At 41.7% G+C, this 230,686-nt stretch carries 240 protein-coding genes, 2 other RNA genes, 4 pseudogenes and 1 riboswitch (2 of these 247 only partly in view); of the genes and pseudogenes, 62 read left to right on the plus strand and 184 right to left on the minus strand.

Annotated features, from left to right (window positions below):
* From NSQ76_RS09850 to NSQ76_RS09885, 8 genes are all read right to left on the minus strand, one after another.
* A protein-coding gene (locus tag NSQ76_RS09850; protein ID WP_341053547.1) for an enoyl-CoA hydratase crosses the window boundary here: on the minus strand, nt 1–572 show its 5' portion. 211 nt of this gene lie to the left of the window's left edge; the window shows 572 of its 783 coding nt (coding positions 1–572); it begins with the start codon at nt 570–572; the stop codon falls past the left edge of the window.
* Nucleotides 573–584: 12 nt separating this feature from the next.
* Nucleotides 585–1,493, minus strand: coding sequence for a hydroxymethylglutaryl-CoA lyase (locus tag NSQ76_RS09855; RefSeq protein WP_341053550.1), 909 nt, complete (start codon nt 1,491–1,493; stop codon nt 585–587).
* A gap of 11 nt (nt 1,494–1,504) precedes the next feature.
* Nucleotides 1,505–1,720 carry an acetyl-CoA carboxylase biotin carboxyl carrier protein subunit gene (locus tag NSQ76_RS09860; RefSeq protein ID WP_024425681.1) on the minus strand — a complete coding sequence of 72 codons (216 nt, stop codon included), beginning with the start codon at nt 1,718–1,720 and terminating at the stop codon, nt 1,505–1,507.
* Nucleotides 1,717–3,066: an acetyl-CoA carboxylase biotin carboxylase subunit gene (locus NSQ76_RS09865; protein ID WP_268423565.1), complete on the minus strand. Its 1,350-nt coding sequence runs from the start codon at nt 3,064–3,066 to the stop codon at nt 1,717–1,719. The genes NSQ76_RS09860 and NSQ76_RS09865 overlap by 4 nt, the downstream gene beginning before the upstream one ends.
* Nucleotides 3,067–3,074: 8 nt before the next feature.
* Nucleotides 3,075–4,712, minus strand: a complete 1,638-nt coding sequence (locus NSQ76_RS09870; RefSeq protein WP_111927474.1) for an AMP-binding protein — start codon at nt 4,710–4,712, stop codon at nt 3,075–3,077.
* A gap of 42 nt (nt 4,713–4,754) precedes the next feature.
* Nucleotides 4,755–5,897, minus strand: a complete 1,143-nt coding sequence (locus NSQ76_RS09875) for an acyl-CoA dehydrogenase family protein (protein ID WP_034624340.1) — start codon at nt 5,895–5,897, stop codon at nt 4,755–4,757.
* Between the two features lie 136 nt (nt 5,898–6,033).
* Nucleotides 6,034–7,575, minus strand: a complete 1,542-nt coding sequence (locus NSQ76_RS09880; protein ID WP_341053558.1) for a glycoside hydrolase family 10 protein — start codon at nt 7,573–7,575, stop codon at nt 6,034–6,036.
* Between the two features lie 24 nt (nt 7,576–7,599).
* Complete coding sequence (locus NSQ76_RS09885; RefSeq protein ID WP_025093168.1) at nt 7,600–8,406, minus strand: tyrosine-protein phosphatase; 807 nt, start codon at nt 8,404–8,406, stop codon at nt 7,600–7,602.
* A 150-nt stretch (nt 8,407–8,556) separates the two neighbouring features.
* Between NSQ76_RS09885 and NSQ76_RS09890 the strand changes: the two genes are divergently transcribed.
* On the plus strand, nt 8,557–9,321 hold the full coding sequence (locus NSQ76_RS09890) for a DeoR/GlpR family DNA-binding transcription regulator (RefSeq protein WP_070325915.1): 765 nt from the start codon (nt 8,557–8,559) through the stop codon (nt 9,319–9,321).
* Between the two features lie 17 nt (nt 9,322–9,338).
* Here the strand turns inward: NSQ76_RS09890 and NSQ76_RS09895 are convergent, their stop codons facing one another.
* A complete protein-coding gene (locus NSQ76_RS09895; RefSeq protein WP_341053561.1) occupies nt 9,339–9,917 on the minus strand; it encodes a branched-chain amino acid aminotransferase in 579 nt (192 codons plus the stop codon).
* Nucleotides 9,918–10,042: 125 nt separating this feature from the next.
* Here NSQ76_RS09895 and NSQ76_RS09900 point away from each other — a divergent pair, with 125 nt between their 5' ends.
* The 6 genes from NSQ76_RS09900 (at nt 10,043) to NSQ76_RS09925 (ending at nt 17,768) form a co-directional block, all read left to right on the plus strand.
* Nucleotides 10,043–11,176 (plus strand): CdaR family transcriptional regulator, encoded by a 1,134-nt coding sequence (locus tag NSQ76_RS09900; RefSeq protein WP_341053563.1) that lies wholly within the window; start codon nt 10,043–10,045, stop codon nt 11,174–11,176.
* Nucleotides 11,177–11,254: 78 nt separating this feature from the next.
* Nucleotides 11,255–12,664: a glycolate oxidase subunit GlcD gene (glcD, locus tag NSQ76_RS09905; RefSeq protein WP_025093166.1), complete on the plus strand. Its 1,410-nt coding sequence runs from the start codon at nt 11,255–11,257 to the stop codon at nt 12,662–12,664.
* Nucleotides 12,661–14,001: a (Fe-S)-binding protein gene (locus NSQ76_RS09910; protein WP_341053568.1), complete on the plus strand. Its 1,341-nt coding sequence runs from the start codon at nt 12,661–12,663 to the stop codon at nt 13,999–14,001. Before glcD ends, NSQ76_RS09910 begins: the two co-directional genes overlap by 4 nt.
* Before the next feature lie 72 nt (nt 14,002–14,073).
* Nucleotides 14,074–15,558: a spore germination protein gene (locus NSQ76_RS09915; protein ID WP_151039967.1), complete on the plus strand. Its 1,485-nt coding sequence runs from the start codon at nt 14,074–14,076 to the stop codon at nt 15,556–15,558.
* A 12-nt stretch (nt 15,559–15,570) separates the two neighbouring features.
* Nucleotides 15,571–16,671 (plus strand): GerAB/ArcD/ProY family transporter, encoded by a 1,101-nt coding sequence (locus NSQ76_RS09920; RefSeq protein ID WP_341053573.1) that lies wholly within the window; start codon nt 15,571–15,573, stop codon nt 16,669–16,671.
* Nucleotides 16,668–17,768, plus strand: a complete 1,101-nt coding sequence (locus NSQ76_RS09925) for a Ger(x)C family spore germination protein (protein WP_034624321.1) — start codon at nt 16,668–16,670, stop codon at nt 17,766–17,768. Before NSQ76_RS09920 ends, NSQ76_RS09925 begins: the two co-directional genes overlap by 4 nt.
* Before the next feature lie 6 nt (nt 17,769–17,774).
* On the opposite strand, the gene NSQ76_RS09930 is transcribed toward NSQ76_RS09925, so the two are convergent.
* From NSQ76_RS09930 to NSQ76_RS09940, 3 genes are all read right to left on the minus strand, one after another.
* On the minus strand, nt 17,775–18,326 hold the full coding sequence (locus NSQ76_RS09930; protein WP_225315522.1) for a hypothetical protein: 552 nt from the start codon (nt 18,324–18,326) through the stop codon (nt 17,775–17,777).
* On the minus strand, nt 18,307–18,756 hold the full coding sequence (locus NSQ76_RS09935; protein ID WP_341053576.1) for a hypothetical protein: 450 nt from the start codon (nt 18,754–18,756) through the stop codon (nt 18,307–18,309). The genes NSQ76_RS09930 and NSQ76_RS09935 overlap by 20 nt, the downstream gene beginning before the upstream one ends.
* 128 nt (nt 18,757–18,884) lie before the next feature.
* The gene (locus NSQ76_RS09940; RefSeq protein WP_268478743.1) at nt 18,885–19,115 is read right to left on the minus strand and encodes an excisionase family DNA-binding protein; all 231 of its coding nucleotides are present in this window, start codon (nt 19,113–19,115) and stop codon (nt 18,885–18,887) included.
* A gap of 168 nt (nt 19,116–19,283) precedes the next feature.
* On the opposite strand from NSQ76_RS09940, the gene NSQ76_RS09945 reads away from it, so the two are divergent.
* From NSQ76_RS09945 to NSQ76_RS09955, 3 genes are read left to right on the plus strand one after another with little or no spacing between them, the layout of a single operon-like run.
* Nucleotides 19,284–19,691 (plus strand): GtrA family protein, encoded by a 408-nt coding sequence (locus NSQ76_RS09945; protein ID WP_034624315.1) that lies wholly within the window; start codon nt 19,284–19,286, stop codon nt 19,689–19,691.
* A 4-nt stretch (nt 19,692–19,695) separates the two neighbouring features.
* On the plus strand, nt 19,696–20,577 hold the full coding sequence (galU, locus tag NSQ76_RS09950) for a UTP--glucose-1-phosphate uridylyltransferase GalU (protein ID WP_025093162.1): 882 nt from the start codon (nt 19,696–19,698) through the stop codon (nt 20,575–20,577).
* A gap of 53 nt (nt 20,578–20,630) precedes the next feature.
* Nucleotides 20,631–21,233: a DedA family protein gene (locus NSQ76_RS09955; protein ID WP_024425701.1), complete on the plus strand. Its 603-nt coding sequence runs from the start codon at nt 20,631–20,633 to the stop codon at nt 21,231–21,233.
* Between the two features lie 38 nt (nt 21,234–21,271).
* On the opposite strand, the gene NSQ76_RS09960 is transcribed toward NSQ76_RS09955, so the two are convergent.
* Complete coding sequence (locus NSQ76_RS09960) at nt 21,272–22,093, minus strand: uroporphyrinogen-III synthase (protein WP_025093161.1); 822 nt, start codon at nt 22,091–22,093, stop codon at nt 21,272–21,274.
* Between the two features lie 142 nt (nt 22,094–22,235).
* Between NSQ76_RS09960 and NSQ76_RS09965 the strand changes: the two genes are divergently transcribed.
* Nucleotides 22,236–22,856, plus strand: coding sequence for an acetate uptake transporter (locus tag NSQ76_RS09965; protein ID WP_024425703.1), 621 nt, complete (start codon nt 22,236–22,238; stop codon nt 22,854–22,856).
* 38 nt (nt 22,857–22,894) lie between these two features.
* Here NSQ76_RS09965 and NSQ76_RS09970 read toward each other — a convergent pair whose 3' ends face one another.
* The gene (locus NSQ76_RS09970) at nt 22,895–23,914 is read right to left on the minus strand and encodes an LLM class flavin-dependent oxidoreductase (protein ID WP_024427753.1); all 1,020 of its coding nucleotides are present in this window, start codon (nt 23,912–23,914) and stop codon (nt 22,895–22,897) included.
* A 674-nt stretch (nt 23,915–24,588) separates the two neighbouring features.
* On the opposite strand from NSQ76_RS09970, the pseudogene NSQ76_RS20960 reads away from it, so the two are divergent.
* Nucleotides 24,589–25,568, plus strand: a pseudogene (locus NSQ76_RS20960) (hypothetical protein); the annotation flags it as partial.
* 950 nt (nt 25,569–26,518) lie between these two features.
* Complete coding sequence (locus NSQ76_RS20965; protein WP_445661663.1) at nt 26,519–28,285, plus strand: beta strand repeat-containing protein; 1,767 nt, start codon at nt 26,519–26,521, stop codon at nt 28,283–28,285.
* 20 nt (nt 28,286–28,305) lie between these two features.
* Here the strand turns inward: NSQ76_RS20965 and NSQ76_RS09980 are convergent, their stop codons facing one another.
* The 9 genes from NSQ76_RS09980 to NSQ76_RS10020 all read right to left on the minus strand — a co-directional run bounded on the left by NSQ76_RS09980 (nt 28,306) and on the right by NSQ76_RS10020 (nt 40,999).
* Nucleotides 28,306–28,866, minus strand: a complete 561-nt coding sequence (locus NSQ76_RS09980; RefSeq protein WP_122630967.1) for a CatB-related O-acetyltransferase — start codon at nt 28,864–28,866, stop codon at nt 28,306–28,308.
* Nucleotides 28,867–28,930: 64 nt separating this feature from the next.
* Entirely contained in the window at nt 28,931–30,298 is a 1,368-nt protein-coding gene (locus NSQ76_RS09985; RefSeq protein WP_034621398.1) for an MATE family efflux transporter, read from the minus strand.
* Between the two features lie 25 nt (nt 30,299–30,323).
* On the minus strand, nt 30,324–31,808 hold the full coding sequence (dacB, locus tag NSQ76_RS09990) for a D-alanyl-D-alanine carboxypeptidase/D-alanyl-D-alanine endopeptidase (protein WP_224426457.1): 1,485 nt from the start codon (nt 31,806–31,808) through the stop codon (nt 30,324–30,326).
* A gap of 126 nt (nt 31,809–31,934) precedes the next feature.
* Nucleotides 31,935–32,909, minus strand: coding sequence for a pectinesterase family protein (locus NSQ76_RS09995; RefSeq protein ID WP_025093154.1), 975 nt, complete (start codon nt 32,907–32,909; stop codon nt 31,935–31,937).
* An 88-nt stretch (nt 32,910–32,997) separates the two neighbouring features.
* The gene (locus tag NSQ76_RS10000; RefSeq protein ID WP_417894470.1) at nt 32,998–33,738 is read right to left on the minus strand and encodes a DUF421 domain-containing protein; all 741 of its coding nucleotides are present in this window, start codon (nt 33,736–33,738) and stop codon (nt 32,998–33,000) included.
* Nucleotides 33,739–33,765: 27 nt separating this feature from the next.
* Nucleotides 33,766–34,089, minus strand: a complete 324-nt coding sequence (nirD, locus tag NSQ76_RS10005; RefSeq protein ID WP_024422642.1) for a nitrite reductase small subunit NirD — start codon at nt 34,087–34,089, stop codon at nt 33,766–33,768.
* Between the two features lie 23 nt (nt 34,090–34,112).
* Nucleotides 34,113–36,524, minus strand: a complete 2,412-nt coding sequence (nirB, locus tag NSQ76_RS10010; RefSeq protein ID WP_268479300.1) for a nitrite reductase large subunit NirB — start codon at nt 36,522–36,524, stop codon at nt 34,113–34,115.
* A gap of 69 nt (nt 36,525–36,593) precedes the next feature.
* Nucleotides 36,594–38,753: an assimilatory nitrate reductase catalytic subunit NasC gene (gene nasC, locus NSQ76_RS10015; RefSeq protein ID WP_341053599.1), complete on the minus strand. Its 2,160-nt coding sequence runs from the start codon at nt 38,751–38,753 to the stop codon at nt 36,594–36,596.
* The gene (locus NSQ76_RS10020) at nt 38,750–40,999 is read right to left on the minus strand and encodes an FAD-dependent oxidoreductase (protein ID WP_341053602.1); all 2,250 of its coding nucleotides are present in this window, start codon (nt 40,997–40,999) and stop codon (nt 38,750–38,752) included. The genes nasC and NSQ76_RS10020 overlap by 4 nt, the downstream gene beginning before the upstream one ends.
* Before the next feature lie 170 nt (nt 41,000–41,169).
* On the opposite strand from NSQ76_RS10020, the gene NSQ76_RS10025 reads away from it, so the two are divergent.
* On the plus strand, nt 41,170–42,372 hold the full coding sequence (locus NSQ76_RS10025) for a nitrate/nitrite transporter (RefSeq protein ID WP_341053605.1): 1,203 nt from the start codon (nt 41,170–41,172) through the stop codon (nt 42,370–42,372).
* Nucleotides 42,373–42,441: 69 nt separating this feature from the next.
* On the opposite strand, the gene gltD is transcribed toward NSQ76_RS10025, so the two are convergent.
* Together gltD and gltB are read right to left on the minus strand one after the other, a co-directional pair.
* Entirely contained in the window at nt 42,442–43,926 is a 1,485-nt protein-coding gene (gltD, locus tag NSQ76_RS10030; RefSeq protein ID WP_024428371.1) for a glutamate synthase small subunit, read from the minus strand.
* 16 nt (nt 43,927–43,942) lie between these two features.
* Nucleotides 43,943–48,514, minus strand: coding sequence for a glutamate synthase large subunit (gene gltB / locus NSQ76_RS10035; RefSeq protein ID WP_341053608.1), 4,572 nt, complete (start codon nt 48,512–48,514; stop codon nt 43,943–43,945).
* 153 nt (nt 48,515–48,667) lie between these two features.
* On the opposite strand from gltB, the gene NSQ76_RS10040 reads away from it, so the two are divergent.
* The 3 genes from NSQ76_RS10040 to NSQ76_RS10050 all read left to right on the plus strand — a co-directional run bounded on the left by NSQ76_RS10040 (nt 48,668) and on the right by NSQ76_RS10050 (nt 53,223).
* Nucleotides 48,668–49,570, plus strand: a complete 903-nt coding sequence (locus NSQ76_RS10040; RefSeq protein WP_024422648.1) for a LysR family transcriptional regulator — start codon at nt 48,668–48,670, stop codon at nt 49,568–49,570.
* Between the two features lie 94 nt (nt 49,571–49,664).
* A complete protein-coding gene (locus NSQ76_RS10045) occupies nt 49,665–51,401 on the plus strand; it encodes an ABC transporter ATP-binding protein (RefSeq protein WP_034621380.1) in 1,737 nt (578 codons plus the stop codon).
* On the plus strand, nt 51,394–53,223 hold the full coding sequence (locus NSQ76_RS10050; protein ID WP_034621377.1) for an ABC transporter ATP-binding protein: 1,830 nt from the start codon (nt 51,394–51,396) through the stop codon (nt 53,221–53,223). The genes NSQ76_RS10045 and NSQ76_RS10050 overlap by 8 nt, the downstream gene beginning before the upstream one ends.
* 57 nt (nt 53,224–53,280) lie before the next feature.
* Here the strand turns inward: NSQ76_RS10050 and NSQ76_RS10055 are convergent, their stop codons facing one another.
* Nucleotides 53,281–54,102, minus strand: a complete 822-nt coding sequence (locus NSQ76_RS10055; RefSeq protein ID WP_034621374.1) for a MerR family transcriptional regulator — start codon at nt 54,100–54,102, stop codon at nt 53,281–53,283.
* Between the two features lie 87 nt (nt 54,103–54,189).
* Here NSQ76_RS10055 and NSQ76_RS10060 point away from each other — a divergent pair, with 87 nt between their 5' ends.
* A complete protein-coding gene (locus tag NSQ76_RS10060) occupies nt 54,190–54,756 on the plus strand; it encodes a GNAT family N-acetyltransferase (RefSeq protein ID WP_034621415.1) in 567 nt (188 codons plus the stop codon).
* Between the two features lie 61 nt (nt 54,757–54,817).
* Here the strand turns inward: NSQ76_RS10060 and NSQ76_RS10065 are convergent, their stop codons facing one another.
* The 4 genes from NSQ76_RS10065 to proC form a co-directional block, all read right to left on the minus strand.
* Nucleotides 54,818–55,594, minus strand: a complete 777-nt coding sequence (locus NSQ76_RS10065) for an MBL fold metallo-hydrolase (protein WP_034621372.1) — start codon at nt 55,592–55,594, stop codon at nt 54,818–54,820.
* A 208-nt stretch (nt 55,595–55,802) separates the two neighbouring features.
* A complete protein-coding gene (locus NSQ76_RS10070; RefSeq protein ID WP_034621371.1) occupies nt 55,803–57,071 on the minus strand; it encodes a glutamate-5-semialdehyde dehydrogenase in 1,269 nt (422 codons plus the stop codon).
* Nucleotides 57,072–57,089: 18 nt separating this feature from the next.
* Nucleotides 57,090–58,208 carry a glutamate 5-kinase gene (gene proB, locus NSQ76_RS10075; protein WP_024428364.1) on the minus strand — a complete coding sequence of 373 codons (1,119 nt, stop codon included), beginning with the start codon at nt 58,206–58,208 and terminating at the stop codon, nt 57,090–57,092.
* A 27-nt stretch (nt 58,209–58,235) separates the two neighbouring features.
* Nucleotides 58,236–59,033, minus strand: coding sequence for a pyrroline-5-carboxylate reductase (gene proC / locus NSQ76_RS10080; RefSeq protein ID WP_024422653.1), 798 nt, complete (start codon nt 59,031–59,033; stop codon nt 58,236–58,238).
* A 470-nt stretch (nt 59,034–59,503) separates the two neighbouring features.
* Here proC and NSQ76_RS10085 point away from each other — a divergent pair, with 470 nt between their 5' ends.
* Nucleotides 59,504–60,700 carry a cytochrome P450 gene (locus tag NSQ76_RS10085; protein ID WP_034621369.1) on the plus strand — a complete coding sequence of 399 codons (1,197 nt, stop codon included), beginning with the start codon at nt 59,504–59,506 and terminating at the stop codon, nt 60,698–60,700.
* 130 nt (nt 60,701–60,830) lie between these two features.
* Nucleotides 60,831–62,873 carry a molybdopterin oxidoreductase family protein gene (locus tag NSQ76_RS10090; RefSeq protein ID WP_034621412.1) on the plus strand — a complete coding sequence of 681 codons (2,043 nt, stop codon included), beginning with the start codon at nt 60,831–60,833 and terminating at the stop codon, nt 62,871–62,873.
* 44 nt (nt 62,874–62,917) lie between these two features.
* Here NSQ76_RS10090 and NSQ76_RS10095 read toward each other — a convergent pair whose 3' ends face one another.
* The 3 genes from NSQ76_RS10095 to xylA all read right to left on the minus strand — a co-directional run bounded on the left by NSQ76_RS10095 (nt 62,918) and on the right by xylA (nt 66,564).
* Entirely contained in the window at nt 62,918–63,604 is a 687-nt protein-coding gene (locus tag NSQ76_RS10095) for a glycoside hydrolase family 11 protein (protein WP_025093139.1), read from the minus strand.
* A gap of 87 nt (nt 63,605–63,691) precedes the next feature.
* Complete coding sequence (xylB, locus tag NSQ76_RS10100) at nt 63,692–65,191, minus strand: xylulokinase (protein WP_034621368.1); 1,500 nt, start codon at nt 65,189–65,191, stop codon at nt 63,692–63,694.
* A 35-nt stretch (nt 65,192–65,226) separates the two neighbouring features.
* Nucleotides 65,227–66,564, minus strand: coding sequence for a xylose isomerase (gene xylA / locus NSQ76_RS10105; protein WP_034621367.1), 1,338 nt, complete (start codon nt 66,562–66,564; stop codon nt 65,227–65,229).
* Between the two features lie 210 nt (nt 66,565–66,774).
* Here xylA and xylR point away from each other — a divergent pair, with 210 nt between their 5' ends.
* Nucleotides 66,775–67,935: a transcriptional repressor XylR gene (gene xylR / locus NSQ76_RS10110; protein ID WP_025093136.1), complete on the plus strand. Its 1,161-nt coding sequence runs from the start codon at nt 66,775–66,777 to the stop codon at nt 67,933–67,935.
* 47 nt (nt 67,936–67,982) lie between these two features.
* Here the strand turns inward: xylR and NSQ76_RS10115 are convergent, their stop codons facing one another.
* The 3 genes from NSQ76_RS10115 to csaA form a co-directional block, all read right to left on the minus strand.
* Nucleotides 67,983–69,590, minus strand: coding sequence for a glycoside hydrolase family 43 protein (locus NSQ76_RS10115; RefSeq protein WP_034621365.1), 1,608 nt, complete (start codon nt 69,588–69,590; stop codon nt 67,983–67,985).
* Between the two features lie 24 nt (nt 69,591–69,614).
* Entirely contained in the window at nt 69,615–71,006 is a 1,392-nt protein-coding gene (locus NSQ76_RS10120; RefSeq protein WP_034621364.1) for an MFS transporter, read from the minus strand.
* Between the two features lie 513 nt (nt 71,007–71,519).
* A complete protein-coding gene (gene csaA, locus NSQ76_RS10125) occupies nt 71,520–71,852 on the minus strand; it encodes a chaperone CsaA (RefSeq protein WP_034621362.1) in 333 nt (110 codons plus the stop codon).
* Nucleotides 71,853–72,098: 246 nt separating this feature from the next.
* Here csaA and NSQ76_RS10130 point away from each other — a divergent pair, with 246 nt between their 5' ends.
* Nucleotides 72,099–72,578: a hypothetical protein gene (locus NSQ76_RS10130; protein WP_024422662.1), complete on the plus strand. Its 480-nt coding sequence runs from the start codon at nt 72,099–72,101 to the stop codon at nt 72,576–72,578.
* Here NSQ76_RS10130 and NSQ76_RS10135 read toward each other — a convergent pair.
* The 7 genes from NSQ76_RS10135 to NSQ76_RS10165 all read right to left on the minus strand — a co-directional run bounded on the left by NSQ76_RS10135 (nt 72,575) and on the right by NSQ76_RS10165 (nt 78,586).
* Nucleotides 72,575–74,200 (minus strand): YndJ family protein, encoded by a 1,626-nt coding sequence (locus NSQ76_RS10135; RefSeq protein ID WP_341055773.1) that lies wholly within the window; start codon nt 74,198–74,200, stop codon nt 72,575–72,577. The two genes, NSQ76_RS10130 and NSQ76_RS10135, sit on opposite strands and share 4 nt — an antisense overlap.
* On the minus strand, nt 74,193–74,801 hold the full coding sequence (locus NSQ76_RS10140; RefSeq protein ID WP_198456990.1) for a DUF4166 domain-containing protein: 609 nt from the start codon (nt 74,799–74,801) through the stop codon (nt 74,193–74,195). Before NSQ76_RS10140 ends, NSQ76_RS10135 begins: the two co-directional genes overlap by 8 nt.
* Nucleotides 74,764–75,645, minus strand: coding sequence for a hypothetical protein (locus NSQ76_RS10145; RefSeq protein WP_163115446.1), 882 nt, complete (start codon nt 75,643–75,645; stop codon nt 74,764–74,766). Before NSQ76_RS10145 ends, NSQ76_RS10140 begins: the two co-directional genes overlap by 38 nt.
* 148 nt (nt 75,646–75,793) lie before the next feature.
* Nucleotides 75,794–76,366 (minus strand): TetR/AcrR family transcriptional regulator, encoded by a 573-nt coding sequence (locus tag NSQ76_RS10150; protein ID WP_341053644.1) that lies wholly within the window; start codon nt 76,364–76,366, stop codon nt 75,794–75,796.
* Between the two features lie 3 nt (nt 76,367–76,369).
* Nucleotides 76,370–77,089: an MBL fold metallo-hydrolase gene (locus tag NSQ76_RS10155; protein WP_341053647.1), complete on the minus strand. Its 720-nt coding sequence runs from the start codon at nt 77,087–77,089 to the stop codon at nt 76,370–76,372.
* 36 nt (nt 77,090–77,125) lie between these two features.
* A complete protein-coding gene (locus NSQ76_RS10160; protein WP_024428350.1) occupies nt 77,126–77,599 on the minus strand; it encodes a GyrI-like domain-containing protein in 474 nt (157 codons plus the stop codon).
* 54 nt (nt 77,600–77,653) lie between these two features.
* Nucleotides 77,654–78,586 (minus strand): helix-turn-helix transcriptional regulator, encoded by a 933-nt coding sequence (locus tag NSQ76_RS10165; RefSeq protein WP_024428349.1) that lies wholly within the window; start codon nt 78,584–78,586, stop codon nt 77,654–77,656.
* A gap of 117 nt (nt 78,587–78,703) precedes the next feature.
* Here NSQ76_RS10165 and NSQ76_RS10170 point away from each other — a divergent pair, with 117 nt between their 5' ends.
* Nucleotides 78,704–79,228: a hypothetical protein gene (locus tag NSQ76_RS10170; protein WP_024428348.1), complete on the plus strand. Its 525-nt coding sequence runs from the start codon at nt 78,704–78,706 to the stop codon at nt 79,226–79,228.
* A gap of 31 nt (nt 79,229–79,259) precedes the next feature.
* Here NSQ76_RS10170 and czrA read toward each other — a convergent pair whose 3' ends face one another.
* Nucleotides 79,260–79,589, minus strand: coding sequence for a Zn(II)-responsive metalloregulatory transcriptional repressor CzrA (gene czrA, locus NSQ76_RS10175; RefSeq protein WP_024422670.1), 330 nt, complete (start codon nt 79,587–79,589; stop codon nt 79,260–79,262).
* 184 nt (nt 79,590–79,773) lie between these two features.
* Here czrA and NSQ76_RS10180 point away from each other — a divergent pair, with 184 nt between their 5' ends.
* A complete protein-coding gene (locus NSQ76_RS10180; RefSeq protein WP_025093128.1) occupies nt 79,774–81,099 on the plus strand; it encodes an APC family permease in 1,326 nt (441 codons plus the stop codon).
* A gap of 97 nt (nt 81,100–81,196) precedes the next feature.
* Complete coding sequence (locus tag NSQ76_RS10185; protein ID WP_024422672.1) at nt 81,197–81,859, plus strand: lysozyme family protein; 663 nt, start codon at nt 81,197–81,199, stop codon at nt 81,857–81,859.
* A 34-nt stretch (nt 81,860–81,893) separates the two neighbouring features.
* Here NSQ76_RS10185 and prpB read toward each other — a convergent pair whose 3' ends face one another.
* The 4 genes from prpB to NSQ76_RS10205 form a co-directional block, all read right to left on the minus strand.
* Nucleotides 81,894–82,811 carry a methylisocitrate lyase gene (gene prpB, locus NSQ76_RS10190; protein WP_034621354.1) on the minus strand — a complete coding sequence of 306 codons (918 nt, stop codon included), beginning with the start codon at nt 82,809–82,811 and terminating at the stop codon, nt 81,894–81,896.
* A 12-nt stretch (nt 82,812–82,823) separates the two neighbouring features.
* Nucleotides 82,824–84,260, minus strand: a complete 1,437-nt coding sequence (locus tag NSQ76_RS10195; RefSeq protein ID WP_034621351.1) for a bifunctional 2-methylcitrate dehydratase/aconitate hydratase — start codon at nt 84,258–84,260, stop codon at nt 82,824–82,826.
* Nucleotides 84,261–84,262: 2 nt separating this feature from the next.
* Nucleotides 84,263–85,405: a citrate synthase gene (mmgD, locus tag NSQ76_RS10200; protein WP_034621348.1), complete on the minus strand. Its 1,143-nt coding sequence runs from the start codon at nt 85,403–85,405 to the stop codon at nt 84,263–84,265.
* Nucleotides 85,406–85,573: 168 nt separating this feature from the next.
* The gene (locus NSQ76_RS10205) at nt 85,574–86,113 is read right to left on the minus strand and encodes a DUF420 domain-containing protein (protein WP_024422676.1); all 540 of its coding nucleotides are present in this window, start codon (nt 86,111–86,113) and stop codon (nt 85,574–85,576) included.
* A 198-nt stretch (nt 86,114–86,311) separates the two neighbouring features.
* On the opposite strand from NSQ76_RS10205, the gene NSQ76_RS10210 reads away from it, so the two are divergent.
* Nucleotides 86,312–86,824, plus strand: coding sequence for a GNAT family N-acetyltransferase (locus NSQ76_RS10210; protein ID WP_029708157.1), 513 nt, complete (start codon nt 86,312–86,314; stop codon nt 86,822–86,824).
* 154 nt (nt 86,825–86,978) lie between these two features.
* Here the strand turns inward: NSQ76_RS10210 and NSQ76_RS10215 are convergent, their stop codons facing one another.
* From NSQ76_RS10215 to NSQ76_RS10250, 8 genes are all read right to left on the minus strand, one after another.
* Nucleotides 86,979–87,800, minus strand: a complete 822-nt coding sequence (locus tag NSQ76_RS10215; RefSeq protein ID WP_024422678.1) for a LysM peptidoglycan-binding and 3D domain-containing protein — start codon at nt 87,798–87,800, stop codon at nt 86,979–86,981.
* Nucleotides 87,801–88,034: 234 nt separating this feature from the next.
* Nucleotides 88,035–89,837 (minus strand): DNA helicase RecQ, encoded by a 1,803-nt coding sequence (gene recQ / locus NSQ76_RS10220; protein WP_034621342.1) that lies wholly within the window; start codon nt 89,835–89,837, stop codon nt 88,035–88,037.
* Nucleotides 89,838–89,970: 133 nt separating this feature from the next.
* A non-coding RNA gene (gene ssrS, locus NSQ76_RS10225) (6S RNA) lies at nt 89,971–90,156 on the minus strand.
* A 132-nt stretch (nt 90,157–90,288) separates the two neighbouring features.
* Nucleotides 90,289–90,789: a TraR/DksA family transcriptional regulator gene (locus NSQ76_RS10230; protein ID WP_034621339.1), complete on the minus strand. Its 501-nt coding sequence runs from the start codon at nt 90,787–90,789 to the stop codon at nt 90,289–90,291.
* A gap of 91 nt (nt 90,790–90,880) precedes the next feature.
* On the minus strand, nt 90,881–91,528 hold the full coding sequence (locus tag NSQ76_RS10235; protein ID WP_034621336.1) for an SDR family oxidoreductase: 648 nt from the start codon (nt 91,526–91,528) through the stop codon (nt 90,881–90,883).
* A gap of 175 nt (nt 91,529–91,703) precedes the next feature.
* Complete coding sequence (locus NSQ76_RS10240; RefSeq protein ID WP_024422682.1) at nt 91,704–92,042, minus strand: PH domain-containing protein; 339 nt, start codon at nt 92,040–92,042, stop codon at nt 91,704–91,706.
* A 278-nt stretch (nt 92,043–92,320) separates the two neighbouring features.
* Nucleotides 92,321–92,458, minus strand: coding sequence for a DUF4025 domain-containing protein (locus tag NSQ76_RS10245; RefSeq protein ID WP_075611524.1), 138 nt, complete (start codon nt 92,456–92,458; stop codon nt 92,321–92,323).
* A gap of 50 nt (nt 92,459–92,508) precedes the next feature.
* Nucleotides 92,509–92,721, minus strand: a complete 213-nt coding sequence (locus tag NSQ76_RS10250; protein ID WP_024422683.1) for a DUF6501 family protein — start codon at nt 92,719–92,721, stop codon at nt 92,509–92,511.
* A 213-nt stretch (nt 92,722–92,934) separates the two neighbouring features.
* On the opposite strand from NSQ76_RS10250, the gene NSQ76_RS10255 reads away from it, so the two are divergent.
* The 4 genes from NSQ76_RS10255 (at nt 92,935) to NSQ76_RS10270 (ending at nt 98,507) form a co-directional block, all read left to right on the plus strand.
* The gene (locus tag NSQ76_RS10255) at nt 92,935–94,419 is read left to right on the plus strand and encodes an aldehyde dehydrogenase family protein (RefSeq protein WP_024422684.1); all 1,485 of its coding nucleotides are present in this window, start codon (nt 92,935–92,937) and stop codon (nt 94,417–94,419) included.
* 299 nt (nt 94,420–94,718) lie between these two features.
* The gene (locus tag NSQ76_RS10260; protein WP_341053661.1) at nt 94,719–96,593 is read left to right on the plus strand and encodes a terpene cyclase/mutase family protein; all 1,875 of its coding nucleotides are present in this window, start codon (nt 94,719–94,721) and stop codon (nt 96,591–96,593) included.
* On the plus strand, nt 96,586–97,407 hold the full coding sequence (locus tag NSQ76_RS10265) for a superoxide dismutase (protein ID WP_024428337.1): 822 nt from the start codon (nt 96,586–96,588) through the stop codon (nt 97,405–97,407). Before NSQ76_RS10260 ends, NSQ76_RS10265 begins: the two co-directional genes overlap by 8 nt.
* A gap of 149 nt (nt 97,408–97,556) precedes the next feature.
* A complete protein-coding gene (locus NSQ76_RS10270; RefSeq protein ID WP_034621331.1) occupies nt 97,557–98,507 on the plus strand; it encodes a bile acid:sodium symporter family protein in 951 nt (316 codons plus the stop codon).
* 35 nt (nt 98,508–98,542) lie between these two features.
* Here the strand turns inward: NSQ76_RS10270 and odhB are convergent, their stop codons facing one another.
* The 7 genes from odhB to cdaS all read right to left on the minus strand — a co-directional run bounded on the left by odhB (nt 98,543) and on the right by cdaS (nt 108,779).
* A complete protein-coding gene (gene odhB / locus NSQ76_RS10275; protein WP_341053664.1) occupies nt 98,543–99,799 on the minus strand; it encodes a 2-oxoglutarate dehydrogenase complex dihydrolipoyllysine-residue succinyltransferase in 1,257 nt (418 codons plus the stop codon).
* Nucleotides 99,800–99,813: 14 nt separating this feature from the next.
* Nucleotides 99,814–102,648: a 2-oxoglutarate dehydrogenase E1 component gene (gene sucA, locus NSQ76_RS10280; RefSeq protein WP_024428334.1), complete on the minus strand. Its 2,835-nt coding sequence runs from the start codon at nt 102,646–102,648 to the stop codon at nt 99,814–99,816.
* Between the two features lie 224 nt (nt 102,649–102,872).
* Nucleotides 102,873–104,789 (minus strand): vWA domain-containing protein, encoded by a 1,917-nt coding sequence (locus NSQ76_RS10285; protein ID WP_025093121.1) that lies wholly within the window; start codon nt 104,787–104,789, stop codon nt 102,873–102,875.
* Between the two features lie 11 nt (nt 104,790–104,800).
* Nucleotides 104,801–105,640, minus strand: coding sequence for an AAA family ATPase (locus NSQ76_RS10290; RefSeq protein WP_445661673.1), 840 nt, complete (start codon nt 105,638–105,640; stop codon nt 104,801–104,803).
* Nucleotides 105,641–105,768: 128 nt separating this feature from the next.
* Nucleotides 105,769–106,347 (minus strand): superoxide dismutase family protein, encoded by a 579-nt coding sequence (locus NSQ76_RS10295; protein WP_341053669.1) that lies wholly within the window; start codon nt 106,345–106,347, stop codon nt 105,769–105,771.
* Nucleotides 106,348–106,425: 78 nt separating this feature from the next.
* Nucleotides 106,426–107,748, minus strand: coding sequence for a C40 family peptidase (locus NSQ76_RS10300; protein ID WP_024428330.1), 1,323 nt, complete (start codon nt 107,746–107,748; stop codon nt 106,426–106,428).
* A gap of 404 nt (nt 107,749–108,152) precedes the next feature.
* Nucleotides 108,153–108,779 (minus strand): sporulation-specific diadenylate cyclase CdaS, encoded by a 627-nt coding sequence (gene cdaS / locus NSQ76_RS10305; RefSeq protein ID WP_024422691.1) that lies wholly within the window; start codon nt 108,777–108,779, stop codon nt 108,153–108,155.
* A gap of 82 nt (nt 108,780–108,861) precedes the next feature.
* Between cdaS and NSQ76_RS10310 the strand changes: the two genes are divergently transcribed.
* Both NSQ76_RS10310 and NSQ76_RS10315 read left to right on the plus strand, forming a co-directional pair.
* Nucleotides 108,862–108,987, plus strand: a complete 126-nt coding sequence (locus NSQ76_RS10310) for a hypothetical protein (protein WP_008359993.1) — start codon at nt 108,862–108,864, stop codon at nt 108,985–108,987.
* Nucleotides 108,988–109,046: 59 nt separating this feature from the next.
* A complete protein-coding gene (locus tag NSQ76_RS10315) occupies nt 109,047–110,408 on the plus strand; it encodes an MATE family efflux transporter (RefSeq protein ID WP_034621319.1) in 1,362 nt (453 codons plus the stop codon).
* Between the two features lie 45 nt (nt 110,409–110,453).
* Here NSQ76_RS10315 and bshB2 read toward each other — a convergent pair whose 3' ends face one another.
* The 4 genes from bshB2 to rarD form a co-directional block, all read right to left on the minus strand.
* Entirely contained in the window at nt 110,454–111,119 is a 666-nt protein-coding gene (gene bshB2, locus NSQ76_RS10320; RefSeq protein WP_341053673.1) for a bacillithiol biosynthesis deacetylase BshB2, read from the minus strand.
* Between the two features lie 18 nt (nt 111,120–111,137).
* Nucleotides 111,138–111,488, minus strand: a complete 351-nt coding sequence (locus NSQ76_RS10325) for a YojF family protein (RefSeq protein ID WP_008359999.1) — start codon at nt 111,486–111,488, stop codon at nt 111,138–111,140.
* The gene (locus NSQ76_RS10330) at nt 111,485–111,766 is read right to left on the minus strand and encodes a hypothetical protein (RefSeq protein WP_024428326.1); all 282 of its coding nucleotides are present in this window, start codon (nt 111,764–111,766) and stop codon (nt 111,485–111,487) included. The genes NSQ76_RS10325 and NSQ76_RS10330 overlap by 4 nt, the downstream gene beginning before the upstream one ends.
* Before the next feature lie 78 nt (nt 111,767–111,844).
* Complete coding sequence (rarD, locus tag NSQ76_RS10335) at nt 111,845–112,756, minus strand: EamA family transporter RarD (RefSeq protein ID WP_051683443.1); 912 nt, start codon at nt 112,754–112,756, stop codon at nt 111,845–111,847.
* 86 nt (nt 112,757–112,842) lie between these two features.
* Here rarD and NSQ76_RS10340 point away from each other — a divergent pair, with 86 nt between their 5' ends.
* Nucleotides 112,843–113,316: an Hsp20/alpha crystallin family protein gene (locus NSQ76_RS10340; RefSeq protein ID WP_024428325.1), complete on the plus strand. Its 474-nt coding sequence runs from the start codon at nt 112,843–112,845 to the stop codon at nt 113,314–113,316.
* A gap of 41 nt (nt 113,317–113,357) precedes the next feature.
* Here NSQ76_RS10340 and NSQ76_RS10345 read toward each other — a convergent pair whose 3' ends face one another.
* Both NSQ76_RS10345 and NSQ76_RS10350 read right to left on the minus strand, forming a co-directional pair.
* Nucleotides 113,358–113,576, minus strand: a complete 219-nt coding sequence (locus NSQ76_RS10345) for a hypothetical protein (protein ID WP_024422697.1) — start codon at nt 113,574–113,576, stop codon at nt 113,358–113,360.
* A gap of 75 nt (nt 113,577–113,651) precedes the next feature.
* On the minus strand, nt 113,652–113,984 hold the full coding sequence (locus NSQ76_RS10350; protein WP_024428324.1) for a winged helix-turn-helix transcriptional regulator: 333 nt from the start codon (nt 113,982–113,984) through the stop codon (nt 113,652–113,654).
* Between the two features lie 138 nt (nt 113,985–114,122).
* Between NSQ76_RS10350 and NSQ76_RS10355 the strand changes: the two genes are divergently transcribed.
* The 3 genes from NSQ76_RS10355 (at nt 114,123) to NSQ76_RS10365 (ending at nt 116,681) form a co-directional block, all read left to right on the plus strand.
* Entirely contained in the window at nt 114,123–114,740 is a 618-nt protein-coding gene (locus NSQ76_RS10355) for a nitroreductase family protein (protein ID WP_024428323.1), read from the plus strand.
* 238 nt (nt 114,741–114,978) lie between these two features.
* Nucleotides 114,979–115,182: a DUF3311 domain-containing protein gene (locus NSQ76_RS10360; RefSeq protein ID WP_024422700.1), complete on the plus strand. Its 204-nt coding sequence runs from the start codon at nt 114,979–114,981 to the stop codon at nt 115,180–115,182.
* Nucleotides 115,182–116,681 carry a sodium:solute symporter family protein gene (locus tag NSQ76_RS10365; protein WP_034621311.1) on the plus strand — a complete coding sequence of 500 codons (1,500 nt, stop codon included), beginning with the start codon at nt 115,182–115,184 and terminating at the stop codon, nt 116,679–116,681. The genes NSQ76_RS10360 and NSQ76_RS10365 overlap by 1 nt, the downstream gene beginning before the upstream one ends.
* Nucleotides 116,682–116,715: 34 nt before the next feature.
* Here the strand turns inward: NSQ76_RS10365 and NSQ76_RS10370 are convergent, their stop codons facing one another.
* Nucleotides 116,716–118,101 (minus strand): S41 family peptidase, encoded by a 1,386-nt coding sequence (locus NSQ76_RS10370; protein ID WP_034621308.1) that lies wholly within the window; start codon nt 118,099–118,101, stop codon nt 116,716–116,718.
* A gap of 150 nt (nt 118,102–118,251) precedes the next feature.
* Here NSQ76_RS10370 and NSQ76_RS10375 point away from each other — a divergent pair, with 150 nt between their 5' ends.
* Nucleotides 118,252–118,950, plus strand: coding sequence for a class I SAM-dependent methyltransferase (locus tag NSQ76_RS10375; protein ID WP_034621306.1), 699 nt, complete (start codon nt 118,252–118,254; stop codon nt 118,948–118,950).
* Nucleotides 118,951–119,042: 92 nt separating this feature from the next.
* Nucleotides 119,043–119,294, plus strand: coding sequence for a hypothetical protein (locus NSQ76_RS10380; protein WP_024422704.1), 252 nt, complete (start codon nt 119,043–119,045; stop codon nt 119,292–119,294).
* Nucleotides 119,295–119,344: 50 nt separating this feature from the next.
* Here the strand turns inward: NSQ76_RS10380 and NSQ76_RS10385 are convergent, their stop codons facing one another.
* The 13 genes from NSQ76_RS10385 to cgeC form a co-directional block, all read right to left on the minus strand.
* Nucleotides 119,345–120,175 carry a M15 family metallopeptidase gene (locus NSQ76_RS10385; RefSeq protein WP_024422705.1) on the minus strand — a complete coding sequence of 277 codons (831 nt, stop codon included), beginning with the start codon at nt 120,173–120,175 and terminating at the stop codon, nt 119,345–119,347.
* A gap of 68 nt (nt 120,176–120,243) precedes the next feature.
* Nucleotides 120,244–120,939: a purine-nucleoside phosphorylase gene (gene deoD, locus NSQ76_RS10390; RefSeq protein ID WP_024428319.1), complete on the minus strand. Its 696-nt coding sequence runs from the start codon at nt 120,937–120,939 to the stop codon at nt 120,244–120,246.
* A 112-nt stretch (nt 120,940–121,051) separates the two neighbouring features.
* Entirely contained in the window at nt 121,052–121,369 is a 318-nt protein-coding gene (locus NSQ76_RS10395) for a hypothetical protein (RefSeq protein WP_034621301.1), read from the minus strand.
* Between the two features lie 54 nt (nt 121,370–121,423).
* On the minus strand, nt 121,424–122,032 hold the full coding sequence (locus NSQ76_RS10400; protein ID WP_034621299.1) for a phosphatase PAP2 family protein: 609 nt from the start codon (nt 122,030–122,032) through the stop codon (nt 121,424–121,426).
* Nucleotides 122,033–122,082: 50 nt separating this feature from the next.
* Nucleotides 122,083–122,253 carry a YozD family protein gene (locus tag NSQ76_RS10405; RefSeq protein ID WP_065214722.1) on the minus strand — a complete coding sequence of 57 codons (171 nt, stop codon included), beginning with the start codon at nt 122,251–122,253 and terminating at the stop codon, nt 122,083–122,085.
* A gap of 250 nt (nt 122,254–122,503) precedes the next feature.
* Entirely contained in the window at nt 122,504–123,184 is a 681-nt protein-coding gene (locus NSQ76_RS10410; protein ID WP_024422708.1) for a hypothetical protein, read from the minus strand.
* 142 nt (nt 123,185–123,326) lie between these two features.
* Nucleotides 123,327–123,551: a YozE family protein gene (locus NSQ76_RS10415; RefSeq protein WP_024422709.1), complete on the minus strand. Its 225-nt coding sequence runs from the start codon at nt 123,549–123,551 to the stop codon at nt 123,327–123,329.
* A gap of 79 nt (nt 123,552–123,630) precedes the next feature.
* Nucleotides 123,631–123,912 carry a YokU family protein gene (locus NSQ76_RS10420; protein WP_024422710.1) on the minus strand — a complete coding sequence of 94 codons (282 nt, stop codon included), beginning with the start codon at nt 123,910–123,912 and terminating at the stop codon, nt 123,631–123,633.
* A gap of 2 nt (nt 123,913–123,914) precedes the next feature.
* On the minus strand, nt 123,915–125,315 hold the full coding sequence (ablA, locus tag NSQ76_RS10425; protein ID WP_034621297.1) for a lysine 2,3-aminomutase: 1,401 nt from the start codon (nt 125,313–125,315) through the stop codon (nt 123,915–123,917).
* 118 nt (nt 125,316–125,433) lie between these two features.
* Nucleotides 125,434–126,810, minus strand: a complete 1,377-nt coding sequence (locus NSQ76_RS10430; protein ID WP_285708671.1) for a sigma-54 interaction domain-containing protein — start codon at nt 126,808–126,810, stop codon at nt 125,434–125,436.
* Nucleotides 126,771–126,902 (minus strand): hypothetical protein, encoded by a 132-nt coding sequence (locus tag NSQ76_RS10435; protein ID WP_285708673.1) that lies wholly within the window; start codon nt 126,900–126,902, stop codon nt 126,771–126,773. Before NSQ76_RS10435 ends, NSQ76_RS10430 begins: the two co-directional genes overlap by 40 nt.
* 53 nt (nt 126,903–126,955) lie before the next feature.
* Nucleotides 126,956–128,251, minus strand: coding sequence for a glycosyltransferase family 2 protein (locus NSQ76_RS10440; RefSeq protein ID WP_327823045.1), 1,296 nt, complete (start codon nt 128,249–128,251; stop codon nt 126,956–126,958).
* A gap of 17 nt (nt 128,252–128,268) precedes the next feature.
* The gene (cgeC, locus tag NSQ76_RS10445; protein WP_024422713.1) at nt 128,269–128,589 is read right to left on the minus strand and encodes a spore maturation protein CgeC; all 321 of its coding nucleotides are present in this window, start codon (nt 128,587–128,589) and stop codon (nt 128,269–128,271) included.
* Between the two features lie 206 nt (nt 128,590–128,795).
* Between cgeC and NSQ76_RS10450 the strand changes: the two genes are divergently transcribed.
* Nucleotides 128,796–129,197, plus strand: coding sequence for a hypothetical protein (locus tag NSQ76_RS10450; protein WP_024422714.1), 402 nt, complete (start codon nt 128,796–128,798; stop codon nt 129,195–129,197).
* 15 nt (nt 129,198–129,212) lie between these two features.
* Entirely contained in the window at nt 129,213–130,175 is a 963-nt protein-coding gene (locus NSQ76_RS10455) for a CgeB family protein (protein WP_024422715.1), read from the plus strand.
* A 351-nt stretch (nt 130,176–130,526) separates the two neighbouring features.
* Here the strand turns inward: NSQ76_RS10455 and NSQ76_RS10460 are convergent, their stop codons facing one another.
* Entirely contained in the window at nt 130,527–131,129 is a 603-nt protein-coding gene (locus NSQ76_RS10460; RefSeq protein WP_341053692.1) for an acylneuraminate cytidylyltransferase family protein, read from the minus strand.
* A gap of 250 nt (nt 131,130–131,379) precedes the next feature.
* Between NSQ76_RS10460 and NSQ76_RS10465 the strand changes: the two genes are divergently transcribed.
* Nucleotides 131,380–132,408 (plus strand): SDR family NAD(P)-dependent oxidoreductase, encoded by a 1,029-nt coding sequence (locus NSQ76_RS10465; protein WP_025093108.1) that lies wholly within the window; start codon nt 131,380–131,382, stop codon nt 132,406–132,408.
* A 51-nt stretch (nt 132,409–132,459) separates the two neighbouring features.
* Here NSQ76_RS10465 and msrB read toward each other — a convergent pair whose 3' ends face one another.
* Nucleotides 132,460–132,891, minus strand: coding sequence for a peptide-methionine (R)-S-oxide reductase MsrB (gene msrB / locus NSQ76_RS10470; RefSeq protein WP_024422719.1), 432 nt, complete (start codon nt 132,889–132,891; stop codon nt 132,460–132,462).
* On the minus strand, nt 132,891–133,424 hold the full coding sequence (gene msrA / locus NSQ76_RS10475) for a peptide-methionine (S)-S-oxide reductase MsrA (protein WP_341053694.1): 534 nt from the start codon (nt 133,422–133,424) through the stop codon (nt 132,891–132,893). Before msrA ends, msrB begins: the two co-directional genes overlap by 1 nt.
* Nucleotides 133,425–133,561: 137 nt before the next feature.
* Between msrA and NSQ76_RS10480 the strand changes: the two genes are divergently transcribed.
* The 3 genes from NSQ76_RS10480 to NSQ76_RS10490 all read left to right on the plus strand — a co-directional run bounded on the left by NSQ76_RS10480 (nt 133,562) and on the right by NSQ76_RS10490 (nt 135,094).
* On the plus strand, nt 133,562–133,993 hold the full coding sequence (locus NSQ76_RS10480; RefSeq protein ID WP_007500780.1) for a MarR family transcriptional regulator: 432 nt from the start codon (nt 133,562–133,564) through the stop codon (nt 133,991–133,993).
* Between the two features lie 54 nt (nt 133,994–134,047).
* Entirely contained in the window at nt 134,048–134,308 is a 261-nt protein-coding gene (locus NSQ76_RS10485; protein ID WP_024422721.1) for a hypothetical protein, read from the plus strand.
* A 120-nt stretch (nt 134,309–134,428) separates the two neighbouring features.
* Complete coding sequence (locus NSQ76_RS10490) at nt 134,429–135,094, plus strand: DUF4397 domain-containing protein (protein WP_039183163.1); 666 nt, start codon at nt 134,429–134,431, stop codon at nt 135,092–135,094.
* A 32-nt stretch (nt 135,095–135,126) separates the two neighbouring features.
* Here NSQ76_RS10490 and ypmT read toward each other — a convergent pair whose 3' ends face one another.
* The 7 genes from ypmT to ilvA all read right to left on the minus strand — a co-directional run bounded on the left by ypmT (nt 135,127) and on the right by ilvA (nt 139,956).
* Entirely contained in the window at nt 135,127–135,324 is a 198-nt protein-coding gene (gene ypmT, locus NSQ76_RS10495) for a protein YpmT (protein WP_024422723.1), read from the minus strand.
* A 24-nt stretch (nt 135,325–135,348) separates the two neighbouring features.
* Nucleotides 135,349–135,915: a YpmS family protein gene (locus tag NSQ76_RS10500; RefSeq protein WP_024422724.1), complete on the minus strand. Its 567-nt coding sequence runs from the start codon at nt 135,913–135,915 to the stop codon at nt 135,349–135,351.
* A 10-nt stretch (nt 135,916–135,925) separates the two neighbouring features.
* Nucleotides 135,926–136,687: an SGNH/GDSL hydrolase family protein gene (locus NSQ76_RS10505; protein WP_224426673.1), complete on the minus strand. Its 762-nt coding sequence runs from the start codon at nt 136,685–136,687 to the stop codon at nt 135,926–135,928.
* Between the two features lie 69 nt (nt 136,688–136,756).
* Complete coding sequence (locus NSQ76_RS10510; protein WP_024422726.1) at nt 136,757–137,347, minus strand: SCO family protein; 591 nt, start codon at nt 137,345–137,347, stop codon at nt 136,757–136,759.
* Between the two features lie 22 nt (nt 137,348–137,369).
* Entirely contained in the window at nt 137,370–138,212 is an 843-nt protein-coding gene (locus NSQ76_RS10515) for a DegV family protein (protein ID WP_024422727.1), read from the minus strand.
* 187 nt (nt 138,213–138,399) lie between these two features.
* Nucleotides 138,400–138,651: a YpmP family protein gene (locus NSQ76_RS10520; RefSeq protein ID WP_024422728.1), complete on the minus strand. Its 252-nt coding sequence runs from the start codon at nt 138,649–138,651 to the stop codon at nt 138,400–138,402.
* Between the two features lie 36 nt (nt 138,652–138,687).
* Nucleotides 138,688–139,956, minus strand: coding sequence for a threonine ammonia-lyase IlvA (gene ilvA, locus NSQ76_RS10525; RefSeq protein ID WP_025093104.1), 1,269 nt, complete (start codon nt 139,954–139,956; stop codon nt 138,688–138,690).
* A gap of 180 nt (nt 139,957–140,136) precedes the next feature.
* Between ilvA and NSQ76_RS10530 the strand changes: the two genes are divergently transcribed.
* The gene (locus NSQ76_RS10530; protein WP_208946494.1) at nt 140,137–141,105 is read left to right on the plus strand and encodes a sigma 54-interacting transcriptional regulator; all 969 of its coding nucleotides are present in this window, start codon (nt 140,137–140,139) and stop codon (nt 141,103–141,105) included.
* A 14-nt stretch (nt 141,106–141,119) separates the two neighbouring features.
* Complete coding sequence (gene trhA / locus NSQ76_RS10535; protein ID WP_024422731.1) at nt 141,120–141,758, plus strand: PAQR family membrane homeostasis protein TrhA; 639 nt, start codon at nt 141,120–141,122, stop codon at nt 141,756–141,758.
* 39 nt (nt 141,759–141,797) lie between these two features.
* Here the strand turns inward: trhA and NSQ76_RS10540 are convergent, their stop codons facing one another.
* The 12 genes from NSQ76_RS10540 to NSQ76_RS10595 form a co-directional block, all read right to left on the minus strand.
* The gene (locus tag NSQ76_RS10540) at nt 141,798–142,421 is read right to left on the minus strand and encodes a lysophospholipid acyltransferase family protein (protein ID WP_171464335.1); all 624 of its coding nucleotides are present in this window, start codon (nt 142,419–142,421) and stop codon (nt 141,798–141,800) included.
* A 19-nt stretch (nt 142,422–142,440) separates the two neighbouring features.
* Nucleotides 142,441–142,926 carry a dihydrofolate reductase gene (locus NSQ76_RS10545; protein ID WP_024422733.1) on the minus strand — a complete coding sequence of 162 codons (486 nt, stop codon included), beginning with the start codon at nt 142,924–142,926 and terminating at the stop codon, nt 142,441–142,443.
* A complete protein-coding gene (locus NSQ76_RS10550) occupies nt 142,923–143,717 on the minus strand; it encodes a thymidylate synthase (protein ID WP_024422734.1) in 795 nt (264 codons plus the stop codon). Before NSQ76_RS10550 ends, NSQ76_RS10545 begins: the two co-directional genes overlap by 4 nt.
* A gap of 103 nt (nt 143,718–143,820) precedes the next feature.
* Complete coding sequence (locus NSQ76_RS10555) at nt 143,821–144,348, minus strand: phosphatidylglycerophosphatase A family protein (RefSeq protein WP_024428140.1); 528 nt, start codon at nt 144,346–144,348, stop codon at nt 143,821–143,823.
* A gap of 18 nt (nt 144,349–144,366) precedes the next feature.
* The gene (locus NSQ76_RS10560; protein WP_034623509.1) at nt 144,367–144,984 is read right to left on the minus strand and encodes a YpjP family protein; all 618 of its coding nucleotides are present in this window, start codon (nt 144,982–144,984) and stop codon (nt 144,367–144,369) included.
* A 298-nt stretch (nt 144,985–145,282) separates the two neighbouring features.
* Nucleotides 145,283–146,071 (minus strand): class I SAM-dependent methyltransferase, encoded by a 789-nt coding sequence (locus NSQ76_RS10565; RefSeq protein WP_268487249.1) that lies wholly within the window; start codon nt 146,069–146,071, stop codon nt 145,283–145,285.
* A gap of 66 nt (nt 146,072–146,137) precedes the next feature.
* Nucleotides 146,138–146,572 (minus strand): BrxA/BrxB family bacilliredoxin, encoded by a 435-nt coding sequence (locus NSQ76_RS10570; RefSeq protein WP_024422738.1) that lies wholly within the window; start codon nt 146,570–146,572, stop codon nt 146,138–146,140.
* 81 nt (nt 146,573–146,653) lie between these two features.
* Nucleotides 146,654–148,330, minus strand: a complete 1,677-nt coding sequence (gene ilvD / locus NSQ76_RS10575; RefSeq protein WP_024422739.1) for a dihydroxy-acid dehydratase — start codon at nt 148,328–148,330, stop codon at nt 146,654–146,656.
* Nucleotides 148,331–148,637: 307 nt separating this feature from the next.
* A complete protein-coding gene (locus tag NSQ76_RS10580; protein WP_025093098.1) occupies nt 148,638–149,774 on the minus strand; it encodes a conserved virulence factor C family protein in 1,137 nt (378 codons plus the stop codon).
* 30 nt (nt 149,775–149,804) lie between these two features.
* Entirely contained in the window at nt 149,805–150,416 is a 612-nt protein-coding gene (locus tag NSQ76_RS10585) for an HD domain-containing protein (RefSeq protein ID WP_235183632.1), read from the minus strand.
* A gap of 13 nt (nt 150,417–150,429) precedes the next feature.
* Entirely contained in the window at nt 150,430–150,912 is a 483-nt protein-coding gene (locus tag NSQ76_RS10590; protein WP_034623505.1) for a glutathione peroxidase, read from the minus strand.
* Nucleotides 150,913–150,986: 74 nt separating this feature from the next.
* Entirely contained in the window at nt 150,987–152,669 is a 1,683-nt protein-coding gene (locus NSQ76_RS10595; RefSeq protein WP_034623504.1) for a formate--tetrahydrofolate ligase, read from the minus strand.
* A gap of 139 nt (nt 152,670–152,808) precedes the next feature.
* Between NSQ76_RS10595 and metA the strand changes: the two genes are divergently transcribed.
* Nucleotides 152,809–153,717 carry a homoserine O-acetyltransferase MetA gene (metA, locus tag NSQ76_RS10600; RefSeq protein ID WP_024428133.1) on the plus strand — a complete coding sequence of 303 codons (909 nt, stop codon included), beginning with the start codon at nt 152,809–152,811 and terminating at the stop codon, nt 153,715–153,717.
* Between the two features lie 228 nt (nt 153,718–153,945).
* Nucleotides 153,946–155,097: a diglucosyl diacylglycerol synthase gene (locus tag NSQ76_RS10605; RefSeq protein ID WP_024422744.1), complete on the plus strand. Its 1,152-nt coding sequence runs from the start codon at nt 153,946–153,948 to the stop codon at nt 155,095–155,097.
* Between the two features lie 32 nt (nt 155,098–155,129).
* On the opposite strand, the gene NSQ76_RS10610 is transcribed toward NSQ76_RS10605, so the two are convergent.
* Entirely contained in the window at nt 155,130–155,831 is a 702-nt protein-coding gene (locus tag NSQ76_RS10610) for an AIM24 family protein (protein ID WP_034623503.1), read from the minus strand.
* Nucleotides 155,832–156,093: 262 nt separating this feature from the next.
* Between NSQ76_RS10610 and cspD the strand changes: the two genes are divergently transcribed.
* Nucleotides 156,094–156,294 (plus strand): cold-shock protein CspD, encoded by a 201-nt coding sequence (gene cspD / locus NSQ76_RS10615; protein ID WP_024422747.1) that lies wholly within the window; start codon nt 156,094–156,096, stop codon nt 156,292–156,294.
* Nucleotides 156,295–156,345: 51 nt separating this feature from the next.
* Here the strand turns inward: cspD and NSQ76_RS10620 are convergent, their stop codons facing one another.
* From NSQ76_RS10620 to NSQ76_RS10630, 3 genes are all read right to left on the minus strand, one after another.
* A complete protein-coding gene (locus NSQ76_RS10620; RefSeq protein ID WP_008346368.1) occupies nt 156,346–156,528 on the minus strand; it encodes a hypothetical protein in 183 nt (60 codons plus the stop codon).
* Nucleotides 156,529–156,700: 172 nt separating this feature from the next.
* Complete coding sequence (locus tag NSQ76_RS10625; RefSeq protein ID WP_024422748.1) at nt 156,701–156,883, minus strand: zinc-finger domain-containing protein; 183 nt, start codon at nt 156,881–156,883, stop codon at nt 156,701–156,703.
* Nucleotide 156,884: 1 nt separating this feature from the next.
* On the minus strand, nt 156,885–157,556 hold the full coding sequence (locus NSQ76_RS10630; RefSeq protein ID WP_024422749.1) for a ribonuclease H family protein: 672 nt from the start codon (nt 157,554–157,556) through the stop codon (nt 156,885–156,887).
* Nucleotides 157,557–157,650: 94 nt separating this feature from the next.
* Between NSQ76_RS10630 and NSQ76_RS10635 the strand changes: the two genes are divergently transcribed.
* The 3 genes from NSQ76_RS10635 to NSQ76_RS10645 are packed head-to-tail and all read left to right on the plus strand — an operon-like array spanning nt 157,651 to nt 158,905.
* On the plus strand, nt 157,651–158,340 hold the full coding sequence (locus NSQ76_RS10635; RefSeq protein WP_034623501.1) for a queuosine precursor transporter: 690 nt from the start codon (nt 157,651–157,653) through the stop codon (nt 158,338–158,340).
* A 1-nt stretch (nt 158,341) separates the two neighbouring features.
* Nucleotides 158,342–158,737 carry a reverse transcriptase-like protein gene (locus NSQ76_RS10640; protein WP_025093093.1) on the plus strand — a complete coding sequence of 132 codons (396 nt, stop codon included), beginning with the start codon at nt 158,342–158,344 and terminating at the stop codon, nt 158,735–158,737.
* Nucleotides 158,738–158,779: 42 nt separating this feature from the next.
* The gene (locus tag NSQ76_RS10645; RefSeq protein ID WP_003215584.1) at nt 158,780–158,905 is read left to right on the plus strand and encodes a hypothetical protein; all 126 of its coding nucleotides are present in this window, start codon (nt 158,780–158,782) and stop codon (nt 158,903–158,905) included.
* A 15-nt stretch (nt 158,906–158,920) separates the two neighbouring features.
* Here the strand turns inward: NSQ76_RS10645 and NSQ76_RS10650 are convergent, their stop codons facing one another.
* From NSQ76_RS10650 to NSQ76_RS10680, 7 genes and pseudogenes are all read right to left on the minus strand, one after another.
* Nucleotides 158,921–159,808, minus strand: coding sequence for a 5'-3' exonuclease (locus NSQ76_RS10650; protein ID WP_025093092.1), 888 nt, complete (start codon nt 159,806–159,808; stop codon nt 158,921–158,923).
* Nucleotides 159,809–160,086: 278 nt separating this feature from the next.
* Complete coding sequence (locus NSQ76_RS10655) at nt 160,087–160,350, minus strand: YpbS family protein (RefSeq protein WP_034623519.1); 264 nt, start codon at nt 160,348–160,350, stop codon at nt 160,087–160,089.
* 39 nt (nt 160,351–160,389) lie between these two features.
* Nucleotides 160,390–163,986 (minus strand): dynamin family protein, encoded by a 3,597-nt coding sequence (locus NSQ76_RS10660; protein ID WP_034623499.1) that lies wholly within the window; start codon nt 163,984–163,986, stop codon nt 160,390–160,392.
* 133 nt (nt 163,987–164,119) lie between these two features.
* A complete protein-coding gene (fbpC, locus tag NSQ76_RS10665) occupies nt 164,120–164,227 on the minus strand; it encodes a Fur-regulated basic protein FbpC (protein WP_306299200.1) in 108 nt (35 codons plus the stop codon).
* A 64-nt stretch (nt 164,228–164,291) separates the two neighbouring features.
* Complete coding sequence (locus NSQ76_RS10670; protein ID WP_034623498.1) at nt 164,292–164,801, minus strand: isoprenylcysteine carboxyl methyltransferase family protein; 510 nt, start codon at nt 164,799–164,801, stop codon at nt 164,292–164,294.
* Nucleotides 164,798–165,898 carry a type III polyketide synthase gene (locus NSQ76_RS10675; protein ID WP_034623497.1) on the minus strand — a complete coding sequence of 367 codons (1,101 nt, stop codon included), beginning with the start codon at nt 165,896–165,898 and terminating at the stop codon, nt 164,798–164,800. The genes NSQ76_RS10670 and NSQ76_RS10675 overlap by 4 nt, the downstream gene beginning before the upstream one ends.
* A gap of 324 nt (nt 165,899–166,222) precedes the next feature.
* Nucleotides 166,223–166,616: pseudogene (locus NSQ76_RS10680) on the minus strand (hypothetical protein); the annotation flags it as partial.
* A gap of 267 nt (nt 166,617–166,883) precedes the next feature.
* Here NSQ76_RS10680 and NSQ76_RS10685 point away from each other — a divergent pair.
* On the plus strand, nt 166,884–167,741 hold the full coding sequence (locus NSQ76_RS10685; RefSeq protein ID WP_025093086.1) for a polysaccharide deacetylase family protein: 858 nt from the start codon (nt 166,884–166,886) through the stop codon (nt 167,739–167,741).
* 189 nt (nt 167,742–167,930) lie between these two features.
* On the opposite strand, the gene pbuX is transcribed toward NSQ76_RS10685, so the two are convergent.
* From pbuX to NSQ76_RS10760, 15 genes and pseudogenes are all read right to left on the minus strand, one after another.
* A complete protein-coding gene (pbuX, locus tag NSQ76_RS10690; RefSeq protein WP_034623494.1) occupies nt 167,931–169,250 on the minus strand; it encodes a xanthine permease PbuX in 1,320 nt (439 codons plus the stop codon).
* The gene (xpt, locus tag NSQ76_RS10695; protein ID WP_025093084.1) at nt 169,247–169,831 is read right to left on the minus strand and encodes a xanthine phosphoribosyltransferase; all 585 of its coding nucleotides are present in this window, start codon (nt 169,829–169,831) and stop codon (nt 169,247–169,249) included. The genes pbuX and xpt overlap by 4 nt, the downstream gene beginning before the upstream one ends.
* A 117-nt stretch (nt 169,832–169,948) precedes the next feature.
* Nucleotides 169,949–170,048, minus strand: a riboswitch (purine riboswitch).
* A 136-nt stretch (nt 170,049–170,184) separates the two neighbouring features.
* Nucleotides 170,185–171,690 (minus strand): carboxypeptidase M32, encoded by a 1,506-nt coding sequence (locus tag NSQ76_RS10700; RefSeq protein WP_025093083.1) that lies wholly within the window; start codon nt 171,688–171,690, stop codon nt 170,185–170,187.
* 125 nt (nt 171,691–171,815) lie between these two features.
* Complete coding sequence (locus NSQ76_RS10705) at nt 171,816–173,753, minus strand: ATP-dependent DNA helicase (protein ID WP_034623491.1); 1,938 nt, start codon at nt 173,751–173,753, stop codon at nt 171,816–171,818.
* Between the two features lie 75 nt (nt 173,754–173,828).
* Nucleotides 173,829–174,026 carry a hypothetical protein gene (locus tag NSQ76_RS10710; RefSeq protein ID WP_024422762.1) on the minus strand — a complete coding sequence of 66 codons (198 nt, stop codon included), beginning with the start codon at nt 174,024–174,026 and terminating at the stop codon, nt 173,829–173,831.
* A gap of 105 nt (nt 174,027–174,131) precedes the next feature.
* Complete coding sequence (locus tag NSQ76_RS10715) at nt 174,132–175,286, minus strand: THUMP domain-containing class I SAM-dependent RNA methyltransferase (RefSeq protein WP_034623490.1); 1,155 nt, start codon at nt 175,284–175,286, stop codon at nt 174,132–174,134.
* A gap of 108 nt (nt 175,287–175,394) precedes the next feature.
* An RNA gene (gene rnpB, locus NSQ76_RS10720) (RNase P RNA component class B) lies at nt 175,395–175,781 on the minus strand.
* Nucleotides 175,782–175,842: 61 nt separating this feature from the next.
* Nucleotides 175,843–176,148 (minus strand): cell division regulator GpsB, encoded by a 306-nt coding sequence (gpsB, locus tag NSQ76_RS10725; RefSeq protein WP_012010336.1) that lies wholly within the window; start codon nt 176,146–176,148, stop codon nt 175,843–175,845.
* A gap of 75 nt (nt 176,149–176,223) precedes the next feature.
* The gene (locus tag NSQ76_RS10730) at nt 176,224–176,766 is read right to left on the minus strand and encodes a DUF1273 domain-containing protein (protein WP_029706022.1); all 543 of its coding nucleotides are present in this window, start codon (nt 176,764–176,766) and stop codon (nt 176,224–176,226) included.
* 48 nt (nt 176,767–176,814) lie between these two features.
* Entirely contained in the window at nt 176,815–177,054 is a 240-nt protein-coding gene (locus NSQ76_RS10735) for a CotD family spore coat protein (RefSeq protein ID WP_073206049.1), read from the minus strand.
* Nucleotides 177,055–177,370: 316 nt separating this feature from the next.
* Entirely contained in the window at nt 177,371–178,618 is a 1,248-nt protein-coding gene (locus tag NSQ76_RS10740) for a ribonuclease H-like domain-containing protein (RefSeq protein ID WP_034623487.1), read from the minus strand.
* Between the two features lie 24 nt (nt 178,619–178,642).
* Nucleotides 178,643–179,101: pseudogene (locus NSQ76_RS10745) on the minus strand (Zn-binding domain-containing protein); the annotation flags it as partial.
* Nucleotides 179,102–179,149: 48 nt separating this feature from the next.
* Nucleotides 179,150–179,341: a hypothetical protein gene (locus NSQ76_RS10750; protein ID WP_123768291.1), complete on the minus strand. Its 192-nt coding sequence runs from the start codon at nt 179,339–179,341 to the stop codon at nt 179,150–179,152.
* A 132-nt stretch (nt 179,342–179,473) separates the two neighbouring features.
* Nucleotides 179,474–179,680: a hypothetical protein gene (locus NSQ76_RS10755; protein WP_341053718.1), complete on the minus strand. Its 207-nt coding sequence runs from the start codon at nt 179,678–179,680 to the stop codon at nt 179,474–179,476.
* Nucleotides 179,681–179,701: 21 nt separating this feature from the next.
* Nucleotides 179,702–180,781, minus strand: coding sequence for a response regulator aspartate phosphatase (locus NSQ76_RS10760; protein WP_341053721.1), 1,080 nt, complete (start codon nt 180,779–180,781; stop codon nt 179,702–179,704).
* Between the two features lie 251 nt (nt 180,782–181,032).
* On the opposite strand from NSQ76_RS10760, the gene NSQ76_RS10765 reads away from it, so the two are divergent.
* Nucleotides 181,033–181,224, plus strand: a complete 192-nt coding sequence (locus tag NSQ76_RS10765) for a hypothetical protein (RefSeq protein WP_341053724.1) — start codon at nt 181,033–181,035, stop codon at nt 181,222–181,224.
* A 30-nt stretch (nt 181,225–181,254) separates the two neighbouring features.
* Here NSQ76_RS10765 and NSQ76_RS10770 read toward each other — a convergent pair whose 3' ends face one another.
* Entirely contained in the window at nt 181,255–181,434 is a 180-nt protein-coding gene (locus tag NSQ76_RS10770; RefSeq protein ID WP_341053726.1) for a hypothetical protein, read from the minus strand.
* Nucleotides 181,435–181,545: 111 nt separating this feature from the next.
* Between NSQ76_RS10770 and NSQ76_RS10775 the strand changes: the two genes are divergently transcribed.
* Nucleotides 181,546–182,058 (plus strand): hypothetical protein, encoded by a 513-nt coding sequence (locus tag NSQ76_RS10775; RefSeq protein WP_341053729.1) that lies wholly within the window; start codon nt 181,546–181,548, stop codon nt 182,056–182,058.
* A 46-nt stretch (nt 182,059–182,104) separates the two neighbouring features.
* Here the strand turns inward: NSQ76_RS10775 and NSQ76_RS10780 are convergent, their stop codons facing one another.
* The 42 genes from NSQ76_RS10780 to NSQ76_RS10985 form a co-directional block, all read right to left on the minus strand.
* Nucleotides 182,105–182,914 (minus strand): N-acetylmuramoyl-L-alanine amidase, encoded by an 810-nt coding sequence (locus NSQ76_RS10780; RefSeq protein WP_341053731.1) that lies wholly within the window; start codon nt 182,912–182,914, stop codon nt 182,105–182,107.
* A gap of 46 nt (nt 182,915–182,960) precedes the next feature.
* Nucleotides 182,961–183,380, minus strand: coding sequence for a phage holin family protein (locus tag NSQ76_RS10785; RefSeq protein ID WP_087975766.1), 420 nt, complete (start codon nt 183,378–183,380; stop codon nt 182,961–182,963).
* A 42-nt stretch (nt 183,381–183,422) separates the two neighbouring features.
* Nucleotides 183,423–183,602, minus strand: a complete 180-nt coding sequence (locus NSQ76_RS10790; RefSeq protein ID WP_341053736.1) for an XkdX family protein — start codon at nt 183,600–183,602, stop codon at nt 183,423–183,425.
* A complete protein-coding gene (locus NSQ76_RS10795) occupies nt 183,599–183,898 on the minus strand; it encodes a hypothetical protein (protein WP_341053738.1) in 300 nt (99 codons plus the stop codon). The genes NSQ76_RS10790 and NSQ76_RS10795 overlap by 4 nt, the downstream gene beginning before the upstream one ends.
* A gap of 17 nt (nt 183,899–183,915) precedes the next feature.
* On the minus strand, nt 183,916–185,274 hold the full coding sequence (locus NSQ76_RS10800) for a phage baseplate upper protein (RefSeq protein WP_341053740.1): 1,359 nt from the start codon (nt 185,272–185,274) through the stop codon (nt 183,916–183,918).
* 13 nt (nt 185,275–185,287) lie between these two features.
* Nucleotides 185,288–187,186: a right-handed parallel beta-helix repeat-containing protein gene (locus NSQ76_RS10805; protein ID WP_335356412.1), complete on the minus strand. Its 1,899-nt coding sequence runs from the start codon at nt 187,184–187,186 to the stop codon at nt 185,288–185,290.
* Between the two features lie 15 nt (nt 187,187–187,201).
* Nucleotides 187,202–188,935 (minus strand): phage tail protein, encoded by a 1,734-nt coding sequence (locus tag NSQ76_RS10810; protein WP_335356413.1) that lies wholly within the window; start codon nt 188,933–188,935, stop codon nt 187,202–187,204.
* 12 nt (nt 188,936–188,947) lie between these two features.
* Nucleotides 188,948–189,781 (minus strand): phage tail domain-containing protein, encoded by an 834-nt coding sequence (locus tag NSQ76_RS10815; RefSeq protein ID WP_335356414.1) that lies wholly within the window; start codon nt 189,779–189,781, stop codon nt 188,948–188,950.
* Complete coding sequence (locus NSQ76_RS10820; RefSeq protein ID WP_341053745.1) at nt 189,781–193,797, minus strand: phage tail tape measure protein; 4,017 nt, start codon at nt 193,795–193,797, stop codon at nt 189,781–189,783. The genes NSQ76_RS10815 and NSQ76_RS10820 overlap by 1 nt, the downstream gene beginning before the upstream one ends.
* A gap of 15 nt (nt 193,798–193,812) precedes the next feature.
* Nucleotides 193,813–194,007, minus strand: coding sequence for a hypothetical protein (locus tag NSQ76_RS10825; protein ID WP_341053746.1), 195 nt, complete (start codon nt 194,005–194,007; stop codon nt 193,813–193,815).
* Nucleotides 194,008–194,009: 2 nt separating this feature from the next.
* Complete coding sequence (gpG, locus tag NSQ76_RS10830) at nt 194,010–194,345, minus strand: phage tail assembly chaperone G (protein WP_060596927.1); 336 nt, start codon at nt 194,343–194,345, stop codon at nt 194,010–194,012.
* A 39-nt stretch (nt 194,346–194,384) separates the two neighbouring features.
* Nucleotides 194,385–195,011, minus strand: a complete 627-nt coding sequence (locus NSQ76_RS10835; RefSeq protein ID WP_060596928.1) for a major tail protein — start codon at nt 195,009–195,011, stop codon at nt 194,385–194,387.
* 11 nt (nt 195,012–195,022) lie between these two features.
* A complete protein-coding gene (gp17, locus tag NSQ76_RS10840; protein WP_341053750.1) occupies nt 195,023–195,391 on the minus strand; it encodes a tail completion protein gp17 in 369 nt (122 codons plus the stop codon).
* Nucleotides 195,388–195,771 carry an HK97-gp10 family putative phage morphogenesis protein gene (locus tag NSQ76_RS10845; RefSeq protein WP_060596930.1) on the minus strand — a complete coding sequence of 128 codons (384 nt, stop codon included), beginning with the start codon at nt 195,769–195,771 and terminating at the stop codon, nt 195,388–195,390. Before NSQ76_RS10845 ends, gp17 begins: the two co-directional genes overlap by 4 nt.
* Complete coding sequence (locus NSQ76_RS10850) at nt 195,764–196,129, minus strand: phage head closure protein (RefSeq protein ID WP_341053752.1); 366 nt, start codon at nt 196,127–196,129, stop codon at nt 195,764–195,766. Before NSQ76_RS10850 ends, NSQ76_RS10845 begins: the two co-directional genes overlap by 8 nt.
* Nucleotides 196,056–196,406, minus strand: coding sequence for a head-tail connector protein (locus tag NSQ76_RS10855; protein WP_060596932.1), 351 nt, complete (start codon nt 196,404–196,406; stop codon nt 196,056–196,058). The genes NSQ76_RS10850 and NSQ76_RS10855 overlap by 74 nt, the downstream gene beginning before the upstream one ends.
* Nucleotides 196,407–196,420: 14 nt before the next feature.
* Complete coding sequence (locus NSQ76_RS10860; protein WP_060596933.1) at nt 196,421–196,804, minus strand: collagen-like triple helix repeat-containing protein; 384 nt, start codon at nt 196,802–196,804, stop codon at nt 196,421–196,423.
* A gap of 24 nt (nt 196,805–196,828) precedes the next feature.
* Complete coding sequence (locus tag NSQ76_RS10865) at nt 196,829–197,128, minus strand: hypothetical protein (protein WP_060596934.1); 300 nt, start codon at nt 197,126–197,128, stop codon at nt 196,829–196,831.
* Entirely contained in the window at nt 197,125–198,330 is a 1,206-nt protein-coding gene (locus tag NSQ76_RS10870; protein ID WP_060596935.1) for a phage major capsid protein, read from the minus strand. The genes NSQ76_RS10865 and NSQ76_RS10870 overlap by 4 nt, the downstream gene beginning before the upstream one ends.
* A gap of 36 nt (nt 198,331–198,366) precedes the next feature.
* Complete coding sequence (locus NSQ76_RS10875) at nt 198,367–198,999, minus strand: HK97 family phage prohead protease (RefSeq protein WP_341053766.1); 633 nt, start codon at nt 198,997–198,999, stop codon at nt 198,367–198,369.
* The gene (locus tag NSQ76_RS10880) at nt 198,992–200,233 is read right to left on the minus strand and encodes a phage portal protein (protein ID WP_341053770.1); all 1,242 of its coding nucleotides are present in this window, start codon (nt 200,231–200,233) and stop codon (nt 198,992–198,994) included. The genes NSQ76_RS10875 and NSQ76_RS10880 overlap by 8 nt, the downstream gene beginning before the upstream one ends.
* A gap of 5 nt (nt 200,234–200,238) precedes the next feature.
* Nucleotides 200,239–200,421 carry a hypothetical protein gene (locus tag NSQ76_RS10885; RefSeq protein WP_087977459.1) on the minus strand — a complete coding sequence of 61 codons (183 nt, stop codon included), beginning with the start codon at nt 200,419–200,421 and terminating at the stop codon, nt 200,239–200,241.
* An 11-nt stretch (nt 200,422–200,432) separates the two neighbouring features.
* Nucleotides 200,433–202,145: a terminase large subunit gene (locus NSQ76_RS10890; RefSeq protein ID WP_341053776.1), complete on the minus strand. Its 1,713-nt coding sequence runs from the start codon at nt 202,143–202,145 to the stop codon at nt 200,433–200,435.
* A complete protein-coding gene (locus tag NSQ76_RS10895; protein ID WP_341053779.1) occupies nt 202,145–202,648 on the minus strand; it encodes a phage terminase small subunit P27 family in 504 nt (167 codons plus the stop codon). Before NSQ76_RS10895 ends, NSQ76_RS10890 begins: the two co-directional genes overlap by 1 nt.
* A gap of 86 nt (nt 202,649–202,734) precedes the next feature.
* Nucleotides 202,735–203,055 (minus strand): transglycosylase, encoded by a 321-nt coding sequence (locus NSQ76_RS10900; protein ID WP_335356428.1) that lies wholly within the window; start codon nt 203,053–203,055, stop codon nt 202,735–202,737.
* Nucleotides 203,045–203,404, minus strand: coding sequence for an HNH endonuclease (locus NSQ76_RS10905; protein ID WP_341053782.1), 360 nt, complete (start codon nt 203,402–203,404; stop codon nt 203,045–203,047). Before NSQ76_RS10905 ends, NSQ76_RS10900 begins: the two co-directional genes overlap by 11 nt.
* The gene (locus NSQ76_RS10910) at nt 203,376–203,648 is read right to left on the minus strand and encodes a hypothetical protein (RefSeq protein WP_341053785.1); all 273 of its coding nucleotides are present in this window, start codon (nt 203,646–203,648) and stop codon (nt 203,376–203,378) included. Before NSQ76_RS10910 ends, NSQ76_RS10905 begins: the two co-directional genes overlap by 29 nt.
* 132 nt (nt 203,649–203,780) lie before the next feature.
* The gene (locus NSQ76_RS10915) at nt 203,781–204,296 is read right to left on the minus strand and encodes a hypothetical protein (RefSeq protein ID WP_335356432.1); all 516 of its coding nucleotides are present in this window, start codon (nt 204,294–204,296) and stop codon (nt 203,781–203,783) included.
* A complete protein-coding gene (locus NSQ76_RS10920) occupies nt 204,293–205,675 on the minus strand; it encodes a DEAD/DEAH box helicase (RefSeq protein ID WP_335356433.1) in 1,383 nt (460 codons plus the stop codon). The genes NSQ76_RS10915 and NSQ76_RS10920 overlap by 4 nt, the downstream gene beginning before the upstream one ends.
* Nucleotides 205,672–205,968 carry a VRR-NUC domain-containing protein gene (locus tag NSQ76_RS10925; protein ID WP_106052349.1) on the minus strand — a complete coding sequence of 99 codons (297 nt, stop codon included), beginning with the start codon at nt 205,966–205,968 and terminating at the stop codon, nt 205,672–205,674. Before NSQ76_RS10925 ends, NSQ76_RS10920 begins: the two co-directional genes overlap by 4 nt.
* Before the next feature lie 294 nt (nt 205,969–206,262).
* Entirely contained in the window at nt 206,263–208,680 is a 2,418-nt protein-coding gene (locus NSQ76_RS10930) for a virulence-associated E family protein (protein WP_341053790.1), read from the minus strand.
* A 42-nt stretch (nt 208,681–208,722) separates the two neighbouring features.
* On the minus strand, nt 208,723–209,037 hold the full coding sequence (locus tag NSQ76_RS10935) for a hypothetical protein (RefSeq protein WP_341053794.1): 315 nt from the start codon (nt 209,035–209,037) through the stop codon (nt 208,723–208,725).
* A gap of 4 nt (nt 209,038–209,041) precedes the next feature.
* Nucleotides 209,042–209,290 (minus strand): hypothetical protein, encoded by a 249-nt coding sequence (locus NSQ76_RS10940; RefSeq protein ID WP_341053796.1) that lies wholly within the window; start codon nt 209,288–209,290, stop codon nt 209,042–209,044.
* Nucleotides 209,287–209,697 (minus strand): hypothetical protein, encoded by a 411-nt coding sequence (locus NSQ76_RS10945; RefSeq protein ID WP_445661664.1) that lies wholly within the window; start codon nt 209,695–209,697, stop codon nt 209,287–209,289. Before NSQ76_RS10945 ends, NSQ76_RS10940 begins: the two co-directional genes overlap by 4 nt.
* A gap of 13 nt (nt 209,698–209,710) precedes the next feature.
* A complete protein-coding gene (locus NSQ76_RS10950; protein ID WP_341053802.1) occupies nt 209,711–210,100 on the minus strand; it encodes a hypothetical protein in 390 nt (129 codons plus the stop codon).
* A 157-nt stretch (nt 210,101–210,257) separates the two neighbouring features.
* Nucleotides 210,258–212,240, minus strand: a complete 1,983-nt coding sequence (locus tag NSQ76_RS10955; RefSeq protein WP_445661665.1) for a DNA polymerase — start codon at nt 212,238–212,240, stop codon at nt 210,258–210,260.
* Nucleotides 212,237–213,004: a DUF2815 family protein gene (locus tag NSQ76_RS10960; protein ID WP_341053804.1), complete on the minus strand. Its 768-nt coding sequence runs from the start codon at nt 213,002–213,004 to the stop codon at nt 212,237–212,239. The genes NSQ76_RS10955 and NSQ76_RS10960 overlap by 4 nt, the downstream gene beginning before the upstream one ends.
* A 121-nt stretch (nt 213,005–213,125) precedes the next feature.
* Entirely contained in the window at nt 213,126–214,298 is a 1,173-nt protein-coding gene (locus tag NSQ76_RS10965; protein ID WP_341053807.1) for a DUF2800 domain-containing protein, read from the minus strand.
* Nucleotides 214,295–214,708, minus strand: a complete 414-nt coding sequence (locus NSQ76_RS10970) for a hypothetical protein (RefSeq protein WP_341053810.1) — start codon at nt 214,706–214,708, stop codon at nt 214,295–214,297. Before NSQ76_RS10970 ends, NSQ76_RS10965 begins: the two co-directional genes overlap by 4 nt.
* A gap of 62 nt (nt 214,709–214,770) precedes the next feature.
* Nucleotides 214,771–215,049 carry a YqaH family protein gene (locus tag NSQ76_RS10975; protein WP_335356443.1) on the minus strand — a complete coding sequence of 93 codons (279 nt, stop codon included), beginning with the start codon at nt 215,047–215,049 and terminating at the stop codon, nt 214,771–214,773.
* A 255-nt stretch (nt 215,050–215,304) separates the two neighbouring features.
* On the minus strand, nt 215,305–215,508 hold the full coding sequence (locus tag NSQ76_RS10980) for a hypothetical protein (protein ID WP_106052318.1): 204 nt from the start codon (nt 215,506–215,508) through the stop codon (nt 215,305–215,307).
* A 49-nt stretch (nt 215,509–215,557) separates the two neighbouring features.
* Complete coding sequence (locus NSQ76_RS10985) at nt 215,558–215,767, minus strand: helix-turn-helix transcriptional regulator (protein ID WP_341053812.1); 210 nt, start codon at nt 215,765–215,767, stop codon at nt 215,558–215,560.
* A gap of 163 nt (nt 215,768–215,930) precedes the next feature.
* On the opposite strand from NSQ76_RS10985, the gene NSQ76_RS10990 reads away from it, so the two are divergent.
* Together NSQ76_RS10990 and NSQ76_RS10995 are read left to right on the plus strand one after the other, a co-directional pair.
* Nucleotides 215,931–216,332, plus strand: a complete 402-nt coding sequence (locus tag NSQ76_RS10990) for a helix-turn-helix domain-containing protein (RefSeq protein ID WP_057079363.1) — start codon at nt 215,931–215,933, stop codon at nt 216,330–216,332.
* A gap of 43 nt (nt 216,333–216,375) precedes the next feature.
* Nucleotides 216,376–218,175 (plus strand): recombinase family protein, encoded by a 1,800-nt coding sequence (locus tag NSQ76_RS10995; protein ID WP_341053815.1) that lies wholly within the window; start codon nt 216,376–216,378, stop codon nt 218,173–218,175.
* Between the two features lie 29 nt (nt 218,176–218,204).
* On the opposite strand, the pseudogene NSQ76_RS11000 reads toward NSQ76_RS10995, so the two are convergent.
* Nucleotides 218,205–220,013: pseudogene (locus NSQ76_RS11000) on the minus strand (DEAD/DEAH box helicase); the annotation flags it as partial.
* A gap of 159 nt (nt 220,014–220,172) precedes the next feature.
* Here NSQ76_RS11000 and NSQ76_RS11005 point away from each other — a divergent pair.
* Nucleotides 220,173–221,291 carry an NADH-dependent flavin oxidoreductase gene (locus tag NSQ76_RS11005; protein ID WP_024428115.1) on the plus strand — a complete coding sequence of 373 codons (1,119 nt, stop codon included), beginning with the start codon at nt 220,173–220,175 and terminating at the stop codon, nt 221,289–221,291.
* Nucleotides 221,292–221,344: 53 nt separating this feature from the next.
* Here the strand turns inward: NSQ76_RS11005 and NSQ76_RS11010 are convergent, their stop codons facing one another.
* Nucleotides 221,345–221,851 (minus strand): PTS sugar transporter subunit IIA, encoded by a 507-nt coding sequence (locus NSQ76_RS11010; RefSeq protein WP_024422767.1) that lies wholly within the window; start codon nt 221,849–221,851, stop codon nt 221,345–221,347.
* A gap of 169 nt (nt 221,852–222,020) precedes the next feature.
* Between NSQ76_RS11010 and NSQ76_RS11015 the strand changes: the two genes are divergently transcribed.
* Complete coding sequence (locus tag NSQ76_RS11015; RefSeq protein ID WP_024422768.1) at nt 222,021–222,440, plus strand: Hsp20/alpha crystallin family protein; 420 nt, start codon at nt 222,021–222,023, stop codon at nt 222,438–222,440.
* 19 nt (nt 222,441–222,459) lie between these two features.
* Here the strand turns inward: NSQ76_RS11015 and NSQ76_RS11020 are convergent, their stop codons facing one another.
* The 3 genes from NSQ76_RS11020 to NSQ76_RS11030 all read right to left on the minus strand — a co-directional run bounded on the left by NSQ76_RS11020 (nt 222,460) and on the right by NSQ76_RS11030 (nt 223,693).
* Nucleotides 222,460–222,921: a YppG family protein gene (locus NSQ76_RS11020; RefSeq protein ID WP_024422769.1), complete on the minus strand. Its 462-nt coding sequence runs from the start codon at nt 222,919–222,921 to the stop codon at nt 222,460–222,462.
* A 108-nt stretch (nt 222,922–223,029) separates the two neighbouring features.
* On the minus strand, nt 223,030–223,410 hold the full coding sequence (locus tag NSQ76_RS11025; RefSeq protein WP_224426683.1) for a YppE family protein: 381 nt from the start codon (nt 223,408–223,410) through the stop codon (nt 223,030–223,032).
* 49 nt (nt 223,411–223,459) lie between these two features.
* Nucleotides 223,460–223,693, minus strand: a complete 234-nt coding sequence (locus NSQ76_RS11030; protein ID WP_225315530.1) for a DUF5446 family protein — start codon at nt 223,691–223,693, stop codon at nt 223,460–223,462.
* A 198-nt stretch (nt 223,694–223,891) separates the two neighbouring features.
* On the opposite strand from NSQ76_RS11030, the gene sspM reads away from it, so the two are divergent.
* Nucleotides 223,892–223,996, plus strand: coding sequence for an acid-soluble spore protein SspM (sspM, locus tag NSQ76_RS11035; RefSeq protein WP_024422772.1), 105 nt, complete (start codon nt 223,892–223,894; stop codon nt 223,994–223,996).
* 23 nt (nt 223,997–224,019) lie between these two features.
* Here the strand turns inward: sspM and NSQ76_RS11040 are convergent, their stop codons facing one another.
* Nucleotides 224,020–224,976: a DUF2515 domain-containing protein gene (locus NSQ76_RS11040; RefSeq protein ID WP_034623480.1), complete on the minus strand. Its 957-nt coding sequence runs from the start codon at nt 224,974–224,976 to the stop codon at nt 224,020–224,022.
* A gap of 46 nt (nt 224,977–225,022) precedes the next feature.
* On the opposite strand from NSQ76_RS11040, the gene recU reads away from it, so the two are divergent.
* Nucleotides 225,023–225,658, plus strand: a complete 636-nt coding sequence (gene recU / locus NSQ76_RS11045) for a Holliday junction resolvase RecU (RefSeq protein ID WP_024428112.1) — start codon at nt 225,023–225,025, stop codon at nt 225,656–225,658.
* Nucleotides 225,659–225,677: 19 nt separating this feature from the next.
* A complete protein-coding gene (locus NSQ76_RS11050) occupies nt 225,678–228,386 on the plus strand; it encodes a PBP1A family penicillin-binding protein (protein ID WP_034623479.1) in 2,709 nt (902 codons plus the stop codon).
* Between the two features lie 36 nt (nt 228,387–228,422).
* On the opposite strand, the gene NSQ76_RS11055 is transcribed toward NSQ76_RS11050, so the two are convergent.
* From NSQ76_RS11055 to asnS, 4 genes are all read right to left on the minus strand, one after another.
* Nucleotides 228,423–228,932 (minus strand): YpoC family protein, encoded by a 510-nt coding sequence (locus NSQ76_RS11055; protein WP_025093074.1) that lies wholly within the window; start codon nt 228,930–228,932, stop codon nt 228,423–228,425.
* Nucleotides 228,929–229,591 carry an endonuclease III gene (gene nth, locus NSQ76_RS11060; RefSeq protein ID WP_024422776.1) on the minus strand — a complete coding sequence of 221 codons (663 nt, stop codon included), beginning with the start codon at nt 229,589–229,591 and terminating at the stop codon, nt 228,929–228,931. The genes NSQ76_RS11055 and nth overlap by 4 nt, the downstream gene beginning before the upstream one ends.
* A 17-nt stretch (nt 229,592–229,608) precedes the next feature.
* Nucleotides 229,609–230,313 carry a DnaD domain-containing protein gene (locus tag NSQ76_RS11065; protein ID WP_024422777.1) on the minus strand — a complete coding sequence of 235 codons (705 nt, stop codon included), beginning with the start codon at nt 230,311–230,313 and terminating at the stop codon, nt 229,609–229,611.
* Between the two features lie 99 nt (nt 230,314–230,412).
* Nucleotides 230,413–230,686 carry the 3' end of an asparagine--tRNA ligase gene (gene asnS / locus NSQ76_RS11070; protein ID WP_152550501.1) on the minus strand. The gene runs 1,019 nt beyond the window's last position, so the window shows 274 of its 1,293 coding nt (coding positions 1,020–1,293); the start codon falls outside the window, past its right edge; its stop codon occupies nt 230,413–230,415.

Consider the following 230,686-nt stretch of genomic DNA (forward strand, 5'->3'; position numbering starts at 1 on the left):
TCGTTCATGAGGGAATCTGCTACAGAGATATGCTCAATCAGCCCGATTTGAATGGCTTCTTCTGCTTGTATTGATGCGCCTGTGAAAATAAGTTCTTTTGCTTTACCGAGTCCAATGAGGCGCGGAAGGCGCTGCGTCCCTCCGGCTCCTGGTATGATAGCTAGTCCTGTTTCTGGCAGGCCGAGTCTTGCTCCGGCTCGTGCAATGCGGAGATCACAAGCGAGCGCGAGCTCAAGTCCTCCGCCTAGTGCGTGTCCGTTCATCACTGCAATGACAGGTACAGGAATAGATTCAATCTCGATAAAGGTTTGCTGAATCGAAAGAACAGCGCCTTTTGCTTCTGCTTCTGTCATCAATCGTCGTTCTTTTAAATCTGCTCCAGCACAAAAGACTTTTGAACCGGCTCCTGAAATGAGAAGACAGCGAATGCTTTCATCATGTTTGATTTCTTGAATGATTTGATTGATCTCCTCCAGCATTGGAGCAGATAGGGAATTCGCTTGTTCTGGCCTGTTTAAGGTCATGATGCCGATCTGTTCATCTTGTATTGAAAAATGGACCAATGATGTCATGTTATTCATCCTTTATGAAGTAGTCTGAGAGTGAAAAGCGCGTAAACAGTGACTAGGCAGGGTTCGATCTACTTTTGCTTCAATCCATTCTGCCGCTTTAATTAATGCAGGAAGGTGAATATTTGTCTCAATTCCTAGTTTTTGAAGCATATGCACCACATCTTCTGTCGCCACATTTCCGCTGGAACCAGGTGCATAGGGACATCCGCCAAGCCCGCCGCTGGAGGAGTCAAATATGGTGATCCCTGCTTTTAATGCCGTATAAATATTCGCAAGAGCCATCCCCTTCGTATCATGAAAATGAAGAGCGATTTTATCAGCAGGAAAACGTTCGAGTAAAATGTCTAAGCGTCTTTCTACTTGAAGCGGATGGGCTTCACCGATGGTGTCACCGAGAGATATTTCATCAATGCCATAAGAAAGCAAAATATTCGTTAGCCGGAGGACTTGATCCATTGGCACTTGTTTTTCATATGGGCAGCCAAACACGGTGGAAATATACGCGCGTGTGTTTTTTCCTGCTGCTTTTAAATCAGCTGTCATTTGTTTGATAACAGGAAGTGTTTCGTGGATGGATTGATTCATATTTTTCTTGTTATGTGTTTCACTCGAAGAGATGAACATAGCGCCTGTGTCAAGATTGGCTTCAAAAAAATGAGCTAAGCCTTTTTCATTGGGAATGAGTGCTGCATAGGTGATGTCGTCTTTTTTGTTAAAGGATTGGGTGAGTTCTTTGGCATCTTTTAAGGCTGGAACCCATTTAGGATGAACAAATGATGTGACTTCAATATAAGGGAGCTGGGCTGCTGCGAGCAGATCAATCCACGTTCGCTTCTCGCCTGTGTCCAGCCAGACTGATTCATTTTGCAGTCCGTCCCGCGGGCCGACCTCCCTGATAAGCACACTCTTTGGTAATGCCATCTGGCTCCCTCCTATTCTGATAGTTCTAAAAGAACCTCTCCTTCATCGACAAACTCTCCCTCTGCCTTATACACTTTACTGATGATCCCGCCCTCTTCAGCAACGATCGGAATCTCCATTTTCATTGATTCTAAGATGGCAACCTCCTGTCCTTTTTGCACTTCATCGCCTTGTTTCACAAGAAGCTTCCACAAGTTTCCGGCCATTTGAATTGTGACAGTTTTCATGAACGGTTTTCCTCCCTTTTTTTCATGAGAAAATCGGTGGTGATGCTGCCTTGTAAGAAAGCAGAAGATCCGGCCATTTCCCTTAAAAGCGGTAAGTTGGTTTTGATCCCTTCTATTTCATATGCTTGTAATGCCCCTTTTAATCGTTCTATTGCAAGTTTTCGTGTATCACCGTAAACGATCATTTTCGCAATCATTGGATCGTAAAAAGGGGTAATGATGCTTCCATTTGTCACGCTTGACTCATGACGGATATACGGAGCTTCAGGTGTGGAAAGCCGAGTGATCGTTCCTGGTGATGGATAAAAGGTGACGGGATCTTCCGCATAAATTCTAACCTCGATGGCATGGCCGATTTGATGAATATCCTCCTGATTAAAGGAAAGCGGCTCACATGCAGCGATTTTCAGCTGTTCCTCGACAAGGTCAATGCCTGTAATTTCTTCTGTGACAGGGTGTTCTACTTGTAATCTTGTGTTCATTTCTAGGAAATAAAATTGTTGATGCTGATCGACTAAACATTCAATCGTTCCTGCATTTTCATACCCAATCGCTTTGGCTGCTTTGACGGCCATCTCCCCCATCTGATGTCTCACCGATTCATCGAGACAGACGGCTGGTGCTTCTTCAATGATTTTTTGATGTCTTCGCTGGAGTGAACAGTCGCGCTCAAATAAGTGAACCCCATGGCCGAAGGAATCAAAAAGGACCTGAATTTCAATGTGCCGAGCGTTTTCAATGACCTTTTCCATATACAGCGTCCCATCGTTGAAAAAGCTTTGCGCTCTTTTTTGATTCCCTTCAAAAGCCCTGTACAGCTCCTCGTCATTTTGCACGAGCTGCATGCCAATTCCTCCGCCCCCGCTTGATGCCTTGAGCATAATCGGATAACCGAGTGACTGCGCTTGACTGACCCCTTCTTCTGCATCATGCAGCGGAGCTGAAACGCCTGGTACAATGGGGATACCTGCTTGAGCCATCGTTTTTCTTGCTTCAATTTTATTCCCCATTCGCTGAATGACTTGTGCGGATGGGCCAATAAAGGCGATTCCTTCGCTGCGGCAGCGTTCTGCAAAGGCTGCATTTTCTGATAAGAGGCCATATCCTGGGTGGATGGCATCTGTATGTGTCTGTTTGGCTACACGAATGATGGCTTCCATGTTTAAATAGCTTTCAGATACTTTCGCGCCTCCAATCAGATAGGCGCTGTCTGCTTCTTGCACATGAAGTGCATGCTGATCTGCTTCTGAATAAACGGCAACGGTGTGGATCCCGAGCCTTTTACACGTTCGAATAATTCGCCGGGCAATTTCGCCTCGATTTGCAATCAGTACTTTTAGAAACATCACTGCCTTCACTCCTTTATTAGATCAAGCGCCTGCTTTTTCAGACGAAATTTTTGAATCTTCCCTGATGCGGTCATCGGATACTCGTCAGTGATGAAAAAATATTTAGGAATTTTATAGCGTGCCATTTGCGACTGACAATAGCTGGTGAGTGTCTCAATTGTCACCGTCCTACCTTTTTTAAGCCGAATGAATGCGGCGGCTTCTTCTCCATACGTCTCGTCAGGTATACCAACGACCTGTGCATCAAGAATATCCGGATGAGTATAAAGAACATCCTCAATCTCTTTTGGATAAACATTCTCCCCGCCTCTAATGATCATATCTTTCAGCCGTCCTGTGATTTTCACATAGCCGTCCTCATCCATCTCTGCTAAATCACCCGTATGAAGCCAGCCGTCCTGGTCAATCACTTCATTTGTGGCTTCTTCATTTTTATAGTAGCCTTTCATCACATGATAGCCTCTTGTACACAGCTCTCCTTGTTCTCCTCTTGGTACTTCCTCCGGCGTGCCTGGAACGGTGATTTTCACTTCAATGTGAGGAAGCGCCCGGCCGACCGTTTGAACCCGCCTTTCAAATGAATCATCCGTTCTTGTTTGGGTAATGACAGGAGAGCTTTCGGTCTGGCCGTAAGCAATCGTGAGCTCCTTCAGTCCCATTTGTTCAATGACGGCTTTCATCACATGGGATGGGCAAAGAGATCCTGCCATAATGCCCGTTCGTAATGTGGACAGATCGTATTGGTGAAAATTCGGATGGTCGAGCTCTGCAATGAACATTGTCGGGACGCCGTGAAGGACGGTGCACTTCTCTTTTTCTACGGTTTGAAGAACTCGCTCTGGGTGGAAGGATTCAATTGGAATGATCGTTCCTCCTTTTGTGAGACATGCAAGCACGCCAAGGACGGATCCAAAGCAATGAAAGAAAGGAACAGGGATACACATTCGGTCCTTTTGGGTGAGCTTCATACAATCTGCGATTTGGCTGGCATTGCAGACAATGTTTGTATGGCTGAGCATGACTCCTTTTGGATAGCCGGTTGTGCCTGAGGTATATTGCATATTAATGACGTCATCCGGTGCAAGCTCATCCATTCGTTTCTCCCACTCATGATCCTCTGTTCTTTTGGCAGCTGCTTGAATACTGTTCCAGCTGCGCATGCCCTTTGGCGTGTGCTCACCTATATAGACGACACTTTTTAAATAAGGAAAAGATGAGGATGTGATCTCTCCTTGATGAGCGTTTTGAAGCTCCGGTATGAGTTCATCAAGCATTTTGACATAGGATGTCTCTTTGAACCCGTCTACGATAAACAGCATGCTGCTATCAGAGTGCTTGAGTAAATAAGCGAGTTCTTGTGATTGAAAGTTTGTATTCACGGTGACAAGAACGGCTCCAATCGACGCGCAGGCGAATTGCAGCATGAGCCATTCGGGTACATTGGGCGCCATGATGGCGATATGATCCCCTTTTTGAACCCCTAATGCCATAAGACCTTTTCCGGTTTCCTTGACTTCTCGATAAAACGCTTCATATGAATAACGTAAAGAACGTTCTGGATACACAATGGCTTCATGTCCTGGATGCTGCTCCCTTTTCTCTTTTAATAACGAGCCGATTGTCTGTGGATGAATCGACATCATGGCTTTCCTCCTCCATTGATGGTAAGCGTTTTCATTATCGGATTACGCTAACAGTTGTCTTGCGATGACTAGACGCTGAATTTCAGAGGTCCCTTCTCCAATTTCCATTAGCTTGGCATCTCTCACAAGCCGTTCTACACCACATTCTTTCATGTAGCCTGTTCCCCCGTGGATTTGAACAGCATCAAGACTTGCTTTTGTCGCCATTTCAGAAGCGAAGAGTTTGGCATAGGCAGCTTCTTTTGTAAACGGCTTGCCGTGATCTTTCAGCCAAGCGGCTTTCCAAACCATTTGTCTAGCGAGCTCTATTTGCATCGCCATATCTGCCAGCTTAAATTGAATCGCTTGGAAGGAAGAAAGGGTCTGCCCAAATTGCTTTCTTTCTTTTGCATGCGAGAGCGAAGCATCTAGTGCAGCTTGTGCGATGCCAACTGATAACGCAGCAATTGAAATGCGCCCCCCGTCTAATGTATATAAAAATTGCTTAAAGCCTTTCGCTGGGTCTCCTAAAATATTCTGGGCTGGTACACGTACACCGTCTAAAATGATTTCTGCTGTATCTGAACCGCGCACGCCCATTTTGTCATATGGATTTGTAATGGTCAGCCCTTTTTGCCCTTTCTCCACAATGAAGGCGGAGATGATCGGGCGGCCGTTTTCATCTTGATCCGAGACAGCAGTGACGATAATGGTTCTGGCAAAATTGGCGTTTGTGATCCAGCACTTTTCCCCGCTAATGACATACTCTTGTCCGTCTTTGACTGCTTTTGTTTTCGTCCCTTTTGCATCTGACCCTGCATTTGGTTCTGTTAATCCGAAGGAACCAAGTGCTGTTCCAGAAGCCAGCGGGACAAGGTGGTCCATCTTTTGTTCCTCTGTACCAAAGTAATAAAGCGGGCTTGCGCCTAAGGAGACGGCTGCGGCATAGCTAAGACCTGTACTGGCACACTGTTTTCCGATTTCTTCTACAGCGAGTGCATATGATATCGTATCTCCTCCTGAGCCGCCGTATTTCTCTGGAAAGGGGATGCCCATAAAGCCGAGCTCCCCCATTTTTTGAAACGTTTTGGCTGGGAATACGGCCTGTTTATCAATGGTTTGAGCGAGTGGTGCAATTTCTGCTTTGGCGAAATCTTTGACCATCTGGCGGATCATTTGTTGTTCTTTCGTTAATTCAAAATCCATCTTGCTTCCCCCTTTAGCTCTTTTCTATCATATTTATTAATCAAGCAGCTGCTTCATGCCAAGCTTGATTGAATTCAGAAAATTAAAAAATAGAAAAAAAGCATGAACGAAGAAAATCTCACTCATGCTTTTTCTGTTATTTCACTATTTTTGTAGAAGGCTTGCTTTCGTGATGAAGACGATTCAGAGCCGTAATCTTGTAAGTATCCATTTTCTTTTGATTGACTGGGAGGTCTTTAATCGTTGTTATGGCGCCTTTTTCTTTTCTAACCGTTTGCAGCAATTCATATGTTCCTTTATTTGTTAATCGATAGACCGCATAATAGGATACGGTAGAATGCGGATCATTTTTGATTTGTAAAGCCGCACCATCCGATGTCTTTTTCACAGATTGAATGATTGGTTTTTTAGGTGCTTTCTGATGAAGCCAAGGCATTTCTGGAATGAGAGCTGGTTTGCTGTATGACTCTTCTATCAATCGATCCTTTACATTCAAAGGGTTGCGATTGAGATCCTTCAGGCTGAAATGCATGCTTCCCTGCACAAGCTGTGACTGCCTGTTCAGCTCAATCTGCCTAAAATATTCTTCCGGGTCAGACCAAGCAGGGTCACTGTTTTGATTAATTTTATATGCCGCCTGCCCAATGTACAGGTGAACCGGCTCCCCTTTGACCTCATTTGACCACCATTTCGTCAGCACTTCATAAGCGGCAGCTTGAAAGCCGATGCTCCAGTAAATTTGCGGAGTAACATAATCAATATCGTGCTGCTGAATCCACTCTCTTGTATCAGCATACAAATCATCGTAGTTGGTCATTCCTGCAGTGGTGTTTGAACCAGTCGGGTCATCTTTTATGTTGCGCCATACACCGAACGGACTAATACCAAATTTCACATACGGTTTTTCTTTCTTAATGGTGTCATTGATTTGCTTCACCAGCTGATTCACATTATCTCTTCGCCAATCTTCTATATGAGTAAATGCTTTTTTTCCATATGTTTCATACGTTTCTTGATCTGGAAATGGTACACCGGCTATTTTATATGGATAAAAATAATCATCCATATGCACTGCATCAATATCGTAGTTTTTCACAACTTCTTCTATACCGCCGATAATGAAGTCCTGAGTTTCAGGAATACCAGGATTGTAATAAAGCTGATTACCATACGCAATCGTCCAATCAGGATGTTGTCTTGCAGGGTGATCGGCAGACAAACGGCTGAGATCAGTATGATTCATTGTGATTCGGTAAGGGTTAAACCAAGCGTGAAATTCAAGGCCGCGTTTATGAGCTTCTTCGATCATAAACTCAAGCGGATCGTACCCCGGATCTTTCCCTTGTGTTCCAGTCAAATATTCTGACCACGGCCCGTATGCTGAAGGATAAAAGGCATCTGCTGTTGGTTTAATTTGCATAATGACGGCATTCATATTCATCGCTTTGATTTCGTCTAATAAACGAATAAACTCTTGCTTCTGCTCTGCTACGGGCAGCCCCTTCTTTGAGGGCCAATCTAAGTTATAAACAGATGCAATCCATACCGCGCGCATCTCTCTTGTGCTCTCAAGCTTCCCTTTTGGCACTGCACGAGCTGCTAGACTGCTAGAAGGAATCAATAAAAATACAAACATCAACATCAGTGTTAAAACTGTCATACTGATCTTTTTCAGCATGTTTTGCATCACCTCATCTTAAGTTTATTCCGCTTTTTGTGATGGAATGCCAGCAGATGGTGTAAGCAGAATGTTTTTCATTTCATTGAGCTGAGCTTCAGGGACTTTGCAGGCTTCAATTAAATACCGCTCTGCACTCCCGTATGTCTCCAGCATTTCGTGCAGCACATCTTCAAGATAATCTTGCTGCACACCGACAAGCGGCTGAATTTGTTCTTTTGACACCCGGTATAAACTCATCAATCGGACAAATCGTTCCTGCCTTCTGACGAGCATTTGGACGCCTTCATTGGAACGCATGTATTCACTTAAAACGACAGCCTGCGGTACACCTGCCACCAACTGAATCAGGGCAGATAAAAAACCTGTACGGTCCTTGCCACTCGTGCAGTGAAGCATCAGCGGGTAATGGCTTTGATCTGAAAGCAGTGTGAACAGCTGCCGAATCTCTTCTTTACGCTCTGTCAGCATGCTTTGATATAACTCTTTCATGATCGGTGTAAATGAGAGAGACTTCCCTTCTGTTACCAGCATACGAAACATGGTCCATTTACTTGGCATCTTACTGTCAGGCTGCATCGGAATATGGACGATTTTGTCGTGTTCCTTGATCTTTGGCGGATGTGATTTACGTTCTGAGGCTGTACGGAGGTCACAAACGGTTTGAATTCCGAGTGCTGAGAATATCTCGATGTCTTGTTTCGACAAACGGGATAAGTCTGCGGATCGATAAATCATTCCCTGTTTGATCACCATCCCATCTGTTGTTTGAAGCCCCCCTACTTCTCTAAAATTCGCAAGCTTTGAAAATGGGTTGTTTGATTGATTCATAGAAGTGAAAGTTCCTTTCTGGTTTCTTTCTTTTTTCTATCATACGCTTTTATATCAAAGGAGAAAAGAGAATCAATTGACCTAATCCATGTAAGAGAATTTATTGGTATAATGGAAAAAGGACATTCGGATTGATTGGAGATATGAAGTATGATAAAAACAAAACGGATTCAGCAAATCAAAGAGTATGTGTTTGACCGGGAATCTGCCTCACTTGATGAGCTTGTGGCGCATTTTGGTGTCTCAAAAAACACGATACGCCGAGATGTACAGGCATTGGTCGAGTCCGGCGTGCTCAAAAAAGTGTATGGCGGAGTGGCTGTGAACCACTCAACGTTAGTGGTGTATCAGGAGCGAAAGATCCGTCAGCTCAGTAAAAAGCAATTGATCGGTCAGACGGCTGCCGCTTTTGTGGAAAACGGGGATATGATTTTTATTGATTCTGGTACGACAACGCTTGAGATGCTCCCCTATTTGACGGAGAAACAGGTGACCATTGTGACCAATAATGTGGATTTCATTACACAGGCGATGCCTTATGAAAATCTCACCATCTTTTCCACTGGCGGGATGCTTGAAAGAAAAACGAATTCTTTCGTTGGTTATCAAAGTGTTGAGCGCTTGAAAGCTTACAATGTCAATAAAGCCTTTATCGCATCAACTGGTTTATCCATTGATCACGGAGTCACGAATTCGTCTCCGCTTGAAACCGATATTAAAAAGACGCTTGTTCAAAAAAGTGCCAAAACCTTTTTATTAGTGGATGATAGCAAATTCGATCATTACGCCTTGACCACGTTTTGTGATTTGCACGAGATTGATATCGTCGTGACCAATCAGGAGCCAAATGAAGATTATCTTCAATATGGAAAAGAGCATGATGTACGGTTTGTCACACCTTCATCAAATGAATAGATGGACAAAAAAACGGCTCAGGAATTTGAGCCGTTTTTTGATTCATTGATTTCAAGCTGTATGATCATATGGAATAAAAATCGATACACGGCCGAGATGACGTCAATGAAAGCCGTATCTTCGTGGATATCCTCAAGCTCAAGAAGCTGCAAATTCACATCAAATAAGCCATCTTGTCCATTAAATTGAAGCTGAGCACCATTTAATGGCGATAGCATGTCCTTTAGAATATTCGTGTCTTTTTTAGGACGTTTTAAACCGAATAGGACGGTATACGTTTGAAACACTTCATCCCATTCAATGGCCAAGCCACCCACTTTCACGACATCAAACCACTTGGATTCGATATAAATGAATTCTTTTTGATGTTTTTTCACATATGTAAGCGGTGTGTTTAGAAATGAGGCGTTTTCTGTTTGAATCATGTTCTCTGATTCCTTGTCTACACGCTCTATATATACATCGCCAAAACGGGCTTCTTCTTTTATTCTCGCCCCTTCTAATGTCCAATTGCGGCGCGCCGCTTCATCATATTCAAAGTCGGTCAGCGCCTGTCCTTCTTTCAGTAAGTCTTGTAAGCGATTTTGCAGTGACATGGCTATGTCTCCTTTCTTCTCCTTCATGTGTGTTTATTATTTTAGCATAACTCATGAAAAGAAAGATATGTCCCAGCATATGATGGTATGATAGTGTCAAAAGAAACATCTCGGAGGGGTACGTTTTGCTCACAATGACACTGGCAGAAAAAATCGTAGATGAGGTTAAAAAGGTGCTGACTGAGGAAATCATCATCGCACAAACAAACGGCACCATCATTGCAGCAACAGATCCAGCGCGCGTTGGACAATTTCATGAAGGAGCGTATCTGACATCTGTTGAAGGACAGAAACGAATTCTCACAAAGGATGACCAGCAGCACATGAAAGGCGTCAAAGCTGGCATCAATCTGCCTATTTATTTTAAGCAAGAGGTCATCGGGGTCATTGGAATGACAGGATATCCTGTACATGTGTCTCCTTTTGGCGAAATATTAAGAAAAATGACCGAGCTGCTTATTCATGAACATGAATTTTTTCAAGAAACTGAAACGGATGAACGTCAGCTCGAAGCGTTTGTATTCGACTGGCTTCATCTGCCAGAGACAGCGATTGATCTCACTGAAAAAGCGTCGCGGCTTCAGCTTGATATCAACAAGGAGCGCGCAGTTGTTCTGATCGATTGTCAGGATGAATCGTTTATGAAGCAAAATCAATACAAAGAATTGAAGGAAACGCTGCATCTCAACAGCCAGGAGATCATCGTCCGCTGGGGGCATGGCCGCTTTTTACTCATGCTGCAAACAACAGCAGATGATCGTAAAGCCCTGCAGCAGCGCCTGTTTCACATCCATGCCTCCCTTACGGCGCGGAGCTCTCCCGGGGTTTTGATTGGGGCGGGAAAACCAGCAGCTGCTCATTTGATGAAGCAATCGTTTCAACAAGCCTTTCGAGCATTAAAAATGGCACATGCTGATACGCCGATTGTATTTGATGAAGATTTAACGCTCGAACTTTTTATGGAGGAAGTAAGTCAGGAAACAAAAGAAGTGTTTCTTGATCGAACGATCGCCCCTCTTCTTCCCTATCCTGAATTAGTGAAAACATTGCGGGTACTCATGACCTCAGATTGTTCATTGAAATATACCGCAGAAGCGATGCATGTCCATATCAATACACTGCATTACAGGCTAAAACGAATCCAAGATTTAACGACACTTGATCCAAAGCGCATGCAAGATGCCATGCTCTTTTATTTAGCCTTCATGCTATTAGATGATGATCCAAAAAAACGAAGTGAACAGCCCGATATTTTGTAGAATCGTCCATAGGCATGAGGCGATTCTTTTTTTATACTGAAAGAAACGATACGTCTCATCAATAGGAGTTGAATGCGTATGTTACATTCTGAATTTTTAAATCAATTAAAAAAGATTGTTGGCGCGTCTTACGTGCAGGACAGTAAAGCCGATCGGCTTGCCTACTCTTATGATGCAACACCAAATTTTCAGCATATGCCAGATGTCATCGTAAGCCCGCATACGGCTGAGGAAATCCAGCAAATTGTCCGGCTCTGCGCCTCATATAACATACCGATCGTGCCAAGAGGATCAGGAACGAACCTTTGTGCAGGCACATGTCCCACTCAAGGCGGACTTGTGCTGCTGTTTACAAGAATGAACCAATTAATAGAAATAGATGAAGAAAACCTGACAGCAACGGTGCAGCCTGGATTGATCACACAGGAACTCATTCACCAAGTAGAGGCGAAAGGCCTCTTCTATCCACCTGATCCAAGCTCTATGAAAATCTCTACATTAGGCGGAAATATTAATGAAAATTCAGGTGGTCTAAGGGGGTTAAAGTATGGAGTGACGAGAGATTATGTCCTTGGACTTGAAGTCGTTCTGCCAAACGGTGACATCATCAAAACAGGCGGAAAGCTTGCAAAGGACGTGGCCGGGTATGATATGACCCGTTTGTTCGTAGGTTCAGAAGGAACGCTCGGGATTGTCACTGAAGCCACGCTGAAGCTTTTGCCGCTTCCAGAAACAAAACAAACGATGCTTTGCTTATATGAAAGTTTAGAGGAAGCCGCCGCTTCAGTGTCGGCGATTATTGCAGAGCGTATCATCCCCGCCACATTAGAATTTATGGATCAGCCGACTCTGGAAGTCGTTGAAGACTTTGCAAAAATCGGTTTGCCGACTGACGTTCAAGCGGTGCTGTTAATCGAACAAGACGGCCATCCTGAAGCGGTTGCCCGTGATATGCAGCGCATCGCAAAAGTGTGTCAGCAGCATGGTGCAAAAGAAGTGAATATCGCACATTCTGAAGAAGAGGCAAATGCACTTTTAACAGCGAGACGATCCGCTTTATCTGCCCTCGCCCGCTTAAGCCCGACGACCATTTTAGAAGATGCCACAGTTCCCCGGTCTGAAATTGCCAGCATGGTGCGGGCGATCGAAGACATTGCGAAGCAGTACAAAGTGAAAATCTGTACATTTGGTCATGCAGGTGATGGCAATTTGCATCCTACTTGTGCAACAGATGCAAGAAATGAAGAAGAAATGAAACGGGTGGAAGAAGCCTTTCAGGCCATTTTTGAAAAAGCAGTCTCACTTGGCGGCACCATTACGGGTGAACATGGCGTGGGTCTTATGAAAGCTCCTTACTTAGAACTGAAGGTTAAAAAAGAAGGCATTGCGGCAATGAAAGCGATCAAACATGCGCTAGACCCGGAAAATATCATGAACCCTGATAAAGTGTTCGGAAAAGCCGCAAGAAAGCGGGTGGTGGTCTCATGAGTTCTAAACAAACAGAGATTCAGCAAGCATTTCAGCAGCAAATGGACGAAAAAGAGCTGCTCAATTGCATGCGCTGCGGATTCTGCCTTCCTTCCTGCCCTACTTATATTGAATCTGGTCAACAAGAAACACACTCTCCCCGCGGCCGAATTGCTTTAATGAAGGCGGTGAGAGACGGCGTCATTGAGCCAGATGAAGATGTCGAGCATTCACTGAATCTTTGTCTTGGCTGCCGTGCATGTGAACCGGTCTGCCCTTCCGGCGTTAAATATGGACGGTTACTTGAAGATGCAAGAGACATCATTCAGCAGCACAAAAAACAATCCATCCCTGTCAAACTTGTAAGACGTGTCGTGTTTAAAGGTCTTTTTCCTTCACAAAGCCGAATGCGGAAAGCAGCAGGCCTTCTTCGCTTTTATCAAACATCTGGTCTGCAAACGGCTGCCCGTAAAACTGGCATGCTGAAGGTGCTTCCACCGCACTTACGCCTGATGGAACAGGCGCTTCCAAAGGTGCCGCGTCAACGAAAAAGCCGTTTGACGGAATACAAAGCCGCCGGCCCAGCGAGAAAACGGGTCGCCTTTTTTACTGGCTGTTTAATGGACACCGTTTTTTCCAGCACAAACGAAGCGACCATCCAGCTTTTGCAGCTGGCAGGCTGTGACGTCATCGTCCCTCCTATTCAGACGTGCTGCGGAGCGCTCCATGGCCATAGCGGTGAAAAAGAACAAGCGAAACAGTTAGCAAAGCGGAATATTGAAGCGTTTGAAGAGATAGATGCGGATGCCATAGTCATGAATGCAGGCGGTTGTGGCGCTTTTTTAAGTGATTATGATCATTTGCTTTGTGATGATCCGGATTTTCAAAAGCGAAGTGAAGCTTTCTCAAAGAAAATCATGGATATATCAGACATTTTAGTGGAGCTGGAATTTCACCGCCGCATGCCGCTTGCTTTGCCAGAGCAGGTCATCACCTATCAGGATTCTTGTCATTTGCGGAACGGAATGGGTGTACAGCATGCACCAAGGGTGCTGATGAAGGCCATTCAAGGTGTATCATTTAAAGAAATGAAGGATTCGGGCCGGTGCTGCGGCTCAGCTGGCATTTTCAACATCTTGCAGCCAAAGATGTCGATGCAAATCTTAGATCATAAAATGACAGAAGCCACTCAAACAAAGGCCGCTGCCATCGTTACGTCTAATCCAGGCTGTCAGCTGCAAATGGCAGCAGGCATCAAACGCTCAGGGCACTCACCGAGCATGCGTGCCGTCCATCTAGCTGATTTATTATTAGAAGCCGTTCTATATGGAAAAAAAGCGTCCAGCCCATCAAGCTGAACGCTTTTTTCATGCATATCTTTAGACAATCGGTTAGATAATAGAGGCAAATCGCCGAAGGAGCTGGTCCAAATGCTGAAGAAAAACAAACAACAAAAGGACCCGAATTCAGTATTTGAAGCATTGTCACGTTCTGCTGATTTTACAAATGAGCTGTCTCGAAATGGAGACTTTCTGTATAGGATTTCCTTTTTTCGTTCATTGATTAATGGACATCTTCTACACGAACAAATTCTCCCCTCCCTCAAACAACTGCACCTGTCACCCACTCTTGAAGAGCTGAAAGAACGAATTCCCATTGAGAAGGCTGTCATCACGAGCGATCTTCAAAAAGTGCAAGAAGCCCTTCACCGGGGCAGCATTGCGATTAGACTTGAGACAGACTGGGGTAAAACGCTTCTCTTGCCGATTGAAGAAAAGAAAGGCAGACAAATAGGTCCGCCTGAAATTGAATTTGGGATTATCAGTGCACAGGAAGCATTTGTGGAGGTTTTAGATACCAATTTAAATTTGGTCAGACGGCGGCTGCCGACGCCTAACCTGAAAGTTGAGGAAAAGACGGTTGGTACGCTCTCTCAAACAAAAGTTGCCGTGTTATATATTGAAGAAATCGCCAACCCGGAAAACATCGAAACGGTTCTTCAGCGAATTGAGGACGTTGATTATGATCAGATTTTAGATGCGAATTACCTCGCTCAAATGCTTTATGATGTATCCAATACGATCTTTCCGTTGTTTTTGAATACAGAAAGACCCGACCGCGTGTCTTCAGGCTTATCAGAAGGGAAAATTGCCATATTAGTGGATGGTTCGCCTCATGTCTTGCTTGCCCCAACTATTTTACTTGAGTATTTTTCCACGATGGAAGACTACAATATGTCATGGATTGCGGCTTCTTGCTTTAGGCTGTTACGCATATTTGCTGTGATATTTTCCATTTTTGCGACACCTTTATATGTCGCCGTTTTAACCTTTCATTATGAGCTGATCCCAAAGGATTTATTAGAAACCATTGTCTCCTCGCGCTATCTTGTGCCATTTCCTCCGATCATTGAGGCACTATTTTTAGAGATTTCGATTGAATTACTAAGAGAAGCAGGTTCAAGGCTCCCAGCTAAAGTCGGTCAGACGCTCGGGATTGTTGGAGGGATTGTCATTGGACAGGCTGCTGTAGCAGCAGGCTTAACGAGCAATATTTTACTCATTATTGTTGCCCTGTCTGCTCTCGCCTCATTTGTCACGCCTATATACAAAATGGGCAGTACCATTCGGCTGCTGAGATTTCCTTTTTTAGTTGCAGCACAGGTTTGGGGCGCATTAGGTATTGCTGTGATGGGATCTTTTCTGCTCACCCATTTAATGAAATTAACTTCAATTGGCCGGCCGTATTTAGAGCCTATTTTTCCAATGCGCCTTGCTGATTTAAAGGGCAGTTTGATTCGTCCTCAGCTCCGTTTTTTGAACAAAAGGCCGGAAAATTTACGTCCGCAAAATGAAACCATCCATCGCTCTAAGCCGAAGCAAGGCCACAAGGGGAAAAATGATTTTTATGAATAAGGAAGTGAAGGCATGAGCTCTTCTTCTGTCAAAGAGAAATTTCAAGTATCCCCTTATTTTGTGTTTTTTCTCATCAATGCCAATCAAGTCGGTGTCAGCATTTTAAACTTTCAAACAAACCTTGTTCGTTCTATTAATAATGATGGATGGATCGCTATTTTGATTTCTGGCATGAGCGTCAATGTGATGATCTTTCTCATGTACTTAATGTTTAAAAAGGCCCCTTCGGATGAATTTGGTGAAATCACGCAATATGTATTTGGCAAATGGATTGGGCAATTATTCAACATTCTTTATATCTTATATTTTGCTTCTTTGTCGCTGACCGTTCTTATCCATTACATGGATGTGATCCATGTATGGCTGTTTAAAGAAATTCCTGGTCTTTTGTTTGCGTCTGTACTGCTGCTGCTTGTGTATTACATACATACTGGCGGCTTTAGAACCATTGCTGGATGGGCATTTTTTAGTGTTGTATTGACGTATTGGATGACGTTTATCTGTTTTTATGCCATGAAATATAGTCACCTTCGTTTCATGTTCCCAATGTTTGATCATACATTTTCGCAAATGCTTGTGGGAGTCAAAGATGCATCCTTATCCATGTTTGGTTTTGGCACGCTGCTTGTCTATTATCCCTTTATTAAACAAGCTCAGACATCTCAAAAATTTGCTCACATGGGGGTATTATTTACGACATGCTTAAACTTGCTCACTTTTCTCGTCTCTATAGCGTATTACTCAAGTGCTCAGCTCAAATTAACAAAATGGCCGACGCTAACGTTAACGAGCATTGTGAAGCTTCCGTTTATCCAGCGCTTTGAATTTATTGAAGTGTCTCTTTGGCTGCTTCTGATCATTCCTAATATCACGATTCCATTATGGGCAGCGAGCCGAATGGCAAAAAAAATGCTTCATACGAGCCAGCGCGTCACGTTCATCGGGCTCAGCATCCTCATTCTGATCATGTTTTCGTTTTTTGCCAGTGCAACTTCTTTTGAAACCTTTAATCAATGGGTGGAATTTAGCGGATTCATTCTGATCTATGGATTGATTATCTGTATGGTCATTGGACTGATGCTGAAAAAAAGGAGGAGGAAAAAACGAGCATGAAACGTTATATACTTACGGGCCTCATGTTGTGTAGTCTTTTGTTAACCAGCTGTGCAGAGCCCCGCCTTTTAGATGAATTAAATATCTCTCAGGCGGCAGGATTTGATTTATTGGAAGATGGAGAAATGAAGGGCTTCTTTGTCTTCCCTGTCTTTAAAAGTCAAGAGCAAGGAAGTTATCAAATATTAAGCGCAAAGTCAAACACCATTAGTAATATTCAATTTCTCGTGTCAGAAGAATCACCTTTTCCAGTAGTCATGGGCCAGGTGCTCGTTATTTTAGTCAGTGAAAAGTTAGCAAAAGAAGTCGGCATGATCGATTTAATGAATTATATTTATCGTGATCCTATCATTGGTTCACGCCAAGTGTTTGCGATTGTAGGCGGAGAAGTTGAAGAGTTATTATACACAAAAATGAATCAAACGAACTTAAATATAGGTGTATATCTCTCTGACATGTTGGCCCAAAATATGCGAAATGGCAATGAACCTGTCACCAATCAGCATATTTTTATGAATCAGATGCTGGCAAAAGGGGTCGATGCATACCTCCCCTACATTAAGAAAAAAGGCAATGGCATTAAGATCACAGGAGTCGCTCTGTTTGATCATGAAAAAATGATCGGTCATATCCCTGGAAAAGACACGTTCACATTTAAAGCGATGATTGAAAATCATAAAAATGGCATCTACGAATTTCAATTGGCTGATCATGCAAAGACCCATGTCGTCATTGAAAATATCAAATCCCATGTGTCTTACCGAATCAAACCAACGGAAAACCTAACAAAGAAGCCTCAGATCATGATTGATATCAAACTGAAAGGTGAATTAAAAGAATTCATGAAGTCCAAAAAAATTGATAAACCATCTATATTGGACCATGTTGAAAAAGAAGTAGAAAAACGTGTCGCTCAGCAAGGACAAGACCTTGTTCAATCCTTTAAAAAGCAAAACATAGATCCGCTTGGGCTGGGCCTGAGGTATAGATCAAAAGACAAAGCAGTAACACCAGAAAAGTGGAAAAGCATTTATCCTGATGCAGATGTACAAGTTAAATGCCACATGAAGATTGTTCAAACCGGAGTCAGCCAATAAAAAGGCTTATTCAAATATGTCTTGCTTGTTCTCCAAGATGTTGGACACTTTCATTTTCACTCGTGGAACCGGATCTTTTTGATGAACATCATGTGAAATCTTTTCTACTTCATTTTTATCAGTTCTAAGAATTTTAGGTGAAAATTTTTCCACAAGAGGCGGTCTATTCCCTTTTGCACAGTTTGCCATTGTATCTAGTGCAATGAAGCAGAAAGGTCTTCCTTTGTTTAGCCAAGATTTCATTCTCTCCCAGGTTGGGCAGCTGACGGCTGCCAGCCTTTCCCACTGATCGTGAAAATGGGTGCAATTTGACTCCATCCAATCCAAAATTTTGTGAGAACGGAAACGATGCAGGCAAATAAAAGCCTCTAACGGCAATTCTTTTTCACTGATCGATTTCAATTTTTCTAATATATGGTGTAATCCCTCATCTCCTGGCAAACTGCTGGCTGCTGCCCACGAAAGTGGGTAAAGGAATTCTTCGTCCTCGTAATCCAAAAGTTCCCTGACCCATTCAGCGGCAAATGTATCTAGAACATCAGCCGTGATCTCTAACATTCACTTCGGCATGCTCCGTTTCATGAAACCTACTTTGAATAGAATCCAAGATTTTTTGCTGGTCGTGCTGTTTCAAAGCATCGATCACATCATCCTCAAGAAACCATCTAGTGATTGAAAAGTCTAATAAAGACACCAAATTATGCCTAACGGCTTGTAATGTTGGAGCTTTCTCGCTTTTGGTGATGACGACATCCTCCTCTAATTGGAAAGCCTGTCCGTCCTCTCCATAAAAATCATCAAACAGTAAAAATTGTTTAGGAGAATGGAGAACAGCTAGGTTATACCATTCAATAGGCCGTAACGAATAGCTGAACAGTCTTTCGTAGCATTGATGGCATAATTGATAAGGCTGTTTCGGTTCATCAGACGATTCTACAACGTTCATTTCGTTTTTTTGACAGGCTTCACATAAAGTAGTTGTCCCCATTGTTTTCACTTCCTTTTACTGCTATTCTGCTTCTTTCGTTCGAGCAAGCTTAAGGTGAAATAGAAATCATTCTTTCTATAACCGCGGCCATTCGTCCATATTGTTTCAAATGAAGAAATAACGATCTTCTAATCTTCATCCTTTACATCGGGGTCTTCCGGAATCGGTTCATTTAAGATTTCTTGGACGAGCTCTTTATATTGCTCGAGCTGCTTTAAATGCGTTTGAAACTGCCCTTGATAAATGAGATAAGATTCCCCGTCAAATACGTAACGAATCTTTTTTTGCTGGATTAATTTTTCAACATATGCTTCAGATACTTCTAAGTATTCAGCTGTTTCTCCAATTGTTAAATACATGCATGTGCACCACCCGTTCGTTTCATCTAGCAAATTATATCACGAGCTGGTGAAAAAACAGATATCGCTTGTTCATGTTTTTTTCATCTTTTCTTCACTGATTCGTCAACTCACTTTTGTACAGTATTCATACACCCACTCAAACACTAGGAGGTGATGATCCTTCGCATGACAAAGAAAAATATTCGGATCTATGCCGCATTTTTAACTGTAGGCGCTAGCAATACGATGATTGACTTTCTGTTCTTCTTTTTTTTAACTGCTTGCTTTGTTCCCTCTTTTCTTGCACAGTGCTTGTCCTATACCGCAGGAATGCTGAACAGTTATGTTTGGAATCGAAAATGGACGTTCCAAGTGAAAAAGAAAGCTGACAAGTGGGAATGGATCAAGTGGGCCACAGTCAACGGCGCAGCGTGCCTCCTCACCTATGTTGTCTTATATGTCATACAGCAAGCAGGTTTCTCATTATTCATTAGTAAAGCGATTGGTACTCTTCTTGGCATGATGATTACTTTTACTGGAAGCCGCCTATGGGTTTTTCCATCAGAAAATAAACCATCAGAAATGGAGCGATGATTCAATGAACATTAAAAAAGCCGTCATACCAGCAGCCGGATTAGGCACACGTTTTTTACCCGCAACGAAAGCACAGCCAAAGGAAATGCTGCCTATTATCGACAAACCCGCCATTCAATACATAGTTGAGGAGGCTGTTCAATCAGGCATTGAAGATATACTAATTATCACAGGAAGAAATAAAAAATCGATTGAAGATCACTTTGACCGTTCGATTGAGCTAGAACTCACGTTGCTTGAAAAAGGAAAAAATGAACAGCTGGCTGAAATCAAACATATTGCGGATATGGCCAATATTCATTATATTCGTCAAAAGGAGCCCTTAGGTCTTGGACATGCGGTATTATGTGCACGTCATTTTACTGGCAATGATCCTTTTGCGGTCCTTTTAGGTGATGATGTCATGGTGTCAGAAAGACCTGCACTCTCTCAGCTCATGGAAGTCTTTGAAGACAAACAAAGAGAGGTCATTGGCGTCCAGCAAGTGGATCGTCTAGATGTCAGTAAGTATGGTATGATAAGACCAGCTAGAATAGACGGTCAAGTGTTTGAAGTCACAGACTTAGTGGAAAAGCCAGCAATTCATGAAGCTCCTTCCGATTTAGCCGTGATGGGCAGGTACCTGTTAACACCATCGATTTTTCCAATTTTACAAGGAATCGAGAGAGGTACCGGGAACGAAATCCAGCTGACAGATGCGCTGAAAATCATCGCACATGAATCACCCATTTATGCAACACAATTAGATGGGATGAGATTTGATGTTGGTGATAAGCTCGGCTCGTTTAAGGCAGCGGCAGAACTTGGATTAATGCGTCATGATATGCGGCCAGCCATGCTAGCATATATGCAAAGCATACTCATGAGAGAAGAAAAACAAGCATAGGCTCTTATAAGGATGCTTGAAGAAAAATCGTATTTAAAGGCAGAGTGAAATGAATGGGAACCTTGTTTAATGAAATTTTAACCTGGCTGACAAGCCTAGGTTACGCAGGTGTAGCACTAGGGCTGATGATTGAAATCATTCCGAGTGAAATTGTACTTGCCTATGGCGGATATATGGTGTCAACAGGCACAATTGGTTTTGTAGGAGCTGTGATTGCCGGCGTCATCGGTGGTACGCTCGCCCAGTGTTTTATTTACTGGATCGGTCTGTACGGCGGACGACCTTTTTTAACAAAGTATGGAAAGTATTTATTCATCCATGAACATCATATCGCGACTGCAGAGCGCTGGTTTGATCGGTATGGAACCGGTGTAGTCTTTACCGCCCGCTTTATCCCTGTTGTCCGTCATGCCATCTCGATTCCAGCAGGTATTGCCAAGATGCCTTTTTTGAAATTTGTTTTCTTGACAGGATTAGCTGCCATCCCTTGGTCTATCTTATTTATCTATCTTGGCATGCAGCTTGGGACGAAATGGGATCATATTCAAAGTGTTGCTCATGCTTATACAACCCCCATTATGGTCATTGCCATCGTCCTGATTGTTCTCTACTTTGTACTCAAAAAAATTCGGACGAATCGAAAACGGACAATCTAACAAAAACGCCTTTCACCAGATCAGTGAAAGGCGTCTTTTTATATGTGTGCTGATTGTTTTTTCATATATTGGGATAATTCTATAATCATTGCTCCCATTCTCTCAAGTGACGGGGCAAGAATTCGGTCTATTCCCTCTTCTTTTAAAGCTTCAGCCGTGACTTTCCCGACAGCTACTGCCAGTACGTCCTGCTCGAATAATGCTTGCAATTCTTCTTTTCTGCCCCATTCTGCGGCTAGTTTGAAAAAGGCGTGGACCTGGACAGCGGTTGTAAAACAGACGGCATGAACTTGTCCATCTTTCATTTCTTGCAGCAGCGTTTCAGCTGCCTCTGGTTCAGGAGGTGTGTGCTGATATGGTAAAAGCGGCAAAACATCTGCCCCCTTGTCATGTAAAAACTGAATGAGAGCTGGTGCATTTTCACCATGAAGCTGCACCATCACGCGTTTTCCTTGAAACTCCTTGTCTTCAAGCTTTGAAATCAAGTCACGAACCGTTCCGTCTTCATCAGAGACCTCTGGCTGAATTCCGCGTTTTTTCAGCGCAGCAAAGGTTTTGTACCCTCTTGAAGCAATATGTGCGTTTGATAGAATGTTCATAAATTCTTTACCAAGCTGCAGCTCTTCTGCACTCTCAATCAATGTATCTGTACCGATGCCTGTTGTCAAGATCACCCAGTCGGCCCCTTGTCTCACAAAGGTTTCGATGCCTGGCTTTAAATCCTCTTTGGCTAAAAATACGGTTCCTTGAAGAGAGCGAATAACGGCTTGTCCTCCTTGTTTTTCGACAAGTGTACGCATTTCTTCTGTTTTTCTTGTTCCACAAATGGCAATCGTTTTTCCAGATAAGCCTTTACTCATGTTATCCCTCTTTTTCTATCACATTTGATATGTATTAAATATAGATTTATTTGGAAGACGATGCAAGTGTCTACTAAAAAAGAGCTTGACGTTTCTATCGAATTCGAGTATCTTTTGTAAGTGCAAATTGTAGGAGGTCATTATGGAAAAACAGAATGTTCAAGCAATTCGATTATCAATTGCAGACCCAACACCACTTGGTTTGTTTGGTTTAGCAATGGTGACGCTCGTTGCGTCCTCACAAAAACTAGGAATCACAGATGGCACTTCTCTTATTTTACCTTGGGCTATCTTCCTTGGAGGAATCGCGCAGCTGATCGCGTCCATACAAGATTCAAAGCATCATAATATTTTTGGAGCCACTGCTTTTGGCGCATTCGGTCTTTTCTGGATGGGCGTTGGAACAACTTGGCTCATTCAAGCCGGCGTCTTTGGGAAAACGCTTGCGGGAGCAGCAGATCCAAAACAGCTAGGCTTTGCGTTTATTGGCTATTTGATTTTCAGCTTGTTTATGACGATTGGTGCAATGGAAACACATAAAGTGTTATTTTTGATTTTCGTCTTTATTGATTTCTTATTCATTGGTCTTTCCCTTAGCACTTTTGGTGTGATGTACGATGTGACTCATACCATGGCTGGTATTGCAGAATTGATCATTTCCCTGCTCTCATTTTATGGTTCTGCAGCTGTTGTCCTTAATACACATTTTGGCCGTATTGTTCTGCCAATCGGACAACCATTTCGCATTTTTACAAAAGCTTAAATAAAAAAGAACTGCTCTGTGCAGTTCTTTTTTTATGTTTATTTTTCTTGTGCCTCTTGAAAAATCTCTCCGATGATTTCATACGAGCGCATTCTTTCTTGATGGTCAAACATATCCGAATTAATCATCACTTCATCTGCTTGAGTAGCTTCTATAAAGGCTTCTAATTCTGTTTTCACCTTTTCTTTATCCCCAATGATAGTCGAGCTTAATTGTTCATCCACCATTGCCTTTTCATATGGACTCCAAAGACCGTCCATGCTGTCGACAGGCGCCTTCAGTTTTCCTGGTGTGTTGCGAATGAGACTTAAAAACCGCTGATAATGAGAGGTTGCCAAATATTCAGCCCGTTCTGTTTGATCTGCAGCAAAAACCGTCACACCGACCATGGCATAAGGCTCTTTTAATACATCAGAAGGTCTAAATGACTGTCTGTACAACTCTAACGCGGGAATTGTATTTTTAGGTGAGAAGTGTGCTGCAAAGGCAAATGGCAATCCAAGTTCTCCTGCAAGTCTAGCGCTAAAACCGCTTGAACCAAGGAGCCAAATTGGAATGTCCAGGCCTTCTCCTGGAACAGCTCTTACATGTTTTTTAACCTGACCGGTCGGTTTGAAATATTGACGAAGTTCTTCAAGCTGCTCAGGGAAATCTTCTCCGTTATGAAGATTACGTCTAAGCGCCCTTGCTGTTAACTGATCTGTCCCTGGTGCTCTGCCAAGACCTAAATCAATTCTCCCCGGATACAATGTCTCAAGTGTGCCAAATTGTTCGGCAATGACAAGTGAAGAGTGGTTTGGCAGCATAATCCCGCCAGATCCTACTCGAATTTTTTCGGTTCCTCCCGCAATATATCCAATTAAAACAGACGTTGCAGAGCTCGCTACCCCTTCCATGTTATGGTGTTCTGCCAGCCAGTATCTATGATAACCCCACTTCTCCGCCTTCTTTGCTAAATCCATACTACGATCAAAAGATTCTTTAATGGTACCTCCTTCTGTCACTGAGGATAAATTTAAAACGGAATAGGCTTTGCCTTGTAAAACTGATTGACTCATATATGATGTCCCCATTTCTGTCAAAAATCATACTATTTTATACTTTCAACACCATAACACAAATCAATGAAAGATTTAAATGATTTGATTCGATGATTTTCGAAATGATGATTTTCTAGGTTTTACTTCCAATTTGAAAATTTGCACATAGAATGAAATATCAATTCTAGGAGATGGGCAATTTGTACAATCAATTCGAACACAAATGTCCCTTTTGCGGTAAATACCATGAACAGCCTCATTACAAAAGATCACGTCATGACCGTCCTCGAAAAAGAGACTGTCCATTCATTAAACAAGAATATTCAAAACAAAATACATCTCAAGGGAATCAACCTTGCCACAATGCAAAAGGAATAAAACAATCAAAACAAAATCAAAGAGCTGGACCAAGAGGCCCGGCAGGCCCAGCAGGTCCCCCTGGACCAACAGGACCTACTGGACCTGCTGGCGGGTTAACCGGCGCCCTTCCTTTTAATCCCTCACAATCACAAGATTACGATGCAGGGCAAGTGGTCACGTTTGATGGCAGTACTTACATTGCCAATGTTGACGCTCCATCAGGAATACCTGGACTCTCCCCCGACTATACCCTTTTAGCTGCTTCTGGAGAAACTGGTCCTACGGGTCCTACTGGGATCGGATTAAGTGGTATTGAAGCCTATGATCCTGTTATGGCACCAACATATTCAGTAGGTCAAGTGGTCACTTATGGTGGTGGTACGTATATTGTGGATTCTGCACCACCTTCAGGTACGCCAGATACGTCGCCAGATTACACACTTTTAGCAGCACCAGGTGAAACTGGCCCTACCGGTGCTACAGGGATCACTGGGTCAACAGGTCCTACCGGCGCCACAGGGATCACCGGATTAACCGGACCTACTGGCGCGACGGGGATCACCGGAACAACTGGTGATACGGGTGCTACAGGCAGCACTGGACCTACTGGGCCTATCGGTGCTACAGGGATCACGGGAGCTACCGGACCTACTGGCGCTACAGGGATCACTGGGTCAACAGGTCCTACCGGCGCCACAGGGATCACCGGATTAACCGGACCTACTGGCGCGACGGGGATCACCGGAACAACTGGTGATACGGGTGCTACAGGCAGCACTGGACCTACTGGTCCTACCGGCGCAACGGGGATTACCGGAGCAACTACCGGCGCAACGGGGATTACCGGAGCAACTGGAGATACGGGTACTACAGGCAGCACTGGACCTACTGGTCCTACCGGCGCCACGGGGATTACCGGAGCAACTGGAGATACGGGTACTACAGGCAGCACTGGACCTACTGGTCCTACTGGTGCCACGGGGATTACTGGAGCTACCGGGCCTACCGGCGCCACGGGGATTACCGGATCAACTGGAGATACGGGTACTACAGGCAGCACTGGACCTACTGGACCTACCGGTGCTACTGGGATTACTGGATTAACTGGTCCTACTGGTGCCACGGGGATTACCGGATCAACCGGATCTACTGGTGCCACGGGGATTACTGGAGCTACCGGGCCTACCGGCGCCACGGGGATTACCGGATCAACTGGGCCTACTGGCGCAACAGGGATCACCGGATCAACTGGTCCTACTGGCGCAACGGGGATCACGGATCAGCTACCGGACCTACTGGTGGCGCAACGGGGATCACGGGGGACCTACTGGTGCCACGGGGATTACCGGATCAACTGGGATTACTGGTGCCACGGGGATTACCGGATCAACTGACCTACCGGTGCTACTGGGATTACTGGGGCTACCGGACCTACCGGTGCCACGGGTAGTACTGGATCAACTGGTTCTACCGGCGCCACGGGGATTACCGGATCAACCGGATCTACTGGTGCCACGGGGATTACTGGAGCTACCGGGCCTACCGGCGCCACTGGGATTACCGGATCAACTGGGCCTACTGGCGCAACAGGGATCACTGGATCAACTGGACCTACCGGTGCCACGGGGATTACCGGATCAACTGGACCTACCGGCGCCACGGGGATTACCAACTGGATACACAGGGATCACTCAACTGGACCTACTGGCGCAACAGGGATCACTGGATCAACTGGGCCTACTGGCGCAACGGGGATCACGGGAGCTACCGGACCTACTGGTGCACGGGGATTACTGGAGCTACCGGGCCTACTGGTGCCACGGGTAGCACTGGACCAACTGGTCCTACTGGCGCAACGGGGATCACCGGATCAACTGGACCTACCGGTGCTACTGGGATTACTGGAGCTACCGGGCCTACTGGTGCCACGGGTAGTACTGGATCAACTGGTTCTACCGGCGCCACGGGGATTACCGGATCAACTGGGCCTACTGGCGCAACGGGGATTACCGGATCACTGGTGCCACGGGTAGTACTGGATCAACTGGAGATACCGGTGCCACGGGGATCACTGGGTCAACAGGACCTACCGGGGCTACGGGTAGTACTGGACCAACTGGTCCTACCGGTGCAACGGGTAGTACTGGGGCAACCGGTCCTACCGGGGATCTGGATCAACTGGTTCTACCGGTGCACTGGACCGGGTCCAACTGGTCCTACTGGTGCAACGGGTAGTACTGGAGCTACCAACAGGACCTACTGGTGCTACAGGCAGCACTGGACCATCACTGGTCCTACTGGGGTGACAGGTATCACCGGATCAACTGGAGATACGGGTGCCACGGGGATAGCACTGGGGCAACAGGGCCTACCGGGGCTACAGGCAGCACTGGACCAACTGGTCCTACTGGTGCAACGGGTAGTACTGGAGCTACCGGACCTACTGGTGCTACAGGCAGCACTGGACCAACTGGTCCTACTGGGGTGACAGGTATCACCGGATCAACTGGAGATACGGGTGCCACGGGTAGCACTGGGGCAACTGGTTCTACTGGTGCCACTGGGATTACTGGAGCTACCGGACCTACTGGTGCTACAGGTATTACTGGATCAACTGGAGATACTGGTGCTACAGGCAGCACTGGACCAACTGGGCCTACCGGGGCTACAGGCAGCACTGGACCAACTGGTCCTACTGGTGCAACGGGTAGTACTGGAGCTACCGGACCTACTGGTGCTACTGGGGTGACAGGTATCACCGGATCAACTGGAGATACGGGTACTACAGGCAGCACTGGTCCTACCGGTGCTACTGGGATTACTGGTGCTACCGGGCCTACTGGTGCTACAGGTATTACTGGATCAACTGGAGCTACCGGGGCTACTGGTGCCACGGGTAGCACTGGGTCAACAGGTCCTACCGGCGCCACAGGGATCACTGGATTAACCGGAGCTACCGGGGCTACTGGGATTACTGGAGCTACCGGGCCTACTGGGATCACTGGATCAACTGGTTCTACCGGTGCCACTGGGATCACCGGGTCAACTGGAGATACCGGGGCTACTGGGATTACTGGTGCTACCGGTCCTACCGGGGCTACTGGGATCACTGGATCAACTGGTTCTACCGGTGCCACAGGTATTACTGGATCAACTGGGCCTACTGGTGCCACGGGGATTACTGGATCTACTGGACCTACTGGCGCAACGGGTAGCACTGGAGCTACCGGTCCTACTGGTGCAACGGGGATCACTGGAGCTACCGGACCTACTGGTGCTACTGGGATTACTGGAGCTACTGGTGCCACGGGGATTACCGGATCAACCGGGCCTACTGGCGCAACGGGGATTACCGGGTCTACTGGTCCTACCGGTGCCACGGGGATTACCGGATCAACCGGGCCTACTGGTGCCACTGGGATTACTGGGTCAACCGGGCCTACTGGCGCAACGGGTAGTACTGGACCAACTGGGCCTACTGGCGCTACAGGCATCACGGGCGCAACGGGGATCACTGGGGCTACTGGTCGTACTGGCGCTACAGGTATCACCGGATCAACCGGACCTACTGGCGCGACCGGTGTTACTGGTGTCACTGGGGCTACTGGAACAGGTGGTTTTACGGATACAGCACTTTATGCTGCTAATAGTTCTGGACCTACCATTATCACTGTAGCTGGTGGAACCAATATTCCTCTGCCAAACTTTCAAAACATTACTGGTTTTACAGCAAACGGAACGAGCACTGTTTTTACCGTTTTGCAAACTGGCAAATATTATATTACGTATCAAGTTAATACCACCACAGCTCTTTTAATTAATACACGTTTGCTTTTAAATGGAGATACTGTGTCTGGTTCTGTTCAATCACCGGTTATCTCTACTTCGTTTCTCAATAATACTTTAATCGTCAATATAACAGCTGGAAGCACCATTTCGCTGCAGTTTTTTGGGGCAGTTGTCACAGCTATTTTAGTTGGCGGGGGCGGTGCTGCAGGTGCTAGCTTGACCATCATACGGCTTAGCTAAACTAAAAAAGAAAGGCTTTCTCAGCCTTTCTTTTTTATATCTTCTATTACAGTTATACAACGTTCAATATCATGAGATTGCAAAAGGTGAAATATAGATTGGATGATTGAAAACTCTAAATTCCACCATTCTAATAACTGCAGTTTTTCGATTATTTCGGATGAAAATCGATATTTCATGAGCTGCTGGGGATTTCCTGCGGCAATTGCATATGGCGGCACATCTTTTGTGATCACACTATTTGCCCCGATCACGGCCCCGTTTCCTATACATACTCCTGACATAATCGTCGCACCATATCCAATCCATACGTCATGTCCAATATGAACATCCCCCTTCGATTTGGGATGTCCTTTAATATGGGCAGCTTCTTTAAAAATTTGATTAAACGGATACGTTGTGACCCAATCAGTACGGTGTTCCCCGCCTAGAAAAATTTTCACTTCGTTTGCGATTGAACAAAACTTCCCAATATGTAATGTCGTTCCTTCCCCCCAAGTCAACACTTGGAAATCTGGCCCGGCATAAGAAAAGTCACCGATATTGTGCGAGCTCAGTTCACTTCTTTGATTCAAAAACATAGAAGATTCGGCCTCCTTAAAAGTGAGAGATCTTCGTATGTATATGCTACCTCACACCTTTACATTATGATTGAACAAGCGAGACAATTTGTTTTTTCTTCCATACGAGCTGATAGTAGCTGTATTGGAGGAGTAAGTTCACAAAAAAAGCAGCTGGGTAGCCAATCCATATTCCTTTAATGCCAAGAGATGTGTAGTGTGATAGCACATAAGCGACTGGTACTTCTACAAGCCAAATGGAACAAATACTAAAGATCGTCGGCCAAAGAACCGTCCCGCTTGCTCTCATTGTGGCTGCAACAATTTGAGCCGTTCCAAAAATGAGATAGCTCCATAGTGTAATGACGACCAAACTATAGGCAATGTCTATCGTCTTAGGATCTGTTAAAAAGATAGATAAAATCTGCGGTGCAAAAATATAAACGAAAATAATGATACATCCGCCTATGGCAAAGTTAAGACCTAACCCAATTTTAATGACATCTTTCAGTCGATTCATATTTCCTGCACCAATGAATTGTGCTGCAAAGATCGAGACCGCAATACCAAGACTCACTGCCGGCATCTGCACATAACTTACGACTTGATTGACAACACCATAGGCAGCTGTCGCCTGTGATCCATAATCGTTAACGAAAGAAATAACGGCAATTTCTGATAAAGAAATGAGGATCATATTAATGCTTGATGGGATACTAAGCTTTAATAACGTTTTTAATAGATCCCCTTTCATCAATAAATGCTTTCTCACCGATGAATCAATGCGAAGCGGGTGCTTTGTCTTATATAAGTAGATATGTAGAATGATAAACGTCACAATTGTTGAAATCACAGAAGCATACGCAGCGCCATATAAGCCGAACGCCGGCAGTCCCAGCCAGCCAAATAATAAAATGGGCAGCATCAAAATATTCGTTGCCGTACTAATCATTAAGAAATAAAAAGGTGTTTTCGAATCCCCTGTTCCCCTCAAGAAGGTCGTATAAACAAAATAAAGAAATAAGATCGGCATTGAGATGAATAGAATTCTGGCATATGCCGCACTTTCCTCCACGATATTAGCGGGTGTTCCCATGAGGTTTAAGATATCAGTTGCGAAAAAACCTCCAATGATCGCTAAAGATACTCCGATTAAAAAAGTGAATGAAAGCGTTGTGCCAATAATTTCTTTTAATTTCTGTTCATTTTTTGCTCCATACGCTTGTCCAATAAGGATCGAGCTTCCCGATCCAATGCCAATGGAAAAAGAAACGAGTAAAAAGAAAAGCGGAAAGAATGCAGAAATGGCAGCTACTGCATCCTCTCCAATCCATCTTCCGACAAGAACAATTGACACTAATTGTCCGATCGATTGCAAAATATTACTTAGCAAAAGCGGGATGAGAAAAATGGACATGGTTTTTACTAAAGATTGATTATTATCTAACGTCATGATGGTTCTCCTTCTCTCTCCAAATCTAAAGATTCTCAGCTAGTATGCTGACAATACGGTCTTCTATCTCTTTCCCTTTTTCGTCATCAACAAGGTGATTTAATAAAATGGAAAAAGCGAGCGTTTTTCCGCCCTGCGTGTCAATATATCCAGAAAGTGTGCTAACCGTTGTTAACGACCCTGTTTTTGCACGTACTTTTTCTAGTGTAGCTGGTTCCTTCAATCTGTTCCTTAACGTGCCCCCCACCATTCGTTCACTTGCCCCTGCTAAAGGGAGCGCATGTTCATAGGTTTTAAACCATTTTTCCTTTTGAATGTTTGTCAAAAATAAAGTGAACTGGTTAGCAGAGACAAGGTTAATAGGTGATATCCCCGATCCGTCACGCAGCACTGCAAGCGAAGGATCAACGCCAAACGCAGGAAGCCGTTCATTCATGACGTCCAGCCCAGCTTCAAAGCTCCCTTTGTTCTTCACTTTTTTGCCTAGTTCCTTTAGCAAAATTTCTGCATGGGTATTGTTGCTTAATTTCATCATAGGAACAAGCAGCTCTGATAATGGCATCGATGTATGGGAGGCAATTTTTTTGGCTTTTTTAGGAACTTGTTTTGATTTCAGCGGTCCCTTTACTTGAATCCCTTCCGCCTTTAACGCTCGTTTCATTAAGTCTAAAGCATAGGCGGCCGGATCCCATAAAGCTACCCATTGTTTAGATGAGCTTGCTTTAACCGGAATGGTTCCAGTCAACGTTATCTTGTTGGTTCCGTGAGAGCGCTTAAAAGAAATTTTCTTTTTTCCGCCTTCTGGAACTGTTTTCACTTGATTGATGACTTGAGCGACATCCGTCTTCGGGATCATATCATAGGCGGCTTTCTGTCCTGCTTTTTTTCCTGGTTTTACTTCGAGAATCACGGTCCCTGCATCATAATCTTGATTCGGTGAAGCCGTGAGAGCAGAAATTTGTGCCCCGTAATATTGATCCTCATCACTCCAAGGCAGGTCAATCGAGTATCTCGTGTCATCAAACCAAGTGTCATCTGCCGCAAGCTGTCCGCGAATGGTATGTATTCCGGCCTTTTTGACCTGTTTGGCGAGTGCTGCAAAATCCTCCTCTAATAAAGTTGGATCGCCGGTGCCACGAAGATAAAGGCTGCCATGTAGCGTTTTCTTTTGAATGGAACCATCCATCCAGATGTCTGTAGGGAATGTGTGTGTTTCTCCAAGTATATCAAGTGCGATGGCTGATGTGAGCAGTTTCATATTAGAAGCAGGAGTGAGACGAATATCGGCTTGATGTTCATAAAGAAGAGATGTGTCAGAAGTATCGCGGACGCTGATGCCAGAGATCGCGCCCTCTAAATCAGGTGCTGTTCGTATGAATTCGTCTAAAGCTGTGATCCAATGAAGGGAATCGTCACGAGCTTTGAGTTGTTCATCTTTCGCTGAAAAAGGGAGAAATAAAATCGACAGGATACATATTTGTAAAAACATGAGCTGTGAAAAACGCTTCACGCAATCCCTCCTTTTTGTTGCAGCCAATTTTAGAAGAATATGTTCATTATACACAAAAGAACGTTTGTTCTCAAAGGTTTTTTAAACAGAAAAGTCAGCTTTCTTTGACGAAAACTGACAAGCCCTTTACCTCTTTTCTGGATTCCAGCCATCGGCTCCGCCAAGAACAGCCTGAACTGTGATTTGACTTGCTTCATTTTGGGTTAAAATGGTTGACCATTTTACGCGGTTTGCTGGGCTGCTTCCTGCTCCTGTCGATCCAAATTCTTTGTACCTTGCCGTTCTTTCGTTGTCATGGTTATCCCAGTTATGCCATCCCTCGGCTTTTATATGGTCATCCATTTTTGTATGGAGGAATGTCACAGCCGAATAAGGTCTCCACGGACGTCCTAAATAAACCGATTGCGCAGCTGCCGTTCCCTTTTTCAACGTAGAATCTATGAATACATAGCCGTACCTTTGTGCTTCTGTTGTGGATGCTGCAGTAATATACCCATTTCCAAGACTTTTTATTTCAGCTCTTTTAAACACAGCTGTGGCTGATCCAAAAATAAAATCGACCGTGCCTTCAATATAGCAGTTTTCGTAATATTGCCTCCCTGTGCCTGTTGCATAAAGTGTATCTTGATAGCCTAACACACGTATTTGTTTGAACACAGCCCGGTCGCCAGACACATATAGCGCAACTGCCTGACCCGCATGTCTGCCAGCTGTATTTTGAAAAGTGATATTTTCTGCATAAAAATCGTTTGCACGAATCATTGTGCTTGAGCTGTTTGTTGTACTGCCGGTGCTTGCATTTGTATCATCATACGTAAGAATCGTCTTGTGCTGGTTTTCGCCAATAAAGGATACGTGTGGTTTATTTTGCGGAAGCAATATTTTTTCTTTATATACGCCATTTTTAATATAGATCGTTGCCGGTTGTTGATTGTTTGCTGGAATCGCATCAATGGCAGACTGAACGGTGCGGTATGTCCCGCTTCCCTTTTGATCAACAACAAGGACACGGTTATGCCCGGCTTCTGCTGCTTGAAGTGAAGCTGGGTCAAAAAGAAAGAAAGACAAGACCATGACCATCCATATGTTTCTAAATTTCATCACATATCTCCCCCTCATTTTGTGAACGTTTTCATCAAACATTCTTTTTGATCCTATTCCGTACACGCACAAAAAAACACCCACGTTTTTATGTTGTGGATGTTTTTTTAGACTTTTCATATTGCATCGCATAAATCCCTTCATTTTCAATCCATTCACAAAATAGAACGTCTCGATAAGAGGAAATATGCTTCTTTTTTAATTGCTCATTCAGCCAGGATTCATCAAAGCCGGCTTCTTGAAGATCTTTTTTTAAAATTTCGCCGTCAATAATAAACGTTCTAGGCAATTTCACTTCTTTTCCCTTCACGTTCACATCTTCGGCTGTGGCTGGGGCGTATTTCATTTTCGGAAGAACGCTGACAGAGCCGTCCGTTTCCAAAATAGCATATTCAATTTCATTCAGGGCAAAATGGCCTTTTGCGCGAACCAGTGTCTGCAGCTGATTGATATCAAGCATATTTTTCTTCAACCGGTTGTAGTGAATCTTCCCCTTATCAATCACAAGAGTAGGTCTTCCTTCTAAAAAAGCGCGAATGGATTTAAAGCGCTGTGAAAGCCATTCAACTGTATAAATGAGAACGCCCCATACTGCAACAGCAAATAAAATGTGCTGAATCCTGACTTCCGGATCAAAAATAGCGTTTCCGACCATTTCGCCTAAAATTAGTGCAGAAATGAAATCAAACGGTGTGATTTGTGCAAATTGTGTTTTCCCTAATAATTTTGTAATAAAAAATAAAGCGAAAAATCCGATTAAGAGTTCAATCAAAATATTAACGAACGGCACAAAAATTCCTTCCTTTCTTGCTGCATTTATATACAGCATATACATGAAAGGGAGGATCTAAACCATTTATGAAGGCAATAAAATAAAGACATTGTCCCCTTCAACGAATGTTTCATATGTTTTAACGCATCCGTGGTCTGGTGCTTGAACGTTTCCTGATGAAAGATCAATTTTCCAATCATGCATTGGACAGAAAACGTGATTGCCGCTGACCATGCCTTCAGCCAGAACGCCGCCTTTATGTGGACAGCGATTTTCAATGGCTTTGAACTGCTTATTAGAGGTTTGAAAAACAGCTAATTCAAGTGTACCGGCTTCAACTGTTTTCCCTAGCTGGAGCGGAAAATCTGATAGGGTGCCAATGTGAACTTTAACAACTGAAACTGTCATATGATCTCATCCCTTCAATTGATTTATACGGAAGCCGTCGCTTTTTGAAATAATTGTCTCGTGTCTTTTTGGCTCTCGCGAAGCTCCTGCCAAGGCTCTTCATATGTTGAAAGCGCAATGTTCATTCTTTCGATTAAGGCTGCTCGTTTTTCATCATCTAGGAGTACTGATTGAATATGCTCTAACCCAAGTCGCTCAACCCAAGCAGAGGTTCTTTCTAAATAATTTGCTGTTTCTCTGTAATATTGAAGGTATGCTGCGGCCATTTGCTCTACTTCTTCTGCTGTACTGACCTTCATTAATAAATCTCCAGCCCGCAGGTGTGTGCCGCCATTTCCGCCGGCGTACAATTCAAACCCTCCATCTATCCCCACGATACCGAGGTCTTTAATTCCGGACTCTGCACAGTTTCTCGGACAAGCAGAGACGGCCATTTTTACTTTATGAGGTGTCGCAAGACCTTCAAATTTCTTTTCAAGTGCAATTCCAAGAGCCATGGAATCCTGCGTGCCGAACCTGCAAAATTGTTCTCCAACACATGTTTTAACTGTTCTTAAAGATTTCCCATAAGCATAACCCGATGGCATATCTAGATCCGCCCACACTTTTGGTAAATCTTCTTTTTTGACACCTAGAAGGTCAATACGCTGACCGCCAGTCATTTTCACAAGCGGTATTTCATATTTGTCGACGACATCGGCTATTTTCCTCAAGTCATTTGCATTGGTGACGCCGCCGTACATTCGCGGAACAACTGAATAGGTACCATCGTTTTGAATATTGGCATGCATGCGTTCATTTACAAAGCGTGAGCTCTTTTCATCTTTGTATTCCAGTGGATAAAGCATGCCTAAATAATAATTCAGTGCAGGTCGGCATTTTGAACAGCCCTCTTCTGTATTCCAGTCAAGTACATTCATCACTTCTTTGACATGCTGCAAGCCTTTTTCTTTGATTTCATGAATGACTTCATCTCGTGAAAGAGTGGTGCAGGCGCAGATTGTTTCTTTTTGGGCTGTCCGGCTTGCATCCTCACCTAGCGTATACCATAGAATCTCTTCGACAACAGGCTGACAGCCTCCGCAAGATCGTGAGGCACTTGTACATTGCTTGACTTCCTGAAACGTTGTTAAGCCTTCTTTCTGAATGGCTTCTACAATTTGCCCTTTTGACACGCCATTACAGCCGCAAACGATATGGTCGTTTGCCATGCTGTCAATCGTGCTTTCTTGCGCCGGATCATTGGAGGTTAAGACAGATACCTTCTCCATATCCGACATATCTATTCCTTCTTTAATGTACGAGAATAAACGAGGTCCGTCGCTTGTTTCTCCAAACATGACGGCGCCTACTAATCGGTTTTGCTGGAAGACGAGTTTTTGATAGATGCCTTTTTGTTCGTCAAAAATTTTAATCGCCTTTTTCTCATCGTTTTCAACAAAATCACCAGCTGAAAATACATCAACTCCTGATACTTTCAGCTGTGTTGACAGAACAGAGCCTTCATATGGAGCAGGGTTCAAGCCGCATACATACTTGGCAAGTACAGCCGCTTGATCGTACAAAGGAGCAACTAATCCGTACGTTTGTCCCCTGTGTTCCACACATTCTCCGACGGCATAAATGCCCGGGACACTCGTTTCCATAAAATCATTGACGATAATCCCACGGTTCACTTCAAGCCCGCTTATTTCTGCAAGCATTTTACTCGGTTTAATTCCCGCAGCCATGACAACTAGGTCTGCCTCAAGTGTAGTGCCGTCTGAAAATGATAAACCTTCTACTCTTGTATCTCCTAAAATCTCATTTGTCTGTTTTCCAAGCAGGAATTTCATCCCCTGTTCTTCTAATGCTTTTTGAAGAAGCTGTCCTGCAATAGGGTCTAGCTGGCGTTCCATTAAATGAGAGCCGAGGTGAATGACATTCACTTCCATGCCTAAGTTTAATAAACCGCGTGCTGCTTCAAGCCCAAGGAGTCCGCCTCCGATGACTGCTGCTTTTTTGTACATAGTAGAGGCATTGACCATTTCCTCAGTGTCTTGCAATGTACGAAAAGCCGTTACGCCTTTTTTATCACTCCCTGGAATTGGCAGGATAAATGGAAGTGACCCTGTTGCTAAAATCAATCGGTCATAATATACGGTCCGTCCTTGATCACTGGTGACTGTTTGGTTCTCTGTATCGATCTTCACAATGGTCTCGTTTGTAAACAGCTGAATATCATGCTTTTGATACCAGTTCCAATCGTTTAACGTAATATCTTCGACTTTCGTATCCCCTTGAAGCACTTTCGATAAAAGAATTCGGTTATAGTTAGGATGCGGTTCAGTCCCAAATACCGTCATGTCGAATCGTTCGCCGTCTGTTTTTAAAATGTTTTCAAGGCTTCGAATGCCGGCCATACCGTTCCCTACTAATACGAGTTTTTCTTTCATGAAAAAACACCCCTCATGTGATCATTTTTTAGAAAGTACCACACTCTAAACATAGATGGAAAATACATGTTAAAATTTCTCACATAGTTTTTCATTCACGTAGGCTGACAGCTGTACAGGACAATATTTAAAGCCTGGCATTTTACTGTGCGGATCTAGTTGATCATCAATTAATTGATTAATTGATTGATGTTTGCTCCAGTGAAATGGAACAAATACGGTATCTGTTCGAATGGTGTCTGATATGCGGCATCTGATGATAACACTTCCTTTTTTTGACTTGATGGTCACGAGCTCCCCGTGCTGAAGTCCATACGTTTTCGCTGTATCAGGATGAAGCTCTGCATATGCTTCAAACTGTCTGGCAACAAGAGAGGTGCTCCTTCTTGTTTGAACGCCTGTTTGGTAATGAGCCATCACCCTGCCGGTCGTTAAATAAAGAGGGTATTCTTGACTGACGGGTTCCTTTGCAGCCTTTTTATCGTGTGTGACGACGGCAAACTTCGCTAAACTGTCAGAATGTGAGAATGCATGTTCAAATAATCTTTCAGTTCCCGGGTCTTCTAAATGAGTACAAGGCCACCTTATGCCTTGTTCCTTCCTCAGTCTTTCATAGGTTATGCCTGAATAATCAGCCTTTGCACCTTTCGTTACGGCTCTTAATTCCTCAAAGATCTCTTCTGCGGATGAAAAGGAAAAATGGCTGCCTTTGCCTAATACAGCTGCTATTTCACAAATGATTTGCCAATCGTGCTTTCTTTGGTGTTTAAGTGGATATGTTGCTTCTCTAAGCGTAACGCGCCCCTCTACGTTTGTCACGGTACCTTCATCCTCTAAATATGACGAAGTAGGTAAAATTACATCTGCCAGCGCAGCTGTCTCAGACATAAATAAATCAACGGCAACAAAAAAGGACAAGTTCTTGATGGCTTGCTGAATCAAGTGCGCGTTTGGCCCTGATTGGACAGGATTTGAGCACATTAAAAAGAGCGCTTTGATTTCACCTGCCTGCATTTTTTCAAACATTTCAAAAGCAGACACACCCTTTCCTGGGAGTTCTTTTTCATCAATGTTCCATCGTTCAGCCATTTCTTTTCTGTGAGCAGGGTTTGAGATATCTCGATATCCTGGAAGCTGATCTGCTTTTTGCCCATGCTCTCTTGCTCCCTGACCATTTCCCTGGCCGGTTATTGCGCCATAGCCGCATCCAAAGCGGCCAATCTTCCCAGTAACAAGCAGAATATTCAGGAAATTACGCACAGAGGCTGTACCGTCTATTTGCTGCTCAATGCCTCTTGCTGTAAAAATCATACCTGTCTTTTCTTGCGCGAATTTCCTTGCTATTTTCTGCATCACATCAATCGTCACGCCAGTTTGCTCAGCAATGTCTGGCAGGGAGATGCGTGAGATGTGCTCCTTTAGTTTTTGGAAACCTGATGTTCGTTGATGAATAAATGATTCATCGATTAAATGCTCATGCAGCATGATGTGCAATATGCCGTTTGCCAGTGCGGCATCAGACCCTGGTTTTAGGCTGACATGTAAATCGGCTAATTGGGCTGTCGGAGTTTTGCGCGGATCAATGACGATGAGAAATGCGCCATTGTTTTTTGCCTCTTCAATGTAGGGCAGGAAGGTTGGCTGACATTCCGCTATATTCGTTCCAACCAATATCAACACCCGTGCATGCTTGATGTCGCTTAAAGGAAAGGTCAGACCACGGTCAAGTCCGAATGTTTGATTTGCGGCAGTTGCTGCCGAAGACATACATAGTCTGCCGTTATAATCGATGTATTTCGTTTTCAGCGCCACTCTTGCAAATTTCCCGAGTAAGTACGCTTCCTCATTTGTAATTGATGCGCTTCCGTACACACTGATCACATCATGGCCATGCGACAGCTGAAGGGATTCTATGTTTGTTTTGATTTCTTCGAGAGCCTCCTGCCATGTCGCTTTTACAAATTGTCCGTTTCTTTTGATCAGCGGGTGATTCAGGCGATCTTTATGAAGCGCGTGCTGGTGGGCATGCTGTCCTTTCATACAAAGTCTTCCGTGCGTAGTTGGATTGTGTACACCAATCGTTTGGTAACGTGTTCGCCCTTCCACATGCTGCTCGATTAATTGCATTTTGCACTGCATACTGCAAAAAGGACATTGGGCTGGGAAGACGCGCTTTTGTTCTTCCTGCTTTGATTTTTGCTGGGCATATTGTAAAAAAGATTGACTCATACCTTCACATCCTTATGTCTTACATTTCCTTGTCTGCTTTGGTCAAATTGCGCACAGAGGTCTTCTCTTATTTCCTCATCAAGTAACTTTTCTCGAATAGAAATGTTCCCTTGCCGTGACAGCCAATCACCAATGGATTCTTGAAAATAAGCATTTTTTCTATACTCTTCAAGCAGCGCTTTTAAAAAAGGAATAAGCCCACTTGAATGAGCCAAGGTGTAAAAAAGCTGGCCTCCTATATAAATGTTCCATTCACCCAGCTGCTTTTTCAGACAGATATCATCAATTGGAGCAAGTTTACACGTGCAAGAAGCACCGGTGATATGAATGGAGGTGACAGCTGGTAAAAGTGTATCTTCCACTTGTCTTTCCAGCTCCATCACAAGTGACGTGACAGATGGATCGTCACAGTCGCATGAAAGAATATGAGATAGTCTTCTTTTCTCATTAGGCATAATTGGCCAATGATTTTTGACGATTTGTGCCGCCTGTTTTGACACACCGATGAGCCGTATTCGTTTATGCTTTGTCAGCTCTGCCTGCTCAATCAGCCTGTTCTCTAACAAAGACGTAATGATTTTCAAAAAATCCAGATCAAGCCGGCCTCCATATAATTGAGGAATCAACATGTCTTCCTGTTCAGCAGCGCCGATTTTTTCCACCGATCCTTGAAATTGCTCGAGATAGTATTGAATGGCCGGCCGGCAGATACCGCAGCCGTGATTCGTTTTCCATTGAAAATGTCTTCTTATTTCTTCAGCATTCACCTGCTGCTGCTTTTGAATAAACGAAAAAATGGTCTGCCCATCTGCTTCTGTACATGGACAAAAAAAGGCCTGCGATTCCGTTTGTTCATGTGATGGTAACTGGCAGCAAGCACGGACGAGCTCTTGACAGCCGCCGCACCCAGTTGCTGCTCCTGTCTTTTTTTTCACCTCGTCTAAGTTTGTCAGCTGATGAACCGAAATGCTTTTTAAAATCGTCCCTTTTGTAACGGTTTGACATTGGCAGACGAGGTCTTCCATTTTTAATGAATCTAGTGGGGATGATGGCTTTTCATGAAGGGCTTTCATGACCACACTTTTATCACGTCCCACTTTTACATCTTGCAAAAGCTGATCGGCATTCCCCAGCTCTCCGACGAATAAAATACCTGCCAGCGCCTGACGTTCAAAGACGAATTTTTTATACACCTCTTGCTCTTCATCTAAATAAGTCACAGCTGACATAAACGGAGAATGATGTTCAATACATCCAGCAGAATAAATCGGCAAATCAGGTACTTTTAATTTTGTTGAGTAAATGGGCTTTGGTGTATGTGTGATTTTTTCTCCTAAAAGATGCTTAGCGAGCACGCTTGCTTGTTCATAAATGGGCTGAACAAGGCCATGCACCATCCCTTGGTGCTCTGCACATTCTCCAATCGCATAAATATTCGGGATATTAGTCTCCATCACGTCATTGACAACAATGGCTTTTCTCGTGTGTATGCCATGATTCTCTGCAAGCTGTATATTCGGACGGATACCTGTTGTAAAAACAACAAGATCAGCATCCACGATGTCTCCATTTTTCAATAGAACGCCTTCTACCCTCTCACCGCCTAAGCATGCAATGGTATGGGCATTTGTTTTCACCTGAATGCCTTTTCTTATGAATTTTCGCTGTAATAATCCGGCTGCTGTTTCATCTAATTGGCGCTGCATCAGCCGCTCCGTATGATGAATGATGGTCGTTTCAAGCCCCGCCATCTGCAGACCGGCTGCTACCTCCACACCAAGCACGCCGCCTCCGATCACTGCTGCTTGTTGATAATGCACCGCATCCGCACAAATGGCCTCATAATCATCAATTGTCCGAAAAGCGTATATCCCTTTTTTGGACACACCCTGAATAGGAAGAAAATTCGGCGATGAACCCGTTGCAATGACGAGCTTGTCATAGGGGATTTCCCGGCGCGCATCTGTCATGACACACTTTCGATTTGTATCGATATGTACAACTGATTCTCCTTTGTACAATGTGATGTCATGTGCGGTGTACCATTCTTTTTCCTTTAGTTGAATTTCAGCTAATGATTCGCTTTTTTGTAAAATCGACGAAAGTTTTATGCGATTGTAGGCAGAGTGCTTCTCTTTTCCAATGACTGTTATGGCATAATGTTCTGGCTGCTTTTGAATGATCTCTTCGATACATTTCATACTCGCCATGCCGTTTCCGATAAACACAAGTTTGCGTTTTGCCATCTGAAATCAACCTTTCTAAGCCTCTTGCTCGAGCACATTGTATGGATTGATTATGGCACATACTTGTAAAAAAGTGTTTATTCATGTCAATTTTTCTCACATAATACTTTCATTACATAAGTGAACTCGCTATCTTTAAGTAAGAAAATTCAAAATGGAGGAGGCGTTTTATGAAACTCTCAGAATTAAAATCAAGTGGTCATCCTAAAACATTGTTTGGTTCCTTTTTATATTTTGATGTGAGCTTTATGATTTGGGTTTTGTTAGGGGCGCTGGGTGCTTTTATTGCACAAGATTTTGCTTTATCAACCGTAGAGAAAGGCATGATTGTGGCCATTCCAATTCTATCTGGTTCTTTTTTTCGGATTGTGCTTGGTTTATTCACCGATCGAATAGGACCTAAAAAGACTGCAGTGATAGGAATGCTTTTAACGACGATTCCGCTTATTTGGGGGTTTATCGCTGGTACAACCCTTTCAGAGCTCGTACTGATTGGGATTTTGCTTGGAGTAGCAGGAGCAAGTTTTGCTGTTGCTTTGCCAATGGCAAGCCGCTGGTATCCTCCTCACTTACAAGGAGTAGCCATGGGGATTGCAGGCGCCGGGAATAGTGGAACACTAATCTCCACCTTATTTGGTCCAAGGCTTGCGGAGATTTACGGGTGGCATGCCGTAATGGGGTTCTCTCTGCTTCCGTTAAGTCTTGTCTTTTTGTTTTTTATTTTCACTGCTAAAGATGCACCAAATCAGCCTGCTCCTCAGCCGATTCGGTCGTACTTTTCAGTATTTCAAGTGAAATCGACTTGGTTTTTCTGTTTGCTTTATGCGATCACATTCGGAGGGTTTGTCGGGCTTTCCAGTTTCCTCAGTATTTTCTTTGTGGATCAATATGGGGTTTCGAAGATTCATGCTGGTGATTTTGTGACACTTTGTGTGGCGGCAGGCAGCTTCTTTCGGCCTGTGGGCGGTCTCATTGCCGATAAAATAGGCGGAATGAAAGTACTGCTTGGATTATTCGGAATCATCGGCATCTGCTTAGGAGGCGTGAGCAGTCTTCCAGCTTTACCTGTGGTCATTGCGCTTTTATTTGTGGGGATGATGTGCCTTGGGATGGGAAATGGCGCTGTTTTTCAGCTGGTGCCTCAAGTATTTCATGAAGAAATTGGGATTGTGACCGGAATTGTTGGGGCTGCTGGAGGCATTGGCGGATTCTTTTTACCTAATATTCTTGGCAGTTTAAAAGAATTGACTGGCTCATATACGTTTGGCTTTTTGACCATTTCCCTTTTTGTTCTGATTGTCTTCCTCTGTTTAGTCGTATCGCAGCTTAAACGTAAAAAAGTGTTGATCAACCGTACCATTTCTGAATCATAAAAAGCCATGACCACACGTTGCACACGTTGGTCATGGCTTTTCTTTATATTGTAACACCCTTTGTTTGACCTATTTTGGCAGAACCGAACTCCCCATTAAATAACGGTCTACCTCGTGCGCCACTTGTCTGCCTTCATTAATTGCCCAGACAATCAAGCTTTGCCCGCGTCTTGCATCTCCCGCTGCAAATACGCCTTCTACATTTGTTGTATATTCCCCATATTTTGCGTCAATGCGATTGTTTTTGCTGTCCACGCCAAAGTGTTTCACAAGCGGCTGTTCAGTTCCCTCAAAACCAATTGCAATAAAGACGAGCTGAGCAGGCCATACCTTCTCTGTCCCTGGAATTTCATGAAATTCAAACTTCCCTTGTTCGTTTTTCACCTTTTCCATTTGAATGGTATGAAGCTCTTTTAATTTTCCATTTTTATCTGCCACAATTTTTGTGGTTTGAATTGAATATTGACGCGGATCTTCTCCGAATTTTGCTTGTGCTTCTTCATAAGCGTAATCCAGCGAGAAGACATAAGGCTGTTCTGGCCACATGTTATCCCCTACACGTGTATCAGGAAGCTTTGGATGCTTCCCGAATTGAACAACACTTTTTGCTTTTTGGCGAAGTGCAGTTGCCACGCAGTCCGCACCTGTATCTCCTCCGCCAATCACAATCACGTCTTTTCCTTTTGCATCAATGAAGTTTTTGTCTTTAAATCCTGAATCAAGCATGCTTTTCGTTGCAAGGGTTAAATAATCCATCGCAAGGTGAATCCCTTTTGCTTCCCGGCCCTCAATCAATAGATCACGCTGCTTTTGTGCACCTGTACAAAGGATAACTGCATCAAACTGCTCTTTCAGTTCATCAGCAGTAATATCCACGCCGATTTCTGTGTTCGTCACAAAGTCAATGCCTTCTTGTCTTAGAAGTTTGACTCTTCGCTCGACCACTTCTTTGTCGAGCTTCATATTCGGAATCCCGTATGTCAGCAGTCCGCCCAGACGGTCAGAACGCTCGAACACTGTGACAGCGTGCCCTGCTTGGTTTAATTGATCAGCACTTGCAAGTCCTGCTGGTCCTGAGCCGACAATGGCAATTTTCTTCCCTGTACGGCTTGAAGGGATTCTTGGTGTGATCCATCCATTTTCAAAACCTTTATCAATGATCGTGCGTTCGATATTTTTAATCGAAACAGCCGGATCATTGATAGCGACTGTACATGACCCTTCACAAGGTGCAGGACATACTCTCCCAGTAAACTCTGGGAAATTATTTGTTTTTTGCAGTCTTTCGAGTGCTTCCTTCCATCTCCCGCGATAGACAAGATCATTCCATTCTGGAATTAAGTTGTAGATCGGGCAGCCAGACACGCCGCCCCTGATCTCCATCCCAATTTGACAAAACGGTGTTCCGCAATCCATACATCTAGCGCCCTGCTTTTTCAATACGTCATCTGTATAAGGAGCTGAATATTCTTTCCAGTCATTTTGACGAGTGAGAGGGTCACGTTCATTTGGCTTTTCTCTTTTATAATCCATAAAACCTGTTGCTTTGCCCATTGTCCTCTCCCCTTTCTTAATGAGCGAGGGCTGCTTTTTGCCCGTTTGCCGTTTCTTGATTTTTCGGTCTTGTGTTTGCTTCAAAGGCAAACATCACCGCTTCTTCATGACTGAGGCCCGCTTGTTTTTGTTCTTCAATACTTTGAAGCATCATTTTGTAATTTCTCGGAATGACTTTGATGAATTGATCCTTTTCTTGCTCCCAGTTTTCAAGAAGTGCTGCTGCTTTTGAGCTGTTTGTATAATCAAGGTGTTCCTTGATCATTTGCTTTACTTCTAGTTCTTCTTCATGATCTGTGAGCTTTTCAAACATGATCATTTCCATATTGCACATTCTTTTGAACTGTTTTGCATCCGATGTATGGATGTAAGCCACACCGCCAGACATACCTGCACCAAAGTTTTTCCCAACGTCTCCTAAAATGACGACACGTCCGCCAGTCATGTATTCACAGCCGTGATCTCCGATTCCTTCAACAACCACATGTACACCTGAATTACGAACAGCAAATCGTTCACCAGCACGGCCGTTAATATAAGCTTTTCCGCTAGTTGCACCGTAAAATGCAACGTTTCCTACAATGACGTTTTCATGTCCATTTTGTACAAAATGATCAGACGTTTTCACAGCAATTTTGCCTCCTGAGAGTCCTTTGCCGATATAGTCATTTGAATCACCTGTTAAATAGAGAGACATGCCCTTTGGCACAAATGCGCCAAAGCTTTGTCCAGCTGAACCAGTGAATCTGAGTGTGATCGTATCCTCTGGCAAGCCCTCTTCCCCGTAGCGCTTAGACACTTCACTGCCAGTAATGGTTCCGGCCACACGGTTGATATTGCGAATGTTCAATGATAGATCAACCGGTGTTTGATGATTCAGCGCTTCTTGCACATAAGGAAGGATTTCATTCATATCCAGCGATTCGTCAATTTTATGATTTTGCGGTGTTCTGAATGTCCGCGCTCCTTCTGGCTGATAAAGCAGTGTTTCAAGGTTTAGCTGGCCTGCTTTCCAGTGAGCTTTTGCTCGTTCACTGACCGCTAGGACGTCCGTACGTCCGATTAATTCATCCATTGATGTAAAGCCAAGTTCCGCTAAGATTTCTCTTACTTCCTCTGCAATAAACATCATGAAGTTCACAATGTGATCAGGGTTACCCATGAACTTTTTGCGAAGCTCTGGATTTTGTGTGGCAACACCGACTGGGCAAGTATCTAAATGACATGCTCTCATCATCACGCAGCCAAGCACGACAAGTGGAGCTGTCGCAAAGCCGTATTCTTCTGCTCCTAAAATCGCAGCCATCACAACGTCGCGGCCAGTCATTAACTTTCCGTCTGTTTCAAGAACGACTCTCTCGCGTAGACCATTTAACACAAGGGTTTGATGCGCCTCTGCCAATCCAAGCTCCCAAGGAAGCCCTGTGTGTTTAATACTTGTTTTCGGTGAAGCTCCTGTACCGCCATCATAACCACTGATGACAATGACGTCCGCAGTTCCTTTTGCTACACCTGCTGCAATCGTGCCAACGCCGGCTTTAGATACAAGCTTGACACTGATGCGTGCATCACGGTTCGCGTTTTTCAAATCATGAATCAGCTGTGCCAAATCCTCAATGGAATAAATATCATGATGCGGCGGTGGTGAAATCAATCCGACACCTGGCGTAGAACCACGTACATCGGCCACCCAAGGATACACTTTATTTCCTGGCAGCTGTCCGCCTTCTCCAGGTTTTGCTCCTTGCGCCATTTTAATTTGCAGTTCATCTGCATTGACCAAGTAATGACTTTTCACACCAAATCGGCCAGAAGCGATTTGTTTAATCGCACTTCTGCGGTCATCACCGTGTTCATCTACTGTAAAGCGGGCAGGATCTTCTCCGCCTTCTCCGCTGTTACTTTTACCGCCAATTCGGTTCATCGCAATCGCAAGTGCCTCATGCGCTTCTTTACTTAAAGATCCAAATGACATGGCACCTGTCTTAAAGCGGCGCACGATGGATTCAGCAGATTCAACCTCTTCCAGACGAACCGGCTTTTGTTTTGGCTGAAATGCAAACAAGTTTCTGAGGAAGCCGATTCTTTCTTCATCCGCTGCTTTTGTATATTGTTTAAATAGATCGTAATCTTCATTACGGCATGCCCACTGGAGCGTATGGATCGTTTTTGGGTTAAAGGCATGATGCTCTCCATTTTTTCTCCACTGGAATTCACTGCCTGATTCAAGTGTCTGGTCAGTTGCTGCTTGATACCCTGCTTCATGGCGAAGTTTTGCCTCATGAGCAATGGTGTCAAGATCAATCCCGCCAAGCTGAGAAGCTGTTCCTGTGAAATACGCTTGAATGACGTCTTCACTAATCCCGACTGCTTCAAAGATTTGCGCGCCTCTATAGCTCTGCACAGTGGAAATCCCCACTTTGGACATGACTTTGACGACACCTTCTGTCACGCTTTTACCAAACTTTGTAACAGCTTCATCAAAGCTGATCGAAATCGCTTCGTCTGCAATCAGCTGTTTGTACGTTTCATAGACAAGGTAAGGGTGAATCGCATCTGCGCCGTAGCCAATTAGTGCGGCAAAATGATGGACCTCTCTCACCTCTCCAGATTCAACGATCAGACTGACCTTTGTCCGTAGACCTTGACGCACAAGATGCTGATGAAGTGCACTTAGTGCAAGAAGTGGTGGAATCGGTACTTTTTGTGCTGTCATTTCACGATCTGAAAGGATTAATAAAGAGACACCTTCTCTGATCGCTTTTTCCGCCTCTTCAAACATCGCATCCAGTCCGCGCTTTAAATCATCGGTGAAAAGTGTATGGATTGTTTTGCTTTTAAAGGCATTATGAACAATCGTTTTCAAGCCGTTAAATTGTCCGCTCGTTAAGACCGGTGTATAAAGTTTAATTCTTCGGCATGAATATTCATTCGGATGTAAAATATCGCCTTCGGCTCCTAACCAAGTCATGGTTGATGTCACGAGCTGCTCACGAATGGCATCGATCGGCGGGTTTGTGACTTGTGCAAACAGCTGCTTAAAATAATGAAAAAGAGACTGCGCACGATCTGATAACACAGCAAGCGGTGTGTCACTTCCCATTGAACCGATTGGGTCCTTGCCTTCCTCTAGTAAAGGAATTAAATACTTTTGAATGTCTTCATACGTATAATGGAACGCACGCTGACGCGTCAATAAATCATCCATTATACTAGAATTTTCTGAATTTTCTTCTGAGCGATTGACGTGAACCATTTCTTCATCGAGCCATTTTTGATAAGGCAGTTCATTCGCAATGGTCGATTTCACTTCTTCGTCAGAAATAATTCGTCCTTCTTCTAGATCAATGAGCAGCATTTTCCCAGGCTCAAGACGATCTTTATACTTCACATCTTCTTCATTTGTGTCAATTACGCCAACCTCAGAAGAGAAAATGATATGATCATCATTCGTGACATAGTACCTTGCCGGTCTCAATCCGTTACGGTCTAAGATGGCCCCGATTTGTTTCCCGTCAGTAAAGGAAATGGCTGTTGGTCCATCCCACGGCTCCATGAGAGAACTATGGTATTCATAAAATGCCCGTTTCTCTTTCGACATGTGCGTGTTTTCCGTCCAAGGCTCAGGAATCAGCATCATTGCTGTATGAGCAGGTGTACGGCCTGCAAGCACAAAGAATTCAAAGGCATTGTCTAAAATGGATGAATCACTTCCGTCTGCATTCAGCACTGGCAAAATCTTGTCTAAATCGTCTCCGAAGGCTTCAGATACGAATTGTTGTTCTCTTGCTCTCATCCAATTGATGTTTCCTCTTAATGTGTTGATTTCTCCGTTGTGAATTAAGTAACGGTTTGGATGGGCTCTTTCCCATGTAGGAAATGTATTTGTACTAAATCTTGAATGAACAAGTGAAAATGCAGAAACAAATGTTTCATCCTGTAGATCAAGATAAAAAGCATCGACTTGATCTGATGTTAAAAGCCCCTTGTATACGATGGTTTGACTCGACAGGCTGACAAAGTAAAATTGCTTTTCCTCTCTTGTTCCCCAGTTCTCAGCCTGCTTACGGATGACATATAATTTTCGTTCAAATGACAAACGATCTGTGATGTTGCCGTTTGCTCCGATAAAGACCTGTCTCACAACAGGACAGCTCTTCGCTGCGACAGTACCAATTTTTCCTGGATCGACAGGAACCGTTCTCCAGCCAATTAATGTTTGACCTTCTTGTTTAATGAACCCGTTGATTTTCTGTTCGATGGCTTGACGCGTTTTTTCGTCATCATCTTTTGAAAAGAAGACCATTCCTACCCCGTAACGGCCTTTTTCAGGAAGTGCAAATTCTTTGCAGTTCTTTCTAAAGAAAGCGTCTGGCAGCTGTACCATTAAACCGGCACCATCACCTGTATACGGATCACTGCCTTGCCCGCCGCGATGATCAAGCTGGCACAGCATTTGTAATCCCTTTTTGACAATGCTATGTGTCGCCTCCCCTTTTAAATGGGCGTACAGTCCGATTCCACATGCATCATGTTCAAATTCAGGACGGTAGAGACCTTGTGGTTGTGGTAGTTGATTATAAGTCATCGTTTCTCTCCCCCGTTTAAAAGATCCGTTTTTTCACAGTAATAAAATCTCACAAACTCTGTAACTTATTTTAAGTTTTCAAATTGATATAAACAATATATAATTTAGATCAAAACAATCTCTTTTTGAGATAGATGGGTGTGAAGTGCAAAAATGGAGCTTCGTCAGTTACGTTATTTTGTAGAAGTCGCAGACCGTGAACACGTGTCAGAAGCGGCTGAAAACTTACATGTTGCCCAATCTGCCATCAGCCGGCAAATTGCGAATTTAGAAGAAGAGCTTGGAGTGGCCTTATTCGAACGAGAAGGACGAAATATCAAATTAACGAAGATCGGCAGACAATTTTTAGATCATGTCAGAACTGCACTCAAAGCCATTGATTATGCGAAAGAGCAAATTGATGAATACTTAGATCCGCACAAAGGAACGGTGAATATTGGCTTTCCTACAAGTCTAGCAAGCCAAGTACTCCCTTCTGTCATCTCCGCCTTTAAGCAGGAATATCCAGAGGTCGATTTTTTACTTCGTCAAGGATCCTATAAATTTCTCATTGAAGCGGTCAAAAATCGAGATATCGATCTCGCCTTTTTAGGACCCGTACCGACAAACGATTCTCAAATAGAAGGAAATATTTTGTTTTCCGAAAGCATATATGCCCTTTTACCGGTTAGCCACCCCTTTAGCGGACAAAGGAGTATTCATTTAAGTGATTTAAGAAGGGATCATTTCGTGTTATTTCCTGAAGGGTATGTGCTGAGACAAATTGCGGTTGATGCTTGCAAGCAGGCAGGCTATGAGCCTACCATTTCATCTGAAGGAGAAGATTTGGATGCGATTAAAGGTCTCGTCTCGGCAGGTATGGGTGTTACCTTATTACCCGAAAGCGCCTTTTATGAAACAACACCGCGATTTACAGTGAAAATTCCGATCGATTTTCCTCAAGTGAGACGAACGGTTGGCATTATTGCATCTAAAACGCGCGAAATGTCTCCTTCTGCCCATGATTTTTATGTGTTTGTGAAGGATTTCTTTTCTAAAATTGAACAATATAAATAATTCATTAAAAGAAGACATTTCATTTGTAGAAATAATCCCTCTTTGTATATGATGGGTTACAGAACAAAAGACTATATGGAAGAAAGGTATTCGTATGAAATCAATTTTATCGTTTTTAAAGCCGTATCGGCTGTCCGTAGTGTCCATTGTCATTCTCACCTTTTTAAGCAGTATGCTCCAGCTGTATTTACCGACGTTAACAGCAGATATCGTTGATGTCGGTATCGTCCAGGGAGATATTGCTTACATATGGAAGGTTGGCGGCTGGATGGTGGCTTGTTCTTTACTCGCCATTTTGCTCACCATTTGGAAGTCTTACTTGTCATCAAAGACAGCACTTGGCTTCGGACGTGATATGAGAAGACAGCTGTTTGTGCATGTCGAACAATTTTCATTAGAAGAATTTCAAAAGATCGGCACATCTTCCTTTATTACTAGATCAACAAATGATGTGAAACAAGTCCAAGATGTGACGATTATGATTTTACAAATGATGACGCGGGCCCCGCTCATGCTTGTGGGCGGAATTATTTTGGCTGTTTCCAGGGATGCTGTCCTGTCTCTTATCTTTTTAGCGGCCCTCCCCCTTCTTGGCGGATTCATCTATTTGGTGTCAAGAAAAGCCATCCCTCTATTCGGCCAGCTTCAGAAAAAAACAGACCGGCTGAATTTAATTATGCGGGAATCTCTTTCAGGCATCCGCGTTATTCGTGCGTTTAACCGTGTGGATGATGAAAAGGAGCGATTCCAAGAAGCCAACACGTCCTATAAGGACACTGGTCTTAAAGTCAACCGATTAATGGCTTACTTGTTTCCATTTATGCTGATCATCATGAACTTCACGAATATCGGTATTGTCTGGCTTGGTGCAAACCGAATTGATGCCGGAGAAATGGAAGTTGGGAATCTCATTGCCTTCATTCAATATGCGATGATGATTTTAATGGCACTGATTATGCTGTCGATGAGCTTTATTATGGTCCCAAGAGCACAAGCATCAGCTAAACGCATGAATGAAGTGTTAAACATGGAACCAAAGATTAAAGATAAAGAAGAATCTATGACTGAGCTTCACGAGCCCGCTCAATCCATTCGCTTTGAGGATGTGTCATTTTATTACTCAAATGCTGAGAAACCGGCCGTTCAAGGTATTACGTTTGAAGCCAAAACTGGTGAAACGACAGCCATCATCGGAAGTACGGGTTCTGGGAAAACAACGCTTCTCCAGCTGATGACGCGCTTTTATGAAGTGACAGAAGGCCGGATTACACTAGATGGTGTAGACATTAGAGAACTGCCTCAGGAGAAACTGAGAAACCAAATGGGTTATGTCTCTCAAAAAGCTGTTTTATTCAGCGGAACGATTGCCGAGAATGTACGCTTTGGCAAGCAGGATGCAAGCGATGAAGACATCTGGCAGGCGCTGCGAACTGCGCAGGCCGAAGAATTTGTTTTGCAAAAAGATGACGGAATTGATGCAGAAATTGATCAAGGTGGTTCCAATCTATCCGGCGGCCAAAAGCAGCGGCTTTCCATTGCAAGGGCGCTAGTGAGAAGACCATCATTCTATCTGTTTGACGATAGCTTTTCAGCACTTGATTACAAAACAGATGCGAAGCTGCGGGCATCATTAGAAGCAGAAAAAGCTCATGCAGCCCTCATCATTGTGGCTCAACGAATCAGTACAGTGAAGCATAGTGATAAAATCATTGTACTTGATGAAGGGAAAATCGCAGGTATCGGAACACATGAACAATTATTAAAGGACAATCTTGTATACCAAGAGATTGTCGCATCTCAGGAAGGTCAGGAGGTGAGCGAGAATGAGTAAGAAAATGTCTTCCGGCATGGGCCATAAAGGCGGCCACCCTAAAGGGCCAGCCGCAAAACCAAAGGAATTTAAGAAAACACTGCTACGTTTGACAGGCTATTTAAAACCAAGGAAATTTCAGCTGATCATCGTCTTTATTGCAGCGATTGGTTCAACTGTCTTTAACGTCATTAGTCCAAAGCTGCTTGGGGATGCCACCTCTTCCCTATTTGACAGCTTTACGAATGGAACAGCCGTTCAATTTGACGTCATTTCACGAATTCTTTTACTGCTTGTCGTGCTGTACGTCGTTGCTTCCCTCTTTTCATTCGTTCAGCAATATGTCATGGCTGGTGTCTCTCAACAGACCATTGCTGAATTACGGCAGGAAGCAAACGACAAGCTCACACGTCTCCCCCTTCGTTATTTTGATAAAACAACCCACGGGGACACGCTAAGCCGTGTGATGAATGATATCGATAATATTAATACATCGCTTCAGCAGGCGCTCACCCAAGTGATTACATCTGTGATTACAGTCATTGGGATTGTCGTCATGATGCTCTTCATCAGTCCGCTGCTTACATTGCTTGTTTGTTTGACGCTGCCACTCAGCCTGTTTGCGATTCGCGGTATTACGTCATTTTCTCAAAAGCATTTTAAAGCGCAGCAAAAAGAGCTTGGCACGATCAATGGACATATCAATGAGATGTTCACAGGACATCAGACAGTTCGTGCATATGGCTACGAAAAGAAAGCAATCGATACATTTGATGAATTAAACGAAAAGCTGTATGAATCTTCAAGGAAAGCGCAGTTCATTTCTGGTTTAATGATGCCAATGATGACTTTTATCGGGAACCTTGGCTATGTGGCAGTCAGTGTAGCCGGCGGGATTCTTGTCATTAACGGGAATATTCGTGTCGGGGATGTGCAGGCGTTTATCCAATACACACAGCAAATGTCTCAGCCGCTTGTGCAAGCATCAAGCGTCGCAAACTTAGTTCAATCAGCGATCGCTTCTGCTGAAAGGGTCTTTGAAATTCTTGATGAGGAAGAAGAAAGTACCGAAGAAGATGCGGCAATTAATCTTGCATCACTCTCAGGTGATGTGAGCTTTGAACAAGTTCAATTCGGATATGAAAAAGATCATCCGATTATTAAAGATTTGAATTTAGATGTGCAAGAAGGACAGACGGTTGCCATTGTCGGACCAACAGGCGCGGGAAAAACGACCATCATTAATCTTTTAATGCGTTTTTACGAATTAGATCAGGGCTCCATACGCATTGGCGGTGTCAAAACAACTGACCTCAGCCGTCAGCAAGTACGAGAATTATTTGCGATGGTTCTTCAAGATACATGGCTCTTTGAAGGAACGATTTACGACAACATTGCCTATGGCAGGCAGCACGTTTCCAAAGAGGATGTCATCAAAGCCGCCAAACATGCCTATGCAGATGATTTCATCCGCACGCTTCCAGATGGATATGACACACTGTTAACAGAAGATGCAGGCAACCTGTCTCAAGGTCAGCGCCAGCTGTTAACCATCGCGCGTGCCATTTTATCTGATCCAAAGATCTTGATATTAGATGAAGCAACAAGCAGTGTGGATACACGGACAGAGATGCATATTCAAAAAGCAATGAATGAATTGATGAAAGGCAGAACGAGCTTCGTGATTGCACACAGACTTTCAACAATCAAGGATGCAGACCTTATTTTAGTCATGAAGGATGGAAGCATCATTGAAAAAGGATCGCACAGCGAACTTTTAAAACAAAAAGGCTTCTATGCAGACTTATATATGAGTCAATTTGCCGAAAATCAAGTGGGATAACATCAAAAAAAGAGGATAGACACGCATGTCACATGCTGTCTATCCTCTTTTCAATTGTCACTCTGCTCGCTTCTTCACTTTTACACTGAGCTTCGTTATATACTCTGCTTCATCTTTAGACATGAGCGAATGTAGTAAATACTCCTCAAATACATCTCCATCCAGCATCATGCCCTCTTTCTCGATTTCATCTAACAAATGCGAATAAGCAGATTCGATCTCATCAAATGTTCCTTGATCATACATCACCGCATAGAGCCCGCCAGGTTTTTTGACTGCCCCCGGGCCATCCATTCGGCAGAACAGCTGATCTGACTGATGATAGTGCCGCTTACGGAACTGCTCCTTTTTTAAGACAGAACCATTTGCCGCAGCCCCTTTTATGCCAACTCCTTTTAAAAATTCCCCTACAATACGTGATATTTCTTCTACAGGTGTATTGAAGTCGATCGGGTTTGATGCACTTAGTACAACAGGTTCTTCTGGCAGCTCTTGAAACAGGACCTCGCCTATTTTCACATTTGCTAATTCATGTGTCGTCTCCATCACCCGCATAAGAAAAGCTTGGATGTCTTGAAGCTTTTCAATCTCTTGTTTGACCTTTTTTATTTGGTCGGCCGCTAGGCTTTGCAGTCTCTCGCGGGAAGGTTCTGTGAAATATTGTTTTAACTCTTTGATCGGAAATTGAACAGCCCGCAAGGATTGAATCGCAATAAAATGGTCAAATTGCTCAAGTGTATAGTAACGGTATCCATTTTCGTGAACACCAGCCGGCTTAAATAAATCGATTTTATCATAATACAGAAGCGTATCTTTTTTGACATCAAATAGCTTGGCAAATTCTCCAGTAAAAAACGTTTTTTGCACATCATTGATCATGATGAAGGCTCCTTCCTTGACTATGGAGTAACTCCATCCTTTATTATAACATCCAGAAACATCACTACGCATGGAAAGGATAAAAAAATGAACAAAATAACTCAACATGAAGTAACATTAGCACAAGCAAATAAAGAGGACTTCCCTTCAATGAAAAAAGAGCTCCAGAAAGCTTTTACAGCTGGCGTGATCGATGCATTTGGCGATGCGCATGGTGGACCAATTCCTCCAGATGAAGTCATTGATGAATCTTTTCATTCGAATGAACACATTGTTTATCATATTATGCTAAATGGTAAAAAGGCAGGTGGCGTTGTGATCAAAATCAACCAAGAGACACATCACAACTCGGTTGATTTGCTATACATTTCATCATCCTTTCACGGCCGGGGCATTGGTCAGGCAGCATGGAAAGCCATCGAGGCGCAATATCCAGAAACGATTGTATGGGAGGTTGTGACTCCATACTTTGAAAAACGCAACATTCATTTTTATGTCAATAAGTGCGGCTTTCAAATAGTTGAATTTTATCACTTACACCATCCAGATCCAAACGCACCTCATGAAGCACATCAAAGCAATGAACCTTTAGCACCAGAGGAATTTGAATTTTTTAAATTTGAGAAAATCATGAAACCAATAACAAATAATTGAGATCCTTTCAACCACAAAAGTCGATCCTTCTACTATTCGAAGATCGACTTTATGATTTTTATTAATCTAGCGTTATTTTAAAACCGTCATATGCAAACATCATATCCTTAGGTAAGTATTCACCTCGTTGAATGATGTCTATGTCATGTGATAAGTGTGTTAAGATCATTTTTTTCGGTTGTAACTTTTGTTTTAACTCCATTGCTTCATTTACATCATAAACCGACCTTTTATTGGGCGGCTGATTTTCTTTCCAGAAAGAAGTCCCGAATATCAATGAATCAAGGTGGTAGAAAGGCAACCATTGCTCATCAGTTACTTGAAAGGAATCAGATAAATAGGCCCATTTATATCCATTTATTTTTTGAACTAAAATTCCATAAGACGAACCGTTATGACCATGATTTACTTTATGAAAAGAAATTTTATTGCCATCACTTACCCATTTCGTTGTTCCTACAAAAGTTAGCCCTTTTCTATTGTTTAAGTAAGGAAATCGCTCCTTTAACTGATTAATTACATCTTGAGGACTCACTATTTGTACTTGTTGATTATGCCAGAAGCATAAATCTGCAAAATCACCTAAACCACCGATATGATCGTTATGAGAATGAGTTATAAACACAACTGAAGGAATTGTTCTATTATTATAAGTTTGAAACTGGATCTTGAAATCGGGTGAAATATCGATAAGATAGCTCTTGTTGCCTAAATGAAATTCACAACTCGGTCTAGTTCGTTGATTGTCTGGTGAGCCCGATTTACAAACTGGACACTTGCATAACAATCTAGGTACCCCTTGAGCATCGCTTGTTCCATAAAATATAAGTGAATCCATCTCATTTCTCCTTTTATAACTCAGCTAAATTTTTGATTTATTCTCTAACGAAACCTACTATTCTCCATAGTTAATCAACATTTGTAATCAGACTACCAATTATAGTTTTAAAAGTAAATATATAGATTGTGATTTAAATTTTCACTCATTCGTATAAACTCACTAAAAAACACTACCTCATAAAAAAGGTAGTGTTTCTTGAATCTTTCTAGCTTCTAATCTGACCGTCACCACACAGAAGCAGCTTAGTTGTCGTGAGTGCAGGAAGTCCCATTGGCCCTCTTGCGTGCAGTTTTTGAGTAGAGATGCCAATTTCAGCTCCATAGCCAAGTGCACCGCCGTCTGTAAAGCGAGTCGATGCGTTATGATAAACAGCCGCCGCATCGACTTCGTTTAGAAACGTGAGTACATTTTTTTCATCTTCTGTCACGATGGCTTCTGAATGTTTTGTGCCGTACTGATCGATATGGCTGATCGCTTCCTCGAGTGAATCGACTACCTTTACTGCAAGATCCAGACTTAAATACTCATCTGTCCAATCCACTTCTCCAGCAGGAACCGCGTTTGAAAAGTAAGACTCTGCTGCCTGGTCGCCATGTACAGTGACACGATGCTCCTGCAAAGCTTCATTTAATGAGGCTGCATTCTCTTTCAGCCATTCGCGATGAATGATCAGCGTCTCAAGTGCATTACATACAGCCGGACGATTCGTTTTTGCATTGATCACAATTTCAATGGCTTTTTTCACATTTGCGGTTTGATCAATAAAGACATGACAGTTCCCTGTCCCTGTTTCAAGCACTGGGATAGTGGATTCTTCTACCACTGTTTTGATTAAAGATGCTCCACCTCGCGGAATTAAAACATCGATCCACTCTTTTAGTTGAAACATCGCCTGAACGGATGAACGATCTGTTTGTTCAATCAATTGCACCGCATCACGAGGAATCTTTGTTTGATCCAATGCTTCATGGATCACACTGACAATGGCTTTGTTGGAAGAAATAGCGGAGGAACCGCCTTTTAAAATCACTGAGTTGCCTGCCTTTAAGGCAAGGCCTGCTGCATCGACAGTGACGTTCGGTCTCGCTTCATAGATCATCCCGATCACACCGAGCGGTACTCTTCGGCTTTTTACGTGTAAGCCGTTATCAAGAGTCCATTCATCCAATATTTCTCCAACAGGATCTGTTAATCTCGTCACGAGCCGCAAACTTTCAGCAAACTCATGAATTCTTTCTTCATTTAACATTAATCGATCCAAGAGTGCCTCTGTGAAGCCCTTTTCTTTCCCAGCATCTAAATCCTTTTGATTCTCCTGTAAAATGAAGCGGCTGTTTCGCTCTAATGCTTCTGCCATTTTAAGAAGCGCGTCATTCTTTTCCTCTGTTTGAAGTAAACTTAGTTTTTTTGAAACATGCTTTGCTTTTTTCGCTTTTTCTTTGACCGATGTGACAACTTCAGCTGTCAGTGTCATGGAATTCCTCCCTTTTGGTTAACAAACTGGAATCGATAAATCTAAATGACAAACAAATGCTTCAAGATCGACGACATGCACGATTTCATCTTGTAACAAATCACTCTTACGTGCGAGTTCATCTGACGCATAATTCACAATGCCAAGACCTATTTCTCTTCCATCTTGATCTAAAATACGGACCACATCGCCTTTTTTAAACGAACCTTTTACGTTGACAATCCCATCAGAATCAAGGCTTCCCTCTCGGTGCATGAGGAATTCCTGTGTTTTCTCTTGAACCACGATCTCACCCTTTGGTCCAGAATGAAAGGCAATCCACTGCTTCTTATAATTGAGCGGCGCTACATTTTCGTCAGCGGTAAAATAAGTACCGTCCTCTGTCCCATTGATGGCTTTGTCTAAAATGTCAGGCGTATCTGCTTTTCCTAAAAAGCCGTTGATCCCTGCGGCCATTGATATTTTAAACGCATCGAGCTTTGATTTCATTCCGCCTGTACCTACGCTGCTGCCTGCGTCTCCAGCAGCTGCTTCGATGTCTTCTGTGATGTCTGTCACTTCAAGAATTCTCTTCGCATTTGGATTTGTATGAGGATTATCTTCATACAAGCCATCAATATCAGATAAAATGGCAAGGAAATCCGCATCAATGAGTCCAGCTACTTTTGCAGACAATGTATCGTTGTCTCCAAACTTCAACCGATTGATCGTCACTGTATCATTTTCATTAATAATTGGGATGATGCCTCGATCTAATAACACGTTCATTGTGTTACGCACATTTTGATAGCGCGTTTCATCAGAAAAATCACTTCTTGTAATTAAGAGCTGTGAGGCAATATAACCGTGTGATAAAAATAAAGTAGAATATGATTCCATTAAAAGCCCTTGCCCAATTGAGGCAGATGCCTGCTTTTCCGGCAGTGTTTTGGGTCTATCAATAAATCCTAGTTTTCGGTAACCAGCTGCAACCGCACCAGATGAAACCAAAATGACTTCATGTCCTTCATCTTTGAGTTTCACAATTTGATTGACGAGGTTTTCTAGTTTTTTCAAACTAATCTCACCTTGAAAGCTAGTAAGAGAGCTGCTTCCGATTTTCACAACAATTCGTTTTCTCTCTTTATCTGCGTACACCTAATCACTCCTGTACCTGAGCTCTATTTATATAGATACTTTTTGTTTTTGCTGATTGCTTATCTCTTTTGATCGATTGGCAGCATGCTTGACAGCCTGCTTGATCGCTTCTCCTCCGCCAAAATCATCTAATGCATTGAGTCCTGCAGCAGTTGTTCCATTTGGTGACGTAATTTTCTCTCTTAGGACAGAAGGATTTTCCTCTGTTTCTTGCAGCATTTTTGCCGCACCGAGGAGTGTCTGCGCGCCAATTTGGCGAGACAATTCCTTTGATAAACCTGCCTCTTCTCCTGCTTCTTCGATTCTTTCCATTAAGAAATAAAAGTAGGCGGGCCCGCTTCCAGCAATTCCAGTAAAAATATCCATTTGCTCTTCCTGAATGGTATAGACTTCGCCCATTTCAGATAAAAGAGCCTGGCTTATGCTCATATGGTCGTTTTTCACGTAACGTCCAGCAGATAAAGCAGTCGCTGATGCTCCGATCGTACTTGATGTATTTGGCATGACCCTCATAACAGGCTGGCCTTCATGCAGCATGTCTTCAATATACGATAGCTTAACACCTGCAAGGACAGACATGATGAGCTGATCTGGCTGAATACGAGGTTTTAATGATTCAAGGGCTGCTTCAGCATCCTTTGGCTTCATGGCCAGGATCAACATATCCATTTCTTCAAAAGGAAATGAATCCATTGCGGCTGTTTGGATTCCGTATCGTTTCGTTAGTTCATTCAATCGAAGTTGATTTTGTCTGTTTGTTGCGTAAATTTGGTCTAGCGGCATCTGTCCTGATCGCACAATCCCTGCAATCATTCCTTCCGCCATAGAACCTGCTCCAATGAAAGCAACTTTCTTTTGATCAATGATATTGATCCTCTCCCTTGTTCGCTTTTTGTTCGTGTTTTTCGCACGTTAGTAATCGTAACATGATGAGAAATCGTGTCAAGAAAGAGCCAGCGCTTTTCAAAAGTCCCGAATGCATGGCCGGCAGCTTGCTGCAAGTATGTTAGCCGTGTTTTTCAAATACAGTAATTTAGATCAAAAGAACTATGTTCATTTGAATCATAGGACCCTTTCGTTCGACTGGATTCACCAATTTATTTTTGGTTTCGGTGACTTCAATTCTATTTTTCAGAAAGCGCTCTCATTTTAATGACTTTCTATTTTCCTATATAGTGAATGTGCTTGAATCTTTCGATTAGACTATTGACATATTTTAGAAAACATGTCCGTTGAAATGATATTTTACTGGTGATACCGTGAAAGAGAAATCATGTGAAAAAGGAGCGTTCATAATGAAAGTGAAAGAAAACTATGTCAATGTGATTCCAATGAAAGAAATCCGTTCTACCGATGACCTTCTTTTCCCATTCCCTATTTACAATGAGCTGCGTGCAGAGAGTGATATTAGATATGATGAGACAAGAAAGTGTTGGGATCTCTTTCGATATGCGGATATCCAGTCTGTTCTAAAACAGCCTAAAGTGTTCTCTTCACAGCGAGGAAGAAGCACGTCTAAAACAAGTATTTTAACGATGGATCCTCCAAAACATACAAAGATGAGAGCGCTTGTGAATAAAGCGTTCACCCCAAAAGCGATCAAGCAATTAGAAGATAAGATCAAAGACTTGACACATGATCTATTAAATCAAGTTAAGGACCAACGTACGTTTGATATTGTGCAAGATTTAGCAGCTCCCCTGCCAGTGATGATCATCGCTGAGCTTCTCGGTGCAGAGGTGCAGGACAGAGAGCTGATTAAAAAACATTCTGATGCCCTTGTGGCAGGTGCTAAGGATGAATCAAAAGAAGCCATTCAGGCTGTTGTAGATATGCAGAAACGCGCTGAAGAGGAGCTGTCCGTTTATTTTGCTCATTTGATCAAAAAACGAAAAGAAACACCAGCCGATGACTTGATCTCGCTTCTCATTCAAGCGGAAATTGATGGAGAGCGTTTAACGGAAAATGAACTGCTTGGCTTTTGTATTCTACTACTCGTTGCAGGCAATGAGACAACGACCAATTTAATAACCAATGCCGTACGACTGCTGACAGAGCAGCCGCATATCGCTGAATCAGTTCGGCAGGACCCCTCTCTTATTCCTCAATTGACTGAGGAAACGTTACGGTATTATCCCCCTGTTCAAGCCATTGGCCGAATCGCTGCAGAAGATGTTGAAATTGCAGGCGCGCACATTGAAAAAGGAGACTATCTCATCAGCTGGGTTGCTTCAGCAAATCGGGATGAACAGAAATTTGAAGATCCAGATACGTTCCGGCTTGACCGAAAATCAAATCCACATATGAGCTTTGGGTTTGGCATCCACTTTTGTCTCGGTGCACCGCTTGCCCGGCTTGAAAGCAACATTGCGCTTGACGTTTTACTCCATACGTTTCAAGACATCACCTGCGCTACAGATCAGCTAAAACCTATTCAAAGCACGTTTGTTTTTGGGGTAAAAGAATTTCCTGTACAAGTCACCCGTTTTTAAAAGTCCCTTTTCAGGGGCTTTTTTTCATTTTCTTCAATTCATCATCTCTTTCTTACCTTCCTCCTCCGAACATGCTAAAATAAAATCCATACAAAGTGATAACGGAATGCAGAAAGGAAGCCGAAAACTCATGACCGATTATACAGCGATGAAAGACGGAATATTCAAATCAGTTTGTTCGTTAGATTGCCCGGATCAGTGCGGTCTTTTAATACATAAAGAAAATGGAAAGATCGTGAAAGTGCAGGGAGATCCGGACCACCCTGTCACACAAGGAAACATTTGCAACAAAGTGCGTAATGTCACAGCCCGTTTATATGATGAAAAAAGGCTGACCACTCCTTTAAAACGTGTTGGCCAAAAAGGCGAAGGTCAGTTTGCACCGATTACGTGGGAAGAAGCCATTGAAACCATTCGGCAAAAATGGACAAAGCTGATCGAAGAAAAAGGACCAGAAAGCATTCTGCCTTACAGCTTCTATGGAAACATGGGCAATCTCAACGCAGAAGGAATGGACCGCCGCTTTTTTTATCGTCTTGGTTCAAGTCAGTTAGACCGAACGATCTGTCAGTCTGCGGGAACGACTGGCTATAAATATACAATGGGTGCAAGCATTGGGACAGATCCTGAAGAAACCATTCATACGAAACTATTTATCTTTTGGGGCATCAATGCCGTATCGACAAATATGCACCAAATCACCTTGGCACAAAAAGCACGAAAGCAAGGAGCGAAGATTGTCGTAATTGATGTTCACAAGAACCAAACCGGCCGGATGGCAGATTGGTTCATTCCGCTTCGGCCTGGTACTGACAGTGCACTTGCCCTTGGCATCATGCACGTCCTTTTTAAAGAGGAACGTACAGATGAAGCCTTTTTAGAGGCTTACACGGTCGGCCATAAGGAGCTGCGCGAGCATGTAAAGCAGTATGATCCAGACACAGTTGAGCGGATCACGGGTGTTCCTAAAGGCGATATCATTACACTTGCAAGAATGTACGCTGAGACATCGCCCTCTCTCATTCGGATTGGGAATGGTTTACAGCACCATGATAATGGCGGGATGAGTATTAGAACCATTTCCTGCCTCCCTGCCCTGACTGGTCAATGGCTGCACAAGGGCGGCGGAGCGATGAAATCAAACTCTTCTTTTCTCAGTTATAATGAAACAGCTCTTCAGCGGCCGGATTTATTAAAAGAACGCACACCTAGATCATTTAATATGAATCAACTGGGCAGCGTGCTGACAAGCGCAGAGCCTTCTGTTGATTCTCTCTTTATCTACTCGTGCAACCCAGCGGTTGTGACACCTGAAGCGAATAAAGTCAGAGAAGGTTTGCTGAGAGAGGATTTATTTACAGTGGTTCATGATTTATTCCTGACAGAGACAGCGGCGTATGCAGACATTGTCCTGCCGGCGACATCAGCCTTTGAAAACGAGGATTTCTATACGTCATACTGGCATCATTATATTCAAATTCAGGAGCCCGTGATAGAACGCTACGGAGAAAGCAAATCCAATACTGAAGTATTCCGCCTGCTTGCCCATGCGATGGGCTTTGAAGATGAAGCCTTCCGCGAGACAGATGCTGAACTGATGGAACAAGCTCTTCATCATCCAGAAAATCCGCATTATGAGGACATTTCATACGAAGCATTAAAAGAAAAGAAATGGATCAAAGCGAAACGTGGACCTTTCCAGGAATTAAAGCTTCAAACCCCAAGCGGGAAAATTGAGCTTTATTCTGAACAAATGAAAAAAGACGGGTATCCAGCACTTCCAACCTATGTGCCCCTTTATCAGGAAAGCGATTATCCGCTTACCTTTATACCGGGACCGAACCATAATTTTCTGAATTCCACCTTCTCACTTCATGAAAAGCATCAAAAGCTAGAGAAATTTCCGAAGCTTCACATGAATGAACAGGATGCAAAGGAAAGAAAAATTGAAGATGGTGACATGGTACGTGTGTTGAACGACCGAGGAGAGTGTGAGCTTGTCGTGTCAGTCGGTCAAAATGTATTATCTGGTGTTGTGGTCAGTCAAGGTTTATGGGCAGATCAAAAAGGCAAAAAGCATTTAGTGAATGGATTAACACCTGATCGATTGGCAGATATGGGCGGCGGCGCGACGTTCTTTTCTGGCAGAGTGGAAGTTGAAAAATTATCATAGAAAAAGTAAAAGCCAGCAAAAACTGCTGGCTTTTTTATAAGCTTTTATCGTCCAATAAACAGCTGGTTGGTCATCACATTCGCACTTCCGCTGCTCTGGTAGCCTTCTACAGTAAATGCTGTTTCATACATTTTACCCATTGGCATGCCTAAGCTTTCCCATTTATTAAAATGCGCACTGACGGAGACCGTTCCGCTTGTACGCTTTGTTTGTCGTACACTCCAATATTGCTTGAAGGTCGCGATCCCGATAATGGAAGGCTGATTAACGCGGGTCGTTTCATAAATGTCATATGTGCCTCCATCTGCATAGAATGATCCTTTATACGCTCCTGTTGGACGATATGTGCCCCATGAATCAACAATGTAGTATTCTGCTAATGGAGATTGTGTCCAGCCATAGACACATAAATAGGAATTCCCGCCTGGGTTAAAGTTTGCGTTGTAATTGATGGAGATGTTGCCAAGCTGATGATGAGTTTTAGTGGAATCAAACTTCTTTCCTTTCCGAAATAAAGCATTTCCGATACTGTTCCAGCCTGCAGTAAATGCCCCGCCGTTATTGAGTGTCATCGAGGTGTTTCCATAATCCTTCCATAATTCATAATCGTATCCGCTATGTGTACCCATTTCATTATTATAAATCGTTTTCGCATCAGCTGGCACAGCCGTCAGTGTCAGCACAAATCCAATACACACCACAAACAAAAGCCTCAATCTTTTCAAATTCATTTTCCATCCCTCTCCTTTTTTCATCCGTATTGTTCTGTCATCCCTAAGGTGAAAAACCCATCACCTCCTTTCATGCAGCCTTCTCAGTTAGATGGAACGATACTGCTTTAACCCGGCATGGATATCTTTTGTTTGTGTATAAATCCTTTGATACAAATGAAATAGATCAGCATATACTTCCGCATGCTGCTGCTCTGGCTCATAAACAGCGGCTTGATGGATCAATTGATTAGCACATACTTCAAGTGACGGATACCATCCGCAGCCAACCGCAGCAAGCATGGCTGCACCTAAAGCAGGCCCTTGTTCATTGTCTAACTGGATGACTTCAGCCTGAAAAATGTCTGCTTGCATTTGAAGCCAAGTCCGGCTTCTCGCACCGCCGCCAATGGACACAATAGAATCTATGTTTTTTCCTGCCTGCCGGAATAATGCGATAGATTCATTTAGCGAAAAGGTAATTCCCTCTAACACAGCTCTGACAACATGTGCCCTTTCATGCCTGCTGTCTAATCCAATCAAGCTGCCGCGAATGATCGAATCCGCATGAGGTGTTCTTTCCCCGACTAAATAGGGAGTAAAGAGCAATCCTTTCGCTCCTGGCGCTACATGAGCCGCACCTTCTAAAAGTGATTGAAACGATTCCTCAGGAGCCAGTAAGTGTTTTGCCCAGTTAAGACTATATCCTGCTGAGAGGGTGACACCCATTGTGTAAAAAGCGTCTTTTTTTGCATGATGAAACAAATGTAAATTCCCTTGAAGCTCCCTTTTATGATCCTCTTCGTAGGAGAGAATCACCCCAGATGTGCCGATGCTGCATAACGTGCGGTCAGAGGACAAGATGCCAGCACCAATTGCTCCGCAAGCATTATCTGCCCCGCCGGCAAAAACCTTCGCGCCTTCTTTCATCCCAACATCACGTGCAATGTGCGGCAAAAGTGTACCAACCTCCGCCTCTGATGTGACAAGCGGCGGGCAAATATGAGGAGAAATATCAAATGCCTGACAAATCTCCTCACTCCACGTCTGTTCACCGATATTTAACAGCAAAGTGCCCGCCGCATCAGAATAATCCATATGGACAGCGCCTGTTAAACGAAATCTGACATAATCTTTTGGGAGTAAAAACATGTCGATTTGCTGATCAATATGTGGTTCATGTTCCTTTACCCATAATAATTTTGGCAGTGTGAATCCTTCTAACGCCTGGTTTTTTGTGATCTTTTGCAGCCGGTCTCCCAGCTTTTTTGTGATGTGAGCACATTGTGCTGTCGTTCGTGTATCATTCCATAAAATTGCAGGGCGGAGCACTTCGCGAGATTCATTTAATAGAACTAATCCATGCATCTGGCCGGAAAAGCTGATGCCTTCAACTTGTCTTGAATGAACAGGCTGCTTTGCCATCAGTTCTTTCATCACAGCCATTGTCTGGTTTACCCAATCCTCGGGGTGCTGCTCACAATATCCAGGCTTCTCTTGAATGAGGCGGTACGGCTTAGAGGCTTCGCAGCACACCTTCCCGCTCTCATCCACTAATATCGCCTTGACCCCGCTCGTTCCAAGATCAATTCCCATCACATATTTCATGTTTTCACTCCTTCAAAACAGGTCAGCCCCTTCAATTAATCTTCTAACAAGTATTGATTTAAACGGGCTTTCAGCTGTTCCTCTCTTCCCGATTCGTTTCTGATTAAAGGATGTTTCAGCGCATATTCTTCTAATGTATGAAAGTTTGCCTTCCCTTCTGAAATGTCACGTCCAATTCCTTCAGAAAAGCTGCGATACCGGTGCTTTATCACATCCTCAAACACACGGTCTTCTATGAGTCTATGAGCGACCCGCAGTCCTTTTGCGAATGCATCCATCCCAGCAATATGAGCATATAAAATATCTTCAAGTTCAAAGGAAGCTCTTCTCACTTTTGCATCAAAATTAAGACCGCCAGACCCTAGACCGCCATTTTGCAGAATTTCATACATGGCAAGAGTTGTGGCATACAGATCGGTTGGAAATTCATCTGTGTCCCATCCAAGAAGTGAATTACCTTGGTTTGCATCAACAGAACCGAGCAGCCCATGAATTCTTGCGACACGTAATTCATGCTCAAACGTATGGCCGGCCAGTGTCGCATGATTGGCCTCAATATTTAATTTAAAATGGGAATCTAATCCGTATTGTTTTAAAAAGGCGATGGATGTCGCTGCATCTGTGTCGTATTGATGAGTGGTTGGTTCCTTTGGCTTTGGTTCGATTAAAAATTGGCCAGTGTACCCAATTTCTTTTGCATAATCAACAGCCATATGCAAGAAAGACGCCATGTGATCAAGCTCTCTTTTCATATCTGTATTGAGCAGCGTATCGTACCCTTCTCGTCCACCCCAGAAAACATAATTTTCTGCACCAAGTTCTTTGGCGGTTTCAATGCCTTTTTTAACCTGTGCGGCCGCGTAGGCAAAGACATCTGCATGACAAGATGTCGCAGCACCGTGTACAAATCTAGGATGCTTGAACATATTGGCTGTGTTCCACAGCAGCTTTACTCCGCTTTGCTTCATGTATTCTTTCATTCTTTCTAAAATGATGTCTAATTGTTGATTCGTCTCTTGAAGCGTCTCTCCCTCTGGCGCAATGTCACGGTCATGGAATGAAAAATACGGAACATCCAATAGGTCAAAAAGCTGAAAAGCGACTTCCAATCTAGCTTTTGCTAAATCCATTCCCCTATAGGAGTCCCACGCTCTTTGCATCGTGCCAGTTCCAAACATGTCTGTTCCATCAGCCGTCAATGTATGCCAATAAGCGACTGAAAAACGCAGGTGGTCTTTCATTGTTTTTCCGCCAATCACTTCGCTTGGATTATAGTATTGAAAAGCGAGTGGATTTTTTGATTGTTTTCCTTCATATTGAATTTTGCCGATTCCTTCTAGACTGTATAATGTTTTCATATTTGATTTGGACATTCTTCATTCCTCCTGAGTACACTTTGTAAGTTTATACAACAAACTAATGATCAATCTATGAAAAAATCACTTTGAATTTTCCATATTTTTTAGTTTTTTAAAAATATTTTCGTTATAATAAAGTTAAAATCATCTTTCTTATCGAATACATGCGGAAAAAAGCAGCTCTTCTCAACTTAATCTAAAGACAAAACAAATGGAGTGGATAACGTGGATATCGCTGATCAGAACTTTGTCAAAAAAATAAATCAAAAACTTTTATTAAAAGAAATTCTCCAGCATGCGCCCATTTCGAGAGCAAAATTATCTGAACGCACTGGATTAAATAAATCGACTGTTTCTTCTCAAGTAAGTACGTTAATGAAAGAACATCTTGTCTATGAAATCGGTCAAGGTGAGTCTAGCGGCGGGAGAAGACCGGTTTTACTGATGTTTAATAAACGTGCTGGCTGTTCCATCGGAATCGATGTCGGCGTTGATTACGTCAATGGCATATTAACTGACCTTGAAGGGTCTATTCTTTACGAAGAGCAGATCAAGCTCCCACCCAGCTCTCCTGAGGTGACGATACGTAAATTAATTGAATTAATACAGCAGCTCATCACACAAATGCCCTCTTCCCCATACGGGCTCATTGGCATTGGCCTATGCATACATGGTTTAGTGGATGCAGGTGAACAAATCGTGTTTACGCCTCATTCAAAATGGAAAAATGTTGATCTGAAAACCACGCTCCAAGAGACATTCCAAGTACCGATCTTCATTGAAAATGAAGCAAATGCCGGTGCATATGGTGAAAAAATCTTTGGTGCCGCTAAACATTATGATCATTTGATCTATGCAAGCATCGGCACTGGCATCGGGATTGGAATCATCATCAATCATCATTTATACAGAGGAGCGTATGGCTTTTCTGGTGAAATGGGACATATGACAATCGATTTTAACGGACCGACATGCAGCTGCGGGAACCGTGGGTGCTGGGAATTGTATGCTTCTGAGAAGGCCTTGTTTCAGTCTCTTCAAACAGATGATCAGCACATCTCCCATCAAGACCTGGAACAGCTGGCCAAGTTAAATGATATGAAAACGCTCAATGCCCTGCGCAACTTTGGCTTTTACCTTGGTGTCGGTCTCACAAACGTCCTGCATACCTTTAACCCGCAAGCCATTATTTTAAGAAACAAAGTGATCGAATCACATCAGGCGGTTCTACATGTGATTGAGGAGGAGGTATCCTCGCGAATGGATACGCAATTCAGCTCACATGTAGAGCTGCTCCCTTCATCATTAGGACACAATGCACCAGTATTGGGGATGACATCTCTTGTCATAGAAGCTTTTCTGCAAGATGCCACCCTCACAACCTGAATCTATATATTTTTCAAAAAGAGGCAGCTCGTAGCGAGTTGTCTTTTTTATTCGTCTGTTTCCTCATAGCGAAAATAGTGAAAATCAGCAGGAAGACGCTCGCCGCTCGTATCTTGGCACTGCATACCGACAAATGCCCCTGTAAAAAAACCTCCACCTCGAATGAAATCATCGGATAAATGGATGGATTCAAACGGTACATCAATTTCCTTCCACTCTTTCTGATCAAATGAATAAGAATATTTATATGTCTCTTTCCGAACGGTCACTTTTAAATAGACATAAGTGACCTCGTCAGGAATGATGATTTTATGTGTCAATGGCTGAGAAAAGGCAAGGTTTTGACAAACAGATAGTTCAAGCGTGCGGCCAAGTTCCTCATCATATGTCACCTGGAGTGCTGTCCAGTTTTCCGTATTATAATAATTCACAAGACCTGCGGCTTGCTGAAAGTTTTCTGGGAAGAACGAAACAGCTGTCTCTGCTTCAAAATAAAAGCTTTGCCAGCGTCTTGCAACAAATGCTTGGGTAAACTTAGACGTTAAAGATTCACGGCCGAATAACCTTAAATGCTGAGGTTTCTCCGTTAACGAACCAATCTGATCGGTAAACGGAATTCTTAATGTTTGAAAGTGTCTATTTAGAGTTGATTCTTTAAATTCATCGACTGTATGATAGGTTGGTGCAAAAACCTTTTCTTCGATCTTTGGCGCTTCAACCTCTAGCGTCCCCTCTTTTCCGCCTACAACATAAGGCCAGCCATCCTTCCATTCAAGCTTTTGGATCGCTGTTTCTCTTCCTAAAGGGCACCACCCTCTCTGTTGAAAAATCGATTCCTTGCTTGATTGAATCGGGCGGCCAGTGAGATGAGCGAGATACCATTCATTTGTATGCGTTTGAACGATTGAAGCATGCCCGCATTTTTGAAGCGGATGTTCAGGCACATGGAAGGCACTTAAAATCGGGTTATCAGGATGAACCTCATAAGGCCCTTCAATATGCGAGGACCGGGCGATCGTTGCTGCATGCTCATACCGGGTACCTCCTTCTGCCGTTAATAAATAGTAGTAGTCACCGATATGATACAGATGCGGCGCTTCTGTCAATTTAATCGGTGTGCCTTTAAAAATGACCTTCCTTTGTCCGATGAGCTTCTTTTCAGCCACACTATATTCCTGCAAGGCAATACCTGCAAAGGAATGATGCTTTTCCCTATGATCCCACAGCATATTTAAGACGTATTTCTTCCCGCTGTGATCATGGAATAAAGATGGATCAAAGCCAGAGCTGTTGAGCAGGATCGGTTCACTCCAATCGCCGTCCACCTCGCTTGCCGTGACCAAATAATTATGACCGTCTTTAAATGGGCCATCCACTACTTTGATATCTGAATAAATAAGCCAAAACTGCCCATCAGCATAGCTTAAGCACGGCGCCCATACCCCGCCAGAGTCAGGATTCCCCTTCATATCCAGCTGCGACGTTTTTTGCAATGGACGCGCAGCAAGACGCCAATGGACGAGATCCTTTGAATGATAAATTTGCACCCCTGGAAACCATTCAAATGTAGAAACGGCCATATAATAATCTTCTCCTACACGGCAAATACTTGGATCAGGATTAAACCCTTTGAGCACTGGATTGGTAATCTTCATTGAACTTCCTCCTCTTTCAGAGACCTACATTTTAAAATCGTCCATATGATCGATATACACTTTGTCTCTATTCTCAAGCTCCCGTACGACTTTTTTATGTTTTTCTTCGTCTAGGTTATAAAAATTAATATCCACCATCGCTAAAATCAGTAAGCATACAGGAATCACCGTTGTCGTGATTAAAATGCCAAGTAAAGCTTCTGGTGATTGCATTTGGTTCGCAACATAGCCAAAGCGATCGAGTACAAGCCCTGGCACAATCCCGCCTAATGCCATCCCAAATTTAAAGAAGAATCCGATGATGGCATAGATGAGCCCGCCCATCCTTTTCCCTGTTTTATATTCGCCATATTCAACAGTTTCAGGAATGAGCGCCCACATGTAAGCACCGGCTGTAATACTTCCTGCAGCTGCAACGAGCCTAAAAATCAGTATTAAAGTGATTTGACTCGGCGGTATCACAAGTAATGCAAGAAGACCTACGATATTCAGCAATAATGAATAATTCAGCAGCTTTTTCTTTCCTAACAGCTTGTGCAGTTTCGGAATAAACGGCAGCACCATTAAAGCGGGCAGACTGCCAATGAGTCCGTACCATTTCACTAAATCTTCTCTGCCGAGGTTATACGTCACATAATAGATCCCAACAGAGTTACTGATCGAGTTCACGCCAAAAATAATAATAAAGAAAATGCTTAATACAACAAGCGGACGATTGACACGTAACTGCACAAAGATATCACTGAACTTAATTTTTTCCTCCGGCTTTTGAAGCGTGACACGTTCATTCGTGCTTTTAAAACAGAAAATAAGTAATGCACCGCCAAGAACGCCGAGAAAAGCCATCGTCATCTGCCAGCCGAGAGCTGTATTTCCTGTTTTATCGCTCAAAAAAGTCGCAAGAAAAGGAACAAAAAAAGCAACAACTAGACCTCCGAGATTAGCAAAAAGCATACGAACAGACGTAATACTGACAACCTCTTGGTTATTTCTTGTCATTGCGGATGTTAAAGCACCATAAGGAACATTGATGAATGTGTATGTAAGCGATAAACCAACATACGTGATGTAGGCATAAACGAGTTTACCCATTTCAGAAAGATCAGGTGTTGTAAAGCAAAGGATAGCAAGTACCACAAAAGGAAACGCACCGAATAACAAGTAAGGTCTAAACCTGCCAAAACGGCTGTTCGTTCGATCCACCAATGCACCAATAAACGGATCTGCAAGCGCATCAATGGCGCGAACAACTAAAAACATCGTTCCTGCTGCCGCCGCTGATAAACCATACACATCTGTATAAAAAAATAATAGATACGTAGAGACAGTTGCATAAATTAAGTTACATGCGAAATCTCCTGAAGCATATCCCACTTTTTCAGACATACGAATCTTTTTTAAATTCTCACTTACCATGAGCTTTCTCCCTTCTTCTCTTAGCCTCTTCTAATGAACAGATGATGGAGGGCAGCAGCAGTCAATACAAAGAATATAAAGCGCTTTCAATTTGTTGTAAAAATGAAGCTGAACATCTGATCCTTTCAGCTTAGCCCACATACACAGCAAATGATTTGAATGACGGAATCATCCCCTTTAATGACCGGATCATCACTTGGAATTCATCTTAGTTTATCGACTAAACAAACTAAGATGAATTCATTTTATAAAATCTGATCTGACTTTTCAATATTTTTTGAAAAAATAATCCAAATAATTGATTTCTTGTCATTTTTCTGCTGAAATGACGTGAAAAACTGAAGTAAAGCATTTAATGGTTGCAATTCCGATCACCTCATGCTATATTTATCAAGCGATGAGCTGAATTGTGTAAGTCGGGTAACATGTCTCCTTGAGACACACACGAATGTGGCGTGTGGTTATTCCGCCTCAATACGCAAAAGACATCTTCTCAGGAAGATGTCTTTTTTATTACCCTATTTTTGTCCCATTTTCAACAGGCTCATCTGTGGCTAGTAAAACCACGTCTTCTTTTGACGGCATGCCCCCTAAGACAAGCACTTCTGATTTGAATCCTGCAATTCTTCTTGGCGGAAAATTGACGACTGCTACGATTTGTCTGCCAATAAGACTCTCAGCCGTATAACGTTTTGTCAGCTGAGCACTGGATTGCTTTAGACCAACCTCTTCACCAAAATCAATCTTGAGTTTTAATGCAGGTACTCTTGCCTCTGCAAAGAATTCTGCTTCAATGATCGTCCCAACACGAATATCTAACGCCAAAAACTGTTCAATATCTGCCATCTGATTCTCTCCTCTTCATTCAAGGGTAGGTTCATTTACTAGAGTTATCTATTGTTTTTTTCATTGTAGCACATTCATTTCGTAAAAAAAGTGAGTCAAAAAGCCGATTCATCGCAAAAACTACCCTTTAGTTTACATAATAAATTTATCGTCATGTATTAAATATTTGCATCCTGAAAATGAATTCAGTAAAATGGCAAATAATCCTACTGCTTCCTCCCAAATATATTGGGGAGGGGTTAACACTTGTTTACATTATCAGATATGTGGACATTTTGCTGGTCGTTTTTCGTCATTCTTCCTATCGTTGCCATCTTGCATCAGCTTGGCCATATTATGGTCGCATGGATGTTTGGTGCAAAGGTTTCTTTTGCTCTTGGCAGAGGCAAAAAAGTATTGAAAATAGGTGTTGTTGAAATTAGACGAATCTATTTTCTAGATGCATTTTGCCATTATGAAGAAATGAGGAAAAATAACCGATTCTCGCATATTCTTGTCTACCTAGGCGGATCATTATGCAACCTGCTCAGTGTTCTCATACTGAATACAATGATCGCCAATGATATCCTGCCAGAACATCAATTTTTCTATCAATTTGCTTACTTCTCTGTCTACTATGTATTTTTTGCACTGCTGCCAGTCCAGTATGCAGATCATCATCCGAGTGATGGGCAAGCGATTGTGAACATCATTCGGCATGGTGAACCATGTGACATCATTGATTAACAGGATGGCTTCCCGCTGTCAATTTGATAATGAATCGTTAAAAAGGGAATACCGAATAGCTTCATTTGATGAACCGCTGTGAGACTTTTATCTGTCTCCGGCTTCATATGAAAGCTTTCTTCCATTGGCAGTTTCATGGTGATAAAAGGTGTATGCAAATACAATCCTTCGTCACCGGTACTGCCTTTTGGACATGCACTTTTTAAGAGAAAGTCCTCATTTTCATTAAAAGGTTTTAAAATGGCGGTCATCTGAGAATATGGAAGCGGCAGCGCAATATTCATATAGCCCGCAGCTGCATCGTGATGATGAGCATAAAGTGCAAAAAAGACCTGCTCCCCCTTTTCGTTATAACGAATCCACGCCCTGACATTCTTTCGCCCTTCTTTAGGATGTTGGAATGTAGTCAGACGCCCCTTCATTTCATACGGGATACGAGATGTCCCCAAATAGAGCTGACCTATTTTCTTAAAAACTGGCTGAAGTAAAAAAACAAACGGCCTCACCCACCAATGAAAACAGACTGCTGCTTTTAACGTAAACGCCATCGGATTCTCATAAAACCTTCGAATCACAGGTGACACCCTATCAACTGAAAATGTCGTTCCATTTAAATCATCAAGTGAATCGACTAAACCGAGGTTCTCTCGATCACCCATTCTTTCCTTTTGAAAAGAGATCAAATGAAAACGGCCATGCACTTTTGATATCGGAAAGTCCTTCTGCTTCAATTGATCCTTTGGCCCTTCGATCAGCCATCCAATCAAACCTGGTAAAATAACAAAAAAGGCATTAATACTGCCATGAAACCAAATCATCTGATCAATGCTGATGTAGGTCACGCGCATGAGCATGCCAGCGGAATAAAGAAGAGATAGCACGATCGTTCCCATTAAGACGCAGCTAGAAAACACAATCAGTACTTTTGCCACAGTCGATCGAAACCTTGTTTTCATACAAAGAATACCGTACAAGTAGAGTGCAATGACATATAGCGTGACGCTGAACGTATCAAATAGACGAGTGAAGCTAATCCCAACAGCAATCATCACAGGCGACAGCAAAATCACCCAGCCTGCCGCTTTGTATAAAGCTGTCTCTTTTTCTCGATGTCTCCCTAATAATCCATAGAAAAGCGGGATCAAAAAAGCCGAGTAATGAAAATGAATAGCGGTCAAAAGCACGATGATTGGTGAAAAGGTCATCACCTGTATATCTGCCGTGTACAGCCAAAACCAAAGCCCTCCTAAAGCGAGATACATCCATGCACCATCGATGATCAATTCATGAAGCGGAAAGATTCCCCTTTTCAGCAAACGAGTACAGCCATATAACGCCAAAAGAATCGTATACAAAAACCATCCCGATGCAAACAAAGCAGAATGATAGATGAATGCAGCCGTTGCACAAAGAGCAGCTAATGGAAAGGCTTTCATTAAAAAGCCGAGCAGTATCCCCGGCTTACTCTCCCTCTCTTCCTTCACAAAAAAGGCTAAAATTGCAGGAAGGAAAAACAGAATGGCTATCAGTACAAATAACTCTGCTACCGGACCTGTCATCAAACGGGTGGCGATAAAACAGCACATGAAGACGAGGCTTGATATCAAATGCCATTTATTCATCATGAGACATTACCCTTTCAGTAAACCGGCCTTTATATGTAAAAAGGGTCCCAAACAATCGGTTTTTCACATGCACATCAATGGTATACACACCCGCGTGCTCCTCGTAGCCTTCTGTGACATCTGATACACCGTAAAGCCATGAAGGCAGCGGCCACTCACGTCCTAACATCAACAGCTTCTGCCGGCCGGATTGAATGTGAAGGAACCCATGCTTTGTTACTTTAAAATGAAGCTCTGACATAAGAAGTCTAGGCTTTCCAAAATAGTCTAGTACTTTATGACTCTTCTGATCAATGATCATATCTGCATCAAAGTGCCGTTCCTTCTTTGGGAAATAAAACGTACGAAACCAGTGCATGCCTTCCTCTCCCTTATTTGTCATAAAGGGTTTATTCACAATCCGGAAAGGAATGTTTTTTCCTCTCTCAGGGAAAAAACAGCGAAACAGTGGACCAATTTTGAAGAAAAATCGAATGAGCCTCGTTCCGCCGCCTATTTCCTCCATGGTGCCTTCAGCGGTAAATGCACGATTGTATCTTTCTTTTAATTTTGGGTGCAGCTTATCGTAATCCTTTACTTGATGACGATGAACGACCATGTCTACCTCCCCTTTTTCGTTTGATCGAAAATACGTCTATACAATCTTTTAAATTAATCATTCCTGCAATGGATAGGATCAAAAATGCACTCATCACAAGCGGCTCATGGAGTGTCGTTTGGGGGGATAGAATCCCGATACAAAGCATCAGCAGCAGAAACACACTTTGAAGAATGAACAAATATTTCTTTGATAGCTTAGGTATCAGCCATGATACGCCTATAAGGGTATAAAACAACCGAAACCCGGTGCTATGATCAAAAGCAGAATGTGAAAAAGGGATAACCGCTTGGCACAGCCAGACGATGGCAAACAGCAAACAAATTCCATAATGGGCAAGTGTTCTCTCCAGTAACAACCGAGGGTGCGTACCCTTTTCAAGCCACGTCTTTAGTGCGCCAAAACTAAAGGCCGTCATAAACCCCATCATCGGGCGAAAAAGAAATCGATCTGCCCACGCCCATCCTTTTCCTTCTTTCGGTTCATAATCAAATTGCGTTTGAAACACAATATGATCGTTCGTTTTCACATATTTCCAATAACCGCCGCCTTCTTTGATAAAAGACAATGGGTGTGACGATTTGAATTTAAGCGAGGATGCCCGTTCATTCCGTTCATCCATCATTCTAGTTCGATATGCTCCTGTCCCTGTGACACTTACCCCAAAACCAAGATGCTTTTCATACAAAAAGGTTTGGGGCTGTTCATCTTGAGGTCCATTTAATGAAATGGTTGAAAAGCGCAAATCCCACTGTTCATGAAGCTTTGGATTTTGCGTATATTCCCATACTTTCTCTAAAGGTGCATGAATGGTTGTTTCCACATAAACAGGCTTTCTTTTCATCTGCCTCTACTCCTCTATGTGAATTATTTCACATAATAAGCATACCATGTTTCACAAAACTGTCAAATCTTTATTCGATTTTCTCGCTAAAAAATTGTGCCAGACGGACACTCCTTTATGATATCGATTTGCTATAAAAAAAGACCTGTCAAATAGACAGATCTTCTTTTTGCAATACACCTGTGATATAGAGCCGAACCGCATAGCTCACACTTTCTTCAAGCTGTTCTTTTCGTTGAAATCCCTTTTTATTAGAAATATCACCGAAGCCATGCAGTAAGCTTCTCAGTCCTCTGACGACATGCGTCATTTCTTCTTCTTTTACACCAAAGCGTGACATAATGGATTGAACAAACTGAACAAGGCGCTCTGCTGCAAGTCGTACTTCTTTTTCGTTCATATGTGAAAAGGCAGCTTCATAAAGACCGGGATGTTTTCGGACAAATTGCACATATTGTCTGGCAAAGGCTAAAACAGCTTCTTCTTTTTCTAGCCCCTCTGTGACTTGCATCCCTTCCTCACAAAGCATGGAGAGCCCCTTTACTGCGAGTGTTGCCTGAATCTCATGAAGGCCGGATACGTGATTGTAAAGAGAAGGCGGCCTAATATTCAGCCTTTTAGACAATGTAGCAATGGTCAAAGCGGAGAAGCCCTCTTCATCAACAAATGCAGCCGCTGTATCCATAATTTTTTCTTGTGTAATTCCCATTCTTGGAGACACGGTTTACTGCCCTCCTTTTTTTAGCTGGTGCTGTCTTTTTTTAACGGCAGCTTGAAGCTTTTCATGAGGCTCTATGATAAGGTCACCATGTCCTGCAGCAAGACAGGATATGCGCAGCACTAGTAATTTTTCAGCGCTTTTTAATGCGGTTTCTGCATCCCATGTGGCAAATGCCGGGAACGGGAAGCTCCACCGAAACTCACCCGTAACCGATAAGCCGCCTTTTGTCACAAGTGCATCCCCTGCAATGACAACTCCTGACCTTTCATCGTATAAAGAAATGCTGCCGGGTGTATGCCCTGGTGTTGCAATCACTTTGAGCGGCCCAATCTCATCTCCTTCTTCGACAAGTACATCTGGTTTTGTATGAATATTTTTCATAAAACTGCCTTTAATTTTTTGCTGAGGTTCATCAGGAAGCAAGGAAAAGTCACCTTCAAAAAGGCGTGCATCACGTTTTGATAAATAGACAACTGCCTCTGGAAAAGCCTTCTTCACCTCATCTAATGCGCCGATATGATCCATATGGCTATGAGTGAGAATAATCTTATGAATTGGTTTGTTCTTTTTACGGGCAAATTCGATGATCGAGTTTGCCGCCATTTTTAAAGCAGCATCAATTAAGATGAGTCCTTCCTCTTCCTCAAAGACATAGCAATTTACCGGAAATAATCGCGGCATCAATGTAAGCTGGTGCAGACGGTCAAAAGTTGTTAATCTCATGATTGCCCTCCTAAAACTAATATCGTTAGTTTTATATTAACTAATGGTATTAGTTTTAGCAATCATTTTTTCATCAACCGCAATATAAATATCAATTTGTGCTTCTTTTGGATCAATAGATCTTTCATCATACCATTCAAAATCACCTGTATAAGTGCGATATTGACGCTGATCCCACGTCCAAATCTTGTGCCATGTTTCAAGCACGACCTCTTCAATCGGTCCTTTTCTCGTTTGAAATCTTGCGTAGGTGGACGCAGGAATCTCTTTTACATGTTCGATCTGCTGATCCGCAAATTGCCCAGCTGTAAATAAATAAGAACCATGTTCATCTTTTTCATAATCTGAATACAGCCCTATGACTGGAGCTTGTCCCCCATGTAGCTGCTGCGCAAAAAAATCCTGCCAGAGCGGCGCAATCTTCCGCTCTTTTGTTTTCTCTATTTCATTTGTTGTTCGAACAGACAACCCTTTGATCCATTGTTTCTCTAATGTGACGATATCGTACATACATTCTCATCTCCTTTTCTCCCATCATATAAAAAGAAACCTGACAACAGTGTGTCAAGTTTCTAATCGCTTCATAAATTGTTTTAATTGGAGATCAAATGCTTCCTTGATGTGCTGAGGTGAAACAATGTCGACGTCCGGTCCTAAATGGAATAGGAAACTGTGCAGCCAATCATCTTGCGGCACAGTCAATGCTGCCAGATAGGTTCCGTCTGAACATATGATCAATTCGTTCTCATCCACCCATTCCTTCACTTTGCCAACTGATGCTTCCGTTAACCTGAGCGTGAGGGTTGTGACTGAAGGTTCTTCATGCCAAGAGTCATTCCAAGGCTTCTCTTCATTTTTGATTCTTTTCGGCCTGAAATATGCTGAAATGGTGATGAGGTCTGTCATTCTGGTCAGCTTGAATAGACGAAAATCATGTTTCACACAACAAAACGCATACAAGTACCAATGCCTTCCTTTTAAGACAAGCGTATAAGGCTCCACTTTACGTGGAAGTGTTTCACCTTTTGCGTTGCGATAAGTGAATTGAATGAATTGATGCGCGGAAGCAGCGGTATGGATCAGCTGAAGCTTCTTTTCTGCCTGGCTGTCTTTCCCCCATGAGCTTAAATCAATAAAGACATGGTGCTGTTTCTCGCTTTCATCACTTTGTGGAGGAATGAGAGATTTGATTTTTTTCAGTACATGTTCACTTTCTTTAAAGGAGTATGCACTCGTCATGCTTTCAAGGGCAGTTAAAATAAGCTCAATGTCATCATCGGTAAATAATTTTTTCTCTAAACGATAGTCGTCAACAAGCGAAATGCCTCCGCCTGCTCCTTGTGTTGTCACAATAGGAATCCCGGCTTGATTGATGGTCTCAATATCGCGATAAATCGTCCTTACGCTCACTTCGTGAAGTTCAGCAAGGTCTTTCGCTTGTATTTGCTTTTTGCTAATGAGCAGCATCACAATAGACAAAATACGATCGATTTTCATGCTTTTCCTCTTTTTCATAAATGTAGGTTTTGATTTGATAAAAAATGAAAGAATGGTAAAGATAAGGAACAGCCAGCATTCGTTTACATCCCTGCACATGCAGGAGGAGGTTGCATCATGACACATCACGTGTGGCAGTTATTCATAATTGGGGGCATTATGCTAATCTGCATCATCTTTCGAATGAATCGAATGAGACGCTATCAGCTTGTGCGCCCGATCAGTCTTTTGATGAGAATGTATGTATTTGGACTCACTGCCCTTATTCTCTTATTAGAAGGCTGGCAAAATCACAGCATTTTCATCTATGCCGCTATTGGTATGCTCTTTGGAAGCAGTCTGGCCGTTCATGCCTATGAGACGATCCGCATGAAAGAAGAAAATGGCCGTCTTTATGTGAAAACGAGTAAATGGATTGAAAGCTTCATTTTATGTTTATTTTTATCTCGACTTAGTTTTAAGCTGGGTGAGCTGACGAACCATTCGCTCACAAAGATTGGTGTCGTTGAACTGTATCAGCATATTGTGAGTGATGATGCCATGACCATGCTCAGCTTTTTTCTGTTAGCTGCTTACTATGTCGTTTTTTCTTATCAAATGATGAAAGCAGGTAAACGATCAACACGTATGCATCATGCGTAAAAACCTTCCTACTCATATAGGAAGGTTTTTATTAGTCATGCTGTGCATGATGAATCATTTGTTCAAGTACTTCCATCACATGCTGATCTTCAGGACTGTAAAAGATCGATGTCCCTGCTCGTCTAGATTTCACGAGACGAAGGTTTTTTAAAAAGCGCAGCTGATGAGAAACTGTTGATTGCATGAGATTCAGCGTTTCTGCGATATCATTTACCGAGTATTCACCTTGAGACAAGAGGTGCAGAATACGAATACGTGTCGGATCAGATAAGGCTTTAAACGTTTGGGAGACAAGAAATAAACTTTCTTCATCCAGCTCCATCCGTTCCTGTTCTTGATTTGTATTCAGTTCTTCCTTCATTTCGCTTCACCTTTCTTGTTAGTCAAATCACGACTTATTCTATGTATCATCATATACTAAAACGTCCGGCGTGCAAAGCGGGCACACTTTAAACAAAAGATTTATTCAAATAGCATTGACACTTGGTAGCATTCTTTTTAAAATGAGCATTATTTATTCATTTTTAGAGGAGCTGATAGGCAAATTGACTGAAGAGCCAAGACTAAAACGCAGCCTGACTGTCTTTCCACTTGTTGTGATCGGGCTTGCTTATATGGATCCACTTGTCGTATTTGATTCATACGGCATTGTTGCTCAGCTGACGAAAGGACACGTCGCTGCAGCTTATATATTTACGTTGCTGGCATTACTATTGACAGCGCTTAGCTATGGGAATATGGTGAAGGCTTTTCCAAAAGCAGGATCTGCTTATACATATGCGCAAAAAAGTATTCATCCTCATGTCGGCTTCCTTGTGGGCTGGACACTCTTACTGGATTATTTATTTCTGCCTATGGTGAATTTTGCGATCGGAAGTGCTTATTTAACCGCAGCCTTTCCTGATGTACCTCATTACATTTGGATCATCATACTTGCTATCGCCATAACGACTGTCAATGTCATCGGTATACGGCTTACAGCCAACATTACGGCGCTGTTTGTGACATTTCAGGTCATTGTCGCCGTCACCTTTGTTGGATTTGTTATTTATGGGCTCACGCAAAACGCTGGCAGTGGAGAGTTATTGTCAGCCCGGCCTTTTTATTCAGCGAGCTTAGATCCAGCGCTTATTTTTTCAGGAGCGACCATTTTATGTTTCTCCTTTCTAGGATTTGATGCCATTTCCACTATGTCTGAGGAAACCATTAAACCAAAAAAGACGATTCCGCTTGCCATTTTCTTAACAGTTGCGATTGGAGGCGTACTGTTTACTTTGACGTCTTATTTTTTGCAGCAGGTGTTTCCAAATTTTCAGCAGTTCAAACATCCTGATGCAGCCTCACTTGAAATTGCAGAATTCGTGGGCGGCGCATTTCTCCACTCGTTCTTTTTAGCTGGCACAATGGTCGCTGTCATTTCTTCCTCCTTATCGTCACATGCGAGTGCAGCAAGGCTTTTATATGCAATGGGAAGAGATCAATCGTTACCAAAGCGTTTCTTCGGGTATATTCATCCGAGATTAAAAACCCCTGTTTTTAATATTTTGTTAATCGGAGCTTTCTCATTAACCGCAGTCGTTGGCGAACTTGAAGTCATTTATTCCTTTATCAGCTTCGGCGCCTTAATTGGATTTACCTTTGTGAATTTGTCTGTTTTTGCGTACTTTTTCGTCAAACAAAAACAAAGAGGTGTACTGAATACATTGAGATATGCCGTGATCCCTCTATGCGGGACGGCGTTTTGCATTTGGCTGTTAACGAGCATCAGTACAAATGCATTAATCATTGGCTTGATTTGGCTAATTATCGGTTTTGTTTATTTCTGCTTCAGGCTGAAAACAAGATCTGAATTTACGTTTGGATATGATTGATTATAAGGTTTTCACTTGGTATCCTGCACAGGATATGGCATAATGAAAAGGCTGTACTTCCCTTTTAAAAGCGGGGCAAAACAGGGGTGAACTGACCTTGAAAAAGAAAAAAACAGGATGTTTTGCCATTTCAGGCTGTTTCACGATTTTTCTCTTTGTTTTCGTATTAGCAGCCATTGCCATCTCCTTTAATCAAAAGGAGTTAAAAAAGCTGCCGATTGATACGGAATCAATTGTTTTGTCGAGATTGGATGATTACAAACCGCTTGTAGAAACAGAGTTAAGAGATCAAGATTTAGATCAGTATACCGGGTTAATCCTCGGTATGATGTATCAAGAATCAAAAGGCAGGGGCGGAGATCCAATGCAGGCCTCTGAATCTCTTGGTTTGAAACGAAATGAAATCAATGACCCTGAGAAAAGCATTAAACAAGGAGTCCATCATTTTTCGACTATGTACAAGCATGGGAAGAAAAAAGGCGTTGATTTGGAAACCATTATTCAAAGCTATAACATGGGAATCGGCTATATTGATTTTGTTGCAAAAAACGGGGGAAAACATTCCGAGAAACTGGCAAAGCAATACTCCAAAAAGCAAGTGAAACGAAACCCCGAGGTCTATACGTGCGGCGGCAATAAAGATAACTTCCGCTATCCGTATTGCTACGGTGACTTCACTTACGCTGAAAAAGTAAAAGAAAAAACGAAAACAGTTGAAGAAAAGATGAAATTGGCTTCTTCATCCACACCATCATCGTAAAAAAAGCACTTCCGTCAAGGAAGTGCTTTTCATTTTATCGCTGTTCTTTCCCAATTTCCGGGAGGATCGTTTTTGCTAAATGCTGGTCCATTTCCTCATATTCATCATAATGAATCGTTTCATACAGCTCTTTTCTCGTTTGCATATCCCCAAGTATCCCCTGCTGCGTTCCCTTTTCCATGATTTCTGTAAATAAACGCTCATACGCTTTTGCAGCAACTCTAAGTGATGACACAGGGTAAATGACCATTTGAAAGCCAAATATAGAAAATTCATCTGCATGATAATAAGGCGTCTTGCCAAACTCCGTCATGTTTGCAAGGAGCGGACCTTTAATATGGTTTGACGCATGCGTGAAGTCCTCTGCTGTAATGAGTGCCTCAGGAAAAATAGCATCAGCTCCTGCTTCTACGTAAAGATTGGCCCGGCGGATGACATCCTCCATTCCATTTACGGACTTTGCATCGGTTCTCGCAATCACCAAAAGCGTTGGTGCCGCTTGTTTGATGGCTTTGATTTTTGCGACCATTTCTTCTACTGGAACGAGTGATTTCCCGTTTAAATGCCCGCATTTTTTCGGCATTTGCTGATCTTCAATTTGAACAGCTGCCACTTTGCTCTCAACCATTTCTTTTGCCGCTCTTGCTGCATTTAAAACACCGCCATAACCTGTGTCCATATCGACCAAAAGCGGCAGCTGGGAAGCTCGAATAATCTCCTTCGCTTTTTCAGCCATTTCTGTTGAATGGATCATGCCGAGGTCTGGCAGTCCTTTGCTGGCACAAAAAGCGGCACCTGATAAATAGAGCCCTTGAAAGCCCATTTTTTTCGCATAGAGCGCAGACATTCCATCGTGAACGCCTGTAATTTGAAATAAAGCTGATTTGTTCATTTGTTCTTTAAAGGCTGCGGCTAAATCAGCCTGACTTCTTTCTTCATTCACGATCCACACGCTAGCTCCCCCTTATATGACGAATAAGTCCATAAATGCTGGTACTGTTGTTGTTTTTAATTGATTTGGATTTTGGCAGAGTGACACAATTTGATCCACTTGCTTTTGTGGAAACCTTGTCTTTAAATGATAGACCCATTTCTTTTCAAGCAGCGGAATGCCTTCCTCTCTTCTTCTGCGGTGACCGAGCGGGTATTCAATTTCAATTCGGTCTGTCATCGTCCCGTCTTTAAAGAAAATTTGTACACAGTTTGCAATCGATCTCTTTTTCGGATCTAAATAATCCTCTGTGTAACGTTTATCCTCTTTCACAATCATTCGGTCACGAAGACGATCAATGGCTGGATTTTGCGCCGTTTCTTCTTCATAATGGTCAGCTGTTAGTTCACCATAGATCAGTCCAATAGCTGTAATATACTGCAAGCAATGATCACGGTCTGCCGGATTATAAAGCGGACCTTTCTTATCAATAATCCGAATCGCTGACTCATGTGTCGTAATCTCTACCCGGTCAATTTCATCTAAACGATCTTTTACAGCGTCATGCAGCATCACAGCCGCCTCTGCAGCTGTCTGTGCATGAAACTCAGCAGGATAAGCAATTTTGAAAAGAACATTTTCTATGACGTATGATCCAAGGGGCTGGGCGAGCGTAAGTGGTTTTCCTTTCATAAGAACATCTTCAAAGCCCCACTTCTCTGCACTGAGAGGCGTTTGATAACCCATTTCCCCTTTACGTGTCATCATTGCCAGCCTCACTCCGCGGCTTGTTGCATCCCCTGCTGCCCATGATTTCCTCGATCCTGTGTTTGGGGCGTGGCGATACGTCCTAAGCGGGGAATTATCAACAAACGCTTGTGATAACACATGCTGGACCTCTTCCTTTGTTCCGCCAAGCATTGCACACACAACTGCACTTGTTGCCACTTTGACAAATAACACATGGTCCAATCCATTTCGATTTAGACAATTTTCTAAAGCAAGGACACCTTGAATTTCATGTGCCTTGACGATTGCATGCAGTACGTCATTCATCGTTAGCGGCTCTTCTCCGTTTGCAAGGCGTGTTCTGCTGATATAATCACTTACAGCTAATATTCCGCCTAAGTTATCTGACGGATGCCCCCACTCCTGTGCAAGCCACGTGTCATTATAATCTAACCAGCGGATCATACAGCCAATATCAAAAGCCGCTTGAACAGGATCTAGCACAAATGAAGTGCCTGGAACTCTTGCTCCGTTAGGCACAACAGTTCCAGGTACGATAGGTCCAAGGTGCTTCGTACATTCTGGGAAATTAAGAGCCAGCATTCCGCACCCGAGCGTGTCTATGAGCACATACCGCGCGGTTTCAATGGCCTCTTTGCTTGTAATTTCTCCGTCTACTGCATAGGCAGCGATTTCTTCTAATAGCTGATCTGTTTGATTGGCGACTGCTGTTTTGTTCATGTTCATTCCCCCGTTTTTCCATCATCATTTGAAACCTTTAATCCTCTTGGCCCTAAATACCGGACTCTCGGTCTAAAAATGCGATTATGCAAATGCTGTTCAATAACATGTGCGGCTAATCCGCTAGCTCTTGCAGCAAAGAAAATGGGTGTATAAAGTGAAATAGGAATTCCGAGCACGTAATAAATCGGTGCAGCATAATAATCAAGATTTGGATAAAGGTTTTTCTGCTCTTTCATGTATGCCTCTCCTGCTACACACATGTCATATAGCGTTGTATCTCCCTTTGATTCAGTAAGCGTTTTCAATGAACGTTTTAAAAGAGCGGCTCGCGGGTCCATTTTTCTCATGTATACTCTGTGGCCAAAGCCCATCATTTTTTCTTTTGCAGCTAATTTTCGTTCAATGAGCGCAAGAAATCCTTCTGTTGTTTTTCCTTCAAGAAGCATGTGCATGACAGCTTCATTTGCTCCTCCGTGGAGGTCACCTTTTAATGAAGAGATCGCTCCAGTAAATGCACCGTACATGTCAGAATGCGTGGATGCAATCACTCTAGCCGCAAACGTTGAATTCGGCAGCTCATGTTCGCTATATAATGTGAGTGTTTGGTCAAAAGCGGTAATTTCGTCTTGTGTCGGGGTGCGTCCAGTTAGCATGGATAAAAAGTTTTCAGTGTAGGATTTGGTCTGATCTGGAGAAATAGCGGCGTCTTTTGTGAGAATATAATAGCTTCCAGCAACAATGGCCGGCAGCTGTCCTAGTAATCGAACTGCACGCCTTTCTTGGCACGCTTCAGATCGATCATGTAATGCGTCATCATACCCTGCAAGAGCAGATAAACACGTTCTCATCGCATCCATAGGGTGAGTGGTTTTTGGAAGATTCGTTAATATGGTTTGAATGGTTGGATGTAAGTTCGTTTGTGAGGATATATCTTGCTGAAATTGGTGATATTCCATCTTATCTGGTAATCTTCCATAAATAAGCAGATAGGCTGTTTCTAAATATGTCTTGTTTTGTGCCAGCTCAATGAGGTCGTACCCGCGAATCACAATTTCCTCTTGCTCCACATCTAAGTATGATATGGACGTTTCGCTTGCCACAATGTCTTCAAGCCCCGGTTTATACTGCAATTGTTCAGTCATCATATAACCCCCGTTTCGTCCAATTGTTGATCTCCAAACGAGCAAACGGCCAGAAATGATGTGAATCTATAGATGGGAAGATACCGTGCTAGTCGGATATCCAATTTCCATTCTATCCAAAGCACTTCATCTTGTAAATAAAAGAACGTATGTCCAGTTGGACATACGTTAGCTGTAATATGGAGAAATCATGATATAGACAATGACGCCAGTGAGACTAACATAGAGCCAAAGCGGCATCGTCCAGCGGGCAATTTTACGGTGACGCTCGACCTGCATCTGTGCGCCTCTAAATAGTGTAATCAGTGCAAGCGGTACAATAATAGCTGAGAGCACAATATGTGTAATCAAAATAAAGAAGTAAATCGGACGGATGATCCCTTCTCCTCCGAAGTGTGTATCAGCTGCCATTGAATGATATGTCACATAGGAAATTAAAAAGACAAGTGTTGTTGAAAATGCAGCAAAAATAAATCGTCTATGTGCTTTAATGTTCTTTTGTTTAATCATAATGAGTGCTGAAAGTAAGAAGATAAACGTAAAGCTGTTCATCACGGCATTCAGTAACGGCAGAAATGTAATATCCAGATGACTAAATTTATCTGTTTTTGGCATTAAAAATAATAAAGCGATTAATCCGTTTATGGCAATTGTTAAAATGACAACAATGCCGGTGAAATTTTTCGGTTTTTGATTCTGTTCGTTCATGTTTGAAAACCTCTCTTTATTAGTTCCGACTAAGAGTATGTTATTTAACTTTCTCTATAAAGTCAATGAATTCGCTGTCTTCGTCGAATTTTAGACAAACTTGCCGATTACTGGCGTTCTAACGGGTTGAAAGATTCATCCACTTCCTTTAAAATTGGGATTTATGTGATTTTTATCATTTCTTATATGAAAGGAGTAATGGACTTGTCAATCTTACAGGAAACACCCAAAGATGTGAAGGCGTTAGAGCAAGAATTACAGCAATTGCAGTTCCAAATGTATCGAATGCAAGAAAATATGAAAGATATTTCGAAAAAGGCAAAGATCATTGGCATTGATCAGGCGAAAGAAGATGAATGGATGATTGTTTCTGCTATTGAAAATGCTGATACATGTAAAATCATGCTGACCGATTGTGAAAAAGCTTTTCGCGGACAATCTGATTTTTCCTTAATTGCTGAATATCCTGAAGAAGGAAAGATTCATATTGCCGATATTAAAGGACCTCCCGATAATGGATACGGTTCAATCTGTATGAAGCATTTAAAAGAAATCGCAAGAGAGCAGAACATCCCCGTCATCACAGGTGACCTCGTCAAAAGAGATTGGAATCACGTGGACCGATTGATTCACTTTTATGAAAAGCACCAATTTGATGTCCAAATCAATTGGAAAGAACAAAGCGGAGAAATTTATTGGGTTGACAGCTAACGACAAAAAAACAGCGTGTATGATGGAATATACGCTGTTTTTTGTCGAAAATGCAAATTTTTCTGAAAAATGTGTGTTTTTTTGACCAAAAAAAGGGTACAATAAAAGCATCAGGCCGCCACCTGATGCTTTCTTTCCAAAAAACAATAAGTTACTAGTTAAGTACTTTCACTTTGACTGATTTTACGCCCCAATTTTTTGCTTGGGATTTGCTTGGTACATGAACATCAATTTTGTTACCTTTAATTGCGCCGCCAGTATCTGCTGCGATGGCTTCACCGTAGCCTTCAACATAAACCTTACTTCCTAATGGAATGACATTAGGATCTACTGCAATCACTTTCGCATTTGGGTTTTTGTTTAAGTTTACCCCTGTTGCAGTGATACCTGAGATGCCACCATCATTTGCTGTATAAGCCGTAGCCGTTACAGTCATTTCTTTTTGTACACTTTGACTAGCAGAAGATGATTCTGCTTTAGCTGTTTCCTGTTTAGGAGCAGCTTTTTTCGGTGCTTCCTGTTTTGGAGCAGCTTTTTGTGTTGTTTGCTCTTTTTGGACAGGCTCCTGTTTTTGTACAGGCTCTGAGCTTACCGGAGCTGAGCTTTGACCAGCAACACTTAGTGTTGAACCAATCATAATTATATCTGAGTTTAAGTTATTCCAAGACTTAATATCGCTAATTGACACATTGAATTTTTGAGCGATTTTCCAGAGGCTGTCCCCCTTCTGGACTTTATACTGCTCCTGAGTTTTCTCTTTTGAAGAGATTGTCAATTTATCACCTACATAAATCATGTCTGTAGATAAATTGTTCCAACCCTTTAGGTCCTTTAGAGACACATCATTTTTTTGAGAGATTCCCCAAAGTGTATCACCTTTCTTCACAGTGATTTCCTTTGCAGAAGCTTGCTGTGCTCCAAATGCTGTTGTAGAGATTGCTGCAACAGCAACCAAGGACATAATAGTCTTCTTCATAAAGTAAATCCTCCCTTGTTAGCTTTTTATGGCGGCTAACGAGTGCTATCGTAACATATGTAAATGTCAATTCAATAACAAAACGATATGTTTTAGATTACAGTTCCTTTACATGAAACATCTCTCTCCATTGGTAAATCAGACCACAAAACAGCTCGATTACCCGCCATATCAAGGTTTTGAAAGGATCAGAAACCTCCTGTTGAAAACGTGTCCAAACGCAGCGAAAAAAATTTATTTTTCTTCTTCAACCTTTTTATTTTTCTCTTTTTCTATAAATAAACGGATTTCTTCTAAAAAAACATCCCCGTATTTCTCTCTTTTTTGAGCGCCTATTCCCTTAATATGGAGAAGTTCTTCTTCTGTTTTAGGCTGAACGGCTGACATTTCCTTCAAGGTTTGATCAGAAAATACAACAAATGGCGGAACGCCCTGCTCTCTTGCCAGCTTCATTCTCACCGCTCTCAGCTGCTCAAATAATGCATCGTTTTCTTGAATCGCCTCTCTTTTAACTGCCTGCTTTTTATACACAGCCTCTTGCCCGACTAACACTTTCTTTCCTTTATGTGTCACTTTTAATGTTGGATAAGCTCCTTCAGACATGTGCAAATACTCTTCGGTAATTAAAAATTCGATGAAATCACTGATTTGCTGGGCGGATTGCTGCTTCATTAAAGCGTATGTAGGAAGACGGTCGAAACCGAGGTCAAGCACTTTTTTATTTTTAGAGCCTGCCAGTACTTGAGCAATCATCATTTTTCCAAAGCGCTCGTTCATTCTAACCGTACACGATAAAACCATTTGCGCTTCTCGAGTGACCTCTTCACGCTCTCTTTCATCAAGGCAATTACTGCATTTTTGGCAAGGGGCACTTGCTGATTGATCAAAGTAGTCCATCACAAATTGCTGCAGACATTGCTCAGTGTGACAGTAATCGACCATTTGTCTAAGTTTAAGCAGCTCATGCTGAAAGCGCACTTCATCTTCTGTTGACTGTTCAATGAGGAATCGCTGCATTCGTACGCCCTGCGGCGAAAACAGTAAAATGCATTCACTTTGGAGCCCGTCTCTGCCGGCGCGTCCAGCCTCTTGATAGTAGCTTTCAATATCCCTTGGAATTTGATGATGTATCACAAAACGGACATTTGACTTATTAATTCCCATGCCAAATGCAGATGTAGCCACCATAACCTGGATGTCATCATTTAAAAACAGGTTTTGCTGCTCTTCTCTCACATCATCATCTAACCCGCCATGATAAATGCCCGCTTTGATCTTTTGTTTCTTTAGCCGATTGTAAATATTTTCGGCTTCTTTTCTTGTAGCAGTATAGATAATGCCGGACTCAAGCTTATTTTTCTTCATATAATGTGTGATAAAGCGGTCACTATTTTCTCCTTTGACCACCTGAAAAGATAAATTTTCTCTAGCAAAACCAGTAAAAATGGTTTCTTCTTCGTTCATGCCAAGCTGTTCACATATATCTCGGTGAACCTTTTTCGTGGCTGTAGCCGTTAATGCGACAATCACTGGCCTTTTTGTCAGCCGATTTAAGCATTCTTGAATAAAGCGGTAGCTCGGCCTAAAATCATGCCCCCACTCAGATATACAGTGTGCTTCATCAATTGCAATTAAAGGGATCGTTAACCGATCAAGCAGCTGAAAAAAACGTTCATTTTGTAAACGTTCAGGTGTGATATAAAGCAGCTGATATTCCCCATCTTCACATTTTTTCAGCCTTTTATTCATTTCAGCTGCGGAAAGTGTGCTGTTTAAAAAGGACGATCGTATGCCCATCTCATTTAGTGCATCGACTTGATCTTTCATTAAAGAAATTAGCGGGGATACAACGATCGTTGTTCCTTCCATCATCAGGGCAGGAATCTGGTAGCAAACCGATTTCCCCCCGCCTGTCGGCATAATACAGACGGTATCCTTCTGTTTGTTTACAATCGATTCAATGGCTTGCTTCTGTCCCTGCCTAAAGGCGTCAAAGCCAAAGTATTGTTTCAGGAGTGCTTCTGCTTGTTCTAACATCCAATTCCCTCTCCGTCTTTTGTTTTGTCTATTTTAACATACATTCATGCCTCTTCCGGCTGACTGTGCAATTTCGTTTTTTCACAAAATAAAAAGCCATTTTCCAAAATGGAAAATGGCTTGAATCATCCTAGGAAAAGCTGCGGATGCCGTAATCTAAGTAAGAAAGTTTTAAACCACCACTCCTCAAAGTGGGTGTTTGCAGAAACGTTCCTGTCTTCCTCGCTAAGGAGGCATGACATTCCGGCTTCAATATAAAACTCCCTATTACAGCTTAAAGGTTAAAACTTAATTAACATTACGCGCATCGCAGCCTTTAAACTATATTACACGAAAGTTTATTAAATTTCAAGAGATCTTTTTTCTATCAAATACTCATGTATACAAGTTATTTGTTCATGTGTACATAAGAAAAAATTATTCTGAAAAAATTTAACCTTCGCTTATGATTCTATTTTTCCTCATCTACATCAGCATCTTGCTCTTCCTCTAATCTTTCATACGTATCTGAATGCATCTGATCCATTGTTTCTCTATTTGTTAAATCGCGCATTTGATCGGAGAATGAACGGTCAAATGCGTTTGGATCTTGAGTCGTTTCTTCATTTTTCTTTGCATCTATTGAATAACGTGTATATGGAACTGCTTTTAAACGCTCGTATGGAATCTCTTTTCCCGTTTTCTCACATATCCCATATGTTCCGTCTTCCATTCGTTTCAGTGCTGCATCGATTTCACCTTCAAGCTGATCATCGACCTGATCCAGCGTTTGTTCTGTCATGCGGTCTAAATAGATGCTCCCATGATCAGCGATATGATTCCCAACACCATTTGAAATCTCACTCGATTCAACGAGCATCGATTCTTCTTTCTTTTTTGATCCCTTCACATCTTCTTTTAATTGAATCAATCTTTCGTATAAATCAGCTTGTTGTTCTTTCGTTAAGCCCACGGTCAATCACTCCTTTCTCATTACCTTCCCGCTGAAAGGGAAAAGAAAACATCAAAAAAGCCGCCGCCTCTTTGGCAGCAGCTTTCTTTTCTTACAGATGGCGAAGTGCTTCTTCTACAGATTTTTCGCCTTTCACCAAGTCAAAGGACTTATTTTTCACATTGGATTCTGTTAAGCTCTCCACAAGAACAATGGCTACGTCCTCTCTTGAAATCTCGATGTTTTGATCATTTGGAATATGTTCGGCAGCTTCAATCTTTCCTGTCTTCTCCTCATGCAGCAGGGCACCTGGGCGGACAATCGTATAGGAAAGACCAGACTGTTTTAAGTGCTCATCGGCTTTTCTTTTTGCTTCATAATAAGTTTCCATACTTCCTTGCCCTTTTCCTTGATTCGGATCATCTGCATTATAGGCACTAAGCATAACAAAATGCTGGATGTTTTCTTTTTTCGCTGTATCAACGAGGCGTTTTGCCCCTTCTTGATCGACCGCAATGGTCTTATCTGCACCTGTTTTTGAGCCTGAACCAGCTGCAAAGATGACAGCGTCTGCTTGTTTCACAGCATCTGTCACATCTTTTTCAAGATCACCGATGACAGGTGCTGCACCAAGTTCTTTTAGTGCATCAGCTTGTTTTTCATCTCGAATGAGAGCAAGCGGCTCATGTCCTTTTTCTTTTAAATAACGAACGACAAGTCTGCCTGTATGTCCATTTGCTCCTGCAACTAATACTTTCATTGTTCATTCTCCTTTCTGTATCTGTTTCATCTTTATCCTTTTTTGCTATCATTCAAACACTTAAGCAGAAAAAAGCCCTTCCCATCAGATGGGAAGGACTTAGCAATGTGCGATCTATAAAAATAAGAACGAAGAATGAGAAAAGTGCATATGATCTATGTAATCGCAAGATTGATCAGCAAAGATGTTTTGTCAAAATGGCTTGCACATCACTCAAATCCGTCTCTTTGGAAAAGTCGAGTTCAAATACTTTTGAGCTTGTGACAAGCAGCATACCTGTGTCCTGATCAAACACGCCAGCTTCTTGTATGGCAAAACTTTCAATTGATCGATACGGCAAGGAGACCCTGACTTTCTTCTTAGAAAATACGCGGTTATCGCCAAAGATCAGTCGTTTATTAGTAAAGCAAATTTGGTCGTGACGCAGTCTGTAAACAGCCTCAATTCTTTCCCCTTCAATCAATAAGGATTCGAATTTCTTATCATTTTGTTTACTGACAGAAAAAATACCCACGTAAACCCCCTCTTCCTGCATCAAATTCCTTTATGACAAAACGGCCACACGGCTCTGTGGGTACGTTTTATTCTCACTTATAGAATACGCTATAAATGGTTGTTATTCCATTACGAATAGATTAAATTTCATTTAACTTTTTCTTTTTGATCCGATGCTCTTTCCTCTACTTATTTAGACAGTTAAACCAGGAAAAAAGTTTCAGTTCTTTTCGAGAAAAATGCTGAATCATTCCAATAAAAAAACAGTGATTATGCCAAATCACTGTTTTTAAATGACTATTCGTCTTTTGGTGTATCAATCGTTCCCTCGGCATACACATCGGAAATCTGTTCAAGCGTAATCGCCATATCAGCGTCCTCGTGTTCATGCCATGCATTTTGATTTTTCTGCTCGTCATTTTGCTGCTTTTTCAATCATCATCACCCTTTACTGTTTTTCTTAGTATGAGTGATGACCCTCAAAATCATTCAGCTGAAATATCTTCGAAATACTCCTTGTAATACCCGCCTACTTTACCCGTATTGTCTACGACAAACAGGAATTCTTCTGTTTCATTTTTCACTTCATATGTGCTTCCAACCGTTAATGCCCGGTCGACCATATATTTTTTCGCATTTGTATGTACACATTTTACTTGTTTTAACGTTTGAGCCGTTTGCCAGTTTTGATGGATCATGATTTAAAAACTCCTTTTTTCATCTATACATTTATTGTAGCCAAATTTTCGCGAAATGCAATGAGTGTTATGGATTGCTTTCAAACAGGTCGTGTAATATGATAATTGTATACGTTTACATCTTTGTGCGTATACAATTTAAGTTGCATGTCCGCTTTTCCCACCTAGAACTCGCAGAAAACAATCCATATCTTTAAGGAGGTTTGTTTATTTATGAGCTCTACAACACTTCAAATTAGTTCAAAACTCGAATCTTTTCTCCAAGGGACGAAAAAACTCTACATTAATGGTCAGTTTGTCACAAGTCACGATAACAAAACCTTTGCTACTCCTAACCCAGCCACAGGCGAAACCCTTATTGATGTTTATGAAGCAGGTGCAAAAGATATTGATGAAGCCGTAAAAGCTGCAAAAAAAGCCTTTCATGGTCCTTGGCGCTCAATGTCTGCCGCTGAACGCGCCCGCCTCATGTTCAAGCTTGCTGATTTAATGGAGGAAAATCAGGAAGAGCTTGCACAGCTAGAAACTTTAGATAACGGAAAACCAATTAATGAAACAACAAATGCAGATATCCCCCTCGCTATTGAGCACATGCGCTATTATGCGGGCTGGACGACAAAAATGAATGGACAAACCATTCCTGTCAGTCAAGGATATTTTAATTATACCCGCCATGAGCCGGTTGGGGTTGTAGGACAAATCATCCCATGGAACTTCCCGCTGCTCATGGCTATGTGGAAAATGGGCGCCGCACTTGCAACAGGGTGCACCATCGTTTTAAAGCCAGCCGAACAAACTCCACTCTCTGCTCTTTACTTAGCAGAATTAGTGGACAAAGCCGGCTTCCCAGAAGGCGTGATTAACATCGTTCCTGGATTTGGCGAAACAGCCGGAGAAGCCTTAACTGATCATCCTGACGTGAACAAGCTGGCCTTCACAGGGTCAACAAGTGTTGGGAAATTAATTATGGAGAAAGCGGCTAAAACCATTAAGAGGGTCACATTAGAGCTTGGCGGAAAATCACCGAATATTATTTTACCTGATGCCGATTTAAAGAAAGCCATTCCAGGTGCTTTAAATGGCGTCATGTTTAACCAAGGCCAAGTATGCTGCGCAGGGTCCAGAGTCTTTGTTCACCGGAGCCAATATGATGAAGTGGTGGATCAAATGGCCAAATATGCAGGATCCCTCAAACAAGGCGCTGGTCTTCATCAAGATACGCAAATTGGACCTCTTGTAAGTAAAGAACAGCACGAACGCGTGTTAGGCTATATTGAAAAAGGTAAATCCGAAGGGGCAACAGCCGTTGTCGGGGGCGATTGCCCTTATGAGGCTGGCTATTTCGTCTCCCCTACTATTTTTAAAGATGTAGAAGATGAAATGACCATTGCCAAAGAAGAAATCTTTGGACCTGTCTTATCTGCCATTCCTTACGATTCCATTGATGAAGTGGTCGAACGAGCCAACCAGTCTGAATATGGATTAGCAGCAGGACTTTGGACAGAAAACTTAAAGCATGCCCATGATATCGCTGCACGTCTTGAAGCAGGAACAATTTGGGTCAACTGCTATAATGTCTTTGATGCCGCCTCCCCGTTTGGAGGATATAAGCAATCAGGTCTTGGCAGAGAAATGGGATCATATGCCCTTAACAACTATACAGAAGTCAAAAGTGTATGGATTAATCTCCAAGACTAATAACGTCAAGAAAGCCGTGACCCTGTCATCGGCTCAGATCGTTGACAAAGTGCTAAAATGATTTTTATTTTAGCACTTTGTCTTCTTTTCAGCGTGATAGAAAACCTTTGCAGTCTAGGAAGGACGAGCACTGGCGCGGAGCGAATTGACATTCGTGAGCACCAGCGCGCAGACCTGACACCGAATGTGAGGGTTTGTCTACACGCTGAGCCGGTGACCCTGTCATCGGCTTTTTTTGTGTTTGCATGTGACAGGCCGGCTCCTGAATATAGTATGAAAGGAAAGGAGCATGGCCGCATATGCAAGATTTTAAATTGAAAGTAAACGAATTTATTGAAGAATTGCACATAGAAATGCAGCGAAGACAACGAGAAGATGGTGCCTTTGTTTTCTGCTTTGAAGGTCCTATGATGACAAATGCTTTTTTGATTATGCTGTTAAAGGCTGTCGGCGATTCAGATCAGGCTTTGGTTCATCAATTAGCAGAAGCGATACGTGAAAAACAAAATGAGGATGGGTCTTTTTCTTTGTATCATGATCAAACGGGACATGTAACAGCCACTGTGCAGGGCTATTGTGGAATGCTCGTTTCAGGCAGGTTTCAACAAGATGAGCCTCATATGGAAAAAGCAGCGCAATATATTCGATCAAAAGGCGGATTAAAGAACGTTCACTTTATGACAAAGTGGATGCTCGCCGTCAACGGCATGCACCCTTGGCCGTACTTCTATGCACCACTTTCCTTTTTACTCATCCCTACATACTTTCCGCTGCACTTCTATCATCTTAGTGCATATGCAAGAATTCACTTTGTGCCAATGATGATTGCACTCAACAAACGATATACCTCTCATGAGAAATTCCCAAGCCTAGCACACCTTGATGCAAACATGACTAAAAATCCATTTGACTGGTTTATGGCAAGAGAGGAACGTTCCACTCATCACTTTCTGACTTACATGCGATCGTATACAGCACTTGACAGCCGGCTGGACTTTTTCGGATATGAAGCAGCAAAGCGATATATGTTTGACCGCCTCGAAAAAGATGGCACACTGTACAGCTATTTAAGTGCAAGTATTTTTATGGTCTATGCACTTATGAGTCTTGGGTACTCGCCGGGACATCATCTCATATTAAAAGCAGTCAGAGGCATGAAAAAGCTAGTCACTGACTGTCAGGGCAGAATGTATGCAGAAAATTCCACATCCACAGTTTGGGATACAGCGCTTGTCAGTTATGCTTCTCAAAAAGCTGGCAAAAAACAAGAAGACCCAGTCATCACAAAGTCTTTCTCATATTTATTGAACCGGCAGCAAATGAAGAAAGCAGATTGGCCGATTCATAACCGGCATGCTGCTCCGGGAGGCTTTGGTTTTTCAGATATCAATACGAATAACCCTGATTGTGATGATACGCAAATTGTATTAAAAGCCATTCCGAAAACATACGCACCAGTTCAGTGGAAGCGAGGATTTCATTGGCTTCTTTCCATGCAAAACCGTGACGGCGGGTTCTCTGCCTTTGAAAAAAATCAAGATCACTTCCTGCTTCGACATCTGCCGCTTGAATCTGCGGAGGATGCAGCAATTGATCCATCGACTCCCGATATTACAGGCCGCGTGCTTCATCTCATTGGTCTTGAAGAGAAAAACATGTCACCCCCAATTCACAGACAAAAAGATCAATGTGTTAAGTGGCTCCTAGATCATCAAGAGAAAAATGGATCATGGTTTGGCAGATGGGGTGTTTGCTATATTTATGGAACGTGGGCAGCATTAACAGGACTAAAAGCTGCCGGCATCCCCTCCACCCATCCTGCTGTCCAAAAAGCATGCCGATTTTTAAAGCAGATTCAACGAGAAGATGGCAGCTTCGGAGAATCGTGTAAAAGTGTAGAGGTAAAAACGTATGTCCCTCTTCCGTTTGGCACAGTGGTTCAGACGGCTTGGGCAGCAGAGGCACTTTTACAATATGAGAAGCCAGATGACAAAACGATTTTAAAAGCCATCTCATTTTTGATCCATCATCAGCACACGAGTGAAGCCTTGCACTATCCAGTAGGCATTGGCCTACCAAAGCAATTTTACATCACTTATCATAGCTACCCATTTGTCTTTCCGATGATGGCTTGTTCCACATTTTTAGAAGAAATGAGGCGTAAGAATGAATAAGGAAGAGTACCGTTTGCAGCTCAAAGAGTGGCTTAGCTCCATTCAACCCGCGATTCAAGATGACAACATCCGTCAGAAAGTAGACCATTTATGGTTTTCAATGGATGATGAACATTCCAGTGAACAAGAGTGGTACGAACTGGCAGAACGTATTGCTGAGGACATGAACCCACAAGAAGACATGCGAGAGGTAGCAGCTGGAAGTCACAAGTTACCTCCTCTCCCTTACCGGTATGATGCACTAGAACCGTTTATATCAAAAGAAATTATGTATTTGCATCACCAGAAGCATCATCAATCATATGTAGATGGTTTGAACCAAGCTGAGCTTGCATTAAAAAATGCAAGAAGAACCAATGATTTTAAAATGATCAAACATTGGGAACGGGAGCTTGCCTTCAATGGTGCGGGGCACTATTTACATTGTATTTTTTGGTTTTCCATGAGTCCTTCAGGAAAACGAAAGCCCACTGGACAAATGCTTCGTCTCATTGAACAATCGTTTGACAGCTATGATGCATTTAAATCTCAATTTTCAGCAGCGGCCAAACAAGTAGAGGGTGTTGGCTGGGCCATTCTCGTATGGGCGCCCAGATCTCAGCGATTAGAGATTTTACAAGCAGAACGCCATCAATTTTTGTCACAATGGGACGTGATCCCCCTTCTAGCCCTTGATGTATGGGAGCACGCCTACTACCTTCAATATCTGAATGAAAAAGCGAAATACGTCGATCGTTGGTGGAATGTAGTCGACTGGCGTGAGCCAGAAGCTAGGCTTAAGCAAGCACAGCAAGTGAAATGGACCCCTTTTTAAGACGATGCTCCATATAGGCTAATGCTTATATGGGGTATTTTTAGTTTACATAATTTTATTATTAACACCTTTATAAAGAATGGGTTGTTTTTTCAGAAAATTCGTTTAAAATAGGAAAGATATGTGAGGAAAGTGAGATGAAGCAATGAATGAACATTCTTTTAACCATTAGTCAATTTGCAGGAAGAACCTTTGCAATCTGGGTCATTATCTTTGCATGTCTTGGATTTGCTTTTCCTGACGTATTTTCTCAGATTGGACCGTATATCCCTTTTTTACTAGGTGTCATTATGTTTGGGATGGGGCTTACGTTATCTGGTGAAGATTTTAAGGAGCTTTTTCGTAAACCTCTCTATGTGTTAATTGGGGTTTTGGCGCAGTACACACTCATGCCGCTGATCGCCTTTCTATTAGCTTTCGGATTACGGCTGCCGTCTGAAATTGCAGTAGGCGTTATTCTTGTGGGCTGCTGCCCAGGCGGTACAGCATCCAATGTCATGACCTTCCTTGCAAAAGGCAATATGGCATTATCCGTAGCGGTCACAACTATATCGACCCTTCTTGCTCCCTTTTTAACGCCTCTCTTTATCTATATTTTTGCAAGATCATGGTTACCTGTATCACCGGAGGCATTATTTTTGTCGATTGTCCAAGTTGTGCTAATTCCTATTATCTTAGGGGTTATCGTTAAGGTATTTTTCAAAAAACAAGTAAACTATGCAGTTCAAGCATTGCCGCTTGTATCTGTTGCTGGAATTGTGTTGATCATTGCAGCGGTTGTCAGTGCAAATAAAGAGCAGATTCTTCAATCTGGATTGCTGATATTTGCCGTTGTTATATTACATAATGGACTTGGTCTCTTATTTGGTTACCTGATCGCAAAGTGGTGCAGAATGGATATCCCTTCTCGTAGAGCGATCTCGATCGAAGTAGGCATGCAAAACTCCGGGCTCGGTGCAGCGCTAGCAACAGCACACTTCTCACCGCTCGCAGCCGTACCAAGTGCGATTTTTAGTGTGTGGCATAATTTATCTGGTTCCTGGCTTGCGACGTATTGGTCAAAACGAGGACAACATGACAGTGAAAAGAAAAAAAGCTAGCCCCTGTTAGGGTGCTAGCTTTTTATAATTGAAGATTATCCTTCAAGTAATAGCTGCTCAGGATCTTCAAGCAGATTTTTAATCGTAACGAGGAATCCAACTGCTTCTTTACCATCGACAATGCGGTGGTCGTAAGAAAGAGCTAAATACATCATCGGACGGTTTTCAAAACGTTCTTCATCAATCGCTACCGGACGAAGCTGAATTTTATGCATCCCTAAAATTCCAACTTGCGGGCTGTTTAAAATCGGAGTTGAAAGCAGAGAACCAAATGTTCCGCCGTTTGTGATCGTGAATGATCCACCTTGTAACTCATTAAGAGACAATTTGTTATCTCTTGCTTTTTTCGCAAGATGACCAATTTCTTTTTCAATCCCCGCAAATGACAATCTGTCTGCATCACGGACAACCGGTACGACAAGTCCTTCGTTTGCAGCAACAGCGATGCCGATGTCATAGAATTTCTTCAAGACAAGCTCATCACCTTGAATTTCTGCGTTAAGCAGCGGATATTTCTTCAGTGCTGCTACAACTGCTTTTGTAAAGAAGGACATGAAGCCAAGCTTGACATCATTTTGTTCTAGGAAGGCATCTTTACGACGCTTTCTTAAATCCATTACTGCTGTCATATCGACTTCATTAAATGTCGTCAGCATCGCAGCCGTTTGTTGAACTTCAACTAAACGTTTTGCAATTGTTTGTCTGCGGCGTGACATTCTTTCACGTTCAATAGGCTTTCCTGGTTGTTCAGTTTGCACCGCAGCATTTGCTTTTGGCACGGCTTTCGGTGCACTTGCAGGTGCTTCATTCTTTTGATAAGAAGCGACATCCTGCTTTCGTACCCTGCCCAGCGGATCTACGGTTGGAATCTCAGATAAGTCTAACCCCTTCTCTCTCGCTAATTTTCTAGCAGCAGGAGAAGCGATGGTTCTGCCATTACCAGCTTTCGGCTCTTCTTTCACTGCTTCTTCTTTTTGAGCAGCTGCCGGTTCTTCTTTCGAAGCTGGTGCAGAAGCTTGCTCAGGTGCTGGAGCTGCGGACTCGCTTCCGCCAGCTTCACCTGCTGCAATCGTTCCGATGACCTCTCCAACTTGTACAGTGTCACCAGAATCTTTCAGCACTTCTTTTAATACACCAGATTCTTCAGCAGTCAGTTCGACATTGACTTTATCTGTTTCAAGTTCTAGCAGGTACTCCCCCTGCTCCACATAATCGCCCGGCTGCTTTAGCCATTGAGCAATCGTTCCTTCCGAGATTGATTCCGCTAATTCAGGTACTTTAATTTCCGCCATTTTTCATTTCCCCCTTAGTTTTTGCGAGTCAAGCTATCAGATACAATTCGTTCTTGTTCTTTTTTATGCACAGTTGGATCACCCTCAGCCGTACTTGAACGTCTTCTTCGGCCGATGTAACGTACTTTTACTTTTTCAGGCGCAATTTCACGTAAATATGGCTCAATGTATCCCCAAGCTCCCATATTTTGCGGTTCTTCTTGCACCCATACGATTTCTTCTAAGTTTGTCAGCTTTGTTAAAATTCCTTTAATATCTTTGGCTGGGAACGGATATAGCTGTTCCACTCTTGCAACGTGAAGCCAATCCTTCGGCTCTTCCATTTGAGTAAAACGATCACTAATATCAATGGATACCTTCCCGCTAGATAGCACGAGACGCGATACTTTTTCGTGATCATGTACAAGACCTGGCTGTTCAAGAACTGGACGGAACTGTCCATCTGTTAATTCCTGGACTTCAGACAATGTGTTCGGGTTACGAAGCAGACTCTTCGGTGTCATAATGACAAGCGGACGAATCTCTTCACGAAGCAGCATTTTCGCCTGTCTTCTAAGAATATGGAAATATTGCGCTGCACTTGTCAGGTTCGCAACTGTCCAGTTATTCTCAGCAGCTGATTGCAGGAAACGCTCTGTTCTTCCACTTGAATGCTCAGGACCTTGTCCTTCATATCCATGCGGCAGCAGCATGACTAAACCTGATTTTTGTCCCCATTTTGCACGGCCAGCTGAGATAAATTGATCGAAATACACTTGAGCCGCATTTGCGAAGTCTCCGAATTGAGCTTCCCAAATTACTAACGTTTCAGGAGAATAGACATTATAACCATATTCAAACCCGATGACTGAGCCTTCTGACAGTGGACTGTTATGAACTGTAAACGAAGCATTCGCATCACTTAGTTCATGAAGAGCAATAAATTCATCTCCCGTTTGACTGTCGTGAAGAACAAGGTTTCTTTGAGCAAAAGTACCACGCTCTGAATCCTGTCCGGTCATTCGAATTGGCGTACCGTCTTTTAATATAGATGCAAATGCGAGTGCTTCCCCAAGTGACCATTCTACTTTACGGTCATCTGTAAACACTTTTGCACGTTTTTCAAGGATCCGCTTCAGCTTACCAAATACTTGGAAATCATTCGGCCAGCTGATCAATTCTTCATTCAGCTTTCGCAATACATCAAATTCTACTGATGTATCCACTGCTGGGAAGCCGTTTGATACAGGCTCTGGCAGTTCGATTTCTTGAATCGTATGCTCTTTCTTTGAAGGCACCTTTTTATAAGCTTCTTCTATTTTTGCCGTCACAGCCTGCTCGATTTCTTCACGCTGCTCTTTTGTCAAAAGACCTTCTGAGACAAGTTTATCTGCAAAGATATTCTTGACCGTTTTGTGCTTTCTGACCGCATCGTACAGCATTGGCTGAGTTGTAGAAGGCTCATCCATTTCGTTATGACCGTATCTGCGGTAACCGATCAAGTCAATCAGGAAATCCTTCTTGAAGCGTTTGCGGTATTCTACTGCTAGCTGAACAGCCGCTAAACACGCTTCTGGATCATCTGCATTGACGTGAACAATAGGGATCTCAAATCCTTTTGCAAGGTCACTCGCATATTTCGTCGAGCGGGATTCATTGCTTTCTGTTGTAAACCCGATCATATTATTGGCAATAATATGGATGGTTCCGCCCACTTGATAGCCTACAAGTTGGCTTAAATTTAATGTTTCTGCCACAATTCCTTCTCCAGGGAATGCTGCATCCCCATGAATTAAGATGGCTAACGCTTTTTCAACGTCTTGAACTGGGTAGCCTTTTTGAGTACGTGATTCCTGAGCGGCACGCGTGCTTCCTTCAATGATTGGATCAATGAACTCCAAGTGACTTGGGTTATTAGCAAGCGTGACTCTCGCACTCTTTGTATCTTCGTCTTTAATTTGACGGTCAGCTCCAAGATGGTACTTAACATCCCCTGTCCATCCGTAGCTGATGCCAATAGAGCCTTCTGATGGAACGAGCTCTTTATTTGGCGCATGCTGGAATTCTGAGAAAATGATCTCATATGGCTTTCCTAACACATGTGCTAATACATTTAAACGGCCTCTGTGTGCCATTCCAATGTTAATATTTGAAGTCCCTTGTGTAACAGACTCTGAAATAATTTCATCAAGTACTGGGACAAGTGCGTCTAAACCTTCTATAGAGAAGCGCTTTTGCCCAACAAATGTTTTATGAAGAAACTGCTCGAACTGCTCAACTTCTGTTAATCTCTTGAATACAGAAACTAGTTTATCTGCTGGTTTTTTCTTAAATAGTTCACCAGATTCGATTGATTTTGAGAGCCAGTTTCGCTCTTCGAAGTCATGCACGTGATCAAACTCAAATGAAATGGTACGTTTATACGTATTTCTCAAATGGTTAATGGCTTCTATGCCGTTTGAAATGTGTTTTGGTGCATCCGGACTAATAATAGATATCGGAATATTCTTGACATCTTCTTCTGTTAAACCGTACTCCTTTAAAGGAAACAGCTCTTGTAATTCCTTTTCTTTGCGAAGAGGATTGACGGAAGCATTTAAATGGCCATACGTTCTGATGTCTTCTGCCAGTTTAACGACTGATGCTATCTTTTGGATTTGTTCAGAAGTAACTATGCTATTTTCTTTTTTCCCAATTTCCTCCTTCATTTCACTCGGTGGTGCACCAAGTTCATCAAATATGCCTCTTAGATCTTCATCAACACTAGTAGGATCCTGGACATACTGATCGTAGAGCTCGAGCACATAGCCGAGGTTCGGACCATGAAATTCTTCCCAACTCAACGGTTGTTTCACATCATTTTGAAACATTTTGAACACTACCCCCAACTTTGATCATCAAGTGATTGAACACTATCTCGATATAACTTCCAGAACACAATGACCAAATTTATGTAATAAAACGCTTCCAATAATATTCTACCACTGTTTTGGATTACTTTCTACATTCTTTGTTCAATTAAAGATAAAAAATTCACAGAAAAACAAAAAATTTAAATCATTCCGAAAAATAATTTGAAGAAAGGGGCAAAAGCTTATGCCCCAATGCTTTTATGCAGCAGTTTCTTCAGTAATGGATATAAAACATCTGGCAATGTATCGACATCTGGTACAAAAATGCTGAACTTGCCGTACATATCTTGAATGGTTTTCATCTGCGCTTCTTCTATCGGCGAATTGGATAAAAACACATTGATCACCTCAATGCCCTTTTTCCTCGCTTCAAGAACTGCTTCATGCGTATCGACAATCCCATTTTGTTCGTAGCTGAACGCAGCTGGCTCTCCGTCTGAAAAGACAATCAGAAACTTTTGTTCTTCTCTTCTCTTTAAAATCATCTTTGTCATTTGGCGAATCGCATAGCCATCCCGGTTATCCTCTTCTGGCTCAAGAGACATAATAGAAGGCCCTGCGTCAAATAGAGAATCTTTAAACGACACAACTGTGTTGAAGTAGTTTGGCTGGCTTGTTTCTGTTGCGTCGTTTGTATCTTCCCAAAACCCAACAATTTGATGTGGGACTTGCACGGATTTTAACGCTTCATGAAAGAGAACAATGCCTTTTTTCGTCTCATCCATCTTGTCAAACATGCTCGCTGAACAGTCTACTAATAAGGTGAAAACAGCATCAATCTGAGAAGACGGTGCCTGTTTTTTATAGAAAAGACGCGGGTTAGACTCTGTAAAGTAGCGAATCAGCTTTTTACTGAGACGTCCTGCATGAAGGTCTGTTTTAGGCCATGATTTTTTATGTTCAAGTGTTTTTTGGATCATTTGTTTTAAGCGTTTCTGATAAGGCTCAATTTCCTTCGCATGCTGCTTGTATACATCGATTTGTTCTGGCTTAGGAGGATCTGGTGAAATCATGACTGGAAACGCATATTTGTTTTCTTTTCCATTCTCATAACCATCTGCTCCGCTTTCTTCACCTTCAGCTTCTTCCAGCGCTTCAAGCTTTGAATAATCTTTTCGGTGTGTTTGCTTTGCAGAGCCTTGGACAGTTCCGAGTGCCTGATCTCCGTCATCACCTTCTCTTGCCGCATCCTTACCAAGATCACTTTTACCGCCGTGCTCTAAATCAAATTGAAGGAAGCTTTTGGATGGCGCTTCGGTTTCTCGATGCCACACTTCCATATACTCTTGGTGAATGTCTTCATCGCCTTCTTTTTCTCGGTCGACTTTAATGTCCTCACTTAATGTAGGTTTTCTTTTTAAGTCATGGAACAGCGGTTCTTTTGCCGCTTGTTCATAGTCCAATTCAGGGAAGAAAAAGTACGTATTCAGCATATCCTTTTCAAGGAGTTCATCGAAGCCTTCCATCAATTCTTTGACAATAGCTGCGATGTCTGCTGTTGAACCCGCATCATACACACGTTCAAGACTTGACTCAATAAACGGAATCATCGGGTTGATCTGCTCATGAAGAGGCGGTATCTCTTCGAGCGGAGAATCAGCTGTCAGCTTCACATAAATCGCACAAAAGAGTGCATCTGTTAAAATACTTCGTTCTTGGTTAATCGTTAATTGTGTCTTAAAGTGACGCCGGTACAGCTCTCTTCTTCGTTTAAATACCTTTTTTGTTCCTGGGCGGTCATGTTTAATCCGCTCTTCAATGCGGATATCTTCAAACAGCATAAACAATTGTTTACATACATCAGGAATGGATAATGTATGAGCAAAGCGAATGATCTCCTGAAATACCGTAAGATCACTATAAACCGTGCCTACTGCACGAAGGAACACATCACTTTTCAGCCCTGCTAGCATATCTTCTTGTTTACGATCATCCCAAAAATGACTGATGAAAATTTTCTTTTCAAACGGTTCATAGTAGGACTGTACACCGTATTCAAGCTCGACATCATCACTTTTTGCTAACGTTTTGGCTAAATCCGTTAATTCCATAAATAAAAATGAATCGATTCTGCTGTCATTAAATTTGATGAATTTCAAAAGTCAGAACCTCACTCGAATAATGTTTGAGCGATATTTCTTACCGCTGCTTTTTCCCGGTCATCTTCCAGCTTTTCAACAATGCCTCGTTCAACGGCACGAAGCGGCGGGACGTACTGCGCAAGATCACAAGTATCCAGGAGTGCGCGGATGGATGCTGCTTCTTCACTCACCTGTCCGTTATGAGCTTGTGTAATGAGGTCTGATGAGAGCTGAACGAATTGATCAATTAACCGCTCATCCTTTAAAACAGATTGAGATTGCAGTACATCTTTCAGGATACCGCCGCCGATATATGGAACGTCAATGACAACAAAACGGTTTTTTAACGCTTCATTTAGAGGTACTGTGCCGACATATCCTTCATTGATTGCCGCAATGACGCCGAAGCCTTCTTCTGCTCGAACAACCTCACCTGTAAATGGGTTTGTCATCATTTTTCTGTAGTCGAGTACACCATTTAAAATAGGGAGTGTTTCTGGTTTCGCCATGTTGATTTCATCAATATATAAAAGATGGCCTTTTTTCATTGCTTTTGTCACAGGTCCTTCAATGAATTCAATCGAAGCCACCTGACCATCATTGTGAATGGTTTTATAGCCAATCAAGCTTTCAGCATCAAGATCAACCGAGCAGTTCACACTGTGCATCGGCTGCTGAAAAAAAGCGGATAATGTTTCTGCTAGTTTGGTTTTACCTGAGCCGGTCGGCCCCTTTAAAAGAACGTTTTTTCCTAGTGCTAATGCAATCATGGCATCTTGAATAATAGAAGTATCCTGTGATTCATAGCCGCCTGTTCCAATAAGTGGACGAAATTCTTCTTCCAGCACTTTTGCTTTTGCTTCAATCATTGCTTGAATTTCTTTTGGGAGTGATTGTTCGTTAAACATGTATGATTAATTCCTCTCTTCGATCATTTTCCTCACCAAGTATACTAAAAAAACCTTTATGCACTCAATACATAAAGGTTAGACTTCTGTTATTTTACCATTTCTTTTGTGATCGATCCGCAAGCGATGCGTTTCCCTGAGTTTCCAGAAGGATTACTTAAATAATCATCTGCTTCTGCATGAATGATAAAGCTTCGCCCATTTTGATCGATTAATTGATTCGGGCCTCCCTTTAACGTCACATCTGGTACGTTCACAACCACATCAATTTGTCCATCTGCTCCTACCTCTAAATTAGGCATATCTCCAGCATGGTGCCCCTTTGGATTGTCAAAACCATGCTCTCTATGGGTTGGATTAAAGTGAGCTCCTGCCGTTTCAAAATCTGACGTTTCACATATTCCTGTTTCATGAATATGAAAACCGTGGGGACCTGGCGGCAGCCCTTTCGCTTTCACATGCAGATCCAGCCCATTTTCTGAGGACTCTCTTATTTCAATGCTTCCTATTTTTTGCCCGCTTTCGTTTATGAGTGACGTCGTGACGGGTGCTTGTTTAGGTGCTGAAACTTCGCTTGTTTCTTCTGTCGTTTCTTTTTTCGGCGGTGCATGACATGCTGATGCGGTAAAGATCAAACATATCACGATCATCCACACTGACTTTTTCATTTATGACTGCCCCCTTTTGTTATCAGTATGGACAATCACAGCAGCGGGCAAACAAAAAAAGCCGAAAATCGGCTTTTTTTAGAAGAAACGTTTTGCACCTAAGTAGGCTTTTTTCCAATATGGGTTACTTAAGTTCGAAATTCCTACTCCATTGTCACTTGCATGAAGGAAATCTCCTCCGCCAAGGTATAGTCCCATATGAGAAGGGCCTGCTTTGTACGTTGTAAAATAAACAAAATCTCCAACTTGTGGTGTGCTTACAGGAGTCATCATATTCCAGTAGCCAGCTGTGCTTAATCTGGATACAGATGAAACTTTGTTAATGAGATAGTAAACAAAGCCGCTGCAGTCAAATCCTGCTGGTGTATTACCGCCCCATCTGTAAGGAACGCCTGTCAGCTTTTTCCCCTCTTGAATCATTGTCGTGATCTTTGCATTCATTGGTACATCATTTTTGTTATTGTCGACTGGCTTTGTTGAACCGTTAGACGTAGAGCCATTCGATCCAGTTGAGCCGGAAGCTGCACCATTAATTTTTAATACTTGTCCAATTCTAAGCACATCACTTTTTAAGTTGTTGGCTGTGCGGATTGATTGAACCTGTACTTTGAATTGATTCGCAATTTTCCATAACGAATCGCCTGATTTTACAGTATAAGATGTTGTTTTCCCGCTAGAAGACTGGTTACTGTTTGAATTGCTTGGTGTAGTAGGTTTTGACTGACTTGGTTTTGATGCAGCCGTTCCTTTTACTTTCAATACTTGATTCGGATAAATCATATCAGATTTTAATCCGTTCAATGTTTTGATTTCACCAATCGACATATTTAGCGAATTCGCAATTTTCCAAAGTGAATCGCCTAATTTAACCTTGTATGTACTTGAAGATGATGAACTATTTGAATTCGTTGTCTTATTGCTTGAGCTGGAATTTGAAGATGAGTTTGAATTTGATGACTGGCTTCCGCTCGTCTTCGTGCTGCCAGATACCTTTAGCTTTTGACCAGGACGAATCAGGTCGCTGTTTAAGCTGTTTAAGCTTTTTAAGCTTGCAACTGACATTTTATGATTTTTTGCGATCAGCCATAAAGAATCCCCAAGCTTTACAGTATAGCTGGAAGTCGTTGAAGCACTTGATTTCTTTGCTTTTGACCCTGTTGATGAACTGGATTTCTTGCTTTTTTCACCAGGAATTTTTAAGCTTTGCCCTGCAAAAATCATTGTCGTTTTTAATTGATTAAGAGATTGAAGCTCCGAAATAGTTGTATTGTACTGTTCGGCAATCTTCCAAAGTGAGTCACCGCTTTTCACCTTGATCGTCTGTGCTTCTGCCGGTGCAGCAAACACAGCTGAGCCAGCGATCGCTGAAACTGTAAGGCCGGTTACTACTTTTTTCTTCATAGAGGAATCTCCGCCTTTCGTGATTTTGTCCATTAAGACTTATGTACTAGTTTTGAGTTTAGCATTTAATGGTTCTGCTTCTCTTGCACTATTTTATCTTTATTTCTATTATATTACTCGACATGAAGACGTTGGGCAATAACAAATAGGCTAAAGCAGCCAACTCAAAATGCTAAAAAACAAAGCCATATCGTTTCTATCGGCTGTTTGTTGTATTTATAAACATTTTTTAAGGAATTTTTAAGTTGACGTTTAGAAATTTGTCAAAACAAGCACACTGCTAGTTTCATAGTTCTATTCTACATGACAAATTTTTCTGTATCAAATGACTTTTTACTTAATTGGTCGATTTTTCTCCGCAAATAAAAAAGCATCCTTCCGAATGAAGAATGCAGCGTTCGTTTTTATTTTCTTATTTCCGGATCTTTTACGGTAAGCGGGTAAAGCACGCCTTCTTTCGCAAACGACATTTTTCCCGTTTCTTCTGATACGACAAGAACAAGTGCATCTGTCATACCAGAGAGTCCGATCGCTGCCCTGTGCCTTGTGCCAAGCGAAGGACTCACTTTTTTCGATGTAAGCGGCAGCACATTTGCAGCAGAGACAAGTGTATTTTCTTTGACTAAAAGAGCACCGTCATGCAGTGGATTTCCCGGGTAGAAAATGCTTTCTATTAAGGAAGCGCTAATTTTCGCATGAAGGTTTGTCCCTTTTTGAATAAAATCCTCAACCTCATCGCGTCTTTGGATCACAATGAGTGCTCCATGCTTTTGTTTTGATAAATTCTCAATGGCTAAAGAAAATTGAGCAAATCCTGGTGTGAATTCTTCCATATACGCTTGTAAATAAAACGACGAGGCCTCTGCATGCATTTCATTAAACTGATCATGCAATGCTTCGAGATCACAAAGTAAACACTGCTCTGTTTCATCAAGAGAATCAATGATGTCACTTGCATCCTTCATAATGTTCATCAAATGTGTTCTCATCCCGGCTTTAAATATCACTTCTTCGTTCGTCCGATGGATCATCTGATCTTTTCCCTCCTTCTTTCGCTTGTTGTTATAAAATAGCAAATTGTGCACATTCTATTTGTATGGAGGTGAGCTTAATATGACCATTCAGAAAATCATCCAATATGCTTGCAGCATTTTAGGTGTTGTCAGTCTTTCTTTTATTTATGCCCAAATGTTTAAAAAAACGAAGCCATCTAAGAAAAATAATCCGACGGAGAATTGATTTTTTTACATAGCATGATATAATTCCTCTCGTTATTTCTGTTCAGAGAGGAACTTATGATGAGAGAAACGAATAGCATTCGAGCAAAGCTGACACTATTTTTAACCATTTTGATTCCGATTTTAATCACCCAAGCAGGTCTTTCGCTTATTACCTTTTTAGATACGGTGATGTCTGGAAAAGTGAGTGCAGAAGACCTTGCGGGTGTTGCGATCGGTTCTAGTATTTGGACACCTGTTTATACGGGACTTGCCGGGATTTTGATGGCCGTTACTCCGATTGTGGCTCAGCTGATGGGCGCTGGGCATAAAGAAGATGTTCCCCGGGCTGTCTTTCAGGCGATTTATTTATCCTTTCTTTTAAGTATCGCTGTGATTGTCATTGGTACGATCAGCGTTCCTTACATACTAGGAGGACTTGGACTCGAGCACTCTGTAGAGGATATTGCCCGGCATTTTCTCAGCTTTCTTGCTTTTGGCATCATTCCGCTGTTTGGTTATTCGGTGCTAAGGTCATTTATTGATGCATTAGGGAAAACACGTGTGACAATGTTCATCACGCTCACAGCACTTCCTATTAACTTTGTTTTAAATTACGTATTGATTTTTGGGAATTTTGGCTTTCCAAAGCTTGGCGGCGCGGGTGCCGGTCTTGCATCTGCAATGACGTATTGGGCGATTTTCATCATGAGTATTTGTATTGTCATTAAAGCAGAACCATTTGCCTCATTTCGTTTGTTTCAAAAACTGCCTCGAATGAATATCTCCCGTATAGGGCAAATACTGAAAATTGGCCTTCCTATCGGGTTTGCGATCTTTTTTGAAACGAGTATCTTTGCCGCAGTGACGCTATTAATGGGGCACTTTGATACCATTACTATCGCCAGTCACCAAGCAGCGATGAACTTTGCTTCTATTCTTTATATTTTACCGCTTAGTATCTCAATGGCATTAACGATCGTTGTTGGGTTTGAAGCGGGGGCTAAGAGGTATAAAGACGCGCAAAGCTACAGCTATATCGGCATTGGAACGGCGGTATTATTCTCATTATGTACGGCGGCCCTCATCTTGCTATTCAGACCAGAGATCGCTGGTTTATATACAGCTGAATCAGCTGTTTTACAAATGACACAGCACTTTTTGATTTACGCGATCTTTTTCCAGCTGTCAGATGCGATTGCTGCACCCATTCAAGGGGCTCTGCGCGGCTATAAAGATGTGAATTATACGCTGATTGCTGCTTTTGTCTCTTACTGGGTCATCGGTCTTCCTGCCGGTTATCTCATTGGCACATATACCTCCTTTGGGGCGTTTGGTTATTGGATCGGACTGATTACCGGGCTTGCCGCAGGCGCCATCGTCCTCTTTATCCGTCTCAGATTGATTCAAAAACGTCAACTCAGGCATGTATCGAATCACTAAATACAACACAAAAAAGCAGCTGACATAGATCAGCTGCTTTTTTGTTTAGTCATTCCATTGATACGTCCAGAAAATTTCTTCATCAAACCATTTTTGGACAACTGGTTCTTTGTTTTTCAGCTTTTGTTCAAGCTCTCTCAACATGCCCTCTGTTTGCGTTCTATGCGCTCTCAGTGCATTTAATTTGATATCTGCAACATCTGTAATATCAATCACAATATCCGCATATCCAAGGACTTCTTCTCTATTCTTCGTAATGGCCATGCAGTATGTGACAGGACGGTCTTCTTTTTTCTTGCGGTAAAGAGCACGAATCACAGCTTCACCTGTCGCATCATGATCAGGATGTACACCGTGTCCTGGATAAAACGTCACAATGAGTGTCGGTTTGACTTCATCAATGATGGTTTCCATCACATCTGCCAAATACTCGTCGTCTTCAAATTCCAATGTTTTATCACGCAGGCCAAGCATACGTAAGTCTGTGATATCCATTTCTTTGCAGGCATTGATTAATTCCTGTTTTCTTAATTCAGGAAGTGTTTCACGGTTCGCATATGTTGGGCTTCCCATATTTCTGCCCATTTCTCCAAGTGTCCCGCATGCATATGTGACGGGAATTCCGCGTTTTCTGCTTTGTGCAATGAGACCAGCACCCCCAAAAGATTCATCATCGGGGTGAGGCAGCATCACTAGTACATGTTCGTTCATGACTTGTCACCCTTTCTTCTACACCTGAAATGGTGTTTCACTAATTTGTAATGAAATCGCTAGTTTGCCGTCTGGCAAGTGTCCAGCTAATAGCAAGCGGCCTTGGTCATCAAACACATAATCGGTTAATCCTTCTGCGTAAATCCAGCCATCTTCTGTTTTCATTCCAACACGGTATGGACCTTGTCCTTTTATTTTCGCCTGTGAATAGACGACTTTCGCGTTGCGGATATACGCAACAACCGTCATATTTTGTTCATTTACATGAGCTGAATAAGAACCAGTTGTCGTTTCAAGATGAACGAAGACTGGACGATTTAAAAACGATTCAAGATGTGCTGTGACATCTTCCGTTTGAATTGGTTTCATGAGTGGTTCCTTCCTTCATTTTGAATTAATTCTCGCAGCTTTTTCGTATGTAAGCTGATCAGTTGCAGCTGATGATCATGCTTAAGCTCACTTTCTAAAATTCTCTCCACAGCAAGCACATACTTTTGGTGTAATGATTTCCTTGCCCGCGGATGTGTTCTTGCATCAAGTAAATCATCACATATGGCCTCGTGTAAAGAAGACATATCATCAACATCAAGCTGACGATTTTTCCATAAAGATTGATAGGCGGCTGCAAGCTCATGAGCTGACGACATATGATCACCTCTACAGTTTTGGTAACAACTTATTATGACATGATCCGCCTGCAAAAAAAAGCAAACTGCTCGTTTGGCTTAATGAGAATTCGCTGTTTTTTTCATGCGTAATTGAGAGGTGGTAAACAGTAAAATCGCCACCCAAATACAAAGGAATGTCACAATTTTAGCTGCGGATAAGTGTTCGTGATAGACAAACAGCCCTAAAAACAGCGTAATTGTCGGTGCAATGTATTGCAAAATGCCCACTTGATAAAGTGGAATTCTTTTTGCGCCTTCTGAGAATAAAAGAAGCGGCACGGCTGTAAAAACGCCTGCAAAAAATAAGAGACCGAGCGACCCGAAGCTGTTAGGATTCATAGTCACAACAGGTTCTTTTAAGAAAAATAATAAGTACACAAGTGCGGCCGGTGCGAGAAGCAGCGTTTCAATCGTCAAACCAATCGCGCTCGTGAAGCTCATCCTTTTTTTAATCAAACCATAAAAGCCGAAGCTAAGGGCTAATAAGAAAGCAACGACAGGAAATGACCCGTATTGAACTGTTGAAAGGATCACCCCAAATGCGGCAATGAGGATGGCAATGGTTTGCAATTTATTTAGTCGTTCTTTTAAGAAAATAATGCCTAATAGAACGGATACAAGCGGATTAATATAGTACCCTAAACTTGCTTCTAGCATAAGACTATGATTGACTGCCCAAATGTAAACATACCAGTTGACCGAAATTAAAATAGCAGATAAAAGTAATGAAAAAAATGCTTTACCATCCAGTATGAGACCCTTCACTGTCTGCATTGCTGGGCGGACTTGTTTTAAATACAAAAGAATACCGCACATAAACACAAATGACCATAAAATTCTGTGCGCTAAAATTTCGCCTGACGAAATATGCTCCATCAGCTTCCAATATAACGGGAATAAACCCCAGAGTGTAAAAGATGCTGCCGTGTAGAGAACACCTTTTGATTGCTGTTCGTTCAATGTAACCATCCCTTTCTAAATCTAACGTATATTATAGCACGCACGCAGGTGAATGGGCATATACTAATTCAGGGCATTTAGAAAGGATGATTCACATGTTCGACTGGAACCGATTATTCCCTTTTCAAAAGCAGTTCTCAAAAGAAGCCTTAAAGAATTCAGATCCTAAAGACGTTGAGCAGTATGTCAATCAAGTCATGGAAAGTGTATTCGGCTCCAATTATCCTGCTCAGTTCCCATTTCAGGACCCCCTTTCTCAAAATCAAAAAACGAGAGAAACTGATGCCGAAAAAGAAAAAGAGCCAGAAGTCGAAGTGTTCGAGACGACTGATCATGTGTTTGTCAAAATTGAACTTGCTCGTCCGAACACAGAAAAAGTCAAAATCAAACATACAGCCAATCTGCTGTTTATTGATCATTTTCCTGAAGAAGGGACGCAGAAGAAAGTCGTTCTCCCTGCTGCTGTGAAACGAAAAGGAACGAAGGCGTCGTATCAAGACGGCATTTTGGAAATTATGTTTTTAAAGCATGATGATCCAGGAATTTCTGAAATTGATATTCCATTATAAAAAGCCTGCTTTAAGAACGGAAGCAGGCTTACTCTTTTTTCTTAATAGTATGGTGGATATCCGCCGCCATATGGTGGTGGAGCAGGCGGTGGTGGCGGCGGGTAATATGGACGGGGATAATTAAAAATCGCACTTCCTAGAAATCCGCCAAGCAGTCCGCCGACTAAAGGAGCGCCAAAACCAAAAAACAAAGGGACTCTGGATTCATATGGCGGAATGCCAGGGGCGCCGCCTCGAAAATACGGAGTATGAGGGTACATGCATTTCTCCTCCTTTGTCATGTGCCTAACATCAGCATATTCATCAGGAGTCAAAATGTTTGGGCAAACCTGAAACTAGGCTTGCTCCTTTTTCCCGTGTGAGTCTGTATACTCGCCTGCCCACCGAGATACCTCATGAAACACATCATGTAACGCATTCCCTTTTTCAGTTAAACTGTAAATGACTTTGACAGGCGTCTCAGGCAGGACAGTCCGCTCTATAATCCCTTCTTGCTCAAGCTCTTTTAAACGCTCTGCGAGCATTTTTTGACTGATCGACGGGATCGTGTCTGTGAGGTCTTTAAAACGCTTTGGTCCATCAAGCAATACATGTATAATGAGACCGTTCCACCTTTTGCCTAGGAGTAAAAAAGCTTGCTGAATGTGTGGACATAATTGGAATTCCATAAATTTCAGCCTTTCTTTTCATGATTGTTTGACAAACTAACGGTGTACAATTTAAAATAACTCTAGTTACAATAAGTAAGTTTCTCACTTTTTAGTTATTGTACCATATTATTTGCAAAAACGGGAGGAAATATCCATATGGCGACCGATCAAAAAACAATTGACATCTTAAAACAAAGAGCTTCAGTAAAAGAGTATGATACTTCTCATGAAATGACAAAAGAAGAGTTAACAGAGCTTCTTGAAATCACAACAAAAGCACCATCTGCTTGGAACCTTCAGCATTGGCATTTCACTGTTTTCCATAGTGCTGAAGCAAAAGCAAAATTACTTCCAATCGCTTACAACCAAAAGCAAGTATCACAGGCATCAGCTGTTATTGCAGTTCTAGGTGACCTTGAAGCTAACCAAAATGGCGAAAAAATCTACAGCGAACTGGCAGAACAAGGTTTCATTACTGAAGACATTAAAGAAACATTGATGACTCAAATCAATGGCGCATACCAAAGCGAGCAATATGCACGCGAAGCAGCGTATTCAAATGCTTCATTAGCTGCTATGCAATTAATGATTGCGGCCAAAGCAATGGGCTATGATACATGTGCAATGGGTGGTTTCAGTAAAGACGCGTACATCAAAGAATTCAATGTAAGCGGCCGCTACGAGCCGGTTATGCTGATTTCAGTTGGTAAAGCAGCGAAAGAAGCTCATAAAAGCAACCGTTTCGACATCGAAGAAGTATCTGATTTCCTTTAAAAATTGGCAAAGCCTCAGCCTTTATGCTGGGGCTTTTTTATTGGCTTTAAATATTATTTCTACATACTTTCTTTCACCTTTCTCCTCTTTACAACTTCACTCTTTCTCCTTTTTCAAGAATGAAAGCGTTATATTAGTATGATATTCGCTAAAATGATTGTTTTTTCTGAAAATGGTCTTGTGATCTAATCTGACAACTGCTATTATTATGAAATTACAAAATATTCAGGAGGAAATCATGAACAAAAAATTGATGCTGGCACTACTAATCGCGATTCCATTCATCGGACAGCTCGCATTGCTGCCTTTTGCGAACCGCATTCATCCATTTGTCATCGGCCTGCCCTTTTTCCACTTCTGGCTCTTGCTATGGATTGTACTCACACCAATTTGCACATTTATCATTTATAAGATGCAACATTCAAATGGAGGAACTGACTAATGCAAGGAAATTTAACAGCTTTATTGATTACTGCAAGTATTATTTTCATCGTCGTGGTCATCGGATTTGCCGCTGGTCGTGACAAATCATCAAGACAGTCAGTAGAAGAATGGTCTGTCGGCGGAAGAAAATTTGGCGGACTGCTCGTCTGGTTCCTCGTTGGCGCAGACTTATATACAGCTTATACCTTTTTAGGGCTTACAAGTACAGCTTATACAGCTGGAAGCGTCGCTTTTTTCGCTATTCCTTATTCAGTCCTAGCTTATTTTATTGCTTATTTCTTTTTACCGAAACTATGGACGGTAGCGAAAAATCACAACCTTACAACACTTGCCGATTATGCACGTGAGCGGTTTGACAGCAAGCTGTTATCCAGTTTGATTGCGATTGTTGGAGTACTTATGCTGATTCCTTATATTTGTCTTCAGCTGAGCGGAATTCAAGATACGTTAACTGTCGCTGGAACGAATTATATTAATGTGAATGCAGTAGTTATTATATCGTTTATTTTAGTCGCACTTTATACATTTTTCAGTGGTATTAAAGGTCCTACATATACAGCCATTATTAAGGATATTCTCGTTTGGGTGATCATGCTGTTTATGGTCGTTTCACTGCCAATTATTCATTTTAACGGCTGGACACCGATGATGAACACGTTAGCCAAAGAAGCCCCTCAGCTTCTAACAATCCCTGAAGGCGGTCCTAAGGGCATTTTATGGTTCATTACTGCTTCAGGCGTTTCTGCTCTTGCTTTGTTTATGTGGGCACACGCAGCAACTGGGGTTTTTACAGCCAAAAGCGCAGATGCCATCCGTAAAAACAGCATGTTTTTGCCTCTTTATAATATTGTATTGATTTTGGTCATCTTCCTTGGATTTATTGCTTTTTTAGTCTTACCAGAAGATACAAATCCAAGATTTGCTCTTCTTCATTTAATTCAAACATCATATGGCGGTGTGATGCAGGGGCTCGCTTATTCAACGATTGCACTGGCTTCCCTCATTCCATGCTCCATCATGGCCATTGGCGCATCGAATTTATTTGCCAATAATTTATACCGTGACTTAATTCATCCGAATGTGTCACCTAAAAGATTGACCATCATTACACGTTCGATGGTGTTTATCGTCATCGGGCTCGCTCTTTTATTCGGGATGCTGTTCCCAACTGCACTTGTCACGCTTCAGCTCATTGGTGTTTCAGGAATGGTTCAAATCTTCCCAGCTATTGCCATCAGCTTATTCTGGAAAAAACAATCGAGAGAAGCAACGATTGCCGGGTTAGTCGTTGGAATCATCGTTACCTTTACAGCGAATATCTCACAAGTTACGTTTGGTCTTTACGAAGGTTTTCTTGGTTTACTAGCAAACGTCGTCGTTATCTTGATTTTGAATCCATTCTTCCAAAACAAGGTCACATCCAATTCTGTCATGAATGATCTATTTGAAAAGGATCATGAAAAAACAGAAGCGATCACAAACGAAGTGAAAGGATAAGAAAAAGCAGTCCCCTGATGAGGACTGCTTTTTTTTATTTCATTTCTTTTTTCAAGACTTCAATGGCTTTTTTCATTTGTGTATCGTTGTTCTTTAGCTTATCTTGGATCTTTGTCATCAGAACGGTCGTTGTATCTCCTGTCAGAATACCGTCTGCCTTGAGATCGTTGTCTGTTTGGAAGTTTTTGACGATAGACTGGAATGCTTGATCGTACTCACCGTTTGCTTTTGCTTTGTAGCCAAGCGCTTGGAACATTTTTTGAGCTGCTTTGACTTCATCTCCATTGTCATTTAGCTCATATGATTTTTTCGGGCTTAAGTACGGCAGCTTTGCATAACTTGGGAGAGCTGCTTTCACCTGTGGTTCGATACCTTTTTTGTGAATCCAAGAACCGTCTGGTGTCAGCCATTTTGCAATGGTTAACTTGACACTAGAACCATCATTATAGTTTTGCGCATTTTGAACAGTTCCTTTGCCAAACGTCTTTTCACCCACAATTTGAATGCCTGAAGATTGGTGCAGAGCCGCCGCCATGATTTCAGCAGCGCTGGCTGAACCGCCATTTACAAGGACAACTGCCGGCTGATGGACTTTGCGTTCTTTTTCAGCCTTGTACACTTGTTTCTTCCCTTTTTCTTCAACCTGCATGATGACTTTCCCTTTATCAATAAAGTCATTGCTCATTTCAATGGCTTCTGTCATGATGCCGCCTGGATTATCTCTCAGATCAATGACAAAACCTTTTGCCCCTTTTTTCTCAAGGTCATCAATTGCTTTATCCAGCTCTTTCGATGTGGTTTCAGCAAAGGACGTAATTTGGATTTCTCCTATTTTGTCTTTTGTGAGTTTTGCATACACCGTTTCAAGCGGAATCGTGTCTCTTGTGATGGTCACATCTACATTGCCGACTCCTTGACGGTTAAGATGCAGCTTAACATCCGTTCCTTTTTTCCCTCTAATGAGAGAGACTGCTTTATTGACCGACATTCCTTTGGTGCTTTTTCCATTCACTTTTAAAATATGATCATGAGGTTTCAAACCAGCTTTTTCAGCAGGAGAGCCTTTAATCGGCGCGACAATTAAAATTTGTCCATCCTTCTCTTCTACTTGTGCACCAATTCCTTCAAATGAAGAAGAAATGGTATTGTTAAATCCTTCGGCTTCCTCCTGATCCATATATGTAGAGTATGGATCATCAAGTGATGCAATCATTCCTTGGATCGCACCATCTACTAGTTTTTGATCATCCGTTTTTTCGTAATACTCATCCTTTACCTTCGTATACGCAGCCATGAGTTTACTAAACTTCTCGTCTCCTGAGACGCTGACAGCACCTTGTTTTGTGATCACAAATGTAATCGCTGAGGACAGTGCAGCAGTCACGAGAATGGCTACCACGAACTTCATTTGTTTTTTCAAAAAAACACCACCTTTATCTCCTTTCATTATTATCAAGGACGAGGCTTCATCCGTCAACCAAAGGATCAACTTCTATTTGAAAAGATAAGCCATTTGCCCCTCTATTGCATAATCTTTAGAGAGGAACAGGATAAGGAAAGAAGGGATTATATGAGTGATTATGTAGAAATGCTTGCTTATTTTGGCGTATCAGGTGCCCATCCTGGCGGAATTGAGTTAACAAAAACGATGATTGAGCATATAAAACTGCCGCCTCATGCACGAATACTGGACGCTGGATGCGGTACAGGACAGACCGCCGCCTATTTAGGAAATATTGGTTATCAGGTGGAGGCCATTGATACGCATCCATTGATGATTGAAAAGGCGAACCTGCGATTCAAACGGGAGGAACTGCCGATCCGTGCTTTAGAGGCATCCATTGAGCAGCTGCCCTTTCCAGATCAAGCGTTCTCTCTACTCATCAGTGAATCTGTTTTAAGCTTTACCAAGCTGCCTGATGCACTAGCTGAAATCAAACGTGTGCTTGCTCCTGGCAGTCAACTGATTGCAAATGAAGCTGTGTTAAAAGCCCCTCTTACGCCTGAAGAGCTGGCAGCTGTTCGAAATTTTTACGGCTTTCACTCGCTCTTGTCGCTTGAAGAATGGAAGGAGCAGTTAACAGCAGCAGGCTTCCGTGACATTCAGATTCTTTCATTCGATGAACATATGGTGCAGGAGGAACCGACAGAGATGGCATTATCTGAACACATACCGCCTTCTCTTTACGAGACACTGCAAACACACTACGATCTCATTCAAGCACACCGAAAGCAGCTAAGCCACATTCTATTTGAATGTACCGTATAAAATGAGCGAATCTCCTATATGTTTTGTCCAAACTCTATGAAGTCTCTCGCATAGGATAAGAGTGAAAAGAGTTTGTCATAAGGAGGAAAAACATGGAGCGCTACTACAAGCTTTGTCAGCAGCACATGGGGAAAGTCGCTAGAATTACTGACCGTAATGGCAGAGTACACGTCGGACGCATTGAGCGTGTGACAAACCGCAAAGTTTATATTCGTCCAGTCGGCGGGTCTCGCGGAGGCTTTGGCTTTGGCTATTGGGGCGGATATTATGGCTGGGGTGCAGCGTATGGCATCGGCCTCGGTTTCATTACCGGCTTCGCATTAGCAGGATTGTTCTTTTTTTAAAAGAAGAATAAGAGAAGGCCTCCCGAATAGCTGGGAGGCCTTTAACTTGTTTAGATTTTCTTTACTTTGTTCATGTATTCTTCAAATGTTAAATCATGATCATGCATCGCTTTTGCGGCTTCTTTTCCCACATAGCGCAGATGCCACGGCTCATATTCGTATTTCGTAATGTCTTCTTTTCCTTTTGGATAACGGATGATAAAGCCATATTTATAGGCGTTTTTAGCCACCCATTTGCCATCTGGTGTTTCACCAAACTTTTCAGAGATCTCAAAACCGGCACTTTTTGAGGAAATGTCCATGGCTAAACCTGTTTGATGTTCACTTTCGCCTGGTAAAGCGACTGCTTCTTGTGCTTTTTCTTTGCCTTTTAATTTGACCTCACTATCAAAAATGACTTTTTGACGGTCATAGGAGCGATAGCCAGATACTGCAGCAAGCTCGAAGTTTTCCTTTTTTGCACCTTTGAATAACTTCTCAAGCGCTTCCGCTGCTTCTTTGCGGATATATCGCTTTTCAATATCTTCCGAAAAAGAGAATTCTACTTTTGGTACAACGAGATCAGAAGGTTTATAGGTTCCTGGTAATGCATATTCTTTGTTGACAAGTGCTAGCACATTTTCAGGATTTTGAATGGTTTTCAGACCACTCACAACCTTGATGTCATTGAAATATTCACTCTTTAACGTCAGCTCTTGATTCGATGAATCTGCCTTATCGTTTGAGTTGTGCTGGGGAGATGAACTTGCTGCGTTTTTTTGTTCGTTTGTTTTGTTTGATTCAGATGTACCGCTTTTTTGATCCAGCAACTGGCAGCCTGATAGTGCGGCTGTCAAACCAAGAATCGATGCGATTGAGAGTATTTTGTAGCTTTTCTTCATGACATACCTTCCTTTTGCTCTTCTAAAAAAATAAAGATGCGCTACATTGTAGCACACCCTTTATACTATTATAAAACGGAGTCTAGCGCAATTAAGATCATTTCATCAAACGTTGTTTGACGCTCTTCAGCCGTTGTTTCTTCTCCTGTTAGAACGTGGTCACTCACAGTCAAAATTGATAACGCTTTTCGATCAAATTTTGCTGCAAGAGAATAAAGAGCGGTTGTCTCCATTTCGATCGCTAGGATACCATATTGAGCCATGAGCTCAAGTGGTTTTTCATTGTAAAATTGGTCTGCTGTAAATACATTTCCGACACGTACAGCGACATTTTTTGCTTCTGCTGTGTCGTAGGCTTTCTTGAGCAGGCCAAAATCAGCACATGGCGCATAATCAATCGGTCCAAATGCCACACGATTCATTTGTGAATCTGTTGATGATGTCTGGGCTAAAATGACGTCACGTACATGAACATCTCTTTTGATGGCTCCGCAAGATCCAACGCGAATTAAGTTTTGAACATCATAGCTTTGAATGAGTTCATTCACATAAATTGAAATAGACGGTACGCCCATTCCAGTGCCCTGTACAGAAACACGTTTCCCTTTATAGGTTCCAGTATAGCCATACATTCCGCGTACTTCGTTATAGCACTCAACATCTTCTAAATATGTATCTGCAATATATTTCGCACGAAGCGGATCGCCTGGCAGCAATACCGTTTCTGCAATTTGTCCTTTTTCTGCTCCAATATGTACACTCATTTTTTAGCCTCCACTTACGTTTACTATGTATTTTATCCTATTTATTATAAACGATCGAGCTTAAAAAGGAAAATGCCAGCTGGATCTCAAGCTGGCATCATTCATGATCTATTTAACCTATCGTCATTAGTTCTTCACTGCGTTTCCACCCTGCCGGAGAGAGCTGATAATAGCACTTCCCCTTTTTCTTATCATCAATCACAACAATATCACCTGTTGTGATAAACCGCGCATTGTAATCATTAGGGACTGTATCATGTACATTAAATGTCGAGAATGCTTTTTCCAGTACATCAAGGTGTGTTCTGCCGCCAATCTTTGTCCGGTACACAGGCTGATGCCCGCTTGCAGCGCCATATTCAGGTGTCTGATAAATGGTTAAGTGAAATGCTGAAGGTTTCTTTTGAAAAAATCTCAACGTCAATTGCATTCAAATCCCTCCCCTTTTATATAAAATTGGCTGGGATCTGTCAATTTCCTTCTTCTATTTTTGTCGAATGACAGGCAATCTTTCGTCAATCTTTTTACAAATAAGAAATAAAGCGAGTCCTATCGCAAAGCCTCCTGCAACATCTGTCAAATAATGCACCCCGATATACATCCGGCTGATGCCAATGGCCAGAACGCAAAGCCCTGTGATCAAATAGACGATTTTTTGTCTTTCTTTCAGCCATGGGATCATTTCAACTAATAGATAAGCAATAAAAGGGTAGATGGTGGCTGCATTCATCGAATGTCCGCTCGGAAAGCTGTAATACGTTTCAACTACAAGGTGATCAAAGGCCGGACGCTCTCTAGCAAACAGCCCCTTTAATTCATGATTGATTGTTTTTTCTGTGAGATATAATAGAAAAAGCATCATGATAGAGTAGTAGCGCTTATACATAAACAAGACCACACTAAAAATGAGCATGATTGGAACGAGCAGCGCGCTGATGCCTAAGTCCGTCAAAGCCAGCATGACATCATTTAAAAAAGGGAATCTGATGCTTTCAAACCATAAGATGATCTGGTTGTCCAAATCTTGAAAAGCCCCAGATACCATGAGCGCAGCAATGGCGCCAAACAAAATGAAAAGAAATAGGATGTACACGCGAAGGATTCCCCTCCCTCTCTCTTCAGAATCTCTTCAAAGTATAGTGCCTACCACGCCTCTTCTTCAACTATCATTGCTTTTTTCAGCATATATTCAAATGTAATGTCAGCCAGCTCAAATGTTTCAAGCTCAGCAGGTATGTACCCTCTTTTGATCAGCTCCACGTAGAAGAACTCCGCAATTTCCTCTGTATCAATCACCAAATCTGCTTCTTTCATTGCATTCCGCCTCCTTTTTTATGATGTATGAACGCCGGCTGTTTTTTATTACAGTTTGTCATAATGGCTCATTCCATACATATAAATGCAGTAAACAAAAAGAAAAGGGGCTTGAAAGAATGAAATGGTTAAGCATATTAGATGGAGAAACTTTTGATCAGGTGATGGGCCGTATCTTGAGGGGATGGTTTTATGTGATTGCATTTTTCTGTGTGCCTTATTTTTTATTCGTGTTAGGACAAGTCTTTCTTTAACCAAAATGTTCGTGTAAACTTTCCAAAATAAAATCCATCATATCCTTATATTCTGGATCTTTGAAAAATTCATAGAGAATTTTATAATCGTTATAAATATCAAGAAGCTCATCCACTATAGATACAGCCAGAAATTCAAGTGAAGATTCGCTTTCTTGTTTCTCTTCTAGCTGTAATAGAGCCGTTTGGACCATATCTTCTTCTAACTCTTTTGAGGTTTCTCCGACGTAATGCACAAAAAGAAGCTGATGAACAAACTGGTCCATCTCATATTTTCTTAGGACAAGCGTTAAATCTTCCTCTTCTGTTTCCAGCCACTCTCCGTCTTTCAGCCTCGTGAGTTCGTAAATGACATCTTCCCAGCCATCTTCAAGGTAACGCCAAATTTCAGTCCGATGCCCGATGATTTTAAATAACTCTTTTCCGTAATCTTTTACATAAACAACATCGCCAATGAGGAACTCATATTCAATGTCCAGCTTTTCTGTGTCGACAATCACTCCGCTATACTCATCGTAAAGCTGGAGTGATGTTTCAAAATAAAGCACCTCATTATGATTGACCTCATATAAATAGTGCTGGTCAATTTGATGGACTTTTGTAATCGTTCCGACTGTGCCGTACATGACAACGACGACAATATCCCCTACTTGATATTTTGGTGCTTTCGCCTTCATTCTGTCTCCCCCTTGCCCGACTTTTGGTCTTAACGTATCGTATGCCGGCGCAAGGAATTCTGCATGGGCAACCACACCATGCAAAACGCCATTTTATTTCTCATGAAAAAACCGCTTCTCCATTCGGATAAGCGGTTGTGTGTTATTTTTTTTTGACTTCTACTTCGTATTGCTCAAACGCTTCGTCAAATGTTGTCATTGAGCTTAAATAATCACCATTTAATTCTAAATAAGCGCACAGCTCATGATAATCTGTGGAAGCTTTAGGAAAGCTGTGATCCTCATACGCAGCATTTGCGAAATGGCTGATTTCATCTTTCGGTTTTGGATGTCTGAACTTCATTAAATAATGGTAAAACGACTTCACCTGTTTTTCCCTCCGCGACACACTATTTTGTTGTTATATTATACAGCAATTTGATGACTTGTATAGGCGGAGGTACAACTTATGATGAAAAGTCAAAGTAATTTCGCTTTAATAACCGCTCCATGCTCATTAATTCCTCGTAGGAGATTTTTTCTGGAAGTTTTGTCTGATCCACTAAAATTAATTGATCCTCAATCTCTTTGACCGTCTCATCTTTTTGATAGATCATCCCGCAGTGCGTGCAGGAAATGGACGGCGTTTCGATGATTTCAATTGATTGTGTGCCCGTGATCAGTTCCCAATAGACTGTTGTCTGCTCCGCATTTGCTTTGTTTTCCTCACACCAATCACATGTCAGCAAGGCTATTTCTCCTCCTTTACGGTTTGTTCTTTTTTGAGCTGCGCTTGATATTTCTTCTCTTTTAATTCATCTCGTTTTTCACGTTTGTTTTTAAGTGTGTCGTGCTCAGGATTTGTCTCATATGCTTCTCTACGTTTCATTCGGCTTAAATTCTCAGGCGTAAACGATCTCGCTTCATCCTCAAATAGTGCGGTAATACCAATTGCCGGCTCTTGTTTCTCTTCATAAATTTCATTAAAATACGCATCTGCCTGGCCTGCGACGTAATGCTCTGGTTCTGGATAAGAGGTGATGACACCTTCAAAGTTACGAAGGACGACTTTCTCAGGGCTTTGCGATAATAAATAATTTGGCTGTAAGGCAATTTTCCCTCCGCCTCCTGGCGCATCTACAACAAAGCTTGGTACTGCGTAACCACTCGTATGTCCTCTTAAGCCCTCAATGATTTCAAGCCCTTTTGATACCGGCGTTCTAAAGTGGCCAATGCCCTCAGATAAATCACATTGATAAATATAATATGGTCTGACCCGAATCTTCACAAGATCGTGCATCAGCTTCTTCATAATCGGCACACTGTCGTTAATACCTGCAAGGATGACGGCCTGATTCCCTACAGGAACGCCGGCATTCACAAGACGTTCGCACGCTTCTTTTGCTTCTTTTGTGATTTCAATACTTGTATTGAAATGGGTGTTCAGCCAAACTGGGTGATATTTTTTCAAAATCTCGCACAGCTCATCTGTAATACGCTGCGGAAAGACAACCGGCGCGCGGGTTCCAATCCGAATGATCTCAACGTGCGGAATATCTCGTAAGTTTTTCAAAATGTATTCAAGCACTTGATCATTGATTAAAAGCCCATCTCCGCCAGAAATTAACACGTCCCGCACCTCAGGTGTTTCTCTAATATATCCAATTGCAGCATCTAACTGCTTTTTCGGCACACCCATACCAATCTGGCCGGAAAAACGTCTTCTCGTACAATAACGGCAGTACATGGAGCACTGATTTGTCACAAGAAACAGCACACGATCTGGATATCGGTGCGTGAGCCCTGGGACAGGTGAGTCCTCATCTTCATGCAGCGGGTCTTCCAGATCATATTTTGTTTTATGAAGCTCTTCTGCAATTGGCACAGATTGCATACGTATTGGACATCTTGGATCGTCTGGATTCATCAGTGAGGCATAGTAGGGTGTAATGTTGAGTGGAATGGTTTTGGTGGAAATCTTCACCCCTTCTCGTTCCTCTTCTGTTAAGTTTACGATTTTTTCTAAATCCTCAAGCGTTTTCACGGTATGCGTCAGCTGCCAAATCCAGTCGTTCCACTTTTCCTCAGGTACATCCTTCCAAAGCTCAATGTCCTTCCAGTGACGTGCCGGTTCATACAATTTCTGATTCATATCCATTCCCCCTATCAGCATTCACTTTATACTATGCAAGTTATGTGCCAACATGGGAAAATGCCCCTATTCTTTACAAAAGGAGCTTTTACCCGTCATATTCAATTGGATGTTGTGCCTATATTTCGGCATCTGCATATTTCTTTAATTTATATTGCAGCGTTTGTCGAGGGATTTTTAAAGCAGCGGCGGTTTTTTTAATATTCCCATTATGCTGATGTAAAGCTTCTTGAATCAATGTTTGTTCAAATGAAGACACTTGATTTTTTAAGGAGAATTCAGATGTTTCTTGTTCCAGCTTCTGCTCACGTAAATGAGCCGGAAGGTATAAAGGGATGATCTCTTCCGCTTCCTTTGGCATCATCAACACAGCATGTTCTATTGTATGTTTTAATTCTCTGACATTCCCAGGCCAGTGGTGCGCCATAAACAATCGTTCCGTTTCTTCAGAAAGGCGTGTAACGTTTTTTGAAAACTGCTGACGATAGGTTTGAATGAAGTGGCGGGATAGCAGCGTGATATCTTGCTTTCTTTCACGAAGCGGCGGGATATGAAAAGATGATACATGCAGTCTATAAAATAAATCTTCTCTTAAAATTTGCTTTTTCACTGCTTCGAATGGGTCTATATTGAGCGCAGTAATGAGCCGAACATCCACTTGAATGGACTTTGCATCACCGATGCGGCGTACCACGCCATCTTCTAACACACGTAATAATTTCGTCTGCAGCGTGAGCGGCATCGCTTGCAGCTCATCAAGAAAAAGTGTGCCCCCATCAGCTAATTCGAAAAGTCCCTTGCGATCAAGCGCGCCCGTATAGCTCCCTTTGACAGATCCGAACAATAGGCTCTCAAGTAACGACTCTGGGAGTGCTGCGCAGTTTTGCGGAATGAACACTTGATTTTTTCGATCAGATTCATGGACAATGGCTTGAACGAGCACTTCTTTTCCTGTCCCTGTTTCCCCGTAGACAACAACTGATGATGGATAAGCAGCTGCTTTTTTTGCCCTTTCAAGCATTTCTTTTAAAAGCGGATCATTTGTTAAAAATGAAGCAAAATCATGCATTTGTACGACCTCAGCCGCATCTTGTGTCCGCTTTTTTTGATCTAAACGATTGGAAAGGGCTGACAGCTTTGAAACATCTTTTGCGACTTCGACCGCGCCTATTAACTCGTTATCTTCGATAATAGGCAATGTCGTGTTCACTGTTTCAATCCTTTCTCCATTTTTATTCAAATAGGTTTGCAGCGAATGATAAATGGGCTTTCCTGTTCGCAACACATGCATGAGCGTACTTGTTTTTTCAGTTAAAGAGGGATACACATCAAGGATGTACTTGCCAATCACCTCTTCTTTTTGTAAAGAGTCAAACTTAGCGGCATTATGATTGTAAAAAATCGTCATCCCTCGATCATCTACAACGTGAATGGCTTCATCAATAGCTTCTAAAATCAATTCAAACCAATCTGCTCTTTCGACATCCTTCCCCATTCTTTCCCCCTCACTTTCAGTGCCAAAAAACCGGCATCAATTGCCAAGTTTTCAGCGGCTTGATCGTTCTTAAAGGTTCCTGTCCTTTTCATGTTTCGCTTTTTCCTTTCTACTTCCTGCAATCATTGCGAAAAAAGCACCCCTCTTATGAGGAGTGCTTTCGTCCGGATGTTTGATAAAGAGACATATCGAATTCTTGCAGCGATTCCCTATACAGCGGCACAATCGGCTTTCCTTCCTGAAAAAACGCAAATTGGGATGGGTACAGCTTAATCGGCTGATGATAAAAAGCAAATCGCTTCACGACCTCAGGATCAATTCGGCAAAAGGTATGATGCACAAGTAAATAAACATCTTGTTTCCATTTAAACAGGCGCCTGTTTGGCGGACTGAAAACTGGAGAAGCTTGAATGATGCTGCCATCCTCAAATGCCTGGAGCTGATCATTTGAAATCGTATAGATCTCCTTTGGGTGAAACTGAAAATATTGCACGTCACGTTTTGAAGCAAACCGTCTTTTTTTCTGATCTTCAATATAAAAGAACGTTTTCCCATAATCTGCGGTGACAACTGTATAATTGGGTACTGCCAGCTTCTCTTTCATTTCATATTTCATCTCACATAACAGCGGAACACGGATCGCACGCCTGTTCTTTTCATTGATCCAGCGTTTTTCAATTCCATGAAGTTTCCCGTCTGCGATTTGATAATAAGCTCCTTCTTTTTCAATGACCGTTCCGTCAATTAAATCATACGGCATACTCGAAAACAGATGATGAAAGGAATGAGGCGTTTTATACGTTGTATCCAGTACATCTTTTAATGGAAAAAACGCAGCGAAGTGATTCAGCCTCATCCAAAATACAGAATCTGCATGATGCCAGTGCTTTGGCTCATCGTCCCAATATTGTCCGTATTTTTCATAAATCAGTGGAAGCAAGCAGCTTCTGTGCATGACCGAACAATGGTCCACTTGAAAGGACGCATGCTCTAAGATTTGATCTGCTTCTCGAATAAAACTCATCGTTTCCACTAAATGCTGATCAACATGCACGACCCGCTGCGAGGAATACACAATATCTATGTGAGGCTTCGACCGAAAAACATCCACCATTTTAAGCAAACGATCTTTATGGTACACGGTATCATCGGTTAAATAACAAATGAGCTCACCTGTTATACGGGTTAATGCTTCATTAATAAGCGTCGCATATCGTGCGGTTAACAGCCGTTTTGCCGGATGAACTGTGTGCGAATACAGCTGAATGCGTTCATCACTTAAATAGGGCTGGATCTTTTGAATGGTGCCCTCTTCTGAGCCATCATCCATAATCAAAAGCTCCCAATGCGGATACGTTTGATCTACCATACTCTTTAGCACACGATCAATGAAATCTGGTTTATTGTAGCTTGTTAAAATCACCGATACTTTCATGATCATTATCCTTTTTGATTAGATTAAAAAGCCCCCCAGCTGACAATGTTCACATAAGGAACACTCACTCTTAGCTGATTTGTCGCGTTTTTAAATACTGCAACCGTATCAAACAATTGCACGACAACCACGTTTTGAAGTACATCTCCATTGACTAAATGAACACGCGGCACTGGAATGCCAAGCTCAAGCCATGGACGAAGTAATTCTTTGATGTCTGACACATTCTCTTCCCCACTTTCTTCTAAAAGACGAAGAAGAAGTAAAATCAAGATAACTTCAAGCACTCCTTCCGACTCTAGTAATTCTTCGTTCCAACCATCTAATAATTGTTCAAATTCCATTCATAATCCCTCTCTCTTCACATTTAATCTTTACTAGAGTATGAGCGCCACTTCATTTAGCCTCAGCATTTGAAAACATTTTTAAAAATGTGTGAAGTGATTAAATGAAAAAAAGATCAGGAATCAGCGTTCTGCTTATGCCAAAAAAAATGAACGGCATATACATAGGGGTGAGTTTGAATTGATGAAGAAAGGATGGGGAAAAAATGAGCGAAAAGCGTGCTGAATTAAAAAAGGAACTATTGAAAGTGTTTTTCAAACCAATTACTCATGCATTAACAGCTAATCTCGAAGAAGGAGGAGTTCAAATGGAAGAAAAATTGAACGATTTATTAAGTGAAGTGGCAGCTGAGGCATCACCTTCAGATTCTGCTACAACACTCGATGTATCTCAGCCAGCAAGATGGATCTTTGCAAGACTTGCACCAGGAACAGTCATTAGCATTGTCACTGACTCAGGAGATTTAATTGGGCCAGTTCAATTTGTATCATTCGATGCTTCAACAGGCGTTGTATTTGTTACACAAGAAAGCTCTGTCACACCTACAGGCTCAGCAACGACTCTATTAGATGTAGATAAAGTTGAAAGTGTTACATTCACATCTTAATGTGAGAGGATCATCATGAAGCTTCTTTATATCAGTTCTGGCTACGGCGGAATCTATCACATGTTTGATCAATGGGTAGAAGAAAGCTTCATTGATTCCCCCTTTTCATGTGTAAAGATTGATAGAGAATCTCTACCCACTAACATGCACAAAATCCGGACATTTTCTCCGGATTTTGTTTTGATGATGATCGGTGATCATGTTCCGGAAGATGTGCTTCATCAATTCAAACAAGAAAAAATCCCGATTGTTCTTTGGATGACAGAAGATCCCTTTTATACAGATGTGTCAGCTGCTTGCGCACATGAAGCTCAACTTATATTAACGATTGATGAAGGGGTTTTGCCATTTTATAAACAATTAGGCGCTCTAAATACGCACTACTTTCCCATTCCGGCAAATACACGTGTCTTTCAGAAAAATGAATCGCCAGAAGAGATGTGCACGTATGACATTGCTCTCATTGGCTACCCTTATCCCAACCGCATCAAAGCCATCGATACACTCTTGCAGCAAAACAAATGGCGTATTCTCGTTGCAGGTAAGGAATGGCACCGTCACTTAAATAAATCACGGAGACATTATCGTGATTTCACACTGATAACGAATTGGCTGAGTCCTCAGCAAATGGCGGACATCTATCAGCAGACAGCAATTGTCCTGAATCCGCATAGGCCGGCTCAATTTGCGTATAACAAAAACAAAGCCATGATTCAAAATATGAGCCTCAATAACAGAGCATTTGACATTGCTGCAACTGGAAGTTTTCAATTGACGGATCTACATCCACCGCCTGCTTTTTCAAGCTTTGCTTTTTACAAAGATGAGGATGATTTGATAAAACAGGTGGAATACTATGGATCAAATGCAGGTGAAAGAAAGGCGGCCGCACTGAACAACTATGAGCAAGCCGTTCGCTGGAATACATTTGATACGATGCCACAAAGGCTTTATGACATTGTAAAAAGCGCCCTATAACTGGGCGCTTTCAAATTGTTGACAAAGGGCTAAAATGTTCTTGATTTTAGCCCTTTGTCTTCTTTTCAGCGTGATAGAAAACCTTTGCAGTGTAGGAAGGGCGAGTACCGGAGCGGAGCGAATTTGACATTCGTGAGCACCGGAGCGCAGACCTGACACCGAATGCGAGGGTTTGTCTACACGCTGAAAGCGCCCTATGACTGGGCGCTTTTTCTCGTTGAATGCCAGCTTATGCATGATCTTCCGCATCTCGGCGAGCTAATAAGATTTTCTCCGCCTCTTTCCGGTCTGCCTCCTGTTTCACCACAAGCGACTGCGTGTGATCCATCATATATGCTCCGACAGATCCTTCTAAAAAGGAATGAATGCATTCTTTGGCATAATGAGAGCATGAAAAGCATATACCGCACCATTTAGCCGGCCATACGTATATGGCTGCTCCTGCCTTGGCATGAAAAAGTAATGATTGTCCTTATATAAAGTAGCTTCATTGTTTTCATGCAGTGTCCAAGTTTCATTTGGGTTTTCTAACGCCTCTGTAAAAGATGCGGTGCAGTCATATCCCCCCTCCACTAAAAGCTGCAAGCACTTCTCGATATCTGCCGGCTGTCTTAGAGGAGACGCTGGATGCAGATACAGCACAATATCAAAGGTTTTTCCCTCCCGCTCTAAATAAGCAAGCGCATGCTTCACAGCTAACAGTGACGGCGTTTGATCTGTCACATGTGTGCTTGGCAGTTCAATCACATTTGCTCCGTAATGAGATGAAATGATTTGCGTATTGACATCCTCTGAGGAGACGATGACTTCATCTAATTCAATCATTTGCAGTAACGGCTGAATGGTCCAATAGATAAGCGGCCTCTCAGCCAATATGCGTATGTGTTCATCATGCCGGCCGTCGTGACTTCTAAATGCAGGTATCATGGCTAAAATACGATTTCCCCTATACATGTCTTCTCTTCTCCCCTCGCGCACAGCTCCCTACAATTTTCTTCTCTGCCCGAGCTGACCGCAGTACTGAAGTATTCAGGTCTCTCGTTTTTCTAGTTGATCTCTTATCTCTCCATATTCTATTAAGACGACAAGCAGATGGTTATAATTTGTTCACCTAATTTATACATGAAGTGGTTCTTTTCCTCAAACGAATGCCGCTCTTTCACATATGATGCAAAGTAGAGAAATGAGAGTTGGGGGATTAGATATGTCCAAACAGATAGAAACGACTTTGAAGACCTTTTTTCGTGACAAAACAATATTGGTTACAGGCGGTACGGGGTCAATCGGCCGGCAAATCGTGAATAAATTAACAAGTTGCTCTCCAAAGAAGATAATCGTCTTCAGTAAAGATGACAGCAAACAATACATGATGAAAAATGAGTACGCAGATCATCAAGAGGTCGCATTCGCTTTAGGAGATGTCCGGGATGCAAGCCGCGTGAGACAGCTCGTCAAGGGTGTGGATATCATTTTCCATGCAGCGGCCTTAAAACAAGTACCCACTTGTGAAGATAATCCGTTCGAAGCTGTTCAAACGAATATCATCGGCGGGCAGCACGTCATTGAAGCCGCAATTGAACATGAAGTGAGTCATGTCGTCAACATCTCCACTGACAAAGCGGTTTCTCCAACGAATGCCATGGGTGCAACAAAATTGATTTCAGAAAAACTATTTTTCCAAGCAAACGAAAGTATTCCAAATAAAAAAACCAAGTTTTGCTCTGTACGCTTTGGCAATGTGCTTGGATCTAGAGGTTCCGTGATTCCGATCATGCTCCAGCAGCTATTAAATGAAAAACCTTTGACCGTGACTGATCCTCATATGACACGTTTTTTTATGTCCATTGAAGAGGCTGTTTCCCTCACACTTCAAGCAGCAATCATGATGAAAGGCGGCGAAACCTTCATTCTCAAGATGGAGTCCTTACAGCTTGCCGATCTCCTAAAAGCGTTTCATGAATATGCCGCTCAAATCAATGCTAAATCTCCGGATATTCTTGTAGTCGGAAAAAGACCTGGCGAAAAGCTTCACGAGGAGCTCACATTTCCGCACGAAGCAGATGCACTGTTTGAACATGAACAATTTTATGCCATTTTACCGAGACCACATTTGCACCCTGCCTTTCAAAAAGTCGACTTAACGAATTACACCTCAAAAGAAGCACCGCTCATTACAAAAGAAAAGCTGTTCCACATCATCGAACAATTACATCATACACATCATAAAAAATAAAAAATCGTCACACGGAAGCAGCTGCTTTCCATGTGACGATTTTTAAATGGATCAATCAAATAGATGTTTCAAATCCCCGTAGCCTTCTTTTTCAAGATCATCCTTTGGGATAAACTTTAAAGCGGCTGAGTTAATACAATACCGAAGACCGTTTGGCCCTGGTCCATCAGGAAAAACATGACCTAGATGAGAATCAGCTGTTTTACTGCGAACCTCTGTCCGCACCATTCCATGACTCGTATCAACCTTCTCTGCTACTTCTTCCTCTTCAAGCGGTTTTGTAAAACTTGGCCATCCGCAGTGGGCATCAAACTTATCTAAAGAAGAAAAAAGCGGCTTTCCTGAAATGATATCCACATAGATACCTTCTTCTTTATGATCCCAAAATTCATTTTGAAATGGCGGCTCTGTGCCATTATTTTGCGTGACTTCGTACTGCATGCGATTTAATTCTTTTATACGCTTTTCTTTTTCATTTGCCATTATTTATCACTCCAATGGGACTCAATAAAACCGGCTCTGCCCGAACCGACATGATATCGTTCGTAGTGCATTTTGTTTTTCTTATAATAATGCTGATGATATTCCTCTGCTGAATAAAAAGGACCTGCGTCTAAAATTTCTGTAACGATTGGCTTTTTGAAAATCCCGCTTTGGCTCAGCTGCTCTTTCGATGCTTCAGCTAGCTTTCGCTGCTCGTCATGATGAACATAAATACCTGTACGGTAAGATTCCCCTCTATCGCCAAATTGCCCGCCATCGTCTGTTGGGTCTATTTGCTGCCAATACAGCTCTAGCAGCTTCTCATATGGGAACACGTCAGGATCAAACGTAATTTGAACCGCTTCTCTATGTCCCGTTGTATTTGTACATACTTCCTCATAGGTCGGATTCACTGTATGTCCGCCAGTATACCCTGATTCAACTTTGATAATGCCCGGCTGTTCATCAAAAGGTTTAACCATACACCAGAAGCAGCCTCCTGCAAATGTGGCTAATTCTTGTTTTTCAGACATATTAGTGCCCCCTTCATTTAAAAAATGGTATCATCATATTATAACATGATAAAAAATAATGAAAATGATACGACTTGTATACCAAAATAAAAGAAAGCATGACGTCGTATCTTTAAAATATAATGGGGGTTTAATGATTGGAACAAAGAAAACAAATGATGTACGAAATGGACACTTTACTGAGAACCGTATTTAAGCAGATCCGTTATGAAATTAACAGCCTGCTCGAAAACGAATTATCTCGGAATGAATTTCTTATTTTAAATCTGCTGCGTGAGCAAGGTGCAAAAAAAGTAACGGAATTCGCTTCCATTCTCGGAGTGTCAGCAAGTCATATTACCGCTGTGACTGACACACTCGTAGAAAAAGGCTGGATCACCCGTATCCGCTCAAAAGAGGACCGCCGCATCATCAAAATCCACTTAACCGATAAGGGTAAGGAAATTACTGAGCATTTTGAGAAAAAGAAAACGGAATACTTTATGGAGCGATTTGAATCATTTGATGACGAAGAACTAAAAACAATGATCAAATTATTTAAAAAGCTGGATAAAAGTCAAAAGGATTAAGCATAGATTTTAGCGTTCAGGACATGCTACGGATAAAAAGAGGTGGAATGAACCATGACAAGCCCTTATCTTTGTCCAAACTGTAAAACAAACAGAACGCGCTTTAATCTCATTGAGCAGCTTTCAGAACCTGTCAAGCTAGATCCAGCAACAGGAGCAGTTGTCGAAAGATACGAAGGAGAACAGCTGTCTCCTTTTCACTTGAGTTATCAAGGTCCTCAAATGAAAGTCCAGTGCGGCGTTTGTGGTTTAATTGAGGATGAAAAAACGTTCATTAAACTAGCTGAATATCATCAATATTCTTCTCCTTCTTAACATGCCGGTCTGACGGAATACGTCAGGCTTTTTTCTATGCTTCTTTTGCCTATACAGATCGCCTTTTTCATGCATACGCTACAAAAAACACCATTGTATGAGAAAGAAGGGATTGATGACATGCAGCAGCTCTTTTATCATGACTTTCCAAATCGGCCATTCGCTGACACCTACGAGCATCTTCAAAGCAGCCCTTCATCAAAAGCCTTTATTCGATTATTTCACGCTGCACCAGATCTAAGTGAGCTCGCTGTTTATGTGAACCGGAAGCAGGTAATGAAACCAATGCCTTACAGCCATTTGACCGCTTATATGGAGTGGGATGAGGGAATGTATGAAATAGAAGTGTTCAAACTGGCTACAAATGAGAGAATTCTTCATTCCCGCATTCGATTTAAGAGCGGCGAGGTCTACACATTATGTATCACAGGTGCCCGTGCAGGCTTTGCACTGCTGACTGAGCAGCAGGACACTTTGATCAAACAAGAAGACCTGTCAGCACTTGCTTTTGTACAGCTGTCTCCGGACCTTCCTTCTATAGATATATATGAACGAGACCAAGGGATCCTATCGAAAGAACTTGATTATGTAAACAGCACCCACATTCATCATTTCTCCCCGAACAAATATCATTTTGAATTGAAAGCCGCGGGCACTCAAAGTGTACTGCTTGATATCCCAAAAGTTCATCTGCAAACAAAGCGTGCATACCTGATTCTGCTTCATGGTTTTGCGAACGGAGATCCTGAACTTATGGCAAAGGTGGTCTTGTCTCGGCAACTATAAAAAAGAGCCTTTCCTAAAATGGAAAAGGCTCCTTACGAGACATCTTCAGCTTTTTCTTGCTTTTGAAAATCAAAAGCAAGAATCATCGTGCCAAGAAATAATGCACAGTAGGCAATATTTAAGTAAAACTGATCGATATTTTCTGCTTTTAAAGCATTGGCAGCTGTTATGCCGAAGTACGCAGCAAATAAAAACGACAGTAAACTAAAATATTGATAGACTCGCTTCATGATAACACTCCTGACTCACACGTTCTATTGCTTTGGATGATAATATGAAAATTCAATTTCATCGTTCTGTAGATCAATTTTGTTTGCTTTCACATACATATCATTCGTCAGCGGCATTTCTGAAAGACGCACTTCAACCGTTTTTTGATCCGGTTTTACATGAACGAACTCTGGCAGCTCATAGAACTGACCCATGTAGCTTAAAACAAAACTAATCGGAATGCTCAATTGTCCAATTGAAAAGTCATCCACTTTCAAAAGCACATCACCATTATCTTCAACAGTTGGCGTAAAAGAGACGTTTGCATCAATTGTTGAAGAGAAAGCTTTAATTGCGCCTGTTACTTTCACATCTTGATCGATTGCTACATGAAAGTCTGGCATATCATTTGATCCTTGATTTTTCAAATAATCATTCACAAAGCTGGTGAGTGATTCCTTTGAGCTGGATATATTAAAAGCATATTCGCTTTTCACTTCTTTGGTTGAAGCGGATTGACCGCCTGGCAGCAGCATCAAAATACCGCAGCCAATCACAATCAATAGATTGATTGCAAGTAAAATAAAAAATAAGCTTTTCCATTTTTTCATCTGTTTCACCCTATTCCTTCGGCAGTCCTTCTTTTTTCACTTCGGAGAATAAACGATTTGCCATAAGAGAGTACCCCTTTTGGTTTGGGTGGAAATCATCTTCTGCCAGTAATTTTTCATCAGAACCTTCTTCAAATAAATCTGCTACATTGACCATATCCGCATTGCCGTCTTTTTTGAGTTCCTTTTTGGCAGCGGCATTCCAGTCTTGAACGACTTCATCAATATCTCGCAGCTCAGACAAACTGAATTTAAAAGGATTGTACATGCTGACATACATGATTTTCGCATGAGCATTCTGTTCTCTCAGTTGAGCAAGAATGGTTTTAAAGCGCTCTTCAAAAGGACCCTGCTCTTTTTGAAAAGGAGCAAACGTCAAATTAAGCACATTTTGACGGACAACATGCATGAGATCATTCCCGCCGATCGTAAAGAAAATATAGTCAGCGTCTTTCAGTCCGTCCTGCACCTTTTTTTCTTTTAATCTTTTTAATAAATCTACTGTTCTACTGCCTTTAATGGCATAGTTTTTTAATGTGACAGACTGCACGCCGTCCACTGCTTCTATCTTGTCACGAGTCATGCCTGCATAGCCTTTTTTATCTTGATCTCCGATTCCTTCTGTTAAGGAATCTCCAACCGCTGCGATGGTAATATGTTCTTTTACTTTTGGTGTGTCTTCTAGTTTATCCTTTATGCCAGCCTCTTGCGCGGAACATGCAGAAAGAACAAAAGCTAGAGACATCACAATCAAAATCAAACGAGCCTTCAAACGATGATGTCCCTCCTTTTTCTGATTAAAAAAGTGTATCATGTTTTCGCCCATTTGAACATCCTTATGCTAGCTTCGGTTCAGCGTTTTGATGTCCTTGATGATGTCATCATAAGGTGTGTTTTGCACCCCATCATAGTTTTTCATCACTTTCCCATCTTGATTGACAAGGAAAAACAGGGACTGATGAATCACTTGGTCTTCATCTTCAGGTTTTTTTACAATGGTTTTAAAACTTTTCATTGCGAATTTTTCAATTTCTGACTGTGAATACCCAGTGAGAAAATCCCAATTTTTAAAGGACAATGGATAGGCTTTTGCAAATTCCTTTAGCTTTTTCGGTGAATCGACCTCTGGGTCCACGCTAAAGGAAATGATATGCGCATCCAATTTTTCTTCTTTTAACCGTTTTTGCAGCTCTGTCATATGAGCAGTCATCGGCGGACAAATCGTTTCACAGCTTGTGAAAATAAAATCAGCGACCCATACTTTCCCCTTCAAATCATCCAATGACACCTTTTGGCCATCTTGGTTTTCAAACTCAAACGGCTCTATTTGATAATTTAAAGCATCCTTGATTTGTCCATTTGAACATGAGACTAAAAGAAGCACGCTTACCATCATAAGCGCACCAAGTAAGGCTCCCCTTTTTCTATACATGATATGTCCATCCCCTTTTCTATCAATCGGTATAAAAAGTAAAGCCTATTGCGCCCTTTCCAGTATGACACGAAATAATCGGTGTTGTGTAGGCGATGTCAATCAGTGCTTCAGGTGTGTGATCAAGCAGCGCTTTTTTTAGCTTTTCAGCGAGTTCTAATGCATCTGCATGTGCGATCCCAATGGCTTGAACTGTTTTTCCCTTCACCGCCTGTACATACTGTTTTGTCAGATGGCGGACAAGCGCAGAGTAGCTTCTCACATTCGCTTCTGGCGTATATACCCCGTCTGTTAAGCTGGCAATAGGTTTGATGTGAAGAAGTGAGCCGATGAGCGCCTTTCCTCTTCCAATTCTGCCGCCTTTGACGAGATTTTCTAATGTATCGATCGTGACATATAGCTTTGTTTGATGACGGATTTTATCTAATTCTGTGATAATATCTTCACGGCTTGCACCCTTTTTGGCTAGTTCTGCTGCTTTGATGACTTGAAATCCTAATCCATAGGAAATAAAATTCGAATCAATCACCGTGATATTTCCATCTACCATTTTCGAAGCGCTTTCAGCAGTTTGAACAGTACCACTCATTCCACCAGTTAAATGGATACTGATCACTTCGCTTCCATCTGCCGTCAGCTTTTCATATAATTCGACGAATTGACCGATCGCAGGTTGAGACGTTTTCGGCAGTTCCTCAGCGGCCTCCATTTTTTCAATAAATTCATCTGGCTGTATATTCACTCGGTCAATATAATCAACTCCAGAAATGGAGATATTGAGCGGAATCACGTGAATGGAAAGATCATTGATTTTTTCTTGCGGAAGGTCCACAGTTGAATCTGTTACAATTTTAATTTGTTTCACTATCGTCTCATCCTTGCTGTCTTAGTCTTTACTTATGATATTACCTTATTTCCTGCACACTTGAAAACAACTGACCTAACGTTTTGGAAATTGTCACATTTTCTTCTTGTCATGAAAAAAATCCTTGCCAAACTGAGCAGCTGCCATTTCAAAATGGCTGCTTCCCCCTTTTGACAAAGATTTCTGCTTACGCATTGTGTTTCAGTGTAGGCTCCTGATAGATCTGTTCATATGTGCTCCACTTGACGTTACGTTTCACATCCTCTCTGAAAGAGTACACAGCTCTCTTTCCTTTAGATACATAGACTTTTTTCAAGAAAGCTTCAAGTCTAAAGGTGAGCATGAAACGATACGTCTCATCTCCCTTTAGAACAGGGACTTCTGTTACCTTGATCTGAGCTCCATCCATCCGTCTAAAACATATTGTTTTGAGCAGCACAAACGATCAATCCTCTTTTCCAATTATCTGTTAAGCCTAAATAAATAGGTGGAATAAATCTTGATCTTTATTCACTTCAACATAGTGGAATCCTTTTTTATCCATCCGCTCAATCAGCGCTGCATAGTCATCTCTTTCTTTCAATTCGATGCCGACTAGCGCAGGACCTTTGCTTCGGTTATTCTTTTTCGTATATTCAAAGCGTGAGATATCATCATTTGGCCCTAACACTTCATCTAAAAATTCACGAAGCGCTCCTGCTCTTTGCGGAAAATTGACAATAAAGTAATGTTGAAGCCCTTCATAGATCATCGAGCGTTCTTTGATTTCCTGCATTCTGCCGATGTCATTATTTCCTCCACTGACAATACAGACAACATTTTTCCCTTTGATCTCCTCGCGGTGAGCATCTAATGCTGCGATCGGCAATGCGCCAGCCGGTTCTGCTACAATTGCACATTGATTATACAGCTCTAAAATCGTTGTACATACTTTCCCTTCTGGTACAAGACTGATTTTATCGACAACAGACTGAAGCGATGTAAACGTCTTTTCGCCAATTCGCTGAACCGCTGCTCCGTCTACAAACTTATCAATCGAATCAAGTGTCACAACCTCGCCCTTCTCATGCGAGGCATGCAGTGAAGCTGCGCCAAGCGGTTCGACTGCAATGATTTCGGTTTCTGGTGAGATATTTTTGATATATGTACCAACACCAGATAACAGACCTCCACCTCCGACACTTGCAAATAAAAAGTGAGGCTCCACTTCGATATCATTTAAGATTTCGACAGCAGTCGTTCCTTGTCCTGCCATCACATCCAGATCATCAAACGGATGGATAAATTCGCGCTTCTCTTCATCTCCGCATTTTACGGCTTCATGATATGAATCATCAAACGTATCTCCGGTTAAGATAATTTCAACATATTCTTTTCCGAACAGCTCCACTTGTGATACTTTTTGCCTTGGCGTCGTAGCAGGCATAAAGATTTTCCCGTGGATGCCTAAATATTTACAAGAATAGGCAACACCCTGCGCATGATTTCCAGCACTTGCACAGACAATGCCATTTTCTAGTTTATCTTTTGGAAGCTGGCTCATTTTATTAAAAGCGCCTCTTAATTTAAAGGAACGAACTACTTGAAGATCCTCTCTTTTTAAGTAGACATTGCATTCATATCGTTCAGAAAGTCGCTCATTTTTTTGAAGTGGTGTATGAATGACTACATCCTTCAAATTTTGATGGGCTTTTAAGATGTCTTTCACTTGAATTAGCGTATTTTCTTTGAGCAACGGTTTCATGTACAAGATCCTTTCTCTTTAACCTTATTTAATTTGTCATTATAACATGAATATTCAAAAAATAAACCAATAGATCACGATCCATCATAAATTTTATAAACTTTTTCGTTTTCCTGTACATTTGTTTTAATTGGGTGTTACAATTGAACCAATTAGAACCACAAAGAAAGGAATCACCCAATGGCCACTCAATCATTCGCGTCTATCTATGGAGATCATCAAGATATCAAGCATGCAATTCATCTCGCAAAACAATTTTCGAAAAACGAACAGCCGGTCTTGATAACAGGAGACATCGGCACAGGCAAAACGCTATTCGCCCAAGAAATGGCGAACGTAGCTGTTCCACACGCATCACTGACACACATGTATTGCCCCATCTTGAATGAAGAAACCTTACAGAAAGCCTTCACAGAAAAAAACAATCAAATTCTTTATTTAGATGAAATCGGTGCATTAAGTATTTCTATGCAGCACCAGGTCATTCACTTTCTAGAAACGTCACCTGCAACAAAAGTAATCGCTTCTTCGTCTTTATCAATAGAGGCACTCAGGGTTTCTTCTACCTTTTTACCCGAGCTGTTTTATCGTCTGAATGTTCTTCATTTGGCCCTTCCAGCTTTAGCCGAACGAAAAACAGATATTCCTGTGTTAACAAATGCTTTCTTTCAAAAGCTGAACATGGCACCTGATATTGATCCAAGTGTTTGGGAAGCCTTGCAGCAGTATCCATTTGAAGGAAATGTCCAAGAACTCAAAAATATTGTTCATTACGCTGCGTCCATACTCGAGGGCCACACGGTATTTTTACATCATTTACCGCCCTTTGTGTTAGCACCCCTTCCCTCAGCCGTGAAAGGTAAAAAGGAAGAACACCAGCTCACACTAATGGAAAAACAAGAGTTTGTTTTCTTGCTGGAAGCCATTAAATCTCTCAATGAAAAAGGAGAAGCAGCCAGCAGGCGTATCTTGTCTGAATTAAGCAAACAAGGAGACATCCCGCTGACCCCTCAGCAGGTGCGAAACCGCTTAGATGATCTTGAGAAAAAAGCATACGTGACGAAAGGAAAAGGCAGGGCCGGAACAAAGATTACACTTGAAGGTCTTTCATTCCTGAAGTCGCTTGATGGTTATATACCGGTTCAATAAAAGGAGGACATCCATTGTTTACTGTAAAAGAAGAAATTGCAAACGCCATTACACATGGCATTGGTGTTATTTTATCCATTCCAGCTATTGTGTTTCTCGTCTTATTCGCTGTTCAATACGGCACCGTCACAGACATTATCAGCTTTTCGATATTTGGTGCATCCATGCTGCTGCTCTATTTAAGCTCAACCCTGCTTCATAGCATTCGGCACCAAAAAACAAAAGATATTTTTGAAATTCTCGACCATTCGGCTATTTATGTATTGATTGCTGGTACATATACACCCTTTTTACTTGGACCACTAAAAGGTGCACTGGGTTATACACTCCTTGCGATTGTATGGGCGCTTGCTGCTGGTGGGATTGTCTTTAAAATCTTTTTCGTCAAACGCTTTATTATCGTATCTACCCTTGTCTATTTATTAATGGGCTGGATGATCATCATTGCCATCAAACCGCTTTATATCCAATTAACAGGTGCAGGATTTGGCCTCTTACTGTTAGGCGGCATTTTATATTCAGTCGGAACCATCTTTTATATTTGGCGGAAAATCCCCTATCATCATGCGATTTGGCACAGCTTTGTTCTCGGCGGCAGCGCCTCGATGTTCTTCTGCATTTTATTCTATTGTGTGAACGTTCCTGCTGCATGAAAAAAAAACCAGCATCCACTATTCGGATGCTGGTTTTTTCTATGCACGCTTTTGTGCGTAATCACTGATCATGACAGGAGCTTTAATATGAATATCAACATTAACAGGGCGCAGTCTTTTCACGATCTTCCCAGTTAAAAGACGATCCGTTCCACTCGTTTCAATCGGTACAAGCGGACAATCGTATTCTTCAGCAAGCGCCTCTGCAATGTGACGATATGCTTCTGAAAGCAAGATACTCTGCCCAGACATGATTCTTTCCTTTGCTTCTTCTAATAAGACCTCATCCGTTTGATTCTGATGAATGACCGCCATTTTTTTGAGCCATTGTTTTAAAATCGGATACCGAAAGAGCTTCGGCTTTGCCATAAAAGCAAATGGCTTCTCTAGGTGGCCGATCAATAATGTCGTCGTGACTGGATTCAGCTCTTTTGTGACATAAATAACCGGGCCATCTGGCAGCTTTTTTTGCTGATGAATGGTCATGACTGATCCTGATTGATCAATACATCCCCGGGCAAATCTTTTTGCATGCTCATGAATGAGATGCATTCGTTTCGTATAGGAAATGCGTGGATCCGTTAATTCATGATCGTACAAATGCCTCATACTTTTTAAAAAGGATACAACAACATAAATCGTTAAAAACCAATAACGAAACAACCGTACTCCTCCTACTCACTTATCCTTTTTTGTCATAGACGACAAATTCATAATTGTAGGGGTTCTTTTCGTCACGATGGCCTTTTTCGCGTGATACAATCGTCCATTCATCTTCATTGTAATACGGGAAATAGCGGTCTCCTTCAAACGCATGGTGAATGTGCGTGATATAGAGACGATCCGCATATGGCATCATTTCTTCATACAGCTTAGACCCGCCAATGATAAATAGCTCTGTCTCGCTTTCCGCAATTGCCAAAATGTCAGCAATTGAATGAACAACCTCGCATCCTTCTGCTTTAAAAGAAGAACTTGTGGTCAGCACAATGTTTCGGCGGTTAGGCAGCGCTCGTCCAATCGATTCAAAGGTTTTTCTGCCCATGACAATCGTATGACCGCCTGTGACTTTTTTAAAATACGCTAAATCTGCTGGTAAATGCCAAGGCATTTGATTATCTTGACCAATGACTCTGTCTTCTCCTGTCGCCACAATCATGGAAATCATACACTGACTTCTCCTTTAATATGCGGATGCGGATCATAGTTCTCAAGCACAAAATCATCAAAGGTAAAATCAAAAATGCTTTTTACATCTCTCGTAATACGAAGCGTAGGAAGCGTGCGTTCCTCGCGCTCTAGCTGCATTTTCACCTGTGGAAGATGATTTTGGTAAATATGAGCATCTCCGAGTGTATGAATAAACTCTCCTGGCTCAAGATTTGTGACTTTGGCAATCATCATCGTTAGAAGAGCATATGAAGCGATATTAAATGGCACGCCTAAAAAGATATCTGCCGATCTTTGATATAGCTGGCAGGAAAGCTTCCCGTTTGATACGTAAAATTGAAACAGACAATGACAAGGAGGCAGCGCCATTTGATCAATTTCCCCCGGGTTCCAAGCACTGACGATCAGTCGTCTTGAATTCGGGTTGTGCTCAATATCATGAATCAGCTTTGCGATCTGATCCACTGTCTCGCCGTCTCCGCTCGCCCATGATCTCCACTGCGCCCCGTATACACGGCCCAGCTCTCCATTTTCATCTGCCCATTCGTTCCAAATCCGGACACCATTTTCTTGAAGATATTTGACATTTGTATCACCTTTTAAAAACCAAAGCAACTCATGAATGATTGATTTCAGGTGTAATTTCTTTGTGGTTAAAAGAGGAAACCCTTCCTGTAAATCAAATCTCATCTGGTAACCGAACGTGCTGATTGTACCTGTACCCGTTCTGTCACCTTTTTCATCCCCGTGCTGTAATACATGACGGCATAACTCTTTGTATTGTTTCATTTTTTTCATCCTTTATTTATGTTCTTGTTGTAGTTTACCTTATTTCAGCTTTTCTTGAAACCAAAAAAACATGCCTGCATGATGAGCAGACATGTTTTTCTTTTTATGCTTGATTCACTCGTTCCTGCTCTTCATCCTTAATATCTTGGTGTGAGTGAGCAATGCGGCTTGCAGCTGCTGCAGCAAGTGCAGCGACTAGGTCATCAAGGAAAGTATGCACTTCACCTGGACGACCTTCATCTAATTCACGAATAATACCAAATTTCTCTTTATCTAAATAACCGAAGTTGGTCAAACCGATTGATCCATATACATTGACAATGGAAAGCGGAATAATCTCATCAATTCCATATAGCGGCTCATCTGTTTCGACTAAGTGCTGTAAAGGTTCTGGCAAAAGCTTTTTTTCTGCCAGCTGATCAAGGGCAAGTCCTGTTAAAACTGCATGGACAATTTCTCTTTTATTCAGCACTTTTTCAACATTTTCAATACAGACACTAAGTGGAAGGTTTGGATGATATTTTTCTTGGAGCTTCAGCACAATGTGTGCGATATCTTCAATTTTCACTCCGCGATCGTTTAACATTTGTTTTGTAATCTGCACCATTTCGTTCATTGTATATTTTTTCAATTGGCATGACATCTCCTTCTAGTGGCTCATCCAGCTCGGTGGGGTGTTTTTATCCCAGTAAATATTACCGAGTTCATGATGCGTCTGGAATCCATCTTCTGCTGTATGGTAATGAAAGTTAAACCAATATCCGCTGTGAGGCGGCTGATCTCTTCTGACATGAAAACGGAGCAAATCTTCTCCAGTCTTGCGGTTGTAAATGTGGAAGATTTTTTCGCCATTTCCGCTTGAAGGCTGATCAGTTATCACAACATCTTGAAATTTTTCGTCATCTTTGAAATTTGTTAAATAGTCGGTTAACACTTGTTCAATCTTCGGCTGAATTTCTTCTCTGTACTCGTCCTCAATGACAGGTGTGATTTTACGGCCAAATTTGAGAAAGGATTGATTTTCTGCACTTGACAGCACCTCTTGCTTATATTGCTCAAAGGGGTCTATCTGCTCTTTGCTTTCCTCTTGCGTTAGTTCCCAGCTGCGCAATTCATCTGATGTATCATAAACAGCTGTATAAGGCGTTTTATCAGATGAAGAAAGTTCAGAGGGCTTGTCTGTCATCAAAGCCGACGGAGGAGAGACTAAACCAAAAGTTGCAATCGTAAAGAGCACAACAAGCGTTTTTCTCATCCACATCTTCATGATATCTAATTCCTTCCATAAGTTATCATACTGCTATTCTAGCATATAATGAATTTTCAGTCATTCAATTTGGTCACCGATTTGAGACTTTCTTTTTTATAATAAAACGTTTACAATGGCAGTAAAGGCGACTAAAATTTGGGAGGAATGGGTATGCTTGAAGGTTTTTTTATTACGGCTTCCTTGCTGACATTATTTTATTTTGTCTATATGGAGATTACAGATTAAAAGCCCTGAATAAGGGCTTTTTTAGATGCTTGACAAGGAATTAAAAAGAATTGTCTGCACAGCTGAACCTTTAGCGAGGGCTTTTTTCTTTCTCAATATATCCATAATGAAATTGGGCTGTTTTTCGTTTTAAAACGTGAAATTGATAGGAGTCTGCTAGAAATCGGGTGCTTTTCCAATGATCTTTTAAAACCACTCTTTTTCTCGCCACTCTCAGCGCTTCTTGGACGGCTGTTTCGTGGTCAAAGTAGTGCTCTGCCGCATGACGGAGCGGGGCGATACTTGCAGATTCTTGAATCGCCTCCTCAAACATCGGGTCAAAATAGACGACATCAATTGATTCATCAGAGAGCTTTTTTAGCTGCTCGATACTGTCTCCACTTACAACAGATATCCGTTTCATCGCTTCATCTGCCTCTCTTACCCCTGTCTCCCATGTGTTTAATCCTTCTCGGACTAACAATGCTGTCATGGGATTCTTTTCGATACCAATGACCCTTCCATTCGGACCTACTCGCAAGCTGGCTGTAATGGCATCTGATCCTAGACCAAGCGTACAATCTAAAAAGGAATCGCCTGGCCGAAGCTGCGTGGCTTCGATTAAAGGATCCTTTTCTCCGCGCATGAGCCGCTTCACCCTGAACATCGCTGAGCTTGGATGGAAGAAGAACTTTTCACCATTTGGCTGATACCATTCGAATCTTTCCTTCCCCACAACAAGGACATCTCCTCGTTTCATCGCAAGCTGCTTGACAGATTGTTTGCGCCTTTCAACATACTCACCATGTAAATCCTCTGCAAGGGCTTTTGCTGTTTCAATTGTTTGTTCATTTGCTCTAAAGCTTGTTGTGATAAGCATGCGGTTCCTCCATCATGATCAAGAAAAAATGCCCTGATTTGTTTACAGGACATTTCAACATGTGTATTAGCAATGTTTTTCGAATGCAGATAAGACATTGTTCATGATGTCTTCCATTTCATGACCTTCAATTTCGTCACGCGGAATAAAATGAACGAGTTCATTTCCTTTTAAAAGTGCCATAGATGGAGACGATGGCTCTTCCCCTGTGAAGTATTCTCTCATTTTTGCCGTTGCTTCCCTGTCCTGACCAGCAAAAACTGTGACAATTCGATCTGGTGTTTTTTCTGCCTTCATCACAGCTTGTGTAGCAGCTGGGCGTGCTAAGCCGGCAGCGCACCCGCATACAGAATTGACAACGACAAATGTCGTTCCTTCTGCTTCTTGCATCGTTTGTTCTACTTCTTCTTCCGTTGTTAGTTCTTGAAATCCTGCACTTGTCAGCTCTTGACGCATCGGTACAACGAGCTGGCGCATATATTCTTCATATGCCATTGACATAAAAAAGCCCCCTCTATAATCCTTATGTTGTGAATAAAGGATACTATAGAGAGAGCCAATTTTCAAATGTTCGATATCAGATTAAATTTTCATAATGCCGCCTGTATTGGCTGATGTCACAAGTTTTGAATATCTAGCAAGATAACCCGTTTTTACTTTTGGCTCAAAGCCTTTCCAGTTTGCTTTTCTTCTTTCCCATTCTTCCTCTGGAACATCTACGCTTAAAATGCGCTGCTCGATATCGACAACGACATGGTCACCATTTTCAACAAAGGCAAGCGGGCCGCCTTCAGCTGCCTCTGGAGAGACGTGTCCAATAGACAATCCGCGAGAAGCGCCGGAAAAACGTCCGTCTGTAATTAAAGCAACCTTTGGTCCAAGTCCCATGCCGACAATTTGTGAAGTAGGTGCAAGCATTTCAGGCATGCCAGGTCCGCCTTTAGGTCCTTCGTAGCGAATGATGACAACATGTCCTGCTTCTACTTTTCTATTAATGATACCTTCAAGGGCTTCTTCTTGGGATTCAAATACGATGGCAGGTCCCTCGTGGCGTGTGATCCCGTCTTGTACCCCGCCCGTTTTAATGATGGCTCCATCTGGCGCAAGGTTTCCAAATAAAACGGCTAAGCCGCCTTTTTCAGTAAATGGCTTGTCAATTGGATAAATGACGTTATAATCTTTTACCTCATGCCCCGCAATGTTCTCGCCAAGCGTTTTCGCAGTGACGGTCATTGTATCTAAATGAAGAGCTCCTTCTTTTTTAGACAATTCATTTAGTGCTGCTGTAACGCCGCCTGCTTCATGTAAATCCTCAATATAAACGTCTGAAGCTGGAGCAAGTTTTGATAAATGAGGCACACGTTCTGCTACTTCATTGATACGTTCAAGTGAATATTCAACACCTGCTTCATTCGCAATCGCCAATGTGTGAAGAACGGTATTGGTTGAACCACCAAGTGCCATATCTAATGCAAATGCATTATCAATTGCTTTTTCAGTGACAATATCCCGTGGTTTAATATCTTTTTTGATGAGCTCCATGAGTTGTTTTGCAGACTTCTTCGCAAATTCTCTTCGTTCTGGTGATGTCGCCAAAATCGTTCCATTTCCAGGAAGAGCGATCCCGAGTGCTTCCGCTAAACAGTTCATTGAGTTAGCTGTAAACATACCTGAACAAGATCCGCAGGTTGGACAGCCAAACTGCTCTAATTCATTTAATTCCTCTTCATTGATTTTACCTGACTGGTATGCACCAACGCCTTCAAATACAGAAGAAAGAGAAATTTTTCTGCCATCACTTGTTCTACCCGCTTCCATCGGTCCCCCGCTCACAAAGACAGTCGGGATATTCACGCGCATCGCTGCCATCATCATTCCTGGTGTGATTTTATCGCAGTTAGGAATACAAACCATTCCATCAAACCAATGAGCAGATACAACGGTTTCCACAGAGTCCGCAATGATTTCACGGCTTGGCAATGAATATCTCATCCCGATATGACCCATGGCAATTCCATCATCGACGCCAATCGTATTGAATTCAAATGGAACCCCGCCAGCTTCACGAATGGCTTCCTTCACAATCTTCCCGAATTCCTGAAGATGGACATGTCCTGGGACAATATCAATATAGGAATTACATACGGCAATAAATGGCTTGCCGAAATCCTCATCCTTTACCCCCGCCGCTCTTAGCAAGCTTCGGTGAGGTGCTCTGTCGATTCCTTGTTTAATCATATTACTGCGTAGTTCTGCCATCTGTTTAAAAAGCCTCCTATACTACAAGTCTTGTTGACTGCATGATTTTGAGTTGATTTTATTTTACAAATTTTCTGTTTATTTAGCCACCTATGAATGACTGATGACTAACATGGCTGCTGAAGCAAGCGCTCAGCAAGGTTCGTGTCATAAAATCTGACCTCCAATATTCTATATTGGTACTACTATATAGAGTTTTTTCGCATATTTCAACAATATTCAAAATAATTTTTCTAAAAAAATTTTTCTGTCTATCGTTTTTAGAAAAACAAGCTGCTTTTCATTGGCAGCTTGTTCTTCTTTCTCATCATTCTGATGCATTCTTTCTACTTTCTGTCATTTGCTTCCATACTGAGCCTTTTGCTTCTTCTCCATGCTCAATGCGCTCAATCGCCATTTTCACTTGAAGACTGACTTCAAACTCAGGGTCTTGCTCTGCTTCTTTTAATGCTTCAAGTGCCGTTTCGTCCCCTTCTTCATAAAGGAACATAGCTGCACGCCAGCGGACGAGCTTACTCGGGTCCTTTAATGCTGCGATCATGGCTTCGATAGCACTTGGGTCCCCAAGGTCAGAAATACAGTCGCCAGCCGTTCTGCGGACCGTCACTGTTTTGTCTTCGAGCCCCTTATATAAAATAGGCAGAATGGCAGGATCTTCAATCATGCCAGCATTCACAACGGCTTGTCTGCGAATAGATGTTTTTGGATCCTCCATTGCTTTCATTAAAACAGGTATGTCCTTTAGCTCTGGCTGCATTTGCTCTAAATGGGCAAAACGTTTTTTCCAATCTTCCTCTTGCAGCATCTCTTCTGTTACATCATATGCCTTTCGGTTCACCTGTCTATCTACAGCTTCCTGACCTTCTTTAACCGCCTCTGTTAATCGGGCTAAACGCTCGTCATCATAGGCTGCTTGCAGCTCCTCTGTGACTTCCTGACCGATATCAGCAAATTCTCCAAAACGAACGCCGTGTTCTTTCCACACACGTTCAAACACGACATTGTCTGAGCTGCTTCTAAGCTTTAAAATGGCTGCTTGAAAACGTTCAGGCATGCCAAACCGTTCTTCTCTTTCACCATCTGACAGTTTGACCTGCATTGGAATCCCATTAAACATTTGGACAAACACTTTCACTTCACCAAATGTGTCATCGCCTGACTGCGATCCTTCCTGAAGACCTTCTGTTTCTTGTCCAAAGGCTTCTCTGACCTGTTGTAAAATACCCTGCCAGTCAAACTTTGCATTTCGCTCAACTGCTAAGAAATCTGCAACATGATAAACCCCTTTTACACCTTCAATGCTTAAAATACGCTTGATCATTTCTGGTGCTTCGTCTTTTTGATCCTTTTTGTAGTTGTTGCTTTTACCGCCGGCAAGTGCTTCTGTCAAAATCACCTTCATGGTATTCGGACTTGGCGTTGGCTCTATTGCTGTTATTTTCATTGATATATCCTCCTTACACACATAAAGACCCTACTCATCTGTAAGGCCACATTCTTCTTTCCACTTCTTGATAAATAAACTCATCAATTCATGCCGCTCATCAGCAAGCTGCTTTCCTGCATGAGTGTTCATCAAGTCTTTTAATTTGAGCAGTTTTTCTTCCATATGCTTTAGCACAGAGCTCTGCTGCGTGTCCTCTGTATAATGGGGCTCACCTGTAGCGCCAGCATACGTAAACACTCTAGCGATACCGCTTGCACCTATCGCATCCAGCCTATCCGCATCTTGAACAATGGCCCCTTCTAACGTCATTGGCCTAAACTGCTTATGCCGATGACGAAAAGACATCGTTGTAATGATGTCCATGATATAGCGGATATCCCGCGTGTCCAATTCCCACAAAAGGAGCTGATGCTCAAGCTGCTTTTCAGTGACCTTCCATTCACTTGACAGCTTTTCATCAATGACATCATGTACAATCGCTGCCATTTCGATGATAAAAAGAGAGCCGCCTTCCTGATTTGCAATACGAACGGCAAGCTGACGCACACGAGCAACATGAGCCGCATCGTGTCCAGTCGGTTCATTCTTCAGCCTGTCTGAAACAAAGGAGGCTGCTGCCTCCAATTGTTTTCGTTGCATGACTGTCACCATCTTATTTGTTAAGCAGAGCAATGATTGAGCTTTCTAATTCTTTTGGTGGTGTTTTCGGAGAGAATCGTTCAGTGACTTCTCCGTTTTGGTCCACGATAAATTTGGTGAAATTCCATTTCACTGTTTTTGTCCCAAGCACACCTTTCGCTTCACTTGTTAAATACTTGAACAGCGGGTGCGCCTCTTCGCCATTGACATCTACTTTCGCAAACATAGGGAAGGTCACTCCATAATTCAAAGAACAGAACTCTTGAATGGCTTCTTCTCCTTCTGGCTCTTGGTTCATAAATTGATTACACGGAAATCCTAAAATTTCAAGGCCCTTTTCATGATATTGATCATATAGCTCTTGTAATTGTTTAAATTGAGGAGTCAGTCCACATTTGCTTGCTGTGTTTACAATAATGAGCACTTTTCCTTTGTAATCTGCCATCGATTTTTCCTGACCGTTAATGGTCTTGACCTGAATATCATAAATTGACATCTCATAGCCTCCTAGGATTCACTTTTTCCTATCGTAACATGCTTCTTTTAGAAAATCGCTTTTTATGCTCCCGTTTAAAAGAGTCCTGTCACACTGCCGTCTTCTAATAAATCCATTTCGAGAGCCGCAGGTTTTTTAGGTAAGCCAGGCATTGTCAAAATGCTTCCGGTTAAGGCTACAATAAACCCTGCTCCTACAGATGGCTTTAACTCTCGAATCGTAATGGTAAAGCCTTTAGGTCTGCCGATTAAAGCTGGATCATCTGAAAGAGAATATTGTGTTTTTGCCATACAAACCGGTAAATGAGCCCAGCCGTTTTCCTCAATGGCAGCCAGCTGCTTTCTTACTTTAGTTGTGAACGTGACCCCATCTGCCCCGTAAACCACTTTGGCTACTTTAGATAACTTTTCTTCGATGGAATCGTTCTCTTCATACAAATAGGTAAAGTTGTTCTTTTTCTTTTCAATGAGTGCTGCTAGTTCCTCGGCAAGAGCTGTCCCGCCTTCTCCTCCTTCTTCCCATACATTCACGGCTTTGACTGGATGGCCATGTTTGCCGCACCAATCTTCTATCGCTTGAATCTCTTCTTTTGTATCCGTTATAAACCGGTTTACCGCCACAATATATGGAAGACCAAAAGCTTGCACGGTTTCAATATGCTTTTCTAAATTATGTATACCTTCTAATACGGCGTGTGCATTCTCTTCTTTGAGTTCGGTTTTCTTCATTCCGCCATGCATCTTTAATGCTCTCACTGTTGCCACAATGACAACTGCACTAGGTTTGAAATCACCAGCTCTTGTTTTAATGTGCAGGAACTTTTCTGCTCCAAGGTCTGCACCAAATCCAGCTTCTGTAACAACATAATCAGCTAATTTTGCTGCCATTTTGGTTGCAATTAAACTATTACATCCATGTGCAATATTAGCAAAAGGACCGCCATGGACAAGGGCTGGGGTTCCTTCAATCGTTTGAACAAGGTTCGGTTTGAGTGCGTCTTTTAAAAGTAGCGTCAGAACACCTTCATATCCAAGTGCTCCCACTGTGACTGGCTCGCCTTCTTGATTATAGGCAACAACAATAGAAGAAAGACGTTTTTTTAAGTCGTTTAAGTCTTCTGCTAAACAGAGGATCGCCATCATTTCGGAAGCCACTGTAATATCAAATCCGTCTTCTCTAGGATACCCATTTAACTGACCGCCAAGTCCGACAACGACCTGTCTTAATGCACGATCGTTTAAATCAAGCACCCGCTTCCACACAATGCGCCGCGTGTCGATGCCGAGTTCATTTCCGTGATGGATGTGGTTATCAATAAATGCAGATAAGGCGTTATGTGCAGATGTAATGGCATGAAAATCCCCTGTGAAATGAAGATTGATTTCTTCCATTGGCAGCACCTGTGAATATCCTCCGCCCGCTGCTCCGCCTTTAATCCCCATTGTAGGACCTAATGATGGCTCACGCATCGCAATGATCGCTTTTTTGCCAATTTTTTCGAAGGCTTGACCAAGGCCGACAGTTACGGTGGATTTCCCCTCACCTGCTGGCGTAGGGTTAATCGAAGTGACAAGAATCACGTGTCCTTCTTTTTGTTTCTTTAAACGGTCAAAAATAGTCAAAGAAATTTTCGCTTTTGTGAAACCATAGCATTCTAATTCTTCGTCATGTATTTGCAGCTTTGCTGCGATGTCTTGAATCGGTCTCAGCTTAGCCTTTTGGGCAATGTCAATATCTGATAAATGCTTTGTGATCATAACAAAACGGCCTCCTTTTTTTACAGAAACAGCATTCTTTTTTGCTCTATTTTTCATTGTAACATAATTGAAACATTGAAATATCGCCAGAAAGTTCCTATAATGAAGTGAAATTAGCTTTGGTTCAGGGGGTGGCGAGTTGCCTATTAACATACCAGTTCATCTGCCGGCAAAACAAATACTAGAGAGCGAAAATATTTTCGTCATGGATGAGACAAGGGCATTCAAGCAAGATATCCGTCCTTTGAATATCGTGATCTTAAATTTAATGCCAAAAAAAATACAAACTGAAACGCAGCTGCTGAGAATGCTCGGAAATTCTCCTTTACAAGTGTACTTTACGTTTTTGATTCCAAGTACACATACACCGAAGAATACGTCGAGAGAGCATCTAGATGAATTTTATACGACCTTTGAATCGATTCGCCATAAAAAATTTGATGGAATGATCATCACTGGCGCACCAATCGAGCACTTACCTTTTGAAGAAGTTTCTTATTGGAAAGAGCTGCAGGACATTTTGGACTGGAGTAAAACCAATGTGACGTCTACCCTTCATATTTGCTGGGGTGCACAGGCAGGTTTATATCACCATTACGGGATTGAAAAAATCAAGCTTCCTGAGAAAAAATTTGGCGTATTTGAGCATATTGTGAAAGAGAAAAAAGAAAGATTAGTCAGAGGTTTTGATGAAGTATACTATGTCCCACATTCTAGGCATACAGATATTAATACAGAACAATTAAAAAACACGCCGAATTTGAAAGTCTTGAGTATGTCTGAAGAAGCGGGTGTTTGTTTAATTGTTTCAGATGATGATAAACAAGTATTTTTAACTGGACATCCTGAATATGATACAGATACATTGATGCAGGAATATGAAAGAGATTTGTTGAAACATGATACAGTCCAAAAACCTGTCCACTATTTTATAGAAGATGGTGACACATTAATCCCAGTAAATCGCTGGAAAGCCCATGCAACCTTATTGTTTATGAATTGGCTTAATTATTATGTTTATCAAGAAACACCATACGTTTGGGAATAAAATAGACTGTGGTCTGATGATAAATCGTCAAAATGTGTTAAAATACAAATGGCTCTGTCTTCCATTATCAATTGAATCTGTTTGTTTTTTAAAATTAGTTTAATTCTTTCGTAACGAATGATATGCTCTAACTGTTTATATGTTATCTTTATGTATATGTAGACCTATGAGATTAATAGTTTTCGTACGAAGTTTTGTTGTTGTTGATTACATTTGAGGTGAATATTCTTGAATACCAATAAAAAAATATTAATCTTGACCGCAAATTATGGAAATGGACATATGCAGGTTGCAAAAACACTGTATGATGAATGCAAATCCCAAGGGTTTGAACATGTTGTAGTTTCTAATTTGTATCAAGAATCGAATCCCATTGTGTCAGAAGTGACTCAATATTTATACTTGAAGAGCTTTTCCATTGGGAAACAATTTTATCGCTTGTTTTATTACGGTGTAGATAAAATTTACAATAAACGCAAATTTAACATTTATTTAAAAATGGGAAATAAGCGTCTCGATGAATTAATTCAGTTACACAATCCGGACATCATCATTATTACATTCCCAATGATTGTGGTACCAGAATACCGAAACAAAACAGGTAAAGTGATTCCGACTTTTAATGTCATGACAGATTTTTGTCTCCATAAGATTTGGGTACATGAAAACATCGACCGATACTATGTTGCAACCGATTATGTGAAACAAAAATTAGTGGAAATCGGCACACATCCAAGCGATGTCAAGGTGACAGGTATTCCTATTAGACCACAGTTTGAAGCAGACGTGCCAAAATCGATGATCTATAAGAAATATGGATTATCATCAGATAAAAAAGTTCTTCTCATCATGGCCGGTGCTCACGGTGTACTAAAAAATGTGAAGGAATTATGTGAGGCGCTGCTTCTCGACAGTGAAGTACAAATTGTTGTTGTATGCGGAAAGAACGCCGCGCTGAAACAATCGCTTAGCGTACTTGAACAAGCACACCCAGATCAATTGAAGGCGCTTGGATATGTGGAACAAATTGATGAATTGTTCAGAGTAACAGATTGTATGATTACAAAACCAGGCGGCATTACTTTAACAGAAGCAACTGCAATCGGTGTCCCGGTCATTCTTTACAAGCCTGTCCCTGGTCAAGAAAAGGAAAATGCTCTTTTCTTTGAGGATTATGGCGCTGCCATTGTCATTAACAGACATGAAGACATTTTAGAATCTGTGACCAACTTGCTTCAGGATGAAGAAAAATTAGAAACAATGAAACAAAACATGAAAAAACTGCACTTAAAACAATCTTCTCAAACCATTCTGGAAGATATCGTCGAGCAGTCAGATCTCATCATGAATAACAAAACTTATGCTCGCGCATTATCATAAAAAGGTGTCCGTCAATGACGGACACCTTTTCTTCATCCTTGATTTCCATTTGTTGTGTATACTTCTTCAAACGGCTGAACGACAACAAAGCCGCTTCCGGTAAACTTCATTTGAATGGACTCTCCGCTTCCCCTGCCAATAAAAGTTTTAAATGAAACATCTGTCACAAATTCAGTTTTTAAATCCCCTGACCACGCAACAGTCGCATTCGGATCTGTATAAACAGAGTCACCTGGCTGAACAATGAGTGTCAGCGGCTCATAATGACTTGTGATTGCTACTAAGCCCGGCCCTTCTAATTTGACATTAAATAATCCACCTGCAAGCATGCCAGACACTTTTTTCATCAATTTGATATCCCAGCAGACAGATGGTTCAAACGCGAGCAGATCGTTTCCATTCACAAAAATGGATTCTCCTTGAGCCAAACGAAGAATCGAGATTTTTTTACCTTGATCTGCCACATATAATTTCCCATCACCTGTCGCCTTCATTAGTGAGGTGCCTTCTCCTGAGAGCATTTTTTTGAACATTTTTGAGACGCCGTGCTCAAAAACACCTTCACGTTCAAATTTGATTTTCCCACGATAGGAAACCATAGAACCCGTTTTTGCCCAAATCGTGTCAGTCAAATTAATTTCTAAAAGTCTTGATGTTTCAAGTTCGAAGACACCTTCTCCTTTATCTTCTTGCTGCGTATTCTGAACAAATTCTTCAAGTGTATAACGATTCATGATTGCACCTCTTTCTGTATTTTTTTTATATACGGACAAACTGCACGTGAGGTTCCGAAAAGAACGTTTTATATTTCATTGTTATTCACCAAAAAAACAAAAAAATCAAACATTCTGCTCAAAATTTGGCTCGCCTGCTTGACGCTTTACTTTTGATGGTGTATAGTGGAACCATCATTTAACAACTGCAAAGTCGTTAGGTGATGAAAATTTTTTTTAGTATGCCAAAAGGTGTGCTACAGTACTAGGAGGAAAAAGCAATATGCAAAACGGTAAAGTAAAATGGTTCAATAATGAAAAAGGTTTCGGCTTCATTGAAGTTGAAGGCGGAGACGATGTATTCGTTCACTTCACAGCTATCGAAGGTGACGGCTACAAGTCTTTAGAAGAAGGACAAGAAGTTTCTTTTGAAATTGTTGAAGGTAATCGTGGACCTCAAGCTGCAAACGTAACAAAACTTTAATCAACTAAATCAATGATGAAACGACAAAATAAAGAGAGGCCTATGCCTCTCTTATTTGATTTTCAGCTGAATTTCAATGGCTAAAATATTTTGCTTCAGTCGTTGTTCAATTTCAGAAATATCTTTTTCGAGAAAAGGTCTTCCCTTCTTTGCTACATCTACTAGCTGCTCTAGATCGCTGTATACCTCTTGAAATGTTCGATGTAATACCGTTTCGAAATCCTTATTATCCATGCCGGCCTTCCCCTTTTCCTCTATTATCCGTCACTTAGTCAAAAAGTAACTCAACCAAAACTTTCTATAGTTATATCGGCTCATTTTTCAGAATATGTTCTTTTTTTACACATTCTATCCGTTTTTTTTCATGAGCGGATGTTTGAGCAGGGAAAACCGGGGCGGCAGCGGCTTACTTTTTAAGCAGCGTCTGTCCGTATTCTTTTATTTTCTCTCCTACTGTGCATTGCTGAATACAAAAGGAATGGGCGTATTTTTTGCCATATTCCTTTCGGAAGTGCTTCTTAATCAAACAATCTGAACAATACGTGTCTTGGAGATCCGTCAATTCTTGTACTGCTGTTTTTTTATCCACATTATTCAGCTCCGTCTGCTTCTAATTTCAATTTACTTTCAATTGGAACGTCTGCAAGCATCTGCCTTGCAAGCTGATCCGCTTCTGCATTTTGTTTACGATCGATGACTTCATAAGTTGGCGTAAGCCTCAGCTCTTTTAAAGCCGATTCAATCCGGTCGAGCCATTTGTTATGTATATCATCATAACAAGGCCATTCTCCTTTTAATTGATTCATGACAACAAGTGAATCGCCTCTAATCGTGACAGAATTTCTGCTTGCTCCAAGGTCTTTTAATGCTTTGACTGCCTCAAATAAAGCCGCATACTCTGCTTCATTATTAGTGATTCCTTTGAAGGGCTGATTTTTTCTCAAACGATAAGCATCTTCTCCGAGCTTATAGTAGACGACAACCCCAAGGCCAGAGTCGCCTGTTTCTTTGTGAAAACTTGCATCAAAATAGACCTGAAGCTGATCAGGTTCAAGCTTTAGTTCTTCATTTAGCTTTTCAAGTTCTTTAATAGACCACATCGCCCCTTTTTCATCTTCAAATGATAGGAGGGACTGTGGTTCTTTTTTATCGATATGTTTGGCTAAAATCAAGGCCTCTTTTAGCTCCATCCAATCTTCTTGGAAAAAAGCAATGGACCCAATCGATTTCACTTTCATTGTATAGTGTGCTCTTAATTTCATTGATCACATCGCCTTCCCGTGCTTTTAAGGTAAACATACGTTATGCTATAATCAAAAAGTTACATTTTACAATGAGAAAGGAAGTTCATGTCACTTGTTTAATGAAGGTATTTGGATCTTATTTGCGATCATTAATTTTATCATTGTTCTTCTATTTTATAAAGGATTTGGCAAGATGGGCCTTTTCGTCTGGATTGGCTTTGCGACGGTTGCTGCAAATTTACAAGTGGTCAAAACCGTTGAATTGTTTGGCTTAACGGCAACACTTGGAAACATTTTATACGGCAGTGTATTCTTTGCAACGGACGTATTGAATGAAAAATATGGACAAAATGAAGCGAGAAAAGCTGTCTGGATTGGCTTTGCCACCCTTTTAACGCTAACCGTTGTCATGCAAGAGGCTTTACTTTTCCATCCCGCTCCATCTGACATTTCTCAAACATCGCTGGAAACCATATTTGGCTTTATGCCAAGGGTCGCACTTGGCAGTCTTGCTGCTTATATCATCAGTCAAATGTTAGATGTTTATGTATATTCGTTTATTCGCCGGATATTTCCTTCTGATGGTGCGCTCTGGGTGCGCAACGCTGGAAGTACGATGATCAGCCAGCTGCTTGATACACTGATCTTCACAACCATTGCCTTTCTTGGCACCTATCCATTTCATGTATGGATCGAAATCTTCATCACGACTTATGTGATTAAATTTATCGTCGCCGCGATTGGGACACCATATGCGTATGCAGCGAAAAGAATGGTTCCACTTGATGAAAGGGGGAAATAAATTGCCAGCTGAAATATACATTGATGGTGCTAGCGCAGGTAATCCGGGTCCTTCTGGCATCGGCGTTTTCATTAAATATGATGGAAAGGCAGAATCTTTCTCGATTCCTCTTGGATCAATGAGCAATCACGAAGCAGAATTTACCGCTCTCATTGAAGGGATGAAAATCTGCGTAGAAAAAGGACTGCGATCCGTTTCGTTTCGAACAGATTCACAGGTAGTTGACCGTGCGGCCAATGCAGGATTTGCTAAAAATCCAGCCTTTCAGCATTTTATAAAAGAGATGATCGAGCTCCAAAGCCAGTTTGATTTATTTTTCATTAAGTGGATTCCAAGCAAGGAAAATCAAGTAGCTGATCAGCTCGCTAGAAAAGCGATTCACCTTTCTAAAGGATGAATCGCTTTTTTTCGGTTATGCTAATGTATGAGGTGATACTGATTGGATAAAGAAAATAAAGGTCGTGTCACAAATGGGACAACCCCTCAAGGTGATGCGCAAACAAAAGATAAGCAGCCACTATCTCAGCTCGAAAATAGAGCGAAGAAAAGCAATACAAAAAGATGAACCTTAGAGATCGGCTTAGCTGATCTCTATTTTACTTAATCGATTCACCATTGGTTCAATCCCTTTGATTTGATGGTATCGCAGCATGGCAGCAGCCCGTTCTTGATTGATGTTCACCTTCGTCTCATCAATTGGACAGCTCAGCGGGACATCACATTTGATCTCTGCCAATAGACGAGAAAGCTTCAAATCTTCTAATCCTGCTTGCATTTTCTTTTGCTGGGCAGCCGTTAGTTCATGAACATTTTCTAATAATCCGTCAATGGTTTGATATGTTTGAATAAATTTTAATGCTGTTTTTTCTCCGATTCCTTTGACGCCTGGATAATTGTCACTTGAATCCCCCATAAGTGCTTTCATATCGATCAGCGCCTTTGGAGAGATACCCATTTCCTCTTCAAATAAGGCTTTTGTATAATGTTTATAGTTCCCGATTCCTTTTTGCATTAGAGCAACCGTCACTTGTTCATTCAATATCTGCAGCAAATCTCTGTCCCCAGTTAGGACAGTCACACGTGCTTCATTCTGATAGAGTGCCGCCAGCGTGCCGATACAATCATCTGCCTCAAAGCCCTTTATACCAACGTTTACAATTCCTAGTTCCTCTGTCGCTTCTTTTGCTAAATCGAATTGTGGAATGAGCTCGACAGGTGCCTCTCCTCGATTTGCTTTATAATCTTGAAACAATTCATTTCGGTATGTTTGGCTTCCCATATCCCAGCAGCAAACAATATGAGTTGGCTCAAATGTCTGAACAGCGGTTAATAAATGCTTCAAATAGCCATTTACTCCATTCGTCGGGACGCCGTGATCATTTATCATAAAATTTCGATGGACAGCCGTTGCATAAAACGATCTGAACAGAAGCGCCATGCCATCAACAAGCAATACGTGTTTATTCATTCTTATAAACTCCCTTTTTCAAAACAATACTCCTATTCTATCATAGAACATCGAATTCGACATAAAAAAGGCGCCTTCTTCTTTTGGAAAAGAAGTGGCACCCAGGGGATTACTTTTGACCGTATTGCATTTTTTTCGATTCTGCTTCTGCGTAGGACGGCATCTCTTTTTGTTTAGGGTGACGCTCATCCTGCTTTTTTGCATGCTGCTTTTTTTCCATCATCATTCCCCTTTCTCGGTTCACTTGTTAAGATGACCCAAAAAGAGAAAGTTACTCTTTACTTCTGTTTTCGTTCGAGATACTCCCTGACCATATCAATCGTGACATGCTTACGCAGCGGAACAATTCCGCCTCGTGCAAGCTCATTCATCTTCGAGGTAATTTCATTGATCTCGTCAGTTGTAAATGGTTCGTTTTGCTCACACTTCAAAACAGCAGTCTCTATTGCCTGCTCTCTTTTCTGCTCAAGCGCAAGAAACGATTTGATATGAGCATTCTGTTTTTGTGAATGTGCGGAAATTTCTTCGTGTACGCTCGTCATTTTATCAACTGCTTTCTTTTTTATATAGTGTATCATGACTCAAATGGTTTTCAACTGGTTCTTCCATTCATTTGTTTGCTTGTATACTTGTTCTATCATCGCCTGCTCTTTCGCATCTGTCGTTAAGCTCATGATAAATGTTTGTTTTTGTTCACTTAGCTGCTTAAGCGCTTCTGTTTCATATCTTTCAGTAAAGGTCTTCACCATCATATCGTATCTGCTCTGTAATTCTTCTTTTTCTTTATCTGCCCATTTCGTCGTTAATTGGAAAAGGACATCTCGAATCGCTTCAATAAACGCTGCCTTCCCGTTCTGTTCAAAGAAAGCTTTCGCTGATTTTTGCTTCTTTAGAAGCGGCTCAAACGGCGTCAGGTCCGCTTCCACTTCAATTTGTTTTAGCTCGGCATTTTTCTCATCTGGCGGCGACAGCCGGAGAGAAAAGTAAGGATCTTCTGCACACGCGGCCTGTAACCCTTTCTCCCACTCCTCTTTGAAATATTGAGTGATAAACGATTCCATTCGAATATCAAGCGTTTTTATCTCCTGTACAAATTCAAATTCATAATCCTTCAGCGCCTGTTCAAGTGCTTTTTTCAACTCCTGTCTGAAGTCCCCTTGAGATATTCCAGGATAAAAGGCTGTCTTTAACAGATCATTTGCATAAAGTGACAAGCGCTGAACAATGTGGTAAAGCTGTTCGTGCAAGTCCTTTTTCACACTTTCTGTTACTAGCTTAGATCGTTTAATATGGCTCATTTGATCAACGATCGCTTCATAGGATGTGTTTATCTTTTTCTTTTCTGCTTGCTTTTCATCTTCCGACTGATGCAGCGTCTCATGCAGCTTGTCGACTGTTCTACATAATGTACTCGCTTCAAAATACAGCAGCTCAATCGCATCTTTTGTTAATTCTTCCTCAATAAAATAGTCAAGCTGTGTTCTAAGCTGTGCATACTGGTTATAAGGCGACTGTCCCTTTCCTTCGATCTCTTCCTTGCTGGATACGTGATGAAGGTTTGGATGCCGGATGCCTTCTTTTGTGAGCTCATTTTTCACATAGTCAAAGACGGTTTCAAGCTCTGTTTGATCCTTTGCGAGGTCAGCTGCATTGATAATAAAAAACATTTTATCCATGCTAAATGAATCTTTTACAAGCCCGAGTTTACGTAAAAATGACCGGTCTGCTTTTGAGAAAGAATGCTGGTAGTAAGTTAAATAAAGAAGGGCATCAGCATCCTTCATATATTGAAAGGCAATCTCTGTGTGACGTTTATTCATACTGCTGGCGCCTGGTGTATCAACAATCGTCAGTCCTTTATCTGTTAAAGGTGTACTTAAATAGACCGTCACTTCCTTCACCACACAAGAAACAGCCTCTTCTGCCACATATGGCTTTAATTCTTGCAGGGTGACATTGAGCGGTGTTTGTTTTTGAATGGAATCACGGAACTTTTCATGAGCGTTTAAAAAATGGTCAACAATGATGCGGTGATCCTGTTCAAGCTCTCTTTTTTTCAGCGTTCGCTCGAGTTTCGCTTGAAACGTATCTCCCTTTTCTTCTGTTATAGAATAACCGAGAATTTGATCGAGCTCTTCTAATATTTCCTGCTCGGTTTTAAACACCACTTTCACACTTTCATGCGGATGGTCTTCTGTCGGCCGGGTCAGCTTATTGATCGTGGCCGTCGTTGGTGTAGGAGATGATGGCAGCACCTTTCTCCCAACAAGGGCATTGGCAAACGAAGATTTCCCCGAACTAAAAGCACCGAATAAGGCGAGTGTAAATTCCTTCGCTTGCAGCCGCTTTGTTCGTTTTTCAAAGGACTTTCTTTGAGATTGCAGCGCGTTTAATGGCATTAAAATTTGAGAAAGCTGCTCAAACTGGTCAATCGACTGCGCTGTCGAGATATGCTGTGATTGTCGCATTTGATCAAGCTTTATCTGCTGCTGATTTTCTTTTTCGCTTTCTTCCGTATGAGTTGGTGCTTGATTCTGATTTAGCTCGTCATGCTGCATCCGGTGTTTTTTCACATAAAACCAATCTTCTTCGATCTGCTCATTTGTTCCGTTTTGCCATATATCCCATACATGCTCAATATCTTTTCTGATTTGATCATTTTTTTCCATGCATTGCTCCAGCGCTTGGAGCTCCTGTGCTGCCTGGGCCCATTTATCTTGCTGCTTTCCCTTTTCATTCAGGAGCTGGGTTTTCAGCATCTCGGTCATTTGTTCAATCAATGGTATTGCTTTCTGTTTCGTCTGTCTTTTCAGTGCTTCACCAGCATCTTTTGCATATTGCAAAACGTATTCATTTGAAAATGTCGCACCGTGATGGATCACGTTTTCAAGCAGTGATTCTTCTACAGGCGTTTCAAACGCCATCACTTGATTTAATAATTCTTCACCAAGCTGATGCTTCTTGACTTCTTTTTTTAGAAGTTCAGAAATATGCCAGTCTACTTCTGCTTTCATTCTTGCTTTGACATCTGCTAAGAACTCGTTCGCCCGCTTTTCTTTTTCCTGCTCGGTTTTATTTTTCGCGAACAGCAGTCCTACCTTAAAGCCAGGTGCTTTCGATTCAATATAATCACTTGCGAGCTCCCTCATTTTAAATGGGGTTAGATTTGCATTTTTTAAAATGTTCTCGACTTCAGAAGACACTTCTTCTTCTAACTGTTTTGCTCCATTTTCAATGAAGCTGCTTTTCGCTTCAAGTTCCTTCACTTCTTTTCTTTTTTCTTGAAGCTGTAAATCAAGACCCTCTTCCTGCAGCTCTTCTTTTAATGAGTCGATATGTTCTTTTAAAACGTGCTCTATTTTCTGCTCGGTATAGGCGCGAAGCGATGCTTTCGGCAATGTTTGTAATTCTTGCAGTTTCTCGATTAAACGAATCATTTCGTTTCTTGGATGCGCCTCATCGGTTACAGATGTAAAGTATAGGTGTTCTTCTTCAATGCCTTCTTTTTGAAGCATATCAACTACTTGATTTTTGTAGTCTTCAAACGCTGTCTCATGCTCATCATGTCGATCGACTTGATTTACGATGAAATAAAGATTTGGCACTTTCTCTTTAATGGAGCGAATGAAACGAATGTTTTCCTCCGAATGAACATGGTTGTAATGAACGACATAAAAAAGAGCATCTGCTTGATGAAGAATAGACGCAGCAGATAAAAAGTGAGCATGATCCGTTGAATCAATTCCGGGTGTATCAATCACTGCCACCTTTTCTTCCAGTCCTCTATAGTCCCCGCTAATTTCCACCATTTCAATCTGTTCTCCATCCTTACAAAAACGCTGAACTGCTTCTTTATCATAAGAACCGCTCATTTTTGCAAAACGGCCATCTGAGGTGTGAAGCTTTACTTCACTCTCCCCTTTCCTCACGACGACCAAGTTTGCACTTGTTGGAATTGGACTCGTTGGCAGGATGTGATCATGAAGCAGATGATTCACAAGTGATGACTTTCCAGCTGAATAGTGGCCGGTAAATGCGATATACACTTCTTCTTCTGCTTCCTTTTTGATAATCGATGCAAGTTTGGCTGCGCGTTCATGATCATCCCTTTTGAGAAGGCTTTGATATAAAGCACCTGTAGTTTGAACGAGCGAATCTCGAATAGACAAGTCTTCCATGACGATAAACCCCTTTGTTTTTAGAAAAGTCAGTTATGTATGTGATACCATTTTACACAAAATGAAGAGATTTTTCTTCTGATCTGAGGAAATAAAAAAAATCTGCTGCCCGATCAGTCGCAATTGACTGCGATCAGGAAGCAGATTTTTTAGAAACACCTTTTAATACGAAGCCAATTAATAGGCTGTATACACAGACCGTACCGAGTAAGAAAACCATTGTCATGTGATCACCGTCCATCCTTCGTGATTGAGAATGCTTATCATTAATGAAAGTGTATCACAATTGATAATGATTTTCAATATTAATTTAACAAATACTGATTGAGCGCTTTCTCTTCTGTTTGAATTCTCACAGCCATCATCCATGCATTTAAACATGTGAACAAAATGGCGGTAAAATAAGCATTAAACAAAAGCGGGATCAGCATAAGTTCAATCGCCACCACTACATAGTTAGGATGCTTTAACCAGCGATAAGGTCCTTTTTTCACCATCATCGCATTTGGTACAACTAAAATCTTTGTATTCCAATACGTCCCAAGAGAACATAATGCCCAGTATCGAATCACCTGTGTGGCCAGCAGGAAAACGAGAAGCACAAGAAAATAGCGCGACGGCGGCCTATTTAACCCCCATACCTCAACCATAAGTGAGAGAAAAAAGCCCGCATGCATAGCGACCATATAAGGATAATGACTAGCACCAAATTCAATGGCACCGATCGCTTTTACTTTCTTTTCATTTCTTTTAGCCACAAGCATTTCAATAAGCCGCTGACAAACGAAGAAACCAATGACGAGCCAAATGATCATGATAAGACCTCCTCCCATTTCATGAGCAGCAGCTCTGAGGAAAAGCCCGGACCAAGCGCTCCGCAAAGACCCATATCTCCCGCTTCAGCAGATTGATGTTCAAGATAATGTTTGATCACATACAAAACTGTGGCAGAGGACATATTTCCGTGTTGTTTAAGCACCTCTTTTGATGAAAAAAGTTGATCCTCTTGTAAGGATAGACTTTCAATATAGGCGTCAATCACTTTTTTTCCTCCAGGATGAGCAAGAAAAACTGATAGATCTTCTGCCGAATACCCTTGCTGCTCTAAAAATTGATCAACCTGCTCTTTTAACCAGCCGGAAATAATGGAAGGAATGTCACGGGAGAAAATAACCCGAAAGCCGTCACTTGTAAATTCCCAGCCCATCACATCCTCAGACTCTTTCATTGTGACGGATTGTGTACCAATCACTTTAGGGACTGTTTTGAGATGGGTATATTCTGATACACCTTTTTCTCCAGTTAAGAGTACCGCGGCTGTCCCGTCTCCGAACAAAGATGTCCCGATTAAATTGCTTTTTGATTGATCTTGCGGCTGGAAAGTTAAACTGCACAGTTCACAGGCGACAACCAGAACCTTTGCTTCTGGAAATGCCCTTATGTATTCGTAAGCCCGGGACAACCCTGCCGCTCCGCCCCCGCACCCTAATCCCCAGATCGGTACTCGTTTCGTATAAGGCGAAAAAGGAAGAACATTCATCAGTTTTGCATCAAGACTTGGTGTCGAAAGTCCGGTGCTTGAAATAAAAAACAATGCATCGATCTCATCAAACGGAATCGGTTTTTTCAGGAACGCCTTCTCATGGAGACAGTGTATGACCGCTTCTTTTGCATGAGCCAATGCTTTTTCCAAATAGAGATTGTTTTTCTCCTCAAAAGAGTGGTGCGTCTGATACCATTCAATTGGCTGCACAAACTGTCTGCTCTCGATTTCTCCGTTTTGAAAAGCTCTGAGCAGCCGGTCGATATCTTTAAACGATCGTTTAAATTGGGATCTAGCAAAATCAGCCGCCTTTTTCTGATCCACATGATGTTTTGGCAGACTCGTTCCAACAGAAAGAATGTACGCCATCGGCTTCACCTCTTTTTTCGATTAATATCCCCTATCGAAAAAAGGATATACATACCAAAACGTCACAATTCAGTCAAAATATTTTCCTCCGGCTAACTTTTTGTCTTGACGACAATTGATAAATATTGGATAATATAGGTGAAAACATGATGTAGTTTTCCTCCTTCACAGGTTCGTTCTAAGCCAAGCGAACCTGCTTTTTTATGCAAAAAAACACTTCTAAAAGAGAAGTGTTCAGACCGTAGAACCCTCCCCTTTACTTTAAATAAAAGTGGGGTTTTCACTATAATTATAAAGGGTTTACGCTGGACATAGTGTTTTCCATGTATGATTTTGACTTTGTGTACAGTTATCTAGAAAAGAACAAGTTTTACAAACCTCTGAACCGGACACATATTGTTTAAATCCTTCTCTAGTCCGTTGTACGGTAAGAGAGAATTTGCCGATATGGGCACAATTTGCGTCCATACACGCATTCATTCTTTTTAAAATAATCTGCTGCTATTCTCGGACGAATGTAAGGCTTGACAGGTTTATCTCTTGATCTATAAAAAGTTAGCTCTGATTCAGTTGTACTGACTTTGATTTCTTTTGTTTCTTCTTTATTTTGTAGTGGTAAGAACTTTTCTCTATGATTTTTGAGATTAATCGCCTCTGTCTCCACTTTCCACATGAGCACCCTTTTTTCAATGAAATCGTCATTATACAACACTTTCATAAGGAATCTTCCTTTCGCTTCGAATTAATGGTCAAATCTGCTGCTATCTTAGCGTATAAATATTAACGTTTCGATCATTATTCGGAATGATTTTATTTAAACATGAATGGATCACCTTTTTTTGCTGATCAACACAAAGTAACAACCATATAAAAAGGATTTTTTCCACTATATACTTAATCAATATGAGTACCAAGAAAAACAGTGAAAAAAGAAAGGATCTACAACATGGTTCGGCTCTAAATTTAATTGACTGGAGTGATTGTAATGAAAAAGGTTTCCCAAAAAAAGACACCCTACAACACGATACTTCTCTCAAAGGTAATTGGTTTAGTGCTTCTTACACTGTTTCTCTTTTTTATCTGGGATATGTCTAAACCCCATTTGCAGGCGACAAATGGGCAAGCAAAAAATGTTGCCAGCAGTGACTTCCGTGACACAAGCATCAGTCTGAAAGCAAAAGATCAGTCTACAAGAACATTGGATACACATTTTAAGACCAATCCAAACCAACAGGCAACGAATAAAACGGTCTTTTTAACATTTGATGATGGTCCTTCTGCTACATCAAATCAGCTGTTAAATGTATTAAAAGCACATCACGTGAAGGCGACGTTCTTCATGCTTGGACCGCAAATCCAAGCACACCAATCAACTGTGAAAAGACTTTATCAAGAAGGACATCAATTAGGTCTTCATGGCATGACGCATGATATAAACCTCTTTTATCAGAACAGCGAGTCTCCCGCAAATGAAATGAGAGAAGCTCAGCGTATTCTTGCCTCTGTTACAGGCGTCTACAGCCGTCTTGTAAGAACCCCCTTTGGCAGTGTTCCAAATTTAACATATCATCAAAAAGTACGTTTAAACCAAAATGGCTTTATTTACTGGGACTGGACGATTGATAGCCTTGACTGGAGATATAAAAACTCACAATATGTTCCAGAGGTATTGAATCAATTGCAAATGTTTGAGAAAAATAAACCATGGGAACCAAAAGTTATATTAATGCATGATCAACCCTCTACCACAAACTATTTAGACAGCCTGATTACACAGCTAAAAGCAAGGGGCTATACATTTGCAGTCATTAACGAAACAATGCCGCCGGTACAACATGAATAGTGCTAATCACAAAAAGCCCGTATCCAAGAGATGCGGGCTTTCAGCTTGTAGACAAACCCTCACACGCTCCTTTCTAGGATCCTAGGACTTCAAAGGTTTTTTATCAAGCTAAAAAGAAGACAAAGAGCTAAAATAAAAGGTCATTTTAGCTCTTTGTCCATCATCTGAACCCTTCTCCAAGAGAGGGGTTTACATAACAGATTGCTTAGGCTCTTCTGCCAGGTCATGCCCGGCTTCTTTTTTAAAAGGAATCATGTGATAAATAATATGAAGCAAAATAGCGGTAAAGCTTCCGGCCACAATGCCGTTACTTGTTAATAATTTAATCGAATCTGGCAGATGCTCAAACATTTGCGGTACGACAGTAACTCCTAAGCCGATTCCCACGGAGCAAGCGACGATCAGTAAGTTCTCCTGCTTTGCAAAGTCCACGCGCGAGAGCATTTTAATACCGTATGCAATGACCATGCCAAACATGGCAACCATTGCACCGCCAAGAACTGATTTTGGAATAATCGTCGTAAAGGCAGCGATTTTAGGAAAAAGACCAAATAACATGAGCAATGCCCCTGTGACGACAATGACTTGGTTTTTCTTAACGCCTGTTAACTGGATCAATCCAACATTTTGCGAGTAGGCTGTATACGGAAAAGCATTAAAGATTCCGCCTAATAACACAGCAATCCCCTCTGCCCGATAGCCTTTAGCCAAATCCTTCTCTTTTAATGACCGGTTTGTTAAATCACCTAATGCGAAATAAACGCCTGTTGATTCAACTAATGACACAATCGCAACTAACGTCATGGTCATGATTGGTGCAAATTCAAAGGTCGGCATCCCAAAATAAAATGGCTCAATCATACGGAAAACCTGAGCGTTTGCCACCTCAGCTGTTTCCACTTTCCCCATAAACGCAGCAACTGCTGTCCCAAGAAGAATACCGATTAAAATGGCGATCGCCTTCATAAATCCTTTCGTGAATCGATAGAGCAGTACAATGATAAACAGTACAAGGAAAGCGAGTCCTAGATTTTCAAAAGAACCATAGTCTGCACTTCCTTCTCCTCCTGCCATATTGTTCATTGCTACAGGAATGAGGGTGATACCAATAATGGTGACGACAGAGCCTGTTACAACAGGCGGGAAAAATTTCACAAGCTTCCCAAAGAAAAATGAAAGAAGAATGATAATACATCCAGAAGCGATAATACTTCCATAGATAGACGAAATTCCATACTTAGAGCCAATCGCAATCATAGGCGAAACCGCAGTAAATGTACAGCCTAATACAACAGGCAGACCGATCCCAAAGAAGCGGTTTTTCCATACTTGAAGCAATGTGGCAGCCCCGCACATGAAAATATCCGCCGAGATTAAGTAAGTCAGCTGTGCAGGCGTGAGCCCGAGCGCATCTCCAACAATGAGCGGTACAAGAACAGCACCGGCATACATCGCCAGCACATGCTGAATACCCAGTGAGAGCGTTTTGACTTTTTTAGCGGCACTCATGATTGTACCTCCCGTACAAACGTGACTTTCCCTTCCTCAAGTGATTCAATACGTGCGAGCGACTCAACGCGGTAGCCCATTTGCACAAGCGCATTTCTTCCAGGCTGGAATGATTTTTCAATGACAATGCCAAATCCGGCTACTTTCGCCTTCGCCTGCTTTGCAATCGCAGCCAGTCCTTTCGCAGCTTCACCATTCGCTAAAAAGTCGTCGATGATTAACACACAATCATTTTCATTAAGATGCGTATTTGAGACAGCAATCGTGCTTTCTACTTTTTTTGTAAAAGAGTACACACTGGCTGTTAATAGGTTATCCGTTAATGTGAGTGATTGACGTTTTCTTGCAAACACAACAGGTACTTGAAGAGCAAGCCCAGCCATCACAGCAGGTGCGATGCCAGAAGATTCAATTGTGATGATTTTTGTAATGCCATCATGCTTAAATAATCTAGCAAACTCTTGCCCGATCTCATGCATTAACACAGGATCAATTTGATGATTTAAAAAAGCATCTACCTTTAACACTTGATTTGACAGAACGATTCCTTCGTTCTCAATTTTTTGACGTAACAATTCCATCATTCTTCCCCCTAGCATATTGGCAAACATTCAATTTTTGGCATAAAAAAAGCATTGCTGTCCATGAGGAGCAAGCAATGCGAAAACGATCAACGGATCTTCAGCTCAAACAAGAGCTGTTTCATTTTGCTCACTCATAGTCGGACCGTATCGGTGTCCGGTAGAAACTTGCGTGCCATCATCACGCGATTATATGAGTGTTATAGTGTTCAAATTATAACAAGATTTCAGACGCTTGGAAAGCACTTTTCTAGAAAAATACCGAACTTAAATAATAGATCAGAACAAAATGTTCGTTTTTAGAATATTCAAGCATCAAAAAAGCACCCCTGTCATGAAAGGGTGCCCTTCTTTTATGATAAATACAGTTTCGTATATTTATCTGTTAAGTAGTCGATTAAATATTGTACATTTAATTCTTCGCCTGTTGCATCTTGAATGATTTCAGATGGCTTTTTCCGTTTTCCATGCTGGTGAACATGTTCCGTCAGCCATTCTTTTATCGGTGCAAAAGACCCAGTTTGAATGAGCTCATCAAAATTTGGTAAATCTTTGATCATTTGCTGCTTTAATTGTGCTGCATACATATAACCAAGGGCATATGAAGGGAAATAGCCAAAGCTTCCATCAGACCAGTGAACATCCTGCAAGATACCGAGTGCATCATTAGGAGGCGTAATACCAAGATACGCTTGATATTTTTCATTCCAAAGTGCAGGCAGATCTTCAACTGCTACTTCTTCATTGAAAATCGCTTTCTCAATTTCATAGCGGATGATAATGTGAAGCGGATATGTCAGTTCATCAGCTTCAATTCGAATGTAAGTCGGCTTCGATTCATTCACTGCATGCACAAAGTCTTCTAAAGAAACATCTTTAAATTGCTCAGGAGAAGCTTCTTGCAGCTTTTGATAATACGTTTTCCAGAAATCTTCGTGTCTGCCAATAAAGTTCTCAAAGAAAAGAGACTGTGATTCATGGATACCCATCGAAGTCCCATCACATAAAAGTGTTCCGCTTAGTGCTTCATCAATGTTTTGCTCATAAATCGCATGACCACATTCATGAATCGTGCCAAAGATCGCCATTCGAAAATCATGCTCATCATAACGGGTCGTCACACGTACGTCACCTCTGCTTAACGTTACAGCAAATGGATGGACTGTTGTATCAAGGCGGCCTGCGTCAAAGTCATATCCTAGTTCTTTTAAGAAAAAGAGACTCAATTCCTTTTGTTTATCGATTGGGAAGCTTTTCGATAAAAATGAAGTATCCGGCTTATTAGGTGAGGCTTCGATTTTTTTCACAAGAGGAACAATAGCGTCACGAAGTGCACCAAATTTTTGATCAAGCTGTTCAACCGTCATATCTGGCTCATAGTTATTGAGCAGCACATCATAAGGCGTTTTTTTCACGCCCCAATATTGGATGAAACGCTTGTTAAAGTCAATAAGCTGTTTTAAGTATGGTGCAAAGAGTGAAAAGTCTGATTTCTCCCTTGCTTCTACCCATACATGCTCCGCTTTTGATTGCAAAATCGAGTATTCTTTAAATTCTTCTTTCGGAATTTTACTGTTTTCATCATACTCTTTTTGTGATAATTCGAGCGCCTTCTGTGTATCTTTTGACAGCTCATCTCGATGTTTGTTTAATGCGAGAAGAAGATCTCTCATTTCATCAGAAGTCTTCATATTAAAAATATCACTTGATAATTGACCAATCGTTTCAGCTCTAAAATCCGCACTTTTTTTAGGTGCTTGTGTTCTAGAGTCCCAATAAAGTAAATGGAGCGCCTCTGTATAATGGGCGATTTTCCCTAGTAATTGATAAAACGCTTTCTCAGTTGCTTCAAGACTCATGCGTTTGTTCCCCCAATCAATAAAATATGTATGTACGTTTCAAGGCTACTTCAATGAATGTTCTTTTGTCAATGAAAAAGGAGGATACACCGTGGTATCCTCCTCATTTGCAAGTTTTCACCTATTTAAGATGTGATGATGGGCTTCACTGGCAGGACGGATTCAATTTTACTTTGAAGCTTAGTATCTTCCTTACGATCAAAGTAAATATGAATGCTTCCTGCGTCTTGGCTTGTCCGGATCAGTCTTCCGATCCCTTGGCGTAAGCGAAGCAGCATATACGGAAGGTCAACTTCAGCATGTGCATCCTTTGCTTCATTCCGTTTCGCTTCAAATACTGGATCATGCGGCGGATAAGGAAGTCCCCAGATGATCACATTCGTTAATGATTCACCTGGAATATCAAGCCCTTCCCACAGATGAACTGAGCATAACACGGATGTTTCATCAGCTTGGAACTTTTGAACAATCGTGCTGATTTCCTCGTCTCCCTCAAAATATACGTCAAACGGCAGTGATTCATTTGCTGCTTCAAGTTGTTTTCTAAAGAAATGAAGTTCATCAAATGAAGGGAAGAGAATCAGAGATCGTCCTCCATTTTCTTTCAGCTGAGTCATCACTTGCTGTGCTTTTGCCTCTTGCTCAGCGAGCTGCTGAATTCCATGGAAATAAATCTTCATTTGTTCATCGTAATCATACGGCGAAGCGACACTCATTGATAAGTAATCTTTAATCCCAAGACTTTCAGCTAAATAATCAAAGGATTGATTCTCAGACAATGTAGCGGAAGAGAAAATATATGGTCTTTTTTGCGAGAATACTTTTTCGCCAAGTACCTCTGCGACCGTCTTCGGCATCACAACAAATGTTGTATCTAATTCCTGTTTTTCCAGCCAGCTAATGGCATTTTTTTGATAAAGCGATAAAGAATACGCCATTTGTTCAATGTATTCTTCCACAACAGATAATTCGTATTGATCGATCGTATACATCTCAGATTCAAACACGAGCGCTTCCCCGATTTTTTCAAGCAAGTCACACAATTCACTTGCAGAACGCTTCACCTCATCGACACGCCCAATTTCAAGCCGGTGCGATCCTTTGACTTCTTTGGCATGCGTTTTTAAGAGATAAAAGAACTCATCGTTTGTTGCAAGTGCATCTTCAACAAGCTCTGCAAATTCTTCGCGTATGTCGTTTTGCAAAAGACGTTCCAAAAATGTTTCGAGCGTTGATTGCTTCACTCGGTACGTTAACGCTTTTTGTGCGGCAAACTCGAGAAGATGTCCCTCATCAAATACGACGGAGCTATGCTCAGGAAGCAGCGGAAGCTGACCCTCACGTTTCCGGGATTCCTTCGTCCACACATGCTCCATGTAAAAATCATGTGAACAGATGATGAGATCTGTCGCTTTCCGGTAATGATCTCTTGATAAATTCAGACCGCAGCGATGACGCATATCGCACGTCAGGCAGTCCTGAAACGAGTCATAGCCAATTCGTGACCATTCATCATTTGATAATTCTGGATACTCTTTTCGATCGCCATACGGATAAAAGGTTTGCATGCCATGTGATTCATGAACAAATGAAGGCAGTGATTCATAAATATCGAGCCACTTTTCATCATCTTCACGCTGCATCGTTTTCTCCAGCTTTTTTAAGCATAAATATTGATCATGCGATTTACTTAATCTCGCATCTATTTGAATATCAAGGTGATTGGCAATTTTATAGATATCACCTTCTTGTTTAACGAGCTGTTCAATTAACGTTTCGTCTGCACATGCAATAATCGCAGGCTTCCCTGTATACCTTGCATATGTGACGGCAAATAATAGATAGACGATGGTTTTGCCTGTGCCTACCCCAGCTTCGGCAAACATCACACTTTTTTCTTTAAAGGCTCTTTCTAGTTGAAAAGCCATAAATATTTGTTCATCTCGAAGATCAAAGCCCTTTTCTGGCAAAATGTCATAAAACACATCACCAATCCAGTTGCCCAGTTCTTCGTAAAAATTGTGTTCTTTTGATAATGAAAAAGGCAAACGAGATGCTGTCACCTGCTTCAACCCCCAACTTTTGAATCATTCAGACATTCAATAGTACCATTTACGCTGGGGAAAAACAATCTTTTTTTATGAGCGCAGGCGATGCTGATAGCTTTCCTTCATTAAAAATGCATGCTCAGAACGTTCTATGTATGCCTGAGCCAGCGCCAAATCTTCAATGGCTGCCGTAAGCTGAGCAGATTGTCCACCTTCATGCCCTTCAATTTCTTGAGCAGTCGAAGCGAGTGCTTTTTGGATTAACTGAATTTGATCATAATGAATCATGAAGACACCTCTTTTTTTAAAATCAAGTTCAGTTTATTCCGTCTCGCCGAGAGTTATACCTTTTCAGCATAAAAAAACCGCACCTTCTTTCGGTGCGGCTCTTTATTACGATTCGGTTGGTTGCTTTCTAGGCGGGCGTTTTCCCCAATATTGATAATAGTCTGTTTTGATAAATCCGTTAAACAGTTTTCTCTTTTTCGTCGCTTTTCTTCCGAAGCACTCTTCGAATTTTTCGTGTGACGTTAAGATGTAAATGGACCATGTATCTAGGTTCTTAAACGCTTCACCCATTCCTTGATACATTTTTTCAACTGCTGGTTTATCACTCAGTCGTTCACCGTAAGGAGGATTTCCGACAATCACACCGTACTCTTCTTTTGTTTGAAAGTCTTTTACTTGCATTTGTTTAAACTCAATCAGTTCACTCAGTCCTGCTTCTTCTGCATTCATTTTTGCGATATCTACCATACGATGGTCGATGTCACTTGCAATAATGCGGAGCGGCTGATCATAGTTTGCTTTTTCTTCTACTTCCACACGCGCTTTGTTCCATACGTCTTCACCGATCCATTCCCATGATTCAGACGCAAAATCCCGGTTAAATCCTGGGGCAATATTTTGTCCTATCATCGCTGCTTCAATGGCGATTGTTCCTGATCCGCAGAAAGGATCAACAAACGGACGGTCAGGTGTCCAGTTCGTTAATAAGACGAGCGCAGCAGCAAGCGTTTCTTTAATAGGTGCTCCGCCTTGATCCATGCGGTATCCGCGTTTATGAAGACCTACACCAGATGTATCAAGCGTAAGAACCGCTTTATCTTTTAAAAGAGCGATCTCGATTTTATATTCAGGTCCCGTTTCTTCAAGCCATTCAGACTGAATATTGTAGGAGGATTTAAGCTTTTGCGCAATGGCTTTTTTGACGATGCGCTGGCAGTCCGGCACACTGGCAAGCTGAGATTTAACAGATTTCCCGATGACAGGAAACGTACTGTTTTTTGGTAAAAAAGCGGCCCAGTCAATCGCTTTCGTCCGTTCAAAAAGCTCATCAAATGTTTTAGCCGAAAATTCAGCAACTTGTACCTTGATCCGGTCTGCTGTACGCAGCCAAAGGTTTGCACGGCAAATCGCAAGAGCATCCCCCTTGAAAATCACTTTTCCGTTGTCGACTGTGCACTCATAGCCAAGGTCTCTTACTTCTTTTGCAACAATTGCTTCAATTCCCATTGGAGCTGTTGCGATGAGTGTATAGGTTTTCATTGATTTATCACCTGTTTTCTCGTCCTTTTATGTATTCAAGATAAAAGCTCTCCATATGTTGAAATAGGAGAGCTTTGTTTCATCATGTTTATTATAACGGATATAACGTTCTGTAAGCCATGTTTTGTTCCATCGTACTGCAAACGGCAAATGCCTCGTACTCAGGTGGTAATCATCTATCTACAGAATTCTCTGTCCTTCTCTCCGTTTGGTTCCTTTGAGAAAGTTCCCCTACCAAGTTTGGGTTTCTCGCTCGAGGGGTTTACCGCGTTCCACTCTCACCATTTCTAGTGAGACTTCGTCACTGTGGCACTTTCAAGGATACTTTGCCATATCCTAAAAAGGACGTAGGCATTTTTCCTGCCGTCAGCCTTTCCCAGGCTGCCCTGGCTTATTTTTTCGCCAGGCACGAACACTACGGGCATCTCAGCACCGTGCGAGCATGGACTTTCCTCTGCAATGCCCTAAATAGCATTACAGCGATTACCCGAACGTTAATCAATAAGCGTTATTATAAACGACAATGACATCTGACACAAGCTTTTTTCAGCAAGACTCAATCATAAAGTTTGCTGCCGAATACGTGTTTCTCAAGGTTCGATAGTCTTTTTAAAATATCAAAGTTTGTTGTATTAGACTGTGCAGGCTGTCTTTTCCCTTGTTCAACAGCTTCTTCAAGCTGTTTTGACAAGTGGAGGTTTTCTTGTTGAAGTTTTTCGATTTCTTGGTTGAATGTCTCATAGTCTTTAATGACCATATCTAAAAATTTATCGACTTCTTCTTGTTTGTACCCTCTGACACCTGTTTTAAATTCTTTTTCTAAAATTTCTTTCGCAGAAAGCTTTACTTTATCAGCAAGCATCTTTTTCACCTCATATCGTGAATTCATAGTATATTTTTTCAGAAATACGTGACGTTGTCAAATTTTCTCTTGCTTTTAATCAAAAAACGGATCTTCCGCCTCAACCTGCGCTCTTAGATCATCCATCGTGATGTACATAATCGGGTAATCGGTATAGGCTTCCGCCTCCCTGATCATATACTTCGGCGATCCCTCATGCTCGGGATCATATAAGACGAGAAGACCATCTGTTTTTTCAATAAAAAAGCGGTTCTTTTGTTTAAATTGTGCCGGACTTTCGTACGGTCTATGCGTGACACTTTCTACAAAATCGGCCTGTGCAAGAATTCCTTCATACAACTCTTTGTTTTGTTCATTCCAGCGCTCTTCCTGTTCATAAAATGGCGTAATGACTGCAAGTTTTAACGCTGGATATTCCTCCTGAAGCTCAAACACCACTTCGGCTGTCCAAATTTCTGCCCCAAGCTGGCCTGAGATGAGAACCCATTCCAGACCTTCTTCGATAAGGGCTGTCAGCCTTTTTTGAAGCTCCGCTTTTATGTATTGAAGTGCAGGCTCGTCTTGTTTGAATATCCCAAGCTCAAAGGGCTTGTACCCTGTGACAGCAATAATTTTCATTTTTTCACCTGCTTTTAAAAAATGGGACTTATAAAAGTCCCATTCACTTTATCTGTTACAGCAAGGTCCACCGCAGTTAAAGTGTTGATGTGTTGTCGGGTCCACCTGAGAAAACGTATGCGGGAAGTAGTGAACATGTTTGAAATTATGGTGGTGAACATTTGTCACATGCTGCGGGTGGATATGCGGCACAATTGTTGTTGACTCGCTGTGTGTACAGCAATGATTCGTCGGATGAACAATTGGCTGTGTAACATTCGGATGGCAATGATGGTGATGATGGTACATGTAGCATTCCCCTCTCCTTTATTTTCTTACATTAACAATGTATGAATTAAGAGGTGTACATGTACTAATGCATTAACCTATTTTAAAAGTTGGCAAGAAAAATATCTTTATAGTTTGAAAACACAAAAGCGACCAAAATGACCACAAGAAAAAACAAGTAGAAAAGACCCTTATACATGCTATACGCTCCTCATTCAATATCTAACGTTATTTTACAGGATTCGCGGACTTTCTACAATAAAAGTGCTAAACAATTTTTATTTTCGGCCGAGAGCCGAACGTTGTCATTTTTTGCGCTTTCCCGGGTAATATTATTTCATTGCCCAGCTTTTCTCAATAGCCGTTTTTTTCGTTTCTCAAGCTCTTTCGTGTCTCGCTCGCTTAACGATGAGAAAGATAATAAAGATTCCGTGATGGAAAGAGCTGACCTTGCATCTTTTTGGCGATGCTCTTTACACTTCGCAAGCTCTATACCCGCTTTTAAAGCTAAATGAACATCACTTGATTCAAATAATGTTTCCCAAATTCGAACTGCTTCATCCCACTCGTTTTGCCGTTTATATTGTAAGGAGAGATCAAAAGCCGCCTGATTGGCATGTTCAAAATCAGCACCTGTTAATTCCCGCAAATGCTTTGTAGCTTCCTGTACATCACGATGCGCAAGATGCCACCTAGCCAGTGCGTATTTCTCATCGTGCTCTTTTACCGCATCCATAGATAGAATTTTTTTGGATAGATGAATGTAGAGGCTGATTAACGAAAGGACGTCTAATTCATTATGAGTCAAAATCCCTTCAATGAGCTTCGGATTTTGTTCCTTTAAAAAGTGAAAATAGATCATCGGTGCCAAAAAACCCGGTGTGTCTCCTTCCCGGTGAACGTGCAGCTCTTCTTTTTCAACTACAGACAGCGCCATTCGTTCATATTTATGCTTCCACAACCGTCTTGACCCATGCAGAAGATCAAAGTGGCCAAACTCTGGAAGAGCAGGGATTTGATCTCGCAGCAAAGTATGTCTCGTTTTCACTTGCGGCCAATCGAATGATTTTCCATTATATGTAACGAGCGATTCTACGTTCACTTCATCGAGAAAGCTTTTATAAAGAGCCGCTTCATTTCCCGGATTTGTGAGCAGGTGCTGTTTCACCACTACTTTGTCAGCAAAGACCCGCGCATGTCCTAGCAAGAAGATCATATTTCCCGTTCCGCCAGATAATCCAGTTGTTTCTGTATCAAAGAAAAACAGTTCATGCGGCTTGTAACCTTTAGCCGATAGAGAATGCTGGATGCTGCTTTTGTTCCATGCCTCGATGATCTTTGGCAGTTCCGCAAACGAGTAGAGTCCATGCTTATCATCTAATGAATAGGTGACTTCTCGAATGAGACAAAAAGAATCCTCAAAGTGATAAGGAGCTGCACCCAATTGCTCCCACTCCTTTAAAAATGGAATGTTTTCGGCCGTCACAGGCTGAGGTTGTCCTTCCACTGCTTTTTGCCGTTTTTCGTTTGGCTGGTTGTGCGATAGGTGCTTCTTCATTCGATTTAATTTCCCTTTTAAAGACATGAGTAGGTATCTTCCTCCTTCCCCTTAAAATACAGACATCAATTCAACAATGCTGCTTTTTCCGCTCACCTCTTTCATTTCCATGCCAATGCAGGATGGACAGCCGTTCTCACAGCGGCACCGCTCTATCAGCTGAATGGCTGCACCTGCTATTTCATCGAAACGAGCTTGGACTTCTTTGCTTAAACCGATTCCGCCAGGGTAGTGGTCATATAAAAAGACTGTCGGTTTACCGGTATGTGCCGCTTTAATTTGTGAAACAACATGAATATCTGAGCGGTCACACATCACAAAAGCAGGTACAATGTGCTGAAGAACATTTGCGATGCCAAGCAGCAGCTGTTCAAGTGTCTTCTCTTCAAATCTCCGCTCTGCCTCGTGTAATTCAAACCAAGCCGCACTCGTATGAATTTCTTCTTCCGGTAAGTGAATCGGTCCAGACCCGATATTTTCACCAGTACTGAGCCGGATTTTAATAAACATATATACAAAAGAAAGGGAATAAAAGCACAACAAAAGAAAAGAACCCCCTTATTCGGCAGGTTCTTTTTTAGTTAGCTCTAAGTACAATTCAGCTTTTTTGTACTCTTCTGGATGCTCTTTTTTGTAAAGCCCTAGAAGGTGTTCTATTAATTCTCGATGACCTTTGAAGTGAGACGTTACTACAATTGCATCAGCTAAATTTTTTGTTTTTTCTTGAAGCCTGGTATGATACGGTGTCATCTTATCGAACTCTTTCGGCCTACCTTTTCCCAAAATAAATCACCTCTACCATTAGATTATAAATCCTTTTTGTGTTTAAGTAAATACAATATTAATTTAAAAAAAAATCGCCCTTTTGAAGAAGGGCTGATTTCATGAACCTGTCATGCCTCTTGAAGCAACTTCAATTTTTAAATCTTCTAGCTTGACGCTGCTCCCCGTCATACCTCTTGAAGCTAAGTCTCGTTTTACTTCTTCTTCTTGCTTGACGGTACTTCCTGTCATCCCCCTACTCTGAGTAGAGAAACCAACGGAAAATAAAACAGCTCCTGCTAAAATAAAACACGCCAATTTTTTCATACTAAAACACGTCCTCTTCTTTTATTTTAGAATGTGTTTTTTGGCATTAATCAGAACATCATAGAAATAAATACTTGTTTTAAAATCCTTACGCTGCTTATAAAATTCGGCAATGTCTAAGGCAATGGCCTCAACATCTACATACGCCTTATTATGTTCAAGCCTCTTCACACATTCTCTTACTTTTCCATTATCACCTAAAACATACAAAGAATGCAACGTGTTAAATTTTAATAGAAAGATACCGTGATCCCTTTCCGAAGCCAAGGTGAAGCCCAGCTGCAGCCATTTTAAAGCTGATTTTGAATCACCGAGTTTAAAGTAACTTCTAACTGCTTCATAGACTCCATGCAGATATGCAAACGGCGCATTTTCCCTCAGGTCTTCGCTTTGTAAGGACTTTTCAATAAACTTAACTGCTTCTTTTAATTCATCTTTTTTGATGTGAAGGTAGCCTAAATTAAAAACGGAAATGCTAAAGAGAATATCATCACCGAGAGATCGCGACATTTCCGAACAATTTAGAAGCGTTTCTTGAGCCAGGTCATATCTAAATTGATCTATGTAATTGAGCCCTAAAGCAATATTGCAAGTGATTTGTCGTCGGCTATAGTCGCTATATTTGTTATATATCTCAACGGCTTTTTCTAAGTGATTCTCTGATAAGAATGTCGATTGCATGTGATAATACGTAGTACCCATTCTATAGTGAAATTCGGCAATTTCAATTTCATCTTGCACGAATCCTAGTTTCTTTTCAGCAATTTTAAAAAGCTCAATTGCCCTAAAATTATTTGATTTAAAAGCTTCGTGAACACCATTAAATAAATAATAGTAGAAAGACAGCATGCCGTTTACTTCCGAATCTCCTGCAGCACTCATAAAACTGTCGCTGGTATTTTCTGTAGACTCAAGAAGAATTCTATGCCTTGATTCAATTAACTGACAGTACAAGATAACCTGCTCATCAGGATCTGCACAGGGCATCAGTTGATCGACTTCGCTTTTTAAACCTATAGCTCTTTTTATCTCACCTTTCATTATGGATTGATACCAGCTATTCAAATGGTACACTAATTCTCCGGTTTCAATTTTTGACAAGTAAAATCTCCCCTTCTTTGGAATACAACTGTATAAGACAAATTGTATTATTTTAAACAATCTTAAGACATAGGCATAAAGTCCTTTTTTCGCAAAATTCGTCAAATTCCACCACAAGAAGTTAAATACTTCCTGTTTATTGTATATCATTTTTGTATATAAGTAAATACATAAATAAAAGAATTCACTTGAAAACTCTTTGCAAGATTGTTTATAATCGAACATATATTCTCAATTTAGGAGGGTACGCCATGACAGATCTTGAAAGGAAGCTTTATCGAATCATCTACAACATGAGCCGGTTCCGTAAGAACCCCACGATTGATGAGCTTAAAAGGAAAACGGGCAAGGATGAGCCGACGATCCGTAAGGCTGTTGAAAACTTAGTCTCTCGTAAGGAAATGTCGTGGGATAATGAAAAGAAGGAATGGCGGTTTAAATAAAAAAACCCTTCCAGTGGAGGGGTCTTGTTATTAACTATTTTCTTTTGAATATTTCTTAATCAACGTTTCGCTAATTCTGCTTACGATATAGATCGCGACTGCTAAAATCAAAATCAATGGAATCATACTTAAGCGATCATTTGCAACATAAACAATTATCCCCGCAACTACAGCCACTACGATTGCCGTTAAAAAATGCTTCACCGCCATCTCACCCCTTTGTATAAATCATATACATTTTATTACATATAAGCTGGCATTAAAAGACTTTTTTATCTATAATGATATATGAATTACATTTTTTCCAGAAAGAGGGTTGTTATGAAAATCTTTAAATCTTTGTTTCTTGTCGGTTTGTCTTTGGTTTTAATGTTTTCTGTAAGCGCTCCTGTATTTGCTCAACAAAATGAAGCGACCTCTAAAGAACAAGTAAACTATCAACCTTTTCAATTCTCTACAAATGAAAATATTTTAAATTCGGAAGTAACCACTCTAGCAAAATGGGACGGTCAATTCACTTCAAATTACACTATACCGTCTTATGTAGTCGCATCAGCCGCATCCTACGGCATGTACCATATTACGAGATATTTAACCGCAACTCTTCAACTTGGTCCAGCTGCAGCAGCTGCATTTACTGGAATGGTAACCGGTTATGTCGCATCAAAAGGTGAAATAAAATTAAAGTCAGTACAAAAATATAGATGGATTAAGAAATACACCAAAGCAGAATATCAAGCAACAACAAAAATATATGTTAAGGGTAAGTACAAAACAACCAAAACAAAAAAGTGGATTTCAGAAGTAGATACTAACATTGATAGTGTTAATTAAATATCAAACAAAAAAAAGCCCCTCCAATAAGGAAGGGCTTTTCATTTTACTTTTGTTTTACCTGAACGTATTTAGTTGCAGCTGTGATATAAAGACCTGATTTAAGCTTATACATTTTTGATCCGTTGACTGTAACGGTCTTATCAATCGTAAATGCTTCACCAGGTTTCACCTTTTTGTGCTTTGCTGACCAATTCGGCTTATCATAGACCCATAGCCACCCGTCCGCATTCGGCTTCACCACGGCCATTTTAACGCCTTTTGGCGCCGTTTCCTTTTTAGGCTTTGTTTTAGTTGAAGAGGATACCTTTTTTAAACCGACAGCCGCCGCGATACCTTCTGCGTGTCCCTCGGCCAACAAATTCAGAAACGCATCTTGTTTCAGCAGCGCAGCGTCTTCTTTGCGGTCAATGAAAAGGTTTTCTGTTAGGATTGCTGGCATTTTTGTCTCTCGCAATACTGCAAGATTTTTAGACTTTTTCCCGCGGTCTGATGTTTTAGCTTTGATCTTGTTATAAATAGAATCATGTACGATCTTTTGCTGCTTGCCAGTGCTGGATGCTGCTGATAATTTATCGAAACGATACGTCTCAAAGCCTGTGCCGCCAGCTGCATTGATATGGATAGAAGCAAAATAATCGGCGCCCCAATTATTTGCTAGTCTAGCTCTTTGAGACAGATCAACGTAAACGTCAGTTGATCGTGTGAGTTTGACCGTTGCCCCGTACACCTTTTCAAGAATCGCTTTTGTTTTCTTTGCGATAGTTAGTACAAGATCTTTTTCTTTTAATCCGTTTGCTGCTGCACCCGGATCGTGCCCGCCGTGTCCCGGATCAATCATAATTTTCTTTGTCATGTTCATCTACTCCTTAATTTGTTTTTATATAGAAAAAAGCAGCCGATTACTCAGCAGCTTTCTTTTCCTCTTCTTCTTTTTGGCTGTCGTTTTCAATGACGTGAAGACGGTCTGTAATAGAAGCCGGAATTTTAACGCCGATCTGTGCAAGGTTTTCTGTGATAGAAAGCCCTTCATTTGCGATATAGAAAAGCACTGTCCCAAAGGTCAGCACTCCATTTAAGCCCATGATCTGATCAATAATGTTGGCCACAATCACGACAACAAAACTAAGCATTTTTCGCACGTAACCGAACCATGCCGTACGGCTGCGTAGCTTGCCGATCTTCCAGGCTTTGATGATACCCGTCAGAACGTCAATAACGCTTAGCAGCAAGAGCAAGTCCAAAAATTTCACTCCGCCAAATAAATAAGTCTTCGCTAAATCCAAAGTTTCAAAGTTAATAAACAATTTTATATCCCCCATTCGTTTGTCACCTCCTTTCGAAGGCAAAATAAAAAGCACCTGTTAAGATGCTGTTGAACCTAAATCCACTGAGACAGCAGGCTTGTCGAATGCGACGCCTGTGATCTCTTCAAATTCTGTTTTAGTGATAACTTTCAACGAAACATATTCCCTCATAATTTCAGGCGTATACACGCCCCAATCCCAAAATACTTTAATGTCGTCCGCCGTTGGGTAGATCATGTTGTCCCGCCTCTCTGCAACTGCGAAAGTTGCAATGTAAGGAGAGCGACTTGTTTTTTTAGCAGCGCTACATCATTTGGTGGCGGTGGATCAGGCTGCAAACTATCAATGTATTCTTGTGTTGCTGATTCAAACCACTCTTCTTTTTCGGGATCATACTTTGCAATAAATAACCCATCTGGTGGCTGTTTATCTGTATAGCCTTTGGGGATATTTTCTCCGTTTTCTACATCTACTAAAATGTCTTTCTCTGCTTGCCAAATGTAATTTTCATCATATTTATACACCCAGATCATATTCGTCCCTCCCCCGTTTACTTTGTTCTAAATTGGATCCCAAACGTAATAAATTCATTTGGGTTTACCGTATTAGAACAAGATTGAACACAAACACGACCGTCAGTACCTATATAGGTTCGGTGATATTGCGGGACACCCGGTGTCCCCAAACTGGATGCTACACCAATAAAGTGAAATGACTGCAAAGGAAAAAATCCTTCAAGTAATGTAAACGCCTCGACATCATTACCAATCACACCACCAGTAATAGACCCGATGATCTCCACCACTCCCGAAGCATCTTTTGAATAGCGTAACGTGTGCGGAAATCCATCTGATGATACATATTGCTTCCATCCTTTGGACAATGAAGGTGTTTTCCAAGTGACTGTAGCATCTCCGTCTGTTATGAGACGTTTCCAACCTCTAAAGCCTTGTGCATGGAACGTGCCAATCCAAGTCATATTATCAAATGACCTTGTGACAATGATTCTTTTGTAATTTATACCACTTTGAGAATATGCTGTTTCTAAAACTTCAATGTAATAGAAACTGGAATCATTATCTACAGGCAGATTTAACAGATTTGCTCCCATATAAAAACCCGTTGGCAGTAAAAAAATATCAGTACCGTTTGGCAACCTTGCAACTTTACCGTCGTTAGGTGTAAGCCTGTGCAGCTGGCCGTTATTCCAGTTACTTTTTTCTGATTCTGTTACGTGAATCTTTTTGTTTTCAAGGTGCGGATCGACGTATTCTTTTGCCGCTTCCAGTGCTGCCGCTACTTTATCATTTGCACCTGCAGGTGTTTCCGCGTGAGCATCCGTGTATTTTTTAGCTGCCGCAAGTGCTGCATCTGCTTTAGACTGCGCACCCAATTTTGTTTCGATCTTTTCCAAGTCCTCAAACTTGTCTCTCAGTTCACCAATCGTTTGTATAGACTCTTCGTAAAGCTCATTTATCTTTGCTCTTAAAGCCTCGAACTCGTCCACATAATACTCAGTGATAGGCACAATGTCTTGATCTATAAGCGACTTAGATATATTGAAAGAGAACTGATGCACAGACATAGATTGATCATTTGTATAATACAAATTCAGCTCAGCTTGCACATTTCCATAATGCTTGATCTCTTCGTCTGTCAAAACGTACTCGGCGTGACCGTTCACTCTATCAATTATCGTTACATCTCTTATAAATCGACTGCCATCAGCCATCACTAGTACAAGTTTTCCTGTGACAGCTGCTAGAGGCAAAGGCGAACCATCTTTCGTGAGTTTGAAAATGAGCCTTGCTGTCTGACGGTCCTGCGTCCAAAAATTTATGCTGGTTGATACGCTTGAACTGGTATACGCGTTTACATCAAAATCAAGTGGACCGTTTTTGCGAATCATGTTATCACCTCTCTCATGTTACATTTTCAAATGATTTAATAGGATCAACGCTGTTGTCTTTCAAAGAACCTTCTGCGCCGGCTCCTTTTAGTCGATTGCCGAAATGCTGAATACGAGAACACTTGCTAGTAAAATACATAGCGTATCTGCATTTTTTCCCACGCACTTTGTTGAATCTTGCTGCTGAATCTGTGACTCCATCCATGAAGATAATTCCGTAATACGGGTTTGATGAAGAAGTCCTTTTACCAGCATTCTGAATATCGCTGAAATCAACGTTTATGTCCTCTGAATCTCCTGAAACAGAAATCCCCGAATATCCAACTTCACGTAAAGTTGTGTTTGTGACATCAATGTTCTTGCACCCTAATTCTACGCGCACGCCGTTTCCTTCGATGTCTCGTCCGACGTTTAGATCAGCTTTGCCATTGCTGCAGCGTGTTAAGAGCACCCCATGATGCTTGATGTCTCTAAATTGATTGTGAGACACCAAAAAGCCATCCACATCTGATAAGTGAATAGCATGCTTGACCTTTACGCCATTGATTTTATTGCCGGAAACATCCACATCGTCAATTTTTTGAATCCCTTTACGGCCATATACCTGAATAGCATGACGCTCTTTGATATTGGTGAAAGTGTTATCTTTGACTGAAAGACGTTTTACCTTGTTAACCCTGTTCGTAGGATTGCCGTTTGCGTCTTGCGTGTAGACCGATTCTACTCTAGGAATCATTAGTCTTACACCGGATGCACAATCCTTAAATCTGTTTCCTTCTATCAGAACATCTTCCCACTTGTTTCCTGACACCGCGTACTCGGATGTATCTTCAAAATCATTGTTAATGATGCGGATGTCACCATACCAAAAACCATCAGTGCTGGTGTGAGAATCTATTCCGCGGGCATATCCCCCTAGATTCTCTGATCTACTGAAATAGCAGTCTCTAATAGTGACATGCTTGCTCACAGTTTGATCATAAGCTCCAAATGCGCCGAAGTTGCCCGCAGATCTCATCAAGTCAAGTTGAATCGCAGCAGAAAACCACCTGTCGCCTTTATAATCGGCGAAACCTTTAAACCAGACATTCTCTATTAATACGTGCTTATTGCCTGCGCAGTCAAAGGCATGACCGCCGCACACATCCTTGATAGTGATGTCCCGTATGATAATGCGCTCAGCATGTGCAAAACCTATGACTGAACATTGTTCTTTGATATCTCCCCCTGCGCTATCAAACACGCCTTGGCCGTCAATCAGTATATTTCCGTTGCCGTAATAACCTTTTGTCTGATCTTCTTTATCTCCATTTACAAGCATTGATCCTACAAAGCCTCGTTTAATAACGGCACCAGCTTGCAAGGTTAAGTGAGTGTTTTTATAGATACGTGCAGTCTCCATTAGTTTGTATTGTCCAGGAGGAACAACAATGTGCACAGGATATAATTTTGCAAGACTAAGAGCTGCCTTGAATCCTGCGGTAAAACTTCCGTACTTTTTGATAAATCTTTTTAGGTTCAGGGAAACGGCAGCGTCTTCTATTTCTTGCTCAAGAATTTGAAAGTCATAGTCTAATCTATCTTTTGCTGTAGGATGAATAGATGCATCCCTTGCAACTCGAATGTCTACTACTTCCTTGACATCCTTCCCGTCATGATTGAGAACAAGGTTTGTCAATCTAGCCCACATGTTGTCAATCCTGTTGGCAACAGTAAATAGACCATGCATAATCTGACTAGACAAATGAGCCTTTTTACTATCCTTGTGAGACTGTAATTCAGTTGCATTTTTATTAAGCTCATTCTCAACCGTTTGCATGTCGCCGCGTAACTGCGATTCATAGACTGAATTTCTTGTCGTATCGTAATCCTTTTTAAGCCGGACCAATATGTTCACTCCTTTCAATTCCAAAAAGAAAAAACGCTCCTAATTGAGCGTTCTCATTAGCTGATCAATATATCTTTTTTGCTGCTTAATCTGCCGCGCCTGGCTTACTTGATAATCCTGAATATCTTTTCGGAAGTTAGCGAAAGTCATTTTAGGGCTGTCATACGGGTTGAGGGGATTATAAGTGACAGACACTAGCCTTACATCGTCCTCAAACGTGATCCCATTTGCTGTATCAGCAATGACATGGATCGTGTCTCCTTTCCAAAAATCATCTTCTATACCCTGCAATGCTGGCTCATAAATATACTGATACTCAGCCTCTACGACCACATCAGGATATGGGTTCACATGTTTTTTCAATGCAGAAACCATGTTGCTTGCTTTTTTTACCGTGTCGTCTCTTATCGGCTCGCCCCAGCGCGGCTTTCCCTCGATCAAAAATTTATCTTCGTCAGGATGGATGTATAGGATAGGCTCGAATTCGTATTCAGGCTCTTTCTCCTTTTCATCCTCGCTCGTTTTTGTATCGGTTGACTTTGTGTCACTTTTCTTAGCTTTCTTTTCTGCACCGTAACCCCATGCACGCGTTGATGTGTTTTGATCATTAATCTTCATCTTAAATCCTGGCATATTGTATCGGCTGTCAAGTGTGAAGTCTACCACCTTGCCCATTTTTAAATGTACATAGATGACGTAGTTATTTACATCAAGTTCTATTTCATAATCCTCAACAATCTGATCCATTAATTCGACTCTGTTTTTTTCTCCGAAGCCGTCTTGATCTACTTCGTCAAACTCCGATAGTTTTGCTTTTAGAACATATTGAAAAGGGGTACCGGCTAGGGCAATGTCTAAAGCTTCATTGATTTTCAGTTTCTTTGAAATCTTTTCTTCTACCCTGTCATTTACCAGCAAGACGGTATAAACATGATTGGCCGTAACTTTTTTCTGCAGCACGTTTTTTCTGCTCTGATCAAGCTCAATATCTGTAATGTAATACTTTTGATGGTTGTATACTTTCTCGTCTAAATACAGTATGTTCCCTGGAACAAGCAAATCAAATTCTGCCCCATTATCCTCAGTTCGCATTAACGTAAAAGTGAAACTCTTTTTACCTGTTGTGTCGTCTTGCAGTTCTAACACTGCACCAACGATTTCCACAAGCTCTTTGCCGTCTTTGGTTGAGACATGTAGCTGCCTAAAATCAATATCAGAAGGTAGTCCGTCGTTTAACTCTACGTCCTTTCCCTGATACTCTTTACTTGGATAAGAAGGTTTAGTTGGTGTTTCTGGTTCTGGTTCATCCGGCACATCATCAAAGGTGTCATATTGTGTAAGTTTGTAAGTAAAGATGATGCTGTTTAATTTTGTTGCATAGTTTATGTCGGTAGCATATCCAGCTTTTGAAACTGCCGCAGTAGCCTTCTTATAATCTTTTTCACCTACCACTGCCTTATAACGACTGAGGCGTGTGTAAAGACTCCCCAAATCCTCAAGACTTTCAGCAAATGAAGGATACTTCCTAAATGGAGCTTGTACTCTCGTTTCGTTCCCTTTTTTGTCTTGTTCGGTTGTCCACATGAGCACATATTTACCGTTATACGTACCTTTGACTCCGAAGAGATTATGCGCCTTCTGAGACAGGTCACTTTTTCCGAAACCACTTTCTAGGCACCCCTGAGCGATGACAAGGCTCGCAAGCACGTTATATTTCTTATAGACTTTCTGCGCCCCTGGAGCTAGTTTCTTTATAAAATCTGCTGCAGCCATGACAACCCCCTTTTACGGAAAATAAAATCTTGTATCGAATACAATTTCAAAATCATTGGTGTTCTGTATCTCAAACTCATTCATGCCTTTATCTAAGGACGGCAGCCTTCCCGACGTTTTTAATCTTTTATTGCCGACAACGGTATACTGTTTCAGGTTTCTGACCTGCTGGGACTTTTTCAATTCGGCTTCTATTTTCAGTCTTTCGTTGTTCGTGTGATTGATAATCGTTATGTTTTTTCCCTTTGCGTTAAGCAGCACATTATAATCATGCTGCAGTGGATTAATCGGTAAGCCAGGATTGAAAACACTAAACCGTTTTTTGTTTTTGAATCGGTACTGCAGATCGTCGCGCCTTTGGATTCCCATTCCCGAAAACCATCTTTCATTAGAAAAGTTCTGCGCGCTTAAAGACGTGCCTTTTGACTCTCCCAGGCCTGTGATATTGTTAAAATCCACTTGGAAGGAAATCTGGTTTTTTTGCTTGTCTTTGGGTATTTGAAACCCTCCGTCACACGTAACCGCAAAACGCCTCCCAGGAAGCAGATCACATGAGATGTAATACCAGAAGGGCTGAACAACTAGATCATAAAACTCATGTCTGTACTGATAAAAGTTTGCCGCGATTTTAGCATCAAGCAATATCTCAACCTTGATAGACCTTTCTTTGTACACTATGTCGCGCGGGTGCTGCGTCGGTACAAGTCCGTTAAACCTGGTTAACTGTACAAGCTCCCTTTCAGTGCTTGGCGCGTCAGGTGCAAAGCTAAGCAACTTAAAATAGGGCAGTAACCCCGATAAAGGCTGCTCCCCCATTCCGTCTCTGAAATCAAAATACAGATCCATTATCTTTTCAGCCCTCCTTTATAAGCATTCTGTTCGTACTTTTGTGCGCTCTTTTTATCCAGTATAGATGTATCCCCTTGATTAAAAACGATGTCTGCTAAATGCTCACCGCCAATGATGACGGGTGCAGGATGGATTTTGATTGTTTGCCCTGCCGCACTTACGCTTTCATTGTTCGTTTGTAAATTGTTTGTTAAAAGACTAATAAGGGCATCTAGCTTTTGATTTAGAACAGGCGTATCGATTTCGTTTTTAACAGTCAGTTCCGCGCGCATTGTGTTTATTTCATCTGCAGCTCCCTGGATGTTAAAAGCCATTCTATTAATTTCAGACTTGAAGGACGTCATGGCACCTTGCGCCATTGCTGCAGTGCTCTTTTTCACGTCCTGCGCTTTTTCCCCAAGCCCAATGATGAAGCCGTCCCCAAAGTTCACGCCTTCTGCGATGGTCTTTTTTGCAGGTGATTTTGATTGTATGGAATCTTTCAGCGAACGTATTGCAACTTTCCCGATGGCCCAAGCAGCTTTCCAAATTGTCCCGCCAGTGCCCCCCATGCTACGAATACCGTTAGCAAACCCTTTAGAAAAATCAGCACCTGTGCTAGTTGTTTTCACACTTGATAAGCCTTGTTTTCCTGATTTTGCGACGGTACTACCTGAATTATTTGCGTTTCCAGCTTGGCTACGAATGCCCGATGCGAATTGACTCCCTGCTTTTTGTCCGCCTCCGCCATCGGTTGTTTTGGCAAGTTGGGCTGTTGCTGACGCACTAACGGAAGATGCTGCAGACGTATTGGCACCCTTTGTGCTTGTTATTCCCGCACTATGGCTTTTCCCTTTTGTCACTCCTGCTTGGGTTGCCTGGGTCGTATTTTTATTAAGGTTAGACAGCGCCGTTTGATTTACACTGCTTGCTGCAGTGCTTGTGCTGCCTTTTGTTGAGCTTATACCCACGCTAAATGATTGGCCTTTTTGAGAGCCGAATGTTTTAGCACCTGCATTGCCTTCACTTAACTTTTGTTTTAGCGCTTGCTGCAGCAATGATCCACTGTTTGATACACTGACTTTTGAGGCATTGATACCGTCACTAAACGATTGACCTTTTTCTTGTCCTGCAATTCTAGGAATGCCGTTTTCCTCACGTAATTTCAGATCCAATGACTGTTTTAGAATAGAACCACTCGCCAATGTATTTGGTGTAGCATCTATTAGACCATCAGCAAATTCATTTCCTATTTTCTTTCCTGAATTACGGGCAGATGTTTCGCGGTTCATCTTCTTTTCTACTTTGGCAATTGTTTTGTCTGCCTCAGAGGCAGCTTTATCACTTGCTAGTCCTAAACCTTCGTTAAACTCAATGAGGGATTTTCTTGTTTGCTCTATCGCTTCTTCTTTGCTGTCCCCTAGTTTTTGCAAAAATGCTACCTGTTTTTCAGCCCAGCGCGCTTGATATGCAGTCTCGCTTTCTTCTATTTCTACGAAAATCCCCATTGAGTTACTTGAATACTCTTTTTGTCTTTCCAACGCTTTACCTGTTTCTAAATCTAACAGTTGACCATCTTTAGACATTTGATCAAAAAGAGCTTCTGAGCTTTTCTTATATGTGTTTAGGTTTTGAGCAAGAGACTTTTGATAGTCGGCATTAATTTTGGCTTTTAGAGCCTTATGCTGTTCAGCGTTTATCGCTTCTTTAGCAAGGGCCTCATCCATCACTTGAGACATATAATCTCTATCTTTTTTTGCTGCCTTCTGACCTTCCTTATACAACTCAGTGATCTGATCGTTGTAGCCTTTAGCATTCTTAAAAGATAACTTATTTTGACTCTCGGAAACCCTCTGCTGGATTGCTAAAGCATCCTTTTGATTGGCCGCAAATTTACTTGTAGACTGTTGGAAGAATGTGATGATCTCGTTAAATGTTCTGCGTTGTACTTCGTTCATATTAGACGTGATTAGTCCCGTCTCTTCCTTTAACTTCTCAAACTGCTTCATTTTTTTACGAACTGTTTGTACATCTTGATCAATTTTTCCGACAAGTTGATCAGACCATTCCTCGCCCTTTTCTTTCATTTTCCCTTCTTGATCTTCAAAAAGACCATTAAGAACAGCCAATGCATCTGTTTTAAATCCTTCTAATTCTTTAACTAAAGAAGATGACATTTTCTGATAAGTTTTAAGTAACCTATTTGCCATCTTATCTGCTTCTTCACCTGAAACCTGAGTTAATTGAAATAGCTGTGAAGTGGCTTTTTCACGTAGACTGACATACGAGGCTGCAGCCTTTTGAGTTGCCTTTGAAACGCCCTCACCATATAGAAGCGCTGATTCTTTTGCTTCTTCCTGGCGTTTCTTTTGGTTTTTCAACTGTTCATTGTAAGCATATGTCGCAACGGCAATGCCGCCTAGTAAAGCCGTTCCGCCAACTATAGCGAGCCCCACTGGACCCGTAAAGGCTAAAAGCGCACCAATACCCATCGTTAGCGTTGCGACTGCTGTTGTGGCGCCCAGGACACCCGTAGCAAACAACGCAGTTTTAGCAACCGTTTGGGCTGTGGCAGAATCCATTTTGTTAAACATGGAAACGATGTCTGCACCTTTTTCAGCAAGGTTACCAAGCGCAGGAAGTAGACTTTCAGTGAGCTTAATTTTTGCCCCTTCAACTGCAGACTGGAAAGCAATGATACTGCCCCGCGCATTATCAAGCATTGTGTCAGCCATTTTTTTAGCTGCACCATCTGATTCTTTTAGCGCTTTGGTATTTTCTTTTAATGCTTTGCTGCCCTTTTGCAGAAGAACAGCCCAATGTTTATATGATTCAGCTCCGACAATTGTTTTTAAAGTTGCGGCTTGCTGTTCCTTTGTCATACCCTTCATGCCCTTTTCCATCTCGGCAACAACTTCGGGCATACTCTTCATATCTCCGGCAGCATTAAAGAATGCAAATCCTAATCTATCAATTTCCTTTTGCGCCTTTTTAGCTGGCGTTGCTAACCTGATCAAAGACGTACCAAATGCTTGTCCTGCGATAGACCCTTGTAATCCTGCGTCACCAAACGCCATGACCGCGGCCGCTGACTCTTCTAATCCCCAACCAAGTGAATTAGCGTTAGGCGCAAGGAACTTCATGGCCTCTCCCATCTGCTCCACGTTCGTGTTAGCATTGGCCGCACCATATGCAATTACGTCCGATGCGTGCCCCGCTTCCGATGCTTTCATGGCAAAAGCTTGCATCATATTAGATGAAATATCGGCGGCGGCAGCTAAATCTAGTTGACCTGCAGCTGCTAAATTCAGCATACCTGGCATAGCTGCATAAATATCATTCGCTTTAAATCCGGCCATCGCCAGGAAGCTTTGTGCATCTGCTGCTTGGCTGGCGGTGAAAACAGTTGTTGCCCCCAACTCTTTAGCCTGGTTTTTCAGCTTTTCGACTTCTGCAGCTGTTCCCCCTGAAATAGCTTTAACTTTACTCATTTGTGTTTCAAATGACATACCAACTTCTACGGCATCTTTCAGTGGGAGGGCTAAGCCAGCAAAAGCAACTCCTGAAGTCATCGCTACCGAAGCACCCGTACTTCTCATTTTGTTGCCAACTGTATTCATTCTTTGGCCCATCTTATAAAGCGATGAGGATGTTCTTTTTATCTCAGCTTCCATCCTCTGAATTTTGTTGGTCGTTTGTGTTAATGCATTTTGCGTCTTATTCATTTCTGCTGTTGCATAGTTCAACCGACGGGCTAGGGTTTGCGTTGATTCCGCATCCTTTCCCTTCTTGATAGCTGAATCTGCATAAGCTCTTTCAAGTGCTTTGACCTTCATTTTATGCTGGTCTAATTGCTGTGAAAGGGTTCTGACTTTCGTTTGTGACGTTTTCAGTTCATTGCCCCACACACCAACGGCAGTCCTATTTTTCTCAAACTCGGATTTTATGTTTTTCATTTGAACTGCAATTGCTTTCATTTCCCCGTTAAATTGGGACGAATTAGAATACAGCTTCACTTTAATGTCTTTGCTCAATCCCTCACCACCTTTTTACAGTCCTGGTATTTGATCAATGTATAAAGGTTTATCCAATGCTGTAGCGTTCTTACTTGGCTTTTCCTTGCTCGCTTCTTTCCTGCGTGCAAGGCGTTTTAGGTGATACACAATATCCATTTCATCTATTTGGTTCTGTGAAAAGCCAATGTCCTCTAATGCGTTATACATATCAAGGACAGCATCGGACAAACTTACTCCCCCGGCTCTGCTTCCTCTGCAGTTTCAGGATTCAGGATCTTGCTCGCTTCAACGATATTTCCGATGACATAGTTTGCAGTTGCGTAGATTGTTCTAGTTAAAAGTCGTGAATCAATGCCTTGTTCAAATTCTTCTGCTGTAAACTTGTTTCCGAAGACTTCGCAGATAAACTCTGATTGTGCGCTTGTATAAAGTCTTTCAGGATCATTTGATTCAAAGTCTTCTGTTACTTCTACCGCGGTTCTAAACAAAGCACCTGTGATAAAGCTAGGTGTCGAGAACTTCTTTTTCTTGCCATTTAAATGTAGCTCTATTGTCATTGCTTCCATGTTATTGCCTCCCGATTACAAAAATAAAAAAGAGCGTTATTAAACGCCCTTTCCGATGTCTACTGAACTTGTGGAATCCTCTGTATCTTTTCCCGTTGCAAAGGATGCCCCGTCGTATACAACTTGTTTAAACCACTCTTCCGGATCAAAGCCTTCATTGAATTCAGCTTGAGCCTTCCAACGGTTTTTCCCCTTCTTATTTTGAAGAGTCATGAAGCCTGCTTTAAACTTTGGTGTTTCAGGATCGGCTTTCCCTTCGGTAGTTTTGTGTTCATTTCCCAGCAATTCAGGAAGCCCCTTCAAGAACCAGTAATATCTGTGCCCGCCTGTGGATGTTTTCGCTCTAAACCCGAATGCCAAGAAAACCGCCTTATCATCAGAGCTGGCAAAAGAAATCCCATTCTCGACCTTGTGACCGAAAATCTTATTTTGCACCTCAATAGGTAAATCTGCTAGTTCAGCCTCAAGGTCAATGTCACCCATGTTGTTAAATGAATCAAACACGCCGTTATCAGCCCAAAATTTAGACTGCTCTGATTTTGGATCGACTTTGACGTTTACAGCTCCTGGCAGTCTTTCAGGCTTTGCATATTCGAGTCCTTTGTCATCATCCTGAATAAGTTCAGCATAATGAAACATGTCTAATCCGTAGATTGTTTTCCCCATCTGTTTTCCTCCTAGAAAAATGTTTTGACGTACCTCATACCTTTGTGAAAGATTTTAGTGTCTGTTTCGTAAAGATCCACTGAATCGTACCTGCCATAACCTAAATTTTTCATCAGTTTGTCTATCAATTTTGCTATGTCTGTTTCATGCGTTCGCGTGTCTGCTTTTGAAAATATACTTAGCTGAAAACGAACCTCACTAGCAGCGGGTTTGTTGTCTCTGTATTCCTGGTCCCTATCTGTAATCTCTGAAAACACAACTCTAGGGAATGCGGCCACATCATCGGCCACAAGATTATGAAAACCACCCGTGACAAGCTGCTTTAATTCATCGTTTTTTATTAACGCTGCACTCAATTCTTTCTTTGCATCAAAGCTCATTTAATAGGCGCCGTGATAATTCTTTCTATGATCTTCACAGCTTGTCCCTCCCCTTCGATTCCGCCTTTCTCGATGAACGGATGCGGCGGCATTTTAGACGTGCCCCATTCTAAAAAGCGACCTCTGTAAGCGACTTTTCTATTAGGTCCAACGGTTACAAACAACTCACCGTCTTTGGATTCTCTTGCAGCTGAAACGGTGATGTTATCGACCATGTGAGGCTGATTTTTTGAACTCTTATTCACGTTTCGTTTTTGATGCTCTGCTATTACTTCTCCGCCCGCTTTAAGGGCAATCTTTTCAGCTTTTTCAACGTCATCACCTATCTTGTTGAAAAATCTCGTTAGATCATCGAATCCATCAATATCCATATCAGCCATTTACGCCAACCTCATTACAAGTAATTTCAAGCTGCCTCTTTTTATTTTCAATGTCGTTGTAATCCATGACATCAAAAGTGCGGTAGATCGGCTCTCCTGCCTCATCGGTCCCAGTTTGATGAAGGATTCGCATGTCTTGCGTAACGTCTTCTCTGTATCTTATTGTTATTTTCTTTGGTGACTTGACGCCTAACGCACCTGCAACAAGCGTGTCTGACTTTGAGCCGCTAAAACCTTCAATAGCTCCCCATGTCTCAAAGACATTTTCATAGGATTCATTCCATTTAAGCTCGTCGTCCTGCATCCTTTTCTTTACTTGGAAGATTAACCGCCGATTCAGCTTGCTTATCTTCTTCATCCTCTTCTACCCCCACATAGCGAAGTTGAGTTAGTTGATCCCGAATAGTAAAAGGGATGGATGAGCCGGAAACGCCTGACTCATACACCCCTCGATTTTCGTACCAATGAGCAACAAGCATGCCTGTTACAAGTGCAAACTGCTCGTTACCTTCAACATAACGCCCTATACCATTTTTGATATATCCCTTTGCTGCAGTAATTAAGGTTTTTAGCAAGGCGTCATCCTGGTCGGTATCAACCTTTAAATATTCATCTTTCAGCATTTTTAAATCCATAGAAGACCGCCTACTTATTCAGTATTTTCTTTACCCTCAAGCTCACTGACTCTCGTCTGTAACTCGGTGATCATGTCTTTTACTGCAGAATTAAGATTCTCCCACATAACACTGCCAGTGCCTATGGTACGAGAGTTAACAGATTTATCTGCTAAATGGTCGTTTTTAATTGACCCCGTTTCAATTACTGCAGGATCTCCTTTGTCACCTTTTGGGCCTTGCTCTCCTGGATCGCCTTTTTCGCCTTTCGGACCTTGTTCACCCTGCATCCCTTGAATGAAAAGAGGATTTTCTTTACTGTTTCCCTTTACATAAACAGCCGTGATAGGTTTTCCGTCAGCGTCCGCCTCTGCAGATGTTAATACTCCATTACTTTCATTCAGAAAATCTTTTGCCATGTTAGATCAATTCCTTTCCTTTGTTTATTCTTCTTTGCTCAGTTTACTTTGCAGCTCTTTTATTTCGTCTTCCATTCCCTTGAGTCTAGTTTCAATAGACGAATTAAGATGCTCCGGCATGACGCTCCCTGTCCCGATGTTTGCTGAACGGACAGCTTTTTCAGCAAGCATTTCATGTGTCACGCTTCCTGGTGCAGCTGATCCGCCGCCTCCTACACTCACTTCCTCGCCGTCTTTGACGATTTTTCCGCCTGCAAACTCTAATACACCACCAATGACAGTTCGATCCCCGCCATCAGTGGTGTAGTTTTTCGTCACTCTCATGACTTTTTCACCTCTTCATCTTTTATTGATAGTTGGCCGTACACTACGGCATCTTCGTCCCACTTTCGGACGTCTTCTCGTTCAATTGCACGTACTTTTGTTGTGTTCGTTTCAAATGATCCTGCAGCAAGATTCGTATAGTCGATAGATTGTTGCTGACGATCAAATAGGACAACTGCCTCTTTTAAATCCCCAACGATTACAGGAGCTTTCCCTGCTTTTGTTTTCAAGACTTTGTTTGAGATCACCACCACGCGACGACCATACAGCATTTTGTTTGTCGGTTCGGAAGGAATATCCTTGAGTAGATATTTACCGTCCGCATCTTTCAATTGATCAAGATAGTTAAACCCGTCTTGGTTTGTCATGATGATTGCACCAGCTGAAATCGCGGTATCTAGCGTAACGTTTAAAGTCTTTTTAATGTCATCCAGCCCTTTAAATTCAACCTTTTTCAAATCATCAAGGATTTTCAGAATAAGTGCATTTCTTGTTGCGATTGATTTTTTAACGAACCACTTCGCAACATATGTCATGATCGCTTGATCTGTATCCTGCAGCAATGTATTCGAAAGTGGTAAAAGGCCTGCATAGTCGGTGATGCTATATGTTAACTTTGTAAACTTAGGCTGGTCTGTTTCTGGAATGTTTCCCATTTCCTCGATGTCTTGGAACGGTGTCATGTCTCCGTTTTTTTCAAGCATACGACTACCTGAACGGGTTGCCACCGGTTCGACCGTGACATATTGCTCAAGCTGATGTAACTGCTCCCGCTTTAATTCTTTAATGGTTCTTGAAATATCTTCGGGGATTAGGATTCCGCCATCTTCTTCATTTTTTCCTGACATCGCTCTGAATTCAGGGTTTTCTAGGAATTCACGTTCTTCATGTGTTAAGGATTTACCACGAAGAGACTTCATGAATAACTTGGTGAATTTCTTTTGACGTTCTTCTTTATCTCCTTCGGCTCCTTTTCGTCCCTCTGGGTTTCTTTCTAGTTCTGGCACAAAATTTTCACCGCCAGGTAAATCCGGCACGTTCAGTGATCTTCCTTCTACCATCAATTCAATTTGATTCTTAAGCTCTTTCACTTCATCGAGAAGCTGGCGCGCCTCCTCTGTTTTTCCTTCTGCAAGTGCTTTATCAGCATCTTCTTTCTTTTGTGTAAACTGCTGACGCAGTTCAATTTCTTTTTTTGTCATCTTTATTTTTCCTCCTCATAGAACGCAAAAAAAGCCTTACTCTGGAAGATCAAGGCTTAAAAGTTCCAATTCAATTTTTAAAACTTCATCGGTTGGTGCGCTTCGTTGTTCTTTTATTTCTTCTACTTTCTCTAAGCTGCGGGCACCTACTACAGCTTCGGTATCGCTATACGCTGGTGTCGTTACAAGAGATATGTCAAAAATGCGGTGAATGTTGTTTATTCTTCGTTCGTATATGTCTTCATCTTCATTTATGCGCCACTCGTCAGGCTCTTCGCCGTTATAATCCAATGAAAAGGCAAAAGAACATTGATTAATAACGCCGCTGCGTATATTCTCCATGAGATCGCGCGCATATGACGTGTCTGACGGTTTAAATCTAAATTTAAGACCTATGCCATCTATTTCTAGTTCAAGCCGTCCTGAATCGCCTGAAACAGTGTTTCGTGCTAGTGGAAAGTCTTCGCGATGATTGAACAGTGCAACGACGTTTGATAGATCGGTAGATTCTAAAGCGTTCCTGCTTATGATTTCCTTGAACCACCCCAAACGCTCGGACCATTTTTCAAATTTCAAAGCATAGCCTTCCACATATTCGGCTTGTCCTTCACCTTCGGAACGTATCTCTATTGGCGTCGTGAGTAGCCTCACTTCTTTTTCTTTACTCATTCTTGCTGTCACCTCCCTTCATGGCTGCACCAGCTTTAAGCCCCTGGTATTCTTCCATGAAATCAAGGAACACATAATTCAAGCTAGAAAGATATTTTTCGCCATGTTCGATAGGGTTTCTTTCGAGTAAGTCGCGAACCTCATTTTTATTTAATATGCCTGATTCGATCATAAATTTAAAATACTCGGCTTGTGTCTTACTATCGCCGCGCAACTCACTATCAACATTGAATTTTACATAATGGCCCGCTTTTTGATCATTGTCAGTAAACAGCTTAATATTTAATTCCTGTTCAAAATTCACGATCCACGGTTGCAGTGTATTTTTTACGTATTCCAGGGATTGATGCTCAATGTTTGAAAATGTGGCTTTATCAAGTTCATTGAGTTTATGCAAAGGAACTTTGTAAATCATGGCAATTTGAGCTTTATTGAATTTCATAGATTCTACAAATTGCGCTTCTTGCAACGGCATGGCAATAGATTGATATTCTAGTCCATTGTCAATAATGGCTATGTTTTCACCTTGGTTGACCCGCAGCCATTCTTTACGGACGTTCTCTTTTGGTTTTTCATCCAAGAAAGAAGGTACTTTTAGAATACCTCGCGGCGTGGCTTCGTTTTTATATAGTTTTGCGTTATATTTTGTGGCAGCTGCTTGAGCTCCTATATGCTCTCTCACTACCCCAATAGGCGACTTACCGTGAATGCCATCCGTTGATAAACCTTTAAAATGCAGCACTTGGTGTTCATATAGTTCCATCGTTCTTCCGTTAACGTTGGTTTGGTACCATAGCCTCCCTGAGTCGGGATGGATGTATGCTTTTGTTGCATCCGGCCGCAACGGGTAAAGATTTTCAGGGAAACCATGTGCCCCAAATTCAATCATCGAATAGGCATTTCCCCATGTGAGGACATGCGTCATCATCAGCTTTTTCCAGACATAAGCAGTCATGTATGGATTCGGCCTTGCGTAGATCATATATGCAGATGGATGATTAGGGTTTCTGTTGACTCCTTGACTCTCTTTTTTAAATGTGTGTATCGGTAGCTTTGCGATGTCATCAGATAGTACGTTGACACATGCGAAAATGTCCGGCTGCACAAGTGAATTGCTTTCACTCACTCTTTCACCGCTTGCCGTTTCTCGCCCTCCGAATAGATTTATCAACTGGCTGAAACCGTCTATTGTTGTTGAGCTGGATCGTTTTTCAAAAAACTTATCTATAAACATTTATTTCACCTCTCTTTCTGCCGTACGTGACTTGACAGCAGGTAGGCGTAAAACATAAAAAATACACCCGTCAGAAATAGACCGATGTTTGTATTTACCCGATACGCTGCCAGCAGAATAAAGGTGCACCCTCCGATAAACAGTAAATCGTTTAGTATTAATTTCAGTAGTACAATAAATTTTTTCACTCTCTCACTTCCTAAAAACTGAAATTTCCTGAAAAATGTTTGTTTAAGTCAACATTTGCCCCCATATCGTGATACATGGCCCTGGCAAAAGCGTTCATTACCGCTGCAGCTGGATCTATTCTCTGCGGTGATTTCGCTTTGTCTAACATAATATTTTCTTGTGCGTCTTGTTTGATGATTGCGTTATTATACGCAAAAGTTAGAAGTGGGTCGTTCCCATGAATAACCTTACTCTCGTATACCTTTTGTCTGTAGTTCTTTGTTGGTAAAGAAAGATGTTGAATCCTTTGCGGCATCTCAATCATATTAAATCCCTTACTTTCAAGCCTTTGTGCAAGGTGCAGCGCATTATATTTATCGTAAGCAGCTTCAATCACTCTCAATTTGTTGACGTGAGCAAATTCAATAATCCACCTTTCGACAAATTGATAATCAACCGCCTCCCCCGGTGTAAATGTCATCCAACCTTGATCACGCCATAAATCATAAGGCACTTTATCAGTGGCCATTTTCTCTTTTGCCTTTTCCTCTGGAATGAAGGAATGCTGGCCGACATAATAAAAGCCATCAAGAACGCCAACCCACCCGACAGAAGTCAAATCCGTTGTCATAGATAAATCTATACCAAGATAGATCGCCATTTCTTTTAAATCAGGTATTTCACCATGACAGGCCCGCCATTTAGACATTTTCATATAGCCATTGTCTTTTTGGTCAACCCAGCGATCCATGTTTTTTGTAAGAAAACTTCGCATTTTTTCAGGCACATCTAATGCAACTTTTAACGCTGACCGAAGTGATTCCATCCCTTCTGGGTAAGTTGCTACAATCGGATTTGCCTTGATCCAGTTCGACTCATCCTTTACGTCGTCTTCGGGATCAAGTTCACAGATCATAACAAAGTAGTCATCGTTTTCAATTTCAATGTCGGGATCAAGAATTTTGGAAACATATTGATACTCTTTGAAACACGGCCCGTTTAAGTTGAAACCTGCGGTAGTGATGATAACCATCAAAGGACTTCGACGTGCGACCATTCCACTGTCAATAACATCATAAATTTCACTTGTTTCATGTGCTTGGTATTCGTCGACTATTCCAAGAGAAGGGTTTTTTCCGTCTCCTACCTTTCGGGCTTCACGGGATAACGGTTTGATGATTGAATTTGTCGCGTATTTTGTTACCTGCCCGTTAGCGTCTGTGTATCTCCCTTCTAAAATAGGTGCGTGCTTTAGTTGTTCAATGATTGCTTGATAGACTTCATCTGACTGCTCTCTTGACCAACCAGCAATAAACACGCGGTGTTTTTCTCTAGTAGGAAAGATTTCATATGAAGCCATGATAGCCAGCAATTGTGATTTCGCGTTTTTTCTCGCTAACTGGATGTATGCTTTTCTAAAACGCCTGGCACCATTTTCTTTTTTGTAAAATCCGTAAATATTAGCAGCGATGAATAATTGAAAGTCTGTAAGTTCAATTGGCTTACCTGCTAATATCCCTTCTACATGATTAAATTGCTTGGCCCATTCATAGAAATCAAGAACTGCTTCCGCGTCAAAATAATACGGGCAATCTTCATCTGCTAGCCGCTCTACGTCTTTAATGAACCTCTGAACAGCCCATTTGAGCTTCTTTCCTGCTTTTATTTCCCCCGCTTGGATTTTTTCGCAATATGACCATACGCGCTCAATTAAAAGCTCCGCGGTCATTTCTTGCGTTAGCATTACATGCGACCTCCAAAGCGTTCTTCTTCTTTTGTCTTAGGCTTGTCTTCTTTCTTTGGGATAACGAGTTTACAGCGTGAGGAAATGGTTAAGCCTAAATCACTTGATGCTTGTCTGCATTGTTTAAATAATTTGTCTTGATTTATAAGAAGATCACTGTAGGCAGGATTCGCAATTTCAAACTTTTCTCCCTCTGAATTTTCAGCCAGGGATGTGATCGGTGTCTCTAATATGATTTCTGTTATTTCTAAATATTGTTTTCTTGCAAACAAAAAACGGGCAAGCGCATCTACATCTAAATTTGTCATAATTCCGATGTTTTTGAGCTCGTCCGCTATCTTTTTGAATTCTCTTTTTAAATCTTTTGGTAAATATGCAGGTGCTTTTACTTTATCATTTGGCGCCTTTACTTCTTGTTTCCTTCTTTGCTCAATCTCTTTCTTGGTAAGGTTTTTCTTGCCCTTTACCAACAATAAATCTACCGGTTGTCTAGGCCTCGCCATCCTCTCACCTCCTTTCAAAATTTCATTTAGGGAATTTCCCGCGATGTTGAGGGAGACGCGGTCTACGGCAAATCGTTTCTAGGGATTTAACCCTGGGGGGCCTCCATTTCGATGCGAAGCTGATTCATGTCTCTTTCTAAATCTGCTTGTATTGAATCCATTTTCTTATAATGTTGATCTAGTAGACTTTTGTTCCTCGTCATTCGAATGGCATTGTACAGCTTGCTGATTTTGTTTTGCTGCTTTCTGATTTCCGCGTTTGTATAGTAAGATGTGTACTCCGCTTTACACCCTGGACATACAAGAAAGTGACGTTTGATTCCACGGCCGATCTTCATAATCCTAGAACAGTATTTAACTATGAAGATTGTTCCGCAGTGATCACATGTGCATTTTTTAAAATCCATTTCCAAACCCTCCATCTTCTTTAGCGGTCTTCCTACTGTGACAGGACGCACACAATGGCTGCCAGTTAGAAGAATCCCAAAACAGTTTCTTATCTCCCTTATGCGGTGTGATGTGATCTACTACTGTAGCAGCAATACGCTTGCCTTGTAACATGCAAGACTGACACAAAGGATGCTTTGATAGATAACCTTCACGCGCTTTACGCCATCGGCTATTATACCCACGGCGTGACGATGATTCACGGTGCAGATCGTATGAAGGCTTCGATGTCTTATGCTGCTGGCAATATCCTTCGCGCGTTAGTTGAGGACATCCAGGTTCATTGCATGGTTTCAATGGCTTTTTCATTCATCGCTTCTCCCTGTTTGTACTCGATCCTTTTTTCACTTAGTCCCTTTCTTTTTCCTTTTTCTCCGGCTGTCCGTAAATTGATGTAAGTAGAACCTTCTTTGTCGAGTCCTCTCGTTTTCCAATTGAAATCTATTTCAATTCGTCCTTGCAAGGGCTCTCCGTTATGAATTACCTCTGGAACCGAATCTAAATCCTTAAGTGTGATTTGTAGTAAAGGATGTTCTTTGTTTGGCTTTTCCAAATTTGATCCCCTCCTGAATATAAAAAAAAGCACCTGTCTATAAAGACGGTGCTTCTTCCTCGCTTATATAATTTTTTCACAATATCATCTTAACACATAAACCGTCTACGTTTGGTCTATGATTTTTCTACGCTATTGGATTTCAAGCGCTTCAATCCCGAAGAATAAAACACGCATTTCATCTAAGGCTGCGTTTAAATATTTATAATAGGTGGCCCTTTCGATGTTCTCACTCTCGTAAATTTGTGCGCTGGTCATTTTATTTTGAGATAGGTATTTTTTTTCAAGTATTCTGAATTTCACTTGATCATTTTCTCCGCACAAATCCTTGTATGCTTTGACTTTAGACTGTATGAAGAGAACCATTGCCACAGTTTTACTGCGACTTCTTTTGATCGACTCGATACTTTCTAAGCTGATCTCTTCAATGTCTAAATCTTGTATAGACTTGTTATCTATCTCTATTAATTCGTCTTTTATCTTTTCACAATGGGCTACTAATCCACGGTAATTTTTTAGAAGAAGCTGCGTGTTTTGAAATCTTTTGTCTTTCTTTTTATCTTTTTTTCTTTGTCTTTCCATCTGCTCGACTGCGGCAACTGCTGCAGTTTGGGAGATAAGGGCTATCATTTCTTCTGTCAATTTCATTGGGCTGCGCCTCCTTGTGCACGTTCGATTCTTGCTTTTAAAGCTGTCATAAGTTGATCTTGCGTGCTTGTCTTGTTTTCTAGCGCTGCGGCAACATCTTCATCCATGCCACCTCTAATAGTTAGGTGATGTATGATGACTTTCTCTGTTTGTCCTTGTCTGTGCAGTCTTTTATTTGCCTGTTGATACAACTCTAATGACCAGTTCAGGCCAAACCATACGACGTGATTTCCTCCATGCTGCAAGTTCAGACCGTATGCAGCAGAAGCCGGATGCGCCAGTAATATATCAATCTTGCCGTTGTTCCAATCGTCCTCATCCTGTGGTGTTTTCAACTCCCTGACTTTCAACTTTGTTTTAGACAGAACATCCTTGATCCTCGTCTTGTCATGCTGAAAGGCATAAAACACCAAAGCTGGTTTTCCGTTTAGTCCTTCTATCAGTTCTTTAAATGCTTCTAGCTTACAATCGTGTATGTTCACTACGTTTCTTTCTTCGTCGTACGCAGCGCCATTACACAACTGTAATAGTTTGTTTGTAAGGACGGCGGCGGATCCTGCGTCAATGGTTGACTCATCTACTTCTAAAAGCATTTCTGTTTCAAGTCTTTCATATGCCGCTTGCGCTTTATCCGTCAGATTTACTGATACAGTGTTGTACATGATGTCCGGTAGTTCAAGATAGTCTGACGCTTTCATGCTGACGCAAATATCACCTATCAGCTGCTGTATAGCCTCTTCTCCCCCCGCCTTTGGCGCATAGGTGAAAACCCTATCGCGGTTTCGTTGATCAGGTTCAAAATATCTTTCACGGAATCCCGTGATATGTTTCCCCAATCGTTGACCGCCGTCTAGTAAATACACCTGCGCCCAAAGATCTAACATTCCATTCGGTGCAGGTGTTCCGGTTAGCCCTACAATCCGTTTAATGTGCGGCCTTACCCAGCTAAGCGATTTAAAACGTTTGGCCTGATGATTTTTAAAAGACGAAAATTCATCAATGACAACCATGTCAAAAGGCCATGAATTTTTATAATACTCAACTAACCACGGGATATTTTCTCGATTGATCACGTATATGTCTGCAGGTGTGTTTAATGCTCTGATTCTTTTTTTCTCTGTTCCTAAAGCCGTCTTTATTCTCAGCAGCTTTAAGTGATCCCACTTCTCAGCCTCTTTCGCCCAGGTACTTTCCGCGACTTTTTTAGGCGCGATCACTAGAACCTTGTGCACAGCAAAACGGTTATACTTTAAGTCATTTATAGCGGTTAATGTGATGACTGTCTTTCCTAAACCCATATCTAGGAATAACCCTAGTGCTGGCGTATTCAATACCCGATCAATACAATACCTCTGATAATTATGCGGAATGAATTTCATATTCGTCCCTCGCACTTCGCTATAAACACATCTACTCCTACGAAACTGTCAATCACATAAACTTCGTTTCCTAGATCCTTAATTCTCTTCTGCTGCCTGATCTGTGTCGGTCTTGGTTTTCTCCCAGGCGCCTTTAATTCTACAAAATAGACCTTGCCCCCAGGAAGAAGAACCAATCTATCCGGCACACCTATGTTCCCTGGCGATTCAAATTTATATGCCACGCCCTTGATCTTTTTCACTTGCTCTCGAAGATATTTTTCTATGTCTTTCTCACGTGTAACTTTTGCCAAGTTGACTCACCTCTTACGTTTCCTACTTTAAAAACCTTACGTGTGTATGTTTATAAATTAGGGAGATTAGGCGTTTATATAATCGCTCTAATACCTCTAATTTATCTATTTATATCTTTTTATATATTTAAGGTAGTCAAGGTAGTGATATATTAATAAATATAGATCTGTAAAGGGTTTTAACCGACTACCTTCGCTGACTACCTTCTCAGGTTTGAAAGTAGTCAAGGTAGCACCTTCCATTTTCTACAAGGTAGTCAAATTGGAGAACTTTCCTGGAGAAGGTAGTCACGGTTAAACTCTAAAAAATCCACCTTTTACGTTTCCGTAAGGTCCGAACCTTCTCGGAGAAGGTTTCTTTTCCCACCCTTCAATACTGCCTAGAATGTCGTTGATTCTCATAGTCTCAGATCTTTTAAGACGATTGATTTTCTCATGAAAACACTCAACCCATATTTCAGCTGCACATATTCTGTCGCGCTCGACTACCTCTGTATGTTCGCTCCCAAACTCACCGGACCAGTAAATCTTTCTTGTTGTTATATCCTTCTTGTTCCAGTCAGTAGGGACTTTTCTTTGTACAAATTCACGGATGATACTTTCCCACGGATCCTGTTCTGCGTGCCCTTCTTGCTGCCTCTTAGCCTCTTCTGCAAGTTCCCCTGTGAGTATGAGAGACTCGCCTAGACGCCAATATGTCACTGCCTCAGCCCAAATCTGATCAACTTCTGCAGACAGGTCATCGAATACGCTTTTAGAAGGTGTAACGGATCCGCAATCAACGGGCCAAAATCGGCGGCCTCCTGTTGCATCCTTTAAATAATCACTTCTATTACTTGTACCGAAGAAGACGCATCTTCTAGGATGCTTTTCTGTTTTTCGTGCATAAGCAGCACGGTATTGATCTTCTGTTCTGCTTAGGAAACCTTTAATTGTATTCAAATCGGACTTGTTATAAGCGCTCATTTCTCCGATCTCCATAATCCACTGACCTTGAAGTAATTCTGCAGCTTCTTTGCCCTCGAACGTTTCTAAGCTATTTGAAAACCAAGACTTACCTAGCTTCTGTACAAATGTTGTTTTACCTAAACCCTGTGCACCCGTTAGAACAGGCATCGTGTCGTACTTACATCCAGGCTCCATCGCCCTTGCCACTGCTGCAGTAAATGATTTACGACTGACAGCACGATGATAAGGTGTATCAGCGGCACCTAAATAGTCGATAAACAGCGTATCAACTCTTTTAATGCCGTCCCAGGACAAACTATTCAGATAGTCTGTAACAGGATTAAATGCATGCATAGCGGCACATTGATTTATAGCATGATTCAATTTATCTTTAGATTGAAACCCAAGTATTTTTTCAAGATAGATAATCAACCCCGAATCATCTTTCTCAGACCAAATGAAATCGCCAACTTCCGCATGCCTTGGCGCCCACGGTAACGGCGCTACACCTATCAACGAATCTGAAAATTCATCTAGTTTGATCCTTCCTTTTAAGTTCGCTTCTCCTTCTAATGCCGTCAAAATATTCTCGATAGTTTTTAGCGGCTGCCCTGTCGAAGCGCTTATTTTCAACTGTTGAATCCAGTTTAAATCTTCTTCTGCTGCTGGAAGATCCTGACCAGGGGATCCAAAATCACTCACTGCTTGTTCATACCGTTCTTTGTTTAAAATGGCTGCTACTCCCACATCATTAAGAGCAAAAGAACTCATCGCCGTGAATGAAGGCAGTCGATTGATTGGCGTATCCGGTTTTGCTTCATCATCTTGCTCACCAAATTTGTGGAGCCGCACTAAATCAAAAGCATTTACTAAACGTCCGCTGCAGGGATCTGTAGCATGATGAGAGTATAAAAATAGCCCATCATCATATATAACTGCACCCCCTACCGTGGATCCGTCTATAAATGTGTAACGGCCGCTGCCATCATCAACGGATGTGTATACACCAGGTAAAAAAGTTTCTATGGCAGAATGGATATCGTATTGCCTACAAAAAGCACCTACCACACCAGGCTTTTCCGTGGGATTTCCCTGCTTGGCTGCAAGACGTGCATGACTTTGAGTTGCGCCAGGCACTTCCGGCCATTCTGCTATGTCTCGCCAATTCTGATAGGTTGACAGCAGCCCGTCAAGATCAAGAAAAGGCTTATCCCCGTATTGATAGACATATACACCGTTGGCACAGATAGAAGGCCAATACATAAGCCTAGAAGCTTCAAACGTAGTGGGATCCGCAAAAGACATTCCGATGATCGAAGCAAGCTTTCTAGCTGCTGGTTCATATTCGTCAGCTGACGCAGTTCGATTGATAGGAACAAGCACCCGTAAACGCGGGCGCCCTTCTTCGTGCTTCCTGGTCGAATAAACGGCGTATGCACACCCCAAACCATCTAAACGGCGTAAAATATCAGCTGATCCACCTGCAGGTATGTTGTCGAGATCAAGCGTCAAGATGTCCCTTCCTGTGACGTTTGAGGCTTTCCGTCTATTATTGCGAAGAGTCCCAGCAACGAAGCCCCCAACGTCTTTCAATTCATCTTGACGCGTTTTAGGAAGCTTTAGGTATTCTTCTAAAGTTTCTGTGCCTCTGACAGCTGTACGCAGCTTATCGACCATTTCCGACCAATACAAGACTTGCGGTTGCCATTCTGTGGCTTTCCGACTTCCTGCTACAGATATGGTTATTTGACGATCATGTTGCATTTTGCCACCTACTCAAAATTTAATCTCATAAGCTTACAGGGATCACAATTCGATTCCGTAATTTTCACCATAAATCTCGATAAAATCTTTAAGAAACTCATCTAATTTATCGTAGAAAAACATATCATCTTCCGCATTTAATATGAATTTCTCGATGTCTTCTTTTTTTAAACCTAGTTCAGCTACTGCTTCACCGTTTTCTAGTTGATATTTCATGAAAGCTCTGAATGCTTGTCTTGGATCAATGTTCATCTTAGTTAAACCTCCAGTAAATTGAATTGGAATTTCTTCATCATCGCAAAATAACTCGTCATAAATTGTCACGCCAAAATCTGCGCTGGACAGACCAGCTGTCATTCCGTTACCTCCATATTGTTTCTTCCTCTTGATTTCCAGATGCCAGATCCTTTGTTTTACCAAGGGGCTTTTCACATTCTCTGCAAAATGCCTTTGTCCCTCCGTGGTGCGAAAGGTAGTCATACATAGAGCCTTGTTCTTTTTCTAAATCTCCGGCTGAATTGTAGTAATTGTGAGCTGTTCCAGTTATTCTTTCTTTAGTAAAGAATCCCCCATCACTCTTGCAATAAGGACATACGATTTTAATTGTCATTTTCGCACCTCGAATGACGGCGTATAGATATGGCCCTTAACGCCTGTCCAATTGCTGTTTTTGTAGATCGTCATTTTGATACGGTGCGTGCCGGATGTGTGATTGACGATGTAAAACTCTTTTGCTGGCGTGGCGCTTTTAAACGATCCCACTAGACTAAACCGCTGATCTTTCCAAGTGCCTCCTACTCGTTTTTGCAAAGTGAACCGATAATAGACCGTTTCAGAACCAGTTTTACGTGCTGTGACATCAATACTTTTAGCACGTGGGGTGTACGAATTCGCATCCGTGGATAGGTTGATTGTGTGTCCGGCTACAGTTTTGTATCCACTTGTTACAGCTGCAGCAGACGGCGCACAAAGCACCGCAGCTATTAAAATAAATAAAACGATCAGTAGTTTTTTCAAAATAAACACTCCTTTAACAATTTTCTTTTAATAGATCCATAGCTTGCTTGAAATAGTCCGCCTCGTTTTTATACGAACTTTCCAAAAAAGAAGAAATAACGTCTTCTAAAGCTTCCAGTATTTCCACACCCGCTTTCAGTCGGCTTATACGCTCTCTAATCGCGGTTAAGTAGACGCTCTGATCATAATTCTCTTGCATAGCATGATCGCAAAATTCTGTTGAAGAACACGTTTCAGCCGTAAGAGGGCTTGAATATTTTTGTGCCGCCTTCTCCAGCTGTTCAACTTTCACAAGTCCCCTGTAGGCATCCACCTCACTATAGAAAGGGTTGTTCAGTTGATTTTGAAGCGCTATCCGTTCTTCTTCACAAGATGAGCAGGTACATTTTCCGTTTACGATCATTTTCTTTTTCTCCTGTGAGCCCCGTGAGTATCAAAACCGCATCTTTTACAAAATCCAGCCTGTTCCTTGGCTCCCCAGTGAATTAATGTGATTTCATAGACGGACCAGTTATGGCCCTTGTACTTGCAAATCAACCTTTTAATAAAGTTCAAAAGAATCAATCCTTTTTGTAGTATTCTGTTACAAATCCATCTGCAGCAAGTGGTAAACCAGGAGCCCATGAAATAGGTTCGCTCATAAGCTTTACTACAGATTCAAGATCCGCTTTTTCAGCGGGTACATCTAAAACAACCTCGTCATGTACATGTATCACCGTTTCTAATCCGGCATTTTCAAGCCTAAAGAGTGTTTCAGCTAAACAATCCCTGGCTATAGCTTGTACAACGTTCTCCGTTATTTTTCCGCCGTAGGTGTTGACCTTCCCCCATTTTTTCGTGGTTTGATCCATACCGTAATAAAAGATAGATTCTTTCCCGAAATCATTTACCCCTAAAAAGGGTTTTACATAATAAAGCTTTCTTCCACTCGGCAAGGTTATTGACAGGAAATCTAAGCCGTTTTTTATATCGCTTTCTCTGGCAAAGACTAATCCCCTAACGCCTACAGCTTGACCGTTTCGCATAACTGATAGCGCAGCATTTTCTAACGAGTACCATAAATCGACTATGCGCCTATTTGATGATCGCCAGCGTCTAACAATGTCCGGCAGCTCATCTTCTGTCAGGCCCATTTTTAACGCACCCATACTAATAAGAGCACCGGACCCGCCTTGATACCCTAAAGCCAGCTCTGCAACTTTGCCTTTTTGTCTCAGCTCATATTCAGGATTACCTTTTGAGATCAGGGAAATATCAACACCAAACATTTGAGATGCCGAAGCTTCATAGATTCTGCCGTGAGTATTAAAAACATCTAGCCTCCATGCTTCCCCTGCAAGCCAGGCAATTACACGGGCCTCAATCGCGCTAAAATCTGAAACAGCTAGTAAATGCCCTGGGCTTGGTATAAAAGCCGTTCTAATAAGCTGAGAAAGCGTATCAGGTACATTTCCGTAAAGAAGTTTTAAAGCGTCTATGTTTTGAGCTTTAACATATTTTCTAGCCAGGCCCAATGTTTCGATATAATTTCTCGGAAGATTCTGAACTTGCACAAGCCTTCCAGCCCATCTGCCTGTGCGATTCGCTCCGTAAAATTGTAAAAGACCTCTTACTCGTCCATCTTCACAACGCGCGGCTGCCATCGCTTGATACTTCTTAACCGACGTTTTAGAAAGCTCCTGTCTAATCTCAAGCACCCTCTTAGTTTTACCTTCTAGGGACTCGATGAGCTCTGAAACCGTAGCTTTTTGAAGGTTTTCAACCTCGATGCCTTGATCACTCAACCACTTCATGAGCTGTTGAGAGCTGTTAGGGTTATTGAGTCCTGTTATCTGAATCGCTTCGTTCATCAACTCATCAGTCGATGTATCACTTATAGAAAGGGCCCCGTCTACAAGATCAAAGTCAACGGCAATTCCTTTCACATTAATAAGTTGATCCAGCTCCCATAAATTTTGTTCATATGCTGGCGGCTGAAAATGCTGCAATTTACTTTGTACAGCCATTTCAACTACAACATCCTGGATACAATAACTTTTAAAAGACTCCCATTTTTCAGGTTCATGACGCGGAAACGTTCTACTTCTCCCGCCGTTTTTCTTAGTAGGTTTTGTTGGTGTGCAAAACAATTTAATAAGCGCATTTCCAATAGACATTTTACGTTTATCATTCGGCAAACCAAGTGCTTTCGCTGTTGCTGCTAGACCTGCAGTGTATCCACAATACAAACCGTGGAACATGGTGCAGCGCCACTGATTTACCCACTGTTTAGGATCTATGCCGAAATATTTGCTTAAACAGTACCACTCAAAGGCAGCGTTATAGGCATGCTTAATGACCGCGCGATCGGAAACAGCAGATTGAACATAATCAGGAATTGTTTCACCCTGGGCTAAATCCACAACTTTTGTTTCCCCGCCGTTTATTGAATATGCAAATAAGAGAATTTGAAAGTCAGGGGACTGCACATATTTGTACAGTCCTGCCTTTTTGATGTCTACACTGCTATAAGTTTCTATATCAATGTTTAAAGAATGAATCATTGACCATACACGCCGCCAATTGGCTGGCCTGTAATGGGATCAAATTGCTGCTGCACTTGTCCTGATTGCTGCATTTGCCCTGGTTGTTGTTGCGGTGCAGCATATCCAGGTTGAGGCGTTTGATATTGCCCTGGCTGCGGCTGTTGAAATTGCACGCCCTGTTGTGGCTGTCCATAGTTTTGCTGTTGGCCATATGAAGGCGAAGGCTGCGGCGCGCCCCCAAAATCATCTGTAGCAGCAGGTGCAGCGGCGCCAAGAGGCTCCCCGTCTCGCGTCTTTTGAACGTTTGTACTTAAATAGCAACCGATCCCCTTTTTACCCTGTGCAGCATAAGGGGCAAAGTTTACAGCTACACGTCCATACATTCCGCTATAGACTTCTGTTGGATCGACAATCGGATTAAGATTAATGTCTACAATCTTAGGCGGTTGATCCACTTTTGATGAAGCGCTGAGAACCCAATGCCCTTTGCATTCTGCTCCGAACGGAAGACCGTCTGAGGGTTTAACACCGTCACCGTCATATATAGGAATGGCGACCATAGGAGGCACAACACCGTTCCATTTCTTTTCCTTACCTTGCAGCTTTGCTGCCTCGATCGCTGCATCAAGCCTTTGTTTTGTGTTTACGTCTGTCTTCGGTATAAGCAAAGTGACGCTGTATTTTTCTTCTCCTCCGTCATGTCTAGCTCTAGGGCTTAATAAATTGACATAGCTTAATCTTGCTTCACCAGTTACAACGCGAGTAGGGTTATTGTTTGACATAATTTCATTTCTCCTTTTTCCGTGTGAATTATTTTTGGAAGGGATCCCCCAATTTCCTGATAAGAATTTATTAACGTGAAAATCCGATATATCACCCATTATTATTAATCAGCCTCCGCCTTTAACTAAAATCTTCCGTAGCAGCAGGTGCATTTGAAACGGGTTGACGCTTATCACTTTCAGGAACGAGAGTAGGCTTCCCCGTTGATTTCACTACCAAACCCTCGGCCTCTAGCAAGTTTCTAAACTCTTCTTTTCCTAAAGCTTTCTCTAGTTTAGAAACAGACAATGGAACACGATCAAAGAGCATAGATTCTTCAATTCCGTTATTTTTTAGATGTTCAAAAGCTTTATCCATATCAGTAAAATTCCTTGACCCTCTGCCTTCTACAGCTTTCCAACCCGCTATACTTTTACCTTTTAGCGATTCAGCTAAAGCATACTCTTTGAGAGCTTTTACCCAGGACTCTACATGCTGGCCCTTTTCAAGCATCTGACCGACTTCTTCGTCTGTAAGTAGCGGCGGTTTCAATGCTGTAAAATCAGCCAAAGCGCTAAATTCTTCGGCGCGTGCTCTACATTGCGCCTTTGCTCTGCAGAATTTACAGTGTTCACCTGGGCTAAATTCCCCCTCTCCGTCGAAAGCTTTTTTAGCAATGGGTTTGATTTCTTCACCCCAGGCAAGAAGATCTGCTACCGAAAGATCAAATTCAGAAACATTGTTTAACCGTGGTTGAATAATTGCCAATTTAATAGACTCGATGGGAAACAAAAAACCGTATTCGACATAGGCACCCAGCGCGTACAATTTCATTTGCGAATTGTTTTCAGCGCTTACGGGAACTCCTTTACCGTATTTAAAGTCTGTGATGTACAGCGTGTTCCCGCCGATGATTAGGCAATCCACTGTACCGAACCCTTCGGGAGCATAGGCGCTATAATCTAATCGTTTTTCTACAGCTACATATGGCGGCGCTGTCATGCTTATAGTTAGCTCTTTCAAATATTCAAGATATGAATCAGTGTGTTTAAGCATTTCATCTTGAAAAAGTTCATGCTTCTTCATCTTGTTAAGTCTTCGAGTAAACGTGCTTTTTGGCATCGGCTCTAAAAAATGTTTTCTAAGCTTTAGTTCAGCTATTTCATGTGCAAGCGTTCCCTCTTCGGCATATGTTGAAGTAGAGTCGGGAAACTGTTCTTCAAGTCTTGCGCTAGGTGTGCACGCTAGCCATCTAGTCGAACCACTGGCCGACAATAGTGCATGACTTCTTTCAGCATGAGCGATTTTGCTCATATCTGAGCACCCAACTCACGTAATTTAGTTGCAAAAGATCCATAATGTTCTTGCGGCAATTGAGTCAAAGCTTGTACACCGAACGAAGCTAAAAGGCTAACAAGCTCATTTGACTTCCCCGAATCAAGTAAAGAAGATGCTGCAACGGCAAGCTGATCCTGGGTATAAGAAACTGTAGCTGTTGGCACAGTCGAAGTATTTGGCGCCTGTGGCCCAGGCTGCGGCGGCTGTTGGCTTTGTAACGGCACACCTGTTGGCACACTGTTTTGTTGCTGTGGCGCTTGTTGTGGCTGTTGTTGTTGCGGCTGTTGTCCTTGAAGAGGCGTTACTTTCATACCTCCCAATGCTGCAGCCAATTTTTCTAGCGCTTCTACGAGACCAGGAGCTTCAATTTTTACGTTGATATTCATTTGTAAAACCTCCGAATTGTTTAATGTGATATAATTTCAATGAGTTTTTTGTTAAATGTCCATCAGTTGCCGCTGATGGGCTTTTTTACGCTTTCGACGTTGAGACCTTTCTCGGTTAAGCGAGATAAGACAGATTCAAAATCGATCAGTTTATCAGAAGGGATCTCCATACGCTTTAAGTCCTCGCAATTTAACACGATCAAAGAAGCTACTTCTATACATGATGCAAAATCATTATCATCAATTGCTGCAGTGAGATCGTTAATTGAGCGTTTAACAGATTCGATAAGACGGATCGCTTTTTGTTGATCGCTTTTGTAAAAATCCAATTTGACGTTCATGAGTCATTCACCCCCTTTCAGGCTTGCCACTTAATTTCAAGAAAAGTGCATGCGCTAAGACAAAATCATTCGCGTCACCACTGATAAAATAAGGTTTTGATAAATTGCAGATTCTTGAAACCTCGGATCCTTTGCACATTTTGCTTGCGAAGATAACCCTATTTACTTTCATGAAAACACTTCGCTCTCAATAGATTTTAAAAATTAACATATTAAGGATTAATTTTGTATTTACTTAAATACAATAATGTGGTATTATTTCTTTGTTAGTTGGTCTTGATTTTGTAAGATTTTCTCAATCGTAATTTCCCATAACACTGTGATTGGCTTTGTTCCTTCTCCCCAATGGTTAAGGATCTCAATCGCAGAAGTAGGATCTACTTTTGAAAGCTCGCTTAATTTGACCGGTAGGTAGGCATTTTTATTAACTATGTCGAAATCAATAGGCAGGCCACACAAAATAATCACCTCCTTTAAGACAAAAAGTCTTAAAAAACACTAAAAAAAATCAAGAAACTGTGTCATAATAAGATGCATAAAACAAATACTCGACTGACACACCGTAAAGTTTAGCCAGTTTTAACCTGTTTTCCTTAGATGGTTGACGATAACCATTCTCCCAAGTGCTTACGGTTGTTTGATGCACCCCTAGCAGCTCAGCTATTTTAGATTGACTGAAACCTGCTTTAGATCTTAAAAGTACGAGTTTTTCATTCATCACATGAACCACCCCCTTAAGACAATTTGTCTTATTTATTTGGTGATTCCTATTATATAAGACAAATAGTCTTAAAATCAACAGGTTTTTTACATAAACTCATAAATATTTTTCTTTTATGTACTTAAATCCTTGTCTGACAAGGGTTAAGGAGGTCTATAAATTGGAGCTTAAGGACAAATTAAAACACCTAAGAAAAGAACATAAGATGAATCAGGCTGACCTTGCAGAAGCGCTCGGTGTTCACCAAACTTATGTTTCAGCTATAGAGAGAGGAAAGCAAAAACCTGGACGGGAAACACTGATTAAACTGTCTAAGATTTTTGATGTCACTATTGACTATCTAACTGGAACGGATACCAACGATAAACCTAAGTACAGTGAATCAGAAAAACAATTTGTGTCTGAATACACAAAGCTGTTTCCGTCTGAACTTTCTATGAAAGTAAGTGAAGTCGTTGAAAATTACAAAGCAGATACGGATGAGGCCGTTCTAACCAAAGAAGAAGCTGAGGAAGCAATTAAATATATAAAATATCTGCTATCACAGAGAGAACAAAAATAGCTCCTTGCTTTTCAAAGGGCTATTTTTTTAAGGAGGATTTACGTTGAAAGCTGCACTTTACTACAGGGTATCCACCCCAGGACAAGCCACAGAAGATAAATACAGCCTAAGATCCCAAAAAGAAGAACTGACCAAATACGCAGCGTCACAAGGATGGACTGTAGTTGGAGAGTTCCAGGATGTCGGCAGCGGTGGCAAGTTAGAGAAAAAAGGACTTAACCAATTACTAGATTTTGTCGAAGAAGGTAAGTGCGAAGTCGTCTTATGCATAGATCAAGATCGGCTTAGCAGATTAGATTCACTTGGATGGGAATTTTTAAAATCAACCCTTCGAGAGAATCGCGTCAAAATAGCTGAACCTGGCTTCATCACAGATTTAGACAATGAAGATGATGAATTTATTAGTGACTTGAAAAACTTAATTGCCCGAAGGGAAAAAAAGAAAATAGTTTTAAAGATGATGCGAGGCAAAAGACAAAGGACGCGCGAGGGCAAAGGATGGGGCAAAACTTTTTGGGAATACAATTACGATAAAGCCACGGGTACTTACTCCATAAACGAGGATTGGGCTTGGGTCATTCCTTTTATAGATAAGTTGTACATCGACAAGAAATACAGTTATAAAGATATTGTAAATGAGCTAAATAAAATAAGCCTTACCCCAACGGGAAAGAAATGGAACATTACTCTTGTTGCCGAAAGGTTTAGAAGCAAAGCCTTTCACGGTGTACTTGAAAAAAATTTCAAAAACGAAGGACCAATAAGAGCTGAAAAACTTGTCTACCCTCCCCTTCGCACTTTAGAAACATACGAAAAGATCTGCAAAATAAGAGAAGAAAAATTAAGACGAAAAAAAGTAGAATACTTTCATTTCTTGAGAAAGGTAAATTTTAAGTGCGCCGAATGCCAAAAAAAACTCAGCATAGTACATTCTAAAAACGTCAGTGCAACAGAAGGATATTTTTACCTTACGCATAACAGACAGTATGATTGTAAGGTATCAATCAACAGCATAAGATTTGATAAAAACCTATCTAAAGCTATAAAAGAAATTTTAAAGAGCGAGAGCATGGCAAAAAAATATGTCAAAATTGATCATACTCAGAAGGATCTTGAGGACATGGAAAAGCAGGTAAAAGCAGAAAGAAAGAATTTAACGAAGGTTTCAGAGAAAAAGGATTTGCTGCTGCCCCTCTACCTAGACGGAAAGTTTCCAAAGGAGCAGTTAGACAAACAATACTCGATGCTTGAAGCGCAAGAAGAACACCATAAAAAACAGGTTCGTTCACTCGAAGAGAAACTACATCTTATAAAATCTAAAATGTTCAACTATAATCTAATCACATCATATCTTTCTGTTGCAGAAAGGTTTGAAACTTTATTAACTGTAGAAGAACAAACAGAAATGATCTCCACCCTGTTTCCGCAGGGAATGGTCTATGAGAATGAAATACTTTTAGAGGGCTATCTATCCGAAAACGTCCCAATCGAGATCGCCATACCTGTTGACCCTGATCCATTCAACGTTAAAAACAAATGGGATCGTGACCCTCTAGGCAGGTATAATAAAATTCAAGAATACATGAACGAACACCCTCATAAGACTCAAAAAGAGATAGCAGAAGCGTTAGATATGGCACCAAGTACAATCGTCAGACTTAGGGATAAATTTGGAGAGTATAAAAATTATACAAAAGTGATTAACCACGACCCTAAAGGCAAAGCAGAGATTTTAAAAGAATACTACTTAAAAAATCCCGAAGCTTCATTAAGAAAAACAGCGCGAGACACGGGCATTTCAACCACTACAATACGCAGGATTAAAAAAGACTATGGGATTTAGGTGTTCCATAGTTTTCTTTTGTTTGAATATATATTTATTTTTTTGAAAATTGTTGGCATTGCGTTGACAGTCACATCACCGTAGTGAACAGATACTGCTTCTTTCTCTGTCGTCTGATCGATTTCCAGTACCTTGAGCTGAACAGCTAAATTCGCATCTGTATAGTATTCTACATCTACTTGTTTCACATAAGCCTTCAAATGCTCGTAATCTAGCTTTTCTACTTGATACTGAACCCCTTCATGTAAATAAATCGCCTCATCATGAAGCAGTGTCATTGCACTGAATCGATCCATCTCTCCAATAATCCGAACATTCGCTACGTCGGATTGATCCACAATCACCACATTTTCTTGGCTTGCAGACCGCAGGCTGATGCCATGCGCTGGGAACGATTGATCTGACCAATAATACCGGTTCCCGCTAAAATGAAGAACCCCTTCCTCATGCAAGTATTGCAAAATGTCCTCTACTTCCATGCCGCCAAACTGTTCATCCGTCCGAAATGGCAGCTCGTAGGAAGCACATTTTAGATGATCCACTAAAATAATGAGATTTTCAGGATTGATTCTGGCTGCTTCAGGCGGTCTATTAAAGAAATATTCAGGGTGTCTGACAATATATTGATCAAGGGGTGAGGAACTTGCCACCATGATAATGAGCGCCTCCTCATGACGCCTTCCAGCACGTCCTGCCTGCTGCCATGTACTTGCTACACTACCAGGATACCCCGTCATAATGCATACCTTTAGCTGACCTATATCTACCCCTAATTCTAGTGCGTTCGTGCTCACGACACCTAGAATGTCTCCTTCTCTTAACCCCTTTTCAATCACGCGCCGCTCTTTTGGCAAATAGCCTCCGCGATACCCGCGAATCGATTTTGGACCGATTTCTTTTTTCACAAGCTCTTGAATATGACTTAAAATCACTTCTACTCGTACTCTGCTTCTAGCAAAAACGATCGTTTGAATTTTTTCTTTTAAAAATGTTTTAGCCAATTGGTTGACGACAGTGGCAGCGCTTTGTCTAATATTTAATGGTTTATTCACCACCGGCGGGTTATAAAACACAAAATTCTTTTTACCGCTAGGCGCTCCGTTTCGTTCAATAAGATGCACTTTGCTCCCTGTGAGCTGCTGCGCCAGCTCTTTTGGATTTGCAATCGTTGCGGAAGTACAAATGAAAATTGGATCACTTCCATAAAATGCACAAATACGTTTTAACCTGCGAATCACATTAGCCACATGACTGCCAAAAACGCCTCGATATGTATGAAGCTCATCAATGACAATATACTTCAAATTCTCAAATAAACTGACCCATTTCGTATGATGAGGCAAAATAGCTGAATGCAGCATATCTGGGTTTGTGATGACAATATGTCCTGCTTGTCTGACTCGCTGCCGAATGGCCGGGGAGGTGTCCCCGTCATATGTTTCACTATGAATCGGAACATCCATCTCGTGGATGATCTCGTTAAGTTCACTCTTTTGATCCTGTGCGAGCGCTTTTGTTGGAAATAAATAAAGAGAGCGGTTTGTCTGGTCTTCTGCAATCGACTGAAGAACAGGCAGATTGTAGCAAAGCGTTTTACCTGAAGCTGTTGGTGTAACCGTTACTACATGCTCACCATCCATTACTCGTTCAAAGGCTTCTTTTTGATGAATATACAGCTCTTTCACGCCTCGTTTTTCAAGCGCCTTTTTTAGCCTGTCGTCCACTCTTTCAGGAACGGGTGAGGTCTGTGCAGGCTTTGCTTCAATTTCATGCCAATGTTCTACCTGTTCGTCTTTCTTTAATTCTTCTATCAGTTCGTTCATTGTTTTCTTTTTCATATTGCGTCCACCTCTCATTCTAGTGTACCGAATATTTGTTTGCATGACTAGGCGGCAATTTTTTGATGCGGACTTATGAGCAAATACTTTGAACTGTTGTAACAGTATCTATTACACTTCTAAAGTGAAATGATTTTATCAAGGAAGAAGATGATCAGATTGAAAAACGAATTTAAGCCTTTATTTGAACCATTTACGTTTCCAGGAGGCGCCTCTATTGATGGCCGGTTAGTGGTTGCTCCAATGACACACTTCGGTTCTCATGACGACGGCACCATTTCAAAAGACGAAATTGACTTCATTACAGCTAGATCAAGTGAAATGGGCATGGTCATTACAGCATGTGCGAATGTGACTCCAGATGGGAAGGCATTTGAAGGACAGCCTTCTATCGCAAGAGATGAAGATATCCCTGGCCTGAAAAAACTGGCTTCAGCTATCCAGGCAAAAGGAACAAAAGCCATTATTCAAATTCATCACGGCGGCTCTCAGGCTCTCCCTCATTTAGTTCCAAACGGTGATGTGGTTGCGCCAAGTGATGTGTTTAAAGATGGAAAACAAATTGCACGCGCTTTAAAAGAAGAGGAAATTACGCATATTATCGACTCCTTTAAAGAAGCGGCAAGACGAGCGGTTCAAGCAGGGTTTGACGGCGTGGAAATTCACGGGGCAAACGGTTATTTATTACAGCAATTTTACTCACCGCATAGCAATCAGCGTACAGATCAATGGGGAGGAAACGAAGAAAAACGTCTAGCTTTCCCTATTGCTGTTGTAGATGCAGTTAAAGAGGCCATCAAAGAGCATGCGGCTAAACCGTTTATCTTTGGATACCGGTTATCTCCTGAAGAGCCAGAAACTCCTGGTTTAACAATGACAGAGACGTTTACATTAGTGGATGTTCTCAAAACAAAAAGCCTCGATTATTTGCATATCTCTTTAATGGAGATTGGCTCTAAAGCAAGACGAGGCGCAGATTCTAATAAGACACGTATGGAACTGCTAAAAGAACGCTGCGGCGATGCTCTTCCACTTATTGGAGTAGGCAGCGTCATTACAGCTGAAGATGCACTCCATGCTTACAATCAAGGAATTCCTCTCATCGCTGTCGCACGAGAGCTGATCGTCGACCCAGATTGGGCAAAGAAAATTAAAGAAGGCAGAGAACAAGAGATTGAAACCGTCATTAAACGCAGCCAAAAAGACAAGTATCTTATTCCAGAAGGATTGTGGTCTGTCATGGAAGCGAGTCAAGGCTGGGTTCCAATGGAGGATTAATGTCCTCACCTCAATAAAAAACTACCCTATCAATGGGTAGTTTTTTTCATGAACTATTTCATTTTCACTGTAAAGAGCTTGGACGTCTGCTTTTCTACAGAGCCTTTTGGTTCTTTATCAAGTCGTTCGATAAGGTCACCGTTCATAATCACAATCGGTGTCACTGTACTTGACGCTTTCTCTTCAATCAGTTCTAAATCACACGTAATAAGAGGATCCCCGATTTTCACCTTATCCCCTTCTTTCATGTGCGCTTCAAATCCTTCACCATTTAACCCAACTGTTTCAAGTCCGATATGAATCAGAAGCTCAAGCCCCGAGAGTGTTCGAATGCCAATTGCATGTTTTGTATGGAAGAGCTGAATGATTTCACCCTCTACTGGTGACACAATCGTCCCACTTTTTGGTTTTACTGCTACGCCGTCTCCCATCATCTTTTGAGAAAAGACGGGATCTGGTACATCAGTCATATCCATTAACTCTCCATCAACTGGAGAATAAATGACTTCTTCCTTTACATCATCTTGGTTTTTTCCGAAACCGAATAATTTTTTCAGCAATGTCAATTTGCTCCCTTCAAGCTTTGCTTCCTAAATCTATTTCGTGTATGAAACTTTACGCCCATACACCTTGCTTCATTCAACACTATTTAATCATAATTTTTTCCTCTCATCAATTGATAACCGCCTGCGCCCCCTCTGCATAGGCTGTAGATGAGAGGTGATTTAGATGAAACATGAAGGCGAAAAAAAACATGAAATGCTGGCAAATGAAGATATGCTATATGAAGCGATTGAACAATTTTTTGCATCCTCCCCGTTTCACGAGATATTAAATAGTGCAGAGGCACTCATGACCACATCGCATTCACTTGCATCCATTACGACCGATGTGACAGAGGATGAACAGAATGTGTATATCGAGATTCAATTTCCAGACCATTTTGTCGAAGGAGACATTGCGCTAGAAGTAAAAGCCCAATATTTACACTTATCAGTACAGGAAAAAATCAAAACGAATACGACTACCTCGTATTCAAGTTTTACTAAAACGATTTTAATGCCGGCAAAAATAGATGAGACAAAAATGAAGAGTGTGTGGAAAGATCAATCGCTTCATGTGTCTGCGCCAAAGCAAACAACCCAATAGTTCAATCTATTGGGTTTAGCTATGCTTTAAAAATGCTTGTAAATCCTTTCGCCAATGAGCCTACTTGATTCATTGTACTCATCATTTGGCCAGCTGTATCAAACATTTTGTTAAAATCGTATTGCCCATTCGTCTTTTTGAATTGTGACAGCACACTTTTAAATTGAGATGGCTGCTGTTTTTGCGGCCTTGGCAATGGATAAGGGTTCATAGGCGGCTGCATGGGCATCATGCCTGGAGGCGGCTGCATTTGGGGTGGATTCATCGCTTCAGGCGGCTGCATAAGCGGCACGTTTTCTTGGTATCCATAAGGCGGCTGATAAACAGTAGATGGTGCCTGATTCATTCCCCCTCCACCTTGATACGGCGGCATGAAATAGTCTGGAGGCTGCGGAGGCTGCTGCTGCATCTCTGGATACGGAAAAGGCCTTTGCTTGAATTGATTGAATTCATAAGGCTGCTGGTTTGAATAAGGGAACATCTATCTCGCTCCTCTCGCTCTCAACACATATTGATGTCACTCATATATTATGACCAAGAGCAGAAGATGTGCCTAAAGAAGCCATAAGAAAAACGCAGCATCATGTCTTTAGCTGCGCTTTTTGATTTCTTCTATTAAAAGGTTCAGAGTGTAAACCACTGACTCAACTAAATTTTTTACACGGGGTGCGTGCTGTTTACCAAAATAAGATTGCAGGACAACCTCTTTACCATTTTCTTTTACGGCTTCAAGCTGTTCTTGGTGTAAATATCTAGGTTTGGCCTGCTCAATAAACGAGATCGCAGCGGTGAGCCACTCCTCCATTTTCTGATCAAATGTAACAACGGCCGGCTGAATATCCGTATAAAAATCATACGATGGGTACTCCTCTTCAGCCTTTCCCTTTTGGTACTGCTCATATGCTTCTTCGATCCATATTCTCAAGTTTTGTGTATGTTCAAGTAATGTTTGATTATCCAAAGTGTTCACCTCTATGAACCATCCTATCAAACGTTTACCTATTGCTCAAATAGAAAAGCTATCCGGCGTGATATGCCGGTCTTACTGCCAGTTTATACTCGGCTGCATGAAGCTTCACTTCACAGTCCTTTACTTCTGATTCAAGCCGGTCAATCATTTGTTCTTGCTCTTCTATCGCTGCACGTTTCGTCTGCTTCACAGCAAGAGACAGCTCTTCCTCCACCGCATCAATTTTTCGCTCGATTTCCTCTAACAACTGCATAATGGATTCTTTTGATACAAATTCGCTCATCATCAGATTCCTCCTTTATTGTCTCTCGTTACATTCTCTTTTCTTTCTCCCCCTCCTTCACACATGACAAAACTAGAAGCAAATCGCCAATCTAAGTGTAGATGAGCGCTATTTCTTCCTTTTCGACAGATGGCTTGTCCTTCTTTGTATGATTGCGTCCGATTGTGTAAATTCTAAGGACAAAAGGAGGTAGATTTCATGAAAAAGCAGCCAGCACCAAAAGAGCAAAAGCCAAAAGGGAAAGAAAACAGTCCAGATCAGCTTGATAAAAAGCTCGGCGGTCCTAATCGTCCATCAACGTAAAAAAAGCAGGCACCCCCTGCTTTTTATTTATGCAAAAAATAGTGCTCTAATGAGAAAAGAAAACGAAGCTGTCTTTTTTTATGGAAATACCAGTCGGTCAGATCAATCTGCTTTGGCAGCGGCTCTGCCTCAAATAAAGATGGACTCAATTTCTTTTGAAACCAATCTTCCCTTAGATCGTCTAATGAATGTGTCATCACCGGATAAACCGTCCGAAGAAAAGGTGTTGACCTTCTAGCGATCCCTAAAAACGGCTCAAAATCAAACCGAGACCCCGTATGCGGAACGGTATGCAAAAAATGATAAAAATCCGAAAACAAATCGGCTCGAAATAATAGTTTCGCTAGTTTTTTACCTAATGTAATACGTTCCTTTACATTGGAAAACTTCCGTATGGTTAAGCCGTACAAATGCCCGTCCACCGTTGGAAAAACAACGGTTTGGAAATGTCCCCACTCGCTGAAAAGATATTGAATCGAGCGAAAAACATTCTTTTTCAGAAGAGGATTTTGTATAATAGGAGATTGTATAGTATATTGTTCATTTATGATGAGTGCATAAAGCAGACGCTCTGTGTCACGCTTTAGCCAGAAACGTTCCCACTCAGCTCTCATAAAACGAGACACGGAGAAATAAGGCAGCAGATGAAACAAAGGTTTACTGCACCTTTTAGACCATTCATACAAAAGAAGCTGAGGGTAAGCATCCGAAAAGATCAGCCAATTCGCTCTTTCATATGCTGTGAAAAAAAGGTGCCCCTGCTGATCCGTTAAACCCGGATGGAAGAGCTCGCCCTTTAAATCTGTCATGGACCACCCAGCATTTCTCGAGACAAAGGAAGCGAGCAGCGACCATTTCATCTCTGGATGCCGGTCATAAAAGCGCTTGTAAGCATTTGTCCTCGTCAGGTTGTCTTTATTTTTTGCTTTCGTTTCACGCAAAATTTGCTGAGTGATGATGTGCTCTTCTTGGGACAACATGGTGATCTCTCCAATACAAAATGCATTAAAAGGAGGCTGAAACTTGATGATTCGGTATCCAAACGGAAAATCGTATCAGCCCATTCAACAAATTGGGACAAAAAAAAGAATCAGCGGCGAATCCTCTTATAGTAACCGCGGGATGACGCTTGAGGCTGATTTAAATGAAACGAACCAATACTATTTGGTCAACGGGATCGCAGTCATTCATAAAAAGCCTACCCCAGTTCAAATTGTGAATGTGGATTACCCAAAAAGAAGTGCTGCTGTCATTAAAGAAGCCTATTTTAAACAATCATCCACAACAGACTATAACGGGGTGTATAAAGGCCGCTATATCGATTTTGAAGCAAAGGAAACCAAAAGCACTACCTCGTTTCCGCTCAAAAATTTCCACGACCATCAAATTGAGCATATGAAACAGGTTGAAAAACAAGGCGGCATTTGTTTCGTTATTATATCCGCTTTTGGCTCCGTTTATTATTTGCCCGCTTCAGATCTCTTTTACTTCTGGGAGCGGCAGAAAAAAAACGGCCGTAAATCCATTAGCAAAGACGAATTAATGGAAGCTGGCCACATAATGACACTTGGATATTCGCCAAGAATTGATTATATTAAAGTAGTGGAGACACTTCATTTTTCGGATGAAAGCAATCAGCAATTACGTTCGAAAAAGGTTTAACACGAAAGGTTGAGATGTGATGTCTGATCAATTTACAAGTCGTGAACAGCGACGTAAAGCAAGTCAAGAAAACAATAAGAAGCAAAAGAACAAAAAAGGCAAAAAGAAAGCAGGTCTATTTAAAAAAATATTTTTATCTTTACTCGTGATCGGTCTACTTTGTTTAGTTGCCGGAATCACAACTTTTGCCGTTTTTGCATCAAGCGCTCCTTCTATTGATGATAGTAAGCTTAAAACACCATACTCTTCAAAGCTGTATGATAAAGACAAGAAAGTGTTTGCAGAAGTTGGTGCAGAAAAAAGAACGTATGTCTCGATAAAAGATATACCCGATGTGGTAAAAGACGCATTTATTGCGACTGAAGATGCACGTTTTTATAAGCACCACGGGATTGATCCAATCCGTATCGGCGGTGCCCTTGTCGCAAACGTTGAGGACGGCTTTGGTGCTGAAGGCGGAAGTACCATTACACAGCAGGTTGTGAAAAACTCCCTCCTAACCAATCAAAAGACATTAAAACGGAAAGTACAGGAAGTATGGCTCTCGATTCAGCTTGAGCAAAAATACTCTAAAGATGAAATTTTAGAAATGTATTTAAACCGGATTTTCTTCTCTCCTTATGCTTATGGAGTTGGGAAAGCAGCTGAACAATTTTTCGGAGTCACAGATTTAAATAAACTAACCGTTGCACAAGCTGCTACACTTGCAGGTATGCCGCAGAGTCCTTCTGCCTATAACCCAGTGAAACATCCCGAGGCAGCGGAAAAACGCCGTAATATCGTTTTAAGCCTTATGAAAAAACAAGGCTACATTTCAGAAAAAGAATATGACGTTGCAAAAGCAACCCCTGTCAGTAAGACAGTTGTTTCAGCTAGTAAATATAAGAGCCAAAACTCTAGTAAGTACTCTGCCTACATTGAAGAAGTGATGGAAGAAGTACAGAAAAAAGCCAAAGTGGATGCATCAACTGATGGATTAAAAATCTATACATCACTTGATCGAAATGCACAGGATCATCTAAATGATATCATCAATGGAGATTCAGTTGGATTTACGAAAGGGATGCAGGCGGGTGTGACCCTGCTTGATACGAAAAATGGTGAAATTCGCGCCATTGGCGGTGGACGTGATGTACCAGCCGGCGGATTTAACTATGCGACGGATGCAAAACGCCAGCCAGGGTCCACAATCAAACCGATCTTAGATTACGGCCCAGTCATTGAAAACAAAAAATGGTCAACATATCAGCAAATTGATGATGCACCGTATACGTACTCAGATGGTACACCGATTAACAACTTTGACAGAAGACATTTAGGTAAAATGTCGATGAGAAGTGCTTTGGCACAATCGCGTAATATCCCTGCACTTAAAGCATTCCAAGAAGCTGGTTCAGCCAATGCCGCTCAATTTGCTAATAATTTAGGCATGGACTTACCTTCTGATATTCCAGAATCTTATTCCATTGGTGGATTTGAAGATGGTGTGTCTTCATTAAAAATGGCAGGTGCATTTAGTGCATTCGGTAATAACGGATACTATAATGAACCGCACGCTGTTACATCTGTTGAATTTAATGATGGGACAAAGCTTGACCTTACGCCGGACTCAAAAGCAGCAATGAGTGATTACACAGCATTTATGATTACAGATATGCTGAAAACTGCTGTCCAATCTGGTACTGGTACACTTGCACAAGTACCGAACGTTCAAGTAGCTGGTAAAACAGGTACAACGAACTTCACACAAGATGTTATTAATAAACACAATATCCCTTCTGGCGGTGCGAAAGATTCGTGGTTTGTCGGTTATACGCCGCAATATACAGCAGCCGTTTGGACTGGAATCGGTAATTCAAAAGATGCAGACGGCAAAATATGGCTGAATGATTACGAGCAGCGTGTTGCCAAAATTGTCTTCCAACGATTGATTTCTCAAATTGATGATGGAAGCGGCTCATTTGAAAAACCAGACAGTGTCGTTGAAGCTACGGTTGAAAAAGGATCCGATCCTGCAAAATTAGCCGGACCGAATACACCAAGTGACAAGAAGACAACAGAATACTTTGTAAAAGGTACGGTTCCAACAAAAGTGTCTGACACTTTTGAGAAAAAAGAAGCCGATAAGCCTTCTGACTTAAAAGCGGTGTATGATGAAGAGAAAAAATCCATCACACTGACTTGGGGCTATTCTGACGACGCTGATGCTACATTTAATGTCAAGCAAGCGGTTGATAATGGCGGCTATAAAGATATTCAAAACAGCTCTGCTAAAGAAGCGGTCATCTCTGATGTGAAGCCTGGCTCCACTTATAAATTCCAAGTGACAGCCACTGTAGATGATGTCACGAGTAAAGCGGCTTCTACCTTCCTCACCATTAAGGATGACGCAGATGAGGAAGAAAAAGCGGATGATGAGAATAAAGAAGAAGAAGAACCGCAGAAACCTGACGACGAACAGACAGACCAAACAGACGATAACAAAAATCAGCCCCCTGGCACTGATGAGCAAAAGCCTGATGACAAAAAAGATCAAGATAAGGATCAGGACCAAGGTGGAAATACAGAAAACGGAAATAATGGTTCTTCAGAAAATGGCTCAGACAGTACAAATGGGAACAGCAACTCGCAAACTGATAATAAAGATAAAAAGAAAGATGATGAGAAAGCCAACTCTCAAAGTTCCAATTCGCAATCAAATGCTACTTCTCGAAAAGAAGATGAATAATGAAAAAGCACTTGCCTCCTATGGCAAGTGCTTTTTTTAACGCTGCTGTCTGATTTTTTTTAGTGCTTCATATTTTCCATACTGCTTTTTTAATTCCGTGTATAGCTCGTCCAATTGAATAAAGCAGTGATATTGAGTTGGTTTTAGCAAAATGAACTCTAAACGTTCCGTCCAATTAATCGGAGCAACAGGAAATGTCTCTTGCTTGATATGTTCCCATTCAAACGTTTGGACACTCTCCCCTTTGATCCAGTAAAACATCGCAATCATACTGACGATTCCTTGCAGCATATCATCTTCTTCACAGCGGGATTTTCTTGTTTGGAAACGAGGAAGCATTTTTTCTTTTAATTCGTCCCACAGCTCAAACATCACAGGAACAAATCCTTCCGTTTCCTGCCATGGAAACTCGTCTGTTAAAACTTCTGAAGATAGATCATATGCGAGCGGATTGGCTCTCAGTATATCTACTCGATCACCTTTAATCTCTACCTTTTTTTCTTTTAGCTTTTCGACATATGAGGTGAAAACAGCTGCCCCGCTCATGCCAGCTTCACCAATCCTTTTTTCAGCCTCTTCTGCCCTTCTCTGCACATATCAAGAAGTGGACACGATTCGCACTGCGGCCGCTGCGCCTTACAATGATATCTTCCAAAAAAGATTAGACGGTGATGCGTCACAGACCAATCTTCTTTTGGCACCTTTTTCATCAAGGTTTGCTCTACTTCAAGCACAGAATCCTTCCAGCGGCAGATGCCTAGACGCTTGCTGACTCGTTCTACATGTGTATCTACTGCTATTGCCGGTACTCCAAAAGCGACTGAAACGACAACATTTGCTGTTTTCCGGCCAACCCCAGGAAGCTTAACAAGCTCGTCCCGGTCCTTTGGTACTTCACCGCCATATTCTTCAATCAGCATTTTGCTCAACTTTTGAATGTTTTTAGCCTTATTTCGATAAAGACCAATCGAGCGAATATCTTGCTGGAGTTCTTCAAGCGGTACACTTAAATAGTCTTCTGGTGTTTTATATTTTTGAAATAACGTTTTGGTGACCTTGTTTACAAGCACGTCCGTACATTGAGCAGAGAGCGCAACAGCAATCACAAGCTCAAATGGGTTGGCATGAACAAGCTCACACTCAGCCTCTGGAAACATATCTCCTATAATATCTAAACACTCATTGATTTGTTTTTTTGATAACATGCCTTCTCCTTTATTGGTTATTGTTCCAGCCAATTATAAAAAGGAACTTGTCGTTTATAAGTGGACGTCTCTTCGTTTGAAGGTGGCGTTTTCTGCTGAGAACGGAAGTGCTGGCTATGTTCTTTTGCTTCTTTCGCTGTTTTCAGCCCTTTCTTTTTCCACTCAAATAAAATTCGATCAATATAACGGAAATTTAATTTCCCTGATAAAACGGCTTCTCTTAGTGCTAGCCGAATCATCTCAGCATCATGATGGTCTTGATCCATCCAGATCGAAAGTGTTTCTCCTTCAAGAGGTGACAGCGGTCTGCCGAATTCATCTTCAAATAAAGCATATAAAGATTTTTCAGCCTGCACCTGTTGTTTTTGAACTTCTTTCGCCTGTTTTGTTTCTAAAAAGTCATACAGCACGCCCCATAAAGGTTCTACTGAGTAACGGTCATGCTGAATACCAGACCTGTCTTCAAATGGCTGAATCGAGATAAATCCTTTTTGAATCAGATGCTGAACCATATACGCGCACTCTTCCGCTGAAATGGTCATGCCTTGAGAAAGCTCTTCAAATGTTTGAAAGAAAACGCCTTGTTCTTCATTCATTTTAATCTTGAGCATCACCATCATCTGTGATTCATTCAGTCCTAACTGCTCATAATGAGCAATCAGCAAATTAGGCAAACTTGTCGACCCCATTTGCTGCATATTAATAAATTGCTGCCTATTCATCGGATACACCTCTTCACTTTAAGTATATCACGTTTTATTTCACGTGCCTCTCTAAAAAGACGTTTGAAAAAGCCTCCATTTATTGGAGGCTTTCACGTCTTAAGGGTATAAACGGTTTAATAATCTTGGGAAAGGAATGGTTTCACGCACATGCGGCGCTCCGCTAATCCAAGCAACTGTACGTTCAAGTCCAAGACCAAAACCTGAATGCGGTACAGAACCGTATTGTCTTAATTCTGTATACCATTTGTAAGTTTCCTGATCAAGCCCATGTTCTTTCAATCTTGCTTCAAGAAGCTCTAAATCATGAACACGCTCAGAACCGCCAATAATCTCTCCGTAGCCTTCTGGTGCAATCAAGTCTGCACAAAGG

Origin of the sequence: Bacillus sp. FSL M8-0256, assembly GCF_038005765.1 — a bacterium.
Classification (GTDB): Bacteria; Bacillota; Bacilli; order Bacillales; family Bacillaceae; genus Bacillus; species Bacillus safensis.

Excerpts from the sequence above, each read along its gene's own strand:
- NSQ76_RS09855 (WP_341053550.1), bottom strand. The coding sequence starts at position 1,493 with ATGGCATTACCAAAGAGTGTGCTTATCAGGGAGGTCGGCCCGCGGGAC.
- NSQ76_RS09860 (WP_024425681.1), bottom strand. The coding sequence starts at position 1,720 with ATGAAAACTGTCACAATTCAAATGGCCGGAAACTTGTGGAAGCTTCTT.
- NSQ76_RS09865 (WP_268423565.1), bottom strand. The coding sequence starts at position 3,066 with ATGTTTCTAAAAGTACTGATTGCAAATCGAGGCGAAATTGCCCGGCGA.
- NSQ76_RS09870 (WP_111927474.1), bottom strand. The coding sequence starts at position 4,712 with ATGATGTCGATTCATCCACAGACAATCGGCTCGTTATTAAAAGAGAAA.
- NSQ76_RS09875 (WP_034624340.1), bottom strand. The coding sequence starts at position 5,897 with ATGGATTTTGAATTAACGAAAGAACAACAAATGATCCGCCAGATGGTC.
- NSQ76_RS09880 (WP_341053558.1), bottom strand. The coding sequence starts at position 7,575 with ATGCTGAAAAAGATCAGTATGACAGTTTTAACACTGATGTTGATGTTT.
- NSQ76_RS09885 (WP_025093168.1), bottom strand. The coding sequence starts at position 8,406 with ATGAATCAATCAAACAACCCATTTTCAAAGCTTGCGAATTTTAGAGAA.
- NSQ76_RS09890 (WP_070325915.1), top strand. The coding sequence starts at position 8,557 with ATGATAAAAACAAAACGGATTCAGCAAATCAAAGAGTATGTGTTTGAC.
- NSQ76_RS09895 (WP_341053561.1), bottom strand. The coding sequence starts at position 9,917 with ATGTCACTGCAAAATCGCTTACAAGACTTACTGAAAGAAGGACAGGCG.
- glcD (WP_025093166.1), top strand. The coding sequence starts at position 11,255 with ATGTTACATTCTGAATTTTTAAATCAATTAAAAAAGATTGTTGGCGCG.
- NSQ76_RS09910 (WP_341053568.1), top strand. The coding sequence starts at position 12,661 with ATGAGTTCTAAACAAACAGAGATTCAGCAAGCATTTCAGCAGCAAATG.
- NSQ76_RS09915 (WP_151039967.1), top strand. The coding sequence starts at position 14,074 with ATGCTGAAGAAAAACAAACAACAAAAGGACCCGAATTCAGTATTTGAA.
- NSQ76_RS09920 (WP_341053573.1), top strand. The coding sequence starts at position 15,571 with ATGAGCTCTTCTTCTGTCAAAGAGAAATTTCAAGTATCCCCTTATTTT.
- NSQ76_RS09925 (WP_034624321.1), top strand. The coding sequence starts at position 16,668 with ATGAAACGTTATATACTTACGGGCCTCATGTTGTGTAGTCTTTTGTTA.
- NSQ76_RS09930 (WP_225315522.1), bottom strand. The coding sequence starts at position 18,326 with ATGTTAGAGATCACGGCTGATGTTCTAGATACATTTGCCGCTGAATGG.
- NSQ76_RS09935 (WP_341053576.1), bottom strand. The coding sequence starts at position 18,756 with ATGGGGACAACTACTTTATGTGAAGCCTGTCAAAAAAACGAAATGAAC.
- NSQ76_RS09940 (WP_268478743.1), bottom strand. The coding sequence starts at position 19,115 with ATGTATTTAACAATTGGAGAAACAGCTGAATACTTAGAAGTATCTGAA.
- NSQ76_RS09945 (WP_034624315.1), top strand. The coding sequence starts at position 19,284 with ATGACAAAGAAAAATATTCGGATCTATGCCGCATTTTTAACTGTAGGC.
- galU (WP_025093162.1), top strand. The coding sequence starts at position 19,696 with ATGAACATTAAAAAAGCCGTCATACCAGCAGCCGGATTAGGCACACGT.
- NSQ76_RS09955 (WP_024425701.1), top strand. The coding sequence starts at position 20,631 with ATGGGAACCTTGTTTAATGAAATTTTAACCTGGCTGACAAGCCTAGGT.
- NSQ76_RS09960 (WP_025093161.1), bottom strand. The coding sequence starts at position 22,093 with ATGAGTAAAGGCTTATCTGGAAAAACGATTGCCATTTGTGGAACAAGA.
- NSQ76_RS09965 (WP_024425703.1), top strand. The coding sequence starts at position 22,236 with ATGGAAAAACAGAATGTTCAAGCAATTCGATTATCAATTGCAGACCCA.
- NSQ76_RS09970 (WP_024427753.1), bottom strand. The coding sequence starts at position 23,914 with ATGAGTCAATCAGTTTTACAAGGCAAAGCCTATTCCGTTTTAAATTTA.
- NSQ76_RS09980 (WP_122630967.1), bottom strand. The coding sequence starts at position 28,866 with ATGTTTTTGAATCAAAGAAGTGAACTGAGCTCGCACAATATCGGTGAC.
- NSQ76_RS09985 (WP_034621398.1), bottom strand. The coding sequence starts at position 30,298 with ATGACGTTAGATAATAATCAATCTTTAGTAAAAACCATGTCCATTTTT.
- NSQ76_RS09995 (WP_025093154.1), bottom strand. The coding sequence starts at position 32,909 with ATGAAATTTAGAAACATATGGATGGTCATGGTCTTGTCTTTCTTTCTT.
- NSQ76_RS10000 (WP_417894470.1), bottom strand. The coding sequence starts at position 33,738 with ATGCTGTATATAAATGCAGCAAGAAAGGAAGGAATTTTTGTGCCGTTC.
- nirD (WP_024422642.1), bottom strand. The coding sequence starts at position 34,089 with ATGACAGTTTCAGTTGTTAAAGTTCACATTGGCACCCTATCAGATTTT.
- nirB (WP_268479300.1), bottom strand. The coding sequence starts at position 36,524 with ATGAAAGAAAAACTCGTATTAGTAGGGAACGGTATGGCCGGCATTCGA.
- nasC (WP_341053599.1), bottom strand. The coding sequence starts at position 38,753 with ATGAGTCAATCTTTTTTACAATATGCCCAGCAAAAATCAAAGCAGGAA.
- NSQ76_RS10020 (WP_341053602.1), bottom strand. The coding sequence starts at position 40,999 with ATGGCAAAACGCAAACTTGTGTTTATCGGAAACGGCATGGCGAGTATG.
- NSQ76_RS10025 (WP_341053605.1), top strand. The coding sequence starts at position 41,170 with ATGAAACTCTCAGAATTAAAATCAAGTGGTCATCCTAAAACATTGTTT.
- gltD (WP_024428371.1), bottom strand. The coding sequence starts at position 43,926 with ATGGGCAAAGCAACAGGTTTTATGGATTATAAAAGAGAAAAGCCAAAT.
- gltB (WP_341053608.1), bottom strand. The coding sequence starts at position 48,514 with ATGACTTATAATCAACTACCACAACCACAAGGTCTCTACCGTCCTGAA.
- NSQ76_RS10040 (WP_024422648.1), top strand. The coding sequence starts at position 48,668 with ATGGAGCTTCGTCAGTTACGTTATTTTGTAGAAGTCGCAGACCGTGAA.
- NSQ76_RS10045 (WP_034621380.1), top strand. The coding sequence starts at position 49,665 with ATGAAATCAATTTTATCGTTTTTAAAGCCGTATCGGCTGTCCGTAGTG.
- NSQ76_RS10050 (WP_034621377.1), top strand. The coding sequence starts at position 51,394 with ATGAGTAAGAAAATGTCTTCCGGCATGGGCCATAAAGGCGGCCACCCT.
- NSQ76_RS10055 (WP_034621374.1), bottom strand. The coding sequence starts at position 54,102 with ATGATCAATGATGTGCAAAAAACGTTTTTTACTGGAGAATTTGCCAAG.
- NSQ76_RS10060 (WP_034621415.1), top strand. The coding sequence starts at position 54,190 with ATGAACAAAATAACTCAACATGAAGTAACATTAGCACAAGCAAATAAA.
- NSQ76_RS10065 (WP_034621372.1), bottom strand. The coding sequence starts at position 55,594 with ATGGATTCACTTATATTTTATGGAACAAGCGATGCTCAAGGGGTACCT.
- NSQ76_RS10070 (WP_034621371.1), bottom strand. The coding sequence starts at position 57,071 with ATGACACTGACAGCTGAAGTTGTCACATCGGTCAAAGAAAAAGCGAAA.
- proC (WP_024422653.1), bottom strand. The coding sequence starts at position 59,033 with ATGGCGGAAGGAATGATTGCAGGGATTGTGCGATCAGGACAGATGCCG.
- NSQ76_RS10085 (WP_034621369.1), top strand. The coding sequence starts at position 59,504 with ATGAAAGTGAAAGAAAACTATGTCAATGTGATTCCAATGAAAGAAATC.
- NSQ76_RS10090 (WP_034621412.1), top strand. The coding sequence starts at position 60,831 with ATGACCGATTATACAGCGATGAAAGACGGAATATTCAAATCAGTTTGT.
- NSQ76_RS10095 (WP_025093139.1), bottom strand. The coding sequence starts at position 63,604 with ATGAATTTGAAAAGATTGAGGCTTTTGTTTGTGGTGTGTATTGGATTT.
- xylB (WP_034621368.1), bottom strand. The coding sequence starts at position 65,191 with ATGAAATATGTGATGGGAATTGATCTTGGAACGAGCGGGGTCAAGGCG.
- xylA (WP_034621367.1), bottom strand. The coding sequence starts at position 66,564 with ATGTCCAAATCAAATATGAAAACATTATACAGTCTAGAAGGAATCGGC.
- NSQ76_RS10115 (WP_034621365.1), bottom strand. The coding sequence starts at position 69,590 with ATGAAGATTACCAATCCAGTGCTCAAAGGGTTTAATCCTGATCCAAGT.
- NSQ76_RS10120 (WP_034621364.1), bottom strand. The coding sequence starts at position 71,006 with ATGGTAAGTGAGAATTTAAAAAAGATTCGTATGTCTGAAAAAGTGGGA.
- csaA (WP_034621362.1), bottom strand. The coding sequence starts at position 71,852 with ATGGCAGATATTGAACAGTTTTTGGCGTTAGATATTCGTGTTGGGACG.
- NSQ76_RS10135 (WP_341055773.1), bottom strand. The coding sequence starts at position 74,200 with ATGAATAAATGGCATTTGATATCAAGCCTCGTCTTCATGTGCTGTTTT.
- NSQ76_RS10140 (WP_198456990.1), bottom strand. The coding sequence starts at position 74,801 with ATGGTCGTTCATCGTCATCAAGTAAAGGATTACGATAAGCTGCACCCA.
- NSQ76_RS10145 (WP_163115446.1), bottom strand. The coding sequence starts at position 75,645 with ATGAAAAGAAAGCCTGTTTATGTGGAAACAACCATTCATGCACCTTTA.
- NSQ76_RS10155 (WP_341053647.1), bottom strand. The coding sequence starts at position 77,089 with ATGAGATTAACAACTTTTGACCGTCTGCACCAGCTTACATTGATGCCG.
- NSQ76_RS10160 (WP_024428350.1), bottom strand. The coding sequence starts at position 77,599 with ATGTACGATATCGTCACATTAGAGAAACAATGGATCAAAGGGTTGTCT.
- NSQ76_RS10165 (WP_024428349.1), bottom strand. The coding sequence starts at position 78,586 with ATGAAAATCGATCGTATTTTGTCTATTGTGATGCTGCTCATTAGCAAA.
- NSQ76_RS10170 (WP_024428348.1), top strand. The coding sequence starts at position 78,704 with ATGACACATCACGTGTGGCAGTTATTCATAATTGGGGGCATTATGCTA.
- czrA (WP_024422670.1), bottom strand. The coding sequence starts at position 79,589 with ATGAAGGAAGAACTGAATACAAATCAAGAACAGGAACGGATGGAGCTG.
- NSQ76_RS10195 (WP_034621351.1), bottom strand. The coding sequence starts at position 84,260 with ATGAACAAAACAGCAGTCGCCAATCAAACAGATCAGCTATTAGAAGAA.
- mmgD (WP_034621348.1), bottom strand. The coding sequence starts at position 85,405 with ATGACTGAACAATTGCAGTATAAACCGGGGCTTGAAGACATTGTGGCA.
- NSQ76_RS10205 (WP_024422676.1), bottom strand. The coding sequence starts at position 86,113 with ATGAACGAACAGAATCAAAAACCGAAAAATTTCACCGGCATTGTTGTC.
- NSQ76_RS10210 (WP_029708157.1), top strand. The coding sequence starts at position 86,312 with ATGGACTTGTCAATCTTACAGGAAACACCCAAAGATGTGAAGGCGTTA.
- NSQ76_RS10215 (WP_024422678.1), bottom strand. The coding sequence starts at position 87,800 with ATGAAGAAGACTATTATGTCCTTGGTTGCTGTTGCAGCAATCTCTACA.
- recQ (WP_034621342.1), bottom strand. The coding sequence starts at position 89,837 with ATGTTAGAACAAGCAGAAGCACTCCTGAAACAATACTTTGGCTTTGAC.
- NSQ76_RS10235 (WP_034621336.1), bottom strand. The coding sequence starts at position 91,528 with ATGAAAGTATTAGTTGCAGGAGCAAATGGACATACAGGCAGACTTGTC.
- NSQ76_RS10250 (WP_024422683.1), bottom strand. The coding sequence starts at position 92,721 with ATGATCCATCAAAACTGGCAAACGGCTCAAACGTTAAAACAAGTAAAA.
- NSQ76_RS10255 (WP_024422684.1), top strand. The coding sequence starts at position 92,935 with ATGAGCTCTACAACACTTCAAATTAGTTCAAAACTCGAATCTTTTCTC.
- NSQ76_RS10260 (WP_341053661.1), top strand. The coding sequence starts at position 94,719 with ATGCAAGATTTTAAATTGAAAGTAAACGAATTTATTGAAGAATTGCAC.
- NSQ76_RS10265 (WP_024428337.1), top strand. The coding sequence starts at position 96,586 with ATGAATAAGGAAGAGTACCGTTTGCAGCTCAAAGAGTGGCTTAGCTCC.
- NSQ76_RS10270 (WP_034621331.1), top strand. The coding sequence starts at position 97,557 with ATGAACATTCTTTTAACCATTAGTCAATTTGCAGGAAGAACCTTTGCA.
- odhB (WP_341053664.1), bottom strand. The coding sequence starts at position 99,799 with ATGGCGGAAATTAAAGTACCTGAATTAGCGGAATCAATCTCGGAAGGA.
- sucA (WP_024428334.1), bottom strand. The coding sequence starts at position 102,648 with ATGTTTCAAAATGATGTGAAACAACCGTTGAGTTGGGAAGAATTTCAT.
- NSQ76_RS10290 (WP_445661673.1), bottom strand. The coding sequence starts at position 105,640 with ATGATTGAAGCAAAAGCAAAAGTGCTGGAAGAAGAATTTCGTCCACTT.
- NSQ76_RS10295 (WP_341053669.1), bottom strand. The coding sequence starts at position 106,347 with ATGAAAAAGTCAGTGTGGATGATCGTGATATGTTTGATCTTTACCGCA.
- NSQ76_RS10300 (WP_024428330.1), bottom strand. The coding sequence starts at position 107,748 with ATGAAGAAAAAAGTAGTAACCGGCCTTACAGTTTCAGCGATCGCTGGC.
- cdaS (WP_024422691.1), bottom strand. The coding sequence starts at position 108,779 with ATGATCCATCGGACGAACGAAGAAGTGATATTTAAAGCCGGGATGAGA.
- NSQ76_RS10310 (WP_008359993.1), top strand. The coding sequence starts at position 108,862 with ATGACCATTCAGAAAATCATCCAATATGCTTGCAGCATTTTAGGTGTT.
- NSQ76_RS10315 (WP_034621319.1), top strand. The coding sequence starts at position 109,047 with ATGAGAGAAACGAATAGCATTCGAGCAAAGCTGACACTATTTTTAACC.
- bshB2 (WP_341053673.1), bottom strand. The coding sequence starts at position 111,119 with ATGAACGAACATGTACTAGTGATGCTGCCTCACCCCGATGATGAATCT.
- NSQ76_RS10325 (WP_008359999.1), bottom strand. The coding sequence starts at position 111,488 with ATGAAACCAATTCAAACGGAAGATGTCACAGCACATCTTGAATCGTTT.
- NSQ76_RS10330 (WP_024428326.1), bottom strand. The coding sequence starts at position 111,766 with ATGTCGTCAGCTCATGAGCTTGCAGCCGCCTATCAATCTTTATGGAAA.
- rarD (WP_051683443.1), bottom strand. The coding sequence starts at position 112,756 with ATGGTTACATTGAACGAACAGCAATCAAAAGGTGTTCTCTACACGGCA.
- NSQ76_RS10340 (WP_024428325.1), top strand. The coding sequence starts at position 112,843 with ATGTTCGACTGGAACCGATTATTCCCTTTTCAAAAGCAGTTCTCAAAA.
- NSQ76_RS10345 (WP_024422697.1), bottom strand. The coding sequence starts at position 113,576 with ATGTACCCTCATACTCCGTATTTTCGAGGCGGCGCCCCTGGCATTCCG.
- NSQ76_RS10350 (WP_024428324.1), bottom strand. The coding sequence starts at position 113,984 with ATGGAATTCCAATTATGTCCACACATTCAGCAAGCTTTTTTACTCCTA.
- NSQ76_RS10355 (WP_024428323.1), top strand. The coding sequence starts at position 114,123 with ATGGCGACCGATCAAAAAACAATTGACATCTTAAAACAAAGAGCTTCA.
- NSQ76_RS10360 (WP_024422700.1), top strand. The coding sequence starts at position 114,979 with ATGAACAAAAAATTGATGCTGGCACTACTAATCGCGATTCCATTCATC.
- NSQ76_RS10365 (WP_034621311.1), top strand. The coding sequence starts at position 115,182 with ATGCAAGGAAATTTAACAGCTTTATTGATTACTGCAAGTATTATTTTC.
- NSQ76_RS10375 (WP_034621306.1), top strand. The coding sequence starts at position 118,252 with ATGAGTGATTATGTAGAAATGCTTGCTTATTTTGGCGTATCAGGTGCC.
- NSQ76_RS10380 (WP_024422704.1), top strand. The coding sequence starts at position 119,043 with ATGGAGCGCTACTACAAGCTTTGTCAGCAGCACATGGGGAAAGTCGCT.
- NSQ76_RS10385 (WP_024422705.1), bottom strand. The coding sequence starts at position 120,175 with ATGAAGAAAAGCTACAAAATACTCTCAATCGCATCGATTCTTGGTTTG.
- deoD (WP_024428319.1), bottom strand. The coding sequence starts at position 120,939 with ATGAGTGTACATATTGGAGCAGAAAAAGGACAAATTGCAGAAACGGTA.
- NSQ76_RS10395 (WP_034621301.1), bottom strand. The coding sequence starts at position 121,369 with ATGCAATTGACGTTGAGATTTTTTCAAAAGAAACCTTCAGCATTTCAC.
- NSQ76_RS10405 (WP_065214722.1), bottom strand. The coding sequence starts at position 122,253 with ATGAAAGAAGCAGATTTGGTGATTGATACAGAGGAAATTGCGGAGTTC.
- NSQ76_RS10410 (WP_024422708.1), bottom strand. The coding sequence starts at position 123,184 with ATGAAGGCGAAAGCACCAAAATATCAAGTAGGGGATATTGTCGTCGTT.
- ablA (WP_034621297.1), bottom strand. The coding sequence starts at position 125,315 with ATGAATCAGAAATTGTATGAACCGGCACGTCACTGGAAGGACATTGAG.
- NSQ76_RS10430 (WP_285708671.1), bottom strand. The coding sequence starts at position 126,810 with ATGGGGAAGGATGTCGAAAGAGCAGATTGGTTTGAATTGATTTTAGAA.
- NSQ76_RS10435 (WP_285708673.1), bottom strand. The coding sequence starts at position 126,902 with ATGAAAAGGACAGGAACCTTTAAGAACGATCAAGCCGCTGAAAACTTG.
- NSQ76_RS10440 (WP_327823045.1), bottom strand. The coding sequence starts at position 128,251 with ATGATCATGAAAGTATCGGTGATTTTAACAAGCTACAATAAACCAGAT.
- cgeC (WP_024422713.1), bottom strand. The coding sequence starts at position 128,589 with ATGGAATTTGAACAATTATTAGATGGTTGGAACGAAGAATTACTAGAG.
- NSQ76_RS10450 (WP_024422714.1), top strand. The coding sequence starts at position 128,796 with ATGAGCGAAAAGCGTGCTGAATTAAAAAAGGAACTATTGAAAGTGTTT.
- NSQ76_RS10455 (WP_024422715.1), top strand. The coding sequence starts at position 129,213 with ATGAAGCTTCTTTATATCAGTTCTGGCTACGGCGGAATCTATCACATG.
- NSQ76_RS10460 (WP_341053692.1), bottom strand. The coding sequence starts at position 131,129 with ATGTATAGGGGAAATCGTATTTTAGCCATGATACCTGCATTTAGAAGT.
- NSQ76_RS10465 (WP_025093108.1), top strand. The coding sequence starts at position 131,380 with ATGTCCAAACAGATAGAAACGACTTTGAAGACCTTTTTTCGTGACAAA.
- msrB (WP_024422719.1), bottom strand. The coding sequence starts at position 132,891 with ATGGCAAATGAAAAAGAAAAGCGTATAAAAGAATTAAATCGCATGCAG.
- msrA (WP_341053694.1), bottom strand. The coding sequence starts at position 133,424 with ATGTCTGAAAAACAAGAATTAGCCACATTTGCAGGAGGCTGCTTCTGG.
- NSQ76_RS10485 (WP_024422721.1), top strand. The coding sequence starts at position 134,048 with ATGACAAGCCCTTATCTTTGTCCAAACTGTAAAACAAACAGAACGCGC.
- NSQ76_RS10490 (WP_039183163.1), top strand. The coding sequence starts at position 134,429 with ATGCAGCAGCTCTTTTATCATGACTTTCCAAATCGGCCATTCGCTGAC.
- ypmT (WP_024422723.1), bottom strand. The coding sequence starts at position 135,324 with ATGAAGCGAGTCTATCAATATTTTAGTTTACTGTCGTTTTTATTTGCT.
- NSQ76_RS10500 (WP_024422724.1), bottom strand. The coding sequence starts at position 135,915 with ATGAAAAAATGGAAAAGCTTATTTTTTATTTTACTTGCAATCAATCTA.
- NSQ76_RS10510 (WP_024422726.1), bottom strand. The coding sequence starts at position 137,347 with ATGTATAGAAAAAGGGGAGCCTTACTTGGTGCGCTTATGATGGTAAGC.
- ilvA (WP_025093104.1), bottom strand. The coding sequence starts at position 139,956 with ATGAAACCGTTGCTCAAAGAAAATACGCTAATTCAAGTGAAAGACATC.
- NSQ76_RS10530 (WP_208946494.1), top strand. The coding sequence starts at position 140,137 with ATGGCCACTCAATCATTCGCGTCTATCTATGGAGATCATCAAGATATC.
- NSQ76_RS10545 (WP_024422733.1), bottom strand. The coding sequence starts at position 142,926 with ATGATTTCCATGATTGTGGCGACAGGAGAAGACAGAGTCATTGGTCAA.
- NSQ76_RS10550 (WP_024422734.1), bottom strand. The coding sequence starts at position 143,717 with ATGAAACAATACAAAGAGTTATGCCGTCATGTATTACAGCACGGGGAT.
- NSQ76_RS10560 (WP_034623509.1), bottom strand. The coding sequence starts at position 144,984 with ATGAAGATGTGGATGAGAAAAACGCTTGTTGTGCTCTTTACGATTGCA.
- NSQ76_RS10565 (WP_268487249.1), bottom strand. The coding sequence starts at position 146,071 with ATGCTTATCACAACAAGCTTTAGAGCAAATGAACAAACAATTGAAACA.
- NSQ76_RS10570 (WP_024422738.1), bottom strand. The coding sequence starts at position 146,572 with ATGTCAATGGCATATGAAGAATATATGCGCCAGCTCGTTGTACCGATG.
- ilvD (WP_024422739.1), bottom strand. The coding sequence starts at position 148,330 with ATGGCAGAACTACGCAGTAATATGATTAAACAAGGAATCGACAGAGCA.
- NSQ76_RS10580 (WP_025093098.1), bottom strand. The coding sequence starts at position 149,774 with ATGAAAATAACAGCAATAGAGCCAACGCCAAGTCCGAATACCATGAAG.
- NSQ76_RS10585 (WP_235183632.1), bottom strand. The coding sequence starts at position 150,416 with ATGCAACGAAAACAATTGGAGGCAGCAGCCTCCTTTGTTTCAGACAGG.
- NSQ76_RS10590 (WP_034623505.1), bottom strand. The coding sequence starts at position 150,912 with ATGTCAATTTATGATATTCAGGTCAAGACCATTAACGGTCAGGAAAAA.
- NSQ76_RS10595 (WP_034623504.1), bottom strand. The coding sequence starts at position 152,669 with ATGATCACAAAGCATTTATCAGATATTGACATTGCCCAAAAGGCTAAG.
- NSQ76_RS10610 (WP_034623503.1), bottom strand. The coding sequence starts at position 155,831 with ATGAATCGTTATACACTTGAAGAATTTGTTCAGAATACGCAGCAAGAA.
- cspD (WP_024422747.1), top strand. The coding sequence starts at position 156,094 with ATGCAAAACGGTAAAGTAAAATGGTTCAATAATGAAAAAGGTTTCGGC.
- NSQ76_RS10620 (WP_008346368.1), bottom strand. The coding sequence starts at position 156,528 with ATGGATAATAAGGATTTCGAAACGGTATTACATCGAACATTTCAAGAG.
- NSQ76_RS10630 (WP_024422749.1), bottom strand. The coding sequence starts at position 157,556 with ATGAAATTAAGAGCACACTATACAATGAAAGTGAAATCGATTGGGTCC.
- NSQ76_RS10650 (WP_025093092.1), bottom strand. The coding sequence starts at position 159,808 with ATGAATAAACACGTATTGCTTGTTGATGGCATGGCGCTTCTGTTCAGA.
- NSQ76_RS10655 (WP_034623519.1), bottom strand. The coding sequence starts at position 160,350 with ATGACGAGCGTACACGAAGAAATTTCCGCACATTCACAAAAACAGAAT.
- NSQ76_RS10660 (WP_034623499.1), bottom strand. The coding sequence starts at position 163,986 with ATGGAAGACTTGTCTATTCGAGATTCGCTCGTTCAAACTACAGGTGCT.
- fbpC (WP_306299200.1), bottom strand. The coding sequence starts at position 164,227 with ATGGACGGTGATCACATGACAATGGTTTTCTTACTCGGTACGGTCTGT.
- NSQ76_RS10670 (WP_034623498.1), bottom strand. The coding sequence starts at position 164,801 with ATGATCATTTGGCTCGTCATTGGTTTCTTCGTTTGTCAGCGGCTTATT.
- NSQ76_RS10675 (WP_034623497.1), bottom strand. The coding sequence starts at position 165,898 with ATGGCGTACATTCTTTCTGTTGGAACGAGTCTGCCAAAACATCATGTG.
- NSQ76_RS10685 (WP_025093086.1), top strand. The coding sequence starts at position 166,884 with ATGAAAAAGGTTTCCCAAAAAAAGACACCCTACAACACGATACTTCTC.
- pbuX (WP_034623494.1), bottom strand. The coding sequence starts at position 169,250 with ATGAGTGCCGCTAAAAAAGTCAAAACGCTCTCACTGGGTATTCAGCAT.
- xpt (WP_025093084.1), bottom strand. The coding sequence starts at position 169,831 with ATGGAATTGTTACGTCAAAAAATTGAGAACGAAGGAATCGTTCTGTCA.
- NSQ76_RS10700 (WP_025093083.1), bottom strand. The coding sequence starts at position 171,690 with ATGAGTCTTGAAGCAACTGAGAAAGCGTTTTATCAATTACTAGGGAAA.
- NSQ76_RS10710 (WP_024422762.1), bottom strand. The coding sequence starts at position 174,026 with ATGATTCATTATGATCAAATTCAGTTAATCCAAAAAGCACTCGCTTCG.
- NSQ76_RS10715 (WP_034623490.1), bottom strand. The coding sequence starts at position 175,286 with ATGAAAACCTATACACTCATCGCAACAGCTCCAATGGGAATTGAAGCA.
- gpsB (WP_012010336.1), bottom strand. The coding sequence starts at position 176,148 with ATGCTTGCTGATAAAGTAAAGCTTTCTGCGAAAGAAATTTTAGAAAAA.
- NSQ76_RS10730 (WP_029706022.1), bottom strand. The coding sequence starts at position 176,766 with ATGAAAATTATTGCTGTCACAGGGTACAAGCCCTTTGAGCTTGGGATA.
- NSQ76_RS10735 (WP_073206049.1), bottom strand. The coding sequence starts at position 177,054 with ATGTACCATCATCACCATCATTGCCATCCGAATGTTACACAGCCAATT.
- NSQ76_RS10740 (WP_034623487.1), bottom strand. The coding sequence starts at position 178,618 with ATGTCTTTAAAAGGGAAATTAAATCGAATGAAGAAGCACCTATCGCAC.
- NSQ76_RS10750 (WP_123768291.1), bottom strand. The coding sequence starts at position 179,341 with ATGACACCGTATCATACCAGGCTTCAAGAAAAAACAAAAAATTTAGCT.
- NSQ76_RS10755 (WP_341053718.1), bottom strand. The coding sequence starts at position 179,680 with ATGAAAAAATTGGCGTGTTTTATTTTAGCAGGAGCTGTTTTATTTTCC.
- NSQ76_RS10765 (WP_341053724.1), top strand. The coding sequence starts at position 181,033 with ATGACAGATCTTGAAAGGAAGCTTTATCGAATCATCTACAACATGAGC.
- NSQ76_RS10770 (WP_341053726.1), bottom strand. The coding sequence starts at position 181,434 with ATGGCGGTGAAGCATTTTTTAACGGCAATCGTAGTGGCTGTAGTTGCG.
- NSQ76_RS10775 (WP_341053729.1), top strand. The coding sequence starts at position 181,546 with ATGAAAATCTTTAAATCTTTGTTTCTTGTCGGTTTGTCTTTGGTTTTA.
- NSQ76_RS10780 (WP_341053731.1), bottom strand. The coding sequence starts at position 182,914 with ATGACAAAGAAAATTATGATTGATCCGGGACACGGCGGGCACGATCCG.
- NSQ76_RS10785 (WP_087975766.1), bottom strand. The coding sequence starts at position 183,380 with ATGGGGGATATAAAATTGTTTATTAACTTTGAAACTTTGGATTTAGCG.
- NSQ76_RS10790 (WP_341053736.1), bottom strand. The coding sequence starts at position 183,602 with ATGATCTACCCAACGGCGGACGACATTAAAGTATTTTGGGATTGGGGC.
- NSQ76_RS10795 (WP_341053738.1), bottom strand. The coding sequence starts at position 183,898 with ATGATCTGGGTGTATAAATATGATGAAAATTACATTTGGCAAGCAGAG.
- NSQ76_RS10800 (WP_341053740.1), bottom strand. The coding sequence starts at position 185,274 with ATGATTCGCAAAAACGGTCCACTTGATTTTGATGTAAACGCGTATACC.
- NSQ76_RS10810 (WP_335356413.1), bottom strand. The coding sequence starts at position 188,935 with ATGGCTGCAGCAGATTTTATAAAGAAACTAGCTCCAGGGGCGCAGAAA.
- NSQ76_RS10815 (WP_335356414.1), bottom strand. The coding sequence starts at position 189,781 with ATGGATCTGTATTTTGATTTCAGAGACGGAATGGGGGAGCAGCCTTTA.
- gpG (WP_060596927.1), bottom strand. The coding sequence starts at position 194,345 with ATGGAAGCAATGACAATAGAGCTACATTTAAATGGCAAGAAAAAGAAG.
- NSQ76_RS10835 (WP_060596928.1), bottom strand. The coding sequence starts at position 195,011 with ATGGGGAAAACAATCTACGGATTAGACATGTTTCATTATGCTGAACTT.
- gp17 (WP_341053750.1), bottom strand. The coding sequence starts at position 195,391 with ATGAGCTTTGATGCAAAGAAAGAATTGAGTGCAGCGTTAATAAAAAAC.
- NSQ76_RS10845 (WP_060596930.1), bottom strand. The coding sequence starts at position 195,771 with ATGGCTGATATGGATATTGATGGATTCGATGATCTAACGAGATTTTTC.
- NSQ76_RS10850 (WP_341053752.1), bottom strand. The coding sequence starts at position 196,129 with ATGAAGAAGATAAGCAAGCTGAATCGGCGGTTAATCTTCCAAGTAAAG.
- NSQ76_RS10855 (WP_060596932.1), bottom strand. The coding sequence starts at position 196,406 with ATGGATTTAAAAATGCTGAAAGATGAATATTTAAAGGTTGATACCGAC.
- NSQ76_RS10860 (WP_060596933.1), bottom strand. The coding sequence starts at position 196,804 with ATGGCAAAAGATTTTCTGAATGAAAGTAATGGAGTATTAACATCTGCA.
- NSQ76_RS10865 (WP_060596934.1), bottom strand. The coding sequence starts at position 197,128 with ATGAGAGTGACGAAAAACTACACCACTGATGGCGGGGATCGAACTGTC.
- NSQ76_RS10870 (WP_060596935.1), bottom strand. The coding sequence starts at position 198,330 with ATGACAAAAAAAGAAATTGAACTGCGTCAGCAGTTTACACAAAAGAAA.
- NSQ76_RS10875 (WP_341053766.1), bottom strand. The coding sequence starts at position 198,999 with ATGAGTAAAGAAAAAGAAGTGAGGCTACTCACGACGCCAATAGAGATA.
- NSQ76_RS10880 (WP_341053770.1), bottom strand. The coding sequence starts at position 200,233 with ATGTTTATAGATAAGTTTTTTGAAAAACGATCCAGCTCAACAACAATA.
- NSQ76_RS10890 (WP_341053776.1), bottom strand. The coding sequence starts at position 202,145 with ATGCTAACGCAAGAAATGACCGCGGAGCTTTTAATTGAGCGCGTATGG.
- NSQ76_RS10895 (WP_341053779.1), bottom strand. The coding sequence starts at position 202,648 with ATGGCGAGGCCTAGACAACCGGTAGATTTATTGTTGGTAAAGGGCAAG.
- NSQ76_RS10900 (WP_335356428.1), bottom strand. The coding sequence starts at position 203,055 with ATGGATTTTAAAAAATGCACATGTGATCACTGCGGAACAATCTTCATA.
- NSQ76_RS10905 (WP_341053782.1), bottom strand. The coding sequence starts at position 203,404 with ATGAAAAAGCCATTGAAACCATGCAATGAACCTGGATGTCCTCAACTA.
- NSQ76_RS10915 (WP_335356432.1), bottom strand. The coding sequence starts at position 204,296 with ATGAAATTGACAGAAGAAATGATAGCCCTTATCTCCCAAACTGCAGCA.
- NSQ76_RS10920 (WP_335356433.1), bottom strand. The coding sequence starts at position 205,675 with ATGAAATTCATTCCGCATAATTATCAGAGGTATTGTATTGATCGGGTA.
- NSQ76_RS10930 (WP_341053790.1), bottom strand. The coding sequence starts at position 208,680 with ATGCAACATGATCGTCAAATAACCATATCTGTAGCAGGAAGTCGGAAA.
- NSQ76_RS10935 (WP_341053794.1), bottom strand. The coding sequence starts at position 209,037 with ATGACAGCTGGTCTGTCCAGCGCAGATTTTGGCGTGACAATTTATGAC.
- NSQ76_RS10940 (WP_341053796.1), bottom strand. The coding sequence starts at position 209,290 with ATGACAATTAAAATCGTATGTCCTTATTGCAAGAGTGATGGGGGATTC.
- NSQ76_RS10950 (WP_341053802.1), bottom strand. The coding sequence starts at position 210,100 with ATGATCGTAAACGGAAAATGTACCTGCTCATCTTGTGAAGAAGAACGG.
- NSQ76_RS10955 (WP_445661665.1), bottom strand. The coding sequence starts at position 212,240 with ATGATTCATTCTTTAAACATTGATATAGAAACTTATAGCAGTGTAGAC.
- NSQ76_RS10960 (WP_341053804.1), bottom strand. The coding sequence starts at position 213,004 with ATGTCAAACAATAACCCTACTCGCGTTGTAACTGGTGAAGCAAGATTA.
- NSQ76_RS10965 (WP_341053807.1), bottom strand. The coding sequence starts at position 214,298 with ATGAGCAAAATCGCTCATGCTGAAAGAAGTCATGCACTATTGTCGGCC.
- NSQ76_RS10970 (WP_341053810.1), bottom strand. The coding sequence starts at position 214,708 with ATGAATATCAACGTAAAAATTGAAGCTCCTGGTCTCGTAGAAGCGCTA.
- NSQ76_RS10975 (WP_335356443.1), bottom strand. The coding sequence starts at position 215,049 with ATGAACGTCAAATTGGATTTTTACAAAAGCGATCAACAAAAAGCGATC.
- NSQ76_RS10985 (WP_341053812.1), bottom strand. The coding sequence starts at position 215,767 with ATGAATGAAAAACTCGTACTTTTAAGATCTAAAGCAGGTTTCAGTCAA.
- NSQ76_RS11015 (WP_024422768.1), top strand. The coding sequence starts at position 222,021 with ATGAAACATGAAGGCGAAAAAAAACATGAAATGCTGGCAAATGAAGAT.
- NSQ76_RS11020 (WP_024422769.1), bottom strand. The coding sequence starts at position 222,921 with ATGTTCCCTTATTCAAACCAGCAGCCTTATGAATTCAATCAATTCAAG.
- NSQ76_RS11030 (WP_225315530.1), bottom strand. The coding sequence starts at position 223,693 with ATGAGCGAATTTGTATCAAAAGAATCCATTATGCAGTTGTTAGAGGAA.
- sspM (WP_024422772.1), top strand. The coding sequence starts at position 223,892 with ATGAAAAAGCAGCCAGCACCAAAAGAGCAAAAGCCAAAAGGGAAAGAA.
- NSQ76_RS11040 (WP_034623480.1), bottom strand. The coding sequence starts at position 224,976 with ATGTTGTCCCAAGAAGAGCACATCATCACTCAGCAAATTTTGCGTGAA.
- recU (WP_024428112.1), top strand. The coding sequence starts at position 225,023 with ATGATTCGGTATCCAAACGGAAAATCGTATCAGCCCATTCAACAAATT.
- NSQ76_RS11050 (WP_034623479.1), top strand. The coding sequence starts at position 225,678 with ATGTCTGATCAATTTACAAGTCGTGAACAGCGACGTAAAGCAAGTCAA.
- NSQ76_RS11055 (WP_025093074.1), bottom strand. The coding sequence starts at position 228,932 with ATGAGCGGGGCAGCTGTTTTCACCTCATATGTCGAAAAGCTAAAAGAA.
- nth (WP_024422776.1), bottom strand. The coding sequence starts at position 229,591 with ATGTTATCAAAAAAACAAATCAATGAGTGTTTAGATATTATAGGAGAT.
- NSQ76_RS11065 (WP_024422777.1), bottom strand. The coding sequence starts at position 230,313 with ATGAATAGGCAGCAATTTATTAATATGCAGCAAATGGGGTCGACAAGT.